Genomic DNA, 191,003 nt, shown 5'->3' with positions numbered 1-191,003 from the left:
TTCAGATTACAACTTAGAGGCGTGCGAGATAAATCGTTTTTCCTTTTTAGATTATCTAAACTTTTTGCGTAGTCCCCAAGTTTTGGAACTGATCCTAAAAAAGCCTGCTGAGAAATCAACAGGCTGTAATAAATGCACATTTGCAGAGAGGAAGGGATTCGAACCCTCGATACAGTTACCCGCATACTACCTTTCCAGGGTAGCTCCTTCAACCACTCGGACACCTCTCTATTTGAGATTGCAAAAATAGACTAATTTATTGAATTAACAAATTCTTAATACGATTTTACACAGTAATTTCTCCACAAAGACTTTTTGCAAAGTTATCTGCAAAACTGCCTGTGTAACTAGGGTTGTCAATTAAATGCATCGCTTTCGTGATAGCACTTTCAGCAGTAATATCTTTTCCACTGATGGCGCCTATCTTTGAGAAAATGTTACTGTTTTCATATTTCCCAAATGATATTCCTCCTGATATACATTGACTTACCACTACGATCTCTGTTCCGTTATTTCTGATGCCTTGCAATATTTCTTGCGTATTTTCACTGCTGAAAATGGTTCCTGATCCGAAAACCTGAAGAATTAAAACCTTCATTTTTGAGATCTCTTTGAAGTGGTTGAGCTTCATTCCGGGGAAGATTCTCCAAAATAAAATATCTTCAGAAATATGTTCATCAACATGAAATTCTATACTGGGGTCACAACGGTAAAGACTGTCTTTCACGATGTTTAAGTGAACACCTGATTGTCCAAGAATAGGGTAGTTTGGACTAGAATACGCATCAAAATACTCTGCTGAATATTTTAAGGTTCTGTTTCCTCTTAATAATTTATATTCAAAATAAATGGCAACTTCCTGAATAACAGCTTCGTCATTTTCATATAAACTGGCGTAATACAAACTGGTCAGGAGATTTTCTTTAGCATCCGTTCTCAGATCTCCGATAGGCAATTGAGATCCGGTTAATATCACCGGTTTTTTTAAACCTTTTAACATAAAACTTAGTGCTGAAGCCGTATAAGACATGGTATCTGTTCCGTGAAGGATTAAGAATCCATCATAATCCTCGTAACTTTTAAGGATATAATTGGCGATAATTTTCCATTCCTCAGGCCCCATATCCGATGAGTCGAGCGGTTTTGCGAAAGGATGAACGAAAACTTCACATTCCATCAGTTTCATTTCGGGCATTTTCTCAAAAATATTTCCAAAATCAAAGGCGCGGAGGCTTCCGGTTTCATAATCTTTCTCCATACCAATGGTTCCACCGGTGTATATAAGCAGGACTTTTCGTTTCATGTAGTACTTTTTAATAAGAATGTAAGCCTTGTTCAGGTTCGTAGTTCAAAATTACGTTAATTTGCAAAGATTTGAAAATGAATGGAAGATTTAGCGAAAACTTTTGAGTATTTACAACAATTTTTAACGGACGAAAGATTGAGAAAGATCAATCATTTTGCTCCTGAAAGTTCTGATTTTGTACTTCCTGTGATGGATGATGTGTATCAGTTTAGAAATGCGGCGGCGATTATAAGATCGGTGGAAGCTTGTGGCTTTCACAAAGTAGTGGCAATGGAGGAAGAGAATGTATTTGACCCGAATCTTACTGTAACAAAAGGGGCAGAGACATGGGTTGAGGTTGAAAAGATGCCGAAAAATATTGATTCTCTACAAAAAATTAAAGATCGAGGATATAAAATTTTAGCAGTATCACTGGAAAAAAATGCAGTAATGCTTCCTGATTATCAAATTACAGAGCCCATTGCTTTGGTGTTCGGAACTGAAATGGCAGGAGTTTCAGAAGAAGTGATTGATTTTGCAGATGAAACATTGGCGATTCCGATGTATGGCTTTACGAGAAGTTTTAATGTTTCGGTGGCTGCAGGAATTTGTATGTATGAATTAAAACAAAAATTGATTAGTTCTAACATCGATTATAAATTAAGCGAAGAGAAATTATTGAGAATGAAAATCTGTTGGGCAGTAAATTCAATGCAAAGCGGACAACAGATTTTTCAGAAGTATTTGAGAGATCAGAATATTGAAATGTAATTTTAAAATATCAATAGGAGCGGGCTTCAGCCCGCTTTGTCTTTTGTGTAAATAAATTGGCTTTAGCCAAAACCTATTGTAAGTTCAAATAATTCCAGGAAGCCACAAAAACACCAGCAGTTTCAGTTCTCAATCTCTGATTTCCCAGAGAAACCGCTTTAATTCCTTTTTCAGCCAGAAGGTTAATTTCTTTATCAGAAAAATCTCCTTCAGGACCAATTAAAAAGGTAATGTTTTCTATATGGGGAATGTTTTTTAATTCCATCCTTTCTAAATTTTCATTACAATGGGCAACGAAAGTAGTAGAAGGATTGATGCTTTTCAGAAAATCCGGAAGTTTAATGAGATCATTAAGAATTGGAAAATGAAATCTCAAACTCTGTTTTGAAGCAGCAATAGCCTGTTTTCTTAGCTTATCAATACTGATGTTTTTACGTTCTGTTTTTTCAGTTTGTAAAATGGTAATCTCGGAAATTCCCATTTCTACAGCTTTTTCTACAAAAAACTCGATTCTATCAATGTTTTTCGTTGGAGCAATAGCAATGTGAAGCTTTGGATTAAAATCTGAAGTATCCGATTTAATTTCAGAAACTTCAATGTTGGCTTTTTTACCTTCAATCAATAATTTTCCGGAAGCAAAGTTTCCCTTTCCGTCTGTTACGTGAATTTCTTCACCATCTTTCATACGAAGAACTTTTACAATGTGCTGTTGTTCTTCATCATTAATTATTGCTTTTCCGTTATTGATTTCGCCAAAAAAAAGTTTCATATATTGATATTTAAAATCTTCCTGAATTTTATTTATAGGTGATTATTAAAAGGTAATTTCATTATCGCTTAAAAATGCCACACCGGTTTTTATTGTGGTATAAATATCACCTTCACAATCTCTATATGAACATGAGTAAATTTCTTCAATCCACTTATTATTCATAAAAATTAAATTCAGATATTCGTTTTTTCTTAAATTATTTTTGATAGATAAAAAATCTCCTTCTTTGGGTTCGTAAGTAAAACTAAATACATTTTCTGAATTTATTTTCTCTACGATCTCTTCTTTTATATTTTGAACATATCCAATTTCTGAACTTATCATTAAATAATCTTCATCTTCAGATTTTTCTGTCACTTCATTTTTTCCAACAATGGTTTCTAAAACCCAGTAATATTTTGAGTTCTTTTTAGATTGTGTTCCAAGTATTTTTTCTTCTAATAATATTTTCATAAATCGTATTTTGCGGTTGCGGAAGTTCTCAGATCTGTAAATTCACCTCGCTCAAATTTTAATTGAGCAACCATCGCGATCATTGCCGCATTATCGGTTGTATATTCAAATTTTGGAATATAAATATTCCAGCCTAATTTCTCGTTATTGTCCTGCATTGCTTTTCTTAACGCAGAATTGGCAGAAACTCCACCAGCAATAGCAACTTCTTTTATTTCTAATTCTTTGGCTGCTTTCTCAAGCTTGGCCATCAAAATTTCAACAATTGATCTCTGAACAGAAGCACAAAGATCATTTAAGTTATCTTTAATAAAATCTGGATTCTTTTTAACTTCTTTTTGTATAAAATATAATACAGAAGTCTTGATTCCACTGAAAGAATAATCGTAATTCTCTAGTTTTGGTTTATTAAATTTAAACGCTTCAGGGTTTCCTTCTTTTGCTAATCGGTCAATGATTGGGCCAGCTGGATAATCCAGATCAAAGATCTTTCCTATCTTGTCAAATGCTTCTCCTGCGGCATCATCAATGGTTTTGCCAAGGATTTCCATATCGAAATAATCCTTCACCAAAACAATCATGGTATGTCCACCACTTACCGTAAGGCATAGGAACGGAAATTTTGGCGGCATAGGATTTGCATCCTCGATGAAATGTGCTAAAATGTGCGCCTGGAGATGGTTTACTTCAATCAAAGGAACGTCTAAACTCATTGCCAAAGATTTAGCAAATGAGGTTCCTACGAGAAGAGAACCCAAAAGTCCGGGTCCACGAGTAAATCCTATAGCAGAGATAGCATTTTGTTGTATATTTGCTTTAGTTAAAGATTTTTCAACTACGGGTATTATATTTTGCTGATGTGCGCGTGAAGCTAATTCAGGGACTACACCACCATATTCTTTATGGATTTCCTGATTCGCTGCGATGTTAGACAGAATAGAATTTCCCTTGATGATAGCTGCTGATGTGTCGTCGCAAGACGATTCAATACCTAAAATTATAGAGTCGCTCATAATAATGGCAAAGTTAGAGAATAATAACGAGAATGAGAACAAAAAATCAGTAGCTGGAAACTTAAGTGATCAGGTACAAAAAACTGTTGAGGATGTAGAAGGAGTAGTAAAGGAAACCGTTAAAGAAGCATCTGAACTGGCTTCAGATGCCATCCATCATCCTATTGAAACTGCCGAAGAATTTGGGAAACAAGCGGTAAAAGATGTTACCAGCTATACTTGGTGGGCAAAGCTTATTTTGATTTTATTCTGGTTGGTCTTGGGACTTATTACGTTGGTTGTTATTATCATTAATCTTCCTGCTACTAAACAATGGGCTGCCGATCAGGCTTTACAAATCGTTAATCAGGATTTTAAAGCAGATATGTCTAGCGAAAGCGTAAATGTTAATTTCTTTGGTAATGTAGAGATTAAAGGTTTAAAAGTAAAAGACTATAAAGGGCTTGAATTTATTAAAGTAAAAGAGTTTACAGCCAACTCAGACTGGTTTTCACTTATTACCAATATAGGCAAACACAATTCTTTAAGCTTTAATTCTTTAACGCTGAAAAATGCGGATATAAAAGTCATTACATATAAAGGAGACAGTATTTCAAATTTTATCCGATTTACCCAATTGTTTGACAATGGTAAAAAAAGAGATCCAAGCAAACCTCCTTTTCAACTGAATTCAAGATTGCAGATTATTGATTCTAAAGTTTCAATAATTAATCAAAATTCGCCTGGCGATCACGGAAAATGGTTGACTGCCACAAAGTTTAATCTAAAAGCTCCGAATGTTAAAGTAAATGGAGTTAATATTTCTGCTTTAATTAATAATATGTCCTTCATCACAACAAGATGGGGGAAATCTCATATTGTAGATACTTTCTCTACAGAGCTTTCTATGACAGAAGATTTTTTTTCGCTTAAAGATTTAACGTTAAATACAGATCATACTCTTTTACAAGGAAATATTAAGTTTCATCTTCATAAAGGGTCATGGTCAGACTTTACGAATAAAGTCCGTTGGGATATGAATCTTGAGCAGGGAAGCCAGTTGAGTGGATATGATATTAGCTATTTCGTTACCAATTGGGATAATTATAAACCATTCAATGTATCCGGAAAAATGACGGGACCTTTGAATAAATTTCACCTTGAAAATTTCCTGATCCGAAACCCTGATGTGAATATTGCGACTCAAACTATGAGAGTTGATAATCTCTTGAAAGGTAATTTTTTAATTGAAACCAATAATCTTTCAACAGACTTTACATATAAAGATTTAAAAGCAATGATGCCTTCATTTATTGCTACAAAAATGAAAAATTTTGCCGATGATTTCGGGAAATTAAAATATAACGGGGCTGCAAGGGTTACACCAGAGCAAGTATATGTAGCTGCCGGAAATTTAATGACAGGAATTGGGCAGGCAAAAATTACTAAATTTTCTCTTACAGGATATAGTACGCCTGTTCCAAAATATTCTGGTTATGCTGAAGTTAACGATTTAAATACTTCTGTCATTACGAAGAGCAAAACAGTTGGGTTAATTTCTGGAAAGTTTGATATTGATGGTCAGAGTTTTGATGTTAATACGATGCGTTTAACTACAAAATCTCAGATTTCTAAGATTGAGATCATGAATAAAGAAATTAACAATCTTTATTTGGATGGTCTGTTGGATCATAGAAAGTATAATGGGTTAATCACAATCAATGATGAGCAGGCAAAGGCAAGCATCAAAGGTTTAATAGATTTCAGTACTCCAAAAATATCCATGAATGTGGATGCTGACGTTGATCATCTAAACATGAACTATTTTACGGATAAACCGGGAAGTCAGATCGTGAGCGGAAAAGTAGTTGGTAAGATGGCGATGACCTCTATTAATGATCTTAATCTTGATGTGGAAGCAAATAATATTAATTTTGCTACAGCTACTCAGAAATATGTTGTTCCTAATGCTAAAATAAAAACGTTCTTGGAGGCTGGAGGTCGTGTCATTGATGTTGATGCACCGGGAGCGGTAAATGGAAAGATTTCCGGAAGATATAATTTGGCAGATCTGGTAGGAATGGTAGAAAACGGGATTGGAAGAATATTAGTAGGTCCACCACCGAGAAAATTATACAGAGGCCAGAACTTTACCATGAACTTTGATGTTCAGCAGGGATTGGTAAGCTATTTTCTGCCAGATCTCAAGCTTCCTAAAGGAGCGATAGTTGATGGGAAATATGATGGTGATTCAAATAATTTAATTTTAAATCTCGATACAGCTTCGTTGCAGTATATCATGATGAAGAAGGAGGAAATAACGGAAGCTGATAAAGCCTTAGCCGAAGCAAATCCTGACTATAAAATTAATGATAGAGATAATGTTACCAGAGACAGCGCGATGGTGGACAGTGTTATGGTAAGAATTAATACGGCTAATCTTGATGAGCAGATTTACGCTAAGATAAATAAGGTTGTATACAATAAAAATATTTTAAGGGATATTACTTTAAGTGGCAGAAATGAAAATAATACAACCCTTCATTTAGCAACCAAATTTAAACATGGAAGTCCGGAGGATGATTTGAATGATCAATTGAAAGAATATGCGATCAATGTAAATCAATCTACGAATGCTACAGGAGATTTTGTTTTTAAATTTGAACCAACAGAAGTTAAATTTGGGAACGTTACCTGGGCAATAGATACGAGTCCTGAGCTGGATCATTCTATTACCTATCGAAAGGCAACAGCTGATTTTGATATTAGAAATTTAAAGGTGTATTCTGATAAAAGCAGCTTGTTTATTAAGGAAGCCCAGTTTAAATCTGCTAAAGATTTTTATGTAGATGCAGATATTACCGACTTTTCTATTGAGAAGTTGTTGGAAATGCAGTCTGGTGGTAATTCCATGGATATTAAAGGTCTTGCTAATGGAAGTGTAAAGATCAAAATGGATAAAAGTACACTTCAGCCTTTGGTAGATCTTACAGTTGATAATATCATGATGAATGGTAATGATATGGGAGACCTTACGATTTCGGCAACGAATGGTTTTTCATTGAATGTATATGATGTAGATGTAAAAGTAACTTCAGCCGGAGTACTTGGTGGTAATAATTTGGATCTTACAGGAACTGTTAATAATAACACCTCGTCACCTACTATCGATTTAACGGCGCAAATGCGTGAATTTGATGTTTCTTTTGCTCAACAATTCGTACAGTCTGTTTTTGGAAACTTAAGAGGAAAAGCAACCGGAGATCTTAAAATCAACGGGAAGTTTAATAACCTTGATTATAGCGGTGATATTGCGATGAAAAGTTTTGGCTTAAAGCTTTTATTCACAGGGGTAGATTATTCATTTGATGATACGGTAATTCCTTTATCTAAAGGATTGGCTGTTCTTAACAATATAAGAGTTCATGACGGAAGATCCAATTCACAGGGAACAATTTCCGGAGCGATTCAGTTTGAAACGCTTTCTTCAATGGGGGTCAACCTTGTAATGAGAGCAGATAATCTGTTAATGCTGAATACCACGCAAAAAGATTATGATCTGTTTTGGGGAAGGATTTACGGACAAGGAGATTTATATGTTGACGGACCTGTTTCCGGATTAAGTATTTCAACGCCCAATATGAAAGCACTGAATGGAAGTACATTTACTTTCAACTCTAGTTCTACATCAAATGTTGAAGAGTTTAAAATGTTGAGATTCCTAAAAGAAGGAAAAGATGGATTAGTCACACTGGAAGAAAAGAAAAAAACAGGAGCCAATATGAATATTGATTTCGATCTGGATGTTGATAGAGGAACAACGGTGAATGTATTAATCGGGGATGATGTAGGAAATATTACTGTAAAAGGAATTGCTGATAATTTGAGGTTCCAGATGAGCAGACAGGGAAGTATTGGGATGAGTGGTACTTATAAAGTTGATAACGGAACTTTTGTTTCTAAAGCAATCCTTAATAAAACCTTCCAGATAGACAAAGGAAGTAGTATTCGTTGGGATGGTGATGCCATGAAACCTGCGCTGGATATTAAAGCCAATTATGTAAGAATGGTTTCCAATGCAGGAGAGTATTTGAGTATGGGAACTCTCCAGCCAATCAGTATTTTACTTCAGGCAAATATCACACAATCTCTTACAGATCCTAAAATTGATCTTAATGTTTCGGCTTTGGACGTTTCAAGTCAGGTGAAGGAAACTTTAGCTGCAAAGATGAGTCAGGAGGGAGAAAAAGTATTACAGTTTGGTTCTGTTCTTTTGTTAAACAGTTTCAACGTTTCCAATACGGGTGGAGTAGATGTGGATGTTGCCGGGGTTGCAGAATCTTCCGGATATAACTTACTTTTAAAACAATTGGGTTCAGTTCTTAATACAATGAGTAACGAATTTCAGATTGACCTTAATTATGTGAAGGGAGATCAGAACTCTAATACAGGAGACCGAGCCAATGCAGGGGTAAGCTTTGCGCTTTCACCTAGAATCAATGTGAAAACAGGGCTTGGAATTCCTTTAACAAAAACGGAAAGTACTGAGGCTAACTATCTTTCGGGGGAAGGATCAATAGAATATGATGTATCTAAAAAGAATGACGGGAGCTTAATTTTAAGAGGATATTCTAAGCCGAGCAACATCGGAATGAGCCTAGGGGCAGGGACTAACGGTTCTGCTAATCAAGCCTATGGAGGGGGGATTGTATGGAGTAAAAGTTTTAATTCTTTGTTTAAAAAGAAGAGAAAAGACAAAAAACAGACAGAAGCCAAAACAGAAATAAAAACAGATTCTGTAAAAACAGGGGGTAAATAATCAGAATGTTTTAATGATTTTTATCATACGTGTTAATTATTGTTAATATTTGATATAATTTTCATGGTTAAATTATTTTTTCTAAATTTGCAAAGAATACATAGAATTTTTAAGGAAATTGTAATTTAACTAATATGAACTATCAACTGGACGAAATAGACAAGAAGATTCTTGACTTCTTAGTAGAAAACACAAGAATGCCCTTTACAGAAATTGCTAAGCAGATGGACGTTTCTGCGGGTACAATTCACGTAAGAGTGAAAAAAATGGAGGATGCAGGTATTATTTTGGGATCATCCCTTAATATCGATTATGGTAAGTTAGACTATCATTTTACAGCTTTTATCGGAATTCTTTTAACGAAATCAAACCGCACACAAGAGGTATTGAAAGAATTAACAAGTATTCCTAACGTAATCGAAGCTAGCGTTATTTCAGGAAAATACAACATTTTCTGTAAAGTAAGAGCTAAGAATACGGAAGATGCTAAAAGAATCATTTATCAGATTGATGACATCCAAGATGTTATGAGAACTGAAAGTATGATCTCTATGGAGGAATTCTTAAGTGATAAAAATAGATTGATCAACGCTATTTCTATTTAATCAAATTTTAAAACGAATTACTATAAAAGAACTTATGAAATCTCTCATAAGTTCTTTATTTTTGTACCTATGGAAGAATACAGTTACTTTGACGAGGATCCGAAGAAAGGATGGGGCTTTATTGCAGCATTTGCTTCTTTAATGTTGTTTACGATAATGGGATTGGGAATTGATGTAGATGAATACCTACAGCATGAGTTTCTTAATATCCCAAGGTGGTATTTTTACGTTATTTTCTCAATTGATGCATTAATGATAATCAGTTTAGTGTTAATGTTCTTTTATAAAAAGATAGGCATCTATATATTCCCTGTATTATTGGTTCTGCACTTCTTTATGCACAACTATTATTTATCAACATTCTTATATACAGATGTTACCAATTTATTCCTTTTTACAGGATTTGGAATGCTGGCAATTATCCCAAAATGGAAATTTTTTAAATTAATCTAGATTTCTAAAAAAATAACGTGCTTGTGGAGAATCTTCAACATTTAAATATTGAGTTAAAAAAATATCTGGAACAAATAAGTCCACAGCTTATTGTTGATTTAACAGATCTAATTAATGATAAGAACATAAATTATCTCAATAATAAATCGAAGAATAATTGTAAAGCATTGTATTTTGAATATCAATATGATTATTTAGACATCATATTTTGGTCGGTTGATCAAGCGGGGGAAAGGATTACTGAACTAATTAGGTTGCCTTCAAAGAAGATCGATAGAATAGATGAAGAGTGGAGTGCGTTAATTCCAAAACAGATTTGGGAAGCTGCTGCGGATTTTGAAGACACCTATGAAGATGATGATTTTGATGATATTCTGGACGAATATAATACGGAGAAATACGAATTGTTTGAAAGCTGGTTTTTAGAATGTTGGAAAAAAGCAACAGAACAAACTAAAGTGGAAGTCGACGCTTATTTTTCTATTCACGATACGTATTTTAAAACCGATTTACATTCCATGGAGACTATAAATACAGACGAAATTAACGAACGGTATCAATAGTTATAACTGATATAAGTCTTAAATAAAAAATGCCTCAAAATATTGAGGCATTTTTCTATATCAAAAAAGATGATCTTATTTCTCTAAAATTCTCTTCACAGCTTCTTTCACAGCTGTAGAATCTATTTTATATTTTTTCATTAATTCAGCAGGAGTTGCAGATTCTCCGAAAGAATCATTTACCGCTACGAATTCCTGTCTTGTAGGTCTTTTTCTAGCTAACATTCCAGCAATAGATTCACCTAAACCACCAATGTAGTTATGTTCTTCAGCCGTAACAATTTTTCCTGTTTTTTCAACAGATTTTAAGATGATCTCTTCGTCCAAAGGTTTAATGGTGTGGATATTGATTACCTCACAAGAGATACCTTCTTTTTCAAGCTCATCTGCAGCTACAAGAGATTCCCAAACCAAGTGACCTGTTGCAACAATCGTTACATCGGTACCTTCTTGTAAAAGAATTCCTTTCCCGATTTCGAAAGGCATATCTTCCGGAATGAAAACAGGAACTACAGGTCTTCCGAATCTTAGGTAAACCGGTCCTTCAAAATCAGCGATTGCTAAAGTTGCTGCTTTAGTTTGATTATAATCACAAGTATTGATTACAGTCATTCCCGGAAGCATTTTCATCATCCCGATATCTTCCAATACCTGGTGAGTAGCGCCATCTTCACCCAAAGTAAGACCTGCGTGAGAAGCACATATTTTTACATTTTTATCAGAATAAGCTACTGACTGACGGATCTGGTCATACACTCTTGAAGTAGAGAAGTTAGCGAAAGTTCCTGTGAAAGGAATTTTTCCTGTAATACTAAGACCTGCAGCAATACCTATCATGTTCGCTTCAGCAATACCTATCTGAAAGAATCTTTCTGGTGCTTTTTCAATGAATTTTTCCATTTTCAAAGAACCGATAAGGTCTGCACAAAGTGCTACTACATTAGGGTTTGTGTCAGCAAGTTCAGCTAATCCAGCTCCAAATCCTGAACGGGTATCTTTTTTTTCTGTATATGTATATTTCATTTTTATTTTTTTAATCAAGATTTTGTAAATAATTGTTTAATTTCTTTTGATCAGCCTGATCAAGTTTTCCCTGAATTTCATTGAAGTACAAAACTTCGTATCGTATCTGGTCCAACGTTTCTTTAACGTTTACACTACTATTTGGTGATCTTTTAAGATACATATCGCATACTTGCCCTACATAGTTTTTTAAGTGACCTTTCAATTCACTGTTTTTAAATTCAGGCAAATTCTTATCAATGTTTCTACAGTGGTTAGGAAGTCCTTTCCACATAAGCTCACTAGAAATATTGTTTATCGCTAAGTTTTCCTTATTAATTACTGATTTTTTATACTCAGATATATATTCGGGAACATAATAGTTATTGTAATATCCGTACATAGGTGCTTTTACAGAATCATTGGGCAGTTGTTTTTCTATATAGACTTCTTTTTGAGTACGTTTGATAGAATCCTGCTTTTTTTGTAGATCTGCAATAGCTTTTTTATGATCGAAAAAAACGACGTCTTTTGTATCTTGTATGGATGACAATACAAAATATTCTGTATCATACTTATTTTCCAGACCGGCTTTTAGGATAAAACCTTTTAGATTAGCATTTTTAATTTCTGCAATTCCAAGGTATCGTGCTAATAACCCGTTAAGAATATTAATATTATTATATGTTGATTTTTCATCAATACAAACTTTCAGGTTTTGAGTTGGTGTTTTATCATCAGCCATATAATTAATAAGATAATGAGTACACGGAATTCCTAAGATATTCTCTTTTGTAGTAAGTTTTTTAGCTGAAAAAGTATATCCGTTTTTATCAAAATCAGATAGATCAGAATCAGATGAGGCAAGATAATTTCTTGCGTCTAAATTTACAGAGCTTGTTCCCAGTATATCTGTGAAAAAATATGCAGGGCTAGAATTTACAATGATTTTAGATAGAAATTCATTGCTCTTACTTGCATAAATTTTTATTCCTTCTGAAACTGATTTTTTTTCAACTTGCTGATAATCGAATTCCTTTACAAAAGAAATTTTCTTTTGCTGAGCAAACCCCAAAATAAAGCTTGAAAAAAAACAGATTGAGACGAACTTTTTCATGAAAACTTGATAAAAAGTGATCAGTAAGATATTAATAGTCTGCCGGAGCTTCTAAGTATAATTCTTTCATTGCTGTAGCCAATTGCTCATCATTAGGAGCTTTTCCATGCCAAGCATGAGATCCCATCATGAAATCTACACCAGCACCCATCTCTGTATGAAGAAGAATAACAACTGGTTTTCCTTTTCCTGTCTCAGTTTTTGCTTTCTCAAGGATTGCAGTTACTGCTTCAAGGTCATTCCCGTTTTTCTCTTCCAAAACAATCCATCCGAAAGCCTCCAATTTTGCATGAAGATTTCCTAATGAAAGTACGTGTTCTGTACTTCCGTCAATTTGTTGTCCGTTATAATCAATGGTAGAAATAATGTTATCCACTTTTTTAGCAGAAGCATACATCAAAGCTTCCCAGTTTTGACCTTCCTGCAATTCTCCATCTCCATGTAAAGTATATACCAAAGAGCTATCGCCGTCTAGTTTTTTACCTTGAGCTACTCCTAAAGCTACAGAAAGTCCCTGACCAAGAGATCCGGAAGCGATACGAATTCCAGGAAGACCTTCATGAGTAGTTGGGTGTCCTTGTAATCTTGAATCTAATTTTCTGAAAGTACTCAGTTCTTCAACAGGGAAAAATCCGAATCTTGCCAAAGTAGAATAGAATACCGGTGAAATGTGCCCGTTTGAAAGATAAAAATGATCTTCATTTTTTCCTTCCATTGTGAAAGGAAGGTTATAGTTCATTACCTTACCGTAAAGCGCTGTGAAAAATTCTGTACAACCTAAACTTCCGCCTGGGTGACCTGAATTTACAGCATGAACCATTCTTAAAATGTCTCTTCTGATTTGTGTAGTAAGAGATTTCAACTCTTCGATACTTTTACTCATTATTTCTGATTTATTTGCACACAAATTTACAATTTTTTAATGGCTTACGGAAATGCAAAAATCCGGGTTTTTGGCCCGGATTTTAATTTTTTTATACAAACAGATGGATTTAACCGCCTGCACTAAAGGATACTGAAATCTCTGTCACCACATTATTTACAAATTTAAAAGATAAATTGGTTCCTGCAGTTTCATCATTCAGAACAAAATATCCGGTATCCTGAGGGCTTCTTTTACCATCTTCGTCCCAACTGGGGCTAACGCTGAAACTGGAATGATTTCTGAAAGCATTAATTAAATCATCTCTTGTACTTCCAACTCCGATTCCACTTTTTGTTTTAAATTTTTTGCTTGTTGTTGAGATTCCTAAAACGCTGACAATATCTTTTTTGGTGTCTATCATATAGGTTGAATAAAAATCTATTGATAAGATTTCTCCACCATATTTGATTGCATTTTTAGCGGTTCCATCAATGACCTTCATTTTTGTTCCTGACGTTTTTTCAACCTCTGCTTGTTCCATAGAAATTTTATAAGGTCCCATTCTTAAAGTGGAAACTTCAAAATCCTGAGCCGAGATAAAGCTACAAGCCAATACAAATAAGTATAGTTGAATAATTTTTTTCATGGTAAATAGTTTTTTGATAATGAATATTTAAATTTTTATTTTAACCACAAAAGAGGCAAAAGATTAACACTTGAGTTATTGAAGTTCATCATAAAATGCAAACAAGAACACACAAGTAAAAAAATCTTTGCATATTGAGCGGAGTCGAAATATTATTCTTTTGCAAGCTTTGTTTTCAAAAAAGCTAAACTTTAAATGATTCAATAATAGCTTTTGTACCTTTTGTGGTTAGTTTTTAAGTTACCTTAAACATGCTTAATAATAAATTTAAAGCTTATCGCTTTAAAAGATCAGGTTTCTTTCTAATCAACCAAAGTCCAAAGAACGTCAGTAATCCATTAATGATTAATAGCTCTAATCCGATTTTGAAATCTCCAAAAAGAGTAGCCTGATATTTATCGATAAAATAAGAGATAATAGGAGCTGCAATACAAACGTAAGGAACCAACTTATCTTCAACTTTATATTTTGTGAAAATTCCAAATGCAAAGAGTCCTAATAGTGGACCGTAAGTGAATCCGGCCAATTTAAGAATTAGGCCAATCATGGAATTATCATTAATAATTTTAAATATAACAACCATCACTAAGAAAGAAGCAGCAACGAGCAAGTGAACGTTTTTTCTGAATTTTTCTTTCTTTTTAGTATCCCAAGGCTTGTCTTTCATTCCAACAATATCGATGCATAATGATGAGGTAAGCGCAGTCATAGCACCATCAGCACTCGGGAATAAAGCTGAAATTAAGGCGATTATAAATATAATTGAAATAAAGCCCGGCATATGATTTAAAGCTACCTCAGGGAAAATTTTATCTCCGAAAATGTCTTTTCCGTTTAATAAAAATTCTTTTTTAGGAATTCCGTCTTTAATGATTTCTGTGATTTGACCACCTTCGCTTTGCCCGAAAAGGTATAAAAGTCCACCCATATAAAGGAATAGGGAAATTACGCCTAATAAGATAAAGCCAAGGGTTACCATATTCTTCTGGGAATCTTTCAGCTTCGTAACAGAAAGACTTTTCTGCATCATTTCCTGATCAATTCCTGTCATGGTAATGGTTATGAATGCTCCGGCAAGAATCTGTTTGAGGAAAAATCCTGGTGAATTGATATCGAATTCAAATACCTTAGTATAACCTTTATCGCTCATTGCGGTCAAACTCTGTCCTACACTTAGGTCTAAGTGATTCAACATATAAACCGTACAAATGATCAGTCCTAAAAGCATACAAGAAGTCTGTAAAGTATCAGTCCAGACAATGGTTTTTACCCCTCCTTCATAAGTATAAAGGATAATCATGATCAATATAATTAAGGTCGTTACAATAAAAGGAACTCCTAAACTATCTAAAATAGTAATCTGAAGAATATTAACAACCAGATATAATCTCGCGGTGGCTCCAACCAATCTTGATACAATGAAAATCCATGCTCCCGATTTATAAGAAAGTTGCCCCATCCTTTGTTGAAGATAGCCATAAATTGAGGTTAATTTTAACCGATAGTATAAAGGAAGTAAGACGTATGCAACCACAATATATCCGATAAGATATCCTAAAGTGATTTGTAAATAAGAAAAACTGTCTTTCCCAACAGCACCGGGAACGCTCACGAAGGTAACGCCAGAAAGCGATGTCCCAATCATCCCAAATGCAACGAGCATCCAATTACTTTTACGGTTTCCAATGAAGAAACTTTCATTATCACTTCCTTTTCCAGTTTTATAAGCTACCCAAAGTAGCAGTGCGAAATAGGCGATAATGATAACCAGTAATAGATACGGCGACATATTTGTAAATTTTTAAATTTCACAAATATAGTTTTTTTAAAGAAATTTTTTAAAAGCAATTTCGTTTTTGAAATTACAGAGTGCGAAAGGTCAAACTAATCTGCAGGGAAGTTCCAGATCTTCGTTAAGATGATAGCTTGCGCACATTCTGTGATACCCGTCTGCAATGATGAGTTTGTTATTGCCACGAACGAGTAAAATAGGGGAGAGCTTTATTTCTTTTTTTATTTTCTGTAGATCTTCCTGAACGTATTTGTTTTCGCGCGGCAATAAAGGAAGCTCGCTTGCCCGAAAGACATCCTTACATTTTTTATAAATGGTTGTGGCTTCTGTTAATTTTTTAATAATTCCGGCAGTTTTTTGTTCGTCATAGATGAGTTCTAAATAATCTTTTGCTGCAGGGTAATCGTGTTTGTCGGGATTCTTTTTAAAAATGCTGCTTGTTTTTTTCATTACTATTTGTTTAAGTTTTTATATAGTGAATAGATGTGTAGTGCTACAAATACAAAACCATAACTAATTTTGAAAGAGTAATTTAGCGATTTTATTGCAGATTACATTCATTATATTGATAAAAAAAACCTTTCAGAGTTGAGTTCTGAAAGGTTGATGTATTTTCTGTATTTAGTTGAACTTAATTAACTAAAACATCCTGAAGTTCTTCACTTTTTTGGAAACTTGCTTTTGCAAACGGACAAAGTGGAATAATCTTCTTTCCGTTTTTTCTGGCAAAGTCTACCGCTGCTAAAAGCATTTCTTTACCCACACCTTTTCCGTTGTGTTCTTCACCTACCTCGGTATGATCTATGATGAATCTTTCTTCACCTGCCCAAGTGTAGGTCATTTTTCCTGCTGAGATTCCGTCTATGAAAGCCTCAAAACTTCCGTGTTTTTCGTCGTTGTTTTGCTTTACTTCTATCATATTATGAATATTTGGTTTGAATTTCTATATCGTTTGTTAATAATTTATGTACGGGGCAAGCATCTGCAATGGTATGTAGCCTTTTTAGCTGTTCTTCATCAATAGTTCCTTCAAAACTGATGTTTCTCGTGAAGACCGCCCTTTTAGTTAATGGATAATTTTCTAGTTCTACTTCTACATGTATTTCTTCAACCGCCCATTCTTTTCTGTCGATGTACATTTTTAAAGTGGCTGCAGTACAACTTGCCAGTGATGTTGCCAGAATTTCAAAAGGATTGAAACCTTTATTCTGTCCACCTTTATCTACAGGTTCATCTGTAATCAGTTGATTTTCACCAGCCGTTACTTCAGTGTAATATTTTTCTTTTCCTAAAACTGCTTTTACGGTTACTCCCATTATTGTTGTGTCTTGAATTTATAACTTAATGCTCCGGATGGGCACAGGTCTATTTGATTTTTAAGTTCCTGAGGAGTTGCATTTTCAACTTTTATCCAGGGTCTTTCTTTTGGATTATAAACTTTTGGAAGAGTTTTCACGCAAACTGTTGAATGGATACATTTTTGAGGTTGCCAGATAACAGTGATTTCTCCATTGATGTATTCGTGTGTTTCCATACTAATCTTCTTTTAATGATTTTTCAATTCTTTTGTCGGGAATGAGCCATAATAAAGCAGAGGCGTAATAAAAACCTATTGCAATATAAGGATAAAAAAACGAAGTCACGATCCCTGAAATATAAAAAATAATCGACATATACTCTTTAAATTTAGAAGATATGGCTTCTTTTATCTTCGAGTTTTCGCCTTCATTTTTTATAATTAAATTTTCCAGAATGGTATACGCAATCCCGGACATTATCAATCCTATGCCATAAACTGTTACGGGATTTTTGGCAAAATGAGTTTCTCCGATCCACTCTGTTGCGACGGGCATTAATGAAAGCCAGAACAACAAATGAAGATTGGCCCAAAGAATACTTCCGTTCACTTTTTTTACAGCCTGAAACAAATGATGATGGTTGTTCCAATAAATTCCGATATACAGAAAACTGAAAATATAAGCCAAAAACTTTGGAATAAGAGGTTTCAAACTTTCCCAATTATTTCCTTCCGGTACTTTTAATTCAAGCACCATAATTGTAATAATAACGGCTAGAACACCGTCACTGAAAGCCTCTAATCTTCCTTTTGTCATTAGTTTTTAACCTGAATTTTAAAATTTTCTATTTTACCTTTTAATTCTTTTAGCATATCAGGATTGATGACCCCGCTTTCCATATCAAAGTTTTCGTAAAATTTAGACAGAGAAAAAGTGTCTTTTACATCTGCTGCAAATTGAGGAAAGAAGGTCTTGGCAGTGTTCATTACATTGCCGCCACCATATCCTCCGGGAGAAGTGCTCATCAAGAGCATCGGCTTGTTTTGAAAAACTTTAACGTTAATCCTTGAAGCCCAGTCGAAAACATTTTTAAAAGCAGCACTATAAGATCTGTTATGCTCTGCAAGAGAACAAATGATTACATCACATTCTTCTATTTGTTTTAAAAAATTGTGCGCTTCATCCGGAAAACCTTTCTTTTCGAGATCGATAGAGAAGGTAGGCATCGTGAAATCATTAAGGTCAATTAAATTAATTTCTTCATCCTGAAAATCTTTCAAAACAAATTTTACCAATTCTCTATTAATTGAAGTGGAAGAGGTGCTTCCTGCAAATGCTAATATTTTCATCGTATATTTTTTATTGTTTTTCCTAAGGTTTTCTATTTAAAATAGCTTTAGGAAGTGGAACGTATTCGTCTTCGTCACCAGGAACTAAAGGAAAAGCATCATGGTTTTGGTCGTTCCAATTTACTTTTGCTTCATCAATGACTTCCTTGTTTGAATTTACGAAATTCCAGAATATAAAGCGCTCTTCATCAAAAGGCTCACCTCCGAAAAGATAAACGGTTCCGTTTTCGCTCATTTCAAATTCGCAAAGATTGGTATTTTTTGCGATCATTAATTGCTTCGAGCCGTAAGAATTTCCGTCTGTAGTTACCGTTCCATCCAAAACATACATGGCTGCTTCACCATAAAGATCTTTTCCGATGCTTATTTTTTGAGCAGTTTTCGTTTTAATTTCAATAAAAAACAGTTTACTGTGAACAGGAACCGGAGATGTTTTTCCAAAAGCTTCTCCTGCAATAAGTTTATATTGAATATCACCTTCTTCCCAAAGAGGAAGTTGATCTGCTTCAATATGATGAAACGTAGGTTCACTTTGCTCTAAATGCTTTGGAAGGCCTACCCAGATCTGAAATCCGTGAAGCTTTTTATCGGTATGTCTTAAATATTCAGGGGTTCTTTCTGAATGTACAACGCCTTTTCCGGCAGTCATCCAATTTACAGCGCCTGGTTTTATTTCAAGAGCGCTTCCGATACTGTCTCTGTGGAAAATTGATCCTTCTAAGAGATAAGTTAATGTTGAAAGTCCGATATGAGGATGAGGTGGAACATCAAGATTTTGATAATCTTTTAATTCAGAAGGTCCCATATGGTCAATAAAAACAAAGGGTCCAACTGCTCTTTTTTCACGGAAAGGCAAGAGTCTTCCCACTAAAAAATTTCCTATATCTGCTGATTTTTCTTCAATTATAAGTCCAATGTTTGACATGGCTAAAGTATTTTTTTCAATTTTGTTTACGCTAATGTAATTAATATTTTCAACGCTTATGATACTTTAATGAAAATTAAAGTTGATTGAATTTTTATGTTTTAATTGTTGGATAAACGCAAAGGCGCAAAGAATTTTTTATTATTTTGTTTTAAGGCGCAAGAAAATTATAGATTTTTCATTTCTTTACTTTCCATCAAACTTTCCATTCCGGAGGAATCTCGATGCTGCTTTATTTGCGAGATTAAGATTCTTACGAAATGATAAATAGATGGTACTTTTATACCTAATCAATTTTATCGAAGATAAAATCTTTGTGTCTTAAAATAATGAGTTTTCAATTAACATTGCGTCTTCGCGTTTGCCCAACGACTCAATAGTAAAGTTACGAAATAATTAAAAATTAATCTGCCAAATACCCAAATCTTCCCAAGTTATAATCCTCAAAAGCCTGCATAATTTCTTCTTTTGAATTCATTACAAAAGGTCCGTGTGGATAAATAGGTTCGTCTAAAGGCATTCCGCTGATGATTAATAGAATTGAATCTTCAGATGCTTCTATCGTAAAAGTTTCTCCTTCGTTTTGGAATAAGACCAAATGATCTGATGGTGCTTTTTGTTCACCGTTTATGATAATACTTCCTTCCACAACCAGCGCTGCGGTATTGAAGTTAGCGGGGAAATTGAAATCTGCTTTTCCTCCTGACTTTAATTTTGCATTCATCATATGAACCGGACTGTACGTAAAGGCAGGACCTTTATGACCGTTGTATTCTCCGGCAATGATTTCAATAAATCCGTTATCCCCAAGGTCTACTTTTTCCATATCGGAATTTTTGATCGCCTGGTATTTTGGGCAGCTCATTTTATATACTGAAGGAAGATTTACCCAAAGCTGAACCATTTGGAAAATACCACCGGTTTTTGCCCATTCAGTTTCATGATATTCTTTGTGAAGAACTCCTTTTGCAGCAGTCATCCATTGTACATCGCCTTCACCAATAATTCCTCCTCCTCCTGCGCTGTCGTGATGTTCAACTCTACCTTGATAGGCTATCGTTACGGTTTCAAAACCTCTGTGAGGATGTACGCCAACTCCTCTAGGAGTTTCCGTTCCATTAAAATGAAATTTTGAGTTATAGTCGAGTAAAATGAAAGGATCCATTCTTTTCATATCCAATCCTTGTACACCCGGAATAAAATTATGCACCCTAAAACCGTCACCCACGAAATGTGCAGGTTTTGGAGATATTACTATTTCTACTTTTTTAGTTGCCATAATATTGTTGATTTTATATAGGCAAAATTATTAAAGTTAAAAATCAAATGCATTGACCTGTGATAAGTAGTGCATTTGTTGTGGTGAAAAAAGTAAAAATGAGAGGTTGAAAAATATTTTTTTAGTGCTTCGCCAAACCTAACAGGTTTTCAAAACCTGTTAGGTTTATTGTGTGGAAAGATTCGAGTCTAGATTTCTGCGGGATGACAAACTTTGTGCTTACCCGAAATAGCTTCAAATAATAAAAAAGAGTAAAGCTAGTTCTACGTTGTGAAACGGTTCCAAAAAATATAAACTATAATTGATGCAATCTAAAATTTTATTCCTCCTTCGATTTCATGTTTTTTCCATCAGAAATATGCAGTCTTCTGAAAACAAATCCTGATATGATGGTTAAAATTCCCACGGTAAGAAATGTATATCGGAATGCATTATGAATTTCTCCTTCAATGAGATCTGTATTTTCATATAATTTTAAAACAATTAAACCAAATGCGATCCCAAATCCAATGGCAAGTTGTTGATTAACGGATACTAGAGAGTTTCCGCTGCTTGTCTGGAAGTTTCGAAGATCTGCAATAGAAATGGTATTCATTGAGGTGAATTGTATTGAATTAAAGAATCCCAACACCGCAATAATCGGGACAAACCAGTATAATGAAGTGTGAATGTTTGGAATGGCTAATAGGCAAATCAAAGTTCCAATGATGAAGGTGTTGACCATCAGTGTTTTTCGATAGCCAAAGGTATCTAGAATTTTAATAACATATGATTTTCCAAACATGGCGGTTACTGCCATTGGAGCGATGATCCACCCAGAAGTTACGGCTGATTGTTTGTACGCAATCTGAATCATTAAAGGGAGTAATAATGGAATAGCACTGATTCCTAATCGTGTTGCCAGATTTCCTACAACGCCTACCCGAAATGTTCTTACCTGGAAAAGGTCTAGTGGGAAAATTGGATTCCCGCTTTTTTTTGCATGTTTGTAGTAATAATATAAGAAAAGAAAGCCTAAAATAAATACCACTAAAACGGGGGTTGTATTTTGAAGATCCCCAAAAAGCTCTAATGAAATTGAAAGTAGAAGAGAGGCTGCTGCAAAGATCATGAAGCCTTTTAAGTCGAAATCTACATCCTCAGATTTATAATTAGGCATATATTTTACGCCTAAAACAATTCCTATGATTCCAAAGGGAATATTAATTAAAAAAATCCAGTGCCATGAAAGATAATCTACCATATAGCCTCCAACCAAAGGACCTAAAACAGGGCCGATTAATGCAGGAATAATGGCGAAGTTCATCGCTTTTAATAATTCGTTTTTGTCGAAAGTTTTAATTAAAGCTAATTTACCTACAGGTGTCATCAAGCTTCCTCCAACGCCTTGTAATACTCTTGAGATTACCAGTTGCGTAAGGTTTTGTGAAATAGCGCAAAAAAATGAACCCAGACTGAAAAGTATCAGTGAAACAATAAAAACCTTTTTTGTTCCAAAACGATCTGCTAAAAAACCACTTGCCGGCATGAAGACCGCTAATGTGAGAACATAACTAATAATAGCGTTCTGCATGTTGAGAGGAGACTCCTCCAAGTCTTTTGCTATGGAAGGCAAAGAGGTATTTAAGATTGTAGAATCCAACATCTGCATGAAAATCGCAGTGGCAAGAATCAGTGGTAAGACTTTTTTTACTTGTGTTTGTGACGAACTTATTTCAGACATTTGTGGGGCTAGAATTTTAATTTTCTAGTGGATTTGGGGTTAAAAAGAATACTGCAATATCTGCAGCCTTTTCTTTAGATAAAGAAATCCATATAAAATTAAAAAAGTCTTGCGATATTTCACAAGACTTTTTAATTTATTTTCTAGGCTTTTCTACTCCTTTCCATTCTTCACCAGCTTTTCGGTATTGGCTAAGCTCATAAGTTTTGAAATCCGTTGTTTTGTATTCAATATTATCAGTATTCTGTTCAAAAGGCATGATATAGTAATAATCTACATCTGTTTTGTCTGTTTTAGTTCCTTTTTTAACTGAAGGTACATATTTAGAGAATTTGTAACTAGGTAGATATTGTTTCAATCTTGCATAGAAAGCTTTGTTTTCTTTTTCTACAGGAATGATGTCTACAATGTTGAAATCATCTTTTTTCTTGTTGATCCAAAGATAATAAGTCTTCTCTTCCTGAGTTTTCTTGTTTAAAGAGTTGAATGCAAATAATTCTTTTGGTACCAATTCTTTAATTTTTTCAGGATCTACTTTGGTGAAGTATTCCCCTTGAGAAGGATCACAATAAGTCTCCAGGTTTAACATTAAGACATTGTTATTCTCGAAATTTTTATTTTTAAAATATTGATTTAAAGATAATTCAGCTGTTGCTCTTAATTCTTTACCTCTTTCATCTAGTTTTTTAGTTGGATTCTGAGGGTTTACTTTTTTCACAAACTCATACAGAACCTTAGGTTTTACATCTTTAAGGTGAGGGTATGTTTTTAATTGTTCAGCTTTTGCCAACCAGTAAAATTGTTGATAATAGTCATCCTTTTCATTATCCTTTACGGTTTTGTACGTTAAAGCAAGTTTTTTTGAGTTAAGATATTTACCAAATTTACCTTGTCCGAAGGTAAAAGTTATAGATAATAAAGCAAAAAAGATAGTAAGGGTTCTTCTCATTTTTATAAAATTGATTTTTCGTTTTCCAAATATAATTATTTATTAGATAATATTTTTGATTGTCAGTTAATTTATATCAATTTATTATTGGTTATTCAAAAGAAAATCCTGTATTGCTACAGGATTGATAAATTTTATTGTTAGGTAATAGGATTTAGGGCTTAGGAATAAGTTTTTTAGCTTACAGTTTTAAACTTTATTTTCCCTAAACTCTAAACCCTTTTATTCATAAGAAGTTTCATGAACCTTAATAGATCTTCCACTTGGATCATTCATTTTTTTGAAAGCCTCATCCCATTCCAACGCAATTGGAGTAGAACATGCAACAGATGGTACAGACGGAACGGTGGCAGCAGCTGTTTCACTTGGGAAATGCTCTTCAAAAATTGTTCTGTAACGGTATTCTTCTTTGTTTTGAGGAGTGTTTAATGGGAATCTGAATTTTGCATTCGTCATCATTTCGTCAGACACTTCTTTTTCGGCCACTTCTTTTAAGGTGTCGATCCATGAATAACCTACTCCGTCTGAAAACTGTTCTTTCTGTCTCCATGCAATAGATTCAGGAAGTAAATCTTCGAAAGCTTTTCTTAATACCCATTTTTCAATCTTTCCTTCGGAAACGTTAATCATTTTATCTTTCGGATTAACGGCCATGGCAATATCCATAAATTCTTTATCTAAGAAAGGAACACGGCCTTCAATTCCCCAGCTCATTAATGCTTTGTTGGCTCTCAAGCAATCGTAAAGGTGAAGTTTTCCTAATTTTCTAACTGTTTCATCATGGAATTCTTTTGCGTTCGGTGCTTTATGGAAATATAAATATCCACCGAATAATTCATCAGAACCTTCACCGGAAAGTACCATTTTTATCCCCATAGATTTGATGACTCTTGCTAAAAGATACATTGGGGTAGACGCGCGAATTGTCGTTACATCATAAGTTTCCAAATGATAGATTACATCACGAATAGCATCTAGGCCCTCTTGAACGGTAAAATTAACCTCATGGTGAATAGACCCAATATGTTCTGCTGCTTTTTTTGCTGCAATCAAATCTGGCGAACCTACCAAACCTACCGCGAAACTGTGTAATCTTGGATACCAAGCTTCCTGTGTATCGCCGCTTTCAATTCTTTGTCGGGCAAATTTTGCCGTAATAGCAGAAATTACAGATGAATCTAAACCTCCTGATAAAAGTACTCCATAAGGAACATCACTCATCAATTGTCTGTGAACAGCGTCTTCAAGTCCTTTTCTTATTTTTGAAATATCCGTTTCATTATCTTTAACATTGTCAAAGCTTTCCCAGTCTCTCTTGTACCATTGTTGAAGCTCGCTTCCTTGTTTACTGAAAACAAAATGTCCCGGTAAAAAAGTTTCAATGGTTTTACAAATACCTTCCAATGCTTTTAATTCTGAAGCTACATAATAGTTGCCGTTTTTATCCCATCCTTGATATAGCGGACAAATTCCCATATGGTCGCGGGCAATCAGATACACATCATTTTCAATGTCGTAAAGTGAAAAAGCAAAAATTCCGTTTAGTTTTTCTATAAAACTCTCTCCGTATTTTCTGTAAAGCGCTAGAATGACTTCACAATCAGATTCAGTCTGAAATTCATAATCAGGAAACTCCTTTTTTAATTCTCTATGGTTATAGATCTCTCCGTTTACTGCTAACACAACGTTTCCGTCTTTTGTAAATAAAGGTTGCTTTCCTGAAGTAGGATCTACAATGGCAAGTCTTTCGTGAGAGAAAATTATTTTTTCATTTTGAAATACGCCACTCCAATCCGGACCTCTATGACGGATTTTTTTTGACATTTCTAATACCTGAGGTCTTAATACCTCAGTTTTTTGTTTTGCATCAAACAAACATACGATTCCACACATTTTTTATCATTTATTTAAAGCAAAAATAGAATTGTAATTTAAAAATAACAACAAAAAATATTTAAATATGAATATTTTTAACTTAATTTATTATTTTAAAGAAAAATTTAAACTTATTCAAGTTGTAAGTATGGTTTTTGTTTATATTTTTCACTTTGAATTATAAATGATATTTTGTATACGAAATAAAAATAACATATTTATTAATATATGTTAATTTATTCTACGAATTTTTGACCTTACTTTGTGGTTCGAAATAATTTTTTTTCATCATTTGTGTTTTTACCTTCTTACAATCCCATTGTAAGAAGGTTTTGTTTTTATTGGACCCCTATTAAAGTACCCGAAACATTCCATGAACTGAAACTTGTTCCTTCCGTTGGCCCTTGAGGGATCTTAATCTGCATGGTATGTTTTCCAGCTTTTAAATCTCCAAGCGAAATAAAATTAGGATTGGTAATTGTTCCGGGACACCAATTTGATCTGCTTAAGTCTGATGATGAAAGTCCATCCGGAAAATTTCCCGAAGCTGGATTGTATAAACGATAAGAACCACAGTCTGTTCTCCAAGGTGTAAAAGTAAATGCCATTTTATTATCTAAGAAAATTGAATTAGGTTTAGGAATGAATTCATCTCCGTTTTCCCAACCACCATGGCCAGTTGTTGTATATCTTAGCTGAGCATTTTTCAAATCTTTTTGTAAGGTAAATTCTACAAAAAGTCCTTTGTCGGTATTAAACATGGTAGAATAATCCTGTCCGGCCATTTCCATAATATTCAATGTATTAAATAAAGGAATCACCGTATTGTTTTTATTCACGTTTTGATCACTTTTATGAATTGTAATTTCTAAACTCACTTTGTGGCCGCCTTTGTCATAGTTGCCGATAAATGTACCAATCCACAGTTCTTTTTCCGATAAAGAAGGTTTCAGTTCAGTAATGTCCTGACGGTAAGGTGTGATAGTTTGCCAGGTTTTTCCTTTTAATTCAATATGATTAAATTTTTGAGTCCCGAAAGCAGTGAAAAATCTCATCATTTCAATTGCTGGATTATAATTTTCGGTTGAAGCTATCCCGTAATATTGTTTTCCGTTTCCGTTGTCATAAAGCGGAAGTGTCTTTGCTCCCTTTTCTAATCCGTCAAAAAAAGATTGTGATTTATCTTGCGGAATAAAGAAAACAGTTCCGGTTCTGTCGTAGGCGTCGCCGTTAGATTGTTGCTTTAATTCAGCGAAAATAAGTTCACCTTCTGAAATTTTTGGAAATTTTATTTTTTTAAGGATAATAGTTCCGTTGGCAAATCTTTTTATTTGTTCATCTGATTTTGATTCACCTGAAAAATTGATAGTCTCATTCTCAAATACTTTTAAGGTAGTAAATCTACTTTTCCAAAGTAGATCTTTATATCCTAATAGATCAGTAGAATTTATTGAACCTTTTAATAAGGCTTCAATTTCAGTTTTCTTCACTTTTTTTATTGAGCTGGCTGTGATCAATGAATTTTTGTTACGCTCAACCTCTAGTACTAAACCTAAGTTTTGTCCTAACGTAGAGGGGCCGCCTTTTATTTTTAAATCGTTTGTATACCAAACCTCAATGGTATTGGAATTGATTTTTGTTATAGCTTTTTTGCAATTGTATCCCAGTATTTTTTTTGTTTCATTGGTGAATTCAAAAGTTTGTTTTCCTATGGATTCTGCATCGGAAGTTGAAATGATTTCGTTTGATTTTAAAAATCCATAAGATATAATAGTGTTCGATGGTTTTTCAACTTTCGTGATTTCAAATGGATAATCACTTTTCTGTTCCCTTATTTTGTTATTTAAGATAAAGCTTTCCTTCTCATTGGCCCAAACTAGAGTGGGAGTTTGATCTGTCAATACTTTTCCATTGTACGAACTGATGTATTGAATTTCGTAAGTCTGAGCAAACGTCAAACAAAATAGATAGAAAGTAAAAAAGCTTAAGATTTTTTTGAACATAATTAATAAAGTTGATTTTTCACAAAGATAAAATTTAGTTGACATACTATCAACTTTGTGATTTTTAGAAATAGTTTTTGAACAATTGGTATGAAATAGTATTGTGAAAGTTACACCTTAGTAAAGAATATTAATTTTTCAGACAATTTCTATTTTTCAATATCAGATAACAAAAAACTACTCTAAAAAATAGAGTAGTTCATGTATTTTGATAATGTAATGTTAAGCTAATGTATTAAGCAAGTCTTTCGATCAAAGCCATGTAGAATCCATCATACCCTTCGCTAGGCATTACTTTTTCTTCTTTAACCATTTTGAAATCCGGATTGTTTTTCAAGAATTCTTCAACCTGCAAATTGTTTTCAGAAGGTAGGATAGAACATGTTGCATATACCATTTTTCCTCCTTTTTTAAGGATTTTAGAATAATCCTGAAGAATTTGCTGTTGCTCTTTTTTAATTCTATCGATAAAATCTTGGTCGATTTTCCACTTACTGTCAGGGTTTCTTTTCAAAACTCCCAGACCTGAACATGGCGCATCAATCAACAATCTGTCAGCTTTCTCATGAAGACGTTTGATTACTTTATTGTCAGCAATCATACGGGTTTCAATGTTGTGAGCTCCAGCTCTTTTTGCACGACGTTTTAGCTCAGCCAACTTCCATTCATAAATATCTAAGGCAATAATTTGTCCTTTATTCCCCATCAAAGCAGCTAAGTGAAGTGTTTTTCCACCTGCACCTGCGCAAGCATCCACAACTCTTTGACCCTCTTTTACATCAAGGAAATATCCGATTTTTTGTGAAGTAGCATCCTGAACTTCAAATAATCCATCCTTAAAAGCAGTTGTAAGAAAAACATTCTTTTTCTCTTCCAATTGTACTGCATCTGGATAATTTTTCACAGTATAAGAAACAATATTATCAGATTCTAGGTCAGAAATAAGTTCTCTTGGTGTAGTTTTTAATGCATTCGCTCTTAAAACGGTAGGAGCGCGCTCGTTCAGAGCTTTCATTTCTTTTTCCCAGATCGGACCTAATTCTCTTTCCAACGTTTCAACCAACCATTCAGGAATAGAATATTCTATTGCCTTGGTAGGAACAGTTCCTTTTTTAAGCTTAGTGGTGATATCAGCGATTTTTATTCCTTCAAATTCTTCAAATCTTTTATAATTTGTTTTGCTCCAAAGTAAATATGCGATGATAAGTTTGTAAATATTATCTGGTTTTACACCTTCTCCCATATAATATTCCAAACGTTTTTTCCAACGGATGATATTATAGAAAATCTCAGAAACAACAGCTCTGTCCTGGCTTCCCCATTTTCTGTGAGCTTTTAAAAGTCTTTCGATTACTTTATCGGCGTATTTATTTTTCTCGAAAAATGTTTCTTGTAAAGCATCGTGAATTCCGATCGCTAAGTTTCTGTGAATAAGTTCCATAAATTGCTTCTCCTGTTTTGAATCTGCAAAAATACGAATTATAGTTGAGAGATACGAGTTTCCTTTTTTGAGTTTCTAAATTTACCTTAAATAGGGGGCTATAGCTCCTTTATTCAAAATTTATCGACTTATTTTAAAATCATACCTTTGCAAAAAATAAAAAATATGAGTGATACTGTACTTTGTCCGAAATGTGGTTCCGAATTTACTTATCCAAGCGATAATATGACGGTTTGTTCCCAATGTTTTTACGAATGGAATCCTGAGGAAGCAGCTTCTGAAGCGGCAAACGAAGGTAAAATCCTTGATGCTAACGGAAATGAATTACAAGATGGAGATTCTGTAGTAGTGGTGAAAGACCTTCCAGTAAAAGGAGCTCCAAAACCGGTGAAAGCTGGGACTAAAGTAAAAAATATCCGTCTAAGACCAGACAGTGATCATAATATTGATTGTAAAATTGATGGTTTTGGCTCAATGGCTTTAAAATCTGAATTTGTAAAGAAAGCGTAAGTTTATAACCTTACATAGATATAATAAGAATGCGTCTTTAGGCGCATTTTTTTATGAATTAAGACACAAAAAAAGGAAAGAATTGGACAGTGTTATCTTTCGAAGACTTGATTGCGGAGTTTGCTAATGTTCGTCTAATGGATGAAAGAGAATTAACCAAAAATTTCCTTATGCTGTGGTACTACAAATCTAAGAAAAAGATTGATATATTATAATCTTTTTTATCCACAAATTAATAATAACTGTTAGTAAATGTGGTGATTATGTTTTTTTTAAAGAAGCTATTTCCAGCTATCCACTCATACTCCTCGTGCCAGCGCACACCAACTCCTAAACCCTCCGACGCTCCGAAACTTACTGCGGGGTAACCGTTTATATCTGGGCTAGGGTAGTAGTCGTTTTTACAAGATTTGTCATTGCGAGGAGCGAAGTGACGAAGCAATCTCTTAATAATCTTAACCTCTTAACAAAAACCTTAATGGTTAAATTTTAAAATGATCGGTATATTTAATCAAAAGAAATTTTAACCCAATTTTCTAGCTTTCCATCAGTATAAACAACAAGTTCTTTATCTTCCATTTTTAACTTATTCCAATAATGATTTCCTGCAAATCGGCTTTCTAAAACCTCTGCTTCAAAACCATTTTCAGAAATTGTAATTTCTTTCGGATAATAAGAAAACTTAGAGAGTCCAAACGTTGAAATTTCATTTTCATTGAAAATATTCACTTCTCCAAAAAGCTTTGCTACATAAGTGTTGTAAGGATTTTTATATGTTTCTTCCGGGCTTTCATTCTGAATTAATCTTCCCTCCTGAAGAATAACGATCTGGTCAAGCCAAGGCATAATGTCCTGTAATTCGTGAGTTGATATAATTAAAGAAATATGATGTTCTTTTACATATCTGAACAATTTTTCACGAAGTTCAATCTTTCTTGGGAAATCCAGATTACTGAACGGTTCGTCTAAAATCAATAATTTCGGAAGTACAGAAAGAGCTCTTGCAATAGCAACTCTCTGCTGCTGTCCACCACTTAGATATTTAGGTAGAATATCAGCGAATTCTTCCAATCCAACAACTTCAAGAAGTTCAGTTACGGTTTCCTTCTTCTTTTTTAAATCAATATTAGAGATAAATTTCCCCACATTTTCAGCCACAGTAGAGTAAGGCATCAGATCAAAATTCTGTGCTACAAATTTCATTTCAGCTTCTCCGGGAACAAGATTTCCTTTTGGACCGTAGAGTTGCGTACCGTTAAAGATAATTTCACCACTTTCCCAGTCTAATAATCCGTAAATCAAATTGAGTAAAGTAGATTTTCCGCATCCGCTTTCCCCTGCCAGCGCAATGATTTTACCCTCTTCAAATTTGATGTTGAGGTTGTTAAACAATGGTTTGTCTTTGGTATGTGAGAAGTGTAAATTGTTTATTTCTAAAAGCATGATACAAATGTACTATTTTTAGGAAAAAATATTTTTTTTTATTATATTAGCAGTTACAATAAAAATATATCAAAAATGAGAAAAAAACTGTTTTCATTCGCTATTCCTGCTCTTTTTACTGCAGTTGTAGTGGTTTCTTGTAATAAAGACAAACCGCTGACAAGTGAAGGTAATGAAGTTGCTACAACGAAAGAAGGTAGCCAATATACGCTGGATACATTGAACAGTAAGGTGGAGTGGAAAGGATATAAAGTTTTTAAATCTGAAAATACAAGCCATTTTGGAACTATAAAATTTGAAAGTGGAGATGTTACCATAAAAGATGGAAAATTAGAAAGTGGAAAATTCGTTGCTGATATGAATTCCTTAACATCAGTAGATTTAAAAGATAATGCAGATCAGTTAGGAAAATTAAATGGCCATTTAAAAAGTGGAGATTTCTTCGAAGTAGAAAAATTTCCGACAGCTTCTTATGAAATTACAAAAGTTACTCCCGCTGCAGAAGGTGATTACAATACACTTTTGGAGGGTAATTTAACAATTAAAGGGATTACAAAACCTGTTCAGTTTAAGGCAAATGTTTCCGTGAAAAACGGAGAAGTAAGTGTAGCAACTGAACCTAAGGATATTAAAAGAGAAGAATTTGGTGTGAAGTTTCAGGCTCCTGCTGAAAATGGGGTTATTAAAGATGATGTAACGCTTCAGATCAACGTTAAAGCATTAGAAAAAAAATAATTTTTTTATTTAAGTGAAATAAGTGATTGAAGTCTGCCTCCGAAAAGAGGCAGATTTTTTTATTTGAAATAAATTATTAAACTTAAAAACCGTATTTTTGCAAAACATTTTTGAAAGTGTAGAATAATGATAGAAAAGATAGAAGAACTACTTGTTGAAGTAAATGGCTTTAATGCTACATCTAGAGAGGAGATAGAGAACTTCCGAATTAAGTACAATGGTAAAAAAGGTGTTCTGAATGATTTTTTTGAAAAATTTAAAGAAGTTCCGAACGACCAGAAGAAAGAATTTGGACAGAAGATCAATACTCTAAAGCAAGCTGTTGCTGTAAAATTGGAAGATTTGAAAACATCGTCTGAATCTTCTATTATCTTAGAAAAAGAAGATCTTACGAGACCTGCTTTTCCATTAGATTTGGGCTCAAGACATCCAATCAATGTGGTGAAGAACAGAATTATTGAGATTTTTAAATCTATCGGATTTGCAGTTGCAGACGGACCAGAGATTGAAGATGACTGGCATAACTTTACAGCCCTAAATCTTCCTGAATACCATCCGGCAAGAGATATGCAGGATACTTTCTTTATTGAGCAAAATCCTGATCTTTTGTTGAGAACGCATACTTCTTCTGTACAAATTCGTTACATGGAAGAAAACCAACCGCCGATTAGAATTTTATCTCCGGGAAGAGTATTTAGAAATGAAGCTATTTCTTCACGTTCACACTGTATTTTCCACCAGATTGAAGGATTGTATATTGACGAGAATGTAAGCTTTGCGGATATGAAGCAAACGATCCAATTCTTTACAACTGAACTTTTCGGTAAGTCTAAAATCAGAATGAGACCTTCTTATTTCCCTTTTACTGAGCCAAGTGCTGAGATTGACGTATATTGGGGATTAAACTCAGAAACTGATTACAGAATTACTAAAGGAACTGGTTGGTTAGAAATTATGGGTTGTGGAATGGTAGATCCTGCCGTTCTTAAAAATGTGAATATTGATTCTGAGAAATATTCAGGATATGCTTTCGGAATGGGTATTGAAAGAATTACAATGCTTCTTTACCAAATGAGCGATATCAGAATGTTCTTCGAAAATGATATCCGAACGTTAGAACAGTTTAAAACTTTATAATAAAAAATAAACCTCCGAAATATTTCGGAGGTTTTGTTTTTTAATTACTGACCTTAGAAACAAAACGTAATTAAAAAACTAACTGTATAAATATAACAATTGATAGATTGAAAGTATTACATATAAAACAAAAATGCCTGTAAAAAATATTACAGACATTTTCAAAATTAAAAAACTAACTATATTTTTATTTCGTGAATTTCAAAGGATATTTCACATTTTTAAAATCATCAATACTGGCTTTTAAAGAACCTACGGCTAATTCAGCTTTTAAAAGCATCGGAACATGGTTCGCATCATTGGAAACCCACATCGTTACTCCTTCTTTCTCTTTAAAAACTCTTCCACTTTTTACAGACGGAATAATTTTTAAGCAGTTAATTGTTCCAAACTTGGTTTTTAAATCTTCTGTTCCTGTTACTTTTAACTGAAATGGGAACATTTCATCATCAATCCAAACATTCATGTTGATTATAGTTCCAACCTTCAATTCAGCTGGGCTTTTACTTCTTAAATAATAAAAACATGAAAGCATATCCTGAACTCCTTTTACCGATTTTATTACTTTAGAACCGTTTGCTGGTTTTTCCTTATCAGTTAAAATTAAAGTCTGATTATCGTGATTAAAAACCGTTTCAAAATGTTGTGTATAACTTCCTTCCTTTACATTTCTTACATAAAAACTGGGAAGTCCGGTTTGTATGTTAATAAAGCTCTCATATAAATCTTCTACTTTAAAGAACGCCTTTACAGCGCCCGTTGTTTGACCTGTTCCCTTCACATATAAATGTGGAGTACCTTGATATGTTGTTATTTTAGTTGTTAAATTGGCAGTTCCGGCATTTAGAAAACCATAGTGAATTCTTAAGGTTAAAGACTCGCCGTTGGCAATATTATCTATTTGAGCGGTACCCAAACAGAAAATGAAAAAAGTTAAAATAATAAATATTTTCTTCATAGTAAAAGCATTAACAAAAAGGCTGCCAAATTTAACATTTCCAGCTTTTTAATGATATTTGATAAATCTCAGCTTTTTATTTAGACTGAATTAAAGAAGCTTCGCGTTAAAATTAGTAAATTTGCAGCTATACATCTAATTAAATTATCTTTTACTATGATAACTACAGACATATTGATTATAGGAGCAGGACCGACAGGACTTTTTGCAGTATTTGAAGCGGGTTTGCTTAAAATGAAATGCCATATCATTGATGCACTTCCTCAACCGGGAGGACAATTGACAGAGCTTTATCCTAAAAAACCTATTTTCGATATTCCTGGATATCCTTCAGTAAATGCAGGGGAATTAATTGATAATTTAATGGAACAGATCAAGCAGTTTCAACCTGGTTTTACATTGGGAGAAACGGCTGTTTCTTATTCTAAAGTAGATGATGAGTGGTTTGAGGTTATTACCAACAAAGGAACCGTACACAGAGCAAAAGCAATTGCGATTGCAGGTGGTTTGGGAACGTTTGAACCAAGAAAACCAACTTTTGAAAATGTAGCTGATTACGAAGAAAAAGGGCTTGAATATTTCGTTAAAGAACCTGAACATTTCAGAAATAAAAAAGTGGTGATTGCCGGAGGTGGTGATTCTGCGTTGGATTGGAGTATTTTCTTGTCAAATGTTGCAAGTGAAGTTACTTTAATTCACAGAAGAAATGAGTTCAGAGGAGCTTTGGATTCTGTTGAAAAAGTACAGGATCTTAAAAATCAAGGAAAGATCAAATTAATCACGCCTGCTGAAGTTACAGGAATTAAAGGAGATGGAAAAGTAGAATCAATCACTGTTGTGAAAGATGGTGAAGAAGCTTATGATCTTGAAACTGATTATTTCATTCCTTTATTCGGATTGACTCCAAAATTGGGAGATATTTCTAAGTGGGGCTTGAATATCGAGAAAAATGCAATTGTTGTTAATAATGCATTAGACTATCAAACAAACATCGATGGAATCTACGCAATCGGAGACATCAACACTTATCCGGGTAAATTGAAGTTGATTCTTTGTGGTTTCCATGAGGCAACATTGATGTGTCAAAGTGTTTACAACAGACTAAATCCAGGTAAAAAATACGTCTTAAAATATACAACGGTAAGTGGAGTAGACGGGTTCGACGGAAGTCGTAAAGAAGCTGAGAAAGCGGTTGTGAAAAAAATTGACTAATTTTGCAAAATTATGTCAGATATTAATATAAAAATCACCGACAGAGACGGTGTAACTCACGATATTGTTGCTCCTACGGATATGTCCATGAATTTAATGGAAATCATCCGTTCGTATGAATTAGCAGAAGAAGGAACAATCGGAGTTTGTGGAGGAATGGCGATGTGCGCTTCATGTCAGGTATACGTGATCAGTGATCCGGGACTTGTACAAATGGGCGATGAAGAAGATGCAATGCTTGCAGAGGCTTACCATGTGAAAGAGAATAGCAGATTGGGTTGCCAGTTGCATATTGTTCAAGAAATGGAAGGTCTTGAAGTGGAGATTGCTCCTTATCCTTAGAAAATTTTAATTTTAAAAATATAAACTCCCGAAGAAAAATCTTCGGGAGTTTTTGGTTTTTATAGATGAATTTAATTTTATCGTTATTTTGCTGGCTGAAATTTTGGATGTCCTACTTGCCATAAAGCAAACGCATAAATATCAGAATATTCATGGAAAACAACATCTTTATCACTTGTAAAATGTCCGTTTTCATAATTTACATATAATAGAACAGGTTTTCCTGAACCTGAATTTTTTTGTAAAATTGCAGCAAATTTACCAGGTTCCCAAGGCGTAATCCTTGAATCGTTCATTCCGGTACGGATGATTACAGCGGGATATTTTACTCCTTTTTTTACTTTACTCTGAGCGTCCATTTCCATTAAATTTTTTGTATCCTCTTCATTTTTTAGGGTTCCCACTTCAGGAATTTGGTTCGGACCATTGGCGGTAGTTTCTGAACGAAGTGCATTCGTCATACCAACTTCGGCAATCGCAACAGCGAAAAGATCCGGTCTTTCAGTTATTGCCCTTCCGATAAGAACTCCACCCATACTTACTCCGTTTCCAATAAGTTTTGAAGGAGAAGTGTATTTTTGAGCAATTAGATATTCTGAACAGGCTATGAAGTCTTTCCAAGTATTAGGTTTATTCGCTTTCATACCTGTTTTATGCCAGTTTTCACCTTTTTCACCTCCACCTCTTACATGAGCAATAGCTAATACAACTCCTTGTTCTAATAATGCGGTCAATCTTTGGGAAAATCTTGGTTCATAAGAGATTCCATAGCCACCATATCCAGTGATATAAGCAGGAGAAGAGCCATCCATTTTCATGTTTTTAGGATAAATAATAGAAAGCGGAACCATTACACCATCGTGACTTTTTACTTCAATTTCTTTTACTGTATATAACTTGTTGTAGTCTGGATAGTTTTCGTCAGAACTAAGATATTTGCTCTTTACCGGGTCGCCTTTTTCGGGGTTATAATCATAAATTGTTAATGGAGTAAGCCAATTCACATTCTCACAATAAATATTGTCATTTTCATGCGGATTTAATGATAATGAAGAATTTACACCAGAAGGCAATGGAACCTTTTTAGTATTTAAAGTATTTATATTTACTTGATATTTATCTCTTGTAATACCATTACCTAATGAATAATATAAATAGTTTTTAGAAGTGTGAATTGCAATAATCACTGCATCTTTACTTTCTGGGACAACTATTTTTGCATTAGCAAAATCTGGTTTTGTTAAGCTTGTAAGTATAATTTTATAATTGGGAGCGTCTTTATGGGTAAGTAAGAAAAGTTTATCATTAGAAATATAAACATCCGTAATATCATCAGAAGGTTTTACGATCTGTTTCCAGTTGATTGTTTTATTTTTTAAATCTGAATATGGTGCAACAAAGATTGGGCTTTCAGATTTTACAGAGCTTAGTCTCAGAATAATATATTTATAATCGTCACTAAATGTTATACTTGTAAATTGCTCAGTCAAAGCATTTAATTCGGGATAATCTACTCTTGAAGCTAATATTTTATCATTTTTCACATCAGTACCAATCTCGTGAAGCATAGCTTTCATATCTTTTAAAAGCATATTACTATTGGGATCTCCAGTACTCATTTTGGTATAAATGATAGACTTGCCATCTTGTGTAAATTCAAAATTAAATTCACTCCAGATAGGATCAATTATATCGTTCAATAATTTTTTTGTATTAAGATCTAATATTCTAAGCTCACAAATCTCACCTCCGGATTTTGATAGTAATAAAGCAATTTTTTGAGCCTTTAGATCAACGGTGAAATTGGTTATTTGAGTTCCTTTTTTGATTGTTTCAGGATCAAATATCAAAACTTCTTTTCCTGTAGAAATATCTTTTGAATATAGTTTTGAAAGATTTTCTCCTTTTTTTGTTTTTGAATAAAAATATGAATTTTGCCTTTGCATGATAACACCAAAAGAATCTCCGCTCATGTTTTGAATATCTTTCATTTGTTTGAAAAGATCTTCACGATGAGCAATTTTGTCGATAATAGTATTGCTAAAGTCAGACTCAGCTTTAAACCAAGATTGCACAGAGGAACTTTTAAGATCTTCAAGCCATCGGTAATTATCTATAATTTTAGTTCCGAAATAATCATCTACAACAGGATGTTCCGGCGTTGCTGGATAGTTATATTGAGCGGAAAAGAATTGGCAACAGATTAAGCCAGTAAATAAGAATTTTAATTTCATATAATTGTATTTTTTAATATTTCTTACAACGGGGATAAAATAATAATTATTGCAAATGTATTAAACTTCGGATTTATAAGTGATATGATTACAAATAAAAATATCCAAAATCAAACGACTTTGGATATTCAATATAGCAATTACATTATTTTATTTCTGAGGAATATTCGCTAAAATATCTTTTAGGAAACTCCAGAATTTCTGTGTAGAAGGAATGTTGGCTTTTTCATCAGGAGAGTGAGCCCCTCTGATCGTTGGTCCGAAACTTACCATTTCCATTTTAGGATAGTTGGCTCCGATAATTCCACATTCTAAACCTGCATGACAAGCTACAACGTGTGGTTTTTCGTTAAATTTATCGGTGTAGATTTTCTCCATCAACTGAACGATCTCAGAACCTGGTTTTGGTTTCCATCCTGGATAAGAACCACTGAACTCAGTATTCATTCCGGCTAATTCTGCCACAGATTTTAACTGTTCTGAAACAGAATCTTTAGAAGAATCAACCGATGATCTTGAAAGGTTTAATATTTTTAATCCTCCTTCTTTTAATTCAACTCTTGCCACGTTATTTGAAGACTCTACCAAATCTTTAACATCCGGACTCATTCTGTAAACACCGTTGTGAAGCGCTTTTAAAGTTAAAATGATTTTCTTTGAATCTTCTTCTGAGATAGCTTTATCAGAACTTGTTGCGTTTTCAATATTGATATGAAGTGCTGGTTCAACCGTTGCAAATTCTTCTAAGATTTCATTTTTAAGACCTGTGGTTACTGCTTCTATAAATTCCTGAGCATTTCTCACAGATACGATAGCAGAAGCTTCTCTTGGAATTGCATTTCTCAATCCACCTCCGTCAACAGAGATTAATTGAATGTTTTCTTTTGTTAAACCGCTATAAAGTAGTCTTCCTAAGATAACATTTGCATTTCCGAAGCCTTTATGGATATCCATTCCGGAGTGACCGCCTTGTAAACCTTTAACTTCAATTCTTACAACTTGTCCGTTTGAAGCTTGTGTTTGATAATTTTGAGAAATCGTAACATCAATTCCACCAGCGCAGCCGATGTCAATTTCATCATCTTCTTCTGTATCAAGATTTAATAAGATTTCTCCTTGTAATTGTCCGGGCTTCAAGCCAATTGCTCCCGTCATTCCTGTTTCTTCATCAATAGTGAAAAGCGCTTCCAACGCTGGATGAGGAATATCTGAACTTTCTAGGATAGACATAATAGTAGCCACTCCTAAACCGTTATCAGCTCCTAAAGTTGTTCCTTTTGCTTTTACCCAATCTCCATCAATCTCCATTTTGATTCCTTCGGTTTCGAAATCAAAACTTACATCATTATTTTTTTGACAAACCATATCTAAATGCGATTGTAGCACGATAGATTTGCGGTTTTCCATTCCTGCAGTGGCCGGTTTTTTAATAATTACATTTCCTACTTCATCAACCGTAGTTTCCAATCCTAGATCTTCACCAAATCCTTTAATGAAAGCAATTACTTTTTCTTCTTTTTTTGAAGGTCTTGGAACAGCATTAAGTTTGGAAAAATTTTTCCACACTATTTGTGGTTCTATATTAGATAATTCCATGAAATTTTATTTTTATCAAAATTACGAAATAAAAAATGCTTCCGTAAATCTGGAAGCATTTTTTTTGCTGAAAGCTAGAAGTTGTTTAACATCCACATTCACCATAAATAGGCAATGTTTCTACAGTGCCATCTGGTTTTTCAATGGTTAATGTACCTTGGAATAATAAAGCTTCTTCCCCTTTTATTTTTTTACCTTTTACAGAGATTTTGTAATCGTCAATTTCGATTTCTTTACTCAATTCTTCATCGGCTTCCATGTCGCTTGACGAGATAAGATTCATTGCTAATCTTTTACCATCCAACTTCATGTAGGCTGTTTTTCCTGCATCATCCGCATAAATGTATTTCTCTGCTTCAAAATCTGCTTTGTTTCTGGCAAAATAACATGAACATTCTTTAATCTCTTTTGGAAAAGGAAAGTTCTCAACTAATATTTTTTCTGAAGAAGCATTTGTATTTGCAGAATCCTGAACTATATTCAGTGAATCTTTAGCTTCTGAATTTGAAATTGTTTCTTTGTCTTTTTTACAAGCGACCAATAAGAACGCTGAAAAGAAAATAATTAGGTATTTCATTGTTTGTGGTTTGTTTTATTTATCCTCGGGCTCTTTCAAGAAGAACCATCATTAATAATGAAAGAACAACTAAACTTTCGTCTTCGTCATCAATATCAATCATTCTGTCAAGCTGAAATCTTCTTCCAAAAAACGATGGCATTTTTTTAAGTTTAAAATATTCCTTTCCGTCAACATCTTTTACCGTGTAAGCCGGATTAAGGAAATATCCTGTAAACATACCAATAATTGGGATCTCACTTACCATTCCGTCGAAAAATTTTGTCCATGCATTATCTTCTGTTACCGTAAATTTTGGTTGATCATTCGCATCCAAAATGTTGTAAGTAGATTTCCAGATAGAACGCATTCCTTTTCTAGCCAATCTTCCGTAGTTTTTCTTATCGATAAGATCATTTAGTGAATAAGAAGAGTTAAAATCAATCCATTTATTCGCTTGAATTCTGAAAAGTTCTTTTGATTTGCTTTCATCATTGAAAACGAGAACATCCTCTTTCAATTTAAACATTTTTTGGCGAACATAGGCTACATAGTTTCCGTTTTTGTCCGTAATATTGAAGTCACTGGCTAATGTGGTGATTTTAAATTTAAAATCCAGTGGATAATTTAGGTTATTAAGTGCCATTCAGTTTATATTTTTCTCAAATTAATAGTAAGTTCCAAAGATAAATGTTTTATTGGAACTATCTTGGGATTTAGCCCCCGTAAAACTACGGAAAATCATCTTTTTGTATTATTTTTGTAGGTATGGATTACCCGAGTAAAGTTTTGGCAAAAGCAGTGGATGAAATCTCCGGATTACCAGGGATTGGAAGGAAAACAGCTTTACGTTTAGCATTGCATTTATTGAAGCAGCCCAATTCTAGAGCGGTAACTTTAGGAAATTCTCTAATTAACCTGGTTAACGAAATAAAATACTGTAAAGAATGTCATAATTTTTCTGATTTTGAAATTTGTGAAATTTGTAGTAATCATAAACGAAATGACGAAGTTATTTGTATTGTAGAAGATGTTCGTGATGTTATTGCCATTGAAAATACAGGGAAATATACAGGAAAATATTTAATCTTAGGTGGGAAAATTTCTCCAATGGAAGGAATTGGACCCAACCAGTTGAATATTTCGAGTATTGAAAAAAAGCTTAACGGTGGACAAGTGAAAGAATTCATTTTTGCATTAAGTGCAACAATGGAAGGTGATACAACGGCGTATTATATCTATAAGAAATTCAAAAACTTTGATGTGAATTTTTCAAGCATTGCAAGAGGAATTTCAGTAGGAGACGAGTTGGAATATGCCGATGAAATTTCTTTGGGAAGATCAATTATCAATAGGTTACCTTATAATGAAGGAAGTTAATAATTATTTCTAAATTAATTTTAAATGATCTCCGTAATAATCCCAATGTATAATGCAGAAAAAACAGTTCTTAAAGCGTTGGATTCTGTTAAATTCCAAACATATGATTTGGAGGCGTTTGAGATTATTGTGATTAATGATGGATCTACTGATCAAAGTGAAATTTTAGTTGAAAATTATATAAAAGCTAATACTGAAATTAATATTCAATTGATTAATCAGCCCAACGGAGGAGTTTCTAAAGCTAGAAATGTAGGATTAAAAGTTGCAAAAGGAAATTATATTGCCTTATTGGATTCAGATGATGAATGGTTGCCAAATAAAACAGAAAAGCAACTATTTTTCTTACAAAATGAAAAAGTTGATTTTATTACTGCTTTAAGGAACGGTGAAAAGATTTGGTTTCCTTATAAAACAGGAGAGAATAATTTAGCCAAAATGAGTTTACGAAGACTCCTTTTAAGAGTGGATGGACAAACTTCTACTGTAATATTTAAGAGTAAAGTTATTGAGAATACAGGTTTTTTTGATGAAAATCAACGATATTCTGAAGATGCTAATTATTGGATGAAAATTTCCAAGAATAACAGGATGTATATTTTAGCTGAAGAATTAGTTTTTACAGGTGGTGGAAAGAAATCGTTTGGAGTTTCAGGTTTGTCTGCCAATCTTCCTGAAATGGAAAAAGGGATACAGAAAAATTTACGTGAAATGTATGAAAACAAAAGAATAAATTTTATTGAATATATTTCTTTTTTCTGCTTTTCTAAAATTAAATTTTTTGTTAGGATTTTAAAAACAAAAATATGATCTATAAGATTTTTTGGGCATTAAGAGCTGTATTGTATGCTCCATTTTTCGGAAAGTTTGGTTTTCCGGGATATTTGGGTAGACCTTTGTTTTTAATGGGTATCAAAAAAGTTTTTATAGGTAAGAAAGTAAGAATTTTTCCTCATTTAAGGCTAGAAGTTCATCGTTCAGGAACAGTTTGTATTCAGGATGATGTTGTTATTTCGCAAAACGTACATATTACTTCTGCCGGAAATTTGGTTATTGGTAAAAGTTCATTAATATTAGCCAATGTGTTTATTACCAATATTGATCATGATTATGAAGAGATTGGTAAGCATGTGGTAAAACAAGAGTATCTTGTGAAAGATACCATAATAGGCGACAATTGTTATATTGGAATGGGGTCTGCAATTTTGGCGGGAACTATTTTAGGAAAACAATGTGTTGTAGGGGCAAACTCAGTAGTGAGAGGTGAGTTTCCTGATTATTGTGTTATCGTTGGGGCTCCGGCTCGAATCGTTAAAAAATATAATCTCGAAAGTCAGAAATGGGAAAAAGTCAATTAATCATATGATGAAGATTTTAATCACAGGTGGAGCTGGTTTTATAGGAAGTAAGCTATCATTAGAGCTTACAAAAAAAGGATATGAGGTAACGGTGTTGGATAATCTTTCATCGCAGATTCATGGAGAAGATCCAACGGTAGATTCGCCTTTGTATAAGAGTATTTTGAATAAGATCAACTTTATTAAAGGAGATGTTACCAATCGTGAAGACTGGGAAAATGCGATTGAAGATCAGGAAGTAATTGTCCATTTGGCAGCTGAAACGGGTACCGGACAATCAATGTACCAGATTGAGAAATATACAGAAGTAAATGTTTCGGGAACAGCAAAAATGCTGGATATTTTGGTTAATAAAACCCATCATGTTAAGAAAGTCATTATCGCTTCTTCCAGAGCTATTTATGGCGAAGGAAAATATCTTCATCCAAAGCTAGGATTGGTGTATCCTAAACCAAGGAAAGTGGAAGAAATGAAGAGCGGAGATTTTGAAGTGAAATATTCTGACGGACAAGTTTTGGAAGCTCTTCCGACAGATGAAGAATCAAAAATTCATCCTACATCTATTTACGGAATCACAAAACAGAATCAAGAGCAAATGGTAATGACAACGTGCGCTGCTATCGGGATTGAACCTGTTTCATTAAGATTTCAGAATGTATATGGTGAAGGTCAATCTTTGTTGAATCCTTATACTGGAATTTTATCCATTTTTTCATCACAAATTCTTAATGGAAATGATATTAATATTTTTGAAGACGGTAAAGAATCAAGAGATTTTATACATGTAGATGATGCGGTGAAAGCAACGATAAAATGCATTGAGAGTGATGAAGCTAATGGCGAAATTTTTAATGTGGGAACTGGAGTTTCTACTGCTGTAACTGCGGTTGCTGAAAACCTACGAAAATTTTACAATAAAGATTTTGATATTAATGTTTCGGGGCAATTCCGTTTGGGAGACATCAGGCATAACTTTGCGGATATCAGTAAAATTAAATCAAAACTAAATTTCCAACCAAAGATATCTTTCGAAGAAGGAATGTCGAGGTTTACAACTTGGGTATTGCAACAGAATATTCAGGATATAAAATTCAAAGAGTCGTTGGAAGAAATGAAGGTTAAAGGACTTTTAAAATGATCGGTTTAAAAGACAAAAAAATACTTTTTTTATCGGTTAGCTTTTTCAAATATGAGAGAGCTATTGCAAAAAGATTGACAGAGATAGGTGCTGAGGTTGATTTTTATGATGAAAGACCTTCAAATTCTAATTTCTCAAAAGGTATTATTCGATTAAATAAAAAACTGTATCAATCTCAGATTACAAAATATTACAATGACATTGTAAGTGAGATTCAACATAAAAAATACGATTATTTTCTATTAATAAAAGGCGAGGCTATTCCTGTTTTTTTTCTTGAAAAAATTAGAGAATTGAATCCTGATATAGAAATGATCTACTATAATTTCGATCCATTAAAGGAGTATCCAAATCTGATCTCCAATCTTAAATATTTTGACAAGAAGATTACATTTGAATATGATGATTCGGTTACCTATGGATTGAATTTCAGGCCGCTGTTTTATTTGGATGAATATAAAAGTTTACATCAAAACGCTAAGGCTACTGAATATGATATTGTATTTATCGGAAGTGCCCATACAGATCGTTACATTGTAGGAGAGCAGGTAAAAGCTAAGGCAGAAAGTCTTCAGTTAAAAACTTTCTTTTACTATTATGCAATGGGAAAGATCGCGTTTAGAATTAAAAAGCTAATTGATAAAAATCTAAAGAAGTTTGATAATAATAAATTAAGTTTCGAAAAACTGAGTCATCAGCAAATCATCGATTATTATCAAAAATCAAAGTCTGTTCTGGATATTAATAAACCTTTTCAATATGGTTTAACTATCAGAACTTTTGAGGTATTGGCTTCAGGTAGAAAGCTGATAACAACGAATACTGATATTAAAAATTATCCTTTTTATAATCCTAAAAATATTTTGGTTCTTGATCGTGATAATATTCAGCTAGACTCAGATTTTTTTAAAACTGATTTTGAACATTTGGATGAAAAAACTTTATACATGATGTCTCTGGATTCTTTTATAGAATGCTTATTTATTCAGAACCAGGATGAATATTGGAATACCTATAGATAAGAATAAGTAGTTACAATATAAATAAAAAAATAGCTCTCGATTTGAGAGCTATTTCTATATGTAAAAATATTATTTGCTTATTTAGCCGGTGCTGCAGGAGCGTTAGCCGGAGTAGCTGTTTTAGAAGCCGGAGCAGATTGTGCAGGCGTTTCTTTCTTAATTGACTGTTGAGCGGGAGCCGCTTGTGTAGGCTTTCCTGTAATTACAACGCTGATAAGAATAAGAGCGATAATAATTGCTCCTAAGCTCCATGTTGCTTTTTCCATGAAGTCATTGGTTCTTTGTACTCCGAACTGTGCAGAAGATGCACCTCCGAATGTACTTGAAAGACCTCCACCTTTTGGGTTCTGAGCCATAACAACGATTACTAATAAAACACTAGCAATCATAGTGAGAACCATCAATAAAATAAATATAGTATCCATGAATTTGATATCTTTTTGAATGGGCAAATTTAATCTTTTTTTACTGAATGGCAAAAAAAAGATGTTAGTAAATGGTAATAAAAATAAAAACGGCAACAATTGTTGCCGTTTTTTATATGAAATAGGTTGTTCTTATTTAAAATCAGAATCTTTAGCCTGATTAATTTGGTAAGATTGTACCGCTAAATTAATATCCATCCCACCCATATTTTGAATGATTGTGAAAGGGAATTTTACACCTGAAACCTCTTTGTAATCTGAATAGCTTGTTGGGATAGAACCTCCTTCACCAGCTTTTACCTCACCCGTTTTCAAGCCCGTTTTTACACTGTAGTAATACGTGTCTTTTGGACCTTTTACGACATAAGAATCTTCGTTGTTGTATTTTTCAATTCCTGCTAGTTTGTGATCAGCAGACTTTGCAAAAATAAGTTCCGGGAAAAGTTCGGTGTCTTTTGCCATATCCACTTTTTGCTTGTCGCTAAGTGGAGCTTTCTTTCCTTGAGCTTCCATGTAACCATCTTTACCGTCAAAAACAATCTTCTGAATGGTGTTACCCATCATTTTCATGTCCATTGCCATTTTTCCGCCCTTTCCTTGAATCATTTTCATGCTCATATCCATTCCCTGAACTTTGGTAGTGGCATCGGTACTGATGTAATTTACTTTTTGTACAGCCGCTAAACCACCGATAGCATTGATATATTTATCAGCAACAGATCCTATTGTTACGCTGGCGTCAACTTTCTGAGCAGCTGGTTTTGCAACAGGATTAGCATCTTTGTCAAAATATTTAACCGGGTAACCTAGTTTTTCCAATCCTTCAGAAATATCAGAAGCCTTACCGGCAATGAAAATTCTGCTTTGGTTTGGTAAGATGGTAGCTTTTACAGCATTGGTAATATCTGCAGAAGTTACTTTATCAATTGACTTTAAATAGTTCGTATAAAAATCAGAAGGTAAATCCTGTACTTTTTGGTTCAAAGCAAATCTTGCAATCGTTTCAGGCTTCTCTAAAGACATAATGAAAGAACCTTTCAATTTAGCTTTAGCATTTTCTAATTCTTCTGGTTTTACAGTTGAGATTGCGTTAAGTTCATTCATGAATTCTTTAACCGCTTTATCTGTAACCTCGTTTCTTACACTTGATTCTGCAGAAAACTCAGGAGAGTATTTGCTTGCCGTCATGCTTGAATACGCTCCGTATGTAAATCCGTTTTTCTCACGAAGATTCATGAAAAGTCTTGCTTCACCACCGCCACCTAAGATGTAGTTAGCCATCGTTGCTGGGAAGTAGTTTGCGTCTTTCATTTTTAAATTGTTCAGGTTACTTACCGAAACAACAGATTGTACAGCAGAAGGAACATCAACCACATTGATTTCTGTTTTTGCCACATTAGAAGCTGGTTCTAAAGGAGCAAAAGTAGTATTCGCTTTTTTCCAGTTGTTGAACGCTTTTTCAATCAACGGTTTTACCTGATCAAATTTTACATCTCCAACAATAACCAAGTAAGCGTTGTCTGGAGTGTAATATTTTTTGTAAACATTCTGTACGTCGGCTAATTGAATTTTATTGATTGATTCAACAGTTTCAAATTCACCTCTTGCTGTATTTTTTCCATACATCAAAGCGTTAGAAACTCTGTTTGCGATAGAAGAAGCATTTTTCTCATCAGATTTCAAGCCTTCAATAGCTCTTTCTTTAGAGTTTTGAATTTCTTCAGCAGAGAATTTAGGGTTGATAATAGCATCAGCCATTAAACCCAATACTTCAGGGAAATATTTTGAAAGAGAATTAGCAAAAGCTCCATTTGAAGAGAAGCTAAGGTTTGCTCCTAAGAAATCAACTTTTTTGTTGAACTCATCTTTGCTAAAGTTAGTCGTTCCGTTTTCGAACTGTTCTGCCATGATCCCGCTTACTCCGGTTACATTTCCTTCGTAATAAGGAGGTCTGTCCATAGAAAGGTTAGCGTTTACTCTTGGTAGTTTGTTGTTTTCAACTACCATTACTGTAAGTCCGTTGCTTAACTGGAAAGTTTTTGGCTTAGCAATGTTGATCGCAGGAGTAGGTCCTGGTTTCGGCATTGCATTAATATCTATTTTTTGGGCAGAAAGCATTCCTGTGAATAAAAATGCTACTGCTATATATGTTAATTGCTTTTTCATTTGTAAAAATTTAATTTTTAATAATTCTTCTTTTAAACAATTGATATTATTTCTTGGGTCTGACAAATTGATTCATCTGATATCTAGAATCTAATATCTTATGTCTATTTAAAAATTATTTTTTTTCAGGAACGTAATTAATAACTACTCTTTGGTTAGGGTTAAGATACTTTTTAGCAGCATTCTGCAGATCCTCTCTTGTGATACCTCTGTAGATGTCTATTTCTTTGTTGATTAAGTTGGTATCTCCCATCAAAACGTGGTTTGTTGCCAATGAAGCAGCAATTCCCTGAATGCTCGAATTTTGATTTACAAACTGATTCTCAAATTGGTTTTGAAGTTTTTGATAATCTTCCTGAGAAATTAGAGTTGTTTGAAGCTTTTTGATCTCAGCATCGATATCTGTCTGTAATGTTTGCTTAGTTGTTTGTCCCATTGGGATCGCGAAAAATGCAAAAATTCCATAATCTTCAAGACCTTGGTTGAAAGCCTGCACCTGAAGTGCTTTTTTGTCCTGATCTACTAATTTTTTGTATAACACTGAAGATTTTCCGCTGCTTAAATAAGAAGAAAGCATATCTAAGATATAAGCATCTTTTTCTTTGTTAGCTGGAGTTCTGTAAGCAAAAATATAGGCAGGAAGCTGGATGTTAGGATCTGTAGCCGTAACTTCTTTTTCCTGAGTGATAGGAGCGTCTTTTGGATAGTTTTTCGGATAAATAGTTCCTTTAGGAATTGCTCCGTAATATTCCTGGATCCATTTTTTAGTCTGTTCCGGTTTAATGTCTCCTGCAACTACCAAAGTAGCGTTGTTTGGAACATAATATTTTTTATAGAATGCCTGGAATTCTTCTAGTTTAGCAGAATTCAGATCTTCCATAGAACCAATCGTTGGCCAGTTATATGGGTGATTAGTAAATAGATTTTTCTGTACTGTTGAGAATAGATTTCCATAAGGTTGGTTATCCATTCTTAATCTTTTTTCTTCTTTTACAACCTCTCTCTGAGTATCTACCCCAACTTGGTTAATCACAGCATGACGCAATCTTTCAGACTCCATCCAAAGACCTAATTGTTCGTTGTTTGAAGGGAAAGTTTCGTAATAATATGTTCTGTCGTTGGTTGTGTTGGCATTGTTTTGACCTCCGTTTGAAGAAACTATTTTAAACCATTCACCTCTTTTGATATTGGGTGTTCCTTCAAATAAAAGATGCTCAAAAAAGTGAGCAAAACCTGTTCTTCCTTTCACTTCATCTTTTGCACCTACGTGATACATTACCCCCGTTGTAACTACCGGTGCCGAATTATCCTGATGAAGAATTACATGAAGGCCATTTGGTAGGTCATACTCTTCGAATTTAATTTGTTGTGCATTTAAAGCCATTCCGAAGAAAGCCACTGCAGCAACAGAAAGAAGTCGTTTTTTCATAAAATAGAAATTGTTTTGATAATTAGTGGTGAAAATACTTGAATTGTTACAAATAAAGCATGATTTTTTTTATAGAGATATTGATTTTATTTCATAGATACTGATGATTAACCAAAAATTTGAATTCTCCATATAATACACTAATTTTGTGTTCCCAAAATTTTTTGCAGTATGGATTATCTGAAAGGACTCAATGAATCACAATATGAAGCCGTTACCACCTTACAAGGACCTCTGATGGTGCTTGCGGGAGCGGGTTCCGGAAAAACACGTGTACTGACGATGCGTATTGCCCATTTGATTACGAATGGGGTAGACCCTTTCAATATTCTGGCGCTTACCTTTACCAATAAGGCGGCAAAAGAAATGAAGGAGCGTATTGCAAAAGTGGTTGGACAAAGCAATGCAAGAAGTCTTTGGATGGGAACTTTTCACTCGGTTTTTGCGAGGATTTTGAGAAGCGAGGGGCATTATTTAGGGTACCCTTCCAACTTTACCATTTATGATCAGCAAGATGCTTTGAATGTGATCAGAAAAGTGATCAAAGACATGAATGTAGATGCTGATTTATATAAACCTAAAAAAGTTCAGTCAAGGATCTCTACTTATAAAAATAACCTGATTACGGTAAAAGCATATTTCAATAATCCTGAATTAATTGAGGCTGATGAAAAAGCCAACATGAGATTTATTGGACAAATCTATCAAAAATATGTAGAGCAGTGCTTCAAAAATGGGGCAATGGATTTTGATGATTTATTATTGAAAACTAATGAATTATTAACCCGTTTTCCGGAAGTTTTAGCCAAATATCAAGATAGATTCAGATATATTTTGGTGGATGAGTACCAGGATACGAACCACTCTCAATACCTTATTGTAAAAGCATTAGCTTCGAAATTTGAAAATATTTGTGTGGTGGGAGATGACGCTCAGTCTATTTACTCTTTCCGTGGTGCGAATATTTACAATATCTTAAATTTTAAAAAAGATTATACAGATGCAATAACGGTTTCTTTGGAACAAAATTATCGTTCTACACAGACCATTGTGAATGCTGCAAATGTTGTGATTGCTAAAAACTTACAACAGTTTAAGAAAAATGTTTTCAGTGAAAATGAACAAGGAGATAAAATTAAAGTTTATCGCTCACTTTCTGATGCCGATGAAGCAAATTTTGTGGCTGGAAATATTTGGGAACTAAGAAACAGAGATCAGAGAAAATACAGTGATTTTGCTATTTTATATAGAACAAACTCTCAAACGCGTGCTTTTGAAGATGCGTTGAGACGTAAAAATATTCCGTACAAAGTATATGGAGGCTTATCTTTCTACCAAAGAAAGGAGGTTAAAGATTTGATTGGTTATCTTCGATTATTGGTTAATGAAAATGATTCTGAAGCGTTAATGAGAATCATCAATTACCCAACAAGAGGAATCGGAGAAACGACTCAGAATAAGCTGATTGTTTTTGCAGATAATCAGAATGTTCCTGTGTCTAATGTTTTAGATAATTTACCGGCGTACGCTCCACAATTGGGCTTTAACAATGGAGTTTTAACAAAGTTAAATGACTTCTGGTCAATGATCAAAGCATTTAAAGTATTGTTAAAAACGGAAACAGCTTACAATGTAGCAATGGAAGTTGCGAAGCGTAGTGGTTTGATTAAGTTTTTAAAAGACGATCAGACTCCGGAAGGAATTTCCCGTGTAGAAAACGTTCAGGAATTAATGAACTCTATGCAGGGTTTCATTGAAGAGCAGATGCAGTTGGAAGATGGAGACCCAAGCTTACCTAATTTCCTTGAAAATATTGCCCTTTCGGCGGATACTCAAAAGAAAGATGATGAGGAAGATATGGTTTCTTTAATGACCATTCACCTTTCAAAAGGACTGGAATTTCCGGTGGTTCATTTGGTTGGTTTGGAAGAGAATCTTTTCCCTAGTTTTATGAGTTCAGCAACCAGAGAAGATCTGGAAGAAGAAAGACGTCTATTTTATGTTGCCCTAACAAGAGCTGAAAAACAGGTGTTTTTCTCATATGCGGTTTCACGTTTTCAGTGGGGGAAAATTACTGATGCTGAACCTTCAAGATTCTTAAGTGAGATTGATGAAGAATTTATAGAATTCGTGAATCCTGTTATGGAAAAACGTTTTATTAATAATGCAGGTGTAAAATCAAATATTTTTGACGAGCATCCTTCTGAAATGAAAGGTTTCAAAAGGGTTGAAAAGAAAACCATTGAAAAAGCAGAAGGCTCAAAGCCAATTGTTGAACCGAGAAAATTAAAACCTGTAAGTACTGCTAAAATTATTAATCCAAGCGGAGCTTCTTCTCAGGATATTGAAGTTGGAGACAGTGTAAGACACGATCGTTTCGGAATCGGACAAGTAACTTTCTTAGATGGTACAGATCCGCAGAATATCAAAGCAAAAGTGATCTTCATGCATGAAGGGGAGAAAAACTTAATCTTAAAATATGCAAAACTAACAAAGATCTAACTTGTTTTAATACATTTAATAAAATAGCGATTAAGCTATCACAACATTATAATTAACCTGTTTTCAATTTTGAAAACAGGTTTTTGTTTTTTATGATGAAGTAAAGCGATGATTGCTTAATAGATAGAATTAATAATTATTTTTCAGAAACATTACTCTACTTATTTTGTAGACTAATAAATATGTTTTACATTTGCTCCTCTAAAAAACATGAATCATTAATCAATTATTTCAAAAAGTGTATGAAAAATAAAACGACAATCTTTTCAGCTTCGGTTCTATTTTTTTTAGGAACCTATACATACGCGCAACAAAAAGATACAGTGAAGACAGCGGAGGTAGAAGAAGTGGTAATTTTAGGATCAAGAAGCGGGGCAAGGTCTAAAGTAGACAGTCCGGTTCCTGTAGATGTATTTAATATCAAAGAATCTTCTGTTATTCTTCCGCAAACCAATATATCACAGATTTTAAATGCAGTGGCACCATCTTTCACCTCAACGATTCAAACAAATGCAGATGGTACAGACCATTTGGATCCTGCTCAGTTAAGAGGTCTTGGTCCGGATCAGGTCTTGGTTTTGGTGAATGGGAAAAGAAGACATACTTCAGCATTGGTAAATGTTAATGGATCACCAGGAAGAGGAAGTGTAGGAACAGATTTAAACTCAATTCCATCGTTTGCTTTAACCAGGATTGAAGTGTTGCGTGACGGAGCTTCCGCTCAATATGGTTCGGATGCGATTGCGGGGGTAATCAATTTAGAATTGAAAAGAGATACGGGAAAATTAACCGGACAGGTAAGTTATGGAGGAAATCTTACACCAACAGCTAATGATCATACCGGAGATTTTGACGGACAGAATATTCAGGTTGATCTTAACTACGGAAATAAAATTGGTAAAAAAGGTGGTTTTTATAACATTACATGGACTTCACAATTCAGGAATCCAACTTACAGAGCGGGAACAGAAAGTGGAACAATTTACAACGCTTATAACGCGATAGAACAACGCGCATTGAATAATGGTGTGAATCTTTCTTCTCTTTTTACGAATATTGGAAGTACACCCAACTCTCAACAGATTATTAATTCTATTCATCAATATGCTCAGGGTGTAAATTATTTTTCAGCTGATTTTCAAAATCAAATACAATCTGCCAATACTATAGGTGCTTTACAGGGACTTTTAAATACAAATGTTACGGATCAGGAATTAGCCTATAGAGGGCAGGATAGAAAAGATTTCAACATGCAGGTAGGGCAATCTAAACTGACTAACAATCAGCTTTTTGCTAATATAGAAATTCCTATCAATGATAATTGGAAAGTGTATACTTTTGGAGGATACAGCTATAGACATGGTACTTCAGGAGGTTTTTACAGAAGACCCAATCAAAGCAGAACTTTTACCGGACTATATCCCAACGGATATTTACCACAAATCGGGACCAATATTCAGGATCTTTCATTGGCTGCAGGAATTAAAGGAAACTGGGAAGGCTGGAATATAGATTTTAGCAATACTTTTGGACAAAACTCATTTGATTATACCATTCAGAATACAGGAAATACATCGTTGAGATTTGCGTCTCCTAGTGAATTTAGCGCAGGTGGGTTAAGGTTTTCTCAGAATACCATTAATTTAGATTTCTCTAAAAAGTATGATGTCTGGAGCGGAATAAATATTGCTTTCGGAGCAGAGCATCGATATGAAAACTTCAAGATTACGGCGGGAGAAGAAGCTTCTTATGCCACGTATGATGTGAATGGAAATGTTTGGAATAATACCACTCAAAGACCAACAGATTTCTTCGGTAATGTTTTAGCGGGAGGTTCGCAGGTTTTTGGAGGTTTCAGACCTGAAAATGCGGTGGATAAAAACCGACAGTCAGTTGCGGGATATGCAGATGTTGAATTCAACTTTACAGATTGGTTGTTAGTAGATGCTGCGGCGAGATATGAAAACTATTCTGATTTTGGTTCTACTTTTAATTATAAATTAGCTTCCAGAGTAAAATTAGATAAAAACTTTAACTTGAGATTTGCAGGATCTACAGGCTTTAGAGCGCCTTCAATTCATCAGATTTATTATAATGTAACGTCTACTTTATATACAAACGGACAACTTATGGAAGTGGGAACTTTCAGCAATGATTCTGAAATTGCGGAACGTTTTGGAATTCCAAAATTGAAACAGGAGACTTCTAAGTCCGGAAGTGTAGGGTTTACCTATAAAGTTCCTGCCGCTAATCTAACATTTACAGCAGATGGATATTTCACAAGAATTGATAATAGAATTGTATTAACAGATCAATTCACAGGGCCGTTGGTAAACGCTTTAGGCGTAAACGGTGCTCAGTTTTTTGCGAATTCTATTGATACAGAGACGAAAGGTTTGGATGTGGTAATAACGCATAAAGCTAAATTTTCTGATTTCAAATTAGACAATAACTTTGCGATGAATTTAAATGAAACGCGTAAAGTGGGAAGTACTCATACTTCACCAAAATTGGAAAGTTTAGGATTAGAAAACACTTTCTTTTCAGAAAAATCAAGAGTGTATTTAGAAGAATCGGTTCCTCGTGTGAAAGCGAGTTTGTCGCACAATCTATCTTGGAAAAATGCTACTTTTTACTTACGAAATACGTACTTCGGAAAAGTAACCGGAGCAGATATTGTAGATGCTAATGGAGACGGAATTGTGGGTCCGAATGAACACCAGCAAATTACCGCCAAGATTATTACAGATGTTTCTGTGGTGTATCAGTTCACAAAAAATGTGGGACTTACGGTAGGGGTAAACAATTTATTTGATATTTATCCAACGAAAAACCTTGCGGTTTCTTCTAACAACGAACAATTTATCTATTCACGTTCTACGTCACAGTTTGGGCAAAATGGAAGATACTTATTCTCAAGACTTAATTTCAATTTTTAAATATTTCTTTAACTGTCTATTATTATTTGAACGGGTTCCTTTATCGGAATCCGTTTTTTTATTGAGTAAAAAAGATTTCATTTTAAAGGGCTAAAATATTGAAAGTTGAACTATTTTTGCTGACCAATAAAAACAACACAACAAATAATGAAAAATCTAAATTTTTACTAAAGATGGGAACTTTTTATAACAATGCGGTATGTGATATCTACATGGGGAAAGGGGCTGGTGCAAAGCTCATGCAGGATATTAGGAATGCTAAGAAAAACGTGAAAATTGTATCTCCCTATCTTTCTCCTTTTTTAATTAAAGAATTGATTGCTCTTCACTCCAAAGGAATTAACATTAAGCTTATTACAAGTGATGAAATTGAAGATTTTTATGGATATGAAAAGAATATTCATAAGCTCATCATTCAAAATAAACACATTGACGAAGAAGCAAAAGAAAAAAGAGATAATTTGGAGAGTTTATCAGGAACTCTACTTTTTGCAATGATCGGATTGGCGATTGTCTTATTCCCGTTAATATATCTTCTAAAAGATTTGAAATACGCATTGGGTTTTATCGTTGTCATTTTAATGTTTTTTGTGAGAGATCAGGTGGTCAAAAAAATTAAAAATACCAAAGTGTATCACTACACGTATAAGCAGTTATTTCCTTTTAAGGTTTTTGTTTCGCCTAATAATGGGAATTCTTTCAACAAAACTTTTATCCATAGTAAAATCTACGTTATCGATGATGAAATTGCGTATTTAGGTTCCCTTAATTTTACAGGAAGTGGAGTAAAGGAAAATCATGAAACAAGAATAAGAACCACAGATATCAATGCGGTTCATAAAATTATAGAGGAAGTCAAGGAATTATTTTTTAATTCAAATTTAGCCGAAAGAGATATTCAGTTTTGGGGAAGCCAGTTGTATGAAGAGTTAGAAAATTAATTAGCTTTCTTTTGCGAAACAATAAAATCCACCATTTCATCATCTATTTGGTGGATGTATGTTTTATCAGTTGTTCCAAACCCATGGATTCCATCTTTTACGATAATCAAAGAATTCTGAACGTTGGCTTTTTTCAGCTTTCTGCTGAGTTTTTTAGATTGTTGTAATGGGACTACTTTATCCTTATCACCATGTACAATTAAAGTAGGAACGGCAGTGTCAACGTAACTTACAGGAGATAGGGTTTTGAAATTTTGTATTATTTTTCTTTTGTCTTTTTTAATATCATATCCGGAAATTCCATCAATCAGATTTTCTCTTAAAGTCACGATTTTATCTGAAAATATCAATCCAATAAAATATACAGGAACTTTACCGATGCGGGTATGCAGAAGAGTGTTAAGATCAGCGGGGCCATAATTATCAACAACATAGTTTACTTTTGCTGAATAATTTGAAAGCTCAGGACTTCCGATGAATTCATTATCTCGAGTATAAGCAGCCAACATAGAAAGATGAGCACCTGATGAAGTTCCAAAAAATCCAATATTATTGGTGTCGAAATTATACTTTTCTGCATTTTTTCTTACCCATCTTACGGCATCTTTGGTATCCTGAAGAGGAAGTGGGAAGTGAATATCTTTGTCGAGTAATGTATAATTAATAGCAATGACGGCATATTTCTTTTCAACCAGCTTTAGAAACATATCTTCAATATAGGTTTCAGAGCGTATGGTTTTATCTCCTTTTACCCAACCACCTCCGTAGACATAGATAACGACAGGAAGTTTCTCTGTTGAGGTGTCTTTTGGAGTATAGATATCCAATGCCATGGAATTTCCCTTTTCATTGGTTTTGTAGATGATGTTTTCTAAAATGGTAGTCTTTTCAGACAACAAAGTACTTTTCCCGGTTTTGGGTTCAAATACAAACTGAGAAAACCCTAACGTAGGCACACTTAAAAATAAAATAAAAAACAGGTTTATTGAAAACCTGTAGATTGATATGCTGTTCGATGATGATTTCATAGAATATTTTTTTTGAGAGTTGGCTATTTTACTAACTCCTCAAAAAGTTTACCAAAAGTCTTTTCTAAGTCTTTAGATTTTCCCGGATGAGGTCTTGATGTTTGTACAACAGAACTTCTCACGGCTGTTAACCAACGGAAACGTTCAGGAATTTCTAACTGAGCAATCGGTCCGCCATCTTTATCACCGTGTGCTATTTTTTTGAAACTTTCCAGATTTTGAATGAGATCTTCATAATCCAGTTTGCTGTGCATCAGTTTAAATTTATCCGGACATAGATAATATTCCATTCGGATAAACTTCTCTTTTTTTGAAAATAAAGCAAGTCCGATGTTGAAAAACTCTTCTCTTTCAACCTTTGGCACCAAGCGTATTACGGCGTATTCGTATATTTTATCCTCTTGCATTTTTCGCTTCGTTTATAAAGATTTGAGAATTTTCTAATCGTGTTTTCAAAAAGTTGAAATAGATCTCACGAATTTCTTCCGGTGTTTCATCAGCATCATTCCAATGCAGCCAGTCTTCAGGAATCAAGTTAACGATTTCTCTGAAAACAGTATCATTTAAAACTTCCTTAGCAAAAGTATCAGCTTCATCAAGCATTTTCGCCTGTGGAAGCAATACGTGGTCTTTCACATATTTGAAAGGTGTTTTTGCAGCAGTATCAAAATTCTGCCATGAATGGTGAAAATAGAAAGAAGCCCCGTTATCAATAACCCATAATTCTTTATGCCACATCAAAAGATTGGTATTTCTGAAAGTACGGTCGATATTGGTGATAAAAGCATCCAGCCAAACTATTTTTGAAGCCAAAAGAGGATCAACCTTTACGCTAGGATCATAAGCAATGGATTCGGAAAGGTAATGTAATCCTAAATTTAATCCTTCTGAAAACTTCAACAGATCCTGAATTTCTTCATCCGCTTCCGTTCGTCCAAAATCAACATCAAGATTCACAAAAACCAATTCAGGGATTTGCAGCCCTAAAGCTTCGGTAATCTTCCCTCCCAAGAGTTCTGAGATCAACATCTTTACCCCATGACCTGCGCCACGGAATTTCAGGACATATTTAAAATTATCATCAGCTTCTGCCAAAGCCGGAAGAGAACCTCCTTCGCGAAGTGGCAGAATATAACGCATTACAGTTACTGTTCTTAAATCCAACATGTCGCAAAAATAAGGTTATTTTTTGATAATCTTTTTAGTAAATTCTTTTTGTTCGATGCTATATTTTAGCAGGTAAACACCATGCGTAAGATGGCGTAAAGAGATTATGTAACCAGATGAAGTTGTTTCAAGATGATAATCAATTAACCTTCCGCTTGCATCCGTAAACGATAGAATAGATGTTTTTTTGGGAGTGGTAATTGTAATAAGATCTTCTGTAGGATTGGGATAGATTTTTACAGGACTAACTGAATTTTCTTCTGTGCTTAAATTATTAAAATTGATTGTTTTCGTTTTTGTGGAATTCACTCCACACGCATTCGTGGTAAGACTTACCTGATAAGAGCCTGCTGCAGCATACGTATGCGTTGGATGCTCTAATGTAGATGTGTTTCCATCACCGAAACTCCATAAGAAAGTAGTTGCATTCTGTGTCTGATTTGTAAATTGAAACGAATTTGTATTATTATTCTGATAGCTGAATCTACTGGCAACATCATTAGCAGGGATATACCAAGTATCTAATTGATTGAAAACAATATTTTTCACGGTGCTTTTCAGGGTTTGTGATTCTGCAGGCGTAAGCGTTCCGTTGAAAGAAGCCAAGGTGGGATCTTTTTTAAACAGTATGGTATAGAATGTATAAGCTGCAGCCATTGAACCTAAATAGCTAGGATGCGAGCCATCACTCGAATACATTTCCATAGTCGGATTTTGCTGTATAATTGTTCGCCATACTTTTCCAACTGGTGAGGTCAGGCTTTCGTTAGCTTGAGCCATATTCATATAGCGGGTATAGATTAAATCATCCATTCCCTGATAGGTGCAGTTTGGAGAGCTTCCTTGGCAATTTCCTGTATCTCCATTTTTATACCCCCATGTCATAAAAAATATAGGATTTCCACACGCATTAGAATTTTTCACGCGAGTTGCGAGTTGAGCAGCGTAGGGAAGCATTTCACTTTGAATGTAGGTGTTTGGAAAAGAAGGAATCTGACTTTGCTCCTGAAGTACAACATAATCCCAGTTTCCCTGATCAATGGTTGAGAGCACGGTTGGATTTGCAGAGTGTTGTTTAAGAGTGGAGCCGCCAGGGGTATAACTTTGATGATTAAATGTGTCTCCTGTTGAAGCTGCGATCATTTTTATTAATTCCGGTAAATTATTGGTGTACGTATAGCTGTTTCCTACAAAAAAAACATTTTTTGTGATTTGGCCGAACGTAAAAGAAAAGAGAATTAAAGATAAAAAAAGTAGTTGTTTTTTCATATATTTCGTTTAGAATATGGAATACGAATATAACTCATTATTGAGTTGGTTTTAAATAAAATGATATTATTTTATGAAATTGATAAAAAATAGTAACGTAAAGATTGTAAATCAGGAAAATAAAAACTTTCTTGCTGATGCCTATTATCCAGAGACTAAGGAGAAATTACCATTGGTTATTTTCGTTCATGGCTACAAAGGTTACAAAGATTGGGGAGCTTGGAGTTTGATGGCTGAAAAGTTTGCAGAAGCCGGATTTTTCTTTGTTACATTTAATTTTTCTCACAACGGAACAACGGTTGAAGATCCTCATAACTTTGCAGACCTTGAAGCTTTCGGAAATAATAATTATTCTAAAGAACTTTCTGATTTGGGCGTGGTGATCGATCATTTTGTTAAGCATCCGAATGTGGATGATCAGAAAATAATATTGATTGGCCACAGCAGAGGAGGAGGGATCTCTATTATTAAGACTTTTGAAGATGAAAGAATTAACGGATTGATCACGTTGGCGAGTGTAGATACATTGGAGCGTTTCCCGAAAGATGAAGCATTAGAAAACTGGAAAACGAAAGGTGTTTATTATGTATTGAACGGACGAACAAAGCAAGAGATGCCTCATTACTATCAATTTTATGAAGATTTTCAAAAAGACGAACATCGTTTTGATGTAGAAAGAGCTACAGAAATGGCGAAGGCTCATGTCTTAGTTATTCACGGAACAAATGATGAAAGCGTAAGCGTGAAGAATGCGGAACACCTCCATATTTTAAACCCGAATTCTGAATTGTTTTTAATTGAAAACGCCAATCACACGTTTGGATCCAAAGAACCTTGGGAAGAAAATAATTTACCAAAAGAGTTGAATACGGTCATTGAAAAATGTATTCAATTTATCAATGATAAGATTGTAAATGAATAAATAAAGGAGTGAAATATTTTCACTCCTTTTATATTGTATTGAACCATTAAGCTCTTAATTTTAGTTTTTTACGGCATTCTTCTTTATAGATTTCAGTAATTGTCTGAAATTTTTCATCGTCATCATCTCACTGGTGGGAGTGAAAATAGTTGACTTTTCTCCTTTCTCAATAGAAAACTCAGAAGATGCTTTAAAAGAATATATTTTCTTCATAGTCCGAATGTCGTAAACATCCATGATCGCAAAAGTTTCATTCTTTTTATATTCTGTCTGTTGACCAAGTTCGGTATCTAGGTCTTTTCGAACTTTAATGGTTGAAATGTTAACCAAAAAATTAAAATCTGTGCTGCTTTTTAGTGTTTCAAGATCTTCAATTTCAGGCTCAAAAGGAATTCTGTTTAATATGATATTTTCGGATTTAGCCATATTGAGCGTATAGGCTTTAGAATCGCTCATTGTATTGAAAAATTTTAAAACATCTTGTTCCATCATTTCTCTATGATGAGAATCTACATCTGTATAAATTCTATTGATCAACCATTTTTGATCTTTGGAAAAGACCAGCGACTTACTATAAATTCCGTAATCTTTTTTTACAGGATAATAAGCACATGATTGTAAGGTGAAAATAGCAAAAAATAAAAGAATAGAGTTTTTCATATAATGTTGCTTAAACGACTAATATTTTCCAGGCTGCTTCAATGTTATTTTCCAGTAATAATTTCTGAGCTTCTTGATGAATGTTTTCGTCTGCATGACAGTTTTCAGAAGGTAAAACCTCAACGTTGGCAAGCATTCCCAGGTCGTTTCCTGTGAATATTTTGCTGTGTTTGATGGCATCAGGGAGAATATCAAAGCCAATTCCTTTTGTGACCAACGGTTTTGGTACTTCAAAAAGATTATTTTCATTATTTCTCGAATACCAGTTACCGCCCAGACGAGCCACCATATCAAGTTTTTTCTGGTCTAAATTTCCTTCTTCATTCAGGTATTCTTCTCTGATATGGATTTTTTGAACCTCACAAATAACGAGATTTCCTGCGCCACCCTGATCTCCCAAAGATTTTATTTCTAAAACTTTACATTCAAAATTAACAGGACATTCTTCAATTAATTTCGGTCGAACAAAATCCGCGTCTTTCATGGTTAAGCCAGATTTGATAAATTCATTTACTCCATCACGATATTCTGTAGAAGCTAAAGAAATTTGCTGTACAATCGGGAAATTTACGGTCCCAATTACCACTTCCGGAACTTCCAGAACGTTTTCCAACGTGTGTTTTGTAGTATTGTCACGAACTCTTCTCGATGGTGAAAAAATCAATATCGGAGGAACCGTACTGAACATATTAAAAAAACTGAATGGAGATAAATTATGATTACCGTCTTTATCCACCGTTGAAGCCAATGCAATTGGTCGTGGCGAAACGGCTGTCTGCATAATGGTTTGTAGTTGTACGGAAGATAATTCGGATGGGATTACTGTTTTCATATTTTTTGTTTTGACCAAGAAAAGGGCAGAAGTTTATTTTTTAAGAAAATATTTTAAGTTTGAAAGCTTATGTATTGATGAGATTTTGAACCACAAAAGACACAAAAGATAATTAGTCTAAGATGAAGAGCCTTAATTCTTTTAAGATCAAAAAAGCATATCGTAATATTTATTTACAAAAGTTTCTTGCCCGTCATTGTATAAATTTTTCACATTAAAATTTACTAAAATTCCTTTAGGCTTTTTCATCAAATTAATATAATTTAGAAGTTGTGCTCGATGAATTTCATTTAATATAGAAACTGCTTTCAATTCAACAACAATTAAATCTTCAACCAAAAAATCACAAAAGAAATCACAATTAATTTCTTTTCCTTTATAAACTATAGGAATTTTAAATTCAGATTTAAAATTGATATTTCTCAATCTAAATTCTTCTTCCAAACATTTATGATAAACACTTTCTAATAAGCCTGCGCCAAGAATTTTGTGAACTTCTATGCAGGCGCCATTTATCTTATATGTTAAATCTGTCAGATAAGATTGTGTAATCATAAAATCTTTTGTGACTTTTGTGGTTAAATATTATTTTTATTATTTAGTAGGAATAATTTTTCCACTTACTTCACCGAAACCAACTCTTATGCCGTCTTTTTCAGACCAGGCTTTCATAGTTACAGTGTCGTTATCATCGATGAATTTTCTTTCCTGTCCGTTGCTTAATTTGATTGGATTTTGCCCTCTCCATGTCAACTCAAGCATAGAACCGAAAGATTTTGGATCGCTTCCTGAGATGGTTCCGCTTGCATATAAGTCACCCACTTCCAGGTTACAACCATTTACGGTGTGATGAGCCAATTGCTGCGTCATGTTCCAATACATGAATTTATAATTGCTTTCAGAGATCAGGTTTTCTTCACCGTTTTCAGGCTGTAAATAAACCTCTAAATTGATGTCGTAATTTTTATCTCCTTCAAATTTTAAATAGTCTAAAACTTCAGGATCCTGAGTAGGAGACGCTGTTCTGAAAGGCTCTAAAGCTTCCAAAGTAATAACCCATGGAGAAGCTGATGAACCAAAGTTTTTAGCTAAGAATGGTCCTAGTGGAACATATTCCCAAGCTTGAATGTCTCTCGCAGACCAGTCGTTGAAAATAATCATCCCAAAAATAGCGTCTTCCGCTTCATTTGTGGAGATACTTTCGCCCATGTCTGTATTTTTATTGATGATGAAAGCGATTTCTAATTCAAAATCTAATTGTTTTGAAGGTCCGAAAACTGGCTTTTCTGCATCTGCAGGTTTTGTCTGACCTTTAGGACGGTTGATATCCGTTCCTGAAACTACAATTGATGAAGCTCTCCCATGGTATCCTACAGGTAAATGTTTCCAGTTAGGCAATAATGCATTGGCAGGATCACGGAACATTTTTCCAACGTTAGTTGCATGTTCAATGCTGCTGTAAAAATCGGTGTAGTTCGGAATGTGAACCGGCATCATCATTTTTACTTTATCCAAATCATAGAAAGCGTCTTCAATGGTTTTCTGATCTTTAGACAAGATAGAACCTTCCTGTAATAATTCCTGAAGTTTAATACGAACTGCATTGGTTACAGGTTTTCCTAATTCAATAAATTCGTTTAAGGTATATGCTTCAAAAACATTGTCTTCTAATCCGTCAATGTCTTCAAAATAACTAAGGTCATACAGCGTCGCAAGATCAACTACCTGATCTCCGATTCTTGTACAACATCCGATATACTCTTTGTTAAAAACTGCTACTCCGAACGGAATATTGTGTATTGAAAAGTCCGAATTGGAGGAATACTCTACAAATGATTTCATAAGAATTTAATTTAGATGATTAAAAAGATTGCTTTACTTCGACAGGCTAAGCATAAACGTATTATACTTTTTGCAATGACGAGAGTGTTCTTCCAAGATTAATATTATTTTTTTGAATACGATGCTTCATCGATCCATCTGTCTTTAGTGTTGACATCAATAAGATATAAAGTATCTTTTTGTTTTGTAAGCAATAAAGTTTTGGTTACCGGAATGGGAACTTTTTTATTTTCAAGCATATTGGCTCGTAAAGAAATAATGTTCTTTTTTCTGATAATATCTCCGGTGAAAACATTTGAACTGGTTTCTCCGGTAGCTTTATCATCGAAAACCTCTACGTAGGTAGCATTATTTCCTTTAATAATAATAAAATCCCTTTCTGTATGGTCTTCCGCGTCTTTAATGAAAACAAATTTTTTATTGTCTACACTTTCATTTTCCAGATGCTGATTAATGCCTTTTTTTTCTTCAAGGATGGTAAGAATTTCATTCATTGATCCGTATTGAGCTTTCAAACCCAATGCACCCAAAAATAAAACCCCGATAAATAATTTTTTCATAATATGTGTTTATAAAAAAGTTTTGCCAAGATTTTGAATCCTGACAAAACTTGTAATTATATTTTTAAATTAAAGATTACCTCTTTTCTCTTGCTCTCTCTCTAGTGCTTCGAACAATGCTTTGAAGTTACCTGCACCAAAACTCTGTGCACCGTGTCTTTCAATAATTTCGAAGAAAAGAGTAGGGCGGTCTTCTACAGGCTTTGTAAAGATCTGTAAAAGATATCCTTCTTCATCATGATCAATAAGTATACCTAAGTCCTGTAATTTCTTTAGATCTTCATCAATATGGCCCACTCTTTCAGGAACCATGTCATAGTATGCTTCTGGTGGAGCAGAAAGGAACTCTACACCACGTTTTTTAAGTTCAGTTACTGTATGAATAATGTCTTTTGTAGCTACCGCGATGTGTTGTACGCCTTCTCCTTCGTAGAAATCAAGATATTCTTCTACCTGAGATTTCTTTTTACCTTCTGCAGGCTCATTGATAGGGAATTTTGCAAATCCGTTTCCGTTAGACATTACTTTAGACATCAATGCAGAATACTCTGTATTAATTTGTTTATCGTCAAAAGAAAGAATGTTTACAAATCCCATTACTTTTTCATACCATTCTACAGTAGGAATCATTCTGTCCCAACCCACATTTCCAACGCAGTGGTCTACATATAATAAACCTGCGTCCTCAGGTTGATAAGCGCTTTCCCATTTTTGGTAACCAGGCATGAAAGGACCTGTGTAATTTGTTCTTTCTACAAACATGTGAACAGTTTCTCCGTAAGTGTATACTCCGGACATTTTTACCTCACCATGCTCATCTGTTAACGTTACAGGCTCTAAATATGGTTTTCCACCTCTTTTTGTAGTTTCTTCGAAAGCTTTATAAGCATCATCTACCCAAAGTGCCAATACTTTTACTCCATCACCATGTTTTTTTACGTGTTCGTTGATAGGTGAGTCAGACTTAAGACCAGTCGTTAAGATCAGTCTAATTTTTCCTTGTTGAAGAACATAAGATGCACGGTCTCTTACTCCTGTTTCAGGACCAGCGTATGCTACAGACTGAAAACCGAAAGCGGTTTTATAATAATGAGCAGCCTGTTTAGCATTTCCTACATAAAACTCAATGTAATCTGTACCATTAATTGGTAAAAAATTCTCTGCTTGAGCAATTTTTTCGGCAAATGTAAGTGTTGACATATTTTCTCTTTTACTTTTATTTTATAGGTATGCAAAATACAAAAATCCTTGAAACCCTAAAAATAATAATACCGAATCGTTACAGATACTTAACATAATGGTAAAGAAGAGTTCATTTAAGTATATTTAAGTTTCTTATGTTATATTAAGGTTGGTTATATTTGTGTACACAAATCAAATGAAAGAAAAGTATTTCGAAAATATGAAAGCCGTAGATTTCTACGGCTTTCATTGATTTTATTATTCAGATTTTTTATTTAATCTTCCTGCATCAGGATTATAATTGTCCCAAATTTTCCAACTGTTGTCTATTTTTTTAATGAAATAGATTTGTGTATTAAGTTGATTTACAAAATGTTCTTCGCCTGATTCACCTACCTTGAATAAAAGATTCCAAAATTCCTGAGATTCTAATATTTTTTTTTCAGGTTCATCCGTCACAATATGAATATCAAAAACTTCAAAGTTGGATCGGTTGTTTTTGGTAACCAGCTGAAAATCTCTTTCACATAATTCTTTGCTAAATTGTGACACTCTTTCCAAAAATGGAGAATCATCAAATACCAATGGTTTGAATAATTCCGTTTTATGATTAGGAAATTTTTTATAAAATTCAAAAACGGTAGCACAATAGTCAAAAACCATTTGTTTTAAAAATGCTTGATCATCAGCTTCATTTTCCTGTTTCTTCTCTTTTACAAACTGGATATAAGAATTAAGGTCTTTGTAGCCTAAAAAAATACATATTTTATCTAACGTTTTTAAAAATCTTAAATCATTATGGGTTTTATCCTGATAATCATTTTCGAAAAACCGCTGTAGCGTAACGTGAGAAATAGTATTTCCTATTTCGAATTTTTTGCCGCCTTTCATCTCTTCAGATTCAGAGAGCTCGTCTTTGATGATCTCAGAAAGAATAATATAATGGCTTCTCTTCCATTCGTCTACATTCCCTAACACGGAGTTATTTACTTTAGAATGCTTTACAACTTCCTCTCTTATTGAATTATATATAGTCTTCAAGTTCTAGATTTTAAAAGTGATTTTATCAAAAATACTGCCAAAACTTTAAGGCTTTTTTTATGATTTTTTTAATGCTAAGTTAAAATACGCTTTTTTTATATCAATTAAATTTAAATCAAAGAATAATTTCCAATATTAACATTTGAACCTTTCAAAAGCTGCTCTTTCCAACATTTCTCTGTCATCCGGATGAGCAATACTGATCAGTTCCTGAGCTCTTTGACGTAAGTTTTTACCATATAAATAAGCGGTTCCGTATTCAGTAACCACCCAATGAATATGGCCTCTTGTGGTAACAACACCCGCACCTTGTTTAAGAAAAGGAACAATTCTTGAAATCCCTTTTTTAGTTCTTGAAGTGATAGCGATGATGGGTTTTCCTTCTTCACTTAAAGCAGCACCTCTCATAAAGTCCATTTGACCACCAATTCCACTATATTGCATCGTTCCGATAGAATCTGCACAGACTTGTCCTGTAAGATCAATTTCAATAGCCGAATTAATTGCAACCATTTTGTTGTTCCTCATGATATTGATAGGGAAATTAACATCACTTACATCTTTGAAATCAAACACGGTATTATCATCTACGTAATCGTACAGTTTTCTGGTTCCGAAACAGAAACTGGTAATGGTTTTGTTGTCGTGATAGCCTTTATATTTGTTGTTGATAACATCGCTTTGAATTAAATCAATAACTCCGTCACTCAACATTTCGGTGTGAACTCCAAGGTCTTTATGATTTCCCAAACATTTTAAAACTGCATCTGGAATTGTTCCGATACCCATTTGTAAGGTTGATCTGTCATCAATAAGTTCAGCCACATTTTTCCCGACAAGCATTTCATCAGGACCTACTTTCGAACCATAATCTACTGTTTGAAGTTCTTCTTCATGCCAAACCAATTTGTGAATTCTGCTAATGTGGATCATACCGTCGCCGTGGGTTCTCGGCATTAGAGGATTCACAATGGCTACCACCAACTTAGCGGTGTCTACAGCAGCTCTTGCAACATCTACCGAAGTTCCCAATGTGCAAAATCCGTGTTTGTCTGGTGGAGAAACTGTAATTAAAGCAACATCCAGTGGTAAAATATTTTTTCTGAAAAGAATAGGGATTTCACTTAAAAAAATGGGAACATAATCTCCATTTTCAGAATTGACCGCATTTCTTACGGGAGTGGAAACAAATAACGAGTTAACGAAAAAACTGTCTTTATACTGAGGTTTGGCAATTTCTACATTTCCTTGTTGGGTAATAGAAACCATTTCTACATTTTGTAATCTGTGAGATTGCCTTGCCAATTCATCAATCAAATAATTCGGAGTACATGCACTTCCATGGAAGAATACACGGTTTCCACTTTTTACAGTATACACGGCCTCTTCTGCACTTATATAATTGTACATAGTAAAGTTTTAATAATTATTATTTTACGATTTTAATTACTTTAAAGATAGTTCATATTGCGTTTATCTGCTTTAAAAAAAGCGGTGTTTTTTTCAAACATTTGTCATATTCTAAAAAAAATAAGAACTAAATATACATCTAGTTCTTATTTTATATTTGAAACCTGTTAGGTTTAGTATTTTGAATATTATTCTTCTAACCAAGAAGTTTTGTATGAAGGATCTTCCACTTTCATAGCTTCTTCTGTAATTTTCAACGGACGGAAAGGGTCTACCATCACGGCATATTCTTCTGTGAATTTTTTACCGATACTTCTTTCCATTGCCCCTGGGTGAGGTCCGTGAACGATTCCTCCCGGGTGAAGCGTGAAATCCATTAAGTCGATATGATTACGGCTCATGAAATCTCCTTCTGTATAGAATAAAACCTCATCAGAATCTATATTAGAATGATTGTAAGGTGCAGGAATTGCCATCGGATGATAATCATACATTCTTGCACAGAACGAACACACTACAAAATTGTGTGCCTCAAAAGTCTGGTGTACCGGTGGCGGTTGGTGGATTCTTCCTGTAATAGGCTCGAAGTTTTTAATATTAAACTTATAAGGATAGAAATAGCCATCCCAACCTACAACATCAAATGGATGCGTTGCATAGATGAAATCGGTGATTTGATTTTCTTTTTTTACTTTAATTAAAAATTCTCCTTTTTCGTCTTTAGGTTCAACAAAAGTGGGTGCAATAATATCTCTTTCGCAGAATGGGGAATGCTCCAAAAGCTGTCCGAATTCGTTTCTGTATCTTTTTGGAGTGTAAATCGGAGAGTGACTTTCTACAACAAAGAAAACTGTGTCATCTGAATGTAATTCAACCTGATAAATTGTTCCTCTCGGAATAATTAGATAATCACCAACAGAAAAATCAAGATTTCCTACAAAAGTTTTCAACACTCCGCTTCCGTTATGAACATATAAAAGTTCGTCACATTCTGCATTTTTATAGAAATAATCCATCGACTTTCTTGGTTTTGCCAATCCCATTTTAAGGTCGTTGTTCACCAAAAGGATCTTGCGGCTGTCCATAAAATCATCTTCAGGAGTTACATTCATTCCCTTAAACATTCTTGGGGTAACGTTTTTATCAACAGCAATTTTAGGAGTTACATCTTTGGGTTCACCAATAGATTTTATTTGAGTCGGGCGGTGAATATGGTACAGCAAAGAAGAGATTCCATGAAAACCTTCCGTTCCGAAAAGCTGTTCATAGTAAAATTTATCTTCCGGAGACTTAAAAATAGTATGTCTTTTTGGTGGGATGTTTCCCGAATGGTTATATCGCATTTTACCTTTATATGTAGTTTCTCAAATTTAATAATTTTTCATGAATTGTTTTTAACAATATTTTTTCAATGAGTTTTTCTGTTCTAAAAATAATTGTTAGATTTGTCTAACAATTTTAATTCATGAAACGAATATTATTCTCTATTGTCTTTTTATCCAACTATTGTTTTTCGCAGGAAACGGATAGTTTGAATGTAAGTCAACCCAAAAAAATGGATTCTGTGAAAATTCCTTCAAGAGAAGAGAAGACCAAACTGATTGATGATGTTGTGATCACCGGAACCATAAAACCAATCAGCAGATCGAAAAGTCCGGTAGCAGTGGAAATCTACAGTCAGAAGTTTTTTCAGAAAAACCCGACTCCCAATATTTTCGAAGCCATTGCGATGGTAAACGGTGTGAAACCTCAATTGAATTGTTCGGTTTGTAACACAGGCGATATTCATATCAACGGTTTGGAAGGACCTTACACAATGATTTTAATTGATGGAATGCCCATTGTAAGTTCGCTTTCTACCGTGTATGGTTTAAGCGGAATTCCCAATAGTTTGATTGATAGGATTGAGGTGGTGAAAGGTCCTGCATCTTCTCTTTATGGTTCGGAAGCGATGGGTGGTGTAATTAATATTATCACTAAAAATGCACTGACTGCTCCAAAATTGAGTGTCGATTTTATGACAACGAGCTGGAGTGAAAACAATCTGGATCTGTCCACTAAATTTAATGTTGGTAAAAATGCTGCTTCATTATTGAGTTTAAATTATTTCAGCTTTAATGAAAGAATAGATCAGAATAAAGACAATTTCACAGATTCTGCTTTACAGAACAGAATTTCAGTTTTCAACAAATGGAATTTCCAAAGAAAGGAAAACAGGATGGCAAGTTTTGCATTGAGGTATTTGTATGAAGACCGTTTCGGCGGTGAAATGCAATGGAATAAATCTTACAGAGGAAGCGATGAGGTGTATGGAGAAAGTATTTATACGAATCGAGTAGAAGCCTTCGGGATGTATCAATGGCCAATGAAAGAGCAGATCATTACCCAGTTTTCCTATAATTATCATGATCAGAATTCATATTATGGAACTAATCCTTTTATAGCACTTCAAAAAGTTGCTTTCGTTCAGACGTATTGGGATAAAAAATTGGGAAATCACGATTTAATTGCAGGGGTTACTTACAAAAGAACTTTTTATGATGATAATACTCCCGGAACTTTATCAGGAGACGGAGTAACGAATGAGCCGATGAAATCTCCAATTTTTGGGGCATTTGTCCAAGATCAATGGGAAATCAATGATAAAAATACCTTGTTGTTGGGCTATAGATTTGACTATGATAAAATCCATCATTCTGTACATTCACCAAGGTTTGCATGGAAATATTCTCCCAATCCGTATCATACGTTGCGATTGAATTTTGGGACAGGTTTCCGAGTGGTTAATTTATTTACAGAAGACCATGCGGCTTTAACAGGATCTCGTGAAGTGGTGATTAAAGCCAACTTAAAACCTGAAAGATCCATTAATGGAAATTTAAATTATGTCTGGAAAATTCCTGTTGGAGGTAAGTTAATTAATTTGGATGCTTCTGCATTTTATACCTATTTCAGTAATAAAATTGTAGGAGATTTTGATACTGATCCTCAAAAAATTATTTATGATAATCTCCATGGTTATGGCATTTCAAGAGGCGCTTCAATGAATGTAGATTTCAGTTTTAGCTTTCCTTTGAGTGTTAATTTGGGAGTTACTTATCTTAATGTATATCAGAAATTTGATGGAGCAGAAGAAAAAGTTCAGCAACTGCATGCTCCAAAATGGAGCGGAACCTATAGTTTGACCTATACTTTCCCAAGTAATCTGGTGATTGATTTTACCGGACAGTTTTATGGGCCGATGCGATTGCCTGTGTTACCGAATGATTATCGACCTGAATATTCTCCGTTTTATTCATTGGCAAATATTCAGGTTTCAAGAAGTTTCAAATCAGGATTTGAAGTGTATTGCGGGGTAAAAAACCTCTTCAATTTTACTCCGAATGATCCTTTGATGAGACCATTTGATCCATTTGATAAGCATGTTGACGATCCGATCAATAATCCTAATCATTATACTTTTGATACCACTTACGGATATGCTCCAATGCAAAGAATCAGAGGGTTTCTAGGTGTGAAATATACTTTAAAGTAGTAATAATGTTAGTATGTAATAAAATATGGAATGTTTTACCACAAAAGAAATAAAAGAAATGATTGGAAAAAAGTATGATAAAAGTTTACAAAATGTAAAGTTCTAAAGCTTCAGGCTTTTGTAGATTTTTAAGTATCTCAAAACGGAGTGAAAATCTTTTGTCTCTTTTGTGGTAAAAAAAAATTGAAGTAATGAAACTTTTAACGATATTTTTATTTTTAATGTTTGTGCCTTGTTTTTGTCTCTCGCAGATAAAGACGGGCACTTTTTATGACTTAGAAATTTTACAGAAAGAAACTCCAAAACCTACAATTATCCATCTTTATACAGATTGGTGTTCCGTGTGTAAGATCGAATCTTTTCAATTAAATAAAGACAAAGATTTGGTTGCCCTAATCAATAAAAATTTTTATTTTATCAATTTCGAGGCTGAAAAAACGAAAGACACCATCCATTTTCAAGGAAAAGAATTCAGTTATCTGCCGAACGGAAATTCGGGGATTCATGAGCTGGCGTTGGCTTTATCTAAAAATAAAAAACAGCCTGTGTATCCGTTATGGATTATTTTAGATTCAAACCAAAAATTGATTTATTATCATGAAGGAGAATTTAAACCTGAAAAAATGAAGCAAAAACTTGAAGAGATTTTAAAACTATAATTTGTCTCTCGCAGATTTTGCAGATGATCGTGTTTAAAGTTTATAAAAAAAATCTGCGTTATCTGCAAAATCAGCGAGAGAAACTATTCAGCATCAATCAGAACAGCTAATTAATGCATGGCTCATCAGAACGATTGCTCTAGGCATGATTCGTCCCTCTTTGAGTAACAATAACTTCTTTATAATCTTTTGTTGGAGAATCGCAAAGGCGCAATTTTTTAATTTAAGGTTGTTGTAAGGCGCAAGGATTTTATCTGTGATAAAATTTAGGAACGCGAATTATTCCAGAGCTAATATAACACAACGTTTACTGAAAATCTTTGATTTTCTTGCGCCTTAAAATAGTACATCATTTAAATTCTTTGCGCCTTAGCGTTTACCAACTTATATTTCTTACTGATTTAGCAGATGATTGTTTCTAAAGCTTTAAAAAAATCTGCGTTATCTGCAGAATCTGCGAGAGAAACTATTCAGCATCAATCAGAACAGCTAATTGAATACAAGCTTGATCAGAGCGATTACTCCAAGCATGATTTGTTCCTCTTTGAATAACAATATCTCCAGGTTTTAAAAGCGTTTCCCCTTTCTCCATAATTAAATATAATTCTCCGGAAAGGATGATAATATAATCTAAAGTTTCTGTCTGATGCATCATCGGATGAGGTTCTCCAGCTTTAAATTCTACACCTAGATCTTTATCAGGCGGAATTGAAACATATCTGAAATAGGTTCCGTTTTTTGGAGTCTGTGGAAATCCTGTGTTGGGAATTTGAGTTTCAAGATCTAAGCTTGCCGGTATTTTTTGCGTGTTCCAAATATCTGAAATAACCAGACCCGGAAGATGCTCAACAGCATTTTCTACCTGTTGGTCTTCTATGATAGTTGATTTTCCGTTTTCGATTCCTGTGACGATTCTTCTTGGTACTTTATTCATGAGTCATTATTAATTTATTTCCTTGAGTTTGATTGTTTTTTAGGATGGAATGTGCTTTCAAAACAGTTTCTAGTGAAAGTGATCCGACAATTTTATAATGAGGTGGAGTGATGATTTGGTTCTCAATCAGTCTTGAAATTTCATTTAAACTGTCTTTATAATATGGATAGTTTTTGGTCATGCCATGCGCATAGTTGGAAATATTCATTATCAAATTTCCTTTATTAAAAAGAGCTTCACGTGATTCTTGGGTTGTTAAAGCGGTGACATCAACATATATTCCATTGATTTTTAAAACTTCTGCAGTGATTTCTGACATGTAATTTCCCACAAGATCAACTCCAAGATCAAAGAATTGACTGTTATTGGCACTAAGAATATTTTCAACCAAATTTTCATTTTTATAATTAATTATTTGATGACCTTTCAAGCCTATTTTTAAGAGAAGATTTCTGTTTTCTTCGGTTCCAACGGTTGCCGTTATATTGGTGAAATCATTGGCCAGTAAAAGTTTAATTAAAAAAGAACCAACACCGCCAGTTGCTCCCGTAATCAATACTGAATCATTTTGTTTGAGTTCTAAACGATTAAAAATCTGTAAAGCAGTCATTCCCACAGAAGGAATGGCAGCTGCCTGTTCAAAAGAGATGTTTCTAGGTTTTAGGGCGACGATTGTTTCCGGAACGGCAATGAATTCAGTATAAGTTCCGTTACTTCCCATAGAACCACTTCCACAAAAAACTTCATCTCCAATATGGAATTGAGTAACATCGTTTCCTTTATCGACAATAATTCCTGAAAGTTCACGTCCTAAAATTGGGGAGTTTATGAGTTTTCTTTCCAACTCGTTTTCCAGCATCTGGTAATCGATCGGATTAAAACCACTGGCTTTGATCTGTATTAAAACTTCGTTCCTTTTAGGTTGAGGTTTTTTGGTAAAACCATTTTCCAATTGAAAATTTTTATTTAAAATAACTGCTTTCATAATTGTAATTTGAGCTACAAATCTAAAAAGAGATTAGTTTATATTTGCTACTAGTTAACTATTGGTAACTAGTAACGTTAAAGTAACTATCGATGGCAAAAATTATAGAAAACGGAGTAGAACGGGAAGCAAACTGCACAGAAGAATTATTCGCCATGCGCGACAGTCTGGACGTTTTAGGCGGAAAATGGAAACTGATGATTTTGCGGTATTTAACAAATCGGACCAACCAAAGTATTCATTTTAAAAAATTAGAAAGAGGAATTGAAGGGATTTCTGCCAAGATGTTGAGCAAAGAATTAAAAGAATTAGAAATTAATTTACTCATTACCCGAACGATTCAGGATACCAAACCAATTACTGTAGTTTATGCTGTGACTGAATATGGTAAATCTGTATTTCCGGTGACGGAAACATTGGTGAATTGGGGATTACTTCATCGTGAGAAAATTAAAGAATCGATGAGTTCTTCTGAATCATAGGTTTATCAATAAAAATCCTCAGACTCGGCGAAGAGTTGAGGATTTTAATGACACCAAATTATATTAATTTTTATCCAGCCATAATTTCACAAGCTCAGAATGATCTTCCACCCATTTCTTAGCCGTGGCTTCTTTGTCTTTACTGTCTTCCATTTTAGTTAAAAGATCAGCCATATTTTCATCATCAAAATGTACTTTAGAAAAGAATTTTGCCAATTCGGGATGATCTTTAGCAAAGCTTTTTCTGCTGTATGTTTTAATCTGTTCTGCATCACCAAAGGTCTTCTTGGGATCTTGAAGAAACTTAAGTTTCATTTTACCAAACATCCAGTGAGGTTGCCATCCTGCTACAACAATCCATTGTTTACGTTGCATGGCATTCTGCAATTCGGTGATCATGGCAATGGTAGAGGAGTTGATTTGTTTGTAATCTAGTTGGTAATCAATAATGGCTTTATCTGTTCCAGAAGTCAATCCGGCTCCTTTTTCAATTCCAATGATTCTGTGATTGAATTGATCCTTATGCTGATTTAATTCTTCTATCGAATTAATCGGGACGTATTCGGGAACCACCAATCCTATACGGCCGTTGTCATAATTGGTTCCAAGGTTAATTAATCCAGGAAATTTAGCTACTTTTTTAGCATGTGTATAAGGTAACCAAACTCCCATAAAAAGGTCTGTATCTTCATTATTCATCGAAGCTAGAATCATATCCGTAGATGCTTTCTGAATAATGACATGATATCCTTGCTCATCCAAAATGGCTTTGGCAACGTGCGTCATGGCAACATCTTCTGCCCAGCCGTCAACCATTCCGATGGTTATATATTTAGAATTTTTTATATTTTCACATGAATTCAACACACCGAATATGGCGATTAAAACTGGAAAAAATAAGTATTTTAATTTCTTCATCTTATTGTTTTTTCTTTACAAATCCCTGAGTAATTCGGTCAAGAATAATGGCTAAAATAACCACCGATAATCCACTTTCAAATCCTAATCCGATATCCAGATTATTAATTCCTTCCAATACTTTTTCACCTAAACCACCTGCAGCAATCATTCCGGCAATCACCACCATGGATAATGATAATAGTATCGTTTGATTGATCCCAGCTAAAATAGTTTTCATGGCTAAAGGAAGTTCTACTTTAAATAGAATCTGACGGTTGGTAGCACCAAAAGCTCGGGCTGCTTCTACAATATCTTTCGGAACAGCTTCAATTCCCAATGTTGTTAATCGTACGGCTGGCGGCATTGCAAAAATAATGGTTGCAAAGGCTCCCGGTACTTTACCAATACTGAAAAATAATACAGCAGGAATTAGGTAAACGAATGCAGGCATTGTTTGCATTAAATCCAGCATCGGGCGGATGATTTTTGCAGCCAATTTGCTTTTTGCAGCCCAGATCCCCAAAGGAACAGAGATGATTAACGCGGTAATGGTTGCTACAAAAATAAGGGCCAGGGTCTCCATGGTTTCTCTCCATAATCCCATTAGAAATATTAAAGTAAGTCCGGCTACGGTCATGATAGCGATACCTTTTCCGGCTTTCCACCATGCCAATAGTGTAAAAAGGAGAATGATAATATAAAACGGAGTGTTTACCAAAGCCCACTCAATTCCCATGATAGAGGAGTTTCCTACATGTTTTATGACATCAAATACTGGTTTCCCGTTTTGTGTGAGCCAATTGATTGCAGTTTCTACATATTGACCTATATCTATAATTTTATTCATCTTATTGGTTGTTTGCGATTTCTTTTAATTCAATAATTTCTTCTTCGTTAAATTTTGTTGCTTCTATCACAAGAGATAATTGACTAACAAGTCCTAAAAATTTATTGTTTTCGTCTACAACAGCGATGGCAGATTTACTTCCGGAAATCAACGGTAACATTTCTTCAACAGTAGCCTCTTGAAATACCGAGGGAACATTACTGTTGATCACAGATTCGACGGTAGGTTCTTTTCTTCGTGCAATCATCATAATATCACTTAGTGTCACAAACCCTAGAAATTTATTTTGAAAATCAACTACAGGTAAGGTTTCTAAACCAGTTGTTCTCATTTTTCTTAGAGCACCTTCTGGTCCGTCTTTTCTGAAACGTACCACGGTAGCTTTATCGAACATCAAAGATTTGGCGGTGATAATTGTTTTACGGTCTACTTTTTCCACAAAAGCTTTTACATAGTCACTTGCAGGATTGGTTAAAATATCCTCAGCTGTTCCTATTTGTTCTATTACCCCGTCTTTCATAATGACGATACGGTCTCCAATTTTAATGGCTTCGTCTAAGTCATGGGTAATGAATACAATGGTTTTTTGTAATGTATCCTGCAATTCAAGCATCTGATCCTGCATTTCAGATTTGATCAAAGGATCGAGGGCGGAGAAGGCTTCATCCATAAGCAATACTTCAGGATCATTAGCCAATGCTCTTGCTAATCCTACTCGCTGTTGCATACCTCCTGAAAGTTGTGAAGGAAACTGATTTTCAAAACCATTTAATCCTACAATATCCAATGCTTTCTGTGCTTTTTCATCACGGGAAGCTTTATTTTCTCCTCTAATTTCCAGTCCGAAACCGGCATTGTCTAGAATGTTGTGATGAGGCAGCAGTCCAAATTTTTGAAATACCATACTCATCTCTGTTCTTCTTACTTCCAGAAGTTCTTTGTTATTTTTATCGGTAATATTATCGTCATTAATATATACTTTTCCTGAAGTAGGCTCATTCAGTCGGTTAAGGCAACGCAGCAAAGTAGATTTTCCACTTCCTGATAATCCCATAATTACAAAGAATTCACCTTCGTAGATTTCAAAACTTGCTTTGTTGATTCCCACGGTGCAACCGGTTTTTTCAAGAATTTCCTTTTTGGAAAAACCTTTGTCTAAAAGTTCCTGTGCTTTTTCTTTGTTTTTGCCAAAAATAATCGTCAGATCTTCAACTTTAAGTTTTACTTTTCTACCGTTTTCAATTTTTTCCATATTCAGAATTTTTCGATTAATAAATGATCTAAGAAATTGTACATCAATTGATGATTATACGTTTAATCTTGGTTGTTCTGTTAATAACGATAGTACAAAATACGCTGTAATAGCTTTTAATGATAAAAACTTTTTACAATAAAATAGGAGCATAAAAACCTGTGGCCTTATGTCTATATTTTAAACATTTCAATAGATTATACTCTAGAAGAAGAGTGTATCATGTAAAAAAGAAGTTAATCTTTTAAATAGATTCTACAATTAAATTACGGATGATGTAATTACAGATATGTGTACTGAACAACTTGAATTCCTACATGTCATCAAAATGTAGGCCAGCATAAAAAAGCTGTGTATCAATTTCTTATGATGGTGCAAATTTACGACTTTTATATTAAATGGATTTTTTGAGCCTTAAGAAGCTGGTCCTAAGCCTGATTGGAGAACAGAATATTTAGAGTCATTTTGCTCTGTCTGCCGAGATAAAAAATATGATTTTGAGAATAAATCTTACACTGATTAGCACAATGTGTGCATGAAATTAAAGAAAGCACTCAGAACCACAGCAATTATTGCCAAAATAGCCGGCAGCGCCTGAACAAAAAATATTTTCTTCGTTGCGGAAATTGCCCCATAAATTCCGGCAATAGCAACACAACTCAAGAAAAATAGGGATACATTGGTTTGCCATTTCGGATCTTCAATGAATAAAGACCAAATTAATCCTGCAGCCAGAAAACCATTATAAAGTCCTTGATTGGCGGCCAATCCTTTAGTAGGTTTGAACATTTCTGCGGGTAAAGCAGCTTTGAAAACTTTTTTTCCTTTTGTTTCCCAGGCAAACATTTCCATCCAAAGAATGTAGATGTGTTCTATTGCGACTAGAGTGATCAAAATTTTTGCAATGATATCCATAATTTAATGTTTTTTGGAATTGTAAAACTAAAAAAATAAAGTTAAGTTTGATTACTAAATTTTACAATGGAAACTTTCAAAGCACATTTAGATAAATTCATTACGATCACTGACGAAGAATTTGCTTCTATCATTTCTTTTTTTCAAATTCTGAAAGTGAAAAAGAAAGAAAATCTGATGCTTGAAGGCGATGTATGTAAATTTAAATATTTCGTGTTGGAAGGGTGTTTAAGGAAATTTTTCATCAATGAAAAAGGAGTAGAGCAAACCACGGAATTTGCCATAGAAAAATGGTGGATGTCTGATACTTTTGCTTTTGAAAAACAAATGAAAACCAACTTTAATATTCAGTCTGTAGAAAATTCCAGAATTTTGGCTATCGATTTTCAATCTCAGGAATTGTTATTGGAAAAGCATCCGATTATGGAACGTTATTTCAGAATGGTATATCAAACTGCTTATGCAGCAGCAGAAAAAAGGATTCGTTATATTTATGAGATGACGAAAGAAGAATATTATGTGCATTTCAGTACGCTATATCCTTGGTTCATTCAAAGAATTCCACAATATTTGATTGCTTCTTTTTTAGGTTTTACGCCAGAATACCTAAGTGAAATCAGAGCCAAATTACGTTCTTAAACCAGTTTAAGATTTTCAAAGATTATTAATCGCAACTTTGCCTTGTTAATAAAACAACGATAATGACAGGCAAAAAAGATTTTCAATTCCCGCAACTATTTTTAAGGTTAGCCATCTCTGTGACAATGCTTTCCGCAGTTGCTGACCGATTCGGATTTTGGGGTAAAAATTCAGCTTGGGGAAACTGGGCAAATTTTGAGAAGTACACCCAACAACTGACTTCTTTTCTTCCTGAAAGTCTAAGTGTTTTTTCAGCCTATTTCGCGACTTTTTTAGAAATTCTATTTCCATTATTATTACTTATTGGCTTTAAAACGAAAATCGCAGCTTACGGTGCAGGCTTTTTATTGCTCATTTTCGCTTTATCAATGACAATGGCTTTAGGAGTTAAAGCTCCTCTGGATTATTCTGTCTGGGTAGGAAGTGCAGGCGCTTTTTTATTGGCAAGTCAACATCAATTTTCATTAAGTATCGACGAATTAATCAAGAATAAATAATCAAATAAATATAAATAATATGAGCACAAGAGTTAATATTGCAACAACAGAATCAGCAGCGTACAAAGCCATGATGGGATTAGAAGGATATCTTCAGACGATTTCTTTAAACCATATTCAGAAAGAATTAATTAAGATCAGAGCTTCACAGATCAACGGATGTGCTTTCTGTTTGGATATGCATACAAAAGATGCCATCAAATATGGTGAAACTCCACAAAGAATCTATCTTCTAAATGCGTGGAGAGAAGCATTGGAGCTTTATACAGAAGAAGAGCAAGTATTGTTGGCCATGACAGAAGAAATTACTTTGATTAGCCAAAAAGGGTTGACGGAAGAAACATATTACAAAGCAAACCAATTGTTTGATGAAGCACAAATTGCCCAAATTATTATGGCGATTGTAACCATCAATGGTTGGAACAGAATTGCAATCAGTACACACATGCCAATTGCGAAATAAATTTTCAGAAATAAGTTATTTACCAAAAGCGCTTCTCAACATTGAGAAGCGCTTTTTTTTATGATAAATGGAGTTAATAAATTGCGACAGGATTGATGTTAACCTGAGTAGATCCCACATACAAGGGTTGTCCTAAAACAAACATGAATTCCCATACTTTTTCTTTTACTAAAGGTCGGGTATCAATTAATTCCAGATTATAGATTCCTTTTTTAGCCAACATAAATTGATTGATCGGAAACTCTTCCATATTTTTCGGATTAGGATAAACTTCGGATGCCCAGGCGTCACCACCAAAAGCAACAATTCCCTGATCAGCCAACCATATTGCTGCTTCCATACCGATTCCCGGTTCTACTTCCAGAAATTGTTTGTTATCTTTCCCAATCAGCTCAAGCCAACCTGTATTGAAGAGAACGACATCTCCTTTTCGAAGGGTAATTCCTTGTTTTTTCAAGACCGATTTAATATCAGCAACCGTGAATTCTGTTCCTCCAGAAACGATTGCTTTTCCATAATGTGCAGTCATATCCAGAACAACACCTCTTGTAACAAACGGCGGTACTTTTTCAATACCTAATTTTTTAACGCCTTCAACGGTCACAAAATCTGTTGCTTTATTTCCGTTGTAATACACGTTATCAATTCCGATATGTCCAATGCCGTTAAGCTGCGTTCCAACGCCTGTCCAGCCATTCACCAATTCATCATTGAATGTAAATTTGTTGGGACCTAAACTTTTTCCACCTTGTTCTCCAGGCTGAATATTGTATAAATTAAAACTTCTATGACGAAAGGCAGGTAAATTTTTATCAATAGGAACTGCCAAAGGCAATGTTTTTCCTTGTTTTACCAATGCAATAGATTGTTTTACGATTTCGGGAGTTAGTAAATTAGCGGCTCCTATTTCATCTTTAGTCCCATAAATAGACGGATACCAAGATTTATCGTCAGGATTAACAGACTGGTTTTGTGCCTTTACAACTTGGTTGCTCATAGACAAAAGAATAGCTAACCCGAACGTTTTGATCAGATTTTTTTTCATTGTTGAAAATTTTATGATGTTGAAAAAAAGAGAGTAGGCGATATAAGCATGATCCTTTGGTAGGAAAAATGTTTATAAAGATTTAAATTTCGCTTAATGCAGAATTGATAAAGCTCAATTCATCCTGAGAAAGATCGAAAGATATGGCTTTTGCATTTTCAATAGCTTGTTGAGCATTTCTTGCTCCTGCCAAAACAACGGTGATTGCAGGTTGTAAAGTCGTCCAACGCAAAACTAATTGTGAAAGAGTAGCTCCTTTTTCCTGAGCAATCGGTTCTATTTTTTCTAAGAATGTTTTTACGTTATTTAAATCAAACTGAGAAAAATATCCGTTTCTGTGGTCGTTGTCTTTTAGTTTGTCTTCTTTGAAATATTTTCCTGTCAAAAGACCTCTTTCCATCGGGCTGTACACAATAATCCCTGAATTATTTTCCAAAGAATAAGGAACCAAATCGTTTTCAATCGTGCGGTTCAACATGCTGTATGAAACCTGATTGCTTGCTAAATTCAACGTTCTGTTCGCTTCCTGCATTTGTTCAATATTATAATTGCTAACTCCTGCGGCAAGAACTTTACCTTGTTGAATCAATAATTCCATCGCTTCCATAGTTTCGCAGATACAAGTTGTGTTGTCTGGCCAGTGAAGCTGTAGCAGGTCGATATAATCTGTTCCCAGTCTTTTCAAACTTTCTTCTACTTCTTTGATGATATTTTCTTTTGAAGCTAGTTTATACACAGGAAGTATTTTTCCGTCATCATTCGCATCGAAGAAGAATTCTCCTTTTCCATTGTTGCTTCCATCCCAAACCAAACCGAATTTGGTTAATAACTGGATCTTTGAACGGTCTTTTCCTTTGATGGCTTCCCCGATCATTTCTTCACTCAGTCCAAAACCGTAGAACGGCGCGGTATCAATAGAGGTAACCCCGTGATCCAAAGAGGCGTGAATAGAATCGATAGAGTCTTTTTTCTCATTTCCACCCCACATATTTCCACCAATCGCAAATGCTCCGTGGGTAATTACTGAAAGTTCTAAATCAGTATTTCCTAATTTTCTATATTCCATTTTTTGTTTTAATTTTTAAGTTGATTTAACCACAAAAGATGTTTTTAACACTTAAGTTATTTTTAAGTTAAAAGGATTCTGTTGAGAAGGCAACTTAAGTTTTCTGAAAATCTTTGATTTTCTTCTTATGTGAGCTTTTTATTTTCAAAGTATTTAAAAGCTAAAGTGTTCTAAAGTTCTTAAATAAAGCTTTTGTGCCTTTTGTGGTTAAAATATTTTCCAATTATTTATTTTAAATAATTTCAGTTAAATAAAGTTGAGGTTTTTCCTGTAATTTTTCATCAACCAAAGCTCCGAAGGCCTGAATGTAAGGTTGCTGATTATGTAGCGTTAAACCTTCCTGATCTTTCCAGATTTCATAGAAAATAAACTGGTTTTTATCTTCAATTCCTTGATGTAGCGTGTACAACTCGTTGGCTTCTTCTTTTCTGGTTTCTGTCACCATATTTTGAAGAGCTTCTAACACCTCTGCTCTGTGTTCTTCTTTTGCTTTAATAACTGCGGTAAGATATATTTTCATTAGGCTAATTGTGGTTTTAATTCTTGTTCAAAAATGTTCGTAAGGTGTTCTTTGTAGGTTTTCATATCACGTTCGATATTGGCATTTTTTTCTACATCATGGAAGTGAAAACCTTCCATCTTTTCTAGAGAAACAAAGGCGTTCATTTTGTGGAAACCGAATAATGGTCCGTTATCCACACTTGTTTCATTGAAAAATTCTCCAGGAAGTGTAAAAGCAGTTTCCGGTGCATTCCAACTTGTAGTTACCATATATTTTCTTCCGCCAAGCATTCCTCCTGTTCCGTAATTGATCTTTGGATTGTCTGAAGTTCTACCGTCACTCATATAAATTCCTTTCGCATGACCTGCCGTGAAAACTTCATCAATGTATTTTTTGAATCCGTTCGGTAATTGGAACCACCAGATTGGGGTGTGATAAATAATAACATCTGCCCAAACAAATTTTTGAACTTCCTCGTCTTTGTTATACCCTTCGTCTATTGTTGTGGTCTTAACTTCTACATTTTCAAATTTTTGTAGAACTTCCAACGTGCTGTCTGCAATTGTTTTATTATATTTTCCTCCAGAATGTCCGAAGTTTTGTCCACCGTTGATGATTAATACTTTTTTCATTGTTGTATGATTGTTTAAATTTTACTCTGCAAAGTTACCTTCGGATTTTGTATAATAAAAATAGTATGAATTATAGTGAAGTATCAGAATTATGATGATTATTTGAGTTTTGTTTTATAATTATCAGTCTTAATAATTGACAATTCACTTGCGAAGCACAATTGACAATTCACATTTTTGCTATTTATAAATTCACATTTCATGTTTAAATATCATATTGATTTTGAATCTGTTTCTAAAATTTCTCCTGTAACTTTGTTTGAATAATTTGAATGAAATAGCATGCAGATAGCAATTTTTAGCGATGTACACGGTAACCTTCCTGCGTTGGAAGTCGTCTTACATGATATAGAACAAAGAGGAATTCATCAGAAATTCTGTTTAGGAGATTTGGTAGATTTTGCCCCTTGGGGAAATGAAGTGATTGAAAAAATCAAGCAGTTAAATATTCCTTGTTTAATGGGAAATCATGATGAAAGAATAGCTTTTGATATTCCTGTAATTCCTTTGTCAAAGCATTCTGAAGAAGAAACTGCTGCAAGATTTTTAGCGATTGATCATTCTAAAAAATACATTACAGAAGAAAATAAAAAGTATCTGGCAGAATTACCTTTTCACATCAAGCTCAATTATAAAGTAGGAAATAAACATTGGAATATTCAGTTGGTGCATTCGAGTTTAGAAAGCAATGATACCTATTTGTATGAATCTGAAAATGATGAAATTTTCACCGATTTATTAAATGATTCTCAGGCAGATGTTGTTATTATGGGGCATACGCATTTATCTTTTAAAAAATATTTTGATGGTCAATGGGCGATTAATACGGGTTCCGTTGGGCGGTCAAAAGAAGAAAACCGATTGGCATCTTATGTTATTTTAACGTTAGATGAAGAGCGTATTACTCCTGAAATTATTCAGCTAGAATATCCGCTTGAAGAAGTTTGTCAGCAAATAGAAAAAAGTGAGATCCCAAATTATTATGCTTCGTTTTTAAGAAATGAAGACGTATCAGTATTCTGATTATTTTGTAACTTTGTATCATGAAAGTAATAAATGAATTGTAAATGGTCAATTCGCTTTGCTTGTCAATTTTTTTTAGCTGAAGAATTTCATAATTCACTGCGAAGCAAATTGACGATTCACTAAATTAATACAATTATGGTAAATTTAGAATGGTACAGAACTTTTAAAGCAATCTACAAAACCGGAACATTAACGGGAGCAGCAGAAGCTTTATTTATATCACAACCCGGAGTAAGCCTGCATTTAAGCTCTTTGGAGGCATATGTTGGATATAAATTATTCGACAGAACTGGAAGGAAAATGCATCCTACGGAAAGAGGGAAGGTATTATTCAATGCTGTTTCCGAACCGTTGACAAAACTGGAGGATGTTGAAAAAAACTTCCAAAAATCTACAGAAAAAACAACCCCGACGATAAGTGTGGGAATGTGTTTTGAAACTTTTCAAACCACTTTGGAGCAATATGTTTCTACATTACCTTTTAATTTAATTATCAGTTTTGGAGAATATCCGGAAATGCTTGATCAGTTGGATAAAGGGATTTTAGATTTAATTATTACGCCTAAAAAAGGTATTTCTCCTAATATTTTGCATGAAGCTTTTTCATCTGAACAAATCATTTTGGTAGGTGGAAAAGATGTGGATACAGACAGTTTTAAAAAAGTAATAAAAACCAAAGATAAAGAGCAAATTGAAAATTGGTTAAAAGAAGAAAAGTGGTACGGAACAACAGGAGATATGGAGCATCTTTTCCAGTTCTGGACCTTGAACTTTGGGCATAAACCAGATTTTCGTCCCAATTATATTGTTCCGAATTTAAATTCTATCATTCGTTGTTTGAAAGGTGGAAAAGGGTTGGCCGTAGTTCCCGATTTCTTATGTAAAAATGAAATTGAAAGCGGTGAGGTAAAATTAATCTGGGAAGGTGAAAAAAAATTAGAAAACACGCTGTATTTCGGGTGTCGTAAGAAAACAAGTTATCAATCTGAGATTGCTCATATTAAAGGATTATTCAGACAGGTCATGAGCAAGGATGAGCATGTCGTGCATTTGTAAGCCGTTTTCATAGATAGGGAATGGGTAGTTTGTAATAAAAAAATCTTTACGTATTCCCTTTTTTATGAAGCCGTTCTTTTCATAAAATTTTATTTGCTGAAATCCTGTGTCAGAAGTTCCTACTATCAAAGAAGTATAATGATTTTCCTTTGCGATTTCTTTAGCTTGATTAATGAGCATATTTCCTATTCCTTTACTTCGGTATGCTTCAATAACAGCCATATTCTTTATTTCTAATTCTGTCTCGTTATTTTTATATAAAGCTATTACCGCAATATCCTGAGAACCATTATTAAGAATATAAATATTGCATTCAAAAATATATTTGTCAATAGCTTCCTTCGTTTCATCAGCTAATAATAGTAACTCATAAGGAATTTCTGAAGCAGCATCAATATTATAAAAGGTCATATTTTCCATTTATAAACTCATATGTATAATAGGATAGTCTTTTCCAGAACCGTCTTTTTCTGATCTTCCAATTTGCTTAAATCCCATCTTTTCATAGAACCTGATAGCCTGAGGATTTTGTTCGTTGACATCCACTTTTGTTAATCCTGTTTTATCTATCATAAATTGAAACAAAGTTTTACCAAGACCTTTACCGCGTGCTTCATCATGAATAAAAAGCATTTCTAAATTTCCTTCTGCAACAGATGCAAAACCTTTCGCATCTTCATTTTCAGTAATTAAATAGACTTCAAGATTCGGTAAATAATCTCTCGGAATAACTTCTTTGAAATGATTAAAATCTTCTTCAGCAAGAAAATCATGAGTTGCTTTTACGGCAGATTCCCAAATTTTCATGATTTTGGGATAATCTTTTGGCTGAGCTAGTATAATTTTTTGTGACATGAGATAATTTCTTACAAAAATAAGAATTTGAAGGTGAAAATTCCTTTCCTCTAAAAGATGGATTTTGGTAAAGAAAAAAATAGCTAGTATAATGATTTGGCTTTTAAATTAAAGTTTTCAGTAAAATTGGTAAGTCGTAATTTCAATTTTTTATCGGAAATTTGTTAGACATCATATTAATAAAATTAAAAAAAGATTTATGAGTCAAAAAACATATGCAGGACAACCTGTTATAAGATTAAATAACGGAATTGATATTCCGGCTTTAGGATTTGGAGTTTGGCAGATTGAAGACCAGAAAGTATGTGAAGATACGGTGGTTAAAGCAATCCAAACTGGATATAGAATGATTGATACTGCTGCAATCTATCAAAATGAAATAGGCGTTGGAAAGGCAATTCAAAACAGTGGAGTAAGCAGAGAAGAATTATTCATTACTTCAAAACTTTGGGTTCAGGATTTTGGATATGAGAAAGCAAAAGCTGCATTCCAAAAAACATTAGACAGATTACAGTTAGATTATCTGGATATGTATCTTATTCACTGGCCTTGCGGAGACTTCTTAGGATCTTGGAAGGCAATGGAAGAGTTGTATCATGAAGGAAAAATAAAAGCCATTGGTGTTTGTAATTTCACGGTGGAGAAAATGGAAGAATTAAAAGCTAATTTAGAGATTGTTCCTGTGGTAAACCAAATTGAATTACACCCAATTTTCCAACAAAAAGAATTGCAGGTGTATAACAAGGAAAACAATATTGTTACTCAGCCTTGGAGCCCGCTTGGAAACGGTAATGCTGAATTGTTGAATAACAAATCTTTAAAAGTGATTGCTGAAAAACACAACAAAACTGTTCCACAAGTTATTTTAAGATGGCATTTGCAGGAAGGATTCTGTGTGATTCCAAAATCTGTGACGCCTTCCAGAATTGAAGAAAATTTCAATGTTTTTGATTTTGAATTATCAGGAGAAGAAATGGATATTGTTCGTTCTCTGGACACCAATGAAAGAATATTCTTTGATCCAAAAGATCCTGAATGGGAGCAAAAAATGTTGAATGTTGTTGTGGATATTTAAAGATTAAATTTTCTTATAGATTAGGTATAATTCAGATATGATTATCAACTCAATCTATGAAATTTAAAAGCTATAAAAAAGGCCGTCTTCACGAGTTGTGAGACGGCCTTTTATATTGTATGAATAATCTTATTTCGTTAAATCTAAACCTCCAAAATTCCCCGAACTCATCATGAGGAAAACACCATTGGTTTTATCCAACGTTTCCCAATAGGCATGAAGTTCTTCAGCATTGGTAAATACTTTTAGATTTTCATTTTTAAATTTTTCTTTGATCAAGTCTGGTGAAATAGGATCCATCCTTTTGATTTTTAAGGCGTCTTCAGAATAGAATACAATTGCTTCTTCTAATCCGTCCATGGCGTGATCATATTGCTCTAAGAACACAGGATTTAAACTTGAATAGGTATGAAGCTCCAGAAAACCGTATTTTTTCTCTTTTTTAAATTGCTCACAGAAAGCTTTTACAGCTGCTTTTACTTTACTTGGCGCGTGTGCAAAGTCTTTGTAAAGCGTTCCTTTATCTTCTCTTTCTACTTTTTCTAGACGTTTTGAAGCGCCTTTGAAACTCATGATTGCATCATAGAAATCTTCATCCATAATTCCCAACGTGTGGCAAATATGTCTTGCTCCTTCTAAATTCAATAAGTTATGCGCCCCAAAAACAGAAAGTGGAATATCTCCCATTTCGGTTTTTAAATATACTTGTCCGTTATTGATTTCGTATTCCGGCGTTTTGTAAGGGATTTTTCTGAAATAATTTTCAGCTGCTGCCACCACTTTTACCACCTCAGCATCTTCTTCGTTATACACTAAAACCCCACCTGGAGTAATGCTTGCAACGAATCTTCTGAACTGCTCAATATAATCATCAAACGTTTTGAAAACATTAATATGGTCCCAAGCAATTCCGCTCATTAAAGCGATATTGGGTTGATAGAGTAAGAATTTTGAACGTAAATCGATAGGAGAGGAAAGGTATTCATCACCTTCCAACACCATAAAATCATTATCCTGAGTGAGTTTTACCATACAGTCGAAACCTTCAAGCTGAGCACCCACCATATAATCAACATCTTTCTGATGAAAATTCAGAACATGCAGAATCATTGACGTAATTGTGGTTTTCCCATGAGAACCGGCAATGACAACACGGGTTTTGGTTTTAGACTGTTCGTAAAGAAACTCCGGATAAGAGTATATTTTTAAACCCAGTTCTTTCGCTCTTGCTAATTCAGGATTGTCCTGATGAGCATGCATTCCAAGAATAATAGCATCAATATCAGAAGTTATTTTTTCCGGAAACCATCCCATTTCCTGAGGAAGAATTCCTTTCTTCTCAAGTCTTGATTTTGAAGGTTCAAAAATAGCGTCATCTGAACCTGTCACCTGATATCCTTTGTCTTTTAGTGCAATAGCAAGATTATGCATGGCACTTCCGCCAATAGCAATGAAATGGGTCTTCAACTTATTTACTGTTTTTTAACGTTGTTATTAATGATCTCCTGGAAAGCATTCAAAATGTTATTCCAGTTGGTTTTATAATTGGGCATCACTAAACTCGCATCTGTTTTGCTGCCTTCATTAGGACCTTTTTTTATATTAATAGTAGTCGTTACATTATCGTATAATTTTTTACGATCTTCCTGTATTCTTCTAAAATTATTTTGGGAAAGGACATTATCCAATTTTTTTAAATCTTCATTCGTAAGTTTAAAATCTTGTTTAAATTTTTTTCCTTGTCCCTCAAAAGAGTAATGCGCATTATTGGCTTTGATAAGCAAGTTCTCATAAATAGGAGAAGGACCTCCGTTTTTAGAATAACTTATATCAAAATCCGAATATACTTTTTGGCTGTTACATGATACTAATACTATGATAGCGAATAAGATCCCTATTATTCTTTTCATATCTAAATCTACTTTAATTATCTGAATCTTTTTGTTCTAATTTTTTAGCTTTAAGTTCTTCATCATAATTGTGTAGTACATTGAAATCTTCAGTCTGCTCAATGGCAGTCATTATTTTCAATAAAATCTCTGGTGCTTTTTCATTGTCATAATCAATATCCAGAGGTGCTTTAAACTCCATAGTCGGTTTTACGCCTGTTACCTTTACACGGAGACCTTTTTTATCAAACGCTCTTCGGAACCCGTTAATTTTAATCGGGATTACGATAGGACGTTGATTTTTAACCAGTTTTGCAGTACCTCTTCTTCCTTGTGCAAAAGCGGATGTAGTACCTTGAGGGAAAGTAGCTACCCAGCCATTGTCTAAGGCTTTCATAATGTTATCAACCTCTGTAAGATCTACCATTCTGTTGACATTCTGACCTTCAGCTCTCCAAGTTCTTTTTACGGTTACGGCGCCTGCAATTTTAAAAATTTTTGGAAGAATACCTTTATTCATGGTTTCTTCGGCTGCCACATAGTAAAAATCAATCTTTGGATTAAGCAGGTAAATCGGGTTTTTTATGGTGTCTAAATAGCCGTTGTTTACCGCGCAGAAAGCGTGATACATAGCTGCCACGTCTGCGAAATACGTTTGATGGTTACATACAAAAAGCACATTGGAATCCGGAAGATCCACAAGGTGTTCTGTCCCTGTTATTTTTAGTTTATTAAAGCCATTGAATCTTCTGTAAGAGACAATTCCTAAAATAAAAATGATTAACCTTTTTAAAAAATAAGGAGTTCCGAATGCATCGGTGAAAATATTTTTCTTTGCCATCTATCAATTAAACACAATTGTGCAAAGTTACATTTTTTTCAACAATTGGCTGAATTCACTTAATATCATTGCGGTAGCTCCCCAGATGATATATCCGTTGAAATTAATGACCGGAACTTCATGCCCTCCAGCACTTGGTAAAGCCATTATTTCGGGCTTATCAGGAAGGTTTAGGAAAGACGTAATAGGGAACTCTATAGTTTCTACTACTTCTGTATGTTGTAGTATAAAAGTAGGGTCTTTTTTGGTATATGAGATGTACGGATAAACATAAAAATTACTTGGCGGAATGTAGATAGGAGACATTTCTCTTATGATTCTTACATAATGTTTTTCAATACCTATTTCTTCCGAAGTCTCACGAACTGCGGTTTCTGCGAAATCTTTGTCCATTTCCTCACGTTTTCCGCCAGGTAAAGAGATCTGTCCGCTATGTCTGTCCCTTTCGTTTTCTGTTCTTAATATTAATGGGAAATACCACTCATCGTCTTTAATATATAAAACAATATTTACAGCAGCGAATTTTGGATTTTTTGCTAATACTTCGTCATATGTAAAAACAGGACGGGAAGGAGGCGAAAAAAGACCGTGAGCATGTTCTCCGGGCAATTCAACGCTTTTAATTTTTCGTAATAAATCTTTTCCAAAATTTTCCATAGCTCAAATTTAGCAATATATCCTGAAGAAAAGAATAGGCTTAACATTAATTAACCAAGAAAGAGAAAATGGGGATTTCCCCATATAAAGCCCCGTATTTTCACCTAACTGGCAAAAGGGACTTCCTGAAACCTGCAAACGATGACATTACCTATCAAAACCAGTGATTTTTAAAATCTACACCTTTACAGTGTTTCGTGCCTTTGCTGTAGCTTCTACCTTTGTCAGACTACTAACCAATTAATTTTACTAAGATGAAAAATTTAATAACAGGTGTATTTACACTAATGGCTATGGGTTTTACTTTTGCACAAGCAAATATTGATGTAACCACCCAAACAGGAAACTGGAATGTTGCTACGGTAACTCAGACAGGTCTGATGAATTCTAATACTTTAACACAAGATGGAAATCGTAATACAGCCGATATAAGTCAAGTGGGATCCTTTAATACAAATACAGCAGAAAGTATAGGAAATAGAAACTCTATAGAAGTAGATCAAACAGGCGATGGAAACTCTAATGACGTAAGCCAAACAGGAAACCGAAACGTTGCTACAACTTTGCAGGTAGGGGTAACGAATACTACTCAGCAAACACAAACGGGCAATAGAAATGAAGCTTCTTCAACACAGTTGGGTACTGATAATTTTGCGTACCAACTTCAGAGTGGAAGAAGAAATGAAGCTACTTTAATTCAGACTGGAGATGATAATATAGGACTTCAGATAGAATTGGGAAGAAGAAATCAAGCTACAGGAGTGCAAATAGGTGATGGTAATATTTTTATACAATATCAAAGTGGAAATGATAACGTTGCATTGCATGGCCAAGTAGGAGATAACAATATTCAGACTTCTATTCAGGAAGGAAATGATAATATTGCAATGGGTCTACAATGGGGTAATAATAACCAATTGTATCAACAACAGGATGGAAATGGCAATATTGCTTTAGATCTTCAATTGGGTAATAATAACTTTACTCAACTAAGTCAGAGTGGAGATGCTAACATCCATTTAGGAGCTCAGATAGGAAATAATAATACCATCATGGTTACTCAATCAAACTAAGAGAAAGTTGTTTACAAATTTTATAGAAATGGGGGAGAGGCTGAAGCTTCTCCTTTTTTATAAAGGTTTTTTGGAGTGTTTAAAAGCGTAACTGTAAACCGTGATTTTTCTATCATACCTGATAATCATGTTTTATCCGGTATCGTAATCAAGTAACTTTAACCAAAATTAGTACCATGTTTAAATTGGGATGGAGTGTATGTACACTTTTCATTTTCTTGTCTGTGAAATCACAGCAGATTGATTGGGATCATATAAACAGCAATACAGTTCTTAATGTGATTGCGAACCAAAATTCTGATCAGGGAATTTCTTATTCCAACATTATTCAGGTTGGTGAGACCAATAATGCTGAACTTTCTCTTAATGCTAAGACAAATATTTCGGTAAGACAATTGGGAGATTACAACAGCCTTTATTTTAATAATGCGTTCAGTGATGCACCAGCTAAAACGGCTATTACAACTCAGGGGAATAATAATATCATAGATGTTACGGGAAGTAACAGTATTTCAGATGGCCTTCAAATACAGGTGAAAGGGGATAATAGGACCATTTTTATGAGAAACTATTAAAAATCAGATGATGAAAAAAAATTATTCTTTGATGTTGTGTTCCTTTTTTATTTTCTTTTCTGCTTTGATGAGCGGGCAGGAAGATAAAAAAGTCAATGCTAAAATTCAGAGTAAAATCATGGAGGGGCAAATCAATTTAAAAGCAGCAGTTACAAACAATACCGCGATTTATAAGGAACTTAATTATCTATTGATTTCCATTAAAAAAGGAAGCGATGGTAATCTTTCAAACAATCAGCAAAGTGGAAAATTTTCGGTTAACCCGAATGAAACAAAAGTTTTATCTGAAATTAATGTTAACCTCGAAAAAAAAGATGCGTTGAAAGCATTTCTATACATTAAAGATGAAGAAACAAAGCCGCTGGTAGCAAAAGATAGCCTTGAGATTAATAATGATTCGTTTAAAAAGAAAGTAGGTAAAATAGAAGACGATGTCGTTTTTGAACTAAGGGGTTTAACTATTGACGAAACCAAAAGTAAAGTAGGAAAAGACTTCTATGATCTTTTCTACCTTCAATATAGCCAGCTTCCTGATAAAAGTAATTCTGCGGTCACAATTTCTGAACTTCCAGGCCGTGGAACCAACGGGCAGATCAATATTGAAATGGATGATAAAGTGGTTTACAGTTTTATGACCAATCCTAATGAAGATTATCTTAAAGAACAATTAGTAAGTAGTTTAAAATATATCAAAGAATTTAATGCAAAGAAAAATCTTATAAAAAATGAATTCATATACTAAAAACGTCCGCCATGAAAACTTTAATACTTATTTTGACCTTTATTGCAGGGATATTCCTCGGGAAATCTCAGCAACTCGTCTACAAGCCAATAAATCCTGCATTTGGAGGAGATACATTTAATTATCAATGGCTTTTAAGTTCAGCAAATGCCCAAAATCAATTTGATGATAAAAGCAACAACAGCTTGCTAAAGAATGTAAATTCCGTTGACAGTTTCGGACAAAGCCTTAACCGGCAAGTCTTGAGTGAATTGTCTAGGAAATTATTTCAAGATCAGTTCGGAGAGGGAAGTGTTAAACCTGGAAATTATCTTTTCGGGTCCCTGTATTTACAGGTTACAACCACCGCTCAAGGGCTTCTAATAAATATTTTGGATACCAGCAATGGCGATCAGTCCGAGATCGTAATTCCAAAATAAAAAAAGTAACTAAAAAACCAAACTTACCATGAGAGCTTACACTTACACCAGAATTTTTTTCTGTGCGGTCCTGTTGTTTGTCATACAGGCTTGCAGCTCGTTATTCGGATTGCCGTCCAATCCCGAAAAGTCTACGATGGGAGAGAATACCTCCTATACCGCAGAATTGAAAAATTTACCTTTACCTAAAGAAAAAATCGTTATCGGTGTTTATAAATTCAGGGATCAGACAGGGCAATATAAGCCTTCTGAAACTGGAAATAATTGGAGCACCGCTGTTCCGCAGGGAACCACAACTATTCTGATCAAAGCTTTGGAAGATAGCAAGTGGTTTGTCCCGATTGAACGAGAAAACATTGCGAACCTTTTGAACGAACGACAGATCATCAGATCCACAAGGCAGGAATATCTAAAAGATGCCGATAAAAACAGTCAGGCTTTACCACCACTTTTGTACGCCGGAATTCTTCTGGAAGGCGGGGTAATTTCCTATGATAGCAATATTATGACAGGAGGATTGGGAGCCAGATACTTCGGAATCGGAGCTTCAACGCAATACCGACAAGATAGAATTACCATTTATCTTCGTGCGGTTTCTACATTGAATGGTGAAATTCTAAAAACGGTCTATACCTCCAAAACCATTCTTTCCACAAGTGTTAACGGAAGTTTTTTCAGATATATTGATACCGAAAGGATTCTGGAAGCTGAAGTTGGTTTAACTCAAAACGAACCGGTTCAGCTTGCCGTATCTGAAGCTATTGAAAAAGCTGTGAAATCTTTAATTGTTGAAGGAATAAGAGATAAAATATGGGGAAAGGCTGTAGATAGTACGGTAGATTACCAGGCTTTGATAGATAATTATAACAGAGAACAAGAGCAAAACCAAAGCAGAGCTATTGGAAATAGATTTCCTGATAACGACAGAAAGAAATTTTCTGTATTTGCACAGGCTGAAGGGCAAAAAATAAAAGACGATTACGTTAACCCTAAAATGAATATTGGCGGGAAAGTAGGCTTTAAATATTTTATAAGTCCAAATTTCAATGTAGAGGTTAGTGGGAACTATTTCACACTAGAAAACGAAAATATTATTAAACGGAATTATTATGTTCCTGAGGTTAATATTGAATATTTAATCTTCCCCAAATATAAATTTACCCCCTACATTTATGGTGGTTTGGGAGCGATGTATTCTGAATTTAAGCCTAATTATAAAGGGCAAATAGGAGGTGGATTAGAATATTTAATTGATAAAAATGTTGCAATAAGAGCATCATCACAATATGATATGGGATTTAAGGATGATTGGGATGGTTTGGTGAGTGGTAAAAGAAAAGATCAAGCCATACGGTTTGCGTTAGGAATCAACTTTTACATTGGTAACAAATAAAAATAGACACTATGAAAACGTTAATACAATTAATCAGCATATTCATCCTTTCTGTTTGTTTATTTTCCTGTAATGAAGAGCTTGTAGATCAGGCTCAGACAGGAATTTTAAAAGGGAAAGTAGTGAAAAAAGGAACGAATGAGCCTATTCCCAATGTGAAAATTTTTACGGCTCCCAGCACGCAAACCGTCTTTAGCGGAACAGATGGTTCTTTTGAAATTGCCAGTATGCCCGTAGGTAATTATTCTGTGAAAGCAGAGTTATCTGGTTATCTTACCAATTTTCAGGCGGTTAATGTGCAAAATCAAAATCAGGTTGTTACCGTAGTTTTTGAAATGAGTGATGATACTTCATTGAACTCTCCACCCACAACACCATTGTTGCTAAGTCCGGTAGACAACGCGGTGAATCAACCTTTGAATGTTGAGCTGACGTGGAGTGCCACCGACCCTGATACGGCGGATGTTTTGAAATATAGTTTGACTATTAAAAATAACCTTGACACGAATGTGATTCAGGTTAATGATTTGTTGGCGAAGCATTATTCGCTTTCAAATTTGAAGTTTGGTGTTAGTTACTTCTGGCAGGTGTCTGTTTCGGACGGCATTCACCAGCCAGTTTTAAGTAGTATCAGTAAATTTACAACAAACACTGTTCCAGCCAATCGTTACCATTATGTTCAGAAACAAAACGGAAATTTAGTAATTGTTTCAAGTGATGGGTCGGGAAATAACTTTCAATTTACCAATTCGTCCTACAATAGCTGGCGACCGAGGAAAAATAACAATGCAGGCTTGATTGCTTTTATGAGAACAGAAGGAGGGAATGCTCACCTTTATACAGCAAATCCTGATGGATCCAATCCGTTTAAAGTGACGACAGTTCCTGTGGCCGGTTTTAATAATTTTGAAATGGATTTCTCGTGGAGTACGAATGGGCAAGAGCTTATTTATTCAAACTTTAATAAATTATACAGAATTAATAAAGATGGAAGTGGGTTGAGTTTAATTTACACAACGCCCGATGGGAGCATGATATCCGAATGTGACTGGAGTTATGACAATAGTAAAATAGCTGTAAAGACCAATGATTTCAACGGTTATAATGCAAAAATCTATATTGTGGATATGATGGGGAATGTTGTTAAGACTATTTTCACAGGTGTAGTTGGAGCTGCGGGAGGATTAAACTTTTCTGTGGATGGGCAGCTATTGCTCTATACAAAGGATATTTCTGCATATCAGGATGGAAGCGGAAATTACCGACAGCTTGATTCTCATATTTTTATTTATAACCTAACAACGAATACGAACTATGATATTTCTGCTGCAAGTCAGAAACCTTTAGGCACAAATGATTTGGATCCAAGGTTTTCACCGAATAATGCACAGGTTATTTTTATGAATACTTCCAATGATAACATTTCTCAGAAAAATGTGATGACTGTTAATTTGAGCAGTTCTATGACAGATCTGGTAAGGGCAACTCTTTTTAGCAATGCAGAAATGCCGGACTATGAATAAACTAAATAGTGTGAATAGTTAATTTTTAAATTGAGCATTCACTTGCGAAGTAAAATTAGCTATTCACAATGATTAACCTATGAAGATAAATTACCTTTTTCATCCTTAGATTTTTTTTTATGTATTAAAAAATTCCAAACCTTACGAGGTTTGGAATTTCTGGTTAATTAGTTTTGGTTGTAATTAGTCAATTATATGGTTTTCTAATGCGTATTTTACGACTCCTACAGAATTTTTTACGTTTAATTTAAGAAGGATTCTTTTGCGGTGGGTTTCTACGGTGTTAATACTTATAAAAAGTTTTTCGCAGATATCTTTACTACTAAGGCCGTTGCAGATGAGCCTTAAGATTTCCATTTCACGTCTTGTAAGAGGATCTTTAATACGGAGATTTTTTTGAGCTTGCTCACTACTCATAAAATTGATCATTTTTTCTTTGGCATGATCACAGATGTAAATTTCATTGAGCAGAAGAGCATGTATTGATTTTATAAACTCATCATATCTACTGTTTTTATCGAGATAACTTTTAATTCCTTTATTGAAAAGTTTTCTGATATCTATAATATCATAGCTGTTGCCAATGATGATGATTTTTATATTTTTATTTTCAGAAGTAATACTTTCTATAGAAGTATAAAGTTCAGTAAGCATAAGCATATTTGAACTTATCATGAGAAACTCAGGAGGTTCTTTTTTTAACTGTTGGGAGAGTGCTTCATAAGAGTTACATACGTCAATTGTGTTAAAAATCTTACTCTGGGTAAGTAGTTTTGATAAACCTTCGGTATATAACACGGGCTCATCAAAGATGGTTAATCTGGGTTTCATCATGCTTAGTTTTTGTTTATATAAAAATATAAAAAAATAATTACATTTTAAACAAAAAAATACATAAAATCGCTATTTTTTTTGATAATAGTTATGGTGAAATTTGATTTTATTGATTATTATTTAAATAACTCTCTTTGTGTGGAGTTTTTAATAAATATTTTAGAGTTATTATGTGTTTATTCTAATTATGATGGGCTTTTTAAAGTATTTGAAAATAATATTAAATTGATTTAATTAACATGATAGGGATATGTTTTACAGGAAAGTTTACGGAGTTGGCGATAAAACAAAATTCATTTGCCTTGAAATGAAGGTCTTTTGCTGTTTCAATCATTGATTCTTCTGTAATTATGACTGTGGGATTGAGTGTGACCTCCCTGAAATGTCCGCTTCCGTTAGCTGTTTCTTCCATAATTCCGGTTGCATGATCAATGTAATCTACAACAATGATTCCGGCCTCGGAACAAAAATGAAGATACCACAACATATGGCAAGAAGATAAAGAGGATAAAAATAAATCTTCAGGGTTATGTTTTGTCTTGTCTCCACGAAAAGCAGGGTCAGAAGAAGCTTCAATAACGGCTTTATTTTCTACGGAAATTGTATGGCTTCTTTCGTAGCTGCGATAATTGCTGGTTCCGGTTCCTTTATTGCCGGTCCATTGGATGGTAGTTTTGTAGTGGTGGTCTTTGCTCATTTTTAATATATTAATAATTATAATTGATCTAGTATTACTGCTTTTAAAGACTTTATGAATGTAATATAACAAAAAAACCTCTAGAGAAACTAGAGGTTTTAAAATTTTGTATTAATTAGAATATCCTATCAATTCTTCTTTTTTCGAATTGTAAATCTTGTATTCTAAATATTTAAAAGAATCCCTTGGGATGATGGTTACCCATTTTTTATACTTGATAAACCATTTCATTTGAATGCTTTTGATTCCTTTTGTAAGGTAAGCTTCCACGAAAGGGTGTACATGCAGGTAAAGTTTTCCTTTATCCTTCTGTATAATATTTCTAATGGTTTCTTCCATTCTTTCCACAATAACGATTGGAGCTACAATTTCTCCATCTTTATTAGGGTTATCTTCTTTTGTTTCGATCTGTTTTTCCTGACGATTTCTCTGTCTTGTAATCTGTATCAATCCAAATTTACTTGGAGGCAAGATCTTGTGGCGAGCTTTATCGCGCATCATTTCTGCTTTCAGATGTTCAAACAAATCTCTTCTGTGATCGGGGTTTGGCATGTCTATAAAATCGATAACGATGATACCACCCATATCACGAAGACGCAATTGTCTTGCGATTTCTGTTGCTGCCATTTTGTTCACGTTCAGAGCGTGTTCTTTATTGGCTGCATTTCCGGTTGTGATGTTGTTTCCGGAGTTTACGTCAACTACGTGTAGTGCTTCTGTGTGTTCTATAACAAGGTAAGCACCTTTTGAACTAGGAATATTTACGTGTTTTCCAAAGCTTTGTTTAAGCTGTTTTTCTACGTTATAATATTCGAGGAGAGGAATGTGTGAGTCGTAAAACTGAACAATATTTTTTCTTTCCGGAGCAATTACTTCTACGTAATTTTTCATTTCCTCCACCATTTGCTCGTCATCACAGATGATGCTTACAAAATCTTGGTTGAAATTATCTCTCAGAATAGCTGAAGCTTTATCTTCTTCACTTAATACTTTAGACGGAACCTTGTTTTTCTGGATGTTTTTAAAAGTACCTTCCCATTTCTGAATCAGTTGATTCATATCATTATGGAGGTCAGCCACTTTTTTTCCTTCTGCAACGGTTCTTATGATTACGCCAAAACCTTCAGGTTTGATGCTTTCAATAAGAGTTCTTAGTCGTTCTTTCTCCTCATAGCTTTTGATCTTTTTGGAAATAGAAACTTTATTGTCAAATGGTATTAATACCAAAAAACGTCCTGTTAAAGAGATCTGAGTTGAAATTCTCGGTCCTTTTGTAGAAATAGGTTCTTTGGTTATTTGAAGCAGAACAAGATCATCTTTGTTGATTACTTTTTCTACAGTTCCGTTTTTGTCGATTTCGGGTTGTATCTCGAAATTCTTTAAACTTGAAGTGTTTTGTTTTTTGGAAATCGTATCTTTTAGAAACTTTTTGTAAGTAAGATACTGTGGTCCCAAGTCCTGATAATGCAAGAATGCGTCTTTATCGTAACCAATATTTACGAATGCTGCATTAAGGTTTGGAGCCAGCTTTTTTACTTTTCCGATAAACAAATCTCCAACTATAAAATCACTTTTGTCCTCTTCCTCATGAAGTTCACATAGTCTTCCGTCTTCTAGCAGTGCGATCTTCGTAAAGTCGCCTTCATGCGAAACTATTAGTTCTTTCTTCATTTTGTTGTAAGGTAAATTGTTAAGATGAGGTAAAATAGAAATGGTTTTTGTGAAAATGTTTACGCTTTAAATGTAAGAATTAAATTAAAACCATGATGCTTTATTAAAAAAATAAAGGCAAACCTTTCTGATTTTTACACAACATCTTATAGTTGTTGCAAAACAAAAATATAGTCGGTGAACTTTAAAAAAAATAAAACCACCAACTATATTGTTATATTATAGATCTCGAAAAAAGAGATTATTTTTTCTTATGTCTGTTCGCTCTTCTTCTTTTCTTTCTCTTGTGAGTTGCAACCTTGTGTCTTTTTCTTTTCTTTCCGCTTGGCATAATTTTAATTTTTTAGTAACTAGTTAATATTCAGTTAATTTTTCTTATTTTACTGTAACTTTCGTTTTTACTTTCTCAACAAAAGATTTTGATGGTTTGAAAGCAGGAATGTTGTGAGCAGGGATCTCAATTGCAGTGTTCTTAGAAATGTTTCTTCCAGTTTTAGCCGCTCTTGTTTTAATGATAAAAGAACCAAAACCTCTTAGATAAACATTGTCTCCATTATACATAGAAGTCCTGATCTCCTGCATAAAAGCTTCTACAACTTTCTGTGTTTCATTCTTTTCTGTTCCCAACTTATTTGAGATGGTGTTTACCAATTCTGCCTTTGTCATTTCCTTTTTAAATTTTAAATTTTAGGTGTGCAAATTTAGTTAAAAAAATTGAATACTAGCAAATTAGTGGCGATTTATTTTTAGGTAAAAGGTTGAGATTTTAATGTTTACTCTATATTAAGATTATATAAAGGTATTGTTACATGCTAGAATTGTAATATCCGCTTTCCACGCAGAAGCGTATGAGATGGAGTTTTGTTTTCAATCCAAGCTTCTCTGTAAGCCTATTTATATAGGTGTCAATTGTTCTTGTACTGAGGTTTAATTTTTCTCCGATTTCCTTGTTACTGAAGCCTTCATAACAAAATTTCATCAGTTGTATCTCTATAGGTGAGAGGTCTTCTTCCTGGCTTTTTTTCTGTCTGTCCATATATTCCTGAACAGCCAATGGCTGCTGTTCCCATTCTTTAGAATAGGCATCATAATCGAATGTGTCGGAGGTAATGGTACCTTTAATAATATCTTTTATTACACTGCTTTTTTTCTCGCAGTAAAATATATTGGGGATTTTTGAAAGAATTTCAGCCATATCTTCCTGATAAGTCCCGGAATAAGTAATGATAGGAGTTTCAGGATTGCTTTTTCTGATGTATTTTATGGCTTCAATACCACTTAATACAGGCATAAAAAGTTCAATAATGTAAACATCTTCTTGTCTTCTGTAGATCCGGTTTACGAGTTCATGGCCATTGTTACAATCATTAAGAAGAATGTAAAACGGACTTTCCATAAGTGTTTTGATCATTATTTTCTTAAAATAAAAATCACTGTCGGCTATAGAGAATCGTACCGTATTTATTAATAATTTACTCACTTTAATACTTTAATATCGATTTGGTATAAGATATTCAAAATTTAGAAGCCTAATGTATGAAAAACTTATTAAATTGGAAATTAATATTAAGTTAATCAGGGTTTTCACGAAAACGCCTTGGGGAAATTACGTATTGCGCATAATTTTTTTTTTTTATATTTTCACAAGCCAAACAAATCACAAAAATATGTCTTCGAACAAGGAGAAAAAATTAAACAAGTCAGACGTAAGAATAGGCATTTGGAAATTTGTTCTGTCTTTTGTCGTTTTATCTGCTGTTTCTTTCATTAGTGTATTTTTCTTTTTTAAAAGTTATGATATACAAAGGGAAGGAATCAAAAAGCAGGCAGATGATTACCGAGAATTACTTACCCGCAGCGATCTGCTGAGGACCCATGTAGATAGTATTTTTTACAGAATGGAGCAGCTTGATATTAACAAGGTGGATAATGATATCTTCCTTAGGAATTATATTATGGACAATGTAAGAGATGCTAAAAACATCATGGGAAAAGACAGCGCCAATAACTTTAAGCATTATTCTATTCTGATGAAGCAGATAGAGCCTATGTTGGCTTTAAAGACTCAAATTGTGAGTGTTTCTTACAAAGAACAGACAGCGCTTAGAGATCTAAGCGAGTGTAGAGGAAAAGTGGGTGCAGCAAATAATGAACTAAGACAGGATCCTACAAGGAAATTTACCGGAAGTAGAAGAAGAAAATAAACACAGAAACTATGCAAGGACAAATCACATTATCTAAAAAAGAAAGGCATTATCAGTTTCTTTATTTAATACTCATGCTTTTCGCAGCTATTGTTTTTTTAGGAATTATCTTTTTAAAAGGTTTTGAATCTCCATTTTCTGATGAAGATATTATTTCTGTGCAAAATTTGGAACAGAAAGCAAAATTTGATCAGCAACAAAAAGCTACCCAAAGAGTATTAGATAGTACATTTATGCAGATAAACAGGCTTACGAATGAAGTTCCTCAGCCTTTTGAGGAGAATAATATTATGAATGGAATCAATGATGTAGCTAATTCTTTTGAAAATGCGAATATATTTGATATCAGAAAAGAAGCTTATCCTCAGATTGCAAAATTTTATAAGATGTACTTCAACGATAAAAAAATTATTTCAAGTAAAACAGAAAATATAAAGAGTTTTGTAAAACAGTTTGACGAATGCTCAATCGGTTTTAAAGAAAAGAAAAGCCAGCTTTTTCAACGTGAAAATGCTTTAAAGGCGAGGAATCAATAATAAAGATTCAGATAAACTAAAAAAATAAACACCACAGAATCATTAACTATGAATTATTTTCAAAAAAACAAAAAAAACATCATCATTGGTGTTATTGCAAGCTTGCTCATCGCGGCTTTGGTTGCATTGTGGCTGCAGAAGAAAGTCATACACTCCGCCGATGATATTGTGGGAGTGGTATATCCATCTTCTCTGAAGGTCGGAGATACGCTTTTATTTGAAGATAAAACCCAGTTTGCAAAAACAAAAAGGTGGAACTTTGGTGACGGTACAACGTCTGATAAAAGCACGGGTTTTCATTTCTATAATAAACCGGGATATTACTCGGTAACACTTATTGTAGACAATAAATATTCTAAATCTTTTCCTGTAATGGTTTCTGCAAGAGGAATTCCGAAAGTAAAAGATACCACCAAGGTTAAGGCTTTGATTGATGCACAATCACAGGCAATGCAGTTTGAAAATGTACAGTTTCGTGCAGTTTCTGATGGGAAGCAGTTTACATGGAAGTTCGGAGAAACAGGAAATATAGATTCTAAAGATAAGCAGGCAATCTATTCTTACAAAAAACCGGGTGATTATGTGGTTACCTTATACACAGACGAAAGTGCAGAACCTGTTTTGCATCAAATAAAAGTTCTTCCGGCTTATGATGCTTTGGAAGATGAGGTGAGTGTAGAAGATGCTTATGCTAAGATTGATAACGATTTTAAATATCATTTGCAACAGATTGCGAATGGAAGTAATTTCAATTCACATTACAATTATCTATTGAAAACCTATCTGTGTAACAACGAAAATACAGTGGTAAAGGTAAGTGATAGTAAGGCCAATAATTTTTATATGTATTGTGCAGGACTTCAGTTTGATAAAAACAATGTAATCCAGACGGTAAAAGTAAATTTTGATGATGCACAGAATTGTGTTACCAAAGTGGATATAAACCAAAGTAAATAATCGTCCTCTCGGGCATACCAATCATAAAAGATAAAATAGGATGAGAAATAAACTACCTTTAGCAGCATATTACATAGGAGTTTCATTAGTATTGACGGGATGTCAGGTAAAACTGCCGTCAAAAAAAACTCCTGAGCCTTCGCAATACGGACAGGTTGATAATTCACCTGTTGTCAATGGTTTTCCTAAAAAGTCAGCACCATGGATTGCTATTTCAGATAGATCTAGAAATACAGCCTATCTTGATAAAAATGATGAAAAATCATATAAAGAAGTTAAGTTTTTAGAGCCTCTAATGGTTATAAAACATAAAGACGGAATGGTAAAAGTGGCAGAATATGTTCCTGATGCTTTAATGAAAAAGATTTCGTCAAAATCTATTAAAACATACGGATGGATTCCGGAATCGGATCTTCTTCTTTGGACCAATTCTTTAAAAAGCGAAAAATCAGGATTTCCTGTAAGAGTAGCAGTATTACCAAGTAACAGTGATGTTATAAGAAGTTCAGAGAGGTATTATAAGAATGATTCTATCATGGTATTTAATTCACCGAGTTTGATAGAACAGGCCAATGTTAAAATCCCGAACGGACAAATAGTATACGTTTATAAACAAGCTGAAAATAACAAAAGATTTTTGGTGGGTAAGAGACCAACGGTGGATATTGATAGCATCAGTACAAGCTTGTACGGTTGGGTAAGCTCAAATGTAGTTTCTGCATGGGGAGAACGTTCTGCTGTAAAAATGAAAAATACAACAGGAATTAAAGAAACTGCTCTAGGTCTGCATGAAGGTTCTCCGGGAGGAAATGATGTGGAAAACAGAACGGCGGTACTTTTAACTGATGTTGATAAAAGGACACCTCTAGAAAATATTTATCCTGTTAATTTAGCATTAAAGGAAACGCCAACGTTGGATTCAAAAACAAAGTATTTCACCAATGTTTTGGATTATAGCAAGAACTATGTGTTCAATGTACTGGGAGAGCCTATTTACTTTGATCGTTATAGAGAAATTACAGAGAAAAATAAAAAAATAAATATTGTTTTTGCTTTAGATATTAGTGCTCCTAATGGACCGTATGCACCAATTGTAAAATCATTATTACAGGATCTTCAGCTTAGATTTGAAAAGCCGTCTTATTTCAATAATGTGAAATACGGGGTTGTTTTATTTAAAAATAATTCTTGTGGAGATAATGTAGCAGTTTCAAATTTAAATAGTGATTATAGTAAGATCACCACATTCATCGACCAAAAAACGAATGAAATGAACTGCCCAAGCAACAGCAGCTATCAACCTGTAAATGAAGGTTTGATGGCAGCAGGAAATCTTCTTTCCAATGTTCCTGATGAGACCAATATTGTGATTACTGTAGGAACTTCTGCTAATCAGGGAGGAAATATGTATGGGGTAATCAATTCACTTACTCAGGCTCAGGCTAGGTTAATTATGTTCCAAACCAGTGCAAGATCATCGGATACTTATAATGATTTTGTATTGCTTTCTGAAAATGTAGTTACCAATACAGCTAAAAATATAGCAGAGCTTAAAAAGCAGAAGATCATCAACCAGAATGATGTTTTAACTAAAAATAATTTCAGCCTGGTAGAAGGAGATGAAGGTTTTTTCTCATTAAATTATCCAAAGCAGAGTATGTCTCAAGGTTTTGTTATTTTCCCGAAAAAAGGGGATATCGCAACACCTGGATATCTTAAAAAATCTGTTGATAGTTTGATTACTCAGGTTACCTTGGATAATGAAACGTTAGATAAATCGTTGAATGATTATTTCCATTCTTCAGTAGGGGCGGGAAGAACTGATGTAGAATTAAAATATAAATATTTATATCCAGGTCTTACGAACCCGGTTCCTGCGGGAATCGCTGCCCAGCTAATTAATTACGGAAGTCCGTTTTTAGTAAAAGGATATATTCCTAAAGAATTGAAAGAGTTTAAACCGGGGCTTGAAAAAGGTATTTTGCTTTCAGAAACAGAATATGATAATTTAAAAGCTTTCTATACCGAAGTTTATCAGAAAACAGAAGCTGAGAGAGCAGATTTTAGCCAATCAAGAGCAGTGAATGAATACATTAAGCTTTTGAAAAAGTATAATCCGACAATAAAATTCCTGGATAAAAGTGATTTATATGAGCAGCCAATGTCTTATGCGGTTGGATTAAGTACAGGTTTTGATAATTCTGAAGAAGAGTTGATGTCAAAATATAAATTGAAGGGTTGGAAAAAGTCTAGTATCATTACCAATGAAACGGCAAGAACTTATTTCCGTCACTATAAAGATTTGGCAGACAGAATGCTTACGCACAGAAATAATCGTGCAGTAAAAATACAACAGAACGGACAAACATTTTATTGGTTGAATGAGTATTTCATGCCAACCATGATGCCGGTTGAAGAGCCTGAATATACTAAACATTAATTACCAAGTTAATTATATCAAAAAGCAGAACAATAGTTTCTGCTTTTTTTATTTACTATGGGATCAGGTTTCAGATTGCTGATGTTTTTAGGAGGATTTTTACTTTATAAGATTATTTACTAAAGTGCTGTTATGTTGCTATTTGTGATTTGTTTGGTAAGTGGTGTAAAGCCAAAAGTCGTAGAACTACGATACAAAATCGTAGAATTACTACAATTTTTCAGATTTGTATTCAAATATTTTCTGGAAAGAATTAAGCGTTTTATATTTGCTAAACAATCACTGAATCACAAAATATTAACGATTAAAATTTACAGTAATGGCAGCAAATTCAAGAGGAATCTTAAAATTCAACGGAGGCGAAGGACAGAAACTATTAAAGCTTAAATATAGTGTGGCAAGATCTACAGATGTATCTGGTAGAGTAGCTTCAGACCCATCCAACGCAATTATCAAACTTACAGTAGAAGCAACAGAGAAATCTGATATTCTGGAAAGCTTACTTAATGGTAAATATAAGCCTACAAGTGGCGAAATCACATTCAACAAATCTCACGAAGAAGGTACATTAATTACATTGAACTGGGAAAATGGATATGTGATTCAGCATACAGTAGACTTCGATGCAGTAGACGAAAACAGTATGTTGATTAGCTTCATCATTAGTGCTGAAAAAATTAACTATGGTAATTCTGCTTATGAAGGTTTATGGCCATCTAGCTAGAATTTAGGCACGTAATATTCATACAAAATACATAAAGACTGTCTCATTAAGGCGGTCTTTTTTATCATTATAAAACACTCGGTCTTAGAAATCTAATGCTTTTAAAAGACATAATTGAGATTATTAAAAAAAAACTAATATCTTAGTGTACAATAAAATATGTAATGATTGCTAGATTATTATTTATTTACAATGTAATAAAAATACAATCACCAAACACACACCATAATCAGTTATATTAATTTTTGAGAAAAATAGTAAAATGGGAGTACTAGTAACTAACGAAACAGTAAAACAGCTTTTTCATATTGCACAATCAATAGCAAAGGAAAATTATAATGCCACGTATGGCGGTCCACATATTCTGCAGGCTTTGATGCATAAGGATATCGGACTTAATGAATTTTTAAAAAACATAGATAAAGACCCAGGATATTTCTACGAATGGGCAGATGTTCGCATCGAAGATTATCCTAAAACCACTCATCTTCCGGATGAGGTTGGTCAGGATGAATCTGTGGATACTATTGTAGAGGAAGCAGATGATATTCGTTTAAAGTTGGGTTTGGATGAAATTACACCTATTTGTTTATTGACCGCGATTGTAAAACCTCAGGTTGCTTTTACCTTGCAACAGTTGAAATCGTTACCGCTTAGAGAACACGAAATATTCAATTTATACAGGAAAGATATGCCATTTGGAGCTTCTGAAGATGACGCAGTTTCTTCTTTATTTTCAAATGGATCCGAATATTCAGATAATTCTTTTCCATCCATTAAAGCCTATTGTGTAGACAGAACAGCGCAAGCCAGAAAAGGGGATTTAGAAAACATCATCGGAAGAGATAAAGAACTGAGAATGTTGGTTGAAATTCTTTGCCGAAGAACAAAGCCTAATGTAATTATAATCGGAGAACCGGGAGTTGGTAAAACAGCTTTAGTGGAAGGTTTCGCAACTGAAATTATTAAAGGAAATGTTCCCGAAATGCTTAAAAATGGGACGCTGCTAGAGCTTGATACAGGAGCTTTATTAGCAGGAACTTCTTATAAAGGAGAGATTGAAGACCGTCTTAAAAAAATAATTAATGAATGTAAGAAAATTGAAAAAGCAATTCTTTTCATTGATGAAATTCACACGCTTTTAGATCCTAAAGGAAGCATCGGAAATGTTGCTAATTTGTTGAAACCTGAATTGGCAAGAGGTGAAATTACAGTAATTGGTGCAACAACTCAGGAAGAATATAGAAAGATTATCGAGCCAGAACAAGCTTTTAACCGTCGTTTTGAAGTTTTAACGGTCAATGAACCGGACGAAAAAACATGCGTTAAAATGATTGATGTTTTGTTGGAAGGATATAAAAAACACCACGGAATTGAAGTGGAAAAAACAGCCCTTCCCGAATGTGTACGTTTAGCAAAACGCTATGCAAAAGGTAAAAAGCTACCTGATGCTGCTATTGATTTGTTAGATCGAACGATGGCTGCTATCAAAATGCTTGATGAACTTTCAGAAAAAGAGTTGCAAAGCTGGAAAGACATCTATGAAACAATTCTTACAGAAGAATATCTGGATGATAAGGACAAAGCAGATGAATTGATCTGGAATTATAATTTATTGAGAGATAAGATCAGTCCGATTTTGTGGGGTTCTTTAAGTGAGCAACCACAAATAGACAATTCAATGCCTGTTGAAGATATTCAAAAAATAATTGAAGATACTTATGCAGAGCTTTTGCAACACGCTTCAAAGAAAAGAGAAAAAGTAGATCGTTTGGAGTTGGCTGCTGTCATGGCTGCTAAAACAAATATTCCAATTGGGAAAATTCAGGCTCAGGAGAAAGAAAAATTGCTGAATATGGAAGGTCTTTTAATGAACAGAGTCGTGGGTCAGGATCATGCTTTGAAAATTCTTTCTGATGCCATTGTTGAAAACCGAAGCGGATTAAATAAGCCAGGACAGCCTATCGGTTCGTTCTTTCTTCTGGGACCTACAGGAACAGGAAAAACAGAGTTGGCGAAATCTATGGCAGAATTGCTTTTCAATGATGAAAAAGCAATGGTTCGTTTTGATATGTCAGAGTTTAAAGAAGAACATTCGGCGGCTCTTTTATATGGAGCGCCTCCGGGATATGTTGGTTATGAGGAAGGCGGAATGTTGGTTAATAAAATTCGTCAACAGCCTTACACGGTGGTTTTATTTGATGAAATTGAAAAAGCGCACCATTCTGTATTTGATGTCTTCTTACAGATCATGGATGAAGGAAAAGTGCATGATAAGCTTGGAAAGGAAGGAGATTTCAGCAATGCGTTGATTTTATTTACCTCCAATATCGGAAGTGAAGAAATTGTAAAACAGTTTGAGGAAGGAAAGATTCCAGAATCAAAATCATTAATGCAAATTATGTCGAATTCAGGAAAATTCAGGCCTGAGTTTTTAGCGAGAATTACTGAAATTATTCCTTTTGCCCCAATTACAGAATCAATTGCAGAAAGAATCTTTAATATTCAGTTAAAATCACTTCATGCTTCACTTCACCGATTAGGAATGACTTTAAAAATCACAGATGAAGCGGTGAAAAATCTGGCTTTAGGTGGATTTAGCAGTAAATATGGAGCAAGACAGATATCAGGAGTAATTAGAGCGCAATTGGCAAGACCGATTTCTAAAATGATTGTGAGAGAAGAAGTGAAATCAGGACAGACGCTAAATGTAGACTGGGAAGGGGATGCCTTAACTTGGAAAGTAAATTAATAATAAAATAAATTATAAAACAGCAAAATCATAACCCGTGATTTTGCTGTTTTATCTTAAAATATAAAAATGAACTTCAAAAATATTTTTTTAGGAATAATATTGATGAGTTCTTCACAATTTGTGAATGGACAGTTTCTTGCAGCATCTGATACCTCGGAAAGCAGTGTGAGAAAATATAAAAATATCATTAATTCAAACAAGGAGATCGTTGATTTCATAGAGTATTCTCTTGCACAAAAAGGATTACCGAGGCATTTAAGGAATTTAGCGTTAATTGAATCTCATTTTGACAGAAACATTACTTCCGGAGCTGGAGCTGTGGGAGTTTGGCAATTTATGACCTCTCATGCCAATCAATACGGACTTTCGGAGCAGAACCGTAACGATCTGTATAAGAGTACAAAAGTGGCGGTGGTTTCTTTAAGTAATCTTTATAAAAAATATAATAATTGGGTGACGGTGGTTGCGGCATACAATTGCGGAGAAGGAAATGTTGCCAAAGCAATGCAGGCTGCAAATTCTACACAGTATCACATCTTTTCTAAATATTTACCCGAAGAGACAATCAATCATGTTAAAAAATATCTGAACGCATGCTATGCAACGGGAGAACTGCAAAGTGTTTTGAGTAATTATAATTCGTCAAGAATGAACACGGTTTTCTTTACAGAAGGCGGAACTGGAAGTCGAAAAAACGATGAATCACTTTCGGAAACGGAAATCAATGCAGGATTTAATCTTACCATTATTGCAGATGAACTTAAAATAAATGTAGATAAAATACTCGCCTGGAATCCGGGAATTGAAAATGAGCTTGAGGAAAAAGGAGAAAGTTCTTTTTATCTTCCAGTAGATTTGATGCCTGACTTTCTTTTAAGAAAAAATAAAATACTTACGCGATCCATAAAAGAAGGCAGGAAAGCAAATTAATACAATTCACTTTACTTTAAATGTACATATTTAAATGTCCAATTTCTGCTATTTTATAATGCAAACGAATAACAGCAGATGTGATATTTATCTACAACAATTTCCTCTGGGATCTTATCAATACTCCAAACTATATCCATGAATAAAACTGTAACCCATCTAAAATATTTCTCAAAATTATCTGCAGTATTTCTTTTCAATCTATTAAAAATGTACGGAATAGGAATCTTATCAACTCTTATTACATTCATACTTAGAATTTATTTTTTGTCGAATAGCTTAGGCGCCTCTACGGGGCATAGTGGAGCATATCTATTCTTAGTGGCTACTATTACTGCTAAGCCGATATCATCCATTGTTTTCTATCTATTGATGCTGGCTGCTCCTTATATCATTGGCGTTTTTTCGATGAAATATGCCATATCAAGCGTGATTAGTAAGATCGTAAAAGATAAAGCCGAAATTATTTTAATTCCTTTTATTGATAAAATTATAGACAAGTTCAAAATAAATCAGCCTGTGGTTATTCGAACAGGAGCAGATTATACGTTGGCAAAAATTAAATTGTTAAATGAATTCCAAAGCAGTTCAGAAAATAAAATAGTGAAACGAATTGTAAGTTATGCCTTGAAAAAAATAAAATTTGACGAATTGAATTTAGGAGGTGAAAATGCAAATTTTTACGATATTATTAAAGCTAAGCTGATTGAAAAACTTCATGAACTTTCAGAACCTTCTGTTGCTTTCTTCTTTATTTATATTGGCCTGCAATGGCTAAGCTTGATTTTAATCTATTTTTTGAATTTATAATTACAATTTCCAATAAAATCACATTTACTATTCTTTCATTTTGATGCAATGAGAGGTTGAGTTTTTGATATCTATCCAATCTGAAGTAGGATGTTATTTCTCTTTTGTGTGTGAAATTATGAAGCTGTCAGACTGTTTTTGACTCTTTTAAGTATTTGATTTTCATGATTATATTATTGGATGTTATTTCTGGAGTCGTAGAATTACTACAAGAAATCGTAGAACTACTACAAAATTTCAGATTTGTATGTGAAAATTTTTTCAATAGAATTATGTGGTCTATCTTTGGCTCATAATAAATACCGAATCACAAAATATTAACGATTAAAATTTACCATTATGGCAGCAAATTCAAGAGGAATCTTAAAATTCAACGGAAGCGAAGGACAAAAGCTATTAAAGCTAAATTATAGCGTATCAAGATCTACAGATGTTTCAGGACGTGTAGCATCAGATCCTTCTAACGCAATTATTAAACTTACCATCGAAGCTACAGAAAAATCTGATATTCTGGAAAGCTTACTAAACGGAAAGTACAAGCCAACAACTGGTGAAATTACTTTCAACAAATCTCACGAAGAAGGAACATTGATCACTTTGAACTGGGAAAACGGATATGTAATTCAGCATGAAGTAGACTTCGACGCAGTAGACGAAAATAGTATGTTGATCAGCTTCATCATTAGCGCTGAAAAAATCAACTACGGTAACTCTGCTTATGAAGGCATCTGGCCTGGAGGAACTAACTAATCCTTACCATTTTCTTAGTAAAAATAAAAATTAGTACAGAATAGTGAATTCCCAAAGTTCGCTATTCTGTTTTTCTGTTTCTGTCATGATGACTTGAAATAAAAATTATTTAGATATGACTTTGATGTATTAAATATAAACTCGTTTGATTGTTTTAACGATTAAAATAAGTTGATATTTAATTTTATGATAAAAATGTTTTGGTTTGATATATGCTATAACTAGTTCATAATAAAACCAATACCATAATTTAATTAAACACAAAATATCATGTTTCAGGATAACAAACCAACAAAAATACAAAGCCCTAAGAATATAAAAAATCCTTTATCTCAGATGGAGGAAAAGGCTGAAGAGAAAGTAATAAAGGGGGCTGAAGAAAAATTGGGTAAGGTGAATGAGGTTACTCAAAAAGCTACTGAAAAAGTGGCAAAGGTTCAACAGGCTTATTCTACAATTTCGCAAGGTTCTTCTACTATGTTGATGAACCAAGTGATTTCACCTAACAATCCAACAATCATAGAAGGGAAAGTTTGGGCTAAACAGCCGACTTCAAAAATATATAATGCAGGAGCAATTGCTATTAATCAAATTTTAGGAATCAACCGTGTTGTAAAGCTTGAAGTAATTATTGATGGCAAGTCTGTCAATCATTTTAAACATTTTAAGCTCACCCAAAGTGCCGTGAAGCATCATGAATTTACTTTAATGCTGGCTCATGACAGTTTGGGAAATGCTGAAAATCATAATCTTGAAGAAGCACAGAATTTTTTAGGGAAGCGTATTACGGTAGTTTTTAAATATAAAGATGTAGAAGAAGGCCCGGAAAGAAATTTTGTCGGGGTCATTACTGAAGTAGGTTTCAGTCAGGATAAAGGAAGTTTGGGCAATATTGTTCTTACAGGTTCCAGTCCGACCATTCTTTTAGATGCAGCGCCTCATATTCAAAGTTTTGGAGGTTCACAGGATATAAGCTTAAATAGCATTGCCGATCAGGTAATCAAAGAAGGTTTGGGACAAAATAATTTTGATTTTAGAGTAGACGCCCAACATGGAAATGTTTCTTACAGTTCTCAATATGAAGAAACCCATTATAATTATTTGGCAAGAATAGCTGAAGCGTATGGAGAACAATTCTTTTATGATGGTGAAGTTCTGCATTTCGGAAAACTTCCGCCTCAGGAAAAACCGGTACAGCTTACCTACGGCAGCAGCGTGAATGATGTTAAAATTAAAATGAAAGCACAACACGTAAACCCAACTTTTTACGGCTACAACAGCAGTAAAAACGAAAAATTAACAACAGGAAGTTCAAAAATTAATCATACTTCAGATATTGCTAAAAGAGCGTACGAAATTTCAGAAAAAACGTTTCAAACCCCTTCATTGAGGGTAGCCCCCATCAAAGCATATTCCTTTATGGATATTGATGCATCCCAAAAAGGAGCAGCCGGAAGTAAGGCTTCTAATGTATTTATAACATCGGGAACAACTACGATTCCATTTTTATACCCCGGATGTATTGCTGATATCGAAATGCGTAAAACGGACAGCAATGAAACAGCTTATTTTACCAAGTTAATGATCATAGAAGTTACCCACGAGGTGGATGCACGAGGCTATTATGACGGAACATTTGAGGCCATTGCTTCGGATACAGGTTTTATTCCACGCCCGGAGTTTGAACAGCCCAGAGCAGAATCTCAATTTGCAAAAGTAATTTCCAATACAGATCCATTAAATCAAGGCCGAGTGAAAGTAAAGTTTGATTGGCAAAGTGGATCGGATACTACAGAATTTATTCGTGTAATGACTCCTGATGCGGGAAGCAGCGATAAGGTGAGTAAGAATAGAGGGTTTATGGCGATTCCTGAAGTTGGAGATCAGGTGATCATTAATTTCGTTCATCAACATCCAGATCGACCATTCGTAATGGGAGGAATGTTTCATGGGAAAGTCGGCGGTGGTGGCGGACAGAATAACAATATCAAAAGCTTAAGCAGCCGTAGCGGAAATAAATTAGAGTTACATGATGGTGAAGGTTCAGTTTTCCTTACTGATCAGGGTGGTGTCAATATGAAATTTGATGGTGCGGGAAATGCAACAACCAATGCCAATAATAATAAAACGGTAACTGTAGGTAATAATAATACGGTTAATGCAGGGGCCAAACATTGTACGGATGTAGGAGAAGGACAAAGTGTTCTTACTTTAGATAAAGATGGAGTCATTAATCTTAATGGGGCGCAGAAAGTCACTTTAAGAGTAGGCGACAGCTACATTGAAATTACTGGAGAGAAAATAGTTGTTTCAAGTAAAGATATTGAGATCAACGGGCAATCTTCTTCTACCGTTAAAGGTTCTGGAAGTGCAAAAGCTGTGTTTAAAGGAGATACAATGATCACAGGCGGACAAGTAGATATAAACTAATAACATGGAATTAATTAAATACGAAATTCAAAAAGGAGATACTTTAGAATCTATAGCAGAAAGAGAAGGAATATCTGTGAAAGATCTTGTGAATTTCCATAATGATAATTGCGGACTGACAAATACTATTATTGGAAGTTCAATCCCTATTCATCTAAGATATTTGTTTTTTGAAGCCGGGGTTTCTCAGAAAATTGAAATTTCAAATATAAGTTTTCAAAAAAAAGCAAGATACAGGTGTGAACAAAATAACGTAATTGTGATAGATGGTAAGCCGAGTTTTTCTTCACAAACAAAAACACAATATCTTTTAAGTGTAAAAAAAGAAAATTCTGATAATATATTTGCTATAACGCTTGAAGATTATGTGAATTCTATTCAGCCCGAGGAGATGGAACCCGCTTTTAATCTGATAAAAGAAATAGAATTGGTAAGAAATAACGTTGTTTTTACTCAAAATGAAAAAGGAGAAATAAAGAGTATTATTAATCTATCCGAATTATCAGATAAATGGTTAAATTTTATCAATAATAAATCTAAAGAAATTCCTTTTTATAATGAAATGAAAGCCAGAGCACCAGAAACAATCGAAGATTTTATAGTCAATGGAAATAAAGAATTTTCTAATGAAAAAGAATTGGGAGCTGTTTTAGGTAAAAATCTGTTTTATCATATTTTACTTAAAGCAAATCTGAAAAATGATGATGATTTTAGAATTTCGCAGCAATCCCAGTTGTTTCCAAATATAAAACTGAATACAGATGTTTCTAAAATACTAGTTTCTAATGAGGAAAATATAACTACATACCGTCTTGTGGGAACTCTTGATAAAAATTCTGTAAACGAAAACGAGATCATTAAACTCTATCAGGAAATGTATCAGCCGATTATTAAATATTCATTTACAGAATTTAATTTTATATATAGAATCACTTATACAATACAAAACGAAACAGGATTTCTGATCAATGCTACCGTTTCCATTAAAGAACAGGTTAAAAATAATTATGAGATAATTACTAAATTTGAATTAAGAAGAATAGAATTATAATATGAGCAAAAAAAAAATAGAAATTCAAGTATATGATTTTAAAATTATTTTGAAGTATAGCATTTACGCTGCATTAATATCTTTATTAATTATGCTTTTTAGTTATATTCTGTCTAAATATATACATCCTTTATGGTTTGCAATTTTTGTAGTAGGGGTACCATATTCTTATTTTATGAATGAAATGAAAAAAAATATCAAAACTATTATTTTTACTGAAAACGAGATATTATTTGATACCCAAGCAATAAACTTAAATACTATTTCAAGTTATAGGATTTTTAATGCCTTAAGACTTTATTTTGGCTTGCGCTTTAACTTAAATACTACTAATAAATATATTTATTATGTGCCCGTTGAGTATAAAGAATCATTAAGTATTTATTTTAAAAAAAATGGCATAAAGGAAACTACTTTTTCTTCTGATTTTTTAATTAAACATTATCTGCTTTTATATCTATTTATCTATTTTGCTCTTCTTGTTTTAATCTATTACGTTAGTTTCAATTTATATTATTTTTTTAAATAATATTATTATGAGTAAAGCTTATATTCCCCAAAATACGTGGGTCGTATGTACTTTCCAAGAAAATACTGGACCTCAGAAATTAATTGCCACAAAATATGAACGAAAACAGTTTTCAATTTTATACAAGGGCGATGAAAAACTAATATTTCTAACAATAGGTGATAGGAATATAAAAGATAAATTTATCTGTAAAAAGCCTATGAATATAGCGATGGCAATTGGTGGGTTAATCGTAGGTATATTGCTTGCATCAAATCCCTTAGGCTGGATTGTAACGGGTATTTTATGTGCTACAATACTTATTGCGTCAGCTACTATTGCAATTGTTACACATGACTGTACAGCACCTTTAAAATCCGGAAAATGGATAAACGAAAAATCTAATGTAACTTTTGATAAACAGAAAGCAATCACAGAAGCTTCCATGCTTACTTGTGACAGTGGCGGGATATTACAGCCCATTATCAGTTATGATGTAGCAGTTCAGGCAGCTAAAGCCATTGCTTTTGAAAACATGAAAGAAACAGCTGTTACAACAGTTGCAGCTATTGCTACAGGATTTTTTATGGGAAAAGGAGGCGGGTTTTTAAAAGCCATGAAAGGTGTATTTACGAAATCAGGATTTTTGTTTACAGTTGGTGGTATGGGAGCTACTTATGCAATGACATTGTATCAAAGCAAAATCATGAGAGATAACGAAGGATATGCAAATAATGATATCTATCAGAGAATGAATAAAGCTGATGAAAAAGATTTCACCGATCCGAATACAGTGGCAAAAGAAACAGGGGAAACTACAAAAAATACTGTTTTATCAGGAGCTCCGCCAAGTGTCAAAGATTTAGCGAACGTTGTACAATTGTATAAAACAGGGAAAATAATCATTGAAGATAAAGCTTTAAAAGCACAGTTTGATCAGCTGTCTAAAATGAATAAAGTACAGCTCAGAAATAGTCCAAGAGCAAGAGCTTTAATAAAAAGCATTCAGCAAAAAAGGCCGGATGTTTTTAACGAAATAAAAAGAAGTCCGAATTCTAAACCCATAAGGCTAAGACCTCAGATGAGAGATAATGCAATATCTCATCTTAATGATGAAATCAAAAAAAATAAGTGGTCTCCAAATAATGAAAACTCATTATTGACCAAAGGAGCTTCTATTGTTTTATTTTTTGTACCATTAATAGGGGGGTATTTTTCTGAAAATGCAAGAAGAAAACTAGCTGAAAATGCTGTAAATGATGATACTTCTAGCATAAGTGTGCGCGCAAGCTCTTAAAAAGTTGTTACAATTACAAGATACTTAATAAAGGAATTAACAAAGATCAAGCTGAAAATTTGATAAAAGCATTACAAAACAAAGAAGCTTCAGTAAGAGTAAGAATGAACGTATTAGATAGAAAAGATTAAATGAAAAAGATAAATTAAGATTTCTTATTCTTATTTACTAACTAAGAATATTTAATTTTTTAATAGTTTTATATAGCTGATAATGAGTTTATATGGAAGATTATAATAAAGAATTAAAATGGACGAAAAATATAAGATTACTGGTGTTAACTTGAAAATTGAACTGATAATCGGATTATCTATAGTTCCATTTTTTTTGATATTCAGTATATTGACTATTTTTCTATACAATAACATAACGGATGTAGAGTTTAGAAATATTCCTTTTTATATTGTTGTAGGAGGAATGTTATTAGGAATATCACTAGGGTTGCTATTTGCAAAAGTATTAGGTAAGAAGATGAATGGCATATGGAGAATAGAAGTTAAGCAAGAATACTTATTGATATCTTTTAAAAAAGAGAAATGGACAATAAAGCTGGATAATATTTTAAAATTTAAAATTTATGGAAATCCTAATTTTAAATATGTAAGCATATTTACAAATAATGAAGTTGTTAGAATGAGGATTGGAAATAACGGATTAGCACCTTTTTCAAATACTGAAGACTTAAAAAAGTTGGATGTTTTTATTAAAAAAATACTACCTTTTTTCGATGGAAATTACTTAAAAAAAGATGGAACTGTAAAGCTATCCCCCGTTGGGACAGTAAAGTTAACCTATTTAAAAAAGTAATATTATGTACTTATATTATTAGGGTAAATCGATTCCTTTTAAAAGATTAAAAAATAAACATTTGTAAAAAATACGATGTTGAAATGTGAACAATCGGGAGAAATTCTCATGTTTTTATTTCCCATTTTGCTGGTTAAATATTTAAATAGGAATGGCAAAAAGAAATGATATCTTTAGCTTCAAGAATAGATCTAAAAAAAAAACTACAAAATAATCAAACGATAAAGATTTCAATATGAGAAAACTTATTTTTACTTTCATCATTATTTCATTTTCCTTCATCACGAATGTAAAGGGGCAAACCAATCCGCTTGCCAAAACAACGTGGGAAGTCGAAAAGATGAATGCTGATGGAAGCGCAACTTTTAAAAAAGCTAAATGGATTAAATTTCCTGAAGAAGAACCTAAATTTAACTTTCTTCAATTTGAAGCAGACAAAAAATTTCATACCGGAACGTCGTGTTTTCACATGATGGGAACGTACAGTGTGTATGAAGGTAACCAAGTGGAAATAAGCGAAGGGATGGCGGATATGGCTGGTGATTGCAAAGAGCCAAAAGCATTAAAGGGTACATATCAGTTCAAGATAGATAAAGACCGTTTAGAATTGAGTCCTGTTAAAGAATAAATATCGATTCTTAAATACAATAAAAATGAACCACAGAATATTTTTTTTGTGGTTTTTTAATGCTTTCCAGTCTAAATTTTAAACCTCTTCCCAAAATTCTGGAAAGAAAACATTCCTATTTTCTTATATTTGTTCATTATAGAATAGAATGGAGGCAACACAAGATAAAAGACTGTTTCTCATCGATGCTTATGCGATGATTTTCAGAGGATATTACGCATTGATCAGGAGTCCGAGAATTACAAGCACAGGAATTGATACCTCTGCAATTTTTGGATTTACCAATTCATTAATCGAATTGATCAGAAGAGAAAAACCATCTCATTTGGCAGTTGTTTTTGATGTAGGAAGAGCAAGTGTAAGAACCGATGACTTTGCAGAATACAAAGCCAACAGAAGTGAAACTCCGGAAGCTATTAAGATTGCAATTCCATATATCCATAGGATTTTAGAAGCGATGCATATTCCTCATTTAGGAGTGGAAGGGTATGAAGCAGATGACGTAATAGGAACCATTGCATGCAAAGCAGAAAAAGAAGGGTACACCACTTTTATGGTGACACCGGATAAAGATTTTGCACAATTAGTGACAGATAAAGTTAAGATTTATAAGCCGAGTTTAAAAGGAAGTGAGATTGAAATTCTGGGTGTTGAAGAAATCAAAGCTAAATATGAAATTGAAGACCCGAAACAGGTAATTGATTATCTTGCGATGATGGGTGATGCGGTAGATAACATTCCCGGATTAGAAGGAGTTGGAGAGAAAACGGCCATGAAATTCCTAAAAGAATTCGGAAGCATAGAAAATCTTTTGGCTAATACAGATAAATTAAAAGGTAAGCTTAAAGAAAAGGTAGAAGCTTCTGCAGAGCGTGGAATTTTATCTAAAAAATTAGCAACCATCATTTGTGATGTGCCTGTAGAATTCCATCAGGAACAATACGATCTTGAAACTCCGGATTTTGAAAAAGCAAAAAAGGTTTTTGACGAAATAGAATTCACAAGACTGTATGAAAATCTTTACCGTGCTTTTGCGCCTACTCAAACAGAAGTGGTAGCTAAAGATGCCGCTGGAAGCAGTGAAGAAGTTGCTAAGCCGGAAGAAACGCCTCAACAAAAAGTGGCGAAACAAATTGGTCAGTTAGATCTCTTTGCCAATTTTGAAGAACTGGATCAGGCAACTTCCACAAAATCCAGCATTGAGCAGAACGAACATTTATATCAGTTTGTTGATAATCCTAAGGCTCAGAAAATTTTAGTTCAAAACTTATTGAATCAAAAAGCTGTTTGTTTTGATACAGAAACAACTTCTTTGAATGAACTGGAAGCCGAATTGGTCGGAATGAGTTTCTCTTATAAAAAAGGCCTGGCGTACTATATTCCTTTCTCAGAAAGCAGAGAGGAGGTATTAGCAACGTTGGAAATTTTCAGACCGTTTTTTGAAAAGCAAGATTTACTTAAGATTGCTCACAACCTGAAATTCGATTATAAAATTTTAAAGCAATACGATATTACCGTTCAGGGAGCGATGTTCGACACGATGATCGCGCATTATCTTCTCAATCCGGACGGAAGACACGGAATGGACTATCTTTCAGAAGTCTATTTAAATTACAAGCCTGTTTCCATTGAAACCATTATCGGTAAAAAAGGAAAAAATCAGGGAACTTTCAGAGATGCAGATCTGAGAACACAGACCGATTATGCAGCGGAAGATGCAGACGTAACTTTCCAGTTGTATGAATTGTTTGCACCTCAATTAAAGAAAGAAAACTTAGAAGAACTGTTCTTCAACATTGAAATGCCGTTGATGGAAGTTTTAGCTAAAATGGAATTATCCGGAATTTCTCTGGATGAAAAATGGCTGGCTCAGGAAAGCATCGATCTTGAAAATGATCTAAGACAGTTAGAAGCAAAAATATTTGAAATTTCGGGGGAAGAGTTCAATATGAATTCACCAAAACAGTTGGGTGAAGTATTATTTGAAAAAATGCAGCTTGATCCGAAAGCGAAGAAGACTAAAACAGGTCAGTACGCTACTTCGGAAGATGTATTGCAGAAGTTGGCTTCAAAGCACGAAATTATTCAGCATATTCTTGAATACAGAACCTATCAGAAATTAAAATCGACGTATGTTGATGCGTTGCCATCACAGATCGACAAGGATGATCGTGTTCATACCAATTTCTCACAAACTACGGCTGCAACAGGTCGTTTGGCGAGTGTAAATCCGAATTTACAGAACATTCCGATCAGAACATTAAGAGGTCAGCAAATTCGTGGAGCGTTTGTTTCAGCAGAAGGGAAGAAGATTATTTCTGCCGATTACTCACAAATTGAATTGCGTTTGATTGCCGAAATTTCTGGTGAAGATAATATGATTAAAGCGTTCCAGGATGGTGAAGATATTCACGCTTCCACGGCGGCAAAATTGTTTAAAATTCCTTTAGAGGAAGTTTCCAAAACTCAGAGAAGTCAGGCTAAAACAGTAAACTTCGGAATCATTTATGGTCAGGGTGCTTTTGCATTAGCGGAACAAACCGGTTTGTCGAGAACAGAAGCCAAACAAATGATCGAAGCTTATTTCGAAACGTATCCAAAGTTGAAGCAATACATGGCTGAACAAGTCAATAAAGCTCGTGAAATCGGCTATGTTGAAACTATTTTAGGCAGAAAGCGTCATTTAAAAGATATCAATTCAGGAAACTTTGTGGTGAGAGGTCACGCCGAAAGAAATGCTGTCAATGCTCCTGTTCAGGGAAGTGCGGCTGATGTTGTGAAAATGGCGATGATTAAAATCCAAAAAGAACTGGAAAAAGAAAAACTTCAGACAAAAATGTTACTTCAGGTTCATGACGAATTGGTATTTGAAGCTCCAATTGATGAGGTTGAAGTCGCTAAAAATATCATTAAAACTGAAATGGAAAATGCCATTGAAACTCAGGTTCCGTTGTTGGTGGAGATTGGAGTAGGGAATAACTGGCTGGAAGCGCATTAAAAATAATTAATACCATTTTGGGTTTTAATTTACTGTAACGAAAATTTTCTAAAGAATAGATTAATAAGGAAATTTTCAATATTATTATTCCAGTAATTTTGATATGAAATTGGTATAATATTATTCCTTTTGAATGTATCTTTATCAGCCACGAAGTGGCGAAATAATAATAGCATCGGGTGAAGCCCGATGAAATAGAGATAAATGATAAGGTAGCCCTGAAGGGGCGTGACAATTAAAAGGATATAAATTTTATACAGATGCTTCGGCTCCGCTCAGCATGACATTTCTAATACTAACTGCATAATTATAGCAGTTTATTTTTAGCGTTGTCATGCTGAGCGAAGTCGAAGCATCTTTTATAATATATGAAAATTCTTAGGAAATCGAAAAAAAATATTTCTACTTCGCTTTCGAAATCGCCATTTTCACCGCAAGGAAAACCAACACACTTGCCATAAACCATTTTTGTACCTTGATCCATATTGGGTTCTTAGCGAAGAATAAAGCTATTTTGGCTGCGGTTAATACGATGATAAAGTTGATGGTAAAACTTATGAATGTCTGTATGATTCCAAGCTCTAGACTTTGTGTAAAAATGGAGCCGTATTCAGGTTTTATAAACTGTGGGAAAAACGATAAATAGAAAACGGCAACTTTGGGATTGAGGACATTGGTAAAGAAACCGACTGTAAATAATTTTGCAGGTTTGTCTATCGAAATGTTTTGATCAACCTCAAAAATATTTTTACTGTTGGGCTTAATGGCCTGATAAGCTAGGTATAAAAGATATATTGTTCCCAGTGTCTTTAAAACGATGTACGCATAAGGCACAGCAAATAATACTGCTGTAAGACCAAAAGAGACCATCACAATATGGAATAAAAAACCACAAACCACACCAGCAAGAGAGGTTAAGCCCGCCTTTTTTCCTTGTGTTATAGATCGGGAGATTAAATAGATCATGTTTGGTCCTGGGCTGATGACCAAGACAAAGGCTGCCAAAGCAAAAAAGAAAAGGTCGTGAATAGGAATCATAATTTTATTACCAATATTTTGCGGTACAAAGATAAGAATTCGGGCTTATTTTAATGACTTAAAAATTACCAATCTTTGGAATCAATCTTATTATAAGCATCTCTAATCACAGTTTCTGGATCGACATTTTTAAATAAAAACCTCTGCTTTTTAAGGTTAAATGTTTTTGATTTTGAAGGCATTTCTTCTTCCATGGTATTGGTTACTTCTTGAGTCAGTTTTCCTTTTAATACCTCGTAATAAAGCCCTTGATGACTGCCTGCTCCCATGTTGTAAGTTTCAATATAGGTAAGGATCAAATCACTGTTTATATATTTGAATTTACTGAAAAGATTTCCGTTCGGGCCAGTTGCGTATAAGTTGATATTTAATTCACCTTTTTCAATACTGATGTCTTCGGTGTCATAAATTTTGTAATGATCTCCCGTATATTCTGCAGGAAAAACGGTGTCGGAGGTTGTATCTAAACGATACGTTTTATCTGGATTTTTTAAAATCACTAAAACGGTTCGATCCGCCAAAGTATCTGCTTTTTCTCTCAATACCAAAGCCCTATCTGAAAGTCCGTCATTATTCAGATCACCTTCTGCTTCGTATTGTATTTCGTACGTATTCGAAACAAAATCGGATGCTTTTTTTCCTGTTTTTGGAAATCCGGATAACTGTTCGGTCTCCTGATTTTTTGTAACAGTTGTATCGATGTTTTTCTTGGCGAGTGTATCTGTTTTTTGCGGTGTTGCTGTTTTTTCGTTCTTGTGGCAAGAGTGAATTATAGAGAGGAATGCAACCAGAATTAGAATGAGTTTTTTCAAGGATATTATTTTGTAGTTTGTACAAATTTAATCTTTATTTCCTTATAATGTAATAAGATAATAGAGGTACAACCCAGACTCATAACAGGAAAAACTGACAGCGAAATGGTGTAATATAATTCTTCATTAAACAAATAGGTACTCCATGAAGATTCCCTTTCTACAAAAATAGTATAGTTCCAGAATAGCCATACGGTAACGAGAAGAATCAATTCTATAATTGCTTTAAGGTATATGTTTTTAAGTAATGAAAATATTGAAAATAGGATAGAAAAGAAAAAGCCTGTCAACAATGACATCAGCAATGCATCTTCAAAAAAACTACACTCTAAGCAACTACTCGAAGTATGATCTGAAAGTATTCCCATTGCCCAATATAACTGTACAAATGTTGCTGTCAACAAAACGATAAATGCAATTCCATTCTTCTGTAAAAATGAAAGAATGTGGGATTTTATGAGATGCATTATTTTTCTCAAGTGTTGTGGTTATCTTTTTATTTGCAATATTCTCTAAGTTCTTTTAAGATTTCTATTTGTCTTGAAATATACTGAATATTTAAATCATGATTCGGAATAAAAGTGTTCATTGCTTTAATATATTCTTCAGATTTCTCTTTGCCTTCATGTTCTTCTAATATTTTAGCAACCTGAATATTTCTTATTTTAGAAAGTTCATTTCTACTTTCATTCATCTTTTTCCAACTTTCTAAATGTTTAAAAAAATTATTAGTATTATTAATTTTATCAAGATAAATAATACTTTCTAAAATACTATCCTGATCGAAATAAAGTTCAGGTTTTTGTAGGTAATAGTGGAGGTATTGATTAAGATATTCAATGGTTTTTGGTTGATTATAAAAAGTGAAAACAAGAGAATAGAGGTCACCCACATAGCATACTTCACTTTTTAACAAGTGAATTCCAATAATATCTATCTGGCTTTCATAATTTTTAACTGCAGATAAATAAGCACCTACCAATCTTGCTCTCCAATTAAAATCTCCAAGAAGTGTTAATGTTACCTCCTCGGTTATTTCATCTTTAAGTTGTTTTATTTTTTCAATCCAAGAAGTATCATTGATACTCCTTATCTTCATATAAAAAGGAAGTACCCATTTATTGATAAACTCTTGATCAAGCTTAAAATCATTTCTATGACTTTTCAAATGTTCGAATACTGACCAATGTCTAACCGTGGCTCCTGCGGAATGCAGCTTAATTTGATTTTTTAAGTCGTCGTTCATTTTTAATGTTTGTCCAAGATTAATTAAAACTTTTAATAAAAAATTATCTTGTCTAATTTAATGATCAGCTTATATATTCTTTACTAAATATTCTAAACCGCAAACTCAATTTTCCCAAGGTAAACCAAGCTAAACATTTCATCTTCCACAGAAACGGGTTTTGCGATTTGTCCGCTGTTTAGGAAGATTAAAGAATTGATATCAGCCTTAATTTTAAGCTCATTGATTCTGCTTACCAAAGTCGGAAGCCATTGATCTGCAAAAGAATATTCTGAAAATTTATCATAGATGTTATTATTGGTGTCGTCAAAACCATATTCTACAAAATCATAATCCAACCAGATCGTATCCTGAGATTCTGCAAATTTTGAATTATGGGTTTCATCAGATTCTTCTTCCACATAAAATTCTTCATCTTCATTCACGAACTCTTCAAAATCTTCTTCAGTGCTAAAATTTCCTATCCAAAAATCTAATATTTGCGTATCCATACCTGTTTTATCTTCTTTTAAGTTTAAATTAATGATTTGTAATGATAAATAATTACTGTAATCGACTTCAAAGTTATGACAATATTTATAAATCTTTCAATAGAAAATACGGCTATTAGGGATTTTTACTTGTATTGATTGGGTATTTTGACACCATTTTTATTGTATTCTTTTTCCTAATTCACTCTCCTTGATCGTTTTCTCCAACCTTGAAATTCTCGTCTTTTCCTGCTTGGCACTCATGATCCAATGAAGCATTACTTTTTTATAAGACGGCGCCTGATTATTGAAAAATTCCCAGGCTTTTTGATGGGCTTTAAATTGTTTTTCATAAATGGGATCGAGCGTTGCAACTTCTGTTTCGTGAGAATAAATGGCAGATTTTTCTTCTTTTCTTAGCTCAAATGCTTTTAAACCTTCGGGTTTCATTAATCCTGCTTTGGTTAAGTCTTCTACTTTTTTGATGTTGATGGCACTCCAAATGCTCGTTGATTTTCTTGGCGTAAAACGAATAGAGTAGCTTTCTTCATCAATAGATTTTCTCACGCCGTCTATCCAACCGAAACACAAAGCCTGATCTACGGATTCCGACCAGCTCATTGTTGGCTTTTTACTGCCTACTTTATAGAAACCCACTAACAATTCTTTTTCTGTGGAATGGTTTTTCTCCAGCCATTCTCTGAATTTTTCCTGAATCTCGAAAAAAGTTGCTGTCATCTTATTGATTGTATTCTTGAATTTTTTGTTCCAATCTTTTTTCCAGATATTCATTTCCTCCTCTCAGTTCATGGCGGATGATCTCGGCTTCCAATTTATATTTTTTAATCTTTTCTTCAGACCAATGAGCGGGTGGTGGTTGAAGGTTGGTAATTCTATCGGCTAATTTTACGGCCCAAACTTCTTTGGGAAGTTTTTTGATGCGGTTTAAGCTATCCATCATTTTTTCATCCTTTTCCAAATCTGCATTTTTGGTTAATGCTAAAACGCCTTCTGCAACAGATTTACTAAACGTTTTTTCAAGTTCCTCGTAAGGGGTTGGAGTATCTTCCAGCACATCATGAAGCAAAGCGAGCTGAATCGCAAATTCACCATCAAAATTTTCTGTTCGTTCGGAAGCCAGTAAGATTTCCATGGCAACATTGCTCAAATGCACAATGTAAGGGAGATTGGTTCCCGGAATGGTTTGGTTTTGATCTGTGTGTTTCTGCGCTGCAAATTGTATTGTTGTCTGATAAATATCCTGAATGCTCATGTTTTAAAATTAATGATTTTAAATTACTATTGATCAAAACGTCTTTCGAAATCCGATTGTAGTATTTCTGATATTAAATTTTGTTAGGGTAAATATTTTGAAGTAATTCCTGCTAAAAATAAAGAAAATATTTCTATCTGGATTTCAATGCCCTGCTTCTATTTTTTAGTCTTTATAACAATAATATTATTGATTTTCAACTTGTTTTCCAGCCATTCCTTTAGTTTTTCTTCATCAATTTTAGTGTGAGATTCATAGATGAAAGCTGTTTGAACTCCTGTAGAATCTGGTTTATAGAATGTTTGCAGTTTTCCTAATGAGATTTCCTGTACTTCGGGGAATAAAATTCCTATTTCTTTTACAAGCTCAGGATTATCCATTTTGTATTTACTTAATTCTTCTTTTAATACATTGATTTGAATGTCTTTTTCACTAACCGTATTTTTTTGAGAATTAATTTCATTGAGGATTTCACTTTTCAGATCGGTTGTATTTTGTTTGATAATTAAATTGGTATTATTGATCCCAAATTTTGTTAGCGTTTGATTCAGATTTTTTATTTCAAGGCTGTCAAATTTTTTAGAAAGGAAGGCTAGCTCAATCGATTTTGGATTGGCAGTATAATTAATTTTCTTGTAAATAATAACATAGCCATTGTTATTAAATTCATCATTAATGAAGTTTTCTACATTTTGATTATATCGTCTTTCGTTCAATAAATTATAAGCCAAATAAAAACTTGGGATAATCATCAGAATAATAAGCACGGTGATGCCGTATCGGATTCTCTTTTCATAGATTTTATTGGTGAGGAGAACGGGCTGATATTGCAGAAACTTAATTACAAAAAAAGTGGCAATACAAATGAAGAAACAATTAATTGTATAGAGATAAAATGCTCCCAAGAAGAAAGAAAAATTTCCTGTGGCAATTCCAAATCCTGCCGTGCAGAGTGGTGGCATTAATGCGGTCGCGATAGCCACTCCCGGAATAGGATTTCCTTTTTCAACTCTTGTTATGGAAACAGCACCCACAATTCCTCCGAAAAATGCAATGAGAACATCATAAATATTGGGTGAAGTTCTTGCCAATAATTCTGATTGTGCTTCTTTAAAAGGGCTTAAATAAAAGTATAAAATAGAAACGGCTAAGCTTACAATGGTTGCTATTAAAAGATTTTTCATGGATTTTTTTAATAGACTGAAATTATAGGTGGCTAATGCAAAACCAGCTCCTACAATAGGACCCATCAAAGGAGAAATAAGCATCGCCCCAATAATTACGGGGGTAGAATTTACATTCAGACCCACGGAAGCTATTAATATGGCACAAGCTAAGATCCATAGATTAGAACCCCGAAAAGAAACATTTTGAGTAACATGGTCTAACACCAATTTAGGTTCTTCTTCCCCAATATGCAGATCTAAGAAATCAGAAATAATCTTTTTCATATCATTCGATGTATTGGTATTAAAGTTAATTCAATTTAACATGATTTGTTGAAAAAATAAATACAAATAGCGAAATGAAAGTAAAAATTCATTCCGCTATTTGTAAAGATATAGATGGCCTATTAATTTCTAAGAATTATCTACAGTTGGGCTTTATGATAGTCTATGGATTATTCTCCATTAAATACCTTCATAAGATTTTCAATCGCATTTTCAGAATGCATCAACACTGTATTTTCTAAGGTCAGTCTTGTTATCTCGGAAGCTCTTTCCAGCATCTTATTTTCATAAGATGAAATGGCAGTTTTTATATCTTTAAATTCATCATTTGTTAAGCTTTCAGCCAGCTCGTAAGCATCTTGCATAGCCATATTCACACCTTCTCCTGCATACGGTGGCATTCGGTGAGCAGCATCGCCAAGTAGGGTGAGATTAGCAAGAGGTTCCCATTTTTGATCGAGTGGATAATGGTATTGCGGACGAGGAATGATTGAAATTTCATCACTCTCAAATAATTCCTGCCAGATTTCATTCCACGAACTGTATTCTTTTTTGAACCAATCAGTAACCTGTTGTTTTTGAGTGAAATCAATTCCGGAATCTTTTACCCAATGTTCGTCAGTGTTACAGCCTGTGTAGAAAGTCAAGGTTCCATCTTCTTTTGTGCTGAACAATAAGGTCTGTTCATTATCCAAAGCGAAAATTTTACCGCCCTCAACGAGTTTCCAAATTTTTGGAGAATTAGTCTCAGCATTATAAATATTGCCTTCAATCATCGTTACTCCGGAATAAATAGGCTGAATATCTGTAATATAAGGACGGATCTTAGAGTTAGCTCCGTCTGCAGCAATCACGATATCTGCATAATAGGATGTGCCATTTTTGAAATGTAATAACCAGCCCTCACCATGCTTTTCCATAGAAATAAAATGACTGTCCCAAACTACGGTATTAGGTTGTAAGGATTCTAATAATATCTTACGAAGCGGAGTTCTGTCAATTTCAGGTCGGTCCTCGGAATGAGAGTTTTTCTCGGAATGTTCGTTTAAATAAATATTCAGATTTTTATCTACTACTTTTAATTTTCCGGCATCGGGACGATAATGTGCTTTGAAACCATCCATTAATCCGGCTCTGCGAAGGGCTTCTAAACCTGATTTTTCATGCAAATCCAACGTTGCTCCTTGCACCCGAACCTCTTTGTTGATATCTCTTTCATACACTTTTACCTCAGCATTTTTTAACTGTAAAAGTCTTGCTAAAGTCAATCCTCCGGGACCACCGCCAACAATGGCTATTTTTTTATCTTGTATCATCATAACGTTTATATTATGATGCAAAATTACTTTTCAGGGAGAAGGGAAAATTGTATAAATCGGTCGTTTTTATTTTGATTGAGTTCTTTCGGAAGAAATCCCGACAATTTTTTGATCTCTTTGATGAAATGAGATTGATCCGTAAAATTCTGCTCAGGAAATAATTTACCTTCTTTAATATGTTGGAAAGAAGCTCTGAAACGGAGAATGCCACAATAGGATTTTAATGAAATACCAAATTGCTGATTAAAATAACGGTTGATCTGTCTTTCGCTCCAAATCACTTTTTCTGAAAGTTCTTTTACGGTTAATGCGCCTTTTTCAGCATAAATCAAATCAAATAGCTTCCTTTTTCTTTCATCCATTTTTTGAGACTGAAGTTCTTGCTGTATTTTTTCGGATGCTTTTTGACAAAACTTTTCAAAATCATTTAAGTCATTGGCCGAAAAATTCCAGAAATCGAGGGGCAGACTTTTCGCTTCATTTAATAATTCTGAAACTGAAGTATGAAGAATATATTCTGCAGCCAGTAAATTAAAACTTACGGCAAATATTTTAGTTTTCTCAGCAATTACGATTTGTTCGGGATGTGTACAAATTCCCAATAACACAATATGAAAAGGTTCTTTTGTAGATTGAGAAAAGATCAAATCAATCCTGCCGTCGGGGAGAAGAATAACATTTTTACTTTCAGACGGATTATCCAGCATCCAGAAGCTTTCGACAACATCTTGAAGTGAAGGATCGGGCTGGCTGGATTGGTAGATTAAACTGCTCATTAAAGCAAATTTACTTAAAAACTAAAATAGTATACGGTTCATTTTTTTGCCCGGCTTTTGGAGAGACCAATCTTACGTGGGATTTATCTTTAAAATAGTCAACAAATGTTTCTCCACCAGGAATTTTTCCGGTTTCTGCTTTTTTGTAGCCTAGATTGGTAATCGTTTTTACATATTGATCATACTCTGTCTTGCCTTTAAACTGAAACTCTATTCTGTCTGATGATTTATTATTTTTATATTCGAATTTTCCGATTTTATATTGATAATCCGGACTGTCGTATTCATATAAATTAAACTCTGAACTTTCAGTTTTATCGTAATAAGAATACTTCAGTTTTTTAATTTCCTCTTTAAATGATGGCATATCCAGCTTGTTGAATTTTTCAAGTTGTTCCAATTGAAAAGCTTGCCCAAATCCGTGAAAATGGAATACTAGGATGAATAAAACGGTTGATATGGTTTTGAAACAATTCATGTGGAATTTGGTGTTTAGAATTAAAATTTTGAGTCTTTTATTTTGCTGATGTAATCATTTAATTGATCACTTTTAACTTCAATATCAGCAGGAATTCCTTTTCCTACTTCTTTATAAGGATATTTTGTTCGATCAATTAAAGTTCCTGTCGTAATCACTAAAAAGGCATTGTCCGGCAGTTTAAATTCTGAATTATCTGAGGTTAATCCCTGCGTATTGCAGCCTACGATTTTTACATTTTTCTGCCCTTTAAAACTGGCTACCACAAATTCTCCTGAGCTTGCCGTTTTCTTATTGGTTAAAATATAAATGGGCTTATTTTTATTCTTGATCTTGATCTCCGAAATAGGAATCGTAGCTATTTTTTGCTTCCCGAAATAAATACCATCATTTTTACTCATGAAAAAACTTATCGCTCCTGAATTGTCCATAGATCCTGATGCGTTATCGGTATCTAAAAAAGGACGGATTGATTTTAACATGGGAGAAAACATTCCGCCTTCATTATCTCTAAGATCAATGATCCAGAGCTTGGGGTTCGCTTGATCTAATTTTTTAACTTTATCATAGAACGTCTGCACATATTCATTCCAGTCATCCTGATTCATATTTCCGATGGCAGGTACGGTGATGTAAGCCATTGTATGATCAATCAAGCTGTCTTTTGGATAAGGGAATGCGGCTCCAACCTCTTTAAATCTTTTTAAATAGGCTTCAATAACTTCAGGCTCATAAAGTTTTGAATGCTGATCGCCTAATTTTCCAAGAATTTCTCTAATAATAGGGTAGGTTTCTCTAATGGTTTTCTTCTCACGAGCTTGTTGTAGATAGGTTTCTTTTATTGTGACCCAATCGATACTCTTTTTATTCACAGAGTTCTGCTCCATAATCTGAATGGCCTTTCCAACATAGGAGATCGAGGTTTCCTGTGAATATATTTTTCCTGTAAAAAGAAATACATAAAATAGCGAAAATAGAAGAATTCTTTTCATAAGTATGGATTGTTTTTAATAAATCGAAGATACTTATAATATTTGTTTCATTTATTCTTCAATTCCGTAGATTAGGAATTCTGATTTTCAATTCTTTTTATCAACTTGTTGAGGGTAAGTTTTGTCAATGAATATTCTATAAAAAATAAGCTGGTTGACAAAAGGGTTATGAAAATCATATAAATGACATCTTCATTAAAGCTCTTATCTAAGATTATTCTTACAATTAATGCAAGAAAAAGAATCATTAAAAATGCCATGAAAAAATACCAAAAAAAGCCGAGCCTGATGGTCGGGTTTTGAAAATCAGTTTTATTGAATTTTATAATTAGATTAGGTAAGAATCTTCCGATTGGAGATTTAATTCTGGATATTTCAAGTTTTTTCTTTGTTTCTCTACCGTAGAAAAGTTTATCCTCTTCCCTATGCCATGAAGTGGTATCAGCAAGATCTAAAATTATTGTTTTCTTTTTGGAAGAATTACGGATAGCATTTTCAATTTTTGCGTCTTCAAAATTTAAGTTGAGTTTCATGAAATGAGTTTAAAGATTTTGGTCATTAATTCTTTTATTTAAAATCGAATCCAGAAGTTTGATTTGATCCTGAGTAAGGTTTTTTAAATAGAGTTTTGAAGTTTGCGATATCAAATAATCTCTCATGAAAACAATTTCTACATTGTCTTTTCCAATATTGAATTCTCTTACCTGTATAGGTTTTCTGGTTTGTTTTGTGTATTTACTATTCGCGGTTGAGTATACGAGATTGATTGGACGGCTCGGAATAAAGTAAAAGCTCTTTGGAAATAAGAAAACAGAATTTTGATTGATCAATATATCAAATGAACACCATTCAAACCTTTGACGTAACATCCCACTTTTGGTAATGATTGAACCGGAAATATTGGTGATTTCTTTAGAATTTAATTGTTTGTAATTGGCAAGAATATTTCTTTTTTGGATTGAAAAATAAACGATGGAAAGTATAACCCAAGTAATCGGAACTAATACAATAGCAGGAAATTGAAATAATTGTTCAAACATTTTAATACATTAAATTTAAGCTGAATTAATCTTCGAATCTCCAATTATGAAGAACTAACGAAATGATGGTGTCTTTCCACAATTCATAAGCTTGTAACTTAGGTCTAATTGGGATGATTGAGGTTTTTATCCATTCATTTCTACCAACGATGTACATCAATGCATCATAATTTAGTTTTTTATTAAAAGGATTGATTACCAAAAGAGTCATCCCTTTACTTTCTCTGTTAGAAACTTCTTGTGAAAATTTTATTTCAATAGTTTTTGAAGGATTTTTATTCTCTTTAACAACATTCATTAATTTTATTACGTTGTTTTCAACTTCAGTTTCTATAAACAAATGTTCTCCGGGATAGATTTGTAAGGTATTTTCTTTAACTAAGTATTTTGATTTTGCTACTTCTTGCTGAAAAAATTGTACTGAGTCAACAGGTAATTTTAATGTAAAGGCTTCACGATATTCATTGTCATTTTGAGCAAAGAAAAAGTTGAAAACAAATAAAAATAACAGTAAAATTAAATTTTTGCTTTTATTCATGGTTTAGTAATAATCGCAAAAATAGTGATTTTAATTCTACACCACAGGCAACTTAAAATAAAAAGTACTTCCCTGATTCAGCGAGCTATTCACTCCAATTTCGCCATTTTGTTTTTCAATGAAATTTTTTGAAATCGCTAAGCCTAGACCTGTTCCGTTTTGATGTTCTCCGGGAACCTGAAAATAACGGTCGAAGATCTGACGATGGTATTTTTCATCAATTCCACTTCCTGTATCGGTAATGCTGAAAGTAACGAAGGTATCTGATTTTTCTACTACGATCCGAATATTTTCATCCTGAAAAGAATGTTTGATGGCATTGCTCAGGAAATTATTCATGACCCAAACTGTTTTATCAAAATCGGCGGAGACAAAATTGTTATCTTCTAACGAGCATTGAAAATTAATGGAAATATTTTTCTGTTCAGCCAGTTTTTCAACATTTTTCATAGCGGTCTGAACAATATTTTTGGGCGAACAATTTTCTATATGTAATCTGATATTTCCTGTTTCCACTTGTGATAAATTGAGGAGTTCACTGGTGATATCCAATAAACGTTGTCCATCCTCGTTGATGCTTTTTAATAATTCTTTTTGTTGCTCATTCAATTCTCCAAATTTTTGATTTCCTAACAACTGAACTCCCATTTTAATGGCAGAAATTGGCGTTTTTAATTCGTGAGAAATGGTTGCTATAAAATTAGTTTTAGCAAAATCCAATTCTTTAAAAGGAGTAATATTTCGGAGTAAAATTACTTTTCCGATGTATTTTTTCTCTTTTTCACCTGTTTTTACAATATTGATGGGAACAATTTCCTGTTCAAAATAATTCTCTTTATTATCGGTAACAATTTTTATCGGTTCTTTTACGGGATGATCAATGTTTTTTAGAAGCTCTCTTACTAAATCATTGTTAATTGCTACTTCATGAGCGGTCTTCCCGATGATTTCTTCTTTTCTAAGGTTGGTAATTTTTAAAGCTTCATCATTAATCATGTAGATAAAATGATTTTCATCCAAACCAATGACAGCATCGTGCATATTATTAACCAAGGTTTCAATTCTTTTTTTATCCATCAGTTGCGTAGAAAGGGTGCTGCTTTCATATTCCTGAAGTTTTTCTGCCATGATGTTGAATGAATTGGCAAGGTCGCTGAACTCTTCACTTCCTTTAAAATGAACTCTTTCGTTATAATTTTTATTGGCAATTTGTTTAATACTAAAAGTAAGTTGATTGATAGGCTCTGCAATGGTCTGAGGTAAATTAAACAACAAAATAAAAGCGATCAGAAAACAAACGGTTCCAATACTTACGATCCAGAAAGTGGCATTTTCAGCGGTAATAATGGCGATATCACTTTTACGTTCAATGCCTTTCATATTCAGCGACATAATCTTAGCCAGATCTTCACGAATGAGTTTTTCTTTTTCGTTGGTAGGTTGTTGTAAATAGCTGCTGAAATGTAGATTAAGATTTTGGGTGGCTTCTCTTTCACCAAATTCAGTGAGGTTTTTTTCCTGTAAAGCATTGTTTTTTTTAAAATCTTTAACAGCAATGGCGCTGTCTGTGCTTATTTTATCCAATGCCAACAGCATATTTTTGGAGAACTCTAAACTGTTGTAATTGGCGGTAAGAATTTTTTCGGTATCCGATTTTAATTTATTGATATACACAGAGCCAATTACTGAAAGTAAAACAATCAGTAAGAATAAAAGACCTACGCCGAGGGTCAGTTTGGTTTTAATTTTCATTGTGTTTAAGATAAAATGATAATATCAATCTGTCGCTCGTTCAATCGGTTCATCAAGGTGTAGATCCAGCTGTAGCCTGAAAGTCTTTGCCATAGTTTTGCATGAGGTTTTCCGATGCATACTGTGGTGATATTATGCTCAATAACATAATCTAAAATACCTTTATGCACACTGTTTTCTTTTACTCTAATCACTTTTGCACCCAATTCTTGTGCTAAATTAAAATTATTAATCAAATACCTTTGTTTAGCAAGGGCAATTTTTTCCGGATTTTCAGAGGGCTTCTGCACATATAAAACCGTCCATGGACTATTATAATAACTCGCCAATCTGGATGTTTTCCGGATGATATTTTTGGCAATTTTTTCGTTACTGCTGATGCAGGCAAGGAATTTTATAGGTTTAAAATTTTCTGTTTTAACTTCTGTTTCCACCTTTTTTTCAACGTGCGTAGCAACTTCTTTTAAGGCTAATTCGCGAAGCTGTAAAATATGCCCGCTTTGAAAGAAATTACTAAGTGCTGTCTGAATTTTTTCCTTTTTGTAAATCTTGCCTTCTTTCAGTCTTGTTAAAAGTTCATCTGCGGTTAAATCGATATTGACGACCTCATCTGCCAACGCTAAAATTTTATCGGGAACGCGTTCTGAAACTTCAATTCCTGTGATTTTTTTTACCTCTTCATTTAAACTTTCAATATGCTGAATATTCATCGCGCTGATGACGTTGATTCCATTGTCCAGGATTTCCATCACATCCTGCCATCGTTTTTTGTTTTTTGAACCTTCTACATTGGTATGTGCCAATTCATCTACCAAAACAACTTCTGGATGTTCATTAAGAATGGTCTGAAGATCCATTTCCTCAAGATTTTTGCCTTTATAAAAAGCAGATCTTCGAGGAATTTCAGGAATTCCGTCTACTAAAGCTACCGTTTCTTCTCTTCCATGAGTTTCTATGTAGCCAATCTTTACATCAATACCATTTCGCAACAAAGCATGCGCTTCCTGAAGCATTCGGAATGTTTTTCCAACACCTGCACTCATCCCAATATAGATTTTAAATTTCCCTTTTTTGGATTTTTGAATGAGTTCTAAAAATTGCTTTGCTGATGATGACATTGATTTTATTCTTTTTAGTTTTATTTTTTCAAACACAAAATATTCAATTTAAAAACCACAAAAGCAACAAAAGTTTTAAACACTTTAGTCTATCAAAAAGCTTTTGACTCTTTTGTGGTTAAAATTTGTTCTTAAAACCAAGCTGCTAAACTTGTTGTAATAAAAAAGTTTCCTTGTTTAAGTTCATCGTTCTTTACAAAGATCGCATCTTTTGACGTAAAACCTCTTGCTTCTGTACGGAATACCACATTCTTTAAAATCGCATAATCTACGTTCAGCGAATATCCGAAAGTCTGAAAGCCGTTGGGCGTTTTCGTGTTGATGATTACTCCGTTTTTATCACTGTAATATTCCAATCTTCCGGCCAATGTCCATTTATTATCCAATTGATATTTCATTAAAATATTGGGACTGTACCAAAGATTATATTGCTCGCTTCCTTTTGATTTTTGCTCTGCTCCGATATCAAAACCAAGAATGGTAGAAAACTGTTTTGTTACTTGAAAGATCCCATGTAAATCATGAAAATAACGCATTTTTTTCTCTTCTCTTGATTTATCATTTCCGATGAATGAACTGCTGTTTAATGTAATCTTATCATTCGGTTTATAGGTGAGCTGATGTCCGAAAGAAATGGTCTGATTGCCTTCCACTTTTGCAATACGTTGCCATCCGTTCAGAACCAATCCGCTTACGAACCATTTTCCGCTGTCTGAAGTGTAAGAAATTTTGGCTCCTGTTTCAAAGTAAGGCGAATTTTCCGCAGCCAAACTTCTTGTAAGGTTCATATTATCTTTTCCTATAGCACTTTCCCAGCCGATGTGGGAAGGCATAATCCCTGCATCAATCCATAAGTTTTTATTTTTTGATATTTTAATTCCAATATTAGCTTCATTTACATAACGTAGAGCATCTTGCTCTGATGCCATATTATCTTGTGTGTAAGTTCCTGCCATTAAAGCAAAATTAGCACGTAGGTTTTCACTTTGGTATGCTGCTTTTACAAGTCCTAGATTAAGATTCAGTTCATTATGACGATTGTATGAATATAGAAAATTCTGACGAAGATGATTGGAAGATTCATTAAAATCATAGGTGTAAAATAGTTCGGCATAGGCTGAAAAAGTTACTTTATGTTGTTCTGTTTTTATTGAATCTGAAGATTGCGCTTTTGCGTCAAAAATTCCCAATAATGCACCAATGGCAATATATTTTTTCATGGTAGGTTTACAAATTATTTAATCAATTAAAATTACAGTCTGAACATTACCGCTAAGGTAAATCTACTGTCAGACTTTCTTAAATCGGGTCTCCAAGAATCTATCGGAGTGTCAATCCATCCATCCGGGCTTGTTGTTCCGCCAGAACCTGCGAAATAAGGAATATTGCTTTTTCTGAATCCGTATTCTAATCTGAATGTTAAAAATTGGTTAGGCATTAAATCAACGGTTGCTGTTCCCTGAAACATTTTTAGTTTTTCTCCTTTTGCAATAGCATCATTAAAATCATTATTAGGAACCGGAGAAGGGGAGAAGGCCAAATAAGCTCCAGGATTTGAAACGGCATCTGCTCTCAGGGATAAAGCCACTTTATTGTGATGAAACCAAAGTCTGTTGCCAATAGAAGTCCCAATCATATAATTGTCTTTAGCCTTTACGCCACCTCCGGTCTGAAACCCATAATGGTTATTGATACTGAAGGCAGCTTGCGATAATCCACTGCTTTCTTTGTTGTTATAATATCTCGCAACAATGCTGTGATCATGGTGAAAACGTTTAACATCCGGGTTGTTACGGGTATCTTTTCCGTTTAAATAAAAATTGGCAACCAATTGAATGTTTTCATTCGGGCGATAGTAGTTTGAAACACCCAATCCAAGACCGGTATTCCAAGAATTATAGGTCTGCCAACCATTGAGAACCCAAAGTTCAACTTTGTATTTTTTTGAAGGATAGGCTTGAATTCTGGCTCCCTGAAAATAGAAAGGTGTAAAATCACACACTAAACTTCTTTGGTAATTCCAGTTTTCTCCTAACACGTAACTTTCCAACCCAATATAGCTCATGAAAATCCCGGCTTCAACATTCAGTCCATGCATGACATTGAAATGATATCCTGCAGCTGCTTCACGAATATATTTTAAGTTACTTCCGCTTGTATTTTTACCGTGATTTAGGGTTCCGTCAAGATCCTGAACAATAGACCCCATCTGTCCGAATTGTAGCCACAAACGGCCGATCATATTTTTATAATTGGTTTCCAACCCAATGCTTGCCATATTAATCGTTACTTCATTTGAACGACCAATTGCTGATGAAATGGTATGGGTATTATCTTGCGGATGGCGAAAATCATAGTTATAATAGGCATCTACATACGTTACGCCCGTTAAAATTGTTTCTCCATCTTTATCTTTTAAGGTTAAAGGGAAATCTGTCTGACGGTTTTGTCCGTTGATCCAACTTAGATCATAGCCGTCAAAAGGGATTTTAGAATCAGTTTTTGTAATTAAGGAATCTTTAGGCTTCATGGTAATGGAGTCTTTTTGAATTTCCTGAGCATTAATTTGACTTACAGTAGCCAATGCTAAAAAAAATGCAGCCTGAATAGTTTTTGATTTCATTATATAAATGGTGATAATGAGATTGTTATTTAAATTAAAAGGATAATATAAACGACTTAGGAGTTGGAGGCGTTAAGAAAATTAGTTCTGTGAACATTAAGAAAATTCTACTGTTTGAGCACGAGACCAATTTAGAACCGAAGAACAAATAGTAAATTCGTGCGAGTTTTAGAATTTTTAGAGAACAGAAGTAATTTTTAGCCGACAAATCCAGTCTTGAATTTTTGTTTCTTTTGTTTTAAGACAAAAGAAATTATTTAGTTTGATCTAAAGCAATATTCAATTTTAGAACATTGATCTTTGAAGGTCCGAAAAGCCCCAACAAAGGTTTCTCTGTTTGAATATTAATAAGGTTTTCAATTTTTTCTAAAGAGATATTTCTTTCTTTAGCAATTCTTTTGGCTTGGTATAAAGCGCCTTCTTCAGAAATATCAGGATCTAATCCGCTTCCGCTTGCAGTTACTAATTCTACAGGAACTTTTGCCGTATTCATTTCCGGGTTTTGCATTTTCAGCGTATCAATTCTTTTTTGTACAGTTTCAAGATATTCTTTATTGCTTGGCCCCTTGTTGCTTCCTGCACTTCCTGCTGCATTGTAATCTACAGCAGATGGGCGACCGTGAAAATATTTTACAGATTTAAATTCCTGACCAATATTGGCATAAAATTTTTGTCCGTTATGGTTGATGATCTCTGCATTTCCCTGAGTAGGCAATACCTTTGAACCTGCATACACAATGACCAAATAGATGCCTACAATAACCAGCATGACGATAGTGAGTCTGAAAGCTGATACAATATAATTTTTCATTTTTATTAAATTTTTAAAAGAACAAACTAACAAATAGATCGATAATCTTTATTCCAATGAATGGCGCGATAATTCCTCCCAAACCATAGATCAAAAGATTTCTTCTCAATAATGCACTTGCCCCAATCGGTTTATAAGCAACACCTTTTAAAGCCAATGGAATCAGGATAGGAATGATGATCGCATTGAAAATAATGGCTGATAAAATCGCTGATTCTGGGCTGTGAAGATTCATGATATTCAATTTCTGAAGCGCCGGAATAAACGTGATAAACAACGCCGGAATAATGGCGAAATATTTAGCAACATCATTCGCAATACTGAAAGTAGTCAACGTTCCACGGGTCATTAACAACTGTTTTCCGATTTCTACGATCTCAATCAATTTTGTGGGATCATTATCCAAATCCACCATGTTTCCGGCTTCTTTGGCGGCTTGGGTTCCACTGTTCATCGCAACGCCAACATCAGCTTGGGCAAGCGCGGGAGCGTCATTTGTTCCATCACCCATCATCGCAACTAGCTTTCCTTCCTGTTGTTCTTTTTTGATGTAATTCATCTTATCTTCAGGTTTAGCTTCTGCGATAAAATCATCTACACCTGCTTTCTCTGCGATAAACTTGGCAGTTAAAGGATTATCACCCGTTACCATCACCGTTTTCACACCCATTTTTCTCAATCGTTGAAAACGTTCCTGAATTCCTGTTTTGATGATATCCTGAAGTTCAATAACTCCCCAAACTTGTTCATTTACAGAAACGACTAATGGTGTTCCTCCGTTTTCAGAAATTTTAGTTGTTGCTTCCTGAGTTTCGGGAGGGAAAATATTTCCGGCTTTTTCAGTCAGTTTTTTAATCGTGTCGTAAGCTCCTTTTCTAATTCTTGTGTTTTCAAAATCAATACCTGAGGTTCTGGTTTCAGCCGTAAAATCAATATAGACAGGATTTGGAACAAGCAAGTCTTCAGATTGTAATTGGCTTAATTCAATAATAGATTTTCCTTCCGGAGTTTCATCGGCAACAGAACTTAATGCCGAAGCTTTTATAAATTCATTACTATCAATAGTATTGGATGGGTGAAATTGTGTTGCTTTACGGTTTCCGATGGTGATGGTTCCTGTTTTATCCAGCAATAGAACGTCAATATCTCCCGCAGTTTCAACAGCTTTACCACTTTTTGTGATGACGTTGGCTCTTAAAGCTCTGTCCATCCCCGCAATTCCAATCGCAGAAAGCAGACCTCCAATCGTTGTGGGTATCAAACAAACGAAAAGTGATATAAATGCCGCAATGGTGATTGGCGTCTGCGAATAATCTGCAAAAGGTTTTAAAGTAACTGTAACGATAATGAAAGTAAGGGTAAACCCAGCTAACAATATGGTTAAAGCGATCTCGTTAGGTGTTTTTTGTCTTGATGCGCCTTCTACAAGGGCAATCATTTTATCTAGAAAAGATTCACCCGGTTTTGTGGTGACTTTTACTTTTATTCTGTCGGAAAGCACTTTTGTACCGCCTGTTACTGAACTTTTATCTCCACCTGATTCTCTGATGACGGGGGCACTTTCTCCTGTAATGGCTGATTCATCTATTGTTGCTAAACCTTCGATAATTTCACCATCCATCGGGATCTGATCGCCTGCTTCACAAAGGAAAATATCTCCCAGTTTCATTTCTGCAGACATTTTTAAAGCTGTTTCTACTTGGAATCCAGGTTTGTTGTCTACGATTAATTTAGCGGGAGTTTCCTCTCTGGTCTTTCTCAAGGTATCTGCCTGTGCTTTTCCTCTGGCCTCGGCGATAGCTTCAGCGAAATTGGCAAATAAAACAGTAAAAAATAAGATAATGAATACTAAGAAATTATAAGTAAAACTGCCCTGTGTTTTATCACCTGATAAGCTAAATAAGCTCACGATGAACATGACGATTGTTCCGATTTCTACCAGAAACATGACAGGGTTTTTAAACATGATTTTCGGATTCAGCTTAACGAAAGACTGTCTGATAGCTTCGTTAACTAAATCTTTTTGAAACAATGTTTGTGATTGATTTTTCATTGCTTTGAATGATTTTTTTATTTGAACCATTAAGATTTTGTTTAAGAAGTTAAGTTGAGTTAAGAAAATATTCTTTGAATATTTTTAAGCTTAATAATTTGATTACGATTAGCTTAATATTCTTAACTCCTTAAGTAAATCTTAGTGGTTTAATTATTTAATTTTATTTAGAAAAATATTGAAGTTGTTCTGCAATGGGTCCTAGCGTAAGAGCAGGGAAGAAAGACAGGGCAGCGATTAAAAGAATGACGGCTAAAGTCATAAATCCAAAAGTTGCGGTATCTGTTTTCAAAGTTCCTGCACTTTCCGGGATGTATTTTTTCTGAGCTAAACATCCTGCAATGGCAATCGGGCCGATGATCGGGATAAATCTTGATAACAGCAGCACAACTCCTGTTGAGATATTCCACCAAGGAGTATTATCTCCTAATCCTTCAAATCCGGATCCGTTGTTGGCAGATGATGAAGTGAATTCATACAACATTTCACTAAAACCATGGAAGCCCGGATTATTTAATGTCTTGGCTCCGAATTCAGGGAAGTACGCCGTTAAAGCTGTTCCGACAAGAATTAAAAAAGGGTGGAATAGAGCAACGATCATCGCTATTTTCATCTCTTTAGCTTCAATCTTTTTGCCCATAAATTCAGGGGTTCGTCCGACCATCAGACCGCTCATAAATACGGCAAGAATGATGAATATGAAATAGTTTAGAATTCCGACGCCACAACCACCGTAGAAGCAATTAATCATCATAGCTAAAAGCTCATTCATTCCTGAAAGTGGCATCGTGCTGTCGTGCATCGAGTTCACAGAACCTGTAGAAATTACGGTGGTTGCAATACTCCAATATCCTGAAGCTGCACTTCCGAAACGGATCTCTTTCCCTTCCATCGCTCCCAAATGATTATCGGTTCCCATTTCTGTAATTAATGGATTTCCACGAGTTTCATTCACAACATTCGGAACGGCAAGCGCCAGAAAACCAATGGTCATTACGGTGAAAATAGTCCATGAAAGTTTTCTTTTCTTTAAATAAAATCCTAACGCAAAAACCAACGCAAAAGGAATGATCATCTGCGTAACCATTTCTGTCATATTGGTCATGTAATTAGGGTTTTCAAGCGGATGTGCTGAGTTGGCTCCAAAGAAACCTCCCCCGTTGGTACCTAAGTGCTTGATCGCCACAAAAGCAGCGGCAGGACCTCTGGAAACATCAACTTTATGACCTTCAAGATTGGTGATATGGTCTTTCCCTTCGAAAGTCATTGGAGTTCCATTAGCAGAAAGAATAAAAGCCACCACAATACTGATCGGGATTAATATTCTGATCATCGACTTGGTGAAAAAATCGAAGAAATTACCTAATTCTGTGGTTGTTTTTTCTTTAAATGCTTTGAAAAGTACGGCCATAGCAGCCATTCCGGTTGCAGCTGTTACAAACTGCAAAAACATTAAGTATAACTGACTTAAATAACTGACTCCAGTTTCTCCCGAATAATGCTGTAGATTACAGTTAACCAAGAAAGAAATTGCAGTATTAAAAGCCAGATCGGGCGACATATCCGGGTTTCCGTCTGGGTTTAACGGAAGAAATGACTGATTTAATAAGATGAAAAATCCGATGATGAACCAAACTAAATTAATGGCCAGCATGGCAAACATATTCTGTTTCCAAGTCATCTGACGGTTAGGGTTGATCCCTGAAACTTTATAAATACCATTTTCAATCGGTTGGAAAATTCTATCTAAAAAAGTTTTTTTATAACCGTAAACATCGGCAATGTATTTCCCTAAGAAAATACCAATGCCTAATGTGATTGCGAACATCGCTATGATGCCTAAAATTTCTGTATTCATGATTTTGGTTAAAATTTTTCAGGTTTCGTTAAAACATAACAGATGTACCCAAAGGCTAGTATTGAAAGGATAAATAAACTCCACATAATTTTTTATATTTTGTCGAAAAATTCAACAGATTTGTATAAAAGCCAAAACAGAACTGCGAAAAGCAGTATTAAACTAATGAGCATCATGATGTTACAATTAAGGTTAATAAAGTAAAAAGTACATACGATACAATCAAAAGGCTGAATTTTGAATGCTCCCGTTTTTTGAACGTTTTTCTTGAAGTTGTCATTTTTAGAATATTTTATTTAAACTCTATATGCCAAAAGAAGAACCGTTTTGTTAAAAAATGAGGTAAGTTGTTTTATTATAGTGTGTTGTGGGATTTGTAGATGATGTCATAAAACAGAAAAGCCTATCATTTTGATAGGCTCATTATTATAATGATAGGTTTGTAGAATGTTGAATTATTTTTAAACTATTAAGATTTTATGTAAGAAACTTAGCTTAATATTCTTAACGTCAAGGCTGTTTAAACTAATTAAAAAATTAAACCGCAAAAGGTACAAAAGTTTAAACACTTAAGCATTTTAAGTTAAAAGCTATACGATTAAAAGTACACTTAAGCTTTTTTGAAAATCTTTGATTTTCTTCTTATGTGAACTTTATTATTTTCTACCTATTTAACCTTTAAAACTTAAGTGCTCTAAAGTGATTAAATAAAAAAAATTGTATATTTTGTGGTCAAAATAAAAAGCGTAAACAAGTTCATCTTAATATTCTTAACAACTTAATTGATCCTTAATGGTTCAATGTCATTTGTTTATTATCTCAAATTATATTCTTCCAATTTGCGATATAAAGTGGCAATACCAATTTCCAGCAATCTTGCGGCTTCGGCTTTATTTCCTTTGGTGTATTGAATTACTTTTTGGATGTGCTCTTTTTCTAAAGATCGCATGCTCAACGAATCTTTTTCTGTAGAACTCACTTTTTCAGAATAATGAGGCAGACTTTCTGTATCTAAAATATTGTCGTTCATTAAGATTAAACTTCTTTCGATGGTATTTCTTAATTCGCGGATGTTTCCTTTCCAGTCGTTTTTTTCTAATTCTTTATAGTATTCAGGGGAAACCTGAACGGATGACAAATGCAGTTTATTCGAAAAAATATCAATAAAATTTTTAGCTAAAACTTTTAAATCTTCTTTTCTTTCGCGGAGAGGAGGAAGATTGATCTCGAAAACATTCAATCTGAAATACAAATCTTCTCTGAAGTGACCTTGTTTTATTTCATTTTCTAAATTTCTGTTGGTGGCAGCAATTAACCTGAAATCTGATTTGGAGACCTTCGTTTCACCCATTCTCATGAATTCTTTGGTTTCCAGTACACGAAGTAATTTTGCCTGAAGTTCGATTGGCATCTCTCCAATTTCATCTAAGAATAATGTTCCGCCATTCGCTTCTTCTACGAGCCCTTTTTTATCTTTTATAGCTCCGGTAAAAGAGCCTTGCTTGTGCCCGAAAAGTTCACTTTCTAAAATTTCTTTGCTGAATGCAGAACAATTGATTGCTACAAAATTATTTTTCTTTCTGTCGCTTCCCTCATGAATGGCGTTGGCAAAAACTTCTTTTCCGGTTCCCGTTTCTCCTGTCAAAAGAACGGTAGCATCTGTTAAGGCAACTCTTTCTGCTAATTTTTTAGACTGAAGAATTGAAGGTGAAATTCCAATAATTTGATTGAAGCCTTGCAGAGTGGTACATTTCGGAACAATTTTAGAGCGATTGTATTTTCCTTTTTCTAATGCTTTATAGACGAGCGGAATTATTTTGTCATTATCATCGCCTTTCACTAAATAATCATAAGCTCCGTTCTTCATGGCTTGAACAGCATCTGTAATATTTCCGAAAGCTGTCATTAATATAATTTCCAGATGAGGGTGTTTTGATTGAATAGATTTCACAAGATCAACCCCGAAAGCATCAGGAAGGCGGACATCACTTAACACAACATCAAAGTCATACTGCTCGAGCATAGTCATTGCAGAGCGTGCTGTAGAAGCTTCTTTTACGTTAAAATTTTCTTGGGAAAGGATCATTCCTAATAATTTCAGGAGCTTGATCTCATCATCGATGATTAGAATGTTTCCGGACATGGTTGTAATTTTGGGAAAACTTACTGCAAACTTAGATAATTATTTTGTAAAAAGACTAAGAAAGGTGAGAAGGAAGAGATGGATTTTGTTGCTGTGTTGCTGCAGGAGCCTTGTCAAGGTTTTAAACCTTGACAAGGCTTTTTGGAAGAAAAATAATTTCCAAGTTTAATAGAAGAAAACTATTTGATAGATGACTTCAGGGTAATTTACAGACAAATGCCTAGCCGTGATAGTAACGGTTACCCCGCAACAAGAGAGGATAGTAAAGGGTTTGGTGTTGGGTGCGTTGGAGTGAGGAGTATGAGTGGATAGCGCGAAACAGCTCCTGAAAAATAAGTGACGAGTAATTGGTAATAAGTAATTAATTATCGTCACCATAGATGTAATAATAGGAAAAGTAGAAAGTGTTCTTTTTTGATTGCTTACATTTGTATACATTCTAATCTTAAAAGAATGAAAATGAATTTATATATGACCGACAATAGATATAAGGAGACGATTCATACCGATAAAAGCAACTACTCATACACTACCATAACTCAGGACGAAAATAAAGTAAGAATATATACCCTAAAAAATGGGTTACAGGTTTTTCTTGCTCAAAATTTTGATGCGCCGAGGATTCAGACGTTCATTCCTGTGAGAACGGGAAGTAATAATGATCCGGCTGACAATACAGGGTTGGCGCATTATCTTGAGCACATGATGTTTAAAGGAACTTCAAGATTAGGAACTCAAAACTGGGAAAAGGAAAAAGTTTTGCTGGACCAGATTTCTGATTTATACGAACAGCATAAAGCAGAACAGGATCCTGAAAAAAAGAAAGACATCTATACAAAAATAGATGAAGTTTCTCAGGAGGCAAGTCAGTATGCGATCGCGAATGAATATGATAAAATAATTTCGTCATTAGGAGCCAGCGGAACGAACGCCCACACTTGGTTTGATGAAACGGTTTATAAAAATAATATTCCGAATAACGAACTTGAAAAATGGCTGAAAGTCGAAAAAGAAAGATTTTCGGAAATGGTGTTACGCCTTTTCCACACAGAGTTGGAATCGGTATATGAAGAGTTCAACAGAGCGCAGGATAATGATTCCAGATTGGTGAATTATGAACTGATGGATGCTCTTTTTCCAACCCATCCTAATGGTCAGCAAACGACTTTAGGGAAACCGGAACATTTGAAAAACCCTTCTATGAAGGCTATTCATAAATATTTTGATGAATATTATGTTCCTAATAATTATGCCATGGTGTTGGTAGGTGATCTGGATTTTGAAGAAACTGTTCAGCTTATAGATCAGTATTTTGGATCTATTCCTTATAAAGAATTACCAAAGAAAACCCCAATTATTGAAAAGCCACTTACTGAGATTGTAGAAAGAACAGTAAAAAGCCCGACAACGCCAAGAACTCAGTTGGCTTGGAGAACTGACAGCTACGGAAGCAGAGAAGCAATATTAGCTGATATTGTAGCGAATATTCTAAGCAATAGAGGAGAAGCGGGATTACTGGATTTAAATATCAACCAGACGCAAAGAATGCTTTGGGCACAGGCTTTTTCGGTTGGATTGAAAGAATACGGATATTTTTCAATTGTTGCCGTTCCAAAAGAAATGCAGACGTTGAATGAAGCGAAAGAAATGGTGCTCGAGCAGATCGAATTATTGAAGAAAGGAGATTTTCCGGATTGGATGCTTCCTGCCATCATCAATGATTTTAAACTTCAAAGAATGAAAGCGCTGGAAACAGCGGAAGGCCTTGCAACAAATCTTTATGATACTTACATTAAAGGCAGATCTTGGGAAGAGGAACTGAGCGAGATGGATGAATATGCTACCGTTACTAAAGAGGAAGTTGTAGATTTTGCCAATGAATTCTTTAAAGATAATTACGTTATCATCAACAAAGAAAAAGGCGTTAACGATAAATTATTAAGAGTTGATAACCCGGGAATTACACCGATAAAAATCAACCGTGAAGCTCAATCTGAATTTTTACAAGAGATTGTATCTGAAAAAACTGACGATATTCAACCTGAATTCGTTGATTATCAAAAAGAAATAAAAACAGCTACCGTTAAAGATAAAAAACTGAGTTTCGTTAAAAATAATTATAACGATATTGCCCAGGTTCATTTTATTTTCCCTTTTGGGAGTGATCACGACAGAGATTTGGGAATTTCCACACAAGTTATTCAATATCTGGGAACCGAAAAGTTATCTCCTGAAGATCTTAAAAAAGAATTCTTTAAAATTGGGGTGAGCAATGACTTTAAAACCAATGCCGATCAACTTTCGATCTCATTGAGCGGATTAGAAGAAAACCTTGAAAAAGGAATTGAATTGTTGAAAGACTGGATGAATAACATAGAACCAGATCAGGAGATTTACAATCAGTTTGTAGATACGATCCTTGAAAATCGTGAAGCGGTAAAGAAAGATAAAAACCGCATTATGACAGCTTTGACGAATTATACAAAGTTGGGTGAATTCTCTCGTTTTACAGATATTATTTCAAAAGAAGAATTGGAAACGTCCAATGTTGAGGTATTTACAGACCGAATGAAAAAACTGTTTGATTATCCTTATCAAGTTTTTTTCTACGGGAAAAACTTTGAAAACTTCAGTCAGTATATTGAAAAATATATCGAAACGGCAAGCCTTCAAATTCCTGAACCTAAAAAATACCCTGAACCGGAAACCAAAGGAAATGTCTATTTCATGAATTATGACATGGTACAAATGGAGATGAGTAAGATAGGAAGAGGAAATGATGTGAACACATCGAATTTCGGAAAGATTAATGTTTTCAATGAATATTTCGGAAGAGGATTGTCGTCTATTGTTTTTCAGGAAATCCGTGAAAGCAAGAGTTTGGCATATTCTGCGTATGTTTCGTATTCAGCCAATTCACAATCGGGACATCCGGATTATATTACGACGTATATCGGAACGCAACCCGATAAATTGCAGATTGCAGTTGATACCATGAGTGAGTTAATCAACGAACTTCCTGAAGTACCGACTCAGTTTGAAAATGCTAAAAGTGCAGCGTTAAAACAAATAGCATCCACAAGAATTAAACGAACGACTATTTTCTTCAATACATTGAGGTTAAAAAAAATAGGGATTTCGCATGATTTTAGAAAAGATATTTATCAACAGATCGAAGGATTGAAATTTGAAGATGTGAAAAAGTTTTATCAGACCGAAATAAAACCAGTACATTTTAATACCGCCATTATTGGGAAGAAAGAAAACCTTAATATGGACGCAGTGAATGAAATGGGAACATTTACAGAACTCAGTTTAGAAGATGTTTTTGGAAATTAAAAATAAAAAGAGGCTTATTAAAAGCCTCTTTTTTATGTCATAACACAGTCGCCATCGCCATCCTGAAAAAGAGGATCAAAGTCTTGGGGAAGGTTTTTAATAAACTGTTTGTGGAGCATATACCGTCTTTCCATATTTCGCTGATGGATGCTTGGAAATATATTCATGGATTCTGCTTTTTTATTGAATTCTGTTTGATAGCTCGTTAAATAATTAATTTTATTCTTTACAATAAAATAGCTTAAAAATGTTATGAATCGTTCTGAATCAGAGGTTGAAAACAAATAAGAAATTTTTAAGTGACCATCTCTTACAAATAAAAGAGCACAGGTTTCCAGAGTATTTTTATGATCATAAATTTTTATCCAGAAATAGTTGAAGCTTTCAGCAAAACTGGAAAATAAATACTTCTCTTCTTTACTTTTACTTTCCAATACCCACGGATTTTCTATTGCCCAATTGAGTTCTTCTGCATTTCTATTGCTGTGAAATTTAGAGATAAAATTGGCACTTTCATGATCTATGCTGTCAAGAATTTCAAATTTAAAACTAGGCTTTCGGATAAAAGCATTTCTTACTGAAATGCATGAATTTAATACAAAATCTCCCCATCTAAAAATAGGTTGTAAAGCTTTTGTTTTAGGCTTTTTGGAAGGAATTATCGTAGCCAGATCTGTGCGGAAATAATATCTCTTGCCCATTTTAGGCTGAATATATTCAAAAGTACCCATTTTGTTGTAGAGTCCTTCTGCTTCCTTCGTAAATTCGGTGAGCGCCAGATTTTCATGATATTCTTCAAACGCCTTTTGTAAAAGGGACTGAGCAATTCTTTTTCCTCGGAAATTACTGCTTACATATAACGTACTCAACCACCCATAATTAAATACTTTTCCATCAATAATGAAATGATCGGGAAAACAACCGATGTAGCCTGCCAGATGATCATCATCAAATGCTAAAATAAGTAGCGTTTGATCATCATTTGCTTTTGGATTATTGATGTGAGATTGAGCTCTATGCGCTGTAATAGGAAGGAAATCGTATTTCTTGAAATCTCCGGATGATACAAATTCTCCCAATTGTTTTTTATTAAATGTCTTTAAATGTATCATTTCCTTATGATTTTATTTTTATGTAAAATACCTTTTAATTGATAATAAGTAATCTCTTTTTTTAAGATTGTCTCTGCATCTTCTCCTGTCTCCATCGGGATTCGTTGGATATTTTTCGAAACACTATCGAGTTTTATTCCTGCGCTTCCAAAGGTACAGAACAGGTCTTTATTTTTAAATAATTCATCAAAAAAAGCTTTTTCAACGCCGAAATCTGTAAAAGGAAAAGCAAAACTTTCGTAGAGAAAATCATTGTTTTTTAAGTAATTAAACGTTTTGTTGGTCGTTTTTAGTTTATCACTTAATGATAATTCATTATACAAAGGATGATCCCAACTGTGAGAGGAAATTCCAAATCCTTTCTGTGTTAATGATTGTAATTGATCAAAACTTAAATAAGGTTGTTGTTCTTGTAAAAATGAATTGATATTAATTCCAAGTGCTTCTGTAAGGCTGTCCAGAATTTCTGTCTGATGATAATTTAGCTGTAATATTTTCTGTTTGAGTTCGGCTTTCGAATCACTTTTAAACTTAAGAATATTATAGATTTTAGGGTTTATCGATTTATTTTTTTCAATTTCATTAATTATCAAACTTGCTTTGCTGCGAAACATTAAGTCTTTGTTATCAATGAAAGCAGGATTGATGAAGTTGACAGCGTAAATTCCCTTTCTTTCTAAAATCGGGAGAATTACATCATAAAATTCTCTGAAACCATCATCAAAAGTAAGAAGGGCAATTTTCTTTTTAGGGGTAAAATTTCCGTTGATAAAATCTTTAAACTCTCCCCAATTCACAAACTGGAAATACTTTGATAAGTAATCCAGATCTTGCTCAAACTGTTTTGTGTTTTTGTAGTTGATGATTTGGTTGAGATGAGGTAGGTTTTCATCCGAAACACAATGATAAACGGGAATACAATAGGGGAGTGGAAATGATTTCTCTATATCATTTCCTGCAAAATGGGCTAATAAATTTAGGAGTTGCTCTTTCATATAATAAAAAAGAATCTATTTAAATTAGTATTGAAAATTTAAATAGATTCTTAAAGTTATCATTAAAAAAATTACTTTATCACTTTCATTTCATCGATAAGCCATTTAGAATCGGCATATTTATCAATAATGAAAAGAATATATTTGGTATCAACCATGATATTTCGGCTGAAACGTGGGTCATAATTGATGTCGCTCATTGTTCCTTCCCACTGTCTGTCGAAGTTTAGACCAACAAGGTTTCCATTAGCATCCAAAACCGGACTTCCTGAGTTTCCTCCTGTTGTATGGTTCGTTGCCGTGAATCCTACAGGAACATCGCCTGTTTTATCTTTATAGTTTCCGAAGTCTTTTTTATTGTAAAGATCGATTAGTTTTTTTGGAACATCAAACTCATAATCTCCGGGAACATATTTTTCAATAACTCCCGCTAAGTGCGTCTGGAATCCATAAGAAACGGCATCTCTTGGTGTAGAACCTTTCACTTTTCCGTATGTTACACGAAGCGTAGAGTTAGCATCCGGGAAGAATTTTCTGTCTTTATCCGTATCAATTTGCTGTGCCATATACGTTTTTTGTAACGCATCAATTTTTGTCTGTAAAGAAGTAAATTGAGGATCAGCTGTTTTCATATATGTATCTCTGATTGAAACGTAAAGCTGATAAACAGGATCTTTTTTAATTGTTTTGATTAATTTATCCTGATTAGAGAAAGCTTTCTCAATGTCTGTGCTAAGCATTGCTCCATTCACAGCAGTTCTTCCCGTAATAATTGAATTTTTCGAAATATCTTCAATGATAGGAATATTTTGAGCTTCATTTTTATACTTGTCAAAACCTGCAGGTAAGAATTGCGGTGCCGTTTTGTTAGCATATAGAGCCAATAGTTTTGCAGTTACTTTTGCATCTAATTCTGCACTATAATCTTTATAGAATGAAGTTAATTTTGTTTTAAGTTTAGCAAGTTCTTTTTCATCCATTCTGCCGGATTCTACAGAAGAAATGTAAGTGTAGTAATCACTCGCAAGTTTTAATGTCTCTGCATTTTTAATGACTTCAGTGTAGTAAGCATTATTTAAAGCAAAAGGAGATTGGTCGTTGTATAATTTATTCAATTGGTCTAAAGTTGCCTTAACTTGGGAGTTTTTAGAAACCAAAGAACCTTCATACATTACTTTTTTCTCAACAGCATTGGATTTTTTTAATCCTTCAACTTCACCAATCCATTTTTTCCAGTAATTGGCAACAGAAGCAAATTTTGAAGCATATTTAATACGGGTAGCATCGTCTGCACGCATTTTTTCATCCAATGTTTTCAATGCAACATCACGTACGGCAATTTTTGCAGGATCGATCTCTTTCATGATCTTTTCTACAGCAATGGCAGGAAGATATTCCGTTGTTTTTCCGGGGAAACCGAATACGAAAGTGAAATCATTTTCGTTTTTATCCTTGATGGAAACCGGAAGATAATGTTTTGGAGTGTAAGGAACGTTGTCTTTTGAATATTCTGCAGGATTATTATTCTTGTCAGCATAAATTCTGAACATAGAAAAATCTCCTGTATGTCTTGGCCAAACCCAGTTGTCGGTATCAGAACCGAATTTTCCGATGCTTTGTGGCGGAGCACCTACCAAACGAATATCTTTATATGTTTCGATGGTGTAGGCGTAGTATTTATTTCCGTAATACATTGGTTTCACAGAAATAGATTGGAAAGATTCTGTTTTTTGAGAGTTTTTATAAACCTCAATATTGGTACTGATCTTTTTCGCTAAATCAGGCTCTGTAAGGTTGTCTGTACCTTCTAAAATTTGATTAGAAACATCTTTGATGTCTACAATAAAGTCTACAGTTACTCCCGGATTTGGAAGTTCTGTACTCATATTTTGTGCCCAAAAACCGTTAGACAAAAGGTCGTTTTGTACAGTAGAGTGAGCTTGGATTTGACCATATCCACAGTGGTGGTTCGTCAATAATAATCCTTTTGGAGAAATGATCTCGGCAGTACAACCTCCGTTGAACTGTACTACAGCATCTTTTATGCTTGCTTTTTGAGTGTTGAAGATGTCTTTGGCAGAGATTTTCATTCCCAAATCTTTCATTTCCTTTTCATTAAGCTCTGTCGGTATCCACATTCCTCCGTATTGCTGTGCAAAAGCCATGGCAGCCGGCAAAAGAAATACAGATAAAAGTATCTTTTTCGTCATAATCAAAATTTTGCCCTAATTTACAAAGAAAAATAAAATTAGTGCTTATGAAAAGAATGAATTATGGTGGTTAACTGTTAATTTTAAATTTCATCATGATATTGATGATTTTTTACTTCTAAATTAAAGATGAGATTTGTATAAAATCAACTAAAAGATATAGTCGGCTTAATTTTTGTTCATTGAATTTCATCTTATTGTTAATATATTTAAATTACTCATGATGACCAAATTACAAATTTCAGGGATTATAGGATTAGCATTTTTGGCTTCTTGCTCACCAAAAGAAAAGACCAATGAAGTGAATGCGAGTGCTCAAACTGATTCTATGGCTGTTCAAAAATCTACAGAGGCTGTGGATGCCGCTCATAATTCACAGAACTCGCTTGATTGGAGCGGAACCTACGAAGCCGTAGTTCCTTGTGCAGACTGTCCGGGAATCAAAACTTCACTCACATTAAATAAAGATAAAACTTTCAGTATTACGGAAGAATATATCGATAGAAATTCAAAAAATAACGACAAAGGTACTTTTGATTGGGATACCACGGGAAGTGTGATTACCCTTAATGGAAAAAGTGCAAAGTATAAATATAAAGTGGGTGAAAATAAGCTCTTTCAATTGGATATGGATGGTAAAGAAATCGACGGACCCAATAAAGATCTCTATGTTTTCCATAAAAAATAAAGGCAATTTGCCTTTATTTTTTTGTCTTTTTAAAACTGATAAGCAATTATTTTTGGATCATTCATGAGTTGCTTAATCAAAGTTTCATGACGTTTATTTTTGCCTGTGAGTCGCCAGGTTGTTGAAAGATTTCCCAACGTATATTGTTGTCCTATCATCAGGTGTTTCAAGTTATTATTTCTGAATAACTCTTCACAGTGTCTTATCTGTTCTGAGCTTGTAACAGCGATTTTATATTCTCTTATTTTATGATTATTGTCGATGAAATTCTGTAAATACGTTAATGAATGTAAAATAAATAATATCAATGCTGTTCCCAAAAGTGAGAGGTAAACATACCCTGATCCTACCGCCATTCCAATAGAAGCAGTTGCCCAAATAGTTGTGGCAGTTGTAATTCCTTCAATTTTATTGTCACCTTTAAAAATAACCCCGGCGCCAAGGAAACCAATTCCTGTAATAATATTAGCAGCTAAACGATCAGGATTTCCAATACCAATTTTAATGGAAAGGATAGTGAATAAGCAAGATCCAAAGCAAATCAAAATAAAAGTACGCAGGCCAGCCGACTTATTTTGATATTCACGCTCTGCACCAATGAAAAGCCCAAGAATCACCGAAATAAATATCAGCAACAGTTCATTATGAACAGAATGGTCTTGTAAAAATTCCATATTTAAAATGTTAAACTTCTTAAAAATAAAATTACGATAAAATTTGTATTCATAATGCAAAAAAGACTGCCTACAAAGACAGTCTTTAATTTTGATTTTGTGTTTACATTAATTTTTAATAAACTTCTGCGTCACTGTTTTATCTTTTGTAGATAATTTAATGAGATAATTTCCTTTTGAAAGTTCAGAAACATTGATTGAGTTGTCTGTTACACTTACAGCTTTTAAAACTCTTCCGGCTGCATCATAAATCTCAGCTTTTACAATTTTCTCTTTTGATTGAATAGATAAAATGTCTTTTACAGGATTCGGATAAATACTGAAAGTACTTTTATTGTTATTAATTTCTGATGTCGCTAATACATTCTGAACCGATGTTGTATATGTATTTGTAATAATTGGATGGTTATAATCAAAATAAATATTAGCTGTATTACTAAAGCTATCACCAAGATTTAAAGTAGATTTTGTTTTAATTTTAAATGAAACATATCCGTCATTAGTCGAATTATTAAATGGAAGTTGAATGTTTTCAAAAATAAATTCAACCGTATTGGGATTTGTAATTCTAGTTATAAAATTATGACTTCCGTTCAACGCAACTAAACTTGATATATCGAATTTAGAAATATCAATAACATCTTTTACCACAATGTTTTGAGCATTTGCAGTTCCTGTATTTTCAAATCTGATTAGATAATGAACATAATCTCCAACTTTAGCCTGAGAAATTGAAGTTCCCTCCAAGCATGTTTTATCATTTGGGTCAAAAGAATTAACAACCGTTTGATGCAGAGTAAATATATTATCTAAAGGTGTTTCGTCTGTTCCTGCATTAATTTGAGTTGTAAAATGTAGAATGTCTCCACTGTTCAAAGCAGGAGTTTGTGTAGGGGTATTTAATTTGAAAGTTACTGTAATTTCTTTTGTTTCAAAGGGAAGAAGATTGGTGAAATTCCAGTTTAATAGTCCTGTAGATTGTGAATTTGGAACAATTGTAGCGTTCAAATAATTCATCAAATTATCAGTGTAGCTGAATGATAATGTTCCGGACTGTACTCCTGTTCCTTTGTTTTTATAAATAATTTTATACTTCGTATTAAAGCCTGGAGCAGCAGCATTTACAGGAATGATTACCACTTCCAAATCATTATGGGTTCCGTTGGGTGTGAAGCATAAATTTTGTGTCAGAGGGCTTGCTTGTGTAGGGAAATCGGCTGTAAAGTTTGTTGGAGAAAAATTGTAATAGGTAGGGTTTTCAATAATTGGAGTAATGATATGATTTCCAGTTTGTAAAGGAATATTAAATGTTCCAGTTTGGTTCGTTGTGTAAACACTAGAAATTCCACCCGAGTTGATCCCGAATTTCAGATAAGGAAACTTAGGATCCGAAGAGTTGCATCCATTATTGTTATAATCGTAAGACGCTGTTCCTATTACTTTGTAGATGTTTCCGACCGGAGCCAATGTGCAGTAAGATGTGAAAATTGTATTAGCAAGACTTGTATCTAAACTTTGAACCAAAGCTCTTTCGCTGTCATCATCTACACAAATATTTTTGATATATTCAGTATTTAAAACCAATAGATTTGGGTTTCCGTTTTTTAAATTGATATAATCCAGTGTTTGCGGATATCCTGAATTGTTGGCAATAAATTGAAGTTCTTCCAATTGAGGAACTTGCGATAGGTCGATTTTTTTTAAATATCCGTTGTTATAACTTACATTTACCTTTTTTAGGACAGGCAGATTGGTGAAATTAATATTATACTGACCCGAAGTATAATAATTATAATTTGATGTGAAATTTTGTAATGCGGGTAAATTTCCGATATTCAGAGTAGTAAAATTATTACTGTTTACATTCAGCGTGTTTAGCTGCGGTAAGTTTGTCAATTGAAGATTGTTCAGCTTACGATTAAATTGAAGAGCTCTCAACTGAGGAAAATCGTTAAATGTAAAGGAAGTTAAGTTTCCATACGTTGCGATCTCGCTTTTCATGGAAAAGTTTTCCAGTGTAGTGTTGGTATTTCCTAAATTTAAAGTATTTAATGAGTAAAAGTCTTTTAATGTAATATTTTTTATAGAAGGTAAGTTATTGAATGCCAGATCACTTAAGTTAATGATGGTTCCCGGACTTGAAATATGGGGATTTTCAATGGTAACATTTTCCAGCAATGGAAGATTTTGGAATGTATAGTTTGTTCCAAAATATGTTCTCTTAACCGTTAAATTTTTTAAGCTTGGTAAGTTATTTAAAGTCAATGGAATTATTTTGGAATTATTTAAAATAATATTCTCTAATAATGGTAAGTTTGAAAAATTGTAGGAAGTAGAAATATCACTGGAGAAATAAACAGAATAAGGATCTTCAACTTTAAATGTTTTTAAACTAGGTAAATTATTAAAGGTTACTGCGTTTACAAATGGTCTCAGTAATTCAATAGATTGTAAGCTTGGTAAGTTGTTGAAATCCAAAGAAGGTAATGTATTTGTAGCATTGCTGTTTGAATCCATTAGGAATGAAACCAATTGTGGAAGAGAAGACAATGTTATGGATTGGCAACTTATACTATTCAATGCAATACTTTTTAATGAATTGAGGGTATTTATAGTAAGTGTTTTTAAATAACGGTCTTTAATAAAAATTTCTTCTAATTGTGGCAGATTAGAAATATTCAGAACCGAATTGCTTGGATTGCAGCTCGTTCCGTTCAGTGTTATTTTCTTTAGTAGGTTAAGGTTTGAGAAATTCATCGAGCTGTATCGAAGATTATTTATTTCAAAGTTTTTTAATGACGGAATTGTGCTCAGATCAACGGTGGCAAGGCAGGCATTTGGGTTAGATGAGGTGGTGCCAAATTTTAGATTATTTAAGATAGGTAAATTGCTGAAATGTACCTCAGTTGTGTCCTCATCTACATAAAAGTTCAAATCGGTTACACTTGTCAGATCTTCAAAATAATATTTTTTAGCACGAATAGCCTGGTAATTGAGAATGGCTGTATTTGAAGTTCCCTGTAAATGAAATTCATCAATATTAAAGCTTAAACCATTAATATCAATAGAAGGATTGATATTTTTTACTATTATTTTATGGCAACTGATTGTAGAATAAGATAATGATGGGAGGTTTTCAATTAGCAAACCATTTACAGGTTGTATTGCGCCATGAAGATATTTAAGATTAGGAAAGTTAGCTATTGTAAATGATGGAGGAGTATATCCGTAGCTTGAAAACGTAAGTGTTTCCACCTGAGTTATAGGATTAAGTACAAACCCAGCCGGAGATGCCTGAGTGAAATTCATCTGCGTCATTGGATTTCCATCTGCAGAAAAGTCTACAAGAGAAGGATAATCTATTGTAAAGATACTGAAATAATTGTTGCTTATATTTAAATAAATAAGACCTGTAGCGCCATAAGTAGTATTGAAAGTATATAAATGGTTATTAGATACATTTACAGAAGTAGGATTGTCCAAAGTCAGAATAGATAAAACGTTATTTTGACATTCAATATTCTTTAAAGTGGTAATACTGGACAAGTTTAAAGTGCCCGTTAATGAATTATTATTAATTTTTAAAGTAATAAGATTGGTAAAGGAAGTTAATCCTAAAGTATTCGAAATATTGCTGTTACTCACATCCAGATAACTCACCTGAGAGGCTTCGGTTGTGCTTATTTGCCCGTCGGAATTAGCATCTATCGCAAAAAAGTTTCCGGAAATATTCTTTGCAATTTGATTGCTCGAATTTGAGCTTAGGATTTTATTCTTTAAATTTTGATCATAAAATGAGATATTCTGAGCCTTCAACGCAGAAAACAAAATCATAAATATGATTAAGTAGATTTTCTTCATGGGTTGTTATTAGTTTGTTATTTCTTTAATCGAGGGCAAAAATAAGCCATTAAGAATCAATCTCAATGGCTTATGTAAAGTTTTATATTAAATTTTTTATTGTTTCTCAATCAAATCCAAAAACTGCTGTTCATCAAGAATTTCTATGGTTCCGATGTCTTGAGCTTTCTTTAATTTACTTCCTGCTTTTTCACCTACCACAAGGAAGTTCAGGTTTTTAGAAACTGCAGAAATATTTTTTCCGCCATGTTTTTCTACCATGTCTTCTGCAGATTCTCTTGTGAATAAAGATAATTTTCCGGTGAAAAGGAAAGTTTTCCCTTCAAGTACATTCGACAAAACTTCATTCGTATTTTCTCCTTTTTCAAGTTGGACACCATAAGATTTTAAACGTTCAAGCATCAAAATGTTTTCGGAATTTTTGAAGAAGTCAACAATGCTTACAGCGATTTTAGTTCCGATATCTTCAACCTGACAAAGCTCTTCTACAGTTGCTGCTTTTAAGTCATCAATCGTAGCGAAATTTTTAACCAGTTTTTTGGCAACCGTTTCTCCGACGTGCTTTATACCAATTCCATACAACACTTTTTCAAAAGGAATTTCTTTAGAATTTTCGATTCCGGTGATAATATTTTGAGCAGATTTTTCTGCCATTCTTTCTAATGGAAGAAGTTGTTCTTTCGTTAAAACATAAAAATCAGCAGGATTCTCGACTAACTTTTCTCTGTACAGTTGTTCTATAGTTTCACTTCCCAGATTATCTATGTTTAAAGCTTTTCTAGACACATAATGAATCATTCTTCCGACAACTTGCGGTGGACAATGAAGTTCATTCGGACAAAAATGAATGGCCTGGTCAACAATTTTCACCAACTCCGTTCCACATTCCGGACAGTTTGTAATGTATTCGATCTCTTTGCTTTCGGAAGTTCGTTTTTCAGTGTTTACGCCTACGATTTTAGGAATAATTTCACCTCCTTTTTCTACATATACGAAATCGTTTTCATGAAGATCTAGTTTTTTGATGATATCTTCATTATGTAAAGAAGCTCTTTTTACAATCGTTCCCGCCAATAAAACAGGCTTTAAGTTGGCGACAGGCGTAATAGCTCCGGTTCTTCCGACTTGGTAAGCAACACTTTTTAATTCGGTTTCTACTTTTTCAGCTTTAAATTTATAAGCCATGGCCCAACGTGGAGATTTTGCCGTATAGCCAAGCTGTCTTTGTTGGTGTAATGAGTTGACTTTTAAAACAATTCCGTCAATTTCAAAAGGAAGATTATGACGTTCCGTATCCCAGAAACTGATAAATTCTTTCACTTCATCTAGGGTAGCACAAAGTTTTGCCTGTTGTGAAGTTTTGAAACCCCATCCCTGAGCTTTTTGAAGCAGTTCCCAATGCGTTTCTGCAGGAACTTCTTCTGAAATATATTGATATAAAACAGAAGAAAGAGTACGTTTTCTTACTTCTGCGCTGTCTTGCATTTTTAAACTTCCACTCGCTGTATTTCGCGGATTCATAAAAGGATCTAAACCTTCTTCTTCACGAAGTTTATTAAGCTTATCGAAATTTTTTCTTGTTAAATAAATTTCTCCACGCATGAAAAACTGATTTGGAAAATCTCCTTTTAAGGTTAAAGGAATATCCGAAATCGTTCTAACATTTGCGGTGATCTCATCTCCTTGAAAACCATCTCCACGGGTTACCGCCTGAATGAGTTTTCCGTTTTCGTAAAGAATGGAAATAGAAGCACCGTCATATTTTAATTCAGCTACAAATTCTACAGGCTCATCAATGGTTTTAATGATTCTTTTTTCCCAATCTTCAAGATCATCAAAATCATAAGAATTGTCTAAAGAATACATTCTGAATTGATGCTGAATCGTTGGGAAGTTCTTAGTAATGCCTCCACCAACACGCATGGAAGGAGAGTTTACATCATTAAATTCCGGATACTGGGCTTCAAGATCCTGAAGCTCTTTTAATAATATATCAAATTCAAAATCTGTAATGGTAGCAGCGTCAAGCTGATAGTAATTATAATTATGCTGATGAAGCTCTTCACGAAGCTTTTCTATCTTTTGTTGAATGTTTTCAGGCATTGCTATTCTATCTTTTAAGCAAAAATAACTAAACTAATTGCATTTAAAAAAATAAGACAATTAAATATAGTGAGAAAGTTAATATCGCGTAACATATTCCAACAGATTGATTGTGTAGAGAATAAAATACATGTTTAAACTTAGTTAACATAATGTTCTAATTTAATTACAAAAATGTTAAAATTATGTTAAACACTAAGCCCTCAAAGTCAAGGTAGCTTTGCACAGCTAATTTGAAGATATGAAAAAAGTAAAGATTGTATTAGGGTTATTGTTTTTGAGTTTGGGAACTGTTGCATACGCACAGACCACACAGGCTTCTATTGTTGGAAAGGTTGTGAATAAAGGAAACAATGCTCAGGAGAAAGTAAAAGTGACCATTATCAATGAGTCCACAGGTTTCAAAACTGAAACCGAAACCAACTCAAAAGGAGAGTACATCTTTAAAGAAATTCCTCTTGGTGGACCTTACACAGTTATCGTAAATGATGAGAAAAAAGAGGGCTACACAGTAAATTTTGGTGATCAGGTAACGGTAAACGTAGACTTGGCAAACAAAGAGAAAAGCATTGAAGAGGTTGTCATCACAGGTAATCTGAAAAATAAGATTGGAAACTTAGGTGCTGCAACAGCCATTACCACTAAAAACATTGGGATATTGCCTGTAAACGGAAGGAACTTTGCCAATTTGGCTGAGCTTTCTCCTTTAAGTGGTAAAAACGGAAGTATTTCTGGTCAGTTGAGCTCTTCTACCAATTTTACGATTGATGGGATGACTGCGAAAAACCCTACTTCTGCAGGGGCTACAACGAGCCGAAGTGGTGCTCCGTTTTCCATTTCGATTGAAGCGGTTCGTGAATTCAAAGTGACCACCAACCAATATGATGTTACACTTGGAAGAAGTGGTGGTGGAACTGTAAGTGCGGTTACGAAATCCGGGACCAACAAATTTTCAGGAAGTGCTTGGGAATATTTGAGAACAAATTGGCTTTCGAGCAAATATGATATCAGAGGCAACAAAATTAATAATGATTTCTCAACGTCCCAGTTTGGTTTCTCTTTGGGTGGACCGGTCATCAAGAATAAATTGCATTTCTTCATGGCTTGGGATCATCAGTTAGACTCAAGGCCGTTACAGATTGCAGATATCAGATCTCATGAGGATGAACTTAGATTAAATACAACACAATCTACTTTAAATAAATTCTTAGATATTGCAAGAGCTAAATACGGAGTGGGGAATAGCCCTCAATTCGGAAGTTTCGATAAAGTAAGAAATTCTGATGCGGCATTTTTGCGTTTAGATTGGCAGATTAATGATAAAAACTTATTGACTTTAAGAAACAACTTTACTTACGATTTAAATAAAAACGGTTTAGTAGACAATACAGCAATTAATGCATTTGAGTCTTATGGGAATGATAAAAATTTAGATAACAGTTTGTTATTAACTTTAAGATCGAACCTAAGACCAAACATGACCAACGAATTAAAAGCCCAATATCTATACACTGCACAAGATAGTTACCAAAACAATGAATTAGGACATGCAGTTCCTAGAGCTGTCGTTGAAAATATTGTTTCAAATATTGATGGAAAAGATAGGGCAACAAATATCCAGATTGGAGGTCACCGTTTCGGGCAGGAAAGTTTTAGAAATAATGTGTTCCAGATTGTAGACAATTTATATTACAATACAGATAAGATTAAATATACTTTCGGAGCAGATTTAATGTATACGATGTCAAAATCTATTTATGGAAGTGAGGTGAACGGAAGATTTCAGTTCAGAGAAAATCCTGTAGTAAATGGAGGTGATAATTTGTATAATTTTAATAATCTTGTTGCTTACAGATTTTATAGAGAAGTTCCTTTGGTGGAAGATCCGTCTGTGAAATCAAATATTTATAATTTAGGAGTGTATGGACAAATTCAGACTAAAATTGCAAAAGGTTTGGATTTAATGGCTGGTTTAAGACTAGATTACGGAGGATATCCGAAAGCAGGATTTAACCAAAAATTATTTGATGAAATGGGAATCCGAACAGATAATCAAATTAAATCTTTTATCATTCAGCCAAGATTTCAGCTTGATTGGAATATGAATGAAGGGAATAAAGATTTCTTGAAATTTGGAGCGGGTATTTTTTCATCTGATATTAACAATTATATGATTATCAATAATTTGGTATTTGATGGAAGACATTTGGCAACGCTTGATGTAAATCCTTCGCAAATTGGTTTAACACCTGATTTTAACAGTTATAGAAATGATTACGGAACGGTTCCTACATTGTCTCAATATCAGCTTCCAACAATCAATTATACAGGAAAAGATGCAAAAATCCCAATCGTTTACAAAGCAAATATTTCTTATACACATTTCTTCAATGAAAGATTCAGAGCGGGAGTTGCAGCTTACATGGCTTTAGGTAGAAATAATTATTTCTATTATGACAGAAACATGGTGACCAATCCTTATTTTACTCTGGATAATGAAGGAGGAAGAGGAGTTTATGTTCCCGCTGCTTCAATTGCTGCCAATGGAACAATGAACTGGAAAGACGGAAGAATTAACAAAAATTTTGGTAGAGTTCTGGAGCTGGTAAGTGATGGAAAGGTTAACCAATTTTCATTTGTAGCAGATACAAGTTACCGTTACTGGAAAGATGGTGAAATTACGGCAAGTTATACTTGGGCAGATATAAAAGATAATACCTCATACAACGGGAACGTAGCCAATTCGGCAACATTGTCTACATTGGTTTCTGGTGATCCTAGAAATTTAAGAATGTCTTATTCTGATAATCAATTTAGAAATAAAGTGGTTATTTATGGTAACTCACCAACGATTGCAGGATTTACTTTAGGAATCAGATATGCGGGAATGGGCGGAACACGTTTCTCTGTGACTGCAGGTGGAAACGTAAACGGAGATTTTGTTGATTCTAATGATTTAGCATATATTTTCCCGAATCTTACTCAGACATTGATTGATAATCCAGAAGTAGGTCAGGCACTGAAAAACTACATTACCGATTACAATAATAAAATTGCAGAAAGAAATGGTGGAAAGAATAAATTTTATGGAGTTTGGGATGTTCGTGTAGCAAAGAAGATCAAGTTTGAAAAAATTGGTGCATTTGAACTTTCTGTTGATATTTTCAACGTGGCGAATTTACTTAACAAAGAATGGGGAGTTAATAAAGCATACAATAATATGTCTTTGTATAGAATCACAGGATTTGATCAGGTGACGAAGCAGCTTCAATATAGCTTAAACACGAGTGGTTTAGAACCATTATCTGGGAATCCATACCAAATTCAAATTGGAGCGAAGTATAGTTTCTAAATAGAATATACATAATGAATGGTCAATTTTACTTAGTGAGTTCATAGTCAATTATAAAAAACGGTTACTTTAAAAATTAATAACAAGTTCATTTACTATTGACCATTCATTTTTAAATTTAACATTACCTTTATCAGAGAGTTTCACAACTTATATATTAATTATCTAATTATATTATGAAAAATTTTATCTTAGGGTTAGCAGTTTTAAGCACAGTAGTAATGAAGGCACAAACCCAGATTATCGCGCACAGAGGTTATTGGCAGACGCAACCTCCGACAACGGAAAATTCAATTAAATCATTAGAAAATGCTCAGAATCTAAAAATTTATGGATCTGAGTTTGATGTGAGAATGACGAAAGACGGTGTTTTGGTTGTTAACCATGACGAGCATCACAGTAAATTGGAAATCTCTGAAACCAATTTTAAGGATTTAGAAAAAGAAAAATTATCAAACGGTGAAAACTTTCCTACGTTGAAAGATTATTTAAAACAAGGAAAGAAAGATAAATCGTTGAAATTAATTGTTGAGATTAAGCCTGATAAGACAAAGGAGAAAGAAGATGAATTGACGGCAAAAACAATCAAGATGATTAAGGATATGAAGCTTGAGTCTCAAAGTGAATTTATTTCTTTCAGCTTAAATATTTGCAAAGAGATCAAAAAAGCAGAACCTAAATTTATCGTTCAATATCTGAATGGAGAATTGTCACCCGAACAGATCAAAAAAGAAGGTTTAGATGGTCTTGATTATCATTACAGTATTTTCGATAAAAACCCAACTTGGATTTCAGAAGCAAAAGCATTAGGGTTAATCACCAATTCTTGGACGGTAAATGATGTTGCAGTATATGACAAATTAAAAGCTCAGGGAATCGGTTTTATCACCACAAATATTCCTGATCAATTAAAAAAGAAATAAAGAATTATCAAAACAGTATAACTTATCTTGCATTCAGCCTGTCTCTTTTATGAGGCAGGTTTTTTTTGTTTACTTATTATATCAAACTTGTTTAAAGTTTTTATTGAACCACAAAAGGTATACAAAAGCTATTCGCAGATTCTTAAACATTGTTTAATTGTTAGAAAGCAAAAGCGACTCAAAAGAATAATATTTCGACTCCGCTCAATATGCAAAGATTTTTAAAACTTATGTGACCTTATTAGCGATTTAATAATTAACTCAAAATACTAAAGTGTTAATCTTTTGTTTCTTTTGCGGTTAAATTTAAAATTGGTTTAAACAAACTTATCTTCTTATAGATATTACAAATGATCTATTTCAATTAAATCTACCTTCAATGAGCGCTGTAAGAATATGGTTTCGTAAATTTGCAGAACGAAAAAAGTACGACTAATATGAATATAAAAGGAAAAAATGCCATCGTAACAGGTGGAGGAAGAGGTCTTGGTAAAGCAGTTGCTTTAGCATTGGCAAATGAAGGAGTAAATGTTGGTATTACAGGAAGAAATGAGGAAAATCTTAAAATGACTGTTGAAGAGATCAAGAATCTTGGGGTCAATGCAGGATATGCAGTTTTCTCTGTTGATAACGAAATCCATGTAAAAGCAGGAATCGAATCTTTAGCAGAACAATTGGGCGGAGTAGATATTTTAATTAATAATGCAGGAATAGGAGACTTCGGTTCTATTGAAGAAATGCCTTCTGAAACTTGGGAGCAAGTGATTAAAACCAATCTTTTCGGAGTGTATTATGCGGCAAAAGCAGTTCATCCTTTTATGAAAGCAAAAGGAGAAGGAGATATCGTAAACGTTGCATCAACAGCAGGTTTAAAAGGCGGACCGAATATGTCTGCTTATGCAGCTTCTAAAGCAGCGGTTGTTTCTTTATCTCAGTCTATGATGGCGGAATGGAGAAAACAAAACATTCGTGTGATTACATTAACACCAAGTACAATTGCTTCTGATATGTCTATCCAAGGTGGATTAACAGACGGAAACCCGGACACTGTTCTTCAGCCGGAAGATTTCGCAGAATGGGTAAGAGATATTTTGAAAATGAACAGGAGAGCATTAATTGCTAATGGTTCTATTTTCTCTACAAATCCTTAATCGGTTTAAAATTTAAAAATATCAATAGGAGTGGGCTTTAGCCCACTTTTTTTGTACATAGAACATCTTGGCTTTAGCCAAAACTTAAGTATTAATTGTCTAGATCCTTCCAGGATGATAAAATGCTGTTAAAAGATTGGTATTCTTTGCTAAGTGAAACACCTTTGCGAACTTAAAAACATAAATCAATTTAAAAAAACTTGTGCTCTTTGCGTTAAAAAAAAACATTTCGACCTCCCTCAATGTGACATCTCTACTGCTAACTCATAAAATTGTGATGTTAATTCTTTATTTTTGCAACAAATTATTCACATGCAAAATTATTTAGAATTCGATTTCAAGATTTCTCCGCTTCAACCTTGGAGTGATATATTAATGGCAGAGCTTATTGAAATAGGTTTTGACAGTTTCACAGAAGAGTTGGAGGGTATTTTAGGATATATTCAGAAAGATTTATTTAAGGAAGAAGAGCTTACAGCATTACCGCTTTTCCAAAATGAAGACGTGAAAATTGAATACTCTTTCAAAGAAATGCCAAATATCAACTGGAACGAAGAATGGGAAAAGAATTTCTCTCCAATAAATATTGATGATAAAGTATTGATCAGAGCAGAATTCCACGAATCTGTTCCGGGAATGCATGAAATTATCATTCAGCCTAAAATGTCATTTGGAACAGGGCACCATCCAACTACGCATTTGATGATCCAACAGATGATGGATATTGATTTTAATGGTAAAAAGGTTTTGGATATGGGTTGCGGAACTTCGGTGTTGGCAATTTATGCAAAGCAACAAGGTGCAGGTGATACAAAAGCAATTGATATTGATGAATGGTCAGTAGAAAATTCAAAAGAAAACTCAGTAAGAAACGGTGTTGAATTAGATATCGAACAAGGTACTGCAGATAATTTAGGAAAAGAAAACTACGATATTATTTTAGCGAATATCAACCGTAATATTCTAATTTCTGACATTCCAACCTATGTTTCTGTAATGAATGAAGGTGGAAAATTATTGCTTTCAGGATTATGTTTCTTTGATGTAGATGATATTTTAGAAGTTTGTAAAGAAAACGGACTTGAATTGAAAAAGAAACTTCAAAGAGAAGAGTGGGTAAGTTTATTACTTGAGAAATAAAATGCGGCAAAATAGTAATACGAAATCTTTATTATCCGTTTTATTTTTATTCATCATTCAGATTTTTTCTGCGCAAGAAGAGGAAATGACCTATGCCAACGGAATTTTTCATTTTGAAGATAATAAAGCTCAGAAAATTTTCACAGATTGGACAAGAGTAAGGCAATCACCAAAGGTTGATGCTCAAATTGTGGATTCTTTGCCAACCAATCAACAGGTTTTGATCATTAAACAGGATGAAAATATTTTAAAGCTGGGAGAACGAAGATCAAATTGGTATAAAGTGTCTTATCAAAAAGATGATAAAACTTCAGAAGGGTATATTTGGGGAGGAAATCTTTGTGTAGGCTATAGAAATAAAAATGGCTACGATTTTCTTTTTGGCTTAACAAAAACAGTTAATAAAAAAGATAAACAGTATCCGAGTATCATCAATAGCCAAAATATCGCTGCCGTAAAAGTGTTGGAAGGAAATACCTTAATTGATGAGGTTTCTTTTGATACCGGATCGGGTGAAAGCTTAAGCTATGGAACATTCAACATAGAAAGCAATCATAAGCTGGAGAATGTTGAATTAACATTGAAAGCAATGGTTTCCGGTGAAGCATGCGGAATTGCTTCTTATGACCAATATATTCTTTTTAAAGACAAAAAATTGATTGTCCTTCCTCAATTAATGAACGTTGGTGATGCAGATATTTATTATCACTCCGAAGTATTTATTTTCCCAAATGATAAGGGAGGAATTCCAAATGCTTTCATTCTAAAAACGGAAGAAATGGAAAGAGATGATAAAGACAGAGAAAAGAAAAAACGATCTTCTAAAACGTATCTCTGGGACGGAAGTTCTTATAAGTTGAAGTAAAAAATTAAAATGATAAATTTGAAAACCACTGTGTATTTACGGTGGTTTTTTTATGATTTAAAATTGATATTCATAAGCCTTCCAAATAATAATAAGCTAATATAACAGAATTAGCTAGCTTGCTGGCGTGAACTTTAAAGAATATAAATATGCCATTAAAACAATCATCTGGATTTTCTTAAATTTATCAGTTTCAGATTCAAGTATTGATTCTGAAACTGAAATGTTATAAGCATTGGAAATTATAAACTACAATCTATACTTTATGAAAAACTTATACCTCCCTCTAAATAAATTGAAGTTTCTTTTTGTTATGATTTTTTTATTTATTGTAATATTTGATAAGGCACAAAATGTGCAGTTAAAGTCTTTTATTATAAATGATGGATTAAGAAAAGAAATTCTATTAATTAATCATTATATAAAGGACTTAAAACAAAAGAAGAAGATTTCAAAAGAGCCTGTTTTTGTTAGATTTGAGACAGGGGAAAGCCCTGATGGGGATTTTTTAAATGTAAGGTTTTTAGGGAATTATTACCGAAACCTTTCTAATGATGAGGAATTATATTATAAAGCTAATAATGATGTAATTTACATTTTTGATACTACTGCTTTAAATTATTTGAAAAATTACATTGATTTTTCATTAATAAAGAGCTATAATAACCTTCAGAATTATGGAGAACCAAAACGTGATATAGGAGGATTCATTGTCGAGATGGGTGAATTGAGTTTTGATATTTCATGCGATAAATTCTACTTAAATTTAGTTACGGGTATGCCGAATATTGATTTGTATTACAAAATTAAGTTTTCTGTAATCAGAGGAAGTATTTTTTATGATACTGATAGCTGGTAATGATATTTCTCTCATGGCAACGTTGTGAAATATTTTAATTAAATTGTTCATATAAATTCTCTTGGAATTTTAATAGATGATTTAATCCTTTAAAAGAGCTAAGATTCTGTAGATCTATTTCGTAAACTATTTCTTGGGTCTTGTCATTAACGATAACTATTTTCTTTTCATAAGGCAGATCTTTATATCCCTCTAAAATAATTTGCCAATATGAATTTTTATCATCAAAAACTCTTCTGATTTTTGTTGAAGGATAATTATATTTATCCGCAATTTGGGCTATTTGATAATAAGACATTCTATAAAATTTCTCATGATTTATATGTTTTAATATTTTGCCTGTTTCATCATAAATATACCAGTCTCCTGCAGGAAAACTTCCGTTCGAGTTGGAGTTATATTGTCTTACGATATGAATTTTTTGGGTAGGATAAAAATCAATGACTGTATGTATGACTTGTTCAAAATATCCAGATTCAAAATATTTGTTCTCTCTTGGAACAAAGCTGTCATCATTTAATTTCGTCACAATATTTATAAGTTTATAATGCTTAAACGTATATTTCTCAATATAAAATGGGTCTTTTCGTAAGCTTAATTCTAGATCTTCTAAGCTGTTTTGAGGAAGTTGGATAGAATATTTTCCTATTCTTTTTACATTCATTGCAATGTCTTCCTTTATGGAGTCATTTGAGTTACGGTAATGAATATTATTTATACTTATTTCAATAATATCATTTTTCATCTCAACTAATTCAGATAATTGAGGAATTCTAATATTATTTATATCGGGTATTTTAATTTTATTATACTTTTTAAAGGCTGTTTCTTTTTTCTGTGCAATACAATTCGTAAGTATTATAGAAAGTACAATTATTAATATTTTTCTCATTTTTTCTTATGATATTTAAGGCAAGAGAAATATGAATTTCCTTTTGCAAATGTAAAATAATCCTTCAGGGAATATACATCACAATTTATGAATACAACAATTAGATAGTTATGTATCATTCATGTTTCAATACTAAAAATTAAAATTATATCGTTTTATAATACCTTGAAGATGGATTTATCTTCTGAAAATAATGCTATCTATAATTGGAATGATAATTACAAAGTTTTAGAAATAGCTTTAAATTTGTAATATAATGACATTTATACTAAAGTCGAAGTATGATAATCTGTATAAAATTTATACGAAGAAATTAGATAGAGAAAACAGAAGTTTAATGGCAAGAAATGAAAAGTTATATAGACATTAATAATTTTCACCTCGGAAAATATGTAAGCCAAGAGTATCTAGATAAATATTCTAGTACATGGTTTTTCTTTGATAAAGAAGATATTCTGGAAAGCAAGAATATATTTGATTCCCATAAAAAAGTTTATTCTTTTTTATGGGAATATTCTGATGATAATTATTCTATTAAGATTGATGAATGGAAAAGAGCTTTTAAAAGAAATAATATTCAAATTCCATCAGATATTAATTTATACACAAGGGACTGTTTATTTCCTAGAAGAAAAATTTATTTAGATATAATTGAAACTGACCTTACATTAAGTGATGAATTATTTAAAAATGTCAATATACATAATTGTGGAAAACATTTAGCTCAACTTATTGTTAAGGAAAATGTGAATTTTTCAGATTTAAACTTTAATTTTCTTGATAGGATTGATTCCAAAGATAGATTTATAGAATTTATAAAAATATTGGATTTAGAAGATGTTTGTTCAATTGTTTTAAACGGCTATCACCACAGAGGAGAATTAATAAAAATAATTATTCATAGAAAAAGTAATGATATAGTTAATCAAAGTGATATGCTATTATTAGATATTTTTGAAAATACTTATGTTTCAAAAGCCTTTAGCTGGGAATCAGAATAGATTTATTTTGATTAAATTATGAAAATCCACTTCAATCTTATATTGAGGCGGATTTTTTTAGTCTTATTTCCTAACCCCGAGTAAACATCTCCAACAATTTATCCTGCGCATCCTCAGCATGCATCCATTCTACCATTTCCATAGATTCCTGTGCTTCTTTTGTTCCTCTTGCCTGCATTTTTTCTTCATACGTCGCAATAGCAGTTTGAATGTCTTTAAAATAATCATCTGTAAGATATTCACTGAGCTCCAAAGTATCGAGCATCGCTAAATTTACACCTTCTCCAGACGGAGGCATAAGATGGGCAGCATCTCCAAGTAAAGTTATATTGGATTGTGCTTCCCAGCTTTGATCAAAGGGAATACAGTATTGCGGACGTAATAAAACAGGCAAGCTTACATTTTCAATTAATTCAAGCCAAATATTATCCCATCCCATAAACTCTTTTCTAAACCATTCAAGAATCTGGAGTCTATTTGAAAAATCAATTCCACTATTGGGTATCCAGTTTTCATCTTTTTTACAACTGATATAAAAATCTAAACTGCCATCACCTTTTGAAGAAAGATGCAGATATTTTCCATCATGATGAACATATATTTTTCCTCCTTTTAATAATTGATGGATACGGGGAACTGTTGTTTCAGAATCTGGGATATTTCCCTGAATAATGGTTACACCTGAATAAAAAGTTTTAATAGAAGTAACAAAAGGTCGGATTTTAGAATTTCCTCCATCAGCACCTATTACAATATCGGCGGTAGCGGTTGTACCATTTTTAAATTCAAGTTTCCAAACACCATCAATTTGGGACATGGTTTTAAATTGACTATCCCAAGCCACAGTATCGGGTTGTAATGAATCTAGTAAAATATTCCGCAACGAACCTCTGTCGATTTCCGGTCTGAAATGTTCATTATCAAAATCTTGCGGAGATGATTCCATATGTTCATCGTAAATAATGTTAGCATGTTGGTCAAGGATACGACCTTTATCGGCACCAGGTCTGTAGTTTTCTTTAAAAACATCCATTAATCCTGCTTTTTTGATAGCTTTTAATCCTGATTCAAAATGCAAATCCAGAGTTGCCCCTTGTACACGTACTTCTCTATTAAGATCTCTTTCATATACTTTTACATCTACGCCTTTACGCTGTAGAAGTCTTGCAAGAGTTAAGCCTCCGGGACCACCACCTATGATGGCTATTTTTTTATGATCTAATAACATATTTTTTCTGTGTTTATGATTTACTTTAATTTCTTTCTACAAAATTCTGATTACTTTTATGAATAAAATAGCCGTATATAATATTAAAACAGTCGCAAATGAAAATTTCAATTATTGATAAAGGAGCAGGTATTACAAAAGAATTTGCTAAATCGATAGGGGCTACAGTCCGTGGACGGTTTATAGATATTCCTGAAAGCAAGGGCGGAGGGTATATTACGGGATTTTCTTGGGAAACTGACCTTCGTATGATGATTCGGAATTATTATCTCAAAGAGGAAGTTTTTATTGAACGTACCAATGAATTGATGGAAGGGCAGGAGGATGTTGTTTTCTTACTAAGCGGAATTTTTCCTTCTCTAATACAATCCGTACAACCGCTGTTAAAAGAACAAGCGAATGTATTGATTTGCATGCATGCTGTTTCTTCTATTATGGAAATGCCTTCAAGTACTGTTTTTGGGAGTGTTACCATTGCAGTTTCAAGGAAGCATCTTCGTTCACTTTTTGGTAAGATACAGCATCCCATTGTTGAAAACATATTAAACGGTAAGGATAATTTTGTGTTTGAAACAGATATTTCACCGGAAATGATTAAAACTGCCAGTGAAATGTTAGAACCCTCTATTCCTGAAAGTCTCGAAAGTCATTATTATAAACTAAAATGCGAAGAACTATTGTGCTACATCTTTGCCTTATTGTTACAAAGGGAAACGAGGGTAGCAAGTAATATGCATATTGATGATATTAAAGCGATATATGTGATCAAGCTTCACTTACAATCGCACTTGGATGAACCTCCAAATATTGCCACATTAGCTAAGCAATCGAATATGAGTGAACCCAAACTCCGTAAATTGTTTAAGCAGACCTTTGGAAAAGGTGTTTTTGATTATTATCAGACCGTCCGCATGCAAGAAGCGGCTAAATTACTGAAAGAGCAAAGAATGACTGTTTCTGAGGTTGGATATCAATTGGGATTTACCAATCTGAGCCATTTCTCAAGAGTCTTTGAGCAGCATATTGGAATGAAGCCTAAGAAATATTCATTAAATGAAAAATAATATTAAAAGTGTAAAACAAAAAAAACTCACAATTTCTTGTGAGTTTTCGTGAACTTGGAAGGACTATCATTGAACCGTCTAGTAGAAGATTTGAATTGGATTTTGAGGTTAAATGTTTGATTATGAGTTATTTGTTAAATTGTTTGGATAGTTCGAATCTTTTTGAGATATGTTGATGGGAGCGATTTTTCGAACCTTTGTTCTAATATTTTAAGGAATCTATTTTTCAATAGATTGGTTTTTAATGTTTTAGGATTAATAATTCAAGTTCGAATCCTCTTGCCATATTGATTTTATTAAGTTTTTGGGACTATTATAATAACCAAAATACATAATTTTCAGCTTTGAGTTGATTTATTATCAGCTCAAAGCTCGTTTATAAAAAGCTATGAACTTTTATAATTTTTAATTATGGCGTTGATTCAGTATTGAAATTTCTTTTTCAAATGAAAGGTAAGGATTCTAACCAATACTTTCATTGCACTTTAAACCTAATTTTTAAAGATATTTTTAATTACTGCCACTAATTTGCCAATAATCATTTTGGTAGATGTTTTGAAATAAATATTTGTCAACGACTCTAAATAACAACTAATTTATTTCGCCAAATATAATTTCCATTTTAATACTAATGACAACACTATAACTTGAGATGTTATGGCGTGAATCATACTCTTATTTTTCTAAAATTATCTGAGTTATTTTACCTTCTTCCAGTCTGATATTTAATCTAATTCTATAAAAACTCTTTACATCTTCATCCATTTCAGAAGTTGGCGTAGATGTTTCTAAAGAAATAATTATATCCTTTTCCATAAATGACCATGACGATTTTATTTTAAAATCCCTTCGGCATATTTCTTGGTAAGAAGAATCAATATAATTTTTAAACTCTTCTAAACCATTAGTAATAAGTTTTTGCTTCCAATTGATCCTTATTTCGAAAATTAGGTTCTCAGATAAATCCTTTAAAATAGATTCCTCTGCAAAGTTATTACAAGCTTTTACAAACTCACGGACTATTTTCCTAGGAATTTTTTCACGCTGTTGTTTTTCTTTCTTTTTTATCTCCAAATAGTCCTTGAAATCTCGGTCTACAATATTTTCCAACTTGTCTTTACCTCTATAAAAGGCATCAAGCTGAGTTTTATAAAGTTTATCTGGAAAAAAATCAGCTGTTTCAGGATCTGCCTCATGCTTAAATTCATCTACGAGTAGGAATCCTTTTTCTTGTGTAGAATTATTAATACCAGGAATGATATTTATATGATAAGTTTGCTCATCTGGTCCAAAAAGGACTTTAATTACCGGATTAAACTGAATGGAAGCTTCTACGCTCTTTTTTATGAGGTACTTGGTTTCATTTAGAGGATTGTCAATAGGGTTCCCCCAATTAGTTGTACACAATTCAGATTGGTATCTTGAAATTTCTACTCGAATCTCTTTTCTTCCATGGCGCAGATCAGTTGTAAATTCATATCCAGGAAATGCCTCACTTATTAATTTGTCAAGTTCCCATTCTTCGTAGCTACTGGTAAAATTTATTGCAAAATTTCCTACGAATTCCGTTAAATAAACAGGAGATTCTATTTTGTTCCTAATTAATATACTTTTGATTGTATTTATATCAGCTTTTCTATTTACCGAAATATTTATTTGTGTTTCGATCATTAGTAAAAAAATTAAGTTTGAAATATAACTATATTTACTGAAACATTGATAAATGAGTATCCCCAAAAACCATCATTATATATCTCAAATCCATATTAAGAACTTTTTCAATAAAGACGATGGCTGTATTTATTTGTATGACAAACACCAAAATAATTTGTTTAAAAGTAATGGAACGCGTAATATTTTTAGTGAAAGAAATCTTAACACTAGACGAGTATCCGAAAATATAGATTATACCACTATTGAAAATCAACTGAACGATAAATTTGAAAAGGATTTTGACAGACATTTGCAAACTGTAAGAGAATTTATAGATTCGAAAGAATTTTCTGAAGAGCTTGACACAGCACTTATGTATTTTGCCCGTTACGGCGTAATTGGTGAATTTAGGACTCCTCATTATAAAAAAAGAATGGACGATGGCATATTTAATGGAATGAAAGATATTATGGAACATGCCATTGATGATCTTAAGGAAGATTTTTATAAAGCATTTAATTTTGATAATGAGATTAAGTACACTAATACTAATAATTATGAGGAACTTGCCGAGCACATAATAGAATCTATGGGCGAGATGAACTGGATTTTGACTGTTCCAAAAAGTAACGATGATTATTTTTTGCTTGGAGATTTTGGAGCGGCAACTGTAAGGGATAAAATCAATGTTTATTTTAATCCGGATGTGAAAGAGATTGCATATATCGGCTTAGCTTTAAGCAGCAAAGTTTATTTACAATTATTTTCTACCAAATGGAGTAAGAGTCCTCAATCGTCAATGATTCATGCATTAGACTCAACTCACATTTATGATATTAATAAAGCTAATTTTATATATTCTAGAAAATTCTTAGCCTGTGAAAATGAGAACTACCTAAAAACCTTTATTTTTCAGGTAAGAGAAGAGCTTACAATTTAGGTATTTTAATTTATTGACTTTTCGGATTTTCAATTTGAATGAGTCGAGAACAATGGGCCAATTTCTTAGTAATCTAACTTGCGCCGCCCTCCATTTAAAGGTATTCGTCAAATTTCAAATATATATTTTTATGGACCAAGTTAAAATTTAATATTAATTACAATGATTATATGACTGGGACATTAGAATTACGGTTTCCAGTAAGGTAAATTAAATTTAGGAAAGTAGATTTGCTTCTTTGAAAATAGCATAAATTAGTTGTTGTAATTTAAATCTTTTTTGTATTTTTCACTCAAACTAAAAGCCATATGATCAATTTAATCTTCCAAAGTAAAGCTTTTTACTATGCTTAATCTTAAATGTTTTAAAGCTGGGAAGGGTGATAGCTTCCTTATGACTTGGGAATCAGAAATTAAAAACCGTTTATTAATCGATTTTGGCTTCGAAGGTACTTATCGTTATCTTGGACCATTAATCAGTGATTTTGGGGTAAATGATTTCGTGATTATTACCCATGTAGATTATGATCATATCGGAGGATTTTTTAAATGGTTAAGCGATAAACAGCATCCTCTTAATAGACAGTTGACCGTATTTTTAAATACTCCGAATCTTATAGTTGCACCAGATTCCTCAGAAAAGGTTGGAATTAAACACGGTGTGAATCTCGAAATACTATTGGAAGAAAGAGGAATTGTTCCAAAACCACTTTTTGTAGAAAGCGATAATACTCTTAAAATTGGTGATGTAGAATTAGTAATATTATCACCTAGTATAGATATTTTATCAATGTTGATTGAAAAATGGACCGCAAATAAGATTTATCAAGAGTACCTAAATCAGAAATTGCAAACAAATGATAGAGTTGGTGTAGATGTCCATAAAAAGCTTCGATCAAAAGAAGAAATTTTAAAATCTCCGCCCCAACCGCATAAATGGGAAGATGATTTATTAAATTCTTCCTCCATTGCATTTTTGTTAAAATATAAAGGAAATCAGTTATTGTTTTTGGGAGATTCAAATCCTAATATAGTTTGCGAACACCTAAAATGTAATGAGAGCGAACCCTGCGAAATAGATTTACTAAAAATTAGTCATCACGGTTCAAAACATAATACAACTGTACACCTTTTAAAAAGTATAAGGTGTTCAAAATATTTAATTTCTACAGATGGTAGTGGTCCATATTATCATCCTTCAAGAGAAACTTTAGTTTTGATTGCTACATATGGTCGGAAAAATGAAGATGAATCGATCACTATTTATTCTAATTATTCACTAGATAAGGACAAACTCTTGACGAAAGATGAACAGAAAAATATAATTTTTAAGGAGATCGAAGAACTAGAATTTGATAGTAAATTTTGACCATGGAACATTTAAATAAAACTACAGGTCTCATTTTAAAAAATGAAAAATATGTTGGAGGTTCAGTTATATTTCCTTGGGGGGAAGAATTATTATGTATAACCGCTGGACATAATTTATATGGTAAAAATTTTGATGAAATTCCAAACCTTGAAGAATGGTCAGTAAGTGATTATTTAGGAAATTGTCACGGAGTAAGAGAGTGTCTAGGAGATATTGATCATGCTAAAGAATATGATATAATTGTCCTTAAACTTAATTCAAAGGAAGATTTATCGTTATATTTATGTCCTTGTTTCTATACTATTCCTAGAAATCCCAAACATTCTTTTTTGTTTAGAGGAAAGTATGAGTCAGCCAATGAGCCCATACTACAGAAGAATCTAAGTTTTAATGTTGTCTGTCAAGATTCTATTCATAAGTTTCTTTGTGATATTGATAAGGAAAAACTTATAAATAGTTCATTTAAAACTGGAAGCACGTGGTTATCTGGATGGTCCGGGTCTGGTTTGTTTCTTGATAATCATGACGAATTGATTTGTTTCGGCGTAATGATTGAAATACCTAACGATGGAAATGATGGGCAATTGAAGTTTACAAGTGTTACCGCAATAGATATTCTTGGTCTTGACTTAAAAACTCAAGATTCAACTTTACTCAATTATGATAAAAAATTAAGTAAAAATTCCTTGACCTCAATTATTGACCAGACAACTGATGAAGCTATTTCAAATTGGGAGAAAGAACCAATCAATAAGCCGCAACTGGATTATATCAATCTAAAATTGCCGAAAGTATATCAAGATAAATTACTGGAAGAAAAGAAAAACTATGTAATTAAGAGGTTAATAGTCGGTCAAACTTTTCTTTCATCAGAACTTAGAAAAAATCAAAGTATTTTCGACTGTTACGACGAAGCGTATAAAGTATATAATTTGGTTGACAAAGAAATTGATGCAGATTCAAAAAAAGAGGCGCGAATAGGTTTAAATAATATGATATCTGAATATGAAGATTATTTGAAAGATCAAATTGGTGAATTGTTAAATGTTGCAGAAGTTAAAACTTTGGCACTCTATGGAATTAGTAATTGGATTGCAAATTGTAGTTTAAGTTTTACAGAAGATGAGTGAGAAATTAAAAATTAAAGGTAATAAAATTAAAATTTTAGACGCCTATTGGGAAAATGACGAAGTAGCAATAATCATAATATTGCTAATTGTGAATTATTCTATTTTTGGAAACTCTAAATCAGTACCCCTGAAAAAAATAGCATTTATTTTTGATGCGTTAAAGAAGAATTTACCAGTTTCAAAGCTTTCAGTACAACTTTCGTCACCTTGGGATATTTCTGATGGACTACGAAAAAAAATAATAGTAGCCTTTGAAAGGGAACTTTTGGAAATTAAAAACCCCCAAACTGGAATAAGTTTCTCATTATCATTAAAAGGTAAGCACTTAGTTGATCAAATAGAGAATAAAAATATCTTGCCTGAGCTTTCAAATGAAATTAAAAAGTGGTCGGTAGAAGTGACCAATGATGAACTTAAAAATCAATATTTAATCTGGTAAAATGATAACAATAAATTCCATACAAGCTATTGTTGAAAATAAGGAAGGAAAGAAGTTCGGTTTTAAATATAGCTTCAATTCTGGGCTTAATATAATATCAGGTGATAATTCAAGTGGAAAGTCAACTATCCTTTCGTGTATATATTATTGTTTAGGTTTGGAGCAACTGGCTAGTTATGGTAGTTCTGACGGCCTTAAGGAATGTCTTAAAAGTAGTTTCAAATACGATAATATTAATATTACTGTGAGCGAGTCCTATGCTGAATTACATCTTTGTAACGATAGAGGGGATGTGGCATGTATAAAACGTTCCATTAAATCAATTTATGGATATGAAATAAATAAGCTGAGCGTTCAAATAAATGATGGTCTGGCCGAAGAGAAGTTCATTCATGCAAATGGTGATAGTGATCATTCTGAAGGATTTTATAAATGGTTATCTGATTTTTCTGGAATTGCTATTCCCGTGTTTGAGGGTGAAAATGGGAATCAAAAAATACTTTATCTTCAACAAATATTTGCAAGCTCTTTCGTTGAACAGACCAAAGGTTGGTCTGACTTCTTTGCTCAAGTACCTTCTTTTAGTACAAAAAAAGCAAAACAAAAAATTGTTGAATACACTTTAGGCTTAAGCGGATTACTTGAGGAGTTTGAATTAGATAAATTAAAGGAAGATGATAAACAATTGAGATTGGTATGGAATAATACTGTTGATACATTTCAATCTCTGGTTGCTTTTTATAATTTTTCAACAGCCAATTTAAATAGTATATTTTCTCTGGAACTTTCTCCAAAGAAAATCGAAAAGTTGAAATTGCAAACTAAAAATTTAGATGGTAGTTATTCGACAATTGATGATAGTATAACTAATATTGGTAGTCAGTTAGAAAAAATAAATATCAAAAATCAAATCATTTATGATGTAAGGAATGTTAATAATCCAGATCTCTTAAATCAGTTAGCAGATGCGGAGACTAATTTAGCGCACCTTAAGGATGAGTTTAAAATTGTTCAGAAAGAGAAAATAAATGAAGATATAAAAATCAATAAGTACAAATTAAGGTTAGAAGAACTGGACAAAGAGATAGAAGTATTGAATGGATTGAATAAAATTAGTCAGCTAGAATCATTTAAAATAGGTTCTGTGGAAAACTGCCCAGTTTGTAATTCATCCTTACATAATTTTGATATAGAACTTGAGAATGTAGATCGTGTTAATTCAATAAAGTCATTAGATTTTTATAAATCTGAAAGAAGTTTGTATAGCTCATATATTAAAAGTTCAGCTAATTTATTGGAACGGTTTGACAAAACACTAATTTATTATAGCGAACAGATTCAAGATTTACAAATTAAACTTACAGAATTAAACAAAGAAGTGGTTGAGGATCAAAGGATCCCTTCTAGAACAGCAATTGGAGAAGAAATGCAATTAAAATTTGAATTGAATAAACTACGGAAAATTAGTATTCAGTTTGAAAAATTTAAAGGTGACCTTGTTCAAATTTCCAAACAACTAAGAGCCATTAAAAGTAGAAAAGATCATCTAATGGCAAATAAAAAAGTAGATGAAGATAAGATTGTTAGTTTTAAAAATTCTTTTAAGCAATATTTATCAACATTTGGATATTCTGGTGAAATTATGGATCGTATATTCATTGCCAAAGAGGAACCTAATAAGTTATTTCCGGTTGCTAGTGTTGTAGGAATGACAACATCGCAGCCGATAAGATTGGTATCTTCTGCCAGCGATTTTATTAGAGCTCAATGGGCCTTTTACATGTCTCTTTTGGTCAAAGCAAAATATCATCTTGGAATATTGGTTTTGGATGAACCTGGGCAACATGCAATGGCATCAGCAGATTTACAAGAATTGCTAAAAGAAGCCTCAAATATTAAAAATAGGCAGATTATAGTGGCAATTTCTAAAGAAGATAAAGTTAAAGATGAACAAGAGGGAGGTAATGAAAAAGAAATTAATTTAATAACAATGCTCACAAACGCTGGCCTAGTCGAAGGAAAGGATTATAAATTAAATATGATTGATGGAAATAATAGAAAAGACAAGTGTATTCAGCCATTGAATTCTTGATTTTAATAATCAAAAATTAACATTATGCTATGTTATAGTTGTCTTAATAATTAATATCACAAAAAATAGGCGAGGAATACAATCATGATGTTAGTATTAAATAGCATTACTTATTATAGAAGCCTAAATCTAGGGTTATGTTATCCCTAGATTTAAGCTGAAATACATACAATTTTTCTTTGATAAAATTAAATTTTGACTGTTGTCTCCCTAATAATATTAAAAAATTCCTTTGATGCCTTATCCAAATCTCTTATACCTTTACAACACCTATCCTTTATTTTTCTTCCCTTACGTTTAAAATCTATAGAGAATGTCTTGTTTTTGAGGTATAGCTCTATTGAATACTCTATCCCTTTGTAAATTCCTTTCCAGTGGTTTTCATCCACTGCATGCCATTCAATGGCTAAAGGAACTTTTTGTAGAGCCTGCCGAAATTGTAAGCAATTTTGAAATCGCTTGTCCCGATCCGCCCTAATTGATTTCTTTACAACTTTTATAATTTCATCAGGAATATGTGGTGCAAATACTCTTTGAGGAAATTTTTCCTTCTTTAAGTCTTTTAACCATAAAGCATCATTAGTATATGGCCTTGGTAATGTGGACATATTATTTAACAGTCTAAAAAATGTGATCCCCATAGAGTAAAGATCACTTACCCCATCCTGTGCATCTCCTTCTAAAACCTCTGGAGGTAAATGAGAATTATAACCCGCAAAACTAAAGGTTTGATGTGCGAGTCCATATGCTAGTCCGAAATCAGATAATTTTGCTTGCCACTGGTCCGAAAACAAAATATTTCCGGGCTTAATATCTCTATGGAAGATTCCTTGAGTATGAGCATGCTCTAGTCCCTGTAGGGATTCGATAATAATTTGTATTGCTTTGTGTGTGGTTATAAAATTTCCCTCGAGATAACTCTGAACACTCCCATTTCGTAAATATTCGGTAATAATACAAGGATAATGATTTCCCTCTATTTCATGAATATCCATTTCTTTAATATCAACAATATTATTATGCCGGCATCTTTCAAGAATTTGAGCTTCATTCATTGCATCTACAAATCCATCTGCGTTGTCTACGCGAACAATTTTTAATGCCCTTTCCGCATTTAATAAATTATCTTGTACCCTAAGAACACTACCAAAGTTTCCTTCACCAATTAATCCAATTGATGTAAATTTCCCTATATCCATTATCGAGTCATTAACGCCATTAATGCGGTAGTTTTAATACTCTTATCCCAAGGAGCAGATTGATTTCCTAACAAACCTTCAATATAATTAATAACGTTGGTTTCTTTTGGTAAATTGAATTTACCAGGCTTGATCGAAGCTGGGGCTACATGGAAAATTTCAATGCCTTTCTTCTGGCACAACAGGTTCAATATGGCTTGTCCATAATATACACTGCTTACATAATTGTTTGTAACATTGTTTATAGTCAAGCGGTAGTTAACAGTATTAGGTTGTAAATTATTCAATAATAATTCTAATTCATTTTCAAACCATTCGACGGTTTGGGGAACTGTATAGTTAGCAGGCAAAACAATTTTCCCTTTTGTATGTAATATTGGCTGATCCATTGTTCCCTCTAAAGCCACATATTCGAAATCATTAGTAGTAAAAGTGAATGCTATCGTCATATAAAATTGAGTATTTTGGTTATAAATGCATGGTTAGTCAATTCCAAATATACAAAACATAATATTATGATATTCTATGGTTTCCCGTAAAAGCCAACAAGTATCTTCAATTACTCTTTGAAGAGTATATTGATATCTCCTTAGATAAAGTTATGACTAGCCTAATCTATTTTTGCATTAATATTAATTTAAACTGTAAAAATGATTTAATTCAACATCAATCCCGGAAAAGCTATGGAATTTACCCTATTCAGAAAAAATCTAAACGTAACTGATGATGAGCTATTATTTGCTGTCCTACAATTTGAAACCGTACTGGTAAAATAAGAAAGAATGATCTTTAATTGTCTGGTGAGGAATTATAATGACGAATATGCCAATATCCTATTTGCCGACTTCTTACAGTGACATTGAGCGTATGCTCCATATCTTTAATTATATAAGTGATGCTGGTCCGTCATGATATGAAAAACCTAATGCTAGAAATTCTTTTAATATACCACGGGCTGAAATTTTTTAGGTGGTAATCTCTACACAGATCCGAACCATCCTCTTCAGAATAGCATAAAATCCACTATTTTAGAACCATTTTTAGAACTTGCCAATACTGAAAAGATTGAAAGGAAAAGCCCGCCCGAAGGGGACGCCCTAATGATTGAAAAACTTACCTCGATGCCTGGATAAAAATAATTACTAAAAATTTTACTTTACGGATTACCATAAAAGTACATTCTTATTTTTTTTGAAATTAATGGCATGAAATGCCAGTTACAGAACTTTATAATCCTAATGATCATTGATGCCTTGAAACACAGTTCTTCTGGAATCGGGATTCGCATTAGCCATGAAATCAGAATAACTCGCGGTCCTGATAAGAGCTGGATCGAATTTTGGCGTAAAGATGGCAAGCCGGTGAATGCCTTTGATTTTTTTAACATGGGATTGCACATTGACAGGTATAATACGCAACGTACATATGCACTTCAAAAATAAACGGATTATCGTTACTTAAAGTTAATACCTTTTATAGATGAAAGAGGGTGTGCTGAGGCTAATCGGTGAATTTTCAATCAATTAAATATTTTTGATACTCAAAATTTGTTGATAATAAAAATGGATAGCCGTAATACTTTACTTTTTGTTTTTAATATATTTGTTTAAGAACATCTTTTTTAATCTATTACTAATACTTTTTTTAGCCATTTGAGTGAAAATTTAAAACCTGATTTCAACTTTGTGCGGGTTCTCAGTGAGAACGAAACCTATAAACTTCTTTTTCCTTCAAAAGAGGTGGGAATGGCGATTGTCATACTCTATGAGAGAATTGTCAATAAGGAATTTGATGACGACAAGTTCTCCGAAAAAGATATCCATACGGCATTTGAGGAAATTTATCAGACCAATATGCGGTATCCCAAAGAAGTGTACAGTGGTCATATTATGGATCTTCAGGAATATTTTTTGGATTATGACCAGGAAAAGCAAAAGTATTATTTTAAGGATTATGCCAATAAATTCTGTCTGCATGCAAAGGATACGCTGAAGGGCGCATTTAACCCCACAAGAATCCAGCAGATATGTTCCCATCTGAGTTCAACACTCAAAAATTCGGATGATCCCAGATTCTGGCTCGAGGTAACGTTTAAAAAATTTGAACCGGACCTCAGGGAGCAGCTTGATTTTTTGGACCGTCAGATTGTGCTGTCCGTTGAGGATTTAAAAAATGAGACGAATTTTTCGGATCATAGTTTTATTGATGTACTTGTAGCCACACAGGAGCGGTTGTCACAATCGCAAGCACATGTGCAGGAGCTCCGTTCGGCGTATTCAGAAACCAATAATATCCGTGCTACCTTGGATAATATAGATTTTACCGATCCGGTAATCAATGATCTGATCTTGGAGGTTCATGCGTGCCTGAGATACATCAATGACAGGCTCAATTCACTCGACCGGAAATTAGACCGTATTCAACCCAAGGTCCGCAAATTATTTTCCACATTGAATAAGCCTTCGTTTAGTTCAAAAGTAGAGAAATTTATAATCCATCTTCTGAATGAAAGTGTTTTGGAGAATAGGAATATTGTTTTTCCCGGAAACATTAAGCCACCACAACTGCACATCGATACACCTGAATTTACTATTGTAAGCAGAGATAAGGAGCTGTTTCCACCAAAGCCGAAGGAAAGAAAAACATATGTTCAAAATGAGGAAATCATACAGGAGAATGTAGAAAGGGTCAAAAGGGAAATCCGGGAGATGGAAGTTATCGGCAAGTGGGAGAAACTGATATTTGCGGAGCTTGAATTAAAAGGCGAGATCAGATTATCAGCCTATTTTTTTGAGATCCTGAGAGATTCCCAGAGCAGCCAGATCGCGGTAACTGTTTTGTTCAACGTTATAAAGCAGGTATATGCCAGTGAGGGTAAATTTAAACTGTTAACAGAAAAAACTCTGCAGAGAGATTCTGAACATAAAAATATTGGATTATGGAAAATGTCAATTATCAGGACATAATGCTCGATTTCCTCTATGATGAGGAAGCACGGGAAATTTTTGCCACAATTGATTATCAACTGAAGGATGGCGTGCATTTTCAGGATAGCGGGAGCCAGACCAGATATTTCGCCTATATACAGCGGAATATGAAAAGTCTCGTGAATTATTACCATAATTTTTTTGGTGTGCGCCTGAGTGAGGGGGGCGAGAGTCCGGATAATTATTTTTACTTGGATTTCTATGGAAATGACCGTGGGAAAATTTCCTCCAGGCACCGGAATATACTTAAAAGTGAATATGTGATCATCGGCTTTATACTTTATAAAATCGTATATATTGACAATGATTTATTGCTCGACTCTGTCCAGCGACTAAAGGAAAAGATCCGGATCGACTATGATGATTATAAAAGGGGCATTTATTATTTGATCGCAAAATCAAAAAATATCGGTCCGGGCAATGTAAATGACGCGATGCTGGATTCCACGGTACAGTCAGCTCTGATCGAGTTCAAAAAGATCGGATGGCTGATCTTGGAAGGCGATGAATTCACCGTGCTACCGGCATTTGATAGGTTGATAAAGATTTATGAGGAATACATTCTGGATATTGATAACACGTTAAATGAACTGAAATGAAAGATTATCCGCGAATAAGAAGACTGTCAACATTAGGGATCATCAGGCATCAGCACTTTGACTATGAGTTCGGTCCTTTCAGAACGGATTTTGTCGGGGAAGGGGGCGCCGGTAAAAGTATGATTTCCGATCTACTTCAGCTGATCTTTGTTGGAGTGAGTTATTTCCATTCCCCCACCAAAGGCAGTGGTCCCAGGGAGGCTAAGACCCTGGTATTACGATCCGGGGGAAAGGGTACGGATATGGGATATGCATTTTTGAGCATTGAGCTCAAAAAGTACCAATATGTGATCGTCGGTATATATCTTGAAAGTTCGGGCGCGGCAGAGATGTTCATTGTCCAGCAGGGAAATAATTTTGAAGCCGATACGACGCTGGCAACCTTTGGCCAGCTGCTCGGTGTCGCTGAATTCCAGCGGGATAATTCCATTTTACCCATCAATGAACTACGAGACCATATCAGTGATAATTTTAATCTGACCTGTGAAAGCTGGGAGAGAACCCAGACCTACCATAAGATTTTATTTAACAATGATATTCTGCCGCTTGATCTTTCGATCAGTAACCAGGCATTGCATAATTACGCAAGGATCGTTCAGGCTTTTTCGCGGGAATCGCTGGATATGGATAAGAGTGGCAGCCTGCAGTCTTTTCTGTTCGGTGATGAGAAAGAAAAAGAATTTTATAACAGGTTTGAAACCACGGTTGAGGAGCTGCAGGGTGATGAGAAGCAGTTTCAGGATAATGTCGCGGAAATAGACAAGCTTAAAATTAAGCAGCAGAAACTCAGTGATCTGCTCGATCTGAAGGTTGTAAAGGAGCGTCTTTTTAAAGACTATTTAGAAGCCGAGTATGATTTCCAGGGCCAGCAACAAGATGGTCTACTTAAGGAACTCGAAGAATTAATACTAAAATATGATGAAAGCAACAGGCTACTTCCATTACTTGAAACTGTTCTTTTAAAAAAGCTTGAGGAAATAGCCCAGCAGCAACCTGTAATGGAGGAACGGGTTGAGGATGCTCTTGTTCAGTCAAAGGAATGGACCAATAAAAGCAGGAAAAGAGGTGATTTCCTGCGCTGGCTGGAGGAGCTGGATATTTCTGCTGAACAAATTTTGGACAAATACGACAGCTATCAGGAATCCAAGGATAATATCCGAAGGATAAATGAACTTGAAGCGCAGATTCAAAAGAACAAGATATCAACAAACCTGCTCGCTAATTATTCGGGAAAAGCAGTGCTGGTACAGATACAGCACAGTTGTGACCTGGTGAAACAGGAAATCGAATTTAAAAATAAGCTTCGGTCCCTGAACAACCTAAATGAAGCCACTTCTGTTGCCCGATGGGCTCTTGAAACAGACCGTGTTTTAGATCAGAGACAGGAAGGGATCATCAGGATGTTCCAGAATCAGGACATCCGGGTCGATGAACCGCAGGATAAGCGGTACAGATATCTTCCCTCGCCGGAGATATTGATCCATGGGGAGATTCTGGTTCATAGGGAAGACGAGCTTGGGTTCTGGCTAAATCTCCATGGTGTTCTTGAATTTATTTCAACGGATTTCGAACCTGTGTTCAATACCGGAAACAAAGATGACATCAAGAAATATTTTGAGGTCCAGACCAGTAACATCGCTAAGGATATAGAGGGTTTAGAAAAGAGTTTAGCAGATTTAAGTGTTCTTTACGGGATTCTTGAAGAACTTGGAGATGCCGATGAATATGTTAAAGCCTGGGGGGCAAAGTGGGAGCTGGATGTGCAATTACAGTCCCATGAACTGTTTGCGTTAAAGAAAGATGAGCTACTCGATCATTTCAATTTAGTAGGTGATAGTGAAGTGCCGGTAAAGGCCATGCAGTATGAAAATACCTACAAAGCATTAAAAAAGAAAGAAAATGAGTTGATAACCTTATCGACGAATCTATCGCAGCTGGAGAAATCTTTTATTGATGTGATATCCGATGGACAGGTTGAAGAGATAAAAAGTAAATGGCGTTTTGAAGTTTCTGGGCAGGGAGCGACCAGCAGCGATCTGGTGGATGATACTGATAATGCGGAGTTTTATGGTAATTTTTTTGGAATTTACAAAAATCAGGAGAAGTATTATGCTGGTTCAGAAAGGATCAAAGAACTGGATCGACTGATAAATGAAGTAAAGTCGAAAAGGAATGATGCGTACGGTAAGTGTCCGGAACTCTTTGTTTCAGCCTATGTTCCCAAGATCAGGCAATATGAGGAGGTTGAGCAATTGCGTGAAGATAGTTCTGCAGCAGAAAATAAATATATCGTCAAATATAATATCATTGCAGGGGAAAATTTAAACAATAATATCAAAAGATTCGAAGATTCGGGGGATTTTAGGGATTTATGTTCAGAGATCTTACCTCCCGAAATTCTAAATGACGAGAATATTCTGGACCGGGATGTTATTGAAAAAATAGGAAAATATCTTGCTGATATAAACTTAAAGAACAGGAAATTGAATTCCCGTAAGCTGAATAAACTGGCTCTGATCATTGAGGATGTCTGGCTTGAGGTCAGTACCCAGTTATACACCGCACGAAACATCCGGAATTTTCTGAACGATGATCAGAAAATAATCTCCGGCGGTCACAGGGCTACCTTGGCTGAGATAAAAGAAAATTCACTTTCAGCCGACTGGATGAAGATCTTTGTTGAGAAGATCAAAAAAGACGGTGAGCTTGGCTCTGATGGAACTTTATTTGAACAGGAGAAAGGAATTACCAATGAGCTTGAAAAGTATCACAACTTAACCCATAAACTTCAGGAGGCCTATTACCGCTCGGGCGGTGACCGGAACCTTAGACCAAAAATTAAGGAGCTGTTAAATCCCAAGTCATATTATGGGCTTAAATTTTCAATGGTAAACAGTTCCGGCAAGAAAAATGACGGAAGTACCAGTCAGACCTATTCCGCAATTGCACTTTTGTGTATAGCAAAGTTAGCGTTACTTGACAAAAAATCTGGCAGTAAAGACAAGCATGCAGTCCGTTTTATGGCCATTGATGAAGTGGCCGGTTTGGGCAAAAACTTTGACATGCTATATAAAATAGCTGAGGACAATGATTATCAGATCATTTCCATGTCAATATCTCCCCATAAGATAGATGCCGCTAAGCAGAATATCTACCTGCTGCATAATAGTGTGGAGGACGATGAGGTAAATTATGATCCTGTCCCAATATTTGGCCTACTTGAAAACGGAACAGTATGAGAACAGTAGAATGGAAATATTTGAGAGGCCTCCATGAATTATATGTAGGTGGTAAAACAAGGTTAAAAATACTGAATAACAGTTATATCCAAAGGATCATTTTTACACAAAAGAAGCTTATAAGGTATCAAACAGGCAATCATCTGGTTCTGGAGTCCTCGCCCAGGTTCAAAGCTTTTTATGAAGATGAATTTTTGCAGACTTTTCTCTATTACAATAAGTTTTTCGAGGAATCGGGGCTGGAAAATAACAGCAAGAAAAATTTTACTGAACAAGACCTGAAGGCTTTGATATTTGTTTTTTACAATAAACAGGAGATCAAAAAAAGGATGACTACCAGGAAAAAGCTTTCAGCGGAGCTTTTTAGAAAAGAAAACTCAAAGTATATCGAGAATAAGCCTTCTTTGGAAAAAGCAATACTGCAACTTTTAGAAGTAGATTCATTTCCTGAAAATGATCCAAAAAATCATCAATGGAGATGGGTTGTTGACTGCCTGGAGCCACAGATTATTGTTCTTTGCGAAAATCTTGATTGCCTAAAAGTACCTGTTGAATATAAAAATAACAACATTGAACTTTGGTATGTTGGAGGTAATAATACTAAACCCCTAGTGGACATTTCGGCGGATAAGCTAGGCCTGCCCATCTATTATTTTTGCGACTGGGATTATAGCGGTCTAGGTATCTATTGCCAGGTGAAAAATATCTTTAAAGAAAAGAGAAAAGATATAATACTCATTGAACCTCCTGAAAATGCTAAAAAATTACCGGTCGCGGTAAAACATCACAAAAGTAAATGGAGTCAGGAAAAGCAATTTTCAGGACTTGACCAGTCTCATTTTACGATTGGGCAGATTGAGGTAATTGATTCGCTTATTTCAAAAGATGAATGGATTGAGGAAGAATCTATTGATTTAATAGAATATTTAATATTCGCGTGTAGAAACTAATGACTCATTAGTTTTAGTTTGTTAAGATTTTGTATGTTTTAACCAATATAAGGAGTTGTGGCAAATTCGTGGTAGACAATTTTTTTTTCATTAAGTCATTGATTAATAATATTTAATTGCATTAGGTGGTAATCTCTACACAGATCCGAACTATCCTATTCAGAATAGCATAAAATTCCACTATTTTAATTCTTTTCAAATTACTGCCATGATTCTGCAATAAATATAAATCATGCTATTATCCAGTAAGACAGAATATGATCGAAGCGTAAAATCTATTTGTCAAAACATGTATATAACCTCGTCAAATAAATTGTTCTGTTTTTCGTTTAAATATATAAGAGTTTTTAAATACAATAAAGGATTTTATAATAATACCCACGCCATGCAAGCCGTTTATCTGTACATACGAGTTAGTACTGATGAACAGGCTGTAAAAGGATATTCCCAACGCAGCCAGTTGGATCGGCTTGTGCATTATTGTAAAGATCACAATCTTATTGTTACCAAAACTATTTTCGAAGACTATTCTGCAAAAACATTTAACCGACCGGAGTGGAACAAGCTGTTCGCTGAACTTAAGCTCACTAAGAACCAATCTTCACTTATTCTCTTTACTTATTGGGATCGATTCAGCCGCAATATTATGGACGCTTACAAGATGTTAGAAAGATTGCAGAATATGAAAGTCTCCATTCAGGCAATTGAACAGCAGATAGACTTCTCAATCCCGGAAAGTAAAATTATGTTGGCAATGTATTGGGCTACTTCTGAAGTAGAAAACGATAAAAGAAGCCGTAATGTACGTTTGGGAATGCAAAAAGCAAGACTGGAAGGAAGATGGATCAACAAAGCTCCTCTAGGATATAGAAATAAAATCACATCTGATGGAAAAAAATATATAGCCCTCTACGAACCGGAAGCATATATTATCCGTGAGGCTTTTACAGCTATAGTGAGACAAAATAAATATTGTTTAACTGAAATATACAAGGATGCGGTATCAAATGGACTTAATTGCAGTAGAAGTGCTTTTTACCGGCTGGTAAGAAATCCTATTTATTGTGGTAAAATAAAAATTCCGGCATTCGAAGATAAAGCTGAAAGAATTGTTGAGGGTACTCATGAGCGTCTTATACCTGTCGTTTTATTTGATCATGTTCAAAGAATAATAAAAGACGCAGATTTAAACCATCCTAAAAAACTAACTTCCAAAAGGATAGCTAATGAAAATTTAATTTTTAGAGGTGTCCTACAATGTCCTAATTGTGGAAATACGCTTACAGGAAGTGGGTCGCAGGGACATACTAAAAAATACTATTATTATCACTGTACGGGGCGTTGTCCATACCGGGTAAGAGCTTACCTTATCAATTTGAATTTTCTTTCATTCCTTAAGAAGAATAGAGTGGTAGAACCATTTTTAGAACTTGCTAATAGTATCTCAAAGGAAATTTATGGTGAAGAACATAATGATTATATTCAGAAAAAAGAGGAGATAAAGAAAGAAATGGAAAAATTAATTGATAGGGGATTCAATGCACAAAAGCTATTTTCAGACGGAAATATTGACTATGATGATTATATACTAATAAGAAGTTGTTGCCAGGAATCTTTAAAAGATAATACTGATAAATTGAGACAGCAGGCTTTAAAAATAGTCGCAGAGAAACATACAGAAAAGGGAACTGATTACGTAATTAACCACTTAGGGGAGTTTTATGAAAATTCAGATACTATAACCAAACAGAGAATTATCAGGTTGTTTTTTCCAGAGAAAGTAAAGGTAATAGAAGGGAATATTGAAGAAATGCTATCAGAAAGTGTTAAGACCATATTTGGATTAACTGTTTCAGCTTCGAAAATAAAAGAAATCCATGGTCAGCAGACAGACCAGGCGATAGTTGAATTTTTTAAAGAATTATATTTTTTAGGGTATGAACAAAACTTGAAAAATATCTAAAAATTAATTGATTAGTTTTTGATTTTTCAGAGTAAAGCTGATTTATTAAATTTACTTTATATAAAGTATTGAAAAACAGTGTTTTGTATTATGTCTGAATGTTCGGAATCCTGTATAGATAACTTGATGGTATTATCTTTTCGAACTTTTCGTTCTACATAAAAAAATAGATTTTTGTATTTATTTGATTTTCAATTATTTAATATTTCTCATAAGGTTCGAATCCTGTCAGGTTCGTAGCAATAATATGGAGATTTAATCGAAAAATTGACTAAAAAAGATAAAATATTGGTTTTTTAAGAAAAAATTTTTGCTTTAGAAAATAAGGTAAAAGGGTGAAAAATAGGATCAGTCTCAAAAGTTGGGGAGAAAATAAAAAATGATATTTTTGTATAATGTTAAATGATGCCGAACTGCTTAAATTATTTTTACCTGAACTCTTGATTGAATATTTTGAGATTGTAAAATTTGAAGAAGAAAACCAAATTCTACATATTTACTTTGAAGAGAAAAATACAGCTCCAAAAGAATTTTCTTCGCTCCTATTACAGTCAAAAGGATTTGTTCCTGAAATTATGGTAGATGATTTTCCTCTTCGCGGAAAAACAGTAAAACTCCATATCAAACGCAGAAGATGGACTGATATTAAAACAGGAAACATCATCCAACGAGATTGGAATCTTATTGCCAAAGGAACCCGCATGACACAAGATTTTGCTGAGTTCTTAAAAAAAATCAGCCGATACTAAAGCGCTTCCCTGCAAAACCATTGGTGA

170 protein-coding genes and 1 tRNA gene are annotated in these 191,003 nt (G+C 33.8%); 71 read left to right on the top strand and 100 right to left on the bottom strand.

Annotated elements, in window-relative coordinates; translation table 11 throughout:
• Positions 1–143 precede the first annotated feature (143 nt).
• Together BUB80_RS03990 and BUB80_RS03985 are read right to left on the bottom strand one after the other, a co-directional pair.
• Positions 144–230, bottom strand: a tRNA-Ser gene (locus BUB80_RS03990).
• Between the two features lie 56 nt (positions 231–286).
• Positions 287–1,303, bottom strand: coding sequence for an asparaginase (locus tag BUB80_RS03985; protein ID WP_073291128.1), 1,017 nt, complete (start codon positions 1,301–1,303; stop codon positions 287–289).
• An 81-nt stretch (positions 1,304–1,384) separates the two neighbouring features.
• On the opposite strand from BUB80_RS03985, the gene BUB80_RS03980 reads away from it, so the two are divergent.
• On the top strand, positions 1,385–2,056 hold the full coding sequence (locus BUB80_RS03980) for a TrmH family RNA methyltransferase (RefSeq protein WP_073291126.1): 672 nt from the start codon (positions 1,385–1,387) through the stop codon (positions 2,054–2,056).
• Positions 2,057–2,129: 73 nt separating this feature from the next.
• Here the strand turns inward: BUB80_RS03980 and BUB80_RS03975 are convergent, their stop codons facing one another.
• From BUB80_RS03975 to tsaD, 3 genes are read right to left on the bottom strand one after another with little or no spacing between them, the layout of a single operon-like run.
• A complete protein-coding gene (locus BUB80_RS03975; protein ID WP_073291124.1) occupies positions 2,130–2,825 on the bottom strand; it encodes an RsmE family RNA methyltransferase in 696 nt (231 codons plus the stop codon).
• A gap of 45 nt (positions 2,826–2,870) precedes the next feature.
• A complete protein-coding gene (locus BUB80_RS03970; RefSeq protein WP_066751554.1) occupies positions 2,871–3,281 on the bottom strand; it encodes a hypothetical protein in 411 nt (136 codons plus the stop codon).
• Complete coding sequence (gene tsaD, locus BUB80_RS03965) at positions 3,278–4,294, bottom strand: tRNA (adenosine(37)-N6)-threonylcarbamoyltransferase complex transferase subunit TsaD (RefSeq protein ID WP_073291122.1); 1,017 nt, start codon at positions 4,292–4,294, stop codon at positions 3,278–3,280. The genes BUB80_RS03970 and tsaD overlap by 4 nt, the downstream gene beginning before the upstream one ends.
• 4 nt (positions 4,295–4,298) lie before the next feature.
• On the opposite strand from tsaD, the gene BUB80_RS03960 reads away from it, so the two are divergent.
• The 4 genes from BUB80_RS03960 (at position 4,299) to BUB80_RS03945 (ending at position 10,713) form a co-directional block, all read left to right on the top strand.
• On the top strand, positions 4,299–9,092 hold the full coding sequence (locus tag BUB80_RS03960; protein ID WP_073291119.1) for a translocation/assembly module TamB domain-containing protein: 4,794 nt from the start codon (positions 4,299–4,301) through the stop codon (positions 9,090–9,092).
• 134 nt (positions 9,093–9,226) lie between these two features.
• The gene (locus BUB80_RS03955) at positions 9,227–9,697 is read left to right on the top strand and encodes an Lrp/AsnC family transcriptional regulator (RefSeq protein ID WP_034710477.1); all 471 of its coding nucleotides are present in this window, start codon (positions 9,227–9,229) and stop codon (positions 9,695–9,697) included.
• Between the two features lie 69 nt (positions 9,698–9,766).
• Complete coding sequence (locus tag BUB80_RS03950) at positions 9,767–10,150, top strand: hypothetical protein (RefSeq protein ID WP_073291118.1); 384 nt, start codon at positions 9,767–9,769, stop codon at positions 10,148–10,150.
• Between the two features lie 23 nt (positions 10,151–10,173).
• On the top strand, positions 10,174–10,713 hold the full coding sequence (locus BUB80_RS03945) for a hypothetical protein (protein ID WP_139262515.1): 540 nt from the start codon (positions 10,174–10,176) through the stop codon (positions 10,711–10,713).
• Between the two features lie 75 nt (positions 10,714–10,788).
• Here the strand turns inward: BUB80_RS03945 and BUB80_RS03940 are convergent, their stop codons facing one another.
• From BUB80_RS03940 to BUB80_RS03855, 18 genes are all read right to left on the bottom strand, one after another.
• Positions 10,789–11,736 carry a transketolase family protein gene (locus BUB80_RS03940; protein ID WP_073291161.1) on the bottom strand — a complete coding sequence of 316 codons (948 nt, stop codon included), beginning with the start codon at positions 11,734–11,736 and terminating at the stop codon, positions 10,789–10,791.
• Positions 11,737–11,746: 10 nt separating this feature from the next.
• Positions 11,747–12,832, bottom strand: coding sequence for a hypothetical protein (locus tag BUB80_RS03935; RefSeq protein WP_073291115.1), 1,086 nt, complete (start codon positions 12,830–12,832; stop codon positions 11,747–11,749).
• Positions 12,833–12,863: 31 nt separating this feature from the next.
• Entirely contained in the window at positions 12,864–13,718 is an 855-nt protein-coding gene (locus BUB80_RS03930) for a transketolase (protein ID WP_262484429.1), read from the bottom strand.
• A 106-nt stretch (positions 13,719–13,824) separates the two neighbouring features.
• Complete coding sequence (locus tag BUB80_RS03925; protein ID WP_073291111.1) at positions 13,825–14,343, bottom strand: hypothetical protein; 519 nt, start codon at positions 14,341–14,343, stop codon at positions 13,825–13,827.
• A 274-nt stretch (positions 14,344–14,617) separates the two neighbouring features.
• Positions 14,618–16,132 carry a sodium:solute symporter gene (locus BUB80_RS03920; protein WP_073291109.1) on the bottom strand — a complete coding sequence of 505 codons (1,515 nt, stop codon included), beginning with the start codon at positions 16,130–16,132 and terminating at the stop codon, positions 14,618–14,620.
• Positions 16,133–16,222: 90 nt separating this feature from the next.
• Complete coding sequence (locus tag BUB80_RS03915) at positions 16,223–16,585, bottom strand: hypothetical protein (protein WP_073291107.1); 363 nt, start codon at positions 16,583–16,585, stop codon at positions 16,223–16,225.
• A 181-nt stretch (positions 16,586–16,766) separates the two neighbouring features.
• The gene (locus BUB80_RS03910; protein ID WP_228433678.1) at positions 16,767–17,054 is read right to left on the bottom strand and encodes a GNAT family N-acetyltransferase; all 288 of its coding nucleotides are present in this window, start codon (positions 17,052–17,054) and stop codon (positions 16,767–16,769) included.
• A 1-nt stretch (position 17,055) separates the two neighbouring features.
• Positions 17,056–17,451, bottom strand: a complete 396-nt coding sequence (locus BUB80_RS03905; protein ID WP_073291106.1) for an OsmC family protein — start codon at positions 17,449–17,451, stop codon at positions 17,056–17,058.
• Positions 17,451–17,669, bottom strand: a complete 219-nt coding sequence (locus tag BUB80_RS03900; protein WP_066751522.1) for a (4Fe-4S)-binding protein — start codon at positions 17,667–17,669, stop codon at positions 17,451–17,453. The genes BUB80_RS03905 and BUB80_RS03900 overlap by 1 nt, the downstream gene beginning before the upstream one ends.
• A 1-nt stretch (position 17,670) precedes the next feature.
• Positions 17,671–18,249 (bottom strand): TMEM175 family protein, encoded by a 579-nt coding sequence (locus BUB80_RS03895; RefSeq protein ID WP_073291104.1) that lies wholly within the window; start codon positions 18,247–18,249, stop codon positions 17,671–17,673.
• Positions 18,249–18,782, bottom strand: a complete 534-nt coding sequence (locus BUB80_RS03890) for an NADPH-dependent FMN reductase (protein ID WP_073291102.1) — start codon at positions 18,780–18,782, stop codon at positions 18,249–18,251. The genes BUB80_RS03895 and BUB80_RS03890 overlap by 1 nt, the downstream gene beginning before the upstream one ends.
• A gap of 22 nt (positions 18,783–18,804) precedes the next feature.
• Positions 18,805–19,707 (bottom strand): pirin family protein, encoded by a 903-nt coding sequence (locus BUB80_RS03885; RefSeq protein ID WP_073291100.1) that lies wholly within the window; start codon positions 19,705–19,707, stop codon positions 18,805–18,807.
• A gap of 403 nt (positions 19,708–20,110) precedes the next feature.
• Positions 20,111–20,986, bottom strand: a complete 876-nt coding sequence (locus BUB80_RS03880; RefSeq protein WP_073291098.1) for a pirin family protein — start codon at positions 20,984–20,986, stop codon at positions 20,111–20,113.
• Between the two features lie 319 nt (positions 20,987–21,305).
• Positions 21,306–22,709, bottom strand: a complete 1,404-nt coding sequence (locus BUB80_RS03875; RefSeq protein WP_073291096.1) for an MFS transporter — start codon at positions 22,707–22,709, stop codon at positions 21,306–21,308.
• Between the two features lie 136 nt (positions 22,710–22,845).
• Positions 22,846–23,658, bottom strand: coding sequence for a hypothetical protein (locus BUB80_RS03870; protein ID WP_073291094.1), 813 nt, complete (start codon positions 23,656–23,658; stop codon positions 22,846–22,848).
• A 222-nt stretch (positions 23,659–23,880) separates the two neighbouring features.
• Entirely contained in the window at positions 23,881–25,551 is a 1,671-nt protein-coding gene (gene asnB, locus BUB80_RS03865; RefSeq protein ID WP_073291093.1) for an asparagine synthase B, read from the bottom strand.
• 320 nt (positions 25,552–25,871) lie between these two features.
• Complete coding sequence (locus BUB80_RS03860; RefSeq protein ID WP_073291091.1) at positions 25,872–27,536, bottom strand: GLPGLI family protein; 1,665 nt, start codon at positions 27,534–27,536, stop codon at positions 25,872–25,874.
• 235 nt (positions 27,537–27,771) lie between these two features.
• A complete protein-coding gene (locus BUB80_RS03855) occupies positions 27,772–28,977 on the bottom strand; it encodes an RsmB/NOP family class I SAM-dependent RNA methyltransferase (RefSeq protein ID WP_073291090.1) in 1,206 nt (401 codons plus the stop codon).
• 165 nt (positions 28,978–29,142) lie between these two features.
• On the opposite strand from BUB80_RS03855, the gene BUB80_RS03850 reads away from it, so the two are divergent.
• A complete protein-coding gene (locus tag BUB80_RS03850; RefSeq protein WP_073291088.1) occupies positions 29,143–29,487 on the top strand; it encodes a zinc ribbon domain-containing protein YjdM in 345 nt (114 codons plus the stop codon).
• A gap of 507 nt (positions 29,488–29,994) precedes the next feature.
• Here BUB80_RS03850 and BUB80_RS03845 read toward each other — a convergent pair.
• Positions 29,995–30,930, bottom strand: coding sequence for a sulfate/molybdate ABC transporter ATP-binding protein (locus BUB80_RS03845; protein ID WP_073291086.1), 936 nt, complete (start codon positions 30,928–30,930; stop codon positions 29,995–29,997).
• Positions 30,931–31,005: 75 nt separating this feature from the next.
• Between BUB80_RS03845 and BUB80_RS03840 the strand changes: the two genes are divergently transcribed.
• Both BUB80_RS03840 and pheS read left to right on the top strand, forming a co-directional pair.
• Positions 31,006–31,665, top strand: a complete 660-nt coding sequence (locus tag BUB80_RS03840) for a YceI family protein (protein WP_073291085.1) — start codon at positions 31,006–31,008, stop codon at positions 31,663–31,665.
• A 126-nt stretch (positions 31,666–31,791) separates the two neighbouring features.
• Entirely contained in the window at positions 31,792–32,802 is a 1,011-nt protein-coding gene (gene pheS, locus BUB80_RS03835) for a phenylalanine--tRNA ligase subunit alpha (protein WP_054511197.1), read from the top strand.
• Positions 32,803–32,989: 187 nt separating this feature from the next.
• Here the strand turns inward: pheS and BUB80_RS03830 are convergent, their stop codons facing one another.
• Complete coding sequence (locus tag BUB80_RS03830; protein ID WP_073291083.1) at positions 32,990–33,760, bottom strand: DUF3108 domain-containing protein; 771 nt, start codon at positions 33,758–33,760, stop codon at positions 32,990–32,992.
• Positions 33,761–33,916: 156 nt separating this feature from the next.
• On the opposite strand from BUB80_RS03830, the gene BUB80_RS03825 reads away from it, so the two are divergent.
• Positions 33,917–34,972, top strand: coding sequence for an NAD(P)/FAD-dependent oxidoreductase (locus BUB80_RS03825; RefSeq protein ID WP_073291081.1), 1,056 nt, complete (start codon positions 33,917–33,919; stop codon positions 34,970–34,972).
• 12 nt (positions 34,973–34,984) lie between these two features.
• Complete coding sequence (locus BUB80_RS03820; RefSeq protein WP_073291079.1) at positions 34,985–35,314, top strand: 2Fe-2S iron-sulfur cluster-binding family protein; 330 nt, start codon at positions 34,985–34,987, stop codon at positions 35,312–35,314.
• Between the two features lie 83 nt (positions 35,315–35,397).
• On the opposite strand, the gene BUB80_RS03815 is transcribed toward BUB80_RS03820, so the two are convergent.
• The 4 genes from BUB80_RS03815 to BUB80_RS03800 form a co-directional block, all read right to left on the bottom strand.
• Entirely contained in the window at positions 35,398–37,548 is a 2,151-nt protein-coding gene (locus BUB80_RS03815) for a prolyl oligopeptidase family serine peptidase (protein ID WP_073291078.1), read from the bottom strand.
• 150 nt (positions 37,549–37,698) lie between these two features.
• On the bottom strand, positions 37,699–39,144 hold the full coding sequence (locus BUB80_RS03810; RefSeq protein ID WP_073291076.1) for an aminoacyl-histidine dipeptidase: 1,446 nt from the start codon (positions 39,142–39,144) through the stop codon (positions 37,699–37,701).
• 85 nt (positions 39,145–39,229) lie between these two features.
• Positions 39,230–39,721 (bottom strand): hypothetical protein, encoded by a 492-nt coding sequence (locus BUB80_RS03805; RefSeq protein WP_073291074.1) that lies wholly within the window; start codon positions 39,719–39,721, stop codon positions 39,230–39,232.
• A 19-nt stretch (positions 39,722–39,740) separates the two neighbouring features.
• A complete protein-coding gene (locus BUB80_RS03800) occupies positions 39,741–40,346 on the bottom strand; it encodes an LURP-one-related family protein (protein WP_073291072.1) in 606 nt (201 codons plus the stop codon).
• Positions 40,347–40,468: 122 nt separating this feature from the next.
• Between BUB80_RS03800 and recR the strand changes: the two genes are divergently transcribed.
• Genes recR through BUB80_RS03775 form a run of 5 tightly spaced genes read left to right on the top strand, consistent with a single transcriptional unit; the run spans position 40,469 to position 44,598 of the window.
• Entirely contained in the window at positions 40,469–41,080 is a 612-nt protein-coding gene (gene recR / locus BUB80_RS03795) for a recombination mediator RecR (protein WP_073291070.1), read from the top strand.
• 24 nt (positions 41,081–41,104) lie between these two features.
• Entirely contained in the window at positions 41,105–41,890 is a 786-nt protein-coding gene (locus BUB80_RS03790) for a glycosyltransferase family 2 protein (protein ID WP_073291068.1), read from the top strand.
• Positions 41,887–42,438, top strand: a complete 552-nt coding sequence (locus BUB80_RS03785; protein WP_073291066.1) for an acyltransferase — start codon at positions 41,887–41,889, stop codon at positions 42,436–42,438. Before BUB80_RS03790 ends, BUB80_RS03785 begins: the two co-directional genes overlap by 4 nt.
• Before the next feature lie 4 nt (positions 42,439–42,442).
• Entirely contained in the window at positions 42,443–43,576 is a 1,134-nt protein-coding gene (locus BUB80_RS03780) for an NAD-dependent epimerase/dehydratase family protein (protein ID WP_073291064.1), read from the top strand.
• A complete protein-coding gene (locus tag BUB80_RS03775) occupies positions 43,573–44,598 on the top strand; it encodes a WaaS/CpsH family glycosyltransferase (RefSeq protein WP_073291062.1) in 1,026 nt (341 codons plus the stop codon). The genes BUB80_RS03780 and BUB80_RS03775 overlap by 4 nt, the downstream gene beginning before the upstream one ends.
• Positions 44,599–44,675: 77 nt before the next feature.
• On the opposite strand, the gene secG is transcribed toward BUB80_RS03775, so the two are convergent.
• The 3 genes from secG to BUB80_RS03760 form a co-directional block, all read right to left on the bottom strand.
• A complete protein-coding gene (secG, locus tag BUB80_RS03770; protein ID WP_054511396.1) occupies positions 44,676–45,023 on the bottom strand; it encodes a preprotein translocase subunit SecG in 348 nt (115 codons plus the stop codon).
• Between the two features lie 132 nt (positions 45,024–45,155).
• Positions 45,156–47,189, bottom strand: coding sequence for a M16 family metallopeptidase (locus BUB80_RS03765; protein WP_073291060.1), 2,034 nt, complete (start codon positions 47,187–47,189; stop codon positions 45,156–45,158).
• A gap of 115 nt (positions 47,190–47,304) precedes the next feature.
• The gene (locus tag BUB80_RS03760) at positions 47,305–48,618 is read right to left on the bottom strand and encodes a M16 family metallopeptidase (RefSeq protein WP_054511210.1); all 1,314 of its coding nucleotides are present in this window, start codon (positions 48,616–48,618) and stop codon (positions 47,305–47,307) included.
• A 171-nt stretch (positions 48,619–48,789) separates the two neighbouring features.
• Between BUB80_RS03760 and BUB80_RS03755 the strand changes: the two genes are divergently transcribed.
• The 3 genes from BUB80_RS03755 (at position 48,790) to BUB80_RS03745 (ending at position 55,000) form a co-directional block, all read left to right on the top strand.
• The gene (locus BUB80_RS03755) at positions 48,790–51,120 is read left to right on the top strand and encodes an ATP-dependent helicase (protein ID WP_073291059.1); all 2,331 of its coding nucleotides are present in this window, start codon (positions 48,790–48,792) and stop codon (positions 51,118–51,120) included.
• 242 nt (positions 51,121–51,362) lie between these two features.
• Positions 51,363–54,059, top strand: a complete 2,697-nt coding sequence (locus tag BUB80_RS03750) for a TonB-dependent receptor plug domain-containing protein (RefSeq protein ID WP_073291157.1) — start codon at positions 51,363–51,365, stop codon at positions 54,057–54,059.
• A 98-nt stretch (positions 54,060–54,157) separates the two neighbouring features.
• The gene (locus tag BUB80_RS03745; RefSeq protein ID WP_083547030.1) at positions 54,158–55,000 is read left to right on the top strand and encodes a phospholipase D-like domain-containing protein; all 843 of its coding nucleotides are present in this window, start codon (positions 54,158–54,160) and stop codon (positions 54,998–55,000) included.
• On the opposite strand, the gene BUB80_RS03740 is transcribed toward BUB80_RS03745, so the two are convergent.
• Genes BUB80_RS03740 through BUB80_RS03725 form a run of 4 tightly spaced genes read right to left on the bottom strand, consistent with a single transcriptional unit; the run spans position 54,997 to position 58,464 of the window.
• The gene (locus BUB80_RS03740) at positions 54,997–56,028 is read right to left on the bottom strand and encodes an alpha/beta hydrolase (RefSeq protein ID WP_073291057.1); all 1,032 of its coding nucleotides are present in this window, start codon (positions 56,026–56,028) and stop codon (positions 54,997–54,999) included. The genes BUB80_RS03745 and BUB80_RS03740 overlap by 4 nt on opposite strands.
• Positions 56,029–56,051: 23 nt before the next feature.
• Positions 56,052–56,435 carry a DUF3037 domain-containing protein gene (locus BUB80_RS03735; RefSeq protein ID WP_054511215.1) on the bottom strand — a complete coding sequence of 128 codons (384 nt, stop codon included), beginning with the start codon at positions 56,433–56,435 and terminating at the stop codon, positions 56,052–56,054.
• Positions 56,422–57,195 carry a HipA family kinase gene (locus BUB80_RS03730; protein ID WP_073291055.1) on the bottom strand — a complete coding sequence of 258 codons (774 nt, stop codon included), beginning with the start codon at positions 57,193–57,195 and terminating at the stop codon, positions 56,422–56,424. Before BUB80_RS03730 ends, BUB80_RS03735 begins: the two co-directional genes overlap by 14 nt.
• 15 nt (positions 57,196–57,210) lie before the next feature.
• On the bottom strand, positions 57,211–58,464 hold the full coding sequence (locus tag BUB80_RS03725; protein WP_073291053.1) for a PKD domain-containing protein: 1,254 nt from the start codon (positions 58,462–58,464) through the stop codon (positions 57,211–57,213).
• 73 nt (positions 58,465–58,537) lie between these two features.
• Here BUB80_RS03725 and BUB80_RS03720 point away from each other — a divergent pair, with 73 nt between their 5' ends.
• Positions 58,538–59,386 (top strand): alpha/beta hydrolase family protein, encoded by an 849-nt coding sequence (locus tag BUB80_RS03720; protein ID WP_073291051.1) that lies wholly within the window; start codon positions 58,538–58,540, stop codon positions 59,384–59,386.
• A gap of 60 nt (positions 59,387–59,446) precedes the next feature.
• Here the strand turns inward: BUB80_RS03720 and BUB80_RS03715 are convergent, their stop codons facing one another.
• From BUB80_RS03715 to BUB80_RS03675, 9 genes are all read right to left on the bottom strand, one after another.
• Positions 59,447–60,046 (bottom strand): hypothetical protein, encoded by a 600-nt coding sequence (locus BUB80_RS03715; RefSeq protein WP_073291050.1) that lies wholly within the window; start codon positions 60,044–60,046, stop codon positions 59,447–59,449.
• A 10-nt stretch (positions 60,047–60,056) separates the two neighbouring features.
• Positions 60,057–60,878: a flavin reductase family protein gene (locus BUB80_RS03710; RefSeq protein WP_073291048.1), complete on the bottom strand. Its 822-nt coding sequence runs from the start codon at positions 60,876–60,878 to the stop codon at positions 60,057–60,059.
• 147 nt (positions 60,879–61,025) lie between these two features.
• Positions 61,026–61,433: a GxxExxY protein gene (locus BUB80_RS03705; protein WP_073291046.1), complete on the bottom strand. Its 408-nt coding sequence runs from the start codon at positions 61,431–61,433 to the stop codon at positions 61,026–61,028.
• Positions 61,434–61,472: 39 nt separating this feature from the next.
• On the bottom strand, positions 61,473–62,720 hold the full coding sequence (fahA, locus tag BUB80_RS03700; RefSeq protein ID WP_073291044.1) for a fumarylacetoacetase: 1,248 nt from the start codon (positions 62,718–62,720) through the stop codon (positions 61,473–61,475).
• 104 nt (positions 62,721–62,824) lie between these two features.
• A complete protein-coding gene (locus tag BUB80_RS03695) occupies positions 62,825–63,280 on the bottom strand; it encodes a hypothetical protein (RefSeq protein ID WP_073291042.1) in 456 nt (151 codons plus the stop codon).
• 69 nt (positions 63,281–63,349) lie between these two features.
• Positions 63,350–64,480 carry a 4-hydroxyphenylpyruvate dioxygenase gene (gene hppD, locus BUB80_RS03690; RefSeq protein WP_073291040.1) on the bottom strand — a complete coding sequence of 377 codons (1,131 nt, stop codon included), beginning with the start codon at positions 64,478–64,480 and terminating at the stop codon, positions 63,350–63,352.
• Positions 64,481–64,720: 240 nt separating this feature from the next.
• Complete coding sequence (locus BUB80_RS03685; protein ID WP_073291038.1) at positions 64,721–65,503, bottom strand: hypothetical protein; 783 nt, start codon at positions 65,501–65,503, stop codon at positions 64,721–64,723.
• A 135-nt stretch (positions 65,504–65,638) separates the two neighbouring features.
• Positions 65,639–66,913: an acetyl-CoA hydrolase/transferase family protein gene (locus BUB80_RS03680; protein WP_073291036.1), complete on the bottom strand. Its 1,275-nt coding sequence runs from the start codon at positions 66,911–66,913 to the stop codon at positions 65,639–65,641.
• Positions 66,914–67,101: 188 nt separating this feature from the next.
• Entirely contained in the window at positions 67,102–68,256 is a 1,155-nt protein-coding gene (locus BUB80_RS03675) for a homogentisate 1,2-dioxygenase (RefSeq protein ID WP_054511227.1), read from the bottom strand.
• A 122-nt stretch (positions 68,257–68,378) separates the two neighbouring features.
• Between BUB80_RS03675 and BUB80_RS03670 the strand changes: the two genes are divergently transcribed.
• Both BUB80_RS03670 and BUB80_RS03665 read left to right on the top strand, forming a co-directional pair.
• A complete protein-coding gene (locus BUB80_RS03670) occupies positions 68,379–70,448 on the top strand; it encodes a TonB-dependent receptor plug domain-containing protein (RefSeq protein ID WP_083547028.1) in 2,070 nt (689 codons plus the stop codon).
• A 191-nt stretch (positions 70,449–70,639) separates the two neighbouring features.
• On the top strand, positions 70,640–71,107 hold the full coding sequence (locus BUB80_RS03665; protein ID WP_073291032.1) for a thioredoxin family protein: 468 nt from the start codon (positions 70,640–70,642) through the stop codon (positions 71,105–71,107).
• 466 nt (positions 71,108–71,573) lie between these two features.
• On the opposite strand, the gene BUB80_RS03660 is transcribed toward BUB80_RS03665, so the two are convergent.
• Both BUB80_RS03660 and BUB80_RS03655 read right to left on the bottom strand, forming a co-directional pair.
• Positions 71,574–72,041, bottom strand: a complete 468-nt coding sequence (locus BUB80_RS03660; protein WP_073291030.1) for a cupin domain-containing protein — start codon at positions 72,039–72,041, stop codon at positions 71,574–71,576.
• Positions 72,034–73,026, bottom strand: a complete 993-nt coding sequence (locus tag BUB80_RS03655) for an NADP-dependent oxidoreductase (protein WP_073291028.1) — start codon at positions 73,024–73,026, stop codon at positions 72,034–72,036. Before BUB80_RS03655 ends, BUB80_RS03660 begins: the two co-directional genes overlap by 8 nt.
• A 92-nt stretch (positions 73,027–73,118) precedes the next feature.
• Here BUB80_RS03655 and BUB80_RS03650 point away from each other — a divergent pair, with 92 nt between their 5' ends.
• Positions 73,119–73,508 (top strand): winged helix-turn-helix transcriptional regulator, encoded by a 390-nt coding sequence (locus BUB80_RS03650; protein WP_073291027.1) that lies wholly within the window; start codon positions 73,119–73,121, stop codon positions 73,506–73,508.
• Positions 73,509–73,571: 63 nt separating this feature from the next.
• Here BUB80_RS03650 and BUB80_RS03645 read toward each other — a convergent pair whose 3' ends face one another.
• The 4 genes from BUB80_RS03645 to BUB80_RS03630 form a co-directional block, all read right to left on the bottom strand.
• Positions 73,572–74,426, bottom strand: coding sequence for a glycine betaine ABC transporter substrate-binding protein (locus BUB80_RS03645; protein ID WP_073291025.1), 855 nt, complete (start codon positions 74,424–74,426; stop codon positions 73,572–73,574).
• 1 nt (position 74,427) lies between these two features.
• Positions 74,428–75,255 (bottom strand): ABC transporter permease, encoded by an 828-nt coding sequence (locus tag BUB80_RS03640; protein WP_228433676.1) that lies wholly within the window; start codon positions 75,253–75,255, stop codon positions 74,428–74,430.
• Between the two features lies 1 nt (position 75,256).
• Entirely contained in the window at positions 75,257–76,507 is a 1,251-nt protein-coding gene (locus BUB80_RS03635; RefSeq protein ID WP_073291023.1) for a quaternary amine ABC transporter ATP-binding protein, read from the bottom strand.
• Positions 76,508–77,026: 519 nt separating this feature from the next.
• A complete protein-coding gene (locus BUB80_RS03630) occupies positions 77,027–77,422 on the bottom strand; it encodes a DUF1304 domain-containing protein (RefSeq protein WP_073291021.1) in 396 nt (131 codons plus the stop codon).
• A gap of 66 nt (positions 77,423–77,488) precedes the next feature.
• On the opposite strand from BUB80_RS03630, the gene BUB80_RS03625 reads away from it, so the two are divergent.
• The 3 genes from BUB80_RS03625 (at position 77,489) to BUB80_RS03615 (ending at position 79,021) form a co-directional block, all read left to right on the top strand.
• Positions 77,489–78,061 carry a Crp/Fnr family transcriptional regulator gene (locus BUB80_RS03625; RefSeq protein WP_073291019.1) on the top strand — a complete coding sequence of 191 codons (573 nt, stop codon included), beginning with the start codon at positions 77,489–77,491 and terminating at the stop codon, positions 78,059–78,061.
• Positions 78,062–78,123: 62 nt separating this feature from the next.
• Complete coding sequence (locus tag BUB80_RS03620) at positions 78,124–78,558, top strand: DoxX family membrane protein (protein WP_054511237.1); 435 nt, start codon at positions 78,124–78,126, stop codon at positions 78,556–78,558.
• A gap of 19 nt (positions 78,559–78,577) precedes the next feature.
• Complete coding sequence (locus BUB80_RS03615; RefSeq protein WP_073291017.1) at positions 78,578–79,021, top strand: carboxymuconolactone decarboxylase family protein; 444 nt, start codon at positions 78,578–78,580, stop codon at positions 79,019–79,021.
• 73 nt (positions 79,022–79,094) lie between these two features.
• On the opposite strand, the gene BUB80_RS03610 is transcribed toward BUB80_RS03615, so the two are convergent.
• The 4 genes from BUB80_RS03610 to BUB80_RS03595 all read right to left on the bottom strand — a co-directional run bounded on the left by BUB80_RS03610 (position 79,095) and on the right by BUB80_RS03595 (position 82,266).
• Complete coding sequence (locus BUB80_RS03610) at positions 79,095–80,066, bottom strand: cyclase family protein (protein WP_083547026.1); 972 nt, start codon at positions 80,064–80,066, stop codon at positions 79,095–79,097.
• Positions 80,067–80,148: 82 nt separating this feature from the next.
• Positions 80,149–81,132: an aldo/keto reductase gene (locus BUB80_RS03605; protein ID WP_073291014.1), complete on the bottom strand. Its 984-nt coding sequence runs from the start codon at positions 81,130–81,132 to the stop codon at positions 80,149–80,151.
• Positions 81,133–81,364: 232 nt separating this feature from the next.
• Entirely contained in the window at positions 81,365–81,652 is a 288-nt protein-coding gene (locus tag BUB80_RS03600) for a putative quinol monooxygenase (protein ID WP_073291012.1), read from the bottom strand.
• The gene (locus tag BUB80_RS03595; RefSeq protein WP_073291010.1) at positions 81,652–82,266 is read right to left on the bottom strand and encodes an NAD(P)H-dependent oxidoreductase; all 615 of its coding nucleotides are present in this window, start codon (positions 82,264–82,266) and stop codon (positions 81,652–81,654) included. The genes BUB80_RS03600 and BUB80_RS03595 overlap by 1 nt, the downstream gene beginning before the upstream one ends.
• A gap of 282 nt (positions 82,267–82,548) precedes the next feature.
• Here BUB80_RS03595 and BUB80_RS03590 point away from each other — a divergent pair, with 282 nt between their 5' ends.
• Both BUB80_RS03590 and BUB80_RS03585 read left to right on the top strand, forming a co-directional pair.
• Positions 82,549–83,289, top strand: a complete 741-nt coding sequence (locus tag BUB80_RS03590; protein ID WP_073291008.1) for a metallophosphoesterase family protein — start codon at positions 82,549–82,551, stop codon at positions 83,287–83,289.
• A 138-nt stretch (positions 83,290–83,427) separates the two neighbouring features.
• Entirely contained in the window at positions 83,428–84,348 is a 921-nt protein-coding gene (locus tag BUB80_RS03585; RefSeq protein WP_073291006.1) for a LysR family transcriptional regulator, read from the top strand.
• Here the strand turns inward: BUB80_RS03585 and BUB80_RS03580 are convergent.
• Together BUB80_RS03580 and BUB80_RS03575 are read right to left on the bottom strand one after the other, a co-directional pair.
• The gene (locus BUB80_RS03580; RefSeq protein ID WP_228433674.1) at positions 84,301–84,759 is read right to left on the bottom strand and encodes a GNAT family N-acetyltransferase; all 459 of its coding nucleotides are present in this window, start codon (positions 84,757–84,759) and stop codon (positions 84,301–84,303) included. The two genes, BUB80_RS03585 and BUB80_RS03580, sit on opposite strands and share 48 nt — an antisense overlap.
• 9 nt (positions 84,760–84,768) lie before the next feature.
• Positions 84,769–85,203: a GNAT family N-acetyltransferase gene (locus BUB80_RS03575; protein ID WP_073291002.1), complete on the bottom strand. Its 435-nt coding sequence runs from the start codon at positions 85,201–85,203 to the stop codon at positions 84,769–84,771.
• A gap of 199 nt (positions 85,204–85,402) precedes the next feature.
• Between BUB80_RS03575 and BUB80_RS03570 the strand changes: the two genes are divergently transcribed.
• Positions 85,403–86,278, top strand: coding sequence for an aldo/keto reductase (locus BUB80_RS03570; RefSeq protein ID WP_073291000.1), 876 nt, complete (start codon positions 85,403–85,405; stop codon positions 86,276–86,278).
• A gap of 129 nt (positions 86,279–86,407) precedes the next feature.
• Here the strand turns inward: BUB80_RS03570 and BUB80_RS03565 are convergent, their stop codons facing one another.
• From BUB80_RS03565 to BUB80_RS03550, 4 genes are read right to left on the bottom strand one after another with little or no spacing between them, the layout of a single operon-like run.
• On the bottom strand, positions 86,408–87,745 hold the full coding sequence (locus BUB80_RS03565) for a UDP-N-acetylmuramate--L-alanine ligase (RefSeq protein ID WP_073290998.1): 1,338 nt from the start codon (positions 87,743–87,745) through the stop codon (positions 86,408–86,410).
• Positions 87,746–87,750: 5 nt separating this feature from the next.
• Positions 87,751–88,188, bottom strand: coding sequence for a hypothetical protein (locus BUB80_RS03560; protein WP_073290997.1), 438 nt, complete (start codon positions 88,186–88,188; stop codon positions 87,751–87,753).
• Positions 88,189–88,201: 13 nt separating this feature from the next.
• Positions 88,202–89,008, bottom strand: coding sequence for a lysophospholipid acyltransferase family protein (locus BUB80_RS03555; protein WP_073290995.1), 807 nt, complete (start codon positions 89,006–89,008; stop codon positions 88,202–88,204).
• A 27-nt stretch (positions 89,009–89,035) separates the two neighbouring features.
• Positions 89,036–89,665, bottom strand: a complete 630-nt coding sequence (locus BUB80_RS03550) for an NUDIX hydrolase (protein ID WP_073290993.1) — start codon at positions 89,663–89,665, stop codon at positions 89,036–89,038.
• Positions 89,666–89,919: 254 nt separating this feature from the next.
• Here BUB80_RS03550 and BUB80_RS03545 point away from each other — a divergent pair, with 254 nt between their 5' ends.
• The 6 genes from BUB80_RS03545 to BUB80_RS03520 all read left to right on the top strand — a co-directional run bounded on the left by BUB80_RS03545 (position 89,920) and on the right by BUB80_RS03520 (position 95,390).
• The gene (locus tag BUB80_RS03545; RefSeq protein WP_073290991.1) at positions 89,920–90,738 is read left to right on the top strand and encodes a hypothetical protein; all 819 of its coding nucleotides are present in this window, start codon (positions 89,920–89,922) and stop codon (positions 90,736–90,738) included.
• Between the two features lie 176 nt (positions 90,739–90,914).
• The gene (locus BUB80_RS03540; protein WP_073290989.1) at positions 90,915–91,313 is read left to right on the top strand and encodes a hypothetical protein; all 399 of its coding nucleotides are present in this window, start codon (positions 90,915–90,917) and stop codon (positions 91,311–91,313) included.
• A 10-nt stretch (positions 91,314–91,323) separates the two neighbouring features.
• The gene (locus tag BUB80_RS03535) at positions 91,324–92,055 is read left to right on the top strand and encodes a CsgE family curli-type amyloid fiber assembly protein (protein WP_073291149.1); all 732 of its coding nucleotides are present in this window, start codon (positions 91,324–91,326) and stop codon (positions 92,053–92,055) included.
• A gap of 11 nt (positions 92,056–92,066) precedes the next feature.
• Positions 92,067–92,474, top strand: a complete 408-nt coding sequence (locus tag BUB80_RS03530; RefSeq protein ID WP_073290987.1) for a curli production assembly/transport component CsgF — start codon at positions 92,067–92,069, stop codon at positions 92,472–92,474.
• 28 nt (positions 92,475–92,502) lie between these two features.
• The gene (locus BUB80_RS03525) at positions 92,503–93,867 is read left to right on the top strand and encodes a CsgG/HfaB family protein (protein ID WP_073290985.1); all 1,365 of its coding nucleotides are present in this window, start codon (positions 92,503–92,505) and stop codon (positions 93,865–93,867) included.
• 11 nt (positions 93,868–93,878) lie between these two features.
• Complete coding sequence (locus tag BUB80_RS03520) at positions 93,879–95,390, top strand: carboxypeptidase-like regulatory domain-containing protein (protein WP_073290983.1); 1,512 nt, start codon at positions 93,879–93,881, stop codon at positions 95,388–95,390.
• A gap of 183 nt (positions 95,391–95,573) precedes the next feature.
• Here the strand turns inward: BUB80_RS03520 and BUB80_RS03515 are convergent, their stop codons facing one another.
• From BUB80_RS03515 to BUB80_RS03495, 5 genes are all read right to left on the bottom strand, one after another.
• Complete coding sequence (locus BUB80_RS03515; RefSeq protein WP_228433672.1) at positions 95,574–96,224, bottom strand: response regulator transcription factor; 651 nt, start codon at positions 96,222–96,224, stop codon at positions 95,574–95,576.
• A gap of 220 nt (positions 96,225–96,444) precedes the next feature.
• Complete coding sequence (locus BUB80_RS03510; protein ID WP_073290981.1) at positions 96,445–96,921, bottom strand: OsmC family protein; 477 nt, start codon at positions 96,919–96,921, stop codon at positions 96,445–96,447.
• A 111-nt stretch (positions 96,922–97,032) separates the two neighbouring features.
• Complete coding sequence (locus tag BUB80_RS03505; RefSeq protein WP_073290979.1) at positions 97,033–98,592, bottom strand: Rne/Rng family ribonuclease; 1,560 nt, start codon at positions 98,590–98,592, stop codon at positions 97,033–97,035.
• A gap of 375 nt (positions 98,593–98,967) precedes the next feature.
• The gene (locus tag BUB80_RS03500) at positions 98,968–99,258 is read right to left on the bottom strand and encodes an HU family DNA-binding protein (RefSeq protein ID WP_027388329.1); all 291 of its coding nucleotides are present in this window, start codon (positions 99,256–99,258) and stop codon (positions 98,968–98,970) included.
• A 139-nt stretch (positions 99,259–99,397) separates the two neighbouring features.
• On the bottom strand, positions 99,398–100,003 hold the full coding sequence (locus BUB80_RS03495; protein WP_228433670.1) for a response regulator transcription factor: 606 nt from the start codon (positions 100,001–100,003) through the stop codon (positions 99,398–99,400).
• A 256-nt stretch (positions 100,004–100,259) separates the two neighbouring features.
• Between BUB80_RS03495 and tssO the strand changes: the two genes are divergently transcribed.
• From tssO to polA, 16 genes are all read left to right on the top strand, one after another.
• Positions 100,260–100,796, top strand: a complete 537-nt coding sequence (gene tssO, locus BUB80_RS03490; protein WP_073291145.1) for a type VI secretion system TssO — start codon at positions 100,260–100,262, stop codon at positions 100,794–100,796.
• Between the two features lie 11 nt (positions 100,797–100,807).
• Positions 100,808–101,332 (top strand): type VI secretion system transmembrane protein TssO, encoded by a 525-nt coding sequence (locus BUB80_RS03485; RefSeq protein ID WP_073290975.1) that lies wholly within the window; start codon positions 100,808–100,810, stop codon positions 101,330–101,332.
• A 48-nt stretch (positions 101,333–101,380) separates the two neighbouring features.
• Positions 101,381–102,289 carry a PKD domain-containing protein gene (locus tag BUB80_RS03480; protein ID WP_073290973.1) on the top strand — a complete coding sequence of 303 codons (909 nt, stop codon included), beginning with the start codon at positions 101,381–101,383 and terminating at the stop codon, positions 102,287–102,289.
• Between the two features lie 40 nt (positions 102,290–102,329).
• Entirely contained in the window at positions 102,330–104,729 is a 2,400-nt protein-coding gene (gene tssR / locus BUB80_RS03475; protein WP_073290971.1) for a type VI secretion system protein TssR domain-containing protein, read from the top strand.
• Positions 104,730–105,048: 319 nt separating this feature from the next.
• Positions 105,049–105,453: a type VI secretion system tube protein TssD gene (gene tssD, locus BUB80_RS03470; RefSeq protein WP_073290969.1), complete on the top strand. Its 405-nt coding sequence runs from the start codon at positions 105,049–105,051 to the stop codon at positions 105,451–105,453.
• A gap of 262 nt (positions 105,454–105,715) precedes the next feature.
• Positions 105,716–108,205, top strand: a complete 2,490-nt coding sequence (locus BUB80_RS03465) for an ATP-dependent Clp protease ATP-binding subunit (RefSeq protein WP_073290967.1) — start codon at positions 105,716–105,718, stop codon at positions 108,203–108,205.
• A 69-nt stretch (positions 108,206–108,274) separates the two neighbouring features.
• Positions 108,275–109,138, top strand: coding sequence for a lytic transglycosylase domain-containing protein (locus BUB80_RS03460; RefSeq protein ID WP_228433668.1), 864 nt, complete (start codon positions 108,275–108,277; stop codon positions 109,136–109,138).
• A gap of 138 nt (positions 109,139–109,276) precedes the next feature.
• The gene (locus BUB80_RS03450) at positions 109,277–109,948 is read left to right on the top strand and encodes a hypothetical protein (RefSeq protein WP_139262511.1); all 672 of its coding nucleotides are present in this window, start codon (positions 109,277–109,279) and stop codon (positions 109,946–109,948) included.
• Between the two features lie 339 nt (positions 109,949–110,287).
• Positions 110,288–110,698, top strand: coding sequence for a type VI secretion system tube protein TssD (gene tssD / locus BUB80_RS03445; RefSeq protein ID WP_073290961.1), 411 nt, complete (start codon positions 110,288–110,290; stop codon positions 110,696–110,698).
• Positions 110,699–110,968: 270 nt separating this feature from the next.
• Positions 110,969–113,128, top strand: coding sequence for a type VI secretion system Vgr family protein (locus BUB80_RS03440; protein ID WP_083547022.1), 2,160 nt, complete (start codon positions 110,969–110,971; stop codon positions 113,126–113,128).
• Between the two features lie 4 nt (positions 113,129–113,132).
• Positions 113,133–114,179: a LysM peptidoglycan-binding domain-containing protein gene (locus BUB80_RS03435; RefSeq protein WP_073290960.1), complete on the top strand. Its 1,047-nt coding sequence runs from the start codon at positions 113,133–113,135 to the stop codon at positions 114,177–114,179.
• Between the two features lies 1 nt (position 114,180).
• Complete coding sequence (locus tag BUB80_RS03430; RefSeq protein WP_073290958.1) at positions 114,181–114,708, top strand: hypothetical protein; 528 nt, start codon at positions 114,181–114,183, stop codon at positions 114,706–114,708.
• Between the two features lie 7 nt (positions 114,709–114,715).
• On the top strand, positions 114,716–115,984 hold the full coding sequence (locus BUB80_RS03425; RefSeq protein WP_073290956.1) for a PAAR-like protein: 1,269 nt from the start codon (positions 114,716–114,718) through the stop codon (positions 115,982–115,984).
• A gap of 249 nt (positions 115,985–116,233) precedes the next feature.
• Positions 116,234–116,791 (top strand): hypothetical protein, encoded by a 558-nt coding sequence (locus BUB80_RS03420; protein ID WP_073290954.1) that lies wholly within the window; start codon positions 116,234–116,236, stop codon positions 116,789–116,791.
• Between the two features lie 235 nt (positions 116,792–117,026).
• On the top strand, positions 117,027–117,419 hold the full coding sequence (locus tag BUB80_RS03415) for an META domain-containing protein (RefSeq protein WP_073290953.1): 393 nt from the start codon (positions 117,027–117,029) through the stop codon (positions 117,417–117,419).
• A 148-nt stretch (positions 117,420–117,567) separates the two neighbouring features.
• A complete protein-coding gene (polA, locus tag BUB80_RS03410; RefSeq protein ID WP_073290950.1) occupies positions 117,568–120,417 on the top strand; it encodes a DNA polymerase I in 2,850 nt (949 codons plus the stop codon).
• Between the two features lie 402 nt (positions 120,418–120,819).
• On the opposite strand, the gene BUB80_RS03405 is transcribed toward polA, so the two are convergent.
• The 23 genes from BUB80_RS03405 to BUB80_RS03295 form a co-directional block, all read right to left on the bottom strand.
• Positions 120,820–121,455: a LysE family translocator gene (locus tag BUB80_RS03405; protein ID WP_073290948.1), complete on the bottom strand. Its 636-nt coding sequence runs from the start codon at positions 121,453–121,455 to the stop codon at positions 120,820–120,822.
• Between the two features lie 65 nt (positions 121,456–121,520).
• A complete protein-coding gene (locus tag BUB80_RS03400; RefSeq protein ID WP_073290947.1) occupies positions 121,521–122,267 on the bottom strand; it encodes a hypothetical protein in 747 nt (248 codons plus the stop codon).
• Positions 122,268–122,272: 5 nt separating this feature from the next.
• Complete coding sequence (locus BUB80_RS03395; RefSeq protein WP_073290945.1) at positions 122,273–122,734, bottom strand: hypothetical protein; 462 nt, start codon at positions 122,732–122,734, stop codon at positions 122,273–122,275.
• A 29-nt stretch (positions 122,735–122,763) separates the two neighbouring features.
• Positions 122,764–123,513 carry a DUF6000 family protein gene (locus BUB80_RS03390; RefSeq protein WP_073290943.1) on the bottom strand — a complete coding sequence of 250 codons (750 nt, stop codon included), beginning with the start codon at positions 123,511–123,513 and terminating at the stop codon, positions 122,764–122,766.
• A 92-nt stretch (positions 123,514–123,605) separates the two neighbouring features.
• On the bottom strand, positions 123,606–124,004 hold the full coding sequence (locus BUB80_RS03385; RefSeq protein WP_073290941.1) for an immunity 22 family protein: 399 nt from the start codon (positions 124,002–124,004) through the stop codon (positions 123,606–123,608).
• A gap of 159 nt (positions 124,005–124,163) precedes the next feature.
• Positions 124,164–124,721, bottom strand: coding sequence for a YdeI/OmpD-associated family protein (locus BUB80_RS03380; RefSeq protein ID WP_073291139.1), 558 nt, complete (start codon positions 124,719–124,721; stop codon positions 124,164–124,166).
• 1 nt (position 124,722) lies between these two features.
• Positions 124,723–125,256 (bottom strand): HD domain-containing protein, encoded by a 534-nt coding sequence (locus BUB80_RS03375; RefSeq protein WP_073290939.1) that lies wholly within the window; start codon positions 125,254–125,256, stop codon positions 124,723–124,725.
• Positions 125,257–125,414: 158 nt separating this feature from the next.
• Positions 125,415–126,707, bottom strand: a complete 1,293-nt coding sequence (locus tag BUB80_RS03370) for a DUF389 domain-containing protein (RefSeq protein ID WP_073290937.1) — start codon at positions 126,705–126,707, stop codon at positions 125,415–125,417.
• A gap of 170 nt (positions 126,708–126,877) precedes the next feature.
• The gene (locus BUB80_RS03365) at positions 126,878–128,026 is read right to left on the bottom strand and encodes an FAD-dependent oxidoreductase (protein WP_073290935.1); all 1,149 of its coding nucleotides are present in this window, start codon (positions 128,024–128,026) and stop codon (positions 126,878–126,880) included.
• Between the two features lie 23 nt (positions 128,027–128,049).
• The gene (locus BUB80_RS03360; protein ID WP_073290933.1) at positions 128,050–128,802 is read right to left on the bottom strand and encodes a helix-turn-helix domain-containing protein; all 753 of its coding nucleotides are present in this window, start codon (positions 128,800–128,802) and stop codon (positions 128,050–128,052) included.
• Positions 128,803–128,812: 10 nt separating this feature from the next.
• A complete protein-coding gene (locus BUB80_RS03355; RefSeq protein ID WP_073290932.1) occupies positions 128,813–129,280 on the bottom strand; it encodes a hypothetical protein in 468 nt (155 codons plus the stop codon).
• 20 nt (positions 129,281–129,300) lie between these two features.
• Complete coding sequence (locus BUB80_RS03350) at positions 129,301–130,272, bottom strand: S41 family peptidase (RefSeq protein ID WP_073290930.1); 972 nt, start codon at positions 130,270–130,272, stop codon at positions 129,301–129,303.
• A 71-nt stretch (positions 130,273–130,343) separates the two neighbouring features.
• Complete coding sequence (locus BUB80_RS03345) at positions 130,344–130,805, bottom strand: hypothetical protein (protein ID WP_073290929.1); 462 nt, start codon at positions 130,803–130,805, stop codon at positions 130,344–130,346.
• 9 nt (positions 130,806–130,814) lie between these two features.
• Positions 130,815–131,312, bottom strand: a complete 498-nt coding sequence (locus BUB80_RS03340; RefSeq protein ID WP_073290927.1) for a hypothetical protein — start codon at positions 131,310–131,312, stop codon at positions 130,815–130,817.
• A gap of 25 nt (positions 131,313–131,337) precedes the next feature.
• Positions 131,338–131,850, bottom strand: coding sequence for a hypothetical protein (locus tag BUB80_RS03335; RefSeq protein WP_073290925.1), 513 nt, complete (start codon positions 131,848–131,850; stop codon positions 131,338–131,340).
• Between the two features lie 36 nt (positions 131,851–131,886).
• Positions 131,887–133,602 (bottom strand): ATP-binding protein, encoded by a 1,716-nt coding sequence (locus tag BUB80_RS03330; RefSeq protein ID WP_073290923.1) that lies wholly within the window; start codon positions 133,600–133,602, stop codon positions 131,887–131,889.
• 5 nt (positions 133,603–133,607) lie between these two features.
• Entirely contained in the window at positions 133,608–134,720 is a 1,113-nt protein-coding gene (locus BUB80_RS03325; RefSeq protein WP_073290921.1) for a histidine kinase, read from the bottom strand.
• 131 nt (positions 134,721–134,851) lie between these two features.
• A complete protein-coding gene (locus tag BUB80_RS03320; RefSeq protein ID WP_073290919.1) occupies positions 134,852–135,940 on the bottom strand; it encodes a porin in 1,089 nt (362 codons plus the stop codon).
• A 32-nt stretch (positions 135,941–135,972) separates the two neighbouring features.
• Positions 135,973–137,343 (bottom strand): outer membrane beta-barrel protein, encoded by a 1,371-nt coding sequence (locus tag BUB80_RS03315; RefSeq protein WP_073290918.1) that lies wholly within the window; start codon positions 137,341–137,343, stop codon positions 135,973–135,975.
• A 253-nt stretch (positions 137,344–137,596) separates the two neighbouring features.
• A complete protein-coding gene (gene kdpC, locus BUB80_RS03310) occupies positions 137,597–138,154 on the bottom strand; it encodes a potassium-transporting ATPase subunit KdpC (protein ID WP_073290917.1) in 558 nt (185 codons plus the stop codon).
• A 13-nt stretch (positions 138,155–138,167) separates the two neighbouring features.
• A complete protein-coding gene (gene kdpB / locus BUB80_RS03305; protein ID WP_073291138.1) occupies positions 138,168–140,207 on the bottom strand; it encodes a potassium-transporting ATPase subunit KdpB in 2,040 nt (679 codons plus the stop codon).
• Between the two features lie 163 nt (positions 140,208–140,370).
• The gene (gene kdpA / locus BUB80_RS03300; protein WP_073290915.1) at positions 140,371–142,065 is read right to left on the bottom strand and encodes a potassium-transporting ATPase subunit KdpA; all 1,695 of its coding nucleotides are present in this window, start codon (positions 142,063–142,065) and stop codon (positions 140,371–140,373) included.
• 814 nt (positions 142,066–142,879) lie between these two features.
• Positions 142,880–144,208 carry a sigma-54-dependent transcriptional regulator gene (locus BUB80_RS03295; protein ID WP_073290913.1) on the bottom strand — a complete coding sequence of 443 codons (1,329 nt, stop codon included), beginning with the start codon at positions 144,206–144,208 and terminating at the stop codon, positions 142,880–142,882.
• 471 nt (positions 144,209–144,679) lie between these two features.
• On the opposite strand from BUB80_RS03295, the gene BUB80_RS03290 reads away from it, so the two are divergent.
• Positions 144,680–147,547, top strand: a complete 2,868-nt coding sequence (locus tag BUB80_RS03290; RefSeq protein WP_073291136.1) for a M16 family metallopeptidase — start codon at positions 144,680–144,682, stop codon at positions 147,545–147,547.
• A gap of 32 nt (positions 147,548–147,579) precedes the next feature.
• Here BUB80_RS03290 and BUB80_RS03285 read toward each other — a convergent pair whose 3' ends face one another.
• The 3 genes from BUB80_RS03285 to BUB80_RS03275 form a co-directional block, all read right to left on the bottom strand.
• Positions 147,580–148,659: a GNAT family N-acetyltransferase gene (locus BUB80_RS03285; RefSeq protein ID WP_073290911.1), complete on the bottom strand. Its 1,080-nt coding sequence runs from the start codon at positions 148,657–148,659 to the stop codon at positions 147,580–147,582.
• On the bottom strand, positions 148,656–149,654 hold the full coding sequence (locus BUB80_RS03280; protein WP_073290909.1) for a polysaccharide deacetylase family protein: 999 nt from the start codon (positions 149,652–149,654) through the stop codon (positions 148,656–148,658). The genes BUB80_RS03285 and BUB80_RS03280 overlap by 4 nt, the downstream gene beginning before the upstream one ends.
• A gap of 71 nt (positions 149,655–149,725) precedes the next feature.
• Complete coding sequence (locus BUB80_RS03275; RefSeq protein ID WP_083547019.1) at positions 149,726–151,864, bottom strand: S46 family peptidase; 2,139 nt, start codon at positions 151,862–151,864, stop codon at positions 149,726–149,728.
• Between the two features lie 223 nt (positions 151,865–152,087).
• Here BUB80_RS03275 and BUB80_RS03270 point away from each other — a divergent pair, with 223 nt between their 5' ends.
• Positions 152,088–152,552 (top strand): copper resistance protein NlpE, encoded by a 465-nt coding sequence (locus tag BUB80_RS03270; protein WP_228433666.1) that lies wholly within the window; start codon positions 152,088–152,090, stop codon positions 152,550–152,552.
• 29 nt (positions 152,553–152,581) lie between these two features.
• On the opposite strand, the gene BUB80_RS03265 is transcribed toward BUB80_RS03270, so the two are convergent.
• The 3 genes from BUB80_RS03265 to ligA form a co-directional block, all read right to left on the bottom strand.
• Positions 152,582–153,226, bottom strand: a complete 645-nt coding sequence (locus tag BUB80_RS03265; RefSeq protein WP_073290905.1) for an MgtC/SapB family protein — start codon at positions 153,224–153,226, stop codon at positions 152,582–152,584.
• A gap of 108 nt (positions 153,227–153,334) precedes the next feature.
• A complete protein-coding gene (locus BUB80_RS03260) occupies positions 153,335–157,087 on the bottom strand; it encodes a T9SS type A sorting domain-containing protein (protein ID WP_073290903.1) in 3,753 nt (1,250 codons plus the stop codon).
• Between the two features lie 96 nt (positions 157,088–157,183).
• The gene (gene ligA / locus BUB80_RS03255) at positions 157,184–159,190 is read right to left on the bottom strand and encodes an NAD-dependent DNA ligase LigA (RefSeq protein WP_073290901.1); all 2,007 of its coding nucleotides are present in this window, start codon (positions 159,188–159,190) and stop codon (positions 157,184–157,186) included.
• A 241-nt stretch (positions 159,191–159,431) separates the two neighbouring features.
• Between ligA and BUB80_RS03250 the strand changes: the two genes are divergently transcribed.
• The 6 genes from BUB80_RS03250 to BUB80_RS03225 all read left to right on the top strand — a co-directional run bounded on the left by BUB80_RS03250 (position 159,432) and on the right by BUB80_RS03225 (position 167,480).
• Positions 159,432–162,542 (top strand): TonB-dependent receptor, encoded by a 3,111-nt coding sequence (locus tag BUB80_RS03250; protein ID WP_073290899.1) that lies wholly within the window; start codon positions 159,432–159,434, stop codon positions 162,540–162,542.
• Positions 162,543–162,718: 176 nt separating this feature from the next.
• Positions 162,719–163,465: a glycerophosphodiester phosphodiesterase family protein gene (locus BUB80_RS03245; RefSeq protein ID WP_073290897.1), complete on the top strand. Its 747-nt coding sequence runs from the start codon at positions 162,719–162,721 to the stop codon at positions 163,463–163,465.
• A gap of 437 nt (positions 163,466–163,902) precedes the next feature.
• Positions 163,903–164,616 carry a 3-ketoacyl-ACP reductase gene (locus BUB80_RS03240; RefSeq protein WP_073290896.1) on the top strand — a complete coding sequence of 238 codons (714 nt, stop codon included), beginning with the start codon at positions 163,903–163,905 and terminating at the stop codon, positions 164,614–164,616.
• 312 nt (positions 164,617–164,928) lie between these two features.
• Positions 164,929–165,756: a 50S ribosomal protein L11 methyltransferase gene (gene prmA, locus BUB80_RS03235; RefSeq protein WP_073290894.1), complete on the top strand. Its 828-nt coding sequence runs from the start codon at positions 164,929–164,931 to the stop codon at positions 165,754–165,756.
• 1 nt (position 165,757) lies between these two features.
• On the top strand, positions 165,758–166,621 hold the full coding sequence (locus BUB80_RS03230; protein ID WP_073290893.1) for an SH3 domain-containing protein: 864 nt from the start codon (positions 165,758–165,760) through the stop codon (positions 166,619–166,621).
• A 265-nt stretch (positions 166,622–166,886) separates the two neighbouring features.
• Positions 166,887–167,480, top strand: a complete 594-nt coding sequence (locus BUB80_RS03225; protein ID WP_139262507.1) for a hypothetical protein — start codon at positions 166,887–166,889, stop codon at positions 167,478–167,480.
• Positions 167,481–167,514: 34 nt separating this feature from the next.
• Here the strand turns inward: BUB80_RS03225 and BUB80_RS03220 are convergent, their stop codons facing one another.
• Positions 167,515–168,372, bottom strand: a complete 858-nt coding sequence (locus BUB80_RS03220) for a hypothetical protein (protein ID WP_073290890.1) — start codon at positions 168,370–168,372, stop codon at positions 167,515–167,517.
• A 347-nt stretch (positions 168,373–168,719) separates the two neighbouring features.
• Between BUB80_RS03220 and BUB80_RS03215 the strand changes: the two genes are divergently transcribed.
• Positions 168,720–169,373 carry a hypothetical protein gene (locus tag BUB80_RS03215; protein ID WP_073290888.1) on the top strand — a complete coding sequence of 218 codons (654 nt, stop codon included), beginning with the start codon at positions 168,720–168,722 and terminating at the stop codon, positions 169,371–169,373.
• A 70-nt stretch (positions 169,374–169,443) separates the two neighbouring features.
• Here the strand turns inward: BUB80_RS03215 and BUB80_RS03210 are convergent, their stop codons facing one another.
• Positions 169,444–170,601: an FAD-dependent oxidoreductase gene (locus BUB80_RS03210; protein WP_073290886.1), complete on the bottom strand. Its 1,158-nt coding sequence runs from the start codon at positions 170,599–170,601 to the stop codon at positions 169,444–169,446.
• A 98-nt stretch (positions 170,602–170,699) separates the two neighbouring features.
• On the opposite strand from BUB80_RS03210, the gene BUB80_RS03205 reads away from it, so the two are divergent.
• The gene (locus BUB80_RS03205; protein WP_073290884.1) at positions 170,700–171,665 is read left to right on the top strand and encodes a helix-turn-helix transcriptional regulator; all 966 of its coding nucleotides are present in this window, start codon (positions 170,700–170,702) and stop codon (positions 171,663–171,665) included.
• Between the two features lie 675 nt (positions 171,666–172,340).
• Here the strand turns inward: BUB80_RS03205 and BUB80_RS03200 are convergent.
• On the bottom strand, positions 172,341–173,336 hold the full coding sequence (locus tag BUB80_RS03200) for a hypothetical protein (protein ID WP_073290883.1): 996 nt from the start codon (positions 173,334–173,336) through the stop codon (positions 172,341–172,343).
• A 52-nt stretch (positions 173,337–173,388) separates the two neighbouring features.
• On the opposite strand from BUB80_RS03200, the gene BUB80_RS03195 reads away from it, so the two are divergent.
• The 5 genes from BUB80_RS03195 (at position 173,389) to BUB80_RS03175 (ending at position 179,290) form a co-directional block, all read left to right on the top strand.
• Entirely contained in the window at positions 173,389–174,258 is an 870-nt protein-coding gene (locus BUB80_RS03195; RefSeq protein WP_073290881.1) for a DUF4238 domain-containing protein, read from the top strand.
• A 345-nt stretch (positions 174,259–174,603) separates the two neighbouring features.
• Entirely contained in the window at positions 174,604–175,626 is a 1,023-nt protein-coding gene (locus BUB80_RS03190; RefSeq protein ID WP_073290880.1) for a ComEC/Rec2 family competence protein, read from the top strand.
• Between the two features lie 2 nt (positions 175,627–175,628).
• Positions 175,629–176,759 carry a hypothetical protein gene (locus tag BUB80_RS03185; RefSeq protein WP_073290878.1) on the top strand — a complete coding sequence of 377 codons (1,131 nt, stop codon included), beginning with the start codon at positions 175,629–175,631 and terminating at the stop codon, positions 176,757–176,759.
• Positions 176,752–177,198, top strand: coding sequence for a hypothetical protein (locus BUB80_RS03180; protein ID WP_073290877.1), 447 nt, complete (start codon positions 176,752–176,754; stop codon positions 177,196–177,198). The genes BUB80_RS03185 and BUB80_RS03180 overlap by 8 nt, the downstream gene beginning before the upstream one ends.
• A 1-nt stretch (position 177,199) precedes the next feature.
• A complete protein-coding gene (locus BUB80_RS03175; RefSeq protein ID WP_073290875.1) occupies positions 177,200–179,290 on the top strand; it encodes an AAA family ATPase in 2,091 nt (696 codons plus the stop codon).
• 188 nt (positions 179,291–179,478) lie between these two features.
• On the opposite strand, the gene BUB80_RS03170 is transcribed toward BUB80_RS03175, so the two are convergent.
• Entirely contained in the window at positions 179,479–180,489 is a 1,011-nt protein-coding gene (locus tag BUB80_RS03170; protein WP_073290873.1) for a serine/threonine-protein kinase, read from the bottom strand.
• Entirely contained in the window at positions 180,489–180,938 is a 450-nt protein-coding gene (locus tag BUB80_RS03165; RefSeq protein ID WP_073290871.1) for a hypothetical protein, read from the bottom strand. The genes BUB80_RS03170 and BUB80_RS03165 overlap by 1 nt, the downstream gene beginning before the upstream one ends.
• Positions 180,939–182,174: 1,236 nt before the next feature.
• On the opposite strand from BUB80_RS03165, the gene BUB80_RS03155 reads away from it, so the two are divergent.
• The 6 genes from BUB80_RS03155 (at position 182,175) to BUB80_RS03130 (ending at position 190,976) form a co-directional block, all read left to right on the top strand.
• A complete protein-coding gene (locus BUB80_RS03155) occupies positions 182,175–183,455 on the top strand; it encodes a hypothetical protein (RefSeq protein ID WP_228433664.1) in 1,281 nt (426 codons plus the stop codon).
• The gene (locus BUB80_RS03150; RefSeq protein ID WP_073290867.1) at positions 183,428–184,075 is read left to right on the top strand and encodes a condensin complex protein MksE; all 648 of its coding nucleotides are present in this window, start codon (positions 183,428–183,430) and stop codon (positions 184,073–184,075) included. The genes BUB80_RS03155 and BUB80_RS03150 overlap by 28 nt, the downstream gene beginning before the upstream one ends.
• Positions 184,072–187,314 carry an AAA family ATPase gene (locus BUB80_RS03145; protein WP_083547017.1) on the top strand — a complete coding sequence of 1,081 codons (3,243 nt, stop codon included), beginning with the start codon at positions 184,072–184,074 and terminating at the stop codon, positions 187,312–187,314. The genes BUB80_RS03150 and BUB80_RS03145 overlap by 4 nt, the downstream gene beginning before the upstream one ends.
• The gene (locus BUB80_RS03140; protein WP_073290865.1) at positions 187,311–188,264 is read left to right on the top strand and encodes a hypothetical protein; all 954 of its coding nucleotides are present in this window, start codon (positions 187,311–187,313) and stop codon (positions 188,262–188,264) included. The genes BUB80_RS03145 and BUB80_RS03140 overlap by 4 nt, the downstream gene beginning before the upstream one ends.
• A 385-nt stretch (positions 188,265–188,649) precedes the next feature.
• Complete coding sequence (locus tag BUB80_RS03135) at positions 188,650–190,227, top strand: recombinase family protein (RefSeq protein ID WP_073290864.1); 1,578 nt, start codon at positions 188,650–188,652, stop codon at positions 190,225–190,227.
• A 395-nt stretch (positions 190,228–190,622) separates the two neighbouring features.
• Entirely contained in the window at positions 190,623–190,976 is a 354-nt protein-coding gene (locus tag BUB80_RS03130) for an ISAon1 family transposase N-terminal region protein (protein WP_073290862.1), read from the top strand.
• Positions 190,977–191,003 lie beyond the last annotated feature (27 nt).

Source organism: Chryseobacterium polytrichastri (genome assembly GCF_900142445.1).
In the GTDB taxonomy this organism is placed as follows: domain Bacteria; phylum Bacteroidota; class Bacteroidia; order Flavobacteriales; family Weeksellaceae; genus Chryseobacterium; species Chryseobacterium polytrichastri.
This window is presented reverse-complemented; position numbering and strand designations above follow the sequence as displayed.

Excerpts from the sequence above, each read along its gene's own strand:
- BUB80_RS03985 (WP_073291128.1), bottom strand. The coding sequence starts at position 1,303 with ATGAAACGAAAAGTCCTGCTTATATACACCGGTGGAACCATTGGTATG.
- BUB80_RS03980 (WP_073291126.1), top strand. The coding sequence starts at position 1,385 with ATGGAAGATTTAGCGAAAACTTTTGAGTATTTACAACAATTTTTAACG.
- BUB80_RS03975 (WP_073291124.1), bottom strand. The coding sequence starts at position 2,825 with ATGAAACTTTTTTTTGGCGAAATCAATAACGGAAAAGCAATAATTAAT.
- BUB80_RS03970 (WP_066751554.1), bottom strand. The coding sequence starts at position 3,281 with ATGAAAATATTATTAGAAGAAAAAATACTTGGAACACAATCTAAAAAG.
- tsaD (WP_073291122.1), bottom strand. The coding sequence starts at position 4,294 with ATGAGCGACTCTATAATTTTAGGTATTGAATCGTCTTGCGACGACACA.
- BUB80_RS03960 (WP_073291119.1), top strand. The coding sequence starts at position 4,299 with ATGGCAAAGTTAGAGAATAATAACGAGAATGAGAACAAAAAATCAGTA.
- BUB80_RS03955 (WP_034710477.1), top strand. The coding sequence starts at position 9,227 with ATGAACTATCAACTGGACGAAATAGACAAGAAGATTCTTGACTTCTTA.
- BUB80_RS03950 (WP_073291118.1), top strand. The coding sequence starts at position 9,767 with ATGGAAGAATACAGTTACTTTGACGAGGATCCGAAGAAAGGATGGGGC.
- BUB80_RS03940 (WP_073291161.1), bottom strand. The coding sequence starts at position 11,736 with ATGAAATATACATATACAGAAAAAAAAGATACCCGTTCAGGATTTGGA.
- BUB80_RS03935 (WP_073291115.1), bottom strand. The coding sequence starts at position 12,832 with ATGAAAAAGTTCGTCTCAATCTGTTTTTTTTCAAGCTTTATTTTGGGG.
- BUB80_RS03925 (WP_073291111.1), bottom strand. The coding sequence starts at position 14,343 with ATGAAAAAAATTATTCAACTATACTTATTTGTATTGGCTTGTAGCTTT.
- BUB80_RS03920 (WP_073291109.1), bottom strand. The coding sequence starts at position 16,132 with ATGTCGCCGTATCTATTACTGGTTATCATTATCGCCTATTTCGCACTG.
- BUB80_RS03915 (WP_073291107.1), bottom strand. The coding sequence starts at position 16,585 with ATGAAAAAAACAAGCAGCATTTTTAAAAAGAATCCCGACAAACACGAT.
- BUB80_RS03910 (WP_228433678.1), bottom strand. The coding sequence starts at position 17,054 with ATGATAGAAGTAAAGCAAAACAACGACGAAAAACACGGAAGTTTTGAG.
- BUB80_RS03905 (WP_073291106.1), bottom strand. The coding sequence starts at position 17,451 with ATGGGAGTAACCGTAAAAGCAGTTTTAGGAAAAGAAAAATATTACACT.
- BUB80_RS03900 (WP_066751522.1), bottom strand. The coding sequence starts at position 17,669 with ATGGAAACACACGAATACATCAATGGAGAAATCACTGTTATCTGGCAA.
- BUB80_RS03895 (WP_073291104.1), bottom strand. The coding sequence starts at position 18,249 with ATGACAAAAGGAAGATTAGAGGCTTTCAGTGACGGTGTTCTAGCCGTT.
- BUB80_RS03890 (WP_073291102.1), bottom strand. The coding sequence starts at position 18,782 with ATGAAAATATTAGCATTTGCAGGAAGCACCTCTTCCACTTCAATTAAT.
- BUB80_RS03885 (WP_073291100.1), bottom strand. The coding sequence starts at position 19,707 with ATGTCAAACATTGGACTTATAATTGAAGAAAAATCAGCAGATATAGGA.
- BUB80_RS03880 (WP_073291098.1), bottom strand. The coding sequence starts at position 20,986 with ATGGCAACTAAAAAAGTAGAAATAGTAATATCTCCAAAACCTGCACAT.
- BUB80_RS03875 (WP_073291096.1), bottom strand. The coding sequence starts at position 22,709 with ATGTCTGAAATAAGTTCGTCACAAACACAAGTAAAAAAAGTCTTACCA.
- BUB80_RS03870 (WP_073291094.1), bottom strand. The coding sequence starts at position 23,658 with ATGAGAAGAACCCTTACTATCTTTTTTGCTTTATTATCTATAACTTTT.
- asnB (WP_073291093.1), bottom strand. The coding sequence starts at position 25,551 with ATGTGTGGAATCGTATGTTTGTTTGATGCAAAACAAAAAACTGAGGTA.
- BUB80_RS03860 (WP_073291091.1), bottom strand. The coding sequence starts at position 27,536 with ATGTTCAAAAAAATCTTAAGCTTTTTTACTTTCTATCTATTTTGTTTG.
- BUB80_RS03855 (WP_073291090.1), bottom strand. The coding sequence starts at position 28,977 with ATGGAACTTATTCACAGAAACTTAGCGATCGGAATTCACGATGCTTTA.
- BUB80_RS03850 (WP_073291088.1), top strand. The coding sequence starts at position 29,143 with ATGAGTGATACTGTACTTTGTCCGAAATGTGGTTCCGAATTTACTTAT.
- BUB80_RS03845 (WP_073291086.1), bottom strand. The coding sequence starts at position 30,930 with ATGCTTTTAGAAATAAACAATTTACACTTCTCACATACCAAAGACAAA.
- BUB80_RS03840 (WP_073291085.1), top strand. The coding sequence starts at position 31,006 with ATGAGAAAAAAACTGTTTTCATTCGCTATTCCTGCTCTTTTTACTGCA.
- pheS (WP_054511197.1), top strand. The coding sequence starts at position 31,792 with ATGATAGAAAAGATAGAAGAACTACTTGTTGAAGTAAATGGCTTTAAT.
- BUB80_RS03830 (WP_073291083.1), bottom strand. The coding sequence starts at position 33,760 with ATGAAGAAAATATTTATTATTTTAACTTTTTTCATTTTCTGTTTGGGT.
- BUB80_RS03825 (WP_073291081.1), top strand. The coding sequence starts at position 33,917 with ATGATAACTACAGACATATTGATTATAGGAGCAGGACCGACAGGACTT.
- BUB80_RS03820 (WP_073291079.1), top strand. The coding sequence starts at position 34,985 with ATGTCAGATATTAATATAAAAATCACCGACAGAGACGGTGTAACTCAC.
- BUB80_RS03815 (WP_073291078.1), bottom strand. The coding sequence starts at position 37,548 with ATGAAATTAAAATTCTTATTTACTGGCTTAATCTGTTGCCAATTCTTT.
- BUB80_RS03810 (WP_073291076.1), bottom strand. The coding sequence starts at position 39,144 with ATGGAATTATCTAATATAGAACCACAAATAGTGTGGAAAAATTTTTCC.
- BUB80_RS03805 (WP_073291074.1), bottom strand. The coding sequence starts at position 39,721 with ATGAAATACCTAATTATTTTCTTTTCAGCGTTCTTATTGGTCGCTTGT.
- BUB80_RS03800 (WP_073291072.1), bottom strand. The coding sequence starts at position 40,346 with ATGGCACTTAATAACCTAAATTATCCACTGGATTTTAAATTTAAAATC.
- recR (WP_073291070.1), top strand. The coding sequence starts at position 40,469 with ATGGATTACCCGAGTAAAGTTTTGGCAAAAGCAGTGGATGAAATCTCC.
- BUB80_RS03790 (WP_073291068.1), top strand. The coding sequence starts at position 41,105 with ATGATCTCCGTAATAATCCCAATGTATAATGCAGAAAAAACAGTTCTT.
- BUB80_RS03785 (WP_073291066.1), top strand. The coding sequence starts at position 41,887 with ATGATCTATAAGATTTTTTGGGCATTAAGAGCTGTATTGTATGCTCCA.
- BUB80_RS03780 (WP_073291064.1), top strand. The coding sequence starts at position 42,443 with ATGATGAAGATTTTAATCACAGGTGGAGCTGGTTTTATAGGAAGTAAG.
- BUB80_RS03775 (WP_073291062.1), top strand. The coding sequence starts at position 43,573 with ATGATCGGTTTAAAAGACAAAAAAATACTTTTTTTATCGGTTAGCTTT.
- secG (WP_054511396.1), bottom strand. The coding sequence starts at position 45,023 with ATGGATACTATATTTATTTTATTGATGGTTCTCACTATGATTGCTAGT.
- BUB80_RS03765 (WP_073291060.1), bottom strand. The coding sequence starts at position 47,189 with ATGAAAAAGCAATTAACATATATAGCAGTAGCATTTTTATTCACAGGA.
- BUB80_RS03760 (WP_054511210.1), bottom strand. The coding sequence starts at position 48,618 with ATGAAAAAACGACTTCTTTCTGTTGCTGCAGTGGCTTTCTTCGGAATG.
- BUB80_RS03755 (WP_073291059.1), top strand. The coding sequence starts at position 48,790 with ATGGATTATCTGAAAGGACTCAATGAATCACAATATGAAGCCGTTACC.
- BUB80_RS03750 (WP_073291157.1), top strand. The coding sequence starts at position 51,363 with ATGAAAAATAAAACGACAATCTTTTCAGCTTCGGTTCTATTTTTTTTA.
- BUB80_RS03740 (WP_073291057.1), bottom strand. The coding sequence starts at position 56,028 with ATGAAATCATCATCGAACAGCATATCAATCTACAGGTTTTCAATAAAC.
- BUB80_RS03735 (WP_054511215.1), bottom strand. The coding sequence starts at position 56,435 with ATGCAAGAGGATAAAATATACGAATACGCCGTAATACGCTTGGTGCCA.
- BUB80_RS03730 (WP_073291055.1), bottom strand. The coding sequence starts at position 57,195 with ATGTTGGATTTAAGAACAGTAACTGTAATGCGTTATATTCTGCCACTT.
- BUB80_RS03725 (WP_073291053.1), bottom strand. The coding sequence starts at position 58,464 with ATGAAAAAACAACTACTTTTTTTATCTTTAATTCTCTTTTCTTTTACG.
- BUB80_RS03720 (WP_073291051.1), top strand. The coding sequence starts at position 58,538 with ATGAAATTGATAAAAAATAGTAACGTAAAGATTGTAAATCAGGAAAAT.
- BUB80_RS03715 (WP_073291050.1), bottom strand. The coding sequence starts at position 60,046 with ATGAAAAACTCTATTCTTTTATTTTTTGCTATTTTCACCTTACAATCA.
- BUB80_RS03710 (WP_073291048.1), bottom strand. The coding sequence starts at position 60,878 with ATGAAAACAGTAATCCCATCCGAATTATCTTCCGTACAACTACAAACC.
- BUB80_RS03705 (WP_073291046.1), bottom strand. The coding sequence starts at position 61,433 with ATGATTACACAATCTTATCTGACAGATTTAACATATAAGATAAATGGC.
- fahA (WP_073291044.1), bottom strand. The coding sequence starts at position 62,720 with ATGAAATCATTTGTAGAGTATTCCTCCAATTCGGACTTTTCAATACAC.
- BUB80_RS03695 (WP_073291042.1), bottom strand. The coding sequence starts at position 63,280 with ATGAAAAAATTATTTATCGGGGTTTTATTTTTGGGTGCATTGGGTTTG.
- hppD (WP_073291040.1), bottom strand. The coding sequence starts at position 64,480 with ATGTCAACACTTACATTTGCCGAAAAAATTGCTCAAGCAGAGAATTTT.
- BUB80_RS03680 (WP_073291036.1), bottom strand. The coding sequence starts at position 66,913 with ATGTACAATTATATAAGTGCAGAAGAGGCCGTGTATACTGTAAAAAGT.
- BUB80_RS03675 (WP_054511227.1), bottom strand. The coding sequence starts at position 68,256 with ATGCGATATAACCATTCGGGAAACATCCCACCAAAAAGACATACTATT.
- BUB80_RS03670 (WP_083547028.1), top strand. The coding sequence starts at position 68,379 with ATGAAACGAATATTATTCTCTATTGTCTTTTTATCCAACTATTGTTTT.
- BUB80_RS03665 (WP_073291032.1), top strand. The coding sequence starts at position 70,640 with ATGAAACTTTTAACGATATTTTTATTTTTAATGTTTGTGCCTTGTTTT.
- BUB80_RS03660 (WP_073291030.1), bottom strand. The coding sequence starts at position 72,041 with ATGAATAAAGTACCAAGAAGAATCGTCACAGGAATCGAAAACGGAAAA.
- BUB80_RS03655 (WP_073291028.1), bottom strand. The coding sequence starts at position 73,026 with ATGAAAGCAGTTATTTTAAATAAAAATTTTCAATTGGAAAATGGTTTT.
- BUB80_RS03650 (WP_073291027.1), top strand. The coding sequence starts at position 73,119 with ATGGCAAAAATTATAGAAAACGGAGTAGAACGGGAAGCAAACTGCACA.
- BUB80_RS03645 (WP_073291025.1), bottom strand. The coding sequence starts at position 74,426 with ATGAAGAAATTAAAATACTTATTTTTTCCAGTTTTAATCGCCATATTC.
- BUB80_RS03640 (WP_228433676.1), bottom strand. The coding sequence starts at position 75,255 with ATGAATAAAATTATAGATATAGGTCAATATGTAGAAACTGCAATCAAT.
- BUB80_RS03635 (WP_073291023.1), bottom strand. The coding sequence starts at position 76,507 with ATGGAAAAAATTGAAAACGGTAGAAAAGTAAAACTTAAAGTTGAAGAT.
- BUB80_RS03630 (WP_073291021.1), bottom strand. The coding sequence starts at position 77,422 with ATGGATATCATTGCAAAAATTTTGATCACTCTAGTCGCAATAGAACAC.
- BUB80_RS03625 (WP_073291019.1), top strand. The coding sequence starts at position 77,489 with ATGGAAACTTTCAAAGCACATTTAGATAAATTCATTACGATCACTGAC.
- BUB80_RS03620 (WP_054511237.1), top strand. The coding sequence starts at position 78,124 with ATGACAGGCAAAAAAGATTTTCAATTCCCGCAACTATTTTTAAGGTTA.
- BUB80_RS03615 (WP_073291017.1), top strand. The coding sequence starts at position 78,578 with ATGAGCACAAGAGTTAATATTGCAACAACAGAATCAGCAGCGTACAAA.
- BUB80_RS03610 (WP_083547026.1), bottom strand. The coding sequence starts at position 80,066 with ATGAAAAAAAATCTGATCAAAACGTTCGGGTTAGCTATTCTTTTGTCT.
- BUB80_RS03605 (WP_073291014.1), bottom strand. The coding sequence starts at position 81,132 with ATGGAATATAGAAAATTAGGAAATACTGATTTAGAACTTTCAGTAATT.
- BUB80_RS03600 (WP_073291012.1), bottom strand. The coding sequence starts at position 81,652 with ATGAAAATATATCTTACCGCAGTTATTAAAGCAAAAGAAGAACACAGA.
- BUB80_RS03595 (WP_073291010.1), bottom strand. The coding sequence starts at position 82,266 with ATGAAAAAAGTATTAATCATCAACGGTGGACAAAACTTCGGACATTCT.
- BUB80_RS03590 (WP_073291008.1), top strand. The coding sequence starts at position 82,549 with ATGCAGATAGCAATTTTTAGCGATGTACACGGTAACCTTCCTGCGTTG.
- BUB80_RS03585 (WP_073291006.1), top strand. The coding sequence starts at position 83,428 with ATGGTAAATTTAGAATGGTACAGAACTTTTAAAGCAATCTACAAAACC.
- BUB80_RS03580 (WP_228433674.1), bottom strand. The coding sequence starts at position 84,759 with ATGACCTTTTATAATATTGATGCTGCTTCAGAAATTCCTTATGAGTTA.
- BUB80_RS03575 (WP_073291002.1), bottom strand. The coding sequence starts at position 85,203 with ATGTCACAAAAAATTATACTAGCTCAGCCAAAAGATTATCCCAAAATC.
- BUB80_RS03570 (WP_073291000.1), top strand. The coding sequence starts at position 85,403 with ATGAGTCAAAAAACATATGCAGGACAACCTGTTATAAGATTAAATAAC.
- BUB80_RS03560 (WP_073290997.1), bottom strand. The coding sequence starts at position 88,188 with ATGAAAAGAATAATAGGGATCTTATTCGCTATCATAGTATTAGTATCA.
- BUB80_RS03555 (WP_073290995.1), bottom strand. The coding sequence starts at position 89,008 with ATGGCAAAGAAAAATATTTTCACCGATGCATTCGGAACTCCTTATTTT.
- BUB80_RS03550 (WP_073290993.1), bottom strand. The coding sequence starts at position 89,665 with ATGGAAAATTTTGGAAAAGATTTATTACGAAAAATTAAAAGCGTTGAA.
- BUB80_RS03545 (WP_073290991.1), top strand. The coding sequence starts at position 89,920 with ATGAAAAATTTAATAACAGGTGTATTTACACTAATGGCTATGGGTTTT.
- BUB80_RS03540 (WP_073290989.1), top strand. The coding sequence starts at position 90,915 with ATGTTTAAATTGGGATGGAGTGTATGTACACTTTTCATTTTCTTGTCT.
- BUB80_RS03535 (WP_073291149.1), top strand. The coding sequence starts at position 91,324 with ATGAAAAAAAATTATTCTTTGATGTTGTGTTCCTTTTTTATTTTCTTT.
- BUB80_RS03530 (WP_073290987.1), top strand. The coding sequence starts at position 92,067 with ATGAAAACTTTAATACTTATTTTGACCTTTATTGCAGGGATATTCCTC.
- BUB80_RS03525 (WP_073290985.1), top strand. The coding sequence starts at position 92,503 with ATGAGAGCTTACACTTACACCAGAATTTTTTTCTGTGCGGTCCTGTTG.
- BUB80_RS03520 (WP_073290983.1), top strand. The coding sequence starts at position 93,879 with ATGAAAACGTTAATACAATTAATCAGCATATTCATCCTTTCTGTTTGT.
- BUB80_RS03515 (WP_228433672.1), bottom strand. The coding sequence starts at position 96,224 with ATGATGAAACCCAGATTAACCATCTTTGATGAGCCCGTGTTATATACC.
- BUB80_RS03510 (WP_073290981.1), bottom strand. The coding sequence starts at position 96,921 with ATGAGCAAAGACCACCACTACAAAACTACCATCCAATGGACCGGCAAT.
- BUB80_RS03505 (WP_073290979.1), bottom strand. The coding sequence starts at position 98,592 with ATGAAGAAAGAACTAATAGTTTCGCATGAAGGCGACTTTACGAAGATC.
- BUB80_RS03500 (WP_027388329.1), bottom strand. The coding sequence starts at position 99,258 with ATGACAAAGGCAGAATTGGTAAACACCATCTCAAATAAGTTGGGAACA.
- BUB80_RS03495 (WP_228433670.1), bottom strand. The coding sequence starts at position 100,003 with ATGATCAAAACACTTATGGAAAGTCCGTTTTACATTCTTCTTAATGAT.
- tssO (WP_073291145.1), top strand. The coding sequence starts at position 100,260 with ATGTCTTCGAACAAGGAGAAAAAATTAAACAAGTCAGACGTAAGAATA.
- BUB80_RS03485 (WP_073290975.1), top strand. The coding sequence starts at position 100,808 with ATGCAAGGACAAATCACATTATCTAAAAAAGAAAGGCATTATCAGTTT.
- BUB80_RS03480 (WP_073290973.1), top strand. The coding sequence starts at position 101,381 with ATGAATTATTTTCAAAAAAACAAAAAAAACATCATCATTGGTGTTATT.
- tssR (WP_073290971.1), top strand. The coding sequence starts at position 102,330 with ATGAGAAATAAACTACCTTTAGCAGCATATTACATAGGAGTTTCATTA.
- tssD (WP_073290969.1), top strand. The coding sequence starts at position 105,049 with ATGGCAGCAAATTCAAGAGGAATCTTAAAATTCAACGGAGGCGAAGGA.
- BUB80_RS03465 (WP_073290967.1), top strand. The coding sequence starts at position 105,716 with ATGGGAGTACTAGTAACTAACGAAACAGTAAAACAGCTTTTTCATATT.
- BUB80_RS03460 (WP_228433668.1), top strand. The coding sequence starts at position 108,275 with ATGAACTTCAAAAATATTTTTTTAGGAATAATATTGATGAGTTCTTCA.
- BUB80_RS03450 (WP_139262511.1), top strand. The coding sequence starts at position 109,277 with ATGAATAAAACTGTAACCCATCTAAAATATTTCTCAAAATTATCTGCA.
- tssD (WP_073290961.1), top strand. The coding sequence starts at position 110,288 with ATGGCAGCAAATTCAAGAGGAATCTTAAAATTCAACGGAAGCGAAGGA.
- BUB80_RS03440 (WP_083547022.1), top strand. The coding sequence starts at position 110,969 with ATGTTTCAGGATAACAAACCAACAAAAATACAAAGCCCTAAGAATATA.
- BUB80_RS03435 (WP_073290960.1), top strand. The coding sequence starts at position 113,133 with ATGGAATTAATTAAATACGAAATTCAAAAAGGAGATACTTTAGAATCT.
- BUB80_RS03430 (WP_073290958.1), top strand. The coding sequence starts at position 114,181 with ATGAGCAAAAAAAAAATAGAAATTCAAGTATATGATTTTAAAATTATT.
- BUB80_RS03425 (WP_073290956.1), top strand. The coding sequence starts at position 114,716 with ATGAGTAAAGCTTATATTCCCCAAAATACGTGGGTCGTATGTACTTTC.
- BUB80_RS03420 (WP_073290954.1), top strand. The coding sequence starts at position 116,234 with ATGGACGAAAAATATAAGATTACTGGTGTTAACTTGAAAATTGAACTG.
- BUB80_RS03415 (WP_073290953.1), top strand. The coding sequence starts at position 117,027 with ATGAGAAAACTTATTTTTACTTTCATCATTATTTCATTTTCCTTCATC.
- polA (WP_073290950.1), top strand. The coding sequence starts at position 117,568 with ATGGAGGCAACACAAGATAAAAGACTGTTTCTCATCGATGCTTATGCG.
- BUB80_RS03405 (WP_073290948.1), bottom strand. The coding sequence starts at position 121,455 with ATGATTCCTATTCACGACCTTTTCTTTTTTGCTTTGGCAGCCTTTGTC.
- BUB80_RS03395 (WP_073290945.1), bottom strand. The coding sequence starts at position 122,734 with ATGCATCTCATAAAATCCCACATTCTTTCATTTTTACAGAAGAATGGA.
- BUB80_RS03390 (WP_073290943.1), bottom strand. The coding sequence starts at position 123,513 with ATGAACGACGACTTAAAAAATCAAATTAAGCTGCATTCCGCAGGAGCC.
- BUB80_RS03385 (WP_073290941.1), bottom strand. The coding sequence starts at position 124,004 with ATGGATACGCAAATATTAGATTTTTGGATAGGAAATTTTAGCACTGAA.
- BUB80_RS03380 (WP_073291139.1), bottom strand. The coding sequence starts at position 124,721 with ATGACAGCAACTTTTTTCGAGATTCAGGAAAAATTCAGAGAATGGCTG.
- BUB80_RS03375 (WP_073290939.1), bottom strand. The coding sequence starts at position 125,256 with ATGAGCATTCAGGATATTTATCAGACAACAATACAATTTGCAGCGCAG.
- BUB80_RS03370 (WP_073290937.1), bottom strand. The coding sequence starts at position 126,707 with ATGAAAAAGATTATTTCTGATTTCTTAGATCTGCATATTGGGGAAGAA.
- BUB80_RS03365 (WP_073290935.1), bottom strand. The coding sequence starts at position 128,026 with ATGATGATACAAGATAAAAAAATAGCCATTGTTGGCGGTGGTCCCGGA.
- BUB80_RS03360 (WP_073290933.1), bottom strand. The coding sequence starts at position 128,802 with ATGAGCAGTTTAATCTACCAATCCAGCCAGCCCGATCCTTCACTTCAA.
- BUB80_RS03355 (WP_073290932.1), bottom strand. The coding sequence starts at position 129,280 with ATGAATTGTTTCAAAACCATATCAACCGTTTTATTCATCCTAGTATTC.
- BUB80_RS03350 (WP_073290930.1), bottom strand. The coding sequence starts at position 130,272 with ATGAAAAGAATTCTTCTATTTTCGCTATTTTATGTATTTCTTTTTACA.
- BUB80_RS03345 (WP_073290929.1), bottom strand. The coding sequence starts at position 130,805 with ATGAAACTCAACTTAAATTTTGAAGACGCAAAAATTGAAAATGCTATC.
- BUB80_RS03340 (WP_073290927.1), bottom strand. The coding sequence starts at position 131,312 with ATGTTTGAACAATTATTTCAATTTCCTGCTATTGTATTAGTTCCGATT.
- BUB80_RS03335 (WP_073290925.1), bottom strand. The coding sequence starts at position 131,850 with ATGAATAAAAGCAAAAATTTAATTTTACTGTTATTTTTATTTGTTTTC.
- BUB80_RS03330 (WP_073290923.1), bottom strand. The coding sequence starts at position 133,602 with ATGAAAATTAAAACCAAACTGACCCTCGGCGTAGGTCTTTTATTCTTA.
- BUB80_RS03325 (WP_073290921.1), bottom strand. The coding sequence starts at position 134,720 with ATGTCATCATCAGCAAAGCAATTTTTAGAACTCATTCAAAAATCCAAA.
- BUB80_RS03320 (WP_073290919.1), bottom strand. The coding sequence starts at position 135,940 with ATGAAAAAATATATTGCCATTGGTGCATTATTGGGAATTTTTGACGCA.
- BUB80_RS03315 (WP_073290918.1), bottom strand. The coding sequence starts at position 137,343 with ATGAAATCAAAAACTATTCAGGCTGCATTTTTTTTAGCATTGGCTACT.
- kdpC (WP_073290917.1), bottom strand. The coding sequence starts at position 138,154 with ATGAAAAATTATATTGTATCAGCTTTCAGACTCACTATCGTCATGCTG.
- kdpB (WP_073291138.1), bottom strand. The coding sequence starts at position 140,207 with ATGAAAAATCAATCACAAACATTGTTTCAAAAAGATTTAGTTAACGAA.
- kdpA (WP_073290915.1), bottom strand. The coding sequence starts at position 142,065 with ATGAATACAGAAATTTTAGGCATCATAGCGATGTTCGCAATCACATTA.
- BUB80_RS03295 (WP_073290913.1), bottom strand. The coding sequence starts at position 144,208 with ATGTCCGGAAACATTCTAATCATCGATGATGAGATCAAGCTCCTGAAA.
- BUB80_RS03290 (WP_073291136.1), top strand. The coding sequence starts at position 144,680 with ATGACCGACAATAGATATAAGGAGACGATTCATACCGATAAAAGCAAC.
- BUB80_RS03285 (WP_073290911.1), bottom strand. The coding sequence starts at position 148,659 with ATGATACATTTAAAGACATTTAATAAAAAACAATTGGGAGAATTTGTA.
- BUB80_RS03280 (WP_073290909.1), bottom strand. The coding sequence starts at position 149,654 with ATGAAAGAGCAACTCCTAAATTTATTAGCCCATTTTGCAGGAAATGAT.
- BUB80_RS03275 (WP_083547019.1), bottom strand. The coding sequence starts at position 151,864 with ATGACGAAAAAGATACTTTTATCTGTATTTCTTTTGCCGGCTGCCATG.
- BUB80_RS03270 (WP_228433666.1), top strand. The coding sequence starts at position 152,088 with ATGACCAAATTACAAATTTCAGGGATTATAGGATTAGCATTTTTGGCT.
- BUB80_RS03265 (WP_073290905.1), bottom strand. The coding sequence starts at position 153,226 with ATGGAATTTTTACAAGACCATTCTGTTCATAATGAACTGTTGCTGATA.
- BUB80_RS03260 (WP_073290903.1), bottom strand. The coding sequence starts at position 157,087 with ATGAAGAAAATCTACTTAATCATATTTATGATTTTGTTTTCTGCGTTG.
- ligA (WP_073290901.1), bottom strand. The coding sequence starts at position 159,190 with ATGCCTGAAAACATTCAACAAAAGATAGAAAAGCTTCGTGAAGAGCTT.
- BUB80_RS03250 (WP_073290899.1), top strand. The coding sequence starts at position 159,432 with ATGAAAAAAGTAAAGATTGTATTAGGGTTATTGTTTTTGAGTTTGGGA.
- BUB80_RS03245 (WP_073290897.1), top strand. The coding sequence starts at position 162,719 with ATGAAAAATTTTATCTTAGGGTTAGCAGTTTTAAGCACAGTAGTAATG.
- BUB80_RS03240 (WP_073290896.1), top strand. The coding sequence starts at position 163,903 with ATGAATATAAAAGGAAAAAATGCCATCGTAACAGGTGGAGGAAGAGGT.
- prmA (WP_073290894.1), top strand. The coding sequence starts at position 164,929 with ATGCAAAATTATTTAGAATTCGATTTCAAGATTTCTCCGCTTCAACCT.
- BUB80_RS03230 (WP_073290893.1), top strand. The coding sequence starts at position 165,758 with ATGCGGCAAAATAGTAATACGAAATCTTTATTATCCGTTTTATTTTTA.
- BUB80_RS03225 (WP_139262507.1), top strand. The coding sequence starts at position 166,887 with ATGAAAAACTTATACCTCCCTCTAAATAAATTGAAGTTTCTTTTTGTT.
- BUB80_RS03220 (WP_073290890.1), bottom strand. The coding sequence starts at position 168,372 with ATGAGAAAAATATTAATAATTGTACTTTCTATAATACTTACGAATTGT.
- BUB80_RS03215 (WP_073290888.1), top strand. The coding sequence starts at position 168,720 with ATGAAAAGTTATATAGACATTAATAATTTTCACCTCGGAAAATATGTA.
- BUB80_RS03210 (WP_073290886.1), bottom strand. The coding sequence starts at position 170,601 with ATGTTATTAGATCATAAAAAAATAGCCATCATAGGTGGTGGTCCCGGA.
- BUB80_RS03205 (WP_073290884.1), top strand. The coding sequence starts at position 170,700 with ATGAAAATTTCAATTATTGATAAAGGAGCAGGTATTACAAAAGAATTT.
- BUB80_RS03200 (WP_073290883.1), bottom strand. The coding sequence starts at position 173,336 with ATGATCGAAACACAAATAAATATTTCGGTAAATAGAAAAGCTGATATA.
- BUB80_RS03195 (WP_073290881.1), top strand. The coding sequence starts at position 173,389 with ATGAGTATCCCCAAAAACCATCATTATATATCTCAAATCCATATTAAG.
- BUB80_RS03190 (WP_073290880.1), top strand. The coding sequence starts at position 174,604 with ATGCTTAATCTTAAATGTTTTAAAGCTGGGAAGGGTGATAGCTTCCTT.
- BUB80_RS03185 (WP_073290878.1), top strand. The coding sequence starts at position 175,629 with ATGGAACATTTAAATAAAACTACAGGTCTCATTTTAAAAAATGAAAAA.
- BUB80_RS03180 (WP_073290877.1), top strand. The coding sequence starts at position 176,752 with ATGAGTGAGAAATTAAAAATTAAAGGTAATAAAATTAAAATTTTAGAC.
- BUB80_RS03175 (WP_073290875.1), top strand. The coding sequence starts at position 177,200 with ATGATAACAATAAATTCCATACAAGCTATTGTTGAAAATAAGGAAGGA.
- BUB80_RS03170 (WP_073290873.1), bottom strand. The coding sequence starts at position 180,489 with ATGGATATAGGGAAATTTACATCAATTGGATTAATTGGTGAAGGAAAC.
- BUB80_RS03165 (WP_073290871.1), bottom strand. The coding sequence starts at position 180,938 with ATGACGATAGCATTCACTTTTACTACTAATGATTTCGAATATGTGGCT.
- BUB80_RS03150 (WP_073290867.1), top strand. The coding sequence starts at position 183,428 with ATGGAAAATGTCAATTATCAGGACATAATGCTCGATTTCCTCTATGAT.
- BUB80_RS03145 (WP_083547017.1), top strand. The coding sequence starts at position 184,072 with ATGAAAGATTATCCGCGAATAAGAAGACTGTCAACATTAGGGATCATC.
- BUB80_RS03140 (WP_073290865.1), top strand. The coding sequence starts at position 187,311 with ATGAGAACAGTAGAATGGAAATATTTGAGAGGCCTCCATGAATTATAT.
- BUB80_RS03135 (WP_073290864.1), top strand. The coding sequence starts at position 188,650 with ATGCAAGCCGTTTATCTGTACATACGAGTTAGTACTGATGAACAGGCT.
- BUB80_RS03130 (WP_073290862.1), top strand. The coding sequence starts at position 190,623 with ATGTTAAATGATGCCGAACTGCTTAAATTATTTTTACCTGAACTCTTG.